The sequence below is a fragment of the Enterobacter sp. 237C8 genome, assembly GCF_034106865.1.
Taxonomy (GTDB): Bacteria; Pseudomonadota; Gammaproteobacteria; order Enterobacterales; family Enterobacteriaceae; genus Enterobacter; species Enterobacter asburiae_B.
The window spans coordinates 57672-288357 of record NZ_JAWNDF010000004.1 but is presented as its reverse complement, the minus strand read 5'-3'; the positions used below and the strand labels follow the sequence as shown (position 1 = coordinate 288357).

At 56.3% G+C, this 230686-nt stretch carries 211 protein-coding genes, 3 tRNA genes, 2 pseudogenes, 1 riboswitch and 1 other annotated feature (2 of these 218 only partly in view); of the genes and pseudogenes, 111 read left to right on the top strand and 105 right to left on the bottom strand.

Translation table 11 applies throughout. The features are described 5' to 3' along the window. Nucleotides 1-842: the 5' portion of a PLP-dependent aminotransferase family protein gene (locus tag USF70_RS14830; protein ID WP_033144539.1), read on the bottom strand. Its footprint begins 574 nt before the window's first position; the window shows 842 of its 1416 coding nt (coding positions 1-842); the start codon lies at nucleotides 840-842; the stop codon falls past the left edge of the window. Between the two features lie 176 nt (nucleotides 843-1018). Here USF70_RS14830 and USF70_RS14825 point away from each other — a divergent pair, with 176 nt between their 5' ends. Then, nucleotides 1019-1180: a DUF1127 domain-containing protein gene (locus USF70_RS14825; RefSeq protein ID WP_032642726.1), complete on the top strand. Its 162-nt coding sequence runs from the start codon at nucleotides 1019-1021 to the stop codon at nucleotides 1178-1180. A gap of 86 nt (nucleotides 1181-1266) precedes the next feature. Here USF70_RS14825 and USF70_RS14820 read toward each other — a convergent pair whose 3' ends face one another. Then, nucleotides 1267-2655 carry a PLP-dependent aminotransferase family protein gene (locus USF70_RS14820; RefSeq protein WP_320735733.1) on the bottom strand — a complete coding sequence of 463 codons (1389 nt, stop codon included), beginning with the start codon at nucleotides 2653-2655 and terminating at the stop codon, nucleotides 1267-1269. A gap of 102 nt (nucleotides 2656-2757) precedes the next feature. Here USF70_RS14820 and USF70_RS14815 point away from each other — a divergent pair, with 102 nt between their 5' ends. After that, a complete protein-coding gene (locus tag USF70_RS14815) occupies nucleotides 2758-3237 on the top strand; it encodes a carboxymuconolactone decarboxylase family protein (protein ID WP_014882392.1) in 480 nt (159 codons plus the stop codon). Here the strand turns inward: USF70_RS14815 and USF70_RS14810 are convergent. Next, the gene (locus USF70_RS14810) at nucleotides 3224-4126 is read right to left on the bottom strand and encodes a LysR family transcriptional regulator (protein ID WP_221702827.1); all 903 of its coding nucleotides are present in this window, start codon (nucleotides 4124-4126) and stop codon (nucleotides 3224-3226) included. The genes USF70_RS14815 and USF70_RS14810 overlap by 14 nt on opposite strands. A 100-nt stretch (nucleotides 4127-4226) precedes the next feature. Here USF70_RS14810 and USF70_RS14805 point away from each other — a divergent pair, with 100 nt between their 5' ends. The 7 genes from USF70_RS14805 to USF70_RS14775 all read left to right on the top strand — a co-directional run bounded on the left by USF70_RS14805 (nucleotide 4227) and on the right by USF70_RS14775 (nucleotide 9926). Then, entirely contained in the window at nucleotides 4227-5642 is a 1416-nt protein-coding gene (locus USF70_RS14805) for an aldehyde dehydrogenase family protein (protein ID WP_320735732.1), read from the top strand. Between the two features lie 152 nt (nucleotides 5643-5794). Next, nucleotides 5795-6118, top strand: a complete 324-nt coding sequence (locus USF70_RS14800) for an antibiotic biosynthesis monooxygenase family protein (protein WP_069303616.1) — start codon at nucleotides 5795-5797, stop codon at nucleotides 6116-6118. Beyond that, nucleotides 6111-6506 carry an amino acid-binding protein gene (locus tag USF70_RS14795; RefSeq protein ID WP_069303617.1) on the top strand — a complete coding sequence of 132 codons (396 nt, stop codon included), beginning with the start codon at nucleotides 6111-6113 and terminating at the stop codon, nucleotides 6504-6506. Before USF70_RS14800 ends, USF70_RS14795 begins: the two co-directional genes overlap by 8 nt. Then, on the top strand, nucleotides 6481-7176 hold the full coding sequence (locus USF70_RS14790; RefSeq protein WP_320710205.1) for a winged helix-turn-helix domain-containing protein: 696 nt from the start codon (nucleotides 6481-6483) through the stop codon (nucleotides 7174-7176). The genes USF70_RS14795 and USF70_RS14790 overlap by 26 nt, the downstream gene beginning before the upstream one ends. A 149-nt stretch (nucleotides 7177-7325) precedes the next feature. Beyond that, nucleotides 7326-7796, top strand: coding sequence for a MarR family winged helix-turn-helix transcriptional regulator (locus tag USF70_RS14785; protein WP_094935516.1), 471 nt, complete (start codon nucleotides 7326-7328; stop codon nucleotides 7794-7796). Continuing rightward, entirely contained in the window at nucleotides 7793-8860 is a 1068-nt protein-coding gene (locus USF70_RS14780) for an HlyD family secretion protein (protein WP_320710368.1), read from the top strand. The genes USF70_RS14785 and USF70_RS14780 overlap by 4 nt, the downstream gene beginning before the upstream one ends. Then, entirely contained in the window at nucleotides 8850-9926 is a 1077-nt protein-coding gene (locus USF70_RS14775) for a DUF2955 domain-containing protein (protein ID WP_023310256.1), read from the top strand. The genes USF70_RS14780 and USF70_RS14775 overlap by 11 nt, the downstream gene beginning before the upstream one ends. Here the strand turns inward: USF70_RS14775 and USF70_RS14770 are convergent. Continuing rightward, nucleotides 9923-11194, bottom strand: coding sequence for a DUF445 domain-containing protein (locus USF70_RS14770; protein WP_032660921.1), 1272 nt, complete (start codon nucleotides 11192-11194; stop codon nucleotides 9923-9925). The two genes, USF70_RS14775 and USF70_RS14770, sit on opposite strands and share 4 nt — an antisense overlap. 246 nt (nucleotides 11195-11440) lie before the next feature. Here USF70_RS14770 and USF70_RS14765 point away from each other — a divergent pair, with 246 nt between their 5' ends. The 3 genes from USF70_RS14765 to tssD are packed head-to-tail and all read left to right on the top strand — an operon-like array spanning nucleotide 11441 to nucleotide 12807. Beyond that, nucleotides 11441-11803 (top strand): tlde1 domain-containing protein, encoded by a 363-nt coding sequence (locus tag USF70_RS14765; protein ID WP_039262252.1) that lies wholly within the window; start codon nucleotides 11441-11443, stop codon nucleotides 11801-11803. Next, nucleotides 11803-12315 carry a hypothetical protein gene (locus USF70_RS14760; RefSeq protein ID WP_232938658.1) on the top strand — a complete coding sequence of 171 codons (513 nt, stop codon included), beginning with the start codon at nucleotides 11803-11805 and terminating at the stop codon, nucleotides 12313-12315. Before USF70_RS14765 ends, USF70_RS14760 begins: the two co-directional genes overlap by 1 nt. Further along, a complete protein-coding gene (tssD, locus tag USF70_RS14755) occupies nucleotides 12316-12807 on the top strand; it encodes a type VI secretion system tube protein TssD (RefSeq protein WP_167818840.1) in 492 nt (163 codons plus the stop codon). It abuts the gene before it with no gap. Nucleotides 12808-12854: 47 nt separating this feature from the next. On the opposite strand, the pseudogene USF70_RS14750 reads toward tssD, so the two are convergent. From USF70_RS14750 to USF70_RS14725, 6 genes and pseudogenes are all read right to left on the bottom strand, one after another. Next, nucleotides 12855-13052, bottom strand: a pseudogene (locus tag USF70_RS14750) (DUF91 domain-containing protein); the annotation flags it as partial. Then, nucleotides 13045-16305 carry a type I restriction endonuclease subunit R gene (locus tag USF70_RS14745; protein ID WP_232938657.1) on the bottom strand — a complete coding sequence of 1087 codons (3261 nt, stop codon included), beginning with the start codon at nucleotides 16303-16305 and terminating at the stop codon, nucleotides 13045-13047. The gene USF70_RS14745 and the pseudogene USF70_RS14750, both read right to left, overlap by 8 nt. Further along, nucleotides 16302-17627, bottom strand: a complete 1326-nt coding sequence (locus tag USF70_RS14740) for a restriction endonuclease subunit S (protein ID WP_320735731.1) — start codon at nucleotides 17625-17627, stop codon at nucleotides 16302-16304. The genes USF70_RS14745 and USF70_RS14740 overlap by 4 nt, the downstream gene beginning before the upstream one ends. After that, entirely contained in the window at nucleotides 17627-19894 is a 2268-nt protein-coding gene (locus USF70_RS14735) for a type I restriction-modification system subunit M (RefSeq protein WP_232938654.1), read from the bottom strand. The genes USF70_RS14740 and USF70_RS14735 overlap by 1 nt, the downstream gene beginning before the upstream one ends. Nucleotides 19895-20072: 178 nt before the next feature. Further along, nucleotides 20073-20711, bottom strand: coding sequence for a LysE family translocator (locus tag USF70_RS14730; protein WP_221702816.1), 639 nt, complete (start codon nucleotides 20709-20711; stop codon nucleotides 20073-20075). Between the two features lie 47 nt (nucleotides 20712-20758). Beyond that, entirely contained in the window at nucleotides 20759-21502 is a 744-nt protein-coding gene (locus USF70_RS14725; protein WP_232938653.1) for a helix-turn-helix transcriptional regulator, read from the bottom strand. A gap of 151 nt (nucleotides 21503-21653) precedes the next feature. Here USF70_RS14725 and USF70_RS14720 point away from each other — a divergent pair, with 151 nt between their 5' ends. Beyond that, complete coding sequence (locus tag USF70_RS14720; protein ID WP_214580028.1) at nucleotides 21654-23024, top strand: NAD-dependent succinate-semialdehyde dehydrogenase; 1371 nt, start codon at nucleotides 21654-21656, stop codon at nucleotides 23022-23024. A gap of 45 nt (nucleotides 23025-23069) precedes the next feature. Here USF70_RS14720 and USF70_RS14715 read toward each other — a convergent pair whose 3' ends face one another. Together USF70_RS14715 and USF70_RS14710 are read right to left on the bottom strand one after the other, a co-directional pair. Next, nucleotides 23070-23390 carry a hypothetical protein gene (locus USF70_RS14715; RefSeq protein WP_039262264.1) on the bottom strand — a complete coding sequence of 107 codons (321 nt, stop codon included), beginning with the start codon at nucleotides 23388-23390 and terminating at the stop codon, nucleotides 23070-23072. After that, on the bottom strand, nucleotides 23390-23935 hold the full coding sequence (locus USF70_RS14710) for a YfaZ family outer membrane protein (RefSeq protein ID WP_023310269.1): 546 nt from the start codon (nucleotides 23933-23935) through the stop codon (nucleotides 23390-23392). The genes USF70_RS14715 and USF70_RS14710 overlap by 1 nt, the downstream gene beginning before the upstream one ends. Before the next feature lie 411 nt (nucleotides 23936-24346). On the opposite strand from USF70_RS14710, the gene USF70_RS14705 reads away from it, so the two are divergent. Then, nucleotides 24347-25705, top strand: a complete 1359-nt coding sequence (locus tag USF70_RS14705) for an esterase-like activity of phytase family protein (RefSeq protein ID WP_232938652.1) — start codon at nucleotides 24347-24349, stop codon at nucleotides 25703-25705. 429 nt (nucleotides 25706-26134) lie between these two features. On the opposite strand, the gene yjiA is transcribed toward USF70_RS14705, so the two are convergent. The 14 genes from yjiA to hpaG all read right to left on the bottom strand — a co-directional run bounded on the left by yjiA (nucleotide 26135) and on the right by hpaG (nucleotide 41046). Continuing rightward, nucleotides 26135-27088, bottom strand: a complete 954-nt coding sequence (gene yjiA / locus USF70_RS14700) for a GTPase (protein ID WP_232938651.1) — start codon at nucleotides 27086-27088, stop codon at nucleotides 26135-26137. A gap of 10 nt (nucleotides 27089-27098) precedes the next feature. Then, nucleotides 27099-27302 carry a YbdD/YjiX family protein gene (locus tag USF70_RS14695; protein WP_003856610.1) on the bottom strand — a complete coding sequence of 68 codons (204 nt, stop codon included), beginning with the start codon at nucleotides 27300-27302 and terminating at the stop codon, nucleotides 27099-27101. A gap of 100 nt (nucleotides 27303-27402) precedes the next feature. Beyond that, entirely contained in the window at nucleotides 27403-29556 is a 2154-nt protein-coding gene (locus tag USF70_RS14690; RefSeq protein WP_023334384.1) for a carbon starvation CstA family protein, read from the bottom strand. A gap of 191 nt (nucleotides 29557-29747) precedes the next feature. Further along, nucleotides 29748-30665, bottom strand: coding sequence for a helix-turn-helix transcriptional regulator (locus USF70_RS14685; protein WP_039262271.1), 918 nt, complete (start codon nucleotides 30663-30665; stop codon nucleotides 29748-29750). Nucleotides 30666-30844: 179 nt separating this feature from the next. Then, nucleotides 30845-31357, bottom strand: coding sequence for a 4-hydroxyphenylacetate 3-monooxygenase reductase subunit (locus tag USF70_RS14680; RefSeq protein WP_023310274.1), 513 nt, complete (start codon nucleotides 31355-31357; stop codon nucleotides 30845-30847). Nucleotides 31358-31374: 17 nt separating this feature from the next. Then, complete coding sequence (gene hpaB, locus USF70_RS14675) at nucleotides 31375-32937, bottom strand: 4-hydroxyphenylacetate 3-monooxygenase, oxygenase component (protein ID WP_033144556.1); 1563 nt, start codon at nucleotides 32935-32937, stop codon at nucleotides 31375-31377. Between the two features lie 177 nt (nucleotides 32938-33114). Next, entirely contained in the window at nucleotides 33115-34047 is a 933-nt protein-coding gene (hpaA, locus tag USF70_RS14670; protein ID WP_320735730.1) for a 4-hydroxyphenylacetate catabolism regulatory protein HpaA, read from the bottom strand. Further along, nucleotides 34019-35371, bottom strand: coding sequence for a 4-hydroxyphenylacetate permease (gene hpaX / locus USF70_RS14665; protein ID WP_048978976.1), 1353 nt, complete (start codon nucleotides 35369-35371; stop codon nucleotides 34019-34021). Before hpaX ends, hpaA begins: the two co-directional genes overlap by 29 nt. Nucleotides 35372-35392: 21 nt before the next feature. Then, nucleotides 35393-36190, bottom strand: a complete 798-nt coding sequence (gene hpaI, locus USF70_RS14660) for a 4-hydroxy-2-oxoheptanedioate aldolase (protein WP_320735729.1) — start codon at nucleotides 36188-36190, stop codon at nucleotides 35393-35395. Nucleotides 36191-36200: 10 nt separating this feature from the next. Beyond that, the gene (gene hpaH / locus USF70_RS14655; RefSeq protein ID WP_039262280.1) at nucleotides 36201-37004 is read right to left on the bottom strand and encodes a 2-oxo-hept-4-ene-1,7-dioate hydratase; all 804 of its coding nucleotides are present in this window, start codon (nucleotides 37002-37004) and stop codon (nucleotides 36201-36203) included. Between the two features lie 57 nt (nucleotides 37005-37061). Next, nucleotides 37062-37442, bottom strand: coding sequence for a 5-carboxymethyl-2-hydroxymuconate Delta-isomerase (locus USF70_RS14650; protein ID WP_064673191.1), 381 nt, complete (start codon nucleotides 37440-37442; stop codon nucleotides 37062-37064). Nucleotides 37443-37451: 9 nt separating this feature from the next. After that, nucleotides 37452-38303 (bottom strand): 3,4-dihydroxyphenylacetate 2,3-dioxygenase, encoded by an 852-nt coding sequence (gene hpaD, locus USF70_RS14645; RefSeq protein WP_039262285.1) that lies wholly within the window; start codon nucleotides 38301-38303, stop codon nucleotides 37452-37454. A gap of 2 nt (nucleotides 38304-38305) precedes the next feature. Next, nucleotides 38306-39772: a 5-carboxymethyl-2-hydroxymuconate semialdehyde dehydrogenase gene (gene hpaE, locus USF70_RS14640; RefSeq protein ID WP_047060239.1), complete on the bottom strand. Its 1467-nt coding sequence runs from the start codon at nucleotides 39770-39772 to the stop codon at nucleotides 38306-38308. Continuing rightward, nucleotides 39769-41046, bottom strand: coding sequence for a 4-hydroxyphenylacetate degradation bifunctional isomerase/decarboxylase (hpaG, locus tag USF70_RS14635; protein WP_320735728.1), 1278 nt, complete (start codon nucleotides 41044-41046; stop codon nucleotides 39769-39771). The genes hpaE and hpaG overlap by 4 nt, the downstream gene beginning before the upstream one ends. Nucleotides 41047-41317: 271 nt before the next feature. Here hpaG and hpaR point away from each other — a divergent pair, with 271 nt between their 5' ends. After that, on the top strand, nucleotides 41318-41758 hold the full coding sequence (gene hpaR, locus USF70_RS14630; RefSeq protein WP_182072977.1) for a homoprotocatechuate degradation operon regulator HpaR: 441 nt from the start codon (nucleotides 41318-41320) through the stop codon (nucleotides 41756-41758). An 83-nt stretch (nucleotides 41759-41841) separates the two neighbouring features. Beyond that, a complete protein-coding gene (tsr, locus tag USF70_RS14625) occupies nucleotides 41842-43506 on the top strand; it encodes a methyl-accepting chemotaxis protein (protein ID WP_033146482.1) in 1665 nt (554 codons plus the stop codon). A gap of 90 nt (nucleotides 43507-43596) precedes the next feature. On the opposite strand, the gene USF70_RS14620 is transcribed toward tsr, so the two are convergent. The 10 genes from USF70_RS14620 to USF70_RS14575 all read right to left on the bottom strand — a co-directional run bounded on the left by USF70_RS14620 (nucleotide 43597) and on the right by USF70_RS14575 (nucleotide 51623). Beyond that, complete coding sequence (locus USF70_RS14620; protein ID WP_221702806.1) at nucleotides 43597-44112, bottom strand: GNAT family N-acetyltransferase; 516 nt, start codon at nucleotides 44110-44112, stop codon at nucleotides 43597-43599. Next, on the bottom strand, nucleotides 44112-46403 hold the full coding sequence (gene opgB / locus USF70_RS14615; RefSeq protein WP_221702805.1) for a phosphatidylglycerol--membrane-oligosaccharide glycerophosphotransferase: 2292 nt from the start codon (nucleotides 46401-46403) through the stop codon (nucleotides 44112-44114). Before opgB ends, USF70_RS14620 begins: the two co-directional genes overlap by 1 nt. Before the next feature lie 270 nt (nucleotides 46404-46673). Then, the gene (locus USF70_RS14610; RefSeq protein ID WP_072196596.1) at nucleotides 46674-47156 is read right to left on the bottom strand and encodes a DUF2501 domain-containing protein; all 483 of its coding nucleotides are present in this window, start codon (nucleotides 47154-47156) and stop codon (nucleotides 46674-46676) included. An 83-nt stretch (nucleotides 47157-47239) separates the two neighbouring features. Further along, on the bottom strand, nucleotides 47240-47977 hold the full coding sequence (gene dnaC / locus USF70_RS14605) for a DNA replication protein DnaC (RefSeq protein ID WP_023334409.1): 738 nt from the start codon (nucleotides 47975-47977) through the stop codon (nucleotides 47240-47242). Continuing rightward, nucleotides 47974-48519, bottom strand: coding sequence for a primosomal protein DnaT (gene dnaT, locus USF70_RS14600; protein ID WP_213787702.1), 546 nt, complete (start codon nucleotides 48517-48519; stop codon nucleotides 47974-47976). The genes dnaC and dnaT overlap by 4 nt, the downstream gene beginning before the upstream one ends. A gap of 148 nt (nucleotides 48520-48667) precedes the next feature. Beyond that, complete coding sequence (locus USF70_RS14595) at nucleotides 48668-49096, bottom strand: organic hydroperoxide resistance protein (protein ID WP_023310299.1); 429 nt, start codon at nucleotides 49094-49096, stop codon at nucleotides 48668-48670. A gap of 83 nt (nucleotides 49097-49179) precedes the next feature. Continuing rightward, on the bottom strand, nucleotides 49180-49632 hold the full coding sequence (locus USF70_RS14590; protein ID WP_033146484.1) for a MarR family winged helix-turn-helix transcriptional regulator: 453 nt from the start codon (nucleotides 49630-49632) through the stop codon (nucleotides 49180-49182). Between the two features lie 41 nt (nucleotides 49633-49673). After that, nucleotides 49674-50315, bottom strand: a complete 642-nt coding sequence (locus tag USF70_RS14585) for a TetR family transcriptional regulator (RefSeq protein WP_023310301.1) — start codon at nucleotides 50313-50315, stop codon at nucleotides 49674-49676. A 67-nt stretch (nucleotides 50316-50382) separates the two neighbouring features. Next, the gene (locus USF70_RS14580; protein WP_023310302.1) at nucleotides 50383-50856 is read right to left on the bottom strand and encodes a threonine/serine exporter; all 474 of its coding nucleotides are present in this window, start codon (nucleotides 50854-50856) and stop codon (nucleotides 50383-50385) included. Continuing rightward, entirely contained in the window at nucleotides 50847-51623 is a 777-nt protein-coding gene (locus USF70_RS14575; RefSeq protein WP_023310303.1) for a threonine/serine ThrE exporter family protein, read from the bottom strand. Before USF70_RS14575 ends, USF70_RS14580 begins: the two co-directional genes overlap by 10 nt. Before the next feature lie 409 nt (nucleotides 51624-52032). Here USF70_RS14575 and USF70_RS14570 point away from each other — a divergent pair, with 409 nt between their 5' ends. Continuing rightward, nucleotides 52033-52770 (top strand): helix-turn-helix transcriptional regulator, encoded by a 738-nt coding sequence (locus USF70_RS14570; RefSeq protein ID WP_167818849.1) that lies wholly within the window; start codon nucleotides 52033-52035, stop codon nucleotides 52768-52770. Then, a complete protein-coding gene (gene bglJ / locus USF70_RS14565; RefSeq protein WP_033144569.1) occupies nucleotides 52767-53402 on the top strand; it encodes a DNA-binding transcriptional activator BglJ in 636 nt (211 codons plus the stop codon). Before USF70_RS14570 ends, bglJ begins: the two co-directional genes overlap by 4 nt. Nucleotides 53403-53440: 38 nt before the next feature. Here the strand turns inward: bglJ and USF70_RS14560 are convergent, their stop codons facing one another. Beyond that, on the bottom strand, nucleotides 53441-53899 hold the full coding sequence (locus USF70_RS14560) for a YbaK/EbsC family protein (RefSeq protein ID WP_008502085.1): 459 nt from the start codon (nucleotides 53897-53899) through the stop codon (nucleotides 53441-53443). Nucleotides 53900-54227: 328 nt separating this feature from the next. On the opposite strand from USF70_RS14560, the gene USF70_RS14555 reads away from it, so the two are divergent. After that, on the top strand, nucleotides 54228-55574 hold the full coding sequence (locus USF70_RS14555) for a PTS sugar transporter subunit IIC (protein WP_023310306.1): 1347 nt from the start codon (nucleotides 54228-54230) through the stop codon (nucleotides 55572-55574). 95 nt (nucleotides 55575-55669) lie between these two features. Here USF70_RS14555 and fhuF read toward each other — a convergent pair whose 3' ends face one another. Then, nucleotides 55670-56458, bottom strand: a complete 789-nt coding sequence (gene fhuF / locus USF70_RS14550; protein ID WP_033144570.1) for a siderophore-iron reductase FhuF — start codon at nucleotides 56456-56458, stop codon at nucleotides 55670-55672. Nucleotides 56459-56553: 95 nt separating this feature from the next. Further along, nucleotides 56554-57618 (bottom strand): GGDEF domain-containing protein, encoded by a 1065-nt coding sequence (locus USF70_RS14545; RefSeq protein ID WP_047060227.1) that lies wholly within the window; start codon nucleotides 57616-57618, stop codon nucleotides 56554-56556. A gap of 215 nt (nucleotides 57619-57833) precedes the next feature. Between USF70_RS14545 and USF70_RS14540 the strand changes: the two genes are divergently transcribed. Continuing rightward, the gene (locus USF70_RS14540) at nucleotides 57834-58103 is read left to right on the top strand and encodes a DUF1435 domain-containing protein (RefSeq protein ID WP_032660829.1); all 270 of its coding nucleotides are present in this window, start codon (nucleotides 57834-57836) and stop codon (nucleotides 58101-58103) included. A gap of 42 nt (nucleotides 58104-58145) precedes the next feature. On the opposite strand, the gene USF70_RS14535 is transcribed toward USF70_RS14540, so the two are convergent. From USF70_RS14535 to rsmC, 4 genes are all read right to left on the bottom strand, one after another. Further along, nucleotides 58146-58231, bottom strand: a tRNA-Leu gene (locus USF70_RS14535). 33 nt (nucleotides 58232-58264) lie between these two features. Further along, a tRNA-Leu gene (locus tag USF70_RS14530) sits at nucleotides 58265-58351 on the bottom strand. 28 nt (nucleotides 58352-58379) lie between these two features. Next, nucleotides 58380-58466, bottom strand: a tRNA-Leu gene (locus USF70_RS14525). Nucleotides 58467-58638: 172 nt separating this feature from the next. Next, nucleotides 58639-59667 carry a 16S rRNA (guanine(1207)-N(2))-methyltransferase RsmC gene (gene rsmC / locus USF70_RS14520; RefSeq protein ID WP_029740018.1) on the bottom strand — a complete coding sequence of 343 codons (1029 nt, stop codon included), beginning with the start codon at nucleotides 59665-59667 and terminating at the stop codon, nucleotides 58639-58641. 102 nt (nucleotides 59668-59769) lie between these two features. On the opposite strand from rsmC, the gene USF70_RS14515 reads away from it, so the two are divergent. The 8 genes from USF70_RS14515 to USF70_RS14480 all read left to right on the top strand — a co-directional run bounded on the left by USF70_RS14515 (nucleotide 59770) and on the right by USF70_RS14480 (nucleotide 66130). Then, on the top strand, nucleotides 59770-60183 hold the full coding sequence (locus tag USF70_RS14515) for a DNA polymerase III subunit psi (RefSeq protein ID WP_033144572.1): 414 nt from the start codon (nucleotides 59770-59772) through the stop codon (nucleotides 60181-60183). Further along, a complete protein-coding gene (gene rimI, locus USF70_RS14510; protein WP_033144573.1) occupies nucleotides 60152-60595 on the top strand; it encodes a ribosomal protein S18-alanine N-acetyltransferase in 444 nt (147 codons plus the stop codon). Before USF70_RS14515 ends, rimI begins: the two co-directional genes overlap by 32 nt. 19 nt (nucleotides 60596-60614) lie before the next feature. Further along, nucleotides 60615-61292 (top strand): pyrimidine 5'-nucleotidase, encoded by a 678-nt coding sequence (yjjG, locus tag USF70_RS14505; RefSeq protein WP_039260913.1) that lies wholly within the window; start codon nucleotides 60615-60617, stop codon nucleotides 61290-61292. A gap of 91 nt (nucleotides 61293-61383) precedes the next feature. Then, entirely contained in the window at nucleotides 61384-62973 is a 1590-nt protein-coding gene (gene prfC, locus USF70_RS14500; protein WP_087823447.1) for a peptide chain release factor 3, read from the top strand. A gap of 298 nt (nucleotides 62974-63271) precedes the next feature. Continuing rightward, nucleotides 63272-63889 carry a molecular chaperone OsmY gene (gene osmY / locus USF70_RS14495; RefSeq protein ID WP_318592258.1) on the top strand — a complete coding sequence of 206 codons (618 nt, stop codon included), beginning with the start codon at nucleotides 63272-63274 and terminating at the stop codon, nucleotides 63887-63889. A gap of 127 nt (nucleotides 63890-64016) precedes the next feature. Beyond that, complete coding sequence (locus USF70_RS14490) at nucleotides 64017-64178, top strand: DUF1328 domain-containing protein (protein WP_003856556.1); 162 nt, start codon at nucleotides 64017-64019, stop codon at nucleotides 64176-64178. A gap of 120 nt (nucleotides 64179-64298) precedes the next feature. After that, on the top strand, nucleotides 64299-65351 hold the full coding sequence (locus USF70_RS14485) for a patatin family protein (RefSeq protein ID WP_023310316.1): 1053 nt from the start codon (nucleotides 64299-64301) through the stop codon (nucleotides 65349-65351). Then, nucleotides 65348-66130: a TatD family hydrolase gene (locus USF70_RS14480; protein WP_033144575.1), complete on the top strand. Its 783-nt coding sequence runs from the start codon at nucleotides 65348-65350 to the stop codon at nucleotides 66128-66130. Before USF70_RS14485 ends, USF70_RS14480 begins: the two co-directional genes overlap by 4 nt. On the opposite strand, the gene USF70_RS14475 is transcribed toward USF70_RS14480, so the two are convergent. Then, nucleotides 66125-66985, bottom strand: coding sequence for a YjjW family glycine radical enzyme activase (locus tag USF70_RS14475; RefSeq protein ID WP_232938641.1), 861 nt, complete (start codon nucleotides 66983-66985; stop codon nucleotides 66125-66127). The two genes, USF70_RS14480 and USF70_RS14475, sit on opposite strands and share 6 nt — an antisense overlap. Beyond that, nucleotides 66960-68507, bottom strand: a complete 1548-nt coding sequence (locus tag USF70_RS14470) for a YjjI family glycine radical enzyme (protein ID WP_320735727.1) — start codon at nucleotides 68505-68507, stop codon at nucleotides 66960-66962. Before USF70_RS14470 ends, USF70_RS14475 begins: the two co-directional genes overlap by 26 nt. Nucleotides 68508-68769: 262 nt before the next feature. Between USF70_RS14470 and deoC the strand changes: the two genes are divergently transcribed. The 4 genes from deoC (at nucleotide 68770) to deoD (ending at nucleotide 73106) form a co-directional block, all read left to right on the top strand. Then, nucleotides 68770-69549 (top strand): deoxyribose-phosphate aldolase, encoded by a 780-nt coding sequence (gene deoC, locus USF70_RS14465; RefSeq protein WP_023310320.1) that lies wholly within the window; start codon nucleotides 68770-68772, stop codon nucleotides 69547-69549. Nucleotides 69550-69658: 109 nt separating this feature from the next. Then, nucleotides 69659-70981 (top strand): thymidine phosphorylase, encoded by a 1323-nt coding sequence (gene deoA, locus USF70_RS14460; protein ID WP_033144578.1) that lies wholly within the window; start codon nucleotides 69659-69661, stop codon nucleotides 70979-70981. A gap of 53 nt (nucleotides 70982-71034) precedes the next feature. Further along, on the top strand, nucleotides 71035-72258 hold the full coding sequence (gene deoB, locus USF70_RS14455; protein ID WP_033144579.1) for a phosphopentomutase: 1224 nt from the start codon (nucleotides 71035-71037) through the stop codon (nucleotides 72256-72258). Nucleotides 72259-72383: 125 nt separating this feature from the next. Beyond that, nucleotides 72384-73106, top strand: coding sequence for a purine-nucleoside phosphorylase (gene deoD / locus USF70_RS14450; RefSeq protein ID WP_010427122.1), 723 nt, complete (start codon nucleotides 72384-72386; stop codon nucleotides 73104-73106). A gap of 61 nt (nucleotides 73107-73167) precedes the next feature. On the opposite strand, the gene lplA is transcribed toward deoD, so the two are convergent. After that, the gene (gene lplA / locus USF70_RS14445; RefSeq protein WP_232938639.1) at nucleotides 73168-74184 is read right to left on the bottom strand and encodes a lipoate--protein ligase LplA; all 1017 of its coding nucleotides are present in this window, start codon (nucleotides 74182-74184) and stop codon (nucleotides 73168-73170) included. 39 nt (nucleotides 74185-74223) lie between these two features. Then, the gene (locus tag USF70_RS14440) at nucleotides 74224-74868 is read right to left on the bottom strand and encodes a YtjB family periplasmic protein (RefSeq protein WP_032660794.1); all 645 of its coding nucleotides are present in this window, start codon (nucleotides 74866-74868) and stop codon (nucleotides 74224-74226) included. 117 nt (nucleotides 74869-74985) lie between these two features. On the opposite strand from USF70_RS14440, the gene serB reads away from it, so the two are divergent. The 3 genes from serB (at nucleotide 74986) to nadR (ending at nucleotide 78684) form a co-directional block, all read left to right on the top strand. Continuing rightward, entirely contained in the window at nucleotides 74986-75954 is a 969-nt protein-coding gene (serB, locus tag USF70_RS14435) for a phosphoserine phosphatase (protein ID WP_023310325.1), read from the top strand. 74 nt (nucleotides 75955-76028) lie between these two features. Continuing rightward, nucleotides 76029-77414: a DNA repair protein RadA gene (radA, locus tag USF70_RS14430; protein WP_014068810.1), complete on the top strand. Its 1386-nt coding sequence runs from the start codon at nucleotides 76029-76031 to the stop codon at nucleotides 77412-77414. A 37-nt stretch (nucleotides 77415-77451) separates the two neighbouring features. Continuing rightward, complete coding sequence (nadR, locus tag USF70_RS14425; protein ID WP_015572616.1) at nucleotides 77452-78684, top strand: multifunctional transcriptional regulator/nicotinamide-nucleotide adenylyltransferase/ribosylnicotinamide kinase NadR; 1233 nt, start codon at nucleotides 77452-77454, stop codon at nucleotides 78682-78684. A 96-nt stretch (nucleotides 78685-78780) separates the two neighbouring features. Here nadR and USF70_RS14420 read toward each other — a convergent pair whose 3' ends face one another. Continuing rightward, a complete protein-coding gene (locus USF70_RS14420) occupies nucleotides 78781-79782 on the bottom strand; it encodes a zinc-binding alcohol dehydrogenase family protein (RefSeq protein WP_221702796.1) in 1002 nt (333 codons plus the stop codon). Between the two features lie 108 nt (nucleotides 79783-79890). On the opposite strand from USF70_RS14420, the gene USF70_RS14415 reads away from it, so the two are divergent. Then, nucleotides 79891-80790 carry a LysR family transcriptional regulator gene (locus USF70_RS14415; RefSeq protein ID WP_320735726.1) on the top strand — a complete coding sequence of 300 codons (900 nt, stop codon included), beginning with the start codon at nucleotides 79891-79893 and terminating at the stop codon, nucleotides 80788-80790. A 91-nt stretch (nucleotides 80791-80881) separates the two neighbouring features. On the opposite strand, the gene ettA is transcribed toward USF70_RS14415, so the two are convergent. Beyond that, nucleotides 80882-82549 (bottom strand): energy-dependent translational throttle protein EttA, encoded by a 1668-nt coding sequence (ettA, locus tag USF70_RS14410; RefSeq protein ID WP_006810191.1) that lies wholly within the window; start codon nucleotides 82547-82549, stop codon nucleotides 80882-80884. A gap of 227 nt (nucleotides 82550-82776) precedes the next feature. Between ettA and sltY the strand changes: the two genes are divergently transcribed. Together sltY and trpR are read left to right on the top strand one after the other, a co-directional pair. Beyond that, nucleotides 82777-84714: a murein transglycosylase gene (sltY, locus tag USF70_RS14405; RefSeq protein WP_033144584.1), complete on the top strand. Its 1938-nt coding sequence runs from the start codon at nucleotides 82777-82779 to the stop codon at nucleotides 84712-84714. 55 nt (nucleotides 84715-84769) lie between these two features. Beyond that, nucleotides 84770-85099 (top strand): trp operon repressor, encoded by a 330-nt coding sequence (gene trpR, locus USF70_RS14400; RefSeq protein ID WP_023310330.1) that lies wholly within the window; start codon nucleotides 84770-84772, stop codon nucleotides 85097-85099. Between the two features lie 27 nt (nucleotides 85100-85126). Here trpR and yjjX read toward each other — a convergent pair whose 3' ends face one another. Next, nucleotides 85127-85642 carry an inosine/xanthosine triphosphatase gene (yjjX, locus tag USF70_RS14395; RefSeq protein WP_023334447.1) on the bottom strand — a complete coding sequence of 172 codons (516 nt, stop codon included), beginning with the start codon at nucleotides 85640-85642 and terminating at the stop codon, nucleotides 85127-85129. A 50-nt stretch (nucleotides 85643-85692) separates the two neighbouring features. On the opposite strand from yjjX, the gene gpmB reads away from it, so the two are divergent. After that, nucleotides 85693-86340 carry a 2,3-diphosphoglycerate-dependent phosphoglycerate mutase GpmB gene (gpmB, locus tag USF70_RS14390; protein ID WP_023310332.1) on the top strand — a complete coding sequence of 216 codons (648 nt, stop codon included), beginning with the start codon at nucleotides 85693-85695 and terminating at the stop codon, nucleotides 86338-86340. Here the strand turns inward: gpmB and robA are convergent. Continuing rightward, on the bottom strand, nucleotides 86337-87206 hold the full coding sequence (gene robA, locus USF70_RS14385) for an MDR efflux pump AcrAB transcriptional activator RobA (protein WP_033144587.1): 870 nt from the start codon (nucleotides 87204-87206) through the stop codon (nucleotides 86337-86339). The two genes, gpmB and robA, sit on opposite strands and share 4 nt — an antisense overlap. A gap of 211 nt (nucleotides 87207-87417) precedes the next feature. Here robA and creA point away from each other — a divergent pair, with 211 nt between their 5' ends. After that, entirely contained in the window at nucleotides 87418-87891 is a 474-nt protein-coding gene (gene creA / locus USF70_RS14380; protein WP_032660778.1) for a protein CreA, read from the top strand. A gap of 45 nt (nucleotides 87892-87936) precedes the next feature. On the opposite strand, the gene arcA is transcribed toward creA, so the two are convergent. Then, nucleotides 87937-88653, bottom strand: coding sequence for a two-component system response regulator ArcA (gene arcA, locus USF70_RS14375; RefSeq protein WP_003856501.1), 717 nt, complete (start codon nucleotides 88651-88653; stop codon nucleotides 87937-87939). 95 nt (nucleotides 88654-88748) lie between these two features. Here arcA and yjjY point away from each other — a divergent pair, with 95 nt between their 5' ends. From yjjY to USF70_RS14340, 7 genes are all read left to right on the top strand, one after another. Further along, a complete protein-coding gene (gene yjjY / locus USF70_RS14370; RefSeq protein ID WP_085928893.1) occupies nucleotides 88749-88889 on the top strand; it encodes a protein YjjY in 141 nt (46 codons plus the stop codon). A 399-nt stretch (nucleotides 88890-89288) separates the two neighbouring features. After that, entirely contained in the window at nucleotides 89289-89975 is a 687-nt protein-coding gene (locus USF70_RS14365) for a tRNA/rRNA methyltransferase (RefSeq protein WP_232938638.1), read from the top strand. A gap of 211 nt (nucleotides 89976-90186) precedes the next feature. Further along, the gene (thrL, locus tag USF70_RS14360) at nucleotides 90187-90255 is read left to right on the top strand and encodes a thr operon leader peptide (protein ID WP_015572623.1); all 69 of its coding nucleotides are present in this window, start codon (nucleotides 90187-90189) and stop codon (nucleotides 90253-90255) included. Beyond that, nucleotides 90194-90311: a sequence feature (Thr leader region), on the top strand. It overlaps the preceding gene by 62 nt. Before the next feature lie 24 nt (nucleotides 90312-90335). Then, complete coding sequence (gene thrA / locus USF70_RS14355; RefSeq protein ID WP_069303648.1) at nucleotides 90336-92798, top strand: bifunctional aspartate kinase/homoserine dehydrogenase I; 2463 nt, start codon at nucleotides 90336-90338, stop codon at nucleotides 92796-92798. Between the two features lies 1 nt (nucleotide 92799). Continuing rightward, nucleotides 92800-93729: a homoserine kinase gene (thrB, locus tag USF70_RS14350; RefSeq protein WP_032660770.1), complete on the top strand. Its 930-nt coding sequence runs from the start codon at nucleotides 92800-92802 to the stop codon at nucleotides 93727-93729. Nucleotides 93730-93732: 3 nt separating this feature from the next. Next, nucleotides 93733-95019 carry a threonine synthase gene (gene thrC, locus USF70_RS14345; RefSeq protein WP_039260864.1) on the top strand — a complete coding sequence of 429 codons (1287 nt, stop codon included), beginning with the start codon at nucleotides 93733-93735 and terminating at the stop codon, nucleotides 95017-95019. Nucleotides 95020-95275: 256 nt separating this feature from the next. Further along, on the top strand, nucleotides 95276-95578 hold the full coding sequence (locus tag USF70_RS14340) for a DUF2502 domain-containing protein (RefSeq protein ID WP_182071487.1): 303 nt from the start codon (nucleotides 95276-95278) through the stop codon (nucleotides 95576-95578). Nucleotides 95579-95610: 32 nt separating this feature from the next. Here the strand turns inward: USF70_RS14340 and yaaA are convergent, their stop codons facing one another. Together yaaA and USF70_RS14330 are read right to left on the bottom strand one after the other, a co-directional pair. After that, nucleotides 95611-96384, bottom strand: coding sequence for a peroxide stress protein YaaA (gene yaaA, locus USF70_RS14335; RefSeq protein ID WP_039260860.1), 774 nt, complete (start codon nucleotides 96382-96384; stop codon nucleotides 95611-95613). Nucleotides 96385-96450: 66 nt separating this feature from the next. Then, a complete protein-coding gene (locus USF70_RS14330) occupies nucleotides 96451-97881 on the bottom strand; it encodes an alanine/glycine:cation symporter family protein (RefSeq protein WP_069303649.1) in 1431 nt (476 codons plus the stop codon). Between the two features lie 262 nt (nucleotides 97882-98143). Here USF70_RS14330 and tal point away from each other — a divergent pair, with 262 nt between their 5' ends. The 3 genes from tal to USF70_RS14315 all read left to right on the top strand — a co-directional run bounded on the left by tal (nucleotide 98144) and on the right by USF70_RS14315 (nucleotide 101240). Then, the gene (gene tal, locus USF70_RS14325) at nucleotides 98144-99097 is read left to right on the top strand and encodes a transaldolase (RefSeq protein ID WP_023310342.1); all 954 of its coding nucleotides are present in this window, start codon (nucleotides 98144-98146) and stop codon (nucleotides 99095-99097) included. A gap of 110 nt (nucleotides 99098-99207) precedes the next feature. Continuing rightward, the gene (gene mog, locus USF70_RS14320) at nucleotides 99208-99795 is read left to right on the top strand and encodes a molybdopterin adenylyltransferase (RefSeq protein ID WP_023310343.1); all 588 of its coding nucleotides are present in this window, start codon (nucleotides 99208-99210) and stop codon (nucleotides 99793-99795) included. 122 nt (nucleotides 99796-99917) lie between these two features. Beyond that, on the top strand, nucleotides 99918-101240 hold the full coding sequence (locus tag USF70_RS14315; RefSeq protein WP_033144597.1) for an MFS transporter: 1323 nt from the start codon (nucleotides 99918-99920) through the stop codon (nucleotides 101238-101240). On the opposite strand, the gene satP is transcribed toward USF70_RS14315, so the two are convergent. Beyond that, a complete protein-coding gene (gene satP / locus USF70_RS14310; protein WP_008502042.1) occupies nucleotides 101217-101783 on the bottom strand; it encodes an acetate uptake transporter in 567 nt (188 codons plus the stop codon). The two genes, USF70_RS14315 and satP, sit on opposite strands and share 24 nt — an antisense overlap. A gap of 296 nt (nucleotides 101784-102079) precedes the next feature. Between satP and dnaK the strand changes: the two genes are divergently transcribed. The 4 genes from dnaK (at nucleotide 102080) to nhaR (ending at nucleotide 107532) form a co-directional block, all read left to right on the top strand. Next, the gene (dnaK, locus tag USF70_RS14305; protein ID WP_023310346.1) at nucleotides 102080-103993 is read left to right on the top strand and encodes a molecular chaperone DnaK; all 1914 of its coding nucleotides are present in this window, start codon (nucleotides 102080-102082) and stop codon (nucleotides 103991-103993) included. Between the two features lie 87 nt (nucleotides 103994-104080). Beyond that, nucleotides 104081-105226: a molecular chaperone DnaJ gene (gene dnaJ, locus USF70_RS14300; RefSeq protein ID WP_023310347.1), complete on the top strand. Its 1146-nt coding sequence runs from the start codon at nucleotides 104081-104083 to the stop codon at nucleotides 105224-105226. 172 nt (nucleotides 105227-105398) lie between these two features. Beyond that, nucleotides 105399-106574 carry a Na+/H+ antiporter NhaA gene (nhaA, locus tag USF70_RS14295; protein ID WP_039260856.1) on the top strand — a complete coding sequence of 392 codons (1176 nt, stop codon included), beginning with the start codon at nucleotides 105399-105401 and terminating at the stop codon, nucleotides 106572-106574. Nucleotides 106575-106632: 58 nt separating this feature from the next. Next, on the top strand, nucleotides 106633-107532 hold the full coding sequence (gene nhaR / locus USF70_RS14290) for a transcriptional activator NhaR (protein WP_032660752.1): 900 nt from the start codon (nucleotides 106633-106635) through the stop codon (nucleotides 107530-107532). A 57-nt stretch (nucleotides 107533-107589) separates the two neighbouring features. Here the strand turns inward: nhaR and rpsT are convergent, their stop codons facing one another. Beyond that, entirely contained in the window at nucleotides 107590-107853 is a 264-nt protein-coding gene (rpsT, locus tag USF70_RS14285; protein WP_003856458.1) for a 30S ribosomal protein S20, read from the bottom strand. A 101-nt stretch (nucleotides 107854-107954) separates the two neighbouring features. On the opposite strand from rpsT, the pseudogene USF70_RS14280 reads away from it, so the two are divergent. The 13 genes and pseudogenes from USF70_RS14280 (at nucleotide 107955) to folA (ending at nucleotide 123253) form a co-directional block, all read left to right on the top strand. Continuing rightward, nucleotides 107955-108173 (top strand): annotated as a pseudogene (locus USF70_RS14280) (DUF2575 domain-containing protein). Between the two features lie 7 nt (nucleotides 108174-108180). Then, entirely contained in the window at nucleotides 108181-109107 is a 927-nt protein-coding gene (ribF, locus tag USF70_RS14275) for a bifunctional riboflavin kinase/FAD synthetase (protein WP_023310350.1), read from the top strand. A gap of 45 nt (nucleotides 109108-109152) precedes the next feature. Continuing rightward, nucleotides 109153-111969, top strand: a complete 2817-nt coding sequence (gene ileS, locus USF70_RS14270) for an isoleucine--tRNA ligase (RefSeq protein WP_063439487.1) — start codon at nucleotides 109153-109155, stop codon at nucleotides 111967-111969. Next, nucleotides 111969-112469 carry a signal peptidase II gene (lspA, locus tag USF70_RS14265; protein WP_033144602.1) on the top strand — a complete coding sequence of 167 codons (501 nt, stop codon included), beginning with the start codon at nucleotides 111969-111971 and terminating at the stop codon, nucleotides 112467-112469. Before ileS ends, lspA begins: the two co-directional genes overlap by 1 nt. 52 nt (nucleotides 112470-112521) lie before the next feature. Continuing rightward, nucleotides 112522-112971 (top strand): FKBP-type peptidyl-prolyl cis-trans isomerase, encoded by a 450-nt coding sequence (gene fkpB / locus USF70_RS14260; RefSeq protein WP_003856450.1) that lies wholly within the window; start codon nucleotides 112522-112524, stop codon nucleotides 112969-112971. Between the two features lies 1 nt (nucleotide 112972). Continuing rightward, on the top strand, nucleotides 112973-113923 hold the full coding sequence (gene ispH / locus USF70_RS14255; protein WP_198886607.1) for a 4-hydroxy-3-methylbut-2-enyl diphosphate reductase: 951 nt from the start codon (nucleotides 112973-112975) through the stop codon (nucleotides 113921-113923). 205 nt (nucleotides 113924-114128) lie between these two features. After that, nucleotides 114129-114950: a 4-hydroxy-tetrahydrodipicolinate reductase gene (gene dapB, locus USF70_RS14250; protein WP_320735725.1), complete on the top strand. Its 822-nt coding sequence runs from the start codon at nucleotides 114129-114131 to the stop codon at nucleotides 114948-114950. 453 nt (nucleotides 114951-115403) lie between these two features. Then, entirely contained in the window at nucleotides 115404-116552 is a 1149-nt protein-coding gene (carA, locus tag USF70_RS14245; protein ID WP_320735724.1) for a glutamine-hydrolyzing carbamoyl-phosphate synthase small subunit, read from the top strand. An 18-nt stretch (nucleotides 116553-116570) separates the two neighbouring features. Then, nucleotides 116571-119795 carry a carbamoyl-phosphate synthase large subunit gene (gene carB / locus USF70_RS14240; protein WP_039260850.1) on the top strand — a complete coding sequence of 1075 codons (3225 nt, stop codon included), beginning with the start codon at nucleotides 116571-116573 and terminating at the stop codon, nucleotides 119793-119795. A gap of 138 nt (nucleotides 119796-119933) precedes the next feature. Further along, nucleotides 119934-120167, top strand: a complete 234-nt coding sequence (locus USF70_RS14235) for a YgdI/YgdR family lipoprotein (protein WP_023310357.1) — start codon at nucleotides 119934-119936, stop codon at nucleotides 120165-120167. 103 nt (nucleotides 120168-120270) lie between these two features. Next, nucleotides 120271-120801 carry a glutathione-regulated potassium-efflux system oxidoreductase KefF gene (gene kefF, locus USF70_RS14230; RefSeq protein WP_024907429.1) on the top strand — a complete coding sequence of 177 codons (531 nt, stop codon included), beginning with the start codon at nucleotides 120271-120273 and terminating at the stop codon, nucleotides 120799-120801. After that, nucleotides 120794-122659, top strand: a complete 1866-nt coding sequence (gene kefC, locus USF70_RS14225; RefSeq protein ID WP_133550687.1) for a glutathione-regulated potassium-efflux system protein KefC — start codon at nucleotides 120794-120796, stop codon at nucleotides 122657-122659. The genes kefF and kefC overlap by 8 nt, the downstream gene beginning before the upstream one ends. 114 nt (nucleotides 122660-122773) lie before the next feature. Next, nucleotides 122774-123253, top strand: coding sequence for a type 3 dihydrofolate reductase (gene folA, locus USF70_RS14220; protein ID WP_008502023.1), 480 nt, complete (start codon nucleotides 122774-122776; stop codon nucleotides 123251-123253). Nucleotides 123254-123292: 39 nt separating this feature from the next. On the opposite strand, the gene apaH is transcribed toward folA, so the two are convergent. Genes apaH through lptD form a run of 6 tightly spaced genes read right to left on the bottom strand, consistent with a single transcriptional unit; the run spans nucleotide 123293 to nucleotide 130022 of the window. After that, nucleotides 123293-124141 carry a bis(5'-nucleosyl)-tetraphosphatase (symmetrical) ApaH gene (gene apaH / locus USF70_RS14215; protein ID WP_023310360.1) on the bottom strand — a complete coding sequence of 283 codons (849 nt, stop codon included), beginning with the start codon at nucleotides 124139-124141 and terminating at the stop codon, nucleotides 123293-123295. A gap of 4 nt (nucleotides 124142-124145) precedes the next feature. Next, complete coding sequence (gene apaG / locus USF70_RS14210; RefSeq protein ID WP_023310361.1) at nucleotides 124146-124523, bottom strand: Co2+/Mg2+ efflux protein ApaG; 378 nt, start codon at nucleotides 124521-124523, stop codon at nucleotides 124146-124148. Nucleotides 124524-124526: 3 nt separating this feature from the next. Beyond that, complete coding sequence (gene rsmA, locus USF70_RS14205) at nucleotides 124527-125348, bottom strand: 16S rRNA (adenine(1518)-N(6)/adenine(1519)-N(6))-dimethyltransferase RsmA (RefSeq protein WP_023310362.1); 822 nt, start codon at nucleotides 125346-125348, stop codon at nucleotides 124527-124529. Continuing rightward, nucleotides 125345-126331, bottom strand: a complete 987-nt coding sequence (gene pdxA, locus USF70_RS14200; protein ID WP_232938631.1) for a 4-hydroxythreonine-4-phosphate dehydrogenase PdxA — start codon at nucleotides 126329-126331, stop codon at nucleotides 125345-125347. The genes rsmA and pdxA overlap by 4 nt, the downstream gene beginning before the upstream one ends. Next, the gene (gene surA, locus USF70_RS14195; RefSeq protein WP_033144608.1) at nucleotides 126331-127617 is read right to left on the bottom strand and encodes a peptidylprolyl isomerase SurA; all 1287 of its coding nucleotides are present in this window, start codon (nucleotides 127615-127617) and stop codon (nucleotides 126331-126333) included. The genes pdxA and surA overlap by 1 nt, the downstream gene beginning before the upstream one ends. A gap of 53 nt (nucleotides 127618-127670) precedes the next feature. Next, entirely contained in the window at nucleotides 127671-130022 is a 2352-nt protein-coding gene (lptD, locus tag USF70_RS14190; RefSeq protein WP_033144609.1) for an LPS assembly protein LptD, read from the bottom strand. A 239-nt stretch (nucleotides 130023-130261) separates the two neighbouring features. Here lptD and djlA point away from each other — a divergent pair, with 239 nt between their 5' ends. Beyond that, nucleotides 130262-131077: a co-chaperone DjlA gene (gene djlA, locus USF70_RS14185; protein WP_008502016.1), complete on the top strand. Its 816-nt coding sequence runs from the start codon at nucleotides 130262-130264 to the stop codon at nucleotides 131075-131077. 28 nt (nucleotides 131078-131105) lie between these two features. Here djlA and rluA read toward each other — a convergent pair whose 3' ends face one another. The 6 genes from rluA to araB form a co-directional block, all read right to left on the bottom strand. Then, nucleotides 131106-131765, bottom strand: a complete 660-nt coding sequence (rluA, locus tag USF70_RS14180) for a bifunctional tRNA pseudouridine(32) synthase/23S rRNA pseudouridine(746) synthase RluA (RefSeq protein WP_320735723.1) — start codon at nucleotides 131763-131765, stop codon at nucleotides 131106-131108. Between the two features lie 12 nt (nucleotides 131766-131777). Then, nucleotides 131778-134684: an RNA polymerase-associated protein RapA gene (gene rapA / locus USF70_RS14175; protein ID WP_320735722.1), complete on the bottom strand. Its 2907-nt coding sequence runs from the start codon at nucleotides 134682-134684 to the stop codon at nucleotides 131778-131780. 128 nt (nucleotides 134685-134812) lie between these two features. Continuing rightward, entirely contained in the window at nucleotides 134813-137170 is a 2358-nt protein-coding gene (gene polB, locus USF70_RS14170; protein WP_320735721.1) for a DNA polymerase II, read from the bottom strand. Nucleotides 137171-137244: 74 nt separating this feature from the next. Then, complete coding sequence (araD, locus tag USF70_RS14165) at nucleotides 137245-137940, bottom strand: L-ribulose-5-phosphate 4-epimerase (protein ID WP_039260840.1); 696 nt, start codon at nucleotides 137938-137940, stop codon at nucleotides 137245-137247. A 47-nt stretch (nucleotides 137941-137987) separates the two neighbouring features. Next, complete coding sequence (gene araA, locus USF70_RS14160) at nucleotides 137988-139490, bottom strand: L-arabinose isomerase (RefSeq protein ID WP_033144613.1); 1503 nt, start codon at nucleotides 139488-139490, stop codon at nucleotides 137988-137990. Nucleotides 139491-139500: 10 nt separating this feature from the next. After that, nucleotides 139501-141210: a ribulokinase gene (gene araB / locus USF70_RS14155; RefSeq protein WP_320735720.1), complete on the bottom strand. Its 1710-nt coding sequence runs from the start codon at nucleotides 141208-141210 to the stop codon at nucleotides 139501-139503. A gap of 337 nt (nucleotides 141211-141547) precedes the next feature. Here araB and araC point away from each other — a divergent pair, with 337 nt between their 5' ends. Continuing rightward, entirely contained in the window at nucleotides 141548-142393 is an 846-nt protein-coding gene (gene araC / locus USF70_RS14150; protein WP_033144615.1) for an arabinose operon transcriptional regulator AraC, read from the top strand. 128 nt (nucleotides 142394-142521) lie between these two features. After that, a complete protein-coding gene (locus tag USF70_RS14145) occupies nucleotides 142522-143289 on the top strand; it encodes a DedA family protein (RefSeq protein WP_047060155.1) in 768 nt (255 codons plus the stop codon). A 44-nt stretch (nucleotides 143290-143333) separates the two neighbouring features. Here the strand turns inward: USF70_RS14145 and thiQ are convergent, their stop codons facing one another. From thiQ to sgrR, 4 genes are all read right to left on the bottom strand, one after another. Further along, nucleotides 143334-144035: a thiamine ABC transporter ATP-binding protein ThiQ gene (thiQ, locus tag USF70_RS14140; RefSeq protein ID WP_232938626.1), complete on the bottom strand. Its 702-nt coding sequence runs from the start codon at nucleotides 144033-144035 to the stop codon at nucleotides 143334-143336. Then, nucleotides 144019-145629: a thiamine/thiamine pyrophosphate ABC transporter permease ThiP gene (gene thiP / locus USF70_RS14135; protein WP_320735719.1), complete on the bottom strand. Its 1611-nt coding sequence runs from the start codon at nucleotides 145627-145629 to the stop codon at nucleotides 144019-144021. The genes thiQ and thiP overlap by 17 nt, the downstream gene beginning before the upstream one ends. After that, a complete protein-coding gene (thiB, locus tag USF70_RS14130; RefSeq protein WP_320735718.1) occupies nucleotides 145605-146588 on the bottom strand; it encodes a thiamine ABC transporter substrate binding subunit in 984 nt (327 codons plus the stop codon). The genes thiP and thiB overlap by 25 nt, the downstream gene beginning before the upstream one ends. 31 nt (nucleotides 146589-146619) lie before the next feature. Continuing rightward, nucleotides 146620-146720, bottom strand: a riboswitch (TPP riboswitch). Between the two features lie 36 nt (nucleotides 146721-146756). Then, nucleotides 146757-148412 carry an HTH-type transcriptional regulator SgrR gene (gene sgrR / locus USF70_RS14125; RefSeq protein WP_320735717.1) on the bottom strand — a complete coding sequence of 552 codons (1656 nt, stop codon included), beginning with the start codon at nucleotides 148410-148412 and terminating at the stop codon, nucleotides 146757-146759. Nucleotides 148413-148500: 88 nt separating this feature from the next. Here sgrR and sgrT point away from each other — a divergent pair, with 88 nt between their 5' ends. Together sgrT and USF70_RS14115 are read left to right on the top strand one after the other, a co-directional pair. Beyond that, complete coding sequence (gene sgrT, locus USF70_RS14120; RefSeq protein ID WP_023334488.1) at nucleotides 148501-148653, top strand: glucose uptake inhibitor SgrT; 153 nt, start codon at nucleotides 148501-148503, stop codon at nucleotides 148651-148653. A 119-nt stretch (nucleotides 148654-148772) separates the two neighbouring features. Continuing rightward, nucleotides 148773-149951: a sugar efflux transporter gene (locus USF70_RS14115; RefSeq protein ID WP_126796844.1), complete on the top strand. Its 1179-nt coding sequence runs from the start codon at nucleotides 148773-148775 to the stop codon at nucleotides 149949-149951. Nucleotides 149952-149999: 48 nt separating this feature from the next. On the opposite strand, the gene USF70_RS14110 is transcribed toward USF70_RS14115, so the two are convergent. From USF70_RS14110 to leuL, 7 genes are all read right to left on the bottom strand, one after another. Continuing rightward, the gene (locus tag USF70_RS14110) at nucleotides 150000-150581 is read right to left on the bottom strand and encodes a cytochrome b/b6 domain-containing protein (protein ID WP_045400998.1); all 582 of its coding nucleotides are present in this window, start codon (nucleotides 150579-150581) and stop codon (nucleotides 150000-150002) included. Between the two features lie 106 nt (nucleotides 150582-150687). Next, nucleotides 150688-151578 (bottom strand): cation diffusion facilitator family transporter, encoded by an 891-nt coding sequence (locus USF70_RS14105; RefSeq protein WP_320735716.1) that lies wholly within the window; start codon nucleotides 151576-151578, stop codon nucleotides 150688-150690. A 161-nt stretch (nucleotides 151579-151739) separates the two neighbouring features. Then, nucleotides 151740-152345: a 3-isopropylmalate dehydratase small subunit gene (gene leuD, locus USF70_RS14100; RefSeq protein ID WP_039260825.1), complete on the bottom strand. Its 606-nt coding sequence runs from the start codon at nucleotides 152343-152345 to the stop codon at nucleotides 151740-151742. Nucleotides 152346-152355: 10 nt separating this feature from the next. Next, nucleotides 152356-153756 carry a 3-isopropylmalate dehydratase large subunit gene (gene leuC, locus USF70_RS14095; RefSeq protein WP_033144624.1) on the bottom strand — a complete coding sequence of 467 codons (1401 nt, stop codon included), beginning with the start codon at nucleotides 153754-153756 and terminating at the stop codon, nucleotides 152356-152358. A gap of 2 nt (nucleotides 153757-153758) precedes the next feature. Further along, complete coding sequence (gene leuB / locus USF70_RS14090; protein ID WP_048975031.1) at nucleotides 153759-154850, bottom strand: 3-isopropylmalate dehydrogenase; 1092 nt, start codon at nucleotides 154848-154850, stop codon at nucleotides 153759-153761. After that, nucleotides 154850-156421, bottom strand: a complete 1572-nt coding sequence (leuA, locus tag USF70_RS14085) for a 2-isopropylmalate synthase (RefSeq protein ID WP_029741222.1) — start codon at nucleotides 156419-156421, stop codon at nucleotides 154850-154852. Before leuA ends, leuB begins: the two co-directional genes overlap by 1 nt. A gap of 91 nt (nucleotides 156422-156512) precedes the next feature. Next, on the bottom strand, nucleotides 156513-156599 hold the full coding sequence (gene leuL / locus USF70_RS21750; protein ID WP_071786497.1) for a leu operon leader peptide: 87 nt from the start codon (nucleotides 156597-156599) through the stop codon (nucleotides 156513-156515). 587 nt (nucleotides 156600-157186) lie between these two features. Between leuL and leuO the strand changes: the two genes are divergently transcribed. From leuO to mutT, 23 genes are all read left to right on the top strand, one after another. After that, nucleotides 157187-158149: a transcriptional regulator LeuO gene (gene leuO / locus USF70_RS14080; RefSeq protein WP_045888154.1), complete on the top strand. Its 963-nt coding sequence runs from the start codon at nucleotides 157187-157189 to the stop codon at nucleotides 158147-158149. Nucleotides 158150-158529: 380 nt separating this feature from the next. After that, the gene (gene ilvI / locus USF70_RS14075; RefSeq protein ID WP_320735715.1) at nucleotides 158530-160254 is read left to right on the top strand and encodes an acetolactate synthase 3 large subunit; all 1725 of its coding nucleotides are present in this window, start codon (nucleotides 158530-158532) and stop codon (nucleotides 160252-160254) included. Nucleotide 160255: 1 nt separating this feature from the next. Continuing rightward, a complete protein-coding gene (gene ilvN / locus USF70_RS14070; RefSeq protein ID WP_023334498.1) occupies nucleotides 160256-160747 on the top strand; it encodes an acetolactate synthase small subunit in 492 nt (163 codons plus the stop codon). Nucleotides 160748-160926: 179 nt separating this feature from the next. Further along, nucleotides 160927-161934, top strand: coding sequence for a catabolite repressor/activator (gene cra, locus USF70_RS14065; protein ID WP_008501993.1), 1008 nt, complete (start codon nucleotides 160927-160929; stop codon nucleotides 161932-161934). A gap of 599 nt (nucleotides 161935-162533) precedes the next feature. Then, nucleotides 162534-162992: a division/cell wall cluster transcriptional repressor MraZ gene (gene mraZ / locus USF70_RS14060; protein ID WP_021240528.1), complete on the top strand. Its 459-nt coding sequence runs from the start codon at nucleotides 162534-162536 to the stop codon at nucleotides 162990-162992. Nucleotides 162993-162994: 2 nt separating this feature from the next. Continuing rightward, nucleotides 162995-163936 (top strand): 16S rRNA (cytosine(1402)-N(4))-methyltransferase RsmH, encoded by a 942-nt coding sequence (gene rsmH / locus USF70_RS14055; RefSeq protein WP_087823391.1) that lies wholly within the window; start codon nucleotides 162995-162997, stop codon nucleotides 163934-163936. Then, entirely contained in the window at nucleotides 163933-164298 is a 366-nt protein-coding gene (gene ftsL, locus USF70_RS14050) for a cell division protein FtsL (protein WP_008501989.1), read from the top strand. The genes rsmH and ftsL overlap by 4 nt, the downstream gene beginning before the upstream one ends. A 15-nt stretch (nucleotides 164299-164313) precedes the next feature. After that, a complete protein-coding gene (locus USF70_RS14045) occupies nucleotides 164314-166080 on the top strand; it encodes a peptidoglycan glycosyltransferase FtsI (protein ID WP_320735714.1) in 1767 nt (588 codons plus the stop codon). Further along, a complete protein-coding gene (gene murE / locus USF70_RS14040; protein ID WP_033144628.1) occupies nucleotides 166067-167554 on the top strand; it encodes a UDP-N-acetylmuramoyl-L-alanyl-D-glutamate--2,6-diaminopimelate ligase in 1488 nt (495 codons plus the stop codon). The genes USF70_RS14045 and murE overlap by 14 nt, the downstream gene beginning before the upstream one ends. Beyond that, nucleotides 167551-168909, top strand: a complete 1359-nt coding sequence (gene murF / locus USF70_RS14035; protein ID WP_320735713.1) for a UDP-N-acetylmuramoyl-tripeptide--D-alanyl-D-alanine ligase — start codon at nucleotides 167551-167553, stop codon at nucleotides 168907-168909. Before murE ends, murF begins: the two co-directional genes overlap by 4 nt. Then, complete coding sequence (mraY, locus tag USF70_RS14030) at nucleotides 168903-169985, top strand: phospho-N-acetylmuramoyl-pentapeptide-transferase (protein ID WP_008501985.1); 1083 nt, start codon at nucleotides 168903-168905, stop codon at nucleotides 169983-169985. The genes murF and mraY overlap by 7 nt, the downstream gene beginning before the upstream one ends. A gap of 2 nt (nucleotides 169986-169987) precedes the next feature. Next, on the top strand, nucleotides 169988-171304 hold the full coding sequence (gene murD / locus USF70_RS14025) for a UDP-N-acetylmuramoyl-L-alanine--D-glutamate ligase (RefSeq protein WP_320735712.1): 1317 nt from the start codon (nucleotides 169988-169990) through the stop codon (nucleotides 171302-171304). Further along, a complete protein-coding gene (gene ftsW / locus USF70_RS14020) occupies nucleotides 171304-172548 on the top strand; it encodes a cell division protein FtsW (protein WP_023310395.1) in 1245 nt (414 codons plus the stop codon). The genes murD and ftsW overlap by 1 nt, the downstream gene beginning before the upstream one ends. Then, nucleotides 172545-173609 carry an undecaprenyldiphospho-muramoylpentapeptide beta-N-acetylglucosaminyltransferase gene (murG, locus tag USF70_RS14015; protein WP_221702771.1) on the top strand — a complete coding sequence of 355 codons (1065 nt, stop codon included), beginning with the start codon at nucleotides 172545-172547 and terminating at the stop codon, nucleotides 173607-173609. Before ftsW ends, murG begins: the two co-directional genes overlap by 4 nt. A gap of 56 nt (nucleotides 173610-173665) precedes the next feature. After that, a complete protein-coding gene (gene murC, locus USF70_RS14010) occupies nucleotides 173666-175141 on the top strand; it encodes a UDP-N-acetylmuramate--L-alanine ligase (RefSeq protein ID WP_033144631.1) in 1476 nt (491 codons plus the stop codon). After that, entirely contained in the window at nucleotides 175134-176054 is a 921-nt protein-coding gene (locus USF70_RS14005; protein WP_058840536.1) for a D-alanine--D-alanine ligase, read from the top strand. Before murC ends, USF70_RS14005 begins: the two co-directional genes overlap by 8 nt. A 1-nt stretch (nucleotide 176055) precedes the next feature. Further along, nucleotides 176056-176898: a cell division protein FtsQ gene (ftsQ, locus tag USF70_RS14000; RefSeq protein WP_023310399.1), complete on the top strand. Its 843-nt coding sequence runs from the start codon at nucleotides 176056-176058 to the stop codon at nucleotides 176896-176898. After that, on the top strand, nucleotides 176895-178151 hold the full coding sequence (ftsA, locus tag USF70_RS13995) for a cell division protein FtsA (protein ID WP_023334508.1): 1257 nt from the start codon (nucleotides 176895-176897) through the stop codon (nucleotides 178149-178151). Before ftsQ ends, ftsA begins: the two co-directional genes overlap by 4 nt. A gap of 63 nt (nucleotides 178152-178214) precedes the next feature. Next, the gene (gene ftsZ, locus USF70_RS13990) at nucleotides 178215-179366 is read left to right on the top strand and encodes a cell division protein FtsZ (RefSeq protein WP_008501978.1); all 1152 of its coding nucleotides are present in this window, start codon (nucleotides 178215-178217) and stop codon (nucleotides 179364-179366) included. A gap of 101 nt (nucleotides 179367-179467) precedes the next feature. Next, nucleotides 179468-180385 carry a UDP-3-O-acyl-N-acetylglucosamine deacetylase gene (gene lpxC / locus USF70_RS13985; RefSeq protein ID WP_008501977.1) on the top strand — a complete coding sequence of 306 codons (918 nt, stop codon included), beginning with the start codon at nucleotides 179468-179470 and terminating at the stop codon, nucleotides 180383-180385. A gap of 279 nt (nucleotides 180386-180664) precedes the next feature. Then, complete coding sequence (secM, locus tag USF70_RS13980; RefSeq protein WP_033146485.1) at nucleotides 180665-181168, top strand: secA translation cis-regulator SecM; 504 nt, start codon at nucleotides 180665-180667, stop codon at nucleotides 181166-181168. A 58-nt stretch (nucleotides 181169-181226) separates the two neighbouring features. Next, nucleotides 181227-183932 carry a preprotein translocase subunit SecA gene (secA, locus tag USF70_RS13975; RefSeq protein ID WP_246947021.1) on the top strand — a complete coding sequence of 902 codons (2706 nt, stop codon included), beginning with the start codon at nucleotides 181227-181229 and terminating at the stop codon, nucleotides 183930-183932. A gap of 57 nt (nucleotides 183933-183989) precedes the next feature. Next, nucleotides 183990-184382 (top strand): 8-oxo-dGTP diphosphatase MutT, encoded by a 393-nt coding sequence (mutT, locus tag USF70_RS13970; RefSeq protein ID WP_045888157.1) that lies wholly within the window; start codon nucleotides 183990-183992, stop codon nucleotides 184380-184382. Between the two features lie 34 nt (nucleotides 184383-184416). Here mutT and yacG read toward each other — a convergent pair whose 3' ends face one another. From yacG to coaE, 3 genes are read right to left on the bottom strand one after another with little or no spacing between them, the layout of a single operon-like run. After that, the gene (gene yacG, locus USF70_RS13965) at nucleotides 184417-184611 is read right to left on the bottom strand and encodes a DNA gyrase inhibitor YacG (RefSeq protein WP_023310404.1); all 195 of its coding nucleotides are present in this window, start codon (nucleotides 184609-184611) and stop codon (nucleotides 184417-184419) included. 9 nt (nucleotides 184612-184620) lie between these two features. Next, nucleotides 184621-185364, bottom strand: a complete 744-nt coding sequence (zapD, locus tag USF70_RS13960) for a cell division protein ZapD (protein ID WP_023310405.1) — start codon at nucleotides 185362-185364, stop codon at nucleotides 184621-184623. Beyond that, on the bottom strand, nucleotides 185364-185984 hold the full coding sequence (coaE, locus tag USF70_RS13955) for a dephospho-CoA kinase (RefSeq protein ID WP_064673238.1): 621 nt from the start codon (nucleotides 185982-185984) through the stop codon (nucleotides 185364-185366). Before coaE ends, zapD begins: the two co-directional genes overlap by 1 nt. A gap of 228 nt (nucleotides 185985-186212) precedes the next feature. On the opposite strand from coaE, the gene USF70_RS13950 reads away from it, so the two are divergent. Continuing rightward, entirely contained in the window at nucleotides 186213-187256 is a 1044-nt protein-coding gene (locus USF70_RS13950; protein ID WP_320735711.1) for a GMP reductase, read from the top strand. A 43-nt stretch (nucleotides 187257-187299) separates the two neighbouring features. Here the strand turns inward: USF70_RS13950 and hofC are convergent, their stop codons facing one another. The 4 genes from hofC to nadC all read right to left on the bottom strand — a co-directional run bounded on the left by hofC (nucleotide 187300) and on the right by nadC (nucleotide 191372). Then, nucleotides 187300-188484 carry a protein transport protein HofC gene (hofC, locus tag USF70_RS13945; protein ID WP_320735710.1) on the bottom strand — a complete coding sequence of 395 codons (1185 nt, stop codon included), beginning with the start codon at nucleotides 188482-188484 and terminating at the stop codon, nucleotides 187300-187302. After that, nucleotides 188474-189856, bottom strand: a complete 1383-nt coding sequence (gene gspE, locus USF70_RS13940; RefSeq protein WP_320735709.1) for a type II secretion system protein GspE — start codon at nucleotides 189854-189856, stop codon at nucleotides 188474-188476. The genes hofC and gspE overlap by 11 nt, the downstream gene beginning before the upstream one ends. 10 nt (nucleotides 189857-189866) lie before the next feature. Further along, nucleotides 189867-190304: a prepilin peptidase-dependent pilin gene (gene ppdD, locus USF70_RS13935; RefSeq protein ID WP_058840541.1), complete on the bottom strand. Its 438-nt coding sequence runs from the start codon at nucleotides 190302-190304 to the stop codon at nucleotides 189867-189869. 174 nt (nucleotides 190305-190478) lie between these two features. Then, a complete protein-coding gene (gene nadC, locus USF70_RS13930) occupies nucleotides 190479-191372 on the bottom strand; it encodes a carboxylating nicotinate-nucleotide diphosphorylase (RefSeq protein WP_033144643.1) in 894 nt (297 codons plus the stop codon). Between the two features lie 87 nt (nucleotides 191373-191459). Here nadC and ampD point away from each other — a divergent pair, with 87 nt between their 5' ends. Together ampD and ampE are read left to right on the top strand one after the other, a co-directional pair. Further along, complete coding sequence (gene ampD / locus USF70_RS13925) at nucleotides 191460-192011, top strand: 1,6-anhydro-N-acetylmuramyl-L-alanine amidase AmpD (protein WP_024907473.1); 552 nt, start codon at nucleotides 191460-191462, stop codon at nucleotides 192009-192011. Nucleotides 192012-192020: 9 nt separating this feature from the next. After that, nucleotides 192021-192875 carry a beta-lactamase regulator AmpE gene (gene ampE, locus USF70_RS13920; RefSeq protein WP_033144645.1) on the top strand — a complete coding sequence of 285 codons (855 nt, stop codon included), beginning with the start codon at nucleotides 192021-192023 and terminating at the stop codon, nucleotides 192873-192875. Nucleotides 192876-192893: 18 nt separating this feature from the next. Here ampE and USF70_RS13915 read toward each other — a convergent pair whose 3' ends face one another. The 3 genes from USF70_RS13915 to aroP all read right to left on the bottom strand — a co-directional run bounded on the left by USF70_RS13915 (nucleotide 192894) and on the right by aroP (nucleotide 196787). Beyond that, the gene (locus USF70_RS13915; RefSeq protein ID WP_320735708.1) at nucleotides 192894-193844 is read right to left on the bottom strand and encodes a family 43 glycosylhydrolase; all 951 of its coding nucleotides are present in this window, start codon (nucleotides 193842-193844) and stop codon (nucleotides 192894-192896) included. A gap of 10 nt (nucleotides 193845-193854) precedes the next feature. Continuing rightward, nucleotides 193855-195252, bottom strand: a complete 1398-nt coding sequence (locus USF70_RS13910) for a glycoside-pentoside-hexuronide (GPH):cation symporter (protein WP_221702762.1) — start codon at nucleotides 195250-195252, stop codon at nucleotides 193855-193857. Nucleotides 195253-195416: 164 nt separating this feature from the next. Beyond that, complete coding sequence (aroP, locus tag USF70_RS13905) at nucleotides 195417-196787, bottom strand: aromatic amino acid transporter AroP (protein ID WP_029739677.1); 1371 nt, start codon at nucleotides 196785-196787, stop codon at nucleotides 195417-195419. Between the two features lie 538 nt (nucleotides 196788-197325). Here aroP and pdhR point away from each other — a divergent pair. From pdhR to lpdA, 4 genes are all read left to right on the top strand, one after another. Beyond that, on the top strand, nucleotides 197326-198090 hold the full coding sequence (gene pdhR / locus USF70_RS13900) for a pyruvate dehydrogenase complex transcriptional repressor PdhR (RefSeq protein ID WP_008501960.1): 765 nt from the start codon (nucleotides 197326-197328) through the stop codon (nucleotides 198088-198090). 244 nt (nucleotides 198091-198334) lie between these two features. Beyond that, entirely contained in the window at nucleotides 198335-200998 is a 2664-nt protein-coding gene (gene aceE, locus USF70_RS13895; protein ID WP_023310418.1) for a pyruvate dehydrogenase (acetyl-transferring), homodimeric type, read from the top strand. Nucleotides 200999-201012: 14 nt separating this feature from the next. Continuing rightward, nucleotides 201013-202908: a pyruvate dehydrogenase complex dihydrolipoyllysine-residue acetyltransferase gene (gene aceF / locus USF70_RS13890; protein ID WP_221702761.1), complete on the top strand. Its 1896-nt coding sequence runs from the start codon at nucleotides 201013-201015 to the stop codon at nucleotides 202906-202908. Nucleotides 202909-203083: 175 nt separating this feature from the next. Continuing rightward, nucleotides 203084-204508: a dihydrolipoyl dehydrogenase gene (gene lpdA, locus USF70_RS13885; protein ID WP_003856313.1), complete on the top strand. Its 1425-nt coding sequence runs from the start codon at nucleotides 203084-203086 to the stop codon at nucleotides 204506-204508. A 53-nt stretch (nucleotides 204509-204561) separates the two neighbouring features. Here lpdA and USF70_RS13880 read toward each other — a convergent pair whose 3' ends face one another. Then, on the bottom strand, nucleotides 204562-205353 hold the full coding sequence (locus USF70_RS13880) for a DUF2950 family protein (protein ID WP_320735757.1): 792 nt from the start codon (nucleotides 205351-205353) through the stop codon (nucleotides 204562-204564). A 10-nt stretch (nucleotides 205354-205363) separates the two neighbouring features. Continuing rightward, nucleotides 205364-206920 (bottom strand): DUF3300 domain-containing protein, encoded by a 1557-nt coding sequence (locus USF70_RS13875; protein ID WP_320735707.1) that lies wholly within the window; start codon nucleotides 206918-206920, stop codon nucleotides 205364-205366. Between the two features lie 399 nt (nucleotides 206921-207319). Between USF70_RS13875 and acnB the strand changes: the two genes are divergently transcribed. Both acnB and yacL read left to right on the top strand, forming a co-directional pair. After that, nucleotides 207320-209917: a bifunctional aconitate hydratase 2/2-methylisocitrate dehydratase gene (gene acnB, locus USF70_RS13870; RefSeq protein ID WP_033144650.1), complete on the top strand. Its 2598-nt coding sequence runs from the start codon at nucleotides 207320-207322 to the stop codon at nucleotides 209915-209917. A 189-nt stretch (nucleotides 209918-210106) separates the two neighbouring features. Beyond that, nucleotides 210107-210469, top strand: a complete 363-nt coding sequence (gene yacL, locus USF70_RS13865) for a protein YacL (RefSeq protein ID WP_023310423.1) — start codon at nucleotides 210107-210109, stop codon at nucleotides 210467-210469. Nucleotides 210470-210500: 31 nt separating this feature from the next. Here yacL and speD read toward each other — a convergent pair whose 3' ends face one another. The 3 genes from speD to USF70_RS13850 form a co-directional block, all read right to left on the bottom strand. After that, nucleotides 210501-211295 carry an adenosylmethionine decarboxylase gene (gene speD / locus USF70_RS13860; RefSeq protein WP_032649781.1) on the bottom strand — a complete coding sequence of 265 codons (795 nt, stop codon included), beginning with the start codon at nucleotides 211293-211295 and terminating at the stop codon, nucleotides 210501-210503. After that, nucleotides 211296-212165, bottom strand: coding sequence for a polyamine aminopropyltransferase (gene speE / locus USF70_RS13855; protein ID WP_023310424.1), 870 nt, complete (start codon nucleotides 212163-212165; stop codon nucleotides 211296-211298). A 116-nt stretch (nucleotides 212166-212281) separates the two neighbouring features. Next, nucleotides 212282-212629, bottom strand: a complete 348-nt coding sequence (locus USF70_RS13850; protein ID WP_014882582.1) for a YacC family pilotin-like protein — start codon at nucleotides 212627-212629, stop codon at nucleotides 212282-212284. Between the two features lie 145 nt (nucleotides 212630-212774). Between USF70_RS13850 and cueO the strand changes: the two genes are divergently transcribed. Then, the gene (gene cueO, locus USF70_RS13845; protein WP_094934539.1) at nucleotides 212775-214343 is read left to right on the top strand and encodes a multicopper oxidase CueO; all 1569 of its coding nucleotides are present in this window, start codon (nucleotides 212775-212777) and stop codon (nucleotides 214341-214343) included. A 105-nt stretch (nucleotides 214344-214448) separates the two neighbouring features. Here cueO and USF70_RS13840 read toward each other — a convergent pair whose 3' ends face one another. Next, entirely contained in the window at nucleotides 214449-216839 is a 2391-nt protein-coding gene (locus USF70_RS13840; RefSeq protein WP_033144652.1) for a glucose/quinate/shikimate family membrane-bound PQQ-dependent dehydrogenase, read from the bottom strand. Between the two features lie 208 nt (nucleotides 216840-217047). Between USF70_RS13840 and hpt the strand changes: the two genes are divergently transcribed. Beyond that, nucleotides 217048-217584, top strand: coding sequence for a hypoxanthine phosphoribosyltransferase (gene hpt / locus USF70_RS13835; protein ID WP_008501948.1), 537 nt, complete (start codon nucleotides 217048-217050; stop codon nucleotides 217582-217584). 61 nt (nucleotides 217585-217645) lie between these two features. On the opposite strand, the gene can is transcribed toward hpt, so the two are convergent. Continuing rightward, the gene (can, locus tag USF70_RS13830; RefSeq protein ID WP_008501947.1) at nucleotides 217646-218308 is read right to left on the bottom strand and encodes a carbonate dehydratase; all 663 of its coding nucleotides are present in this window, start codon (nucleotides 218306-218308) and stop codon (nucleotides 217646-217648) included. A 107-nt stretch (nucleotides 218309-218415) separates the two neighbouring features. Here can and USF70_RS13825 point away from each other — a divergent pair, with 107 nt between their 5' ends. From USF70_RS13825 to USF70_RS13810, 4 genes are all read left to right on the top strand, one after another. Beyond that, a complete protein-coding gene (locus USF70_RS13825) occupies nucleotides 218416-219342 on the top strand; it encodes an ABC transporter ATP-binding protein (protein ID WP_032660633.1) in 927 nt (308 codons plus the stop codon). Further along, nucleotides 219339-220109: an ABC transporter permease gene (locus tag USF70_RS13820; protein ID WP_023310428.1), complete on the top strand. Its 771-nt coding sequence runs from the start codon at nucleotides 219339-219341 to the stop codon at nucleotides 220107-220109. The genes USF70_RS13825 and USF70_RS13820 overlap by 4 nt, the downstream gene beginning before the upstream one ends. Nucleotides 220110-220213: 104 nt before the next feature. Beyond that, entirely contained in the window at nucleotides 220214-220654 is a 441-nt protein-coding gene (locus tag USF70_RS13815; protein WP_033144654.1) for a PTS sugar transporter subunit IIA, read from the top strand. A gap of 62 nt (nucleotides 220655-220716) precedes the next feature. Continuing rightward, the gene (locus USF70_RS13810) at nucleotides 220717-221964 is read left to right on the top strand and encodes a polysaccharide deacetylase family protein (RefSeq protein ID WP_045355167.1); all 1248 of its coding nucleotides are present in this window, start codon (nucleotides 220717-220719) and stop codon (nucleotides 221962-221964) included. A gap of 3 nt (nucleotides 221965-221967) precedes the next feature. Here USF70_RS13810 and panD read toward each other — a convergent pair whose 3' ends face one another. The 9 genes from panD to thpR form a co-directional block, all read right to left on the bottom strand. Then, nucleotides 221968-222348 (bottom strand): aspartate 1-decarboxylase, encoded by a 381-nt coding sequence (gene panD, locus USF70_RS13805; RefSeq protein ID WP_006810068.1) that lies wholly within the window; start codon nucleotides 222346-222348, stop codon nucleotides 221968-221970. 33 nt (nucleotides 222349-222381) lie between these two features. Next, nucleotides 222382-223233 carry a pantoate--beta-alanine ligase gene (panC, locus tag USF70_RS13800; protein WP_023310431.1) on the bottom strand — a complete coding sequence of 284 codons (852 nt, stop codon included), beginning with the start codon at nucleotides 223231-223233 and terminating at the stop codon, nucleotides 222382-222384. Between the two features lie 11 nt (nucleotides 223234-223244). Further along, nucleotides 223245-224036, bottom strand: coding sequence for a 3-methyl-2-oxobutanoate hydroxymethyltransferase (gene panB / locus USF70_RS13795; protein ID WP_014882600.1), 792 nt, complete (start codon nucleotides 224034-224036; stop codon nucleotides 223245-223247). A gap of 123 nt (nucleotides 224037-224159) precedes the next feature. Continuing rightward, nucleotides 224160-224639, bottom strand: a complete 480-nt coding sequence (gene folK / locus USF70_RS13790; RefSeq protein ID WP_213729988.1) for a 2-amino-4-hydroxy-6-hydroxymethyldihydropteridine diphosphokinase — start codon at nucleotides 224637-224639, stop codon at nucleotides 224160-224162. Continuing rightward, nucleotides 224636-226033 carry a polynucleotide adenylyltransferase PcnB gene (pcnB, locus tag USF70_RS13785; RefSeq protein ID WP_072162357.1) on the bottom strand — a complete coding sequence of 466 codons (1398 nt, stop codon included), beginning with the start codon at nucleotides 226031-226033 and terminating at the stop codon, nucleotides 224636-224638. Before pcnB ends, folK begins: the two co-directional genes overlap by 4 nt. Before the next feature lie 42 nt (nucleotides 226034-226075). Then, nucleotides 226076-226966 (bottom strand): tRNA glutamyl-Q(34) synthetase GluQRS, encoded by an 891-nt coding sequence (gene gluQRS / locus USF70_RS13780; protein WP_033144657.1) that lies wholly within the window; start codon nucleotides 226964-226966, stop codon nucleotides 226076-226078. Between the two features lie 59 nt (nucleotides 226967-227025). After that, nucleotides 227026-227481, bottom strand: a complete 456-nt coding sequence (gene dksA, locus USF70_RS13775) for an RNA polymerase-binding protein DksA (RefSeq protein WP_001155232.1) — start codon at nucleotides 227479-227481, stop codon at nucleotides 227026-227028. Between the two features lie 176 nt (nucleotides 227482-227657). Then, nucleotides 227658-228362, bottom strand: a complete 705-nt coding sequence (sfsA, locus tag USF70_RS13770; RefSeq protein WP_033144658.1) for a DNA/RNA nuclease SfsA — start codon at nucleotides 228360-228362, stop codon at nucleotides 227658-227660. Continuing rightward, complete coding sequence (thpR, locus tag USF70_RS13765) at nucleotides 228352-228906, bottom strand: RNA 2',3'-cyclic phosphodiesterase (RefSeq protein ID WP_069303673.1); 555 nt, start codon at nucleotides 228904-228906, stop codon at nucleotides 228352-228354. Before thpR ends, sfsA begins: the two co-directional genes overlap by 11 nt. Nucleotides 228907-228979: 73 nt before the next feature. Between thpR and hrpB the strand changes: the two genes are divergently transcribed. Next, nucleotides 228980-230686: the 5' portion of an ATP-dependent helicase HrpB gene (hrpB, locus tag USF70_RS13760; protein WP_320735706.1), read on the top strand. The gene runs 723 nt beyond the window's last position; only the first 1707 of its 2430 coding nucleotides appear in the window; it begins with the start codon at nucleotides 228980-228982; its stop codon lies off the right edge, out of view.

The following is a 230686-nucleotide window of genomic DNA, read 5'->3' as shown; positions in this document are numbered from 1 at the left end:
TCATCCTCCACGATCACGATATCGTGCCGCTGGGCCAGGGCTAAGACCTGCTTTTTCCGCGCTTCCGGCATGATAAACCCGAGCGGGTTATTGCAGTTGGGCACCAGAATCACGGCCTTGATCGGCCACTGCTCCAGCGCCAGCTCTAATGCCTCGATGCTGATCCCGGTCTCGGGATCGGTAGGAATTTCAATCGCCTTGATGTCAAATCCGCGCAGCATCTGCATGGTGCCATGAAACGACGGCGACTCCACCGCCACGATATCCCCCGGCTTGCACACCGAGAGCAGGGCAATCGACAGCGCGCCGTGGCAGCCGTTGGTGATGACAATCTCGTTCGCTGCCACGGTGGAGCCGCCGTCCAGCATCAGGCGGGCGATCTGCTCGCGCAGCTCCAGGCGGCCGTCGAGCACGTCATAGCTCAGCATCTCGGCAGGGTTGTGCTGCGCGATGCGGCTCATCTCGCGCCACAGGGGCTTCAGGCTCGGCTGGTTAATATCCGGCGAGCCGCCGCCGAAGGAGATCATCTCTTTATCGGCACGGGCGTCCAGCAGCATCATCACCTCATCCCACTGGGTGACGTCCACGGGGCGCTGCACCGGTCGCGTCATGGCCGGAACCGGCGGCTGGGCCTTGCGCTGCGAGACAAAATAGCCGGAGCGCGGCTGAGGGGTGATCAGCTGGAGGTTTTCGAGGATCTGATAGGCCTGCTGTATGGTGCTGATACTCACGCCGTGCTCCTGGCTCAGCGTGCGCACCGACGGCAGACGTTCGCCGCTGCGATACAGCCCTTGTTCAATGCGTTCTGCCAGAAGGTTGGCGAGATGTTGATAGCGCGTCATGCTGTATCCTTTGTTTTCACCATACAGATTGTAAAACCAGTACAGATTGCCGTAAAAATTGGCATGCAGATACTGTTTTAGCGGATCTGTATGTTAAACAAAAGCTGTTTTTGAGTCTGTATTGCACAGGCCAATTTCCAGGATGATAACCCCACTGGTACAGTGAGGAGAGCATCATGGAATTCTATGAGAACCGTTCAAAACGTCCGTTCGTCGTGTTTGTCTGGATCGGCAAAACGATCTGCAACTGGTATCGCATCAACCGTACCCGCCGCATCCTGAGCCAGATGAGCGACGAGCAGCTCAAGGATGTGGGGTTGTCGCGGCATGATGTGTGAGACACGTCATCGCCGGGTGGCGGCTGCGCCTTACCCGGCCTACTCGATCCCGTAGGCCCGGTAAGCGTAGCGCCACCGGGCGATTTTCAGCTCAACAGCGCAAGCGTCTGCCGCTTCGGCCTCTCCAGCAACGCCAGCGCCTCTTCATACGACCGCACGTTGTTATAGCCCATCACCAGCCCGTAGCGTTTGCCCGAGCCGCGATACCACTCCGAAAGCGCATTCACCTGCAGCTGCTGTTCCTGCCAGCAGCGCGCCACTTCCCGGTCACCGCTGCCTCTGGTCAGGAACGCCACGATATGCATCCCGCCGTCGTTTTGCTCGGTGAAAAACAGATCGCCATACACCTCGCGGAGAGCCGCAATCATCCAGTCGCGGCGGGTTTGATACAGCGCGCGCATCTTTTTCAGGTGACGGAAAAAATGCCCTTCGTTGAGAAACGCGGTGAGGATCTTTTGCGTCAACACCGGCTGGCCGCTGGTGGTAATGTCCGCGCAGTCGGTAAAGGCCCCGACGGTGCTGGCGGGCATCACCACGTAGCCCATGCGCAGCGACGGCATGATGGTTTTACTGAAGGTGCCCATAAAAATCACCCGATCGTGCCGATCGAGACTTTTCAGTGACGGCAGCACCTTGCGGGTGTAGTGAAATTCCCCGTCGTAATCGTCTTCGATAATCCACGCCTCGTTCTGGCTGGCCCAGTCGAGCAGCTGCTGCTTGCGCGGCAGCGAGAGGGTGACCGCCAGCGGGCTCTGGTGCGACGGGGTGACGATGGCAAAACGGGCGTCGCGATGGTGACGGAGCAGGTAGTCCGTATCGATGCCGCAGTGGTCGACCGGCACCGTGTGCAGGCGCGGCACGATCCGCTTGAGCAGCTGCTGGCCCATAAAATAGCCCGGATCTTCAAACACCACCTTGTCGCTGCGGCTGGCAAGGGTGTCGAGGATCAGCCGCAGGCTGCCGCTATAGCCGCTGGTGATCAGCACCTGTTCGGCGCTGCAGGACAGCCCGCGTGAGATATTAAGATAGCTGGCGATGGCCTGGCGCAGCGGATACCAGCCCAGAACGGGCGGGTTGAGCATCTCTTCCTGGCGCATGGAACGCGTCGCCTGACCTGCCAGCAGCAGCCATTTTTTATACGGAAAGCTGTCGAGGGCCGGGATGCCGGGGCGCAGAAACCCGGCCCGCTCGCGCTGGCTGATGAGCGATGCAGGTAGCGCTCCGGTGGGCTGTTCCGCAGGGGCACTCTTATCCGGCAACAGCAGATCCGGATTGACCCGCGTGCCGCGCGCGCCCTGGCTCACCAGATACCCTTCGCCCGTCAGAATGGCATACGCCGTTTCGACCGTTTTACGCGCCACCTTCAGCTCTTCCGCCAGCACGCGGATGGCAGGCACCTTATCGCCCGGCTTCAGCACGCCGCGCGTGATGTTGTCGCGATAGCGGGAATAAATCTCGTGATAGCCCGGCTTCATGTCCTACCTCGTTTCACGCTTTTTGTATCTTTTTACTATGTCATGAACGGCGTAGATTTGCCGCATAGCATGACATATGCCGCACAAAAAAGAGGAAAGACAATGAGCACTCGCGTTAACCACCACAAAGTTACACCCGCCCTCGCCAACGCGCTGTCTGCCCTGAGCATGGAGGTGGCAAAAACCTCCATCGACCCGGCGCTGAAGCACCTGATCGACATTCGCGTGTCGCAGCTGAACGGCTGTACCTTCTGCCTGGATATGCACTCGAAAGAGGCCAAAATTGCCGGCGAGCGCGAGCTGCGCCTGTACCATCTGGCGGCCTGGCGCGAGTCCCCGCTGTTCAGCGCCCGCGAGAAAGCCGCGCTGGCCTTCACCGAAGCGCTGACCCAGATTGGCGTTCACGGCGTGAGCGACGCGCTGTACCGCAGCGTGGCGGAGCACTTCTCGGACGTGGAGATTTCAGAGCTGAACTTCGCCATCGTGGCGATCAACGCCTGGAACCGTCTGGGGATCACCTCCCGCATGGCGCCGGGCTCGCTGGACGCGGCTTACGGGCTGAATAAGGCTAACCTGGAATAATCCCGCGCTCGCGGATCGTTGCCACCAGCGCCCGCAGGCCTGGCGGGACGTGGCGATGGCCGGGGTAGTACAGGCGCAGTCCGGCAAAGGGCTGCGCCCAGTCGTTTAGGACGCTCACCAGTTCTCCACGCTCCAGCTCTTCCCGGATATACAGCTCCGGCAAAAATCCCACCCCTAATCCCGCTTTTACCGCCCGGATCGAGGCAAAAAGATCGGACGTCGCAAAGCGCGGCGGCACGGCAAGGGCGTACGTTTCCCCCCGACGGGCCAGCTCCCAGCGGTAGATCCCGCCGTGGGCCATGCGCATGCCAATCCCCTGATGCGAAAGCAGATCGTCCGGCGTCTGCGGAATGCCGTGGCGTGCAAAATAGTCCGGCGTGGCGGTGACCAGCTGGCGGATCTCCCCGGTCAGCGGCACGGCGATCATGTCCTGCGGCACGGACTCTTCAAGGCGGATCCCCGCGTCATAGCCTTCCGCGACGATGTCGATCATTCGCGCTTCGCTGACGGTCTCTACGCGCATCTTCGGGTAGCGGATCATAAACTCGATCAGCAGCTGGTCCAGAAACAGGGCGCCGATATGGTTCGGCACGTTCAGACGCAGCGTGCCGGCGGGTTCCCCGGTGTCGCTGTGGATCTCCTCGCTGGCGAGACGGATCTCCTGCAGGGCCGGGCCGATACGTGCCACGTAGCGCTGTCCGGCGTCGGTGAGCGCCACGCTGCGGGTGGTGCGGTTAAAGAGGCGGGTATCAAGGCGGCTCTCCAGCCCGGCGATGGCGTTGCTGACCGCCGTGGCCGACATGCCCAGCTCCTGCGCGGCGGCGCGAAAGCTGCCGCGTCGCACGACCGCCATCACCACTTCCAGCTCTGTCAGACCTGAACGATGCATAGATTATCCTGAAAATCGAAACAACCCTTGCAGCATAGCGTGGATTATCGCAACGGAGAAGCCGTGACAGACTGTGCTCACACAGCCTGAGGAGGTTTATATGCACACCATCGAACAGATCTTTATTAACGGCGAATTTGTTACCCCGCACGGCAACGAGTGGTTTGATTTGTACAACCCGGCGACGGCGCAGGTCATCGGCCAGGTTCGTCTGGCGGATGAGATTGACGCGGAGCGCGCCGTTGCGGCGGCGAAAGCGGCGTTTCCGGCGTGGTCGCAGACCACAAAGCAGGAACGCCTCGCGGCGCTAAAACGTATGCACGCCGCCGTGGCCGCCCGTCACGACGATCTGCTGGAAGCGGTCATTGAAGAGTACGGCGCGCCCGCCTCGCGCTCTGCATGGATGGCCAGCTATCCGGCGGAGGTGATTGCTCAGGCCATTGAGGCGCTGGAGGCGTTTGAATTTATCACCCCCGCAGGCGCAGCGACGGTGCAGATGACGCCGCTTGGCGTGGCCGGGCTCATCACGCCGTGGAACAGCGACGCGGGGTTTATCTGCGGCAAGCTGGCGGCCGCGCTGGCTGCGGGCTGTACGGCAGTCATCAAGCCGAGCGAAATGAGCGCCCTGCAAACACACATCATCACCGAAGCGCTGCGCGATGCCGCGCTGCCGGCGGGCGTGTTTAACATCGTCACCGGACGCGGCGAAACCGTCGGTGAAACCATCAGCCGTCATCCCGACGTGGCAAAAATCTCGTTTACCGGCTCGACGAATACCGGCAAGGCGATCCTGCGCAACGCGGCGGAGAGCTTTAAGCGCGTTACCCTGGAATTAGGCGGTAAATCGCCGACGATCCTGCTGGATGATGTGGATCTGGCGCAGGCGATCCCGCTGGTGATTCAGGCCGGATTTATGAACAGCGGGCAGGCGTGCGTGGCCGGAACGCGCATTCTGGTGCCGCAGGCGCGCAAGGCGGAGATCGAAGCCGCATTGGCGCAGGCCGTGGCGGCGGTGAAATCGGGCGATCCGCGCGATAGCGCGACGGATGTCGGCCCGATGGTCAGCGAAAAGCAGTGGCAGCGGGTGCAGGGCTATATCCGTAAAGGAATCGAAGAGGGCGCGCGCCTGCTGGCGGGTGGTGAAGGGAGACCAGACGGCACGCGAGACGGCTGGTTTGTGCGCCCTACGCTGTTTGCCGACGTGAACAACCAGATGACGGTCGCCCGTGAGGAGATTTTCGGCCCGGTGCTGTGCGCGATCCCTTATCGTGACGAGGCGGAGGCTGTCGCCATTGCCAATGATACCGACTACGGACTGAGCGCGATGGTGCTGGGCGGCGATGCGAACCGCGCGCGACGCGTGGCGCAGCAGATTGTTTCCGGTCGCGTGCTGGTGAATACCCTTGCCCATGAGCCGAAGGCGCCGTTCGGCGGGTTTAAGCACTCCGGCGTGGGGCGCGAGATGGGCGAGTGGGGAATTCGGGCGTTTATGGAGCCGAAGTCGATTCTGAGCTAAAACCTGCCCGGTGGCGCTGCGCTTACCGGGCCTACAGGAGCCCACAGGCCGGATAAGCGCAGCGCCATCCGGCACAACATTTCGCTCTTTGCCGAAGCATCATTCCTCTCTACCCTGCATCCTCTCCCCGACATCACAACGGAGAGACCATCATGATTGCAGTCATTTTCGAAGCCAAAGCCGCGCCCGCCCATCAGGCGCGCTACCTGCAGCTCGCTGCCGAACTCAAACCTCTGCTGGCGGACATCGATGGCTTCATTGATATCGAACGTTTTCAGAGCCTGACGACCGACGGCAAAATCCTGTCCCTTTCCTGGTGGCGCGACGAAGAGGCCGTCCGCCGCTGGAAGCAGAACGTCTTCCATCAGGCGGCGCAGGCCGAAGGGCGGGAGTCGATTTTCGCGTACTACCGCATTCGAGTGGCGCAACTGGTGCGGGAGTACAGTTCCGAAACCGGAGGGCACACGGATGTATGACGTTCATGTGATTTTTAGCGACAGGCCCGGCGAGCTGGCGCGCTTTGGACAGCTGCTCGGGCGCAACGGCGTGGGGCTGGAGGGCGGAGGCGTATTTGGTACCGATGCCCATTTTCTGGTGGAAGACGGGGAAAAAGCGCGATGCGTGCTGCTCGACGCCGGGTTTACCGTGCAGGCGGTGCGTAAGCCGGTGATCCGGAAACTCAGGCAGGAGCGCCCCGGCGAGCTGGGTGAAATTGCGGCGGCGCTGGCTGCACGCGGCGTGTCTATCCTTACCCAGTACAGCGACCACGCGAATCACCTTATTCTGCTGACGGATGATGATAAGCTGGCCGCAGAGATCACCGAACCCTGGGCGACACATGTTAAAAACGAGCCTACCTCCTGATAACGGCGCGGCGCTGGAACAGGCCATTGCCGCGGTGGCTGCCGCAATGGCCGATCCGTCGCGTGTAAAGATGCTGTGCGCGCTGATGGACGGGCGGGCGTGGACTGCCACCGAGCTGAGCGCGGCGGCAGACGTTGCGCCGTCGACCGCCAGCGGCCATCTCGCCCGGCTGGTGGAAGGGCAATTGATTACCTGCCTGTCGCAGGGGCGGCACCGCTATTATCGTCTGGCGGGGCACGACGTGGCGGCGCTGGTCGAGCAGATGATGGGGCTCTCCTGGAGCCGCATCACCCCGCCTGAAACGACCGCGCCGAAAGCCATGCGCGAAGCCCGAACCTGCTACGACCATCTTGCCGGAACGGTTGCGGTGCAAATCTACGATTTTATGCAGGCGGAAGGCTGGCTGGAGGCAGACGGTTCAGCGCTCACGCCGTATGGCCGCGAGCAGTTCCTGACGCTCGGCGTTTCGTTAAGCGCTCACCCGCGGCGAAAAGCCTGCTGCGCCTGTCTGGACTGGAGCGAGCGGCGGTTTCATCTGGGCGGTGAGGCGGGCGCGGCGCTGCTCATTCATCTGGAAAGCAAAGGGTGGATCCAGCGGGTGGCGGGGTACAGGGAGGTGGTGGTGACGGCTTCGGGGAAAAGTGCCGTTCAGAGACTTTTTAGCCGCTAAACTCTGCTGCGGGCTGGTGCCCTCACCCCGACCCTCTCCCACGGGGAGAGGGAGAAAATCGTTTCGCAATTCCTGCTCTTTTACCTCTCGTTTCTTGATACTTACCCTGATAACTATTATCGTTACCGCGTGTGACGAGAGGTTTCCCCATGAGCGAAGAAGAACTGTTTAGCCGCAGGCCGATGGGCATGCGGATGGCGATGATCGTGCGCCAGTGGCGTGCGGTAATCGACGACGCCATTCTCGATACCGGGTTAACCCAGTCGAGCTGGACGGTGATGATGCAGCTTCATCAGCTCGGGGATAACGTCTCCGTGAGTGAGCTGGCGGAGGTGCAGGGCATTGAACTGCCGCCGCTGATGCGCACCCTGACACAGCTGGAAAAGCAGGGTTACCTGCTGCGCTCCGTATCGCCTTATGACAAGCGCATCCGGCTTCTGACGCTGACGCCTGAGGGAAAAGCCCTATTACAAAGGCTCACTCGGGTGATTGAGACCTATCAGGCGCGCGTATCGCAAAACATCGCGCCGGAACATATCGACATTTTCAGCGCCACCCTGAATCAATTCGCCTGCAATTTGCGGATAATCCGCGAAGAAGATAACAAGACCGAAAAATAATGACCCCTGAACAAAAGTTTGCCCGCTGGGTAAGGGTGAGTATTGCCTCTTTCCTGCTGATGTTTGTCTACTTTATCGTCGCGGATATCTGGATCCCGCTGACGCCGGACTCCACCGTGATGCGTGTGGTGACGCCGGTTTCTCCGCGCGTCTCCGGCTACGTGGCGGCGGTACATGTCCACAACAACAGCCAGGTGAAGAAAGGCGATCTGCTGTTTGAGCTCGACGACACGCCGTTTCGCAATAAAGTGGAAGCGGCGCAAATCGCGCTTGAGCAGGCACGCCTTTCCAACGACCAGCTGGATGCGCAGATCGCTGCCGCGCAGGCCAGCCTGAAAACCGCCGTGCTGACCGCGCGTAACGATAAAGTGACCTTCGATCGCTACCAGAAGCTGAGTACCCTGCAGAACGTCTCGCAGGCGGATCTGGATAAGGTCCGAACCACCTGGCAGAGCAGCGAGCAGTCCGTCAGCTCTATCCAGGCCAATATCCATAACCTGCGCATTCAGCGCGGCGAGCGGGACGAGCATCGCAACGTGACGCTGCAAAAATACCGTAACGCGCTGGATGAGGCGGAACTTAACCTCGGCTGGACGAAGGTCTATGCCCAGGCGGACGGCACGGTCAGTAACCTGCAGTTAAGCCCGGGCTTTTACGCTTCCTCGGGTTCAGCCGCGCTGGCGCTAGTGAACAACCAGACCGATATCGTCGCCGATTTTCGCGAAAAAAGCCTGCGCCATACCCATCAGGGCACCGATGCCGCCGTGGTGTTTGACGCCTTCCCGGGGTACGTTTTCCGCGCCCACGTGACCAGCAGCGACGCGGGGATACTGGCGGGTCAGGAGGCCGTGAACGGCCAGCTGTCCGAGCCGGAAACCTCCAACCGCTGGGTGCGCGATGCCCAACGCATGCGTATTCACGTCGCGCTGGACGAAGAATTGCCGAAGCATCTGCCGACCGGCGCGCGCGCCACCGTGCAGCTCTACAACAGCGAGGGGCCGTTTGCGCGCTTCTTCTCGGGGATGCAGATCCACCTGGTGAGCCTGCTTCACTATGTCTATTAGCACCCTGGCGCGGGTGTTTACCCCGCACGGCAACATCGTCTATACGGCAAACGACTTTCGCCAGACCCTGCGCATCGTCTTCGCCGGGATGATTGCGCTGAGCATCTCCAGCTTCTACAACACCAGCTACGGCGTATTTTTCGTAGTCTATCCGATCATGCTCCTGTCGCTGGTGCCGGTGTTTAACCGCCACGTGGCGAAGCAGTTTATCTTCAGCGCCGCGCTAAACTGCGTCGAAATGATCTTCATTATCGGCTATCTGTCGCAATGGCCGGTCATCATGACGCTGGTGGTGTTTGCCCTGTACGTGATGCGTTTTCGCTTTATGAGCAAGGGGCCGCTGTTCCTGTTTGGCTCAATGGGCGTGGTGTGCCAGAGCGTGATGCTCAACTTTATGAGCTACCCCACCACCAGCTGGCACACGCTGCTGTTTTCCAACATCGAAGCGAGCGTGATGGCGGTGTGCCTGAGCGCGCTGATGAACTATCTCCTGCCGGACGTGGAGCCCCGCAGGCCGCCGCCGCTGATTGAGAAAGACGATGCCCGCGTGCGCCACGAGTCGCTGCTCTCCGGCACCGTCGCGACGCTGATATTCGTGGTGTTTCAGATTAGCGACTTAAGCGATTCGCTTTCGGCGCTGATGGCGGGGATTTTGATCCTGTTCCCCATGCACTACCGCGGTTCGGTGATGAGCTCGATCTGGCGCGTGGTCGGCGTGGTGCTGGGCTGTCTCTATATTCTGGTGGTGCAGCTGATCCTCTACGATCACAGCAGCCATATGCTGCTGATGATGCCGCTGATTGGCCTCGGGCTGGCGTTTGGCGCGCGTCTGCACGTGATGGAAAAGGTGGGCGCGGGCGTGGGGTTCTCCAGCATCACGACCATCGGCATTATGTTCGGGCAGAACATGCACCCGGACACTGACCTGGTGTTCAGCGATCTCTACCGCATCACCTCCGTTACCTTTTCGCTGGTCGCAACGCTGACGATGGTCTTCCTGGTGCACCTGATCCTCAACCGCTTTGAGGCGACGCGCTACGTCATCGCGCCGCCCAAAGTAGATTAATGTCCCAGCACGGCAGGCAGCTGCGAGAGTAAAAACAGGATCAGGCCAATCGTCCCGCCGACCAGCGTGCCGTTGACGCGGATGAACTGCAGGTCTTTTCCGATATTGAGCTCAATCTGTCGGGACATGTCTTTGGCGTCCCAGCTTTTGACCGTGTCGCTGATGTGGCGCGTCAGAAACGCCGCGAAATCCGGTGCGAGGCGGTGCGCGGCCTGCTCCAGATGCTCGTTCAGCGACGCCCGCAGGCTGGCGTCGTTAGACAGCGTTTCGCCAAACCACAGCCCGGCGTTGGCGATGCGCTGCTTCACGCGCGAATCCTCGCTTTGCATATCCGCTTTCAGCCACTGGCGCAGGTCGGCCCACATCTCTCCCAGATAGCGGTTAAACGCCTCATCGTTTTTCAGGTAGTGCTTGATGTTGTCGGCTTTCGCCGCCATTTCCGGATCGTTTTTCAGGTTGTCGATAAGCTTCAGCGTGGCACGGTCGAACGCCTGGCGGATCTGGTGCGTGCGGTCGTGGCTGATATCGTCCAGCAGCGTGTTCACCGCGTTCGACACCATTTCCGCGCTTTGATCGCCCAGCCACTCGGTGGGCAGCACCATCGCTTTGCGCGGGTGTTCGGTCTTCAGCCAGTGGACAATCTGATCGGCAATAAAGTCCCGCGTGCTCTCCCGCTGAATCAGGGTAATCAGACGGTTGATGATCGCATCCAGCAGCACCTGGTGGCGGTTGTTTTTGGTCATGCTCTCCAGCATCACGGCGCTGGTTTCGGTGAAATCGACCTTGTCGATGGCCTTATGCACCGCCCGTTTGAGCAGGCGCTGAATGCGTCCATCGTCGGTGAGTTCGAGAAAACCGCTCATCACCTGCATCAAATGCAGCCCGACGCGCTGGGCGTTGTCCGGTTTGCTGAACCAGGCGCCGATCATCTGGGCAGGTTCATAGCGGCGGATGAGTGCCACCAGCGACTGGGTATCAAGAAACTTCTCCTGCACAAACTGGCCGAGATTGTCGCCGATCCGGTCTTTATTGCGCGGGATAATCGCCGTATGGCGCGAGATAAACGGAATGGGCACCCGGCGGAACAGCGCAACTACGGCAAACCAGTCTGCCAGCGCGCCGACCATCGCCGCCTCGGCAATGGCCTTCACGCCGCGCACCCAGAAGGTCTGCGGCAGGAACAGGGTGGTGATAAACGCCGCGGCGGCAACCAGCAGCAGCGACAGCGCCAGCAGCTTGGCGCGTTTGAGTTCAGCTATTTTTTCCATGGGGTAAGGATAGAGGGAAGTTCACCAAAAGTGCAAAACTGGTGTAAGAGGAGGTGGATGCATAATCTGAGCGAACAGACCGCTATTATATTAAAAAATATATGTATTAAAATTATCTATTATTCATTTTTATATATTTTTTGTGCTTGTCTATTCTCGGCAGTAAGTTTTTGTGATCTTCCTGGTAATTTCTATTTTCTTGTCCGTCATAAGATAAAGAACTATTTGTAAAAGGAGGTGGTATTAATGACATGGGAATATAAAGTATCGACAGGAGTATTGAGCCATAACGGTGAGTTTGTCGCTAACTGCTACAGCGGCGCTGGTGAATCGAAAGATAAACCCGAGTGTGAAAGTCAACGAAACAGAGGGCCCATCCCCAGAGGTATTTATTTTATTGCCGGATGGAATAATCATAAAAGTGCAGAGGCCATAATTCTTGAGCCTATAGCCGGAACCAATACCTTTGGTAGAGATCACTTTCAAATTCATGGTGATAAAAAAGGGCTGCCGCCAGGTACTGCGTCAGCAGGTTGCATCATTATGAACGGCCAGGACAAGCGCCATATAATTTATGATTCTGGTGACACAATACTGGTGGTACGATAATGAAATATATTATTGCGCTATTCTTTTTGTCCTTACCGATGGGCTTATTTGCCAAAAATCATACGCCTGAACAGATTTTACAAATGATAAACGACAAGGGGGCCAGCACTGTTGTTGGTGAAATGAACTCAAATGATAACGATGAGCCGGAATGGTGGAACCATATCATCCCGAAAATCAGGAGCGGAACACAAGCATGGTTAGCGGTGGCGAGTGCCCTTGAAACCGGAGTAGACGCCAGTACGGCTGAAGATTTAAAGGCGGCGCTTTCAGAAGCCATCCCGCATAACCCTGAGGGTGTCTTAGCAATATTAAAAGACGATAAACCGTTGCTCACTATTGAACAAGTCTGCGCTTTTGCTAATTTCCCTGAGACGGAAGCAGAGAGCAATAAGCTTTATGTAGATTCCATCAGGGAGATGTTTAAAATAAAAAGCCCTGAGGGTAAAAGATGTCTCGCCGTTATGATTGCCACCGTTGAACACTCTGTTCCATTCGATAAGGATATTTAAATGGCCATTCCGGGATATATGTCATTAACTGACGATGCGGGTAATATTATAAAAGGGAGCGTGAAAGTTACAGACCGTGAAAACCAAATTGAGGTTTTAGGACTCTATCATAACGTAAGCTATAATTCTGACCTGCATAATGGCAGAGTGTTGAGCAAACGCCAGCATCGCCCTTTTCTCATTGAAAAGGAAATTGATGCCTCCAGCGTTTATCTCTATAAAGCGCTCAGCACGGGCGGTACGCTCAGGAAAGCGACTATCGACCTTTACAGAATCAATGATGCCGGTCAGGAAGAAATCTATTTCACGATAACGCTGGAATCGGTAAAAGTCGTCACGCTGTTTTCATTAATGCATGACGTGAAAGAGACTTATCATGAAAAACAGGGGCATCTTGAGCTTGTTCTGCTTCGTTATGAAAAGATTACCTGGCATTATCGTGACGGTAACGTTATTCATTCGGATGACTGGGATTATCGGTTAGGGGCTTGATTAACCTGCTCCGGGAGAAAAATCTTCCCCGGAGCAAAAGGCAGTTATTCTTCCAGACCCAGTGAATCAATGCGTCCACGGTGGGTCTTACCGGTACTGTATTCACTGTCGAGAAAACGAACGCCGAGAAAAGTATCCATTCGGGACTCTATCAAGGATTGCAGCTCTTTTTCGATGGTTGCTGCTTTACCGGAAAGTTCTTTTACGCCGCTAGCACTATAGCTAAAAAGTTGAATATCACTCATGAGTTAATTCCCTGCGCATTTTTGCGATGTCATACATCAGATGAGCAAACCCTTTGGCAACGTCAGGAGACGATAAATACTGCATCATCATCTCCTTGTGCGCTTCGTTGCTGTCTATCACGGCGTCATCAATGGCTTTCGTAAAGTCGCCCAGCATGGCCTGCTCACGAGTGTTATTGTCGAGTTGGGTCATGACAAGTTTGTTTTCTGCGAGCTTATCGTAAACCACAAAGGCATAGTTGAGCATATCTTTGTCGGTCAGATTTTCGGTGATAAACAGCTCGTTGAGCTGCGACAGCACCTGCGACATAAACTCCTCTTTCTTATCTTTTGCTTTTGCGGTGCCGACGTCATTAACCGGGTTGAGCTTATACTCTGCCGCATCCTCCTGAAGCTTGATATGCTGCTCCAGGATTTTTGAAAGCCGATAGTGGCTCATTTCAACATTGGAAAGATCGACGTCATTTTCATCTGTTGCCTCTTCGCGCAGTAAGGGGCGAAGATGTCGACAATAAAGGCTTAACTTCTCCAGCGACTTGTCATCGTAGGCGACGATCTGGGACATAAATTCATAAAAGCGTACAAAGCTGCCGAGATCTTTTTTGAAGATCTCCAGACGATCTTTTTCCTGCTTGCAGGCTTTAAAACTGTTTTCCGCGTTCGCGAGCAAAATGGGGTTAGGGGAATCCTTTTTTGTTAATTCATAGATTTGTTTAGCGCTGATATACGCCTCTTTCGCGGAGGCATACCGCATTGCCCAGCGGTTTACTGCAGGCAGGCAAATATTGCTGAGCGTCGCATTCGATTTCTTCTTACTGTAAAAAGCCTCGCATAGCTGTTCGACTTCGTGCCATAAAAATATCCCCGTCGCGCGAAGTTTCTCGTACAGATCGAACACCAGACCTGGATCGCTGACATCGGTCAATTCAGCCGTTTGGTAGTAGGGTTGGAAGGCAGCCAGGATGTCGTCAGGTTCGTTATAAAAATCGAGTACAAAGGTGCCGGATTCCTTTTTACCAGGATAGGTTCGGTTCAGCCGCGACAGCGTCTGTACGCACTCCACGCCGCCAAGCGCTTTATCCACGTACATGGCGCACAGCTTCGGCTGGTCGAAGCCGGTCTGGAACTTATTGGCCACCAGCATCACCTGATAGTCATCGGTATCAAACGCCCTACGCATGTCGCGGCCCTTGAGCGCCGGGTTCATATTGATTTCAGTGAATTTCTGGTGCAACAGCGCAAGGCTGTTCATGTCATTTTCCTGAAACTCAACTTCGCCTGAGAACGCCACCATCGCAGCGATCTTTCCGTAGCCCATGTCGGCAATGTATTTATCAAACGCCAGCTTATAGCGCACGGCGGCTTTGCGAGAGCTGGTGACCACCATCGCTTTTGCCTGTCCGCCGAGCAGATGCATCACGTGCTGGCGGTAGTGCTCAATGATGACTTTTACCTTTTGCGAGACATTGTGATCGTGCAGCGTCACCCACTGGTTGAGCCTGATCTTCGCCCGATTGCTGTCCACTTCCCGGTCTTTATCACCCATTTTTTGCAGCAGCTTATAGGCCACTTTGTAATTGGTGTAGTTCTTCAGCACGTCAAGGATAAAGCCCTCCTCGATGGCCTGGCGCATGGAGTAAACATGGAACGCCGCAGGTTTGTTGGTTCTGGATGCGGGTTCGTGCGGGTTGGGTCTGCGGCCAAAAAGCTCCAGTGTTTTCGCCTTCGGCGTCGCGGTGAAGGCGTAGAAGTTAAGATTGCTGCTTCCGCTTCGCGCGGCAAGGGTGGCGTCGAGGATGTCTTCGGAGGTGAGGACCACATCGTCGTCGGCCCCTTCGCTCATCAGCACCTCTTTCAGCTGGCGCGCCGTGGAGCCGCTTTGGGAGGAGTGCGCTTCATCTGCGATAATCGCGTAGGTTCGCTCTTTGAGACAGGTGCTGTTTTCAATCGCTTTAAGTACGAACGGGAAAGTCTGAATGGTGACGATGATGATGGGCTGCGAATGCTCCAGCGCGCTGGCGAGCTTTTCCGATTTCGAGCCTTCCCCCTCGCGGTTGTTGATTCGCCCGACCACGCCGTCCGCATGTTCAAACTGATAGATGGTGTCCTGCAGCTGATCGTCCAGCACGGTGCGGTCAGTCACAACAATCACCGAGTGGAAGCGTTTTTCCCCCTTTTCGTTATGCAGACACGAGAGCTGATGCGCCGCCCAGGCGATGGAGTTCGATTTTCCGGATCCGGCGCTGTGCTGGATGAGGTATTTGTTGCCGGTGCCTTCCTCATCTGCGGCGGCAATGAGCTTGTTCACGACGTCCCACTGGTGATAGCGCGGGAAGATCAGGCTCTCTTTTTTGATCTTTTTACCGTCCCAGTCCTCTTTTTCCTCAATTTGCAGATGCACAAAGCAGGCGAGGATCTTCAGCAGATTGTCAGGGAGCAATACCTCGTTCCAGAGATAGCGGGTGGCGTATTCATGGTGATCCTCCGGGATGTCGTTACCCGCGCCACCCTCTTTAGTGCCTCTGTTGAACGGCAGAAAGAACGTGCCATCACCGGCAAGCCGGGTGGTCATGTAGACCTCGTACTGGCTGACCGCGAAATGCACCAGCGCGCCGCGCTTGAAGGTCAGCAGCGGCTCAGGTTTGTTGGTCTCCGGATCTTTTGGCAGGCGCGTTTTTTTGTACTGGTTGATGGCGCTGTTGACCGTCTGCTTGAATTCGGATTTCAGTTCGAGAGTGGCAACGGGAAGACCGTTGATAAACAGCACCAGGTCGATGCGCCAGCGTTTGGCTTTTGCATCCGTGGCATTGCTGGTGGCGTGAGGGCTGTAGACCAGTTCCGGGACGATACGGCAAATGTTTTGCCGATAGCGCGCAAGGATGTCCGGGTTGAGGTTGTGATCCGGCTTGAACTGGCATAACGAGAAGCGCGCGTTATGGCTTTTGATGCCGTGGCGCAGCACCCCCAGGGTGCCGTAAGTTCGGGACTGGAGATCGGTGGCGTTGGCATCGGCTTTTTTAAGCTGCGCCACCAGCGCATCGAGAAAATGACGCTCGGTGTCGTTGGGATAGATGCGGGTGAATTTTTCCCACTCCTGCGGCTGGGTGATTTGGACAAACGTCAGCGCATCCTGCGGATAGAGTGCACGTTCGCGATCGTACTTGCTGCCCGTGCCGGGGATCCAGCCGTTCTGACACATCTGGTTGATGATATCGGCCTGCAGGTTGGCCTCTTTGGTGACGTCGGCGATCATGCGGTGGCCTCCTCTGCGGTGAGGGATGTTTCGGTGCTGCTGGCGGGAGGCGTCCAGTCGCGCAGATCGATTTTGCCGGTGACGGCGGCGGAGATGAGGGCGGTGCGGCGTTCTTTCAGAAGCTCAATTTGCTGGAGTTGTTTTTGGATTAGGGTGTCGATTTTTGTGGTTTCATTGTTGATATGCGAAGTGATACGTTTCTGTTCGATATAAGGAGGAACAGGATAGTTTATTTCATTAAAAGCTTCTGTAGGTAAGCGCCACCGACCTAGATGAGAACTTCCCTGGCCCAGATGAAAAAATAGTCGTTGTTTATAGCCATTCTGCAGTAGGTAAAGGTAATATTTATCATGAAAAGCGATGTTGTTCTTTAAATAAAAAACTCTGTAATCAGGGCTGGTTACTCCATCGTATTTTGAAATGTCGACATATCCGGTAAGTAAATCCATATGATTCATTGCAAACTTCCCCGGTTCTACTCGCTGGTATTTTGAATAGTCCATTGAAAGTTGCCCTTCTCCACTTTGCGTATCCTTAATGACAATGCCGCGCTGAGTTATCGAGAGAATTTCAAAACCAGTTTTACCTGCGATATTTTTTTGTATTGAGAAAATATATTTTAGTTTAAGAGAGGACCAGTGTGCTGGCGTGCTCCCGCACCACTCAATCCCACAATTTTTCATCGGTAAATCAGGGTTTAGCCCTTTGGTTACAGCGTGGCTAATCACTGCCTGACGTTTTTCTTTTAGTAGTTCGATGAGTTGCTGTTGTTTTTCGACTAACAAGTCTATTTTCATCGTTTCATGAATTAAAAATTGGGATATTTTAATTTGTTCGTCAACCGAGGGGCTCGGTATTGCAATATATCTAAGATGTTCTCCATTAACGTGTGGAATGCCCATTCCAGTTGCATGTCGTCTTATTTCTGGTTCGATACAATTACAGGAAAACCAATAGTATTGATGGCTTAATTTAGGTGTTATATTTGCAACTGCCATTGTGGATGAAAGAATTCCACTTTTGCTTTTTATAAACTCTCCAGCATTGGAACCATCCCAAATAATAAGTACCAAATCATCTGGCACAACCCGGGCATCAGAAGTAACTAATGTATAATGTTCTACAATATTTGTGCGTAGATAGCTCATTGAGAGATATGGAACGCAGTCTCTTTTGGGCTCACTACTTAGGGTGGTTGGGGTGCGGCCTTTGTAATAAACTGCTAAATATTTGTGTGGTGTATAATTCCAATTAAGTGGAATCTCCCCCAACCACTCAACCCCAGAATCCTTATATTCCGGATACGCCTTATACTTAGCCATCAGGAGTGTACCTCCTGCAGCAGCTTCATTATCTCCGCGCTCAGCGCATCCAGCTCTGCGTCAATCTCCTCCAGCGGGCGCGGTGGCTTATAGACATAAAAATGTCGGTTAAATGGAATTTCGTACCCAACAACCCCAACCTCGCCGTCGCGGGCGTCGCGCTTATCGGCGTTAATCCAGGCATCCGGCACGTGCGGCAGCACCTCCGCCTTCACGTAGCCTTCAATCAAATCACTGGTCGAAACAGACGGATCGAGCGCCACGTTCTCGTTGTCGCGCAGGTCGCCGTCCTGCTCAAACTCCACCACCTGTCCGCGGTACGCAAACGCGCCGTACAGCGGCTGCGCACCTTCCCTGAGCACCTTTTTGACGACCGGCTCCGCGTCCGGGTTTTTGCGGGTAATGGCCTCGATGAACTGCTTATGCTCTTTGGCATCCAGCTTAACGGCGGCGGTTTTAAACGCCTCTTTGAGCGTCAGCTGGAACTGATTGAAATCATCGCTTGGCTGAGCGAGACCACCTGCTTTCCCGTCGAGCGCCGTCTGGATTTTTTGCGCTTTGAACATCAGCGCGCGCTGTTGTCGCCATAGCGTTGCGTCGAGCAGATCATTAATCTGCTTCTCTTTAAGCTCAGGGAATTCAGCTTTGATAACGGCGCGCGCTTCCACCTCGAACTCGGCAAAGTTGCCGTAGTTCTCGTCCTGCCAGAAGGCACCGAACGCGTCATACAGGCACCCCATCGGTGCGTTAAGCGGTTTTGGCGCAAAGCGCAGCGCGGCAATAGATTCATCCGTGACCTGCGCCGTCAGGCGCAGCGGGCGCTCAATCGTCAGGCGGCGGAAGCCAAAGTCGGTGCTGTTGAAAATCTTGCTGGCGACAGCGCGCTTGTCGTCCGCGTCCTTAAGATCCACGACCTCGGCGTCGCCAAAGGTGCGGGTGATGAGCCGAATGTCCTCCTCGCTCATCATGTTGCGCTTCGCGCCCAGTGACTTACGCATTTTGCTGCACAGCTTGCTGGCGTCGATCAGCTGGATCTTGCCCTTACGCTCCGCCGCCTTTTTGTTCGACAGGATCCACACGTAGGTGGCGATCCCGGTGTTGTAGAACATGTCGGTGGGCAGGGCGACAATCCCTTCCAGCAGATCGGCTTCAAGGATGTAGCGGCGGATCTCGCTTTCGCCGCTGCCCGCACCGCCCGTGAACAATGGCGAACCGTTGAGAATGATCCCGATGCGCCCGCCGGTATCCGCATCGCGCATTTTGCTGATCAGGTGCAGCAGGAACAGCAGCGAGCCGTCGGAAACGCGCGGCAGGCCGGGCCCGAAACGCCCGTCAAATCCTTTGCGATGCTCGTTGTTAACGTCGGCTTCGATCTTCTTCCAGTCCACGCCAAACGGCGGGTTCGACAGCATGTAATCGAAGCGATCGGCGGGAAGCTGATCGTTAGACAGGGTGTTGCCCAGCTTGATTCGGCTGACGTCCTGACCCTTTATCAGCATATCGGCCTTACAGATAGCGTAGGACTCCGGGTTCAGCTCTTGGCCAAACGCGCGCATCACCGCATTCGGGTTGAGTTCGTGAACGTACTCCATCCCGGCAGAGAGAAATCCGCCCGTGCCTGCCGTCGGGTCGTAAAGGGTTCGAATAACGCCCTCTTTGGTAAGCGCCTCGTCGTCTTCCATAAACACCAGCGAAGTGGTGAGGCGAACGATATCGCGCGGCGTGAAATGCTCACCGGCGGTTTCATTCGAGCTTTCGGCAAAACGACGGATCAGCTCTTCAAAGACCAGCCCCATGTCATGGTTGGAGATGGCCTGCGGGCTGAGATCGGTGGTGGCAAACTTCTGCACCACTTTGTAGAGGAGGTTGGCATCATCAAGTAATCCAATGAATTCGCTGAATTTAAAGTGCTCGAAAATTTCCCGCGCATCTCTGGAAAAATACTGAATGTAGTTTTCCAGGTTGGCCCTGATGTCGTTTTGGCCCATTTTGCTCAAATCCAGCGGCGAGGCGTTAAAGAACGTCAGCCCGTTGGTGGCACGCAGGATTAACTTTTCTTTCGCTTCTTCAGGCAGGGGAGAAGAGCGGACTTTTTGAGCCTCAATAACGACGGCCTCTTTAGTCTCTTCAAGCACGCATTCCAGGCGGCGCAACAGGGTAAACGGAAGAATAATGCGGCCATATTGAGATTGCTTAAAATCACCGCGCAGGAGATCTGCAACAGACCAGATAAAGGCTGCCGTTTGGGAGAAATTCAGGGTACTCATAAAAGCGTCCTTGCCCATTTTTCAGGCATTTTTGATGATGAATTAAAACCCTCTTTTTATCATGGTTAAAAATATAGATCGACTAAAAAGTTGATCTAAATCAATGCGTTATGTTTATAGATTACAATAATTCATGGGTGTCATGAATGTGTATTTCAATACAAATGATGGAGTCGGGTCATAGAGTATTAACGCACAATCGCCACAGCACCCACCCGCCAAATCCCATCAGCACCACCCCCGCCGTGCGCTCAATCCACCACAGCGAACGGCTGAGCTTCTGTTGTACCGCCGATAGCCCCATCAGCGACACCAGCGCGACATCCCACGCCAGCACCACCATCACCATCCAGACGCCGCAGGTCGCCTGCTGAAGCAGCGTGACGTCCGGCCCCAGCAAGGCCGTCATCAGCGCCAGATAGAACAGCGCGTTCTTCGGGTTTAGCAGCGCCGAACCGAGCCCCAGCAGGATCTGCTTGCGCAGCGAAGGGAAGCGCTGGTGGGTTTCATTCAGCGCCAGCGCCTGCTGGCGGCTGCGAATCAGATGCGAGCCGATCCACAGCAGGTACAGCGCCCCGCAAAGCTCGATAAGCGTAAACAGCCACGTAAACTGGCGCAGCGCGCTCCAGCCGATAATCACCAGAAGAATATAAAGCGCGTTGCCCGCGGCAATGCCGAGGCACAGTCCGGCGCTGCCGCGCAGCCGATAGCGCGCGGCGTAGCCCACCAGCAGGAAGAAATCCGGGCCCGGGCTTAGCAGGGCGACAAAGTGCGCCAGCGCCAGGGCGAGAAAAGCGGAAGGGAAGAACAGTTCCATAGCGACCTCAGTTAACAATCCGAGGTCAGAGTACGGCGCTGCAGAACCTATTTATTGTCTGATATTGATCGGCCGGTGGCGTACTGGCGCGGCGTGGCGGCGGTATAGCTGACGAAGGTCTTATGAAAATGGCTCTGGTCGGCAAAGCCGCTCTGGTAGCCGACGTCGGCAATATCGTCCCCGGCACGCAGCCGCACCTTGGCGTACTCCACGCGGGAGATGTTGAGAAAACTGCCCGGCGTCAGGCCGGTGTCCTGCCTGAAGGTGCGGATCAGCGTCTCCTTGCGCAGCGAGAAGCGTTGGGCAAGCTCGTCGAGGGAAGGCGGGCAGGCGAGATCGGAAAGAAATGCCTGCTGAACCTGCTGGCTGGTTGCGCGAAGCGCGTCAGCGTTATCCGCGGCGCGGGGAAGGGAAGAAAGCAGCGTTTCCAGTGATGCCGGAGACAGGGTCTCAACAACGTCCTGGTAATGGGCAAACAGGGTTGGGCTACGAATCACCTGTAGCGCCAGCGGAAGCCCTGTGTCGATGTAGAGCATATGGTAGCTGCGCGGTTGCCCGGCGACGGGGTTACAGCTGTGCGGCACACCGGCCGGGATCGTGATGAGGTCCCCGGGGTTAAGGATGTACTCTCTGTCATGACACACGCAGCGGGTCTGGCCCTCCACAATCGCGCCGATGGAAAGCTGAGGGTGACTGTGGCGTTTGTACGCCTGCGTACTCTGCCAGGTGCTGCGCAGCTCAAGGCCTGAGGCGCGGTGAAAAGTCTGGCGGATATGTCGGGTATCGGTCATGGGCGCTCCTTCTGAAGATTTTTTATACCACGTCAGCGAACCGTCCGGCAGCGCTTCATTAAGAACCTTCCGGATATACCCAACTTTACGTCCATAGCCAGTCATGTTGACTACCCTTAATACCCTAAGCGGTAAAACAAGGAGATTCGACATGGCTTATCAGACAGTAAATCCTGCCACTAACCAGCTCATCAAAGAATACCCCTCACATACCGACGCGGATATCGAAGCGGCGCTGAAGGCGGCCGATGCGCTTTATCATTCGGACTGGGCGAAAGGCGACATCAGCCAGCGCCTGCCGGTGCTGCATAAGCTTGCCGATCTGATCGACGAGCGTGTGGAGGATCTGGCGAAAATCGCCAGCCAGGAGATGGGTAAGCTCATCGAACAGAGCCGCGGCGAGGTGAAGCTGTGCGCGCAGATCGCCCGCTACTACGCCGACAACGCGAAGCGGTTCCTGGCCCCGGTGAAGTACGACTCTGAGCTCGGTGAAGCCTGGGTGGAGCATCACCCCATCGGCGTGCTGATGGCCGTTGAGCCGTGGAACTTCCCGTACTACCAGCTGATGCGTGTCCTGGCGCCGAACCTGGCGGCGGGGAACCCCGTCATCGCCAAGCATGCCAGCATCGTGCCGCACTGCGCCGAGACCTTTGCCCATCTGGTGCGCGAGGCGGGGGCGCCGGAAGGGGCATGGACCAACCTGTTTATTTCGTCCGAGCAGGTGGCGAACATCATTGCCGACGATCGCGTGCAGGGCGCCGCATTAACCGGCTCCGAAAAGGCGGGCAGCGTGGTGGCCGCGCAGGCGGCGAAGCACATCAAGAAATCCACGCTGGAGCTGGGCGGTAATGACGTGTTCGTGGTCCTGGATGACGCAGACCTTGAGAAGGCCGTGAAAATTGGCGTTAACGCGCGACTCAACAACGCCGGGCAGGTCTGCACCGCGGCGAAGCGCTTTATCCTGCATGAAAAGATTGCGGATGCCTTCCTGAGCAAATTCACCGAGGCGTTTAAGCAGGTGAAGATTGGCGATCCGCTGGACGAAAGCACCACGCTGGGGCCGCTGTCGTCTAAAGATGCGCTCGAAACGCTGACCAGACAGGTTAACGAGGCGGTGAAAAACGGCGCCACGCTGCACTATGGCGGCAAACCGGCGCAGCGCGACGGGAGTTTCTTCGAACCGACGATCCTGACGAATATCTCCCGCGATAACCCGGCGTATTTCGAAGAGTTCTTCGGCCCGGTGGCGCAGATGTACGTGGTGAAAAACGACGACGAGGCGGTCGCGCTGGCGAACGACTCCCACTACGGCCTGGGCGGGGCGGTATTCAGCCAGAATATCGAGCGCGCGAAGAAAATGGCGTCGCGGATTGAGACCGGGATGGTGTACATCAACTGGCTCACCGATACCGCGCCAGAGCTGCCGTTCGGTGGCGTGAAGCGCTCCGGCTACGGGCGCGAGCTGTCGGATCTGGGGATCAAAGAGTTTGTGAACCAGAAGCTGGTGGTGGTGCATAAGTAAGAGGTCATAAAAAAACCTGCCAGCCGGCAGGTTTTTTTAAAGAGATTATTGCACTTCGATCTTGTCCCAGCCGCTTTTGAACATGCAGCTGTCAACTAACGTATCCCGGCGATATTCATTCGCGTCTTCAACCGTGTAGCTCGTGGAAATATCCTTTTTCTTGTTCTTTTTGTCCGTTTTTTCCGAGCTCGAGCCGGTCACGACGTTATCCGGGGGCAGATCGATCAGCGCCTGCGCTTCGCATTCCGTGAGCTTTTTATTCATTTCCGCATCGCTGACGCCCGGTTTCACCCATTTGTACTGGACGCAGCCGGCGAGCATCAGCGTGAGGCTCAGAACGCAAAGCGCGGTCATGCGGTGTTTCATCAGAAGGTGACTCCACCGCCTACGTATGCGCCGTCAATCAGCGTGTGGCCAGGACGACCGTCTTTGCCGTCCACGCTCACGTGGCGGTAGCCCACTTTCAGGGTCACTGGCGTAATTGGCGTCCAGCTTACGCCGCCGTTGGCTTCGACGTAGTTTTTCACGCTGTTGTTCAGGCCTTCTGGTGCGACATAGCCTTCACCGTAGACGTGGATGCTGTCGGTCAGGGCAACGTTTACGCCGCCGCCAATCGGGAACGCCACGCCGTTATCGCCTTTTTTCGGGCCGAGGTAGATGGCTTTTGCGCCCGCGTTCAGCATCACCGGGCCAAGACCCAGGTTGTAGCCTGCGCCCACGCCGCCGGTCTGGGTACCGTCGTCGGTGTTTTTCAGCCAGTTACTTTCCAGATAAACACCGGATGAGGATTTCCCCATTTCCAGGTTGAGGTTGGTAAAGTTTTTACCCTGCTCAACGGTGCCGCCCATCGCCAGTGCGGAACCCGATACGGCAGCCAGAGCAGAAAGAAGAAGGATATTCAGTTTTTTCATGTTTTTTGCCTCGTCATTAAATTCATCTGGGCGCACCTTAACAAGCGATGTTAATGACTGCAAATGTGATATAAATCGCGGTTTTATACTGATATTGTTAACTTTTTTATTGAAGTTGTTGCAATGATGTTTGATTGTCGGGGTGTCAACAGGGGATGTTTTTAGCGTTTAGGAACCGTTTAGTTTTTTGACTAAACATAAACTGAACGAGGCGGGGATAGTGATTTGAGATGAATTAATTGGGTTTCTAATAATTTCCAAAAATGTTTCGCCTGTCACACAAAACAACAAAGCCTTACATTTCGAGCGATGAATATACGTTCAATCGCGCAGGCCGTTTTCCCTTCCATGTCATTTTTCTGACACGTTTATTCTTTACGTTGTTGGCTTCACTAACTGGATGCTAACAATATGAAAAGAAAAATTATTCCTGTGCTAATCGGCTGTGCGCTCTCTTTCTCTGGCCTGGCGGCGCAGCCCACTGCTGAGCGCTATGTCGTCAGCTTCCCTGAAGGCTCCCACGTGAGCTACAGCGGCGCGTTTGCCAGCGCGTTTCCGGACGGACTCCCCATGGGAATCGGTTCTGGCCTGCTGTTTACGGGCAAGCAGGGCGACGCCCTGACCTTTGCGACCGTGACCGATCGCGGTCCAAACGCCGATGCGCCAAAAATGGGTAAAAACGAAGCCAAAATATTTGTCACGCCAGATTTCGCGCCGCTGCTGATGACCATCCGCGTTCAGAACGGCATAGCGGAGGCTGTCGATGCCCGCCCGCTGCATGATGATAAAGGCGAGATCAACGGTCTGCCGCTGCAAAGCGGCGTGATTGGCTCCACCAATGAAGTGGCGTTCAGCGATACCCTCAAGATCCTGAAGGGTGACAACCGCGGGCTGGACACGGAAGGCATCACCCCGGACGGCAAAGGCGGCTACTGGCTGTGCGACGAATATGGCCCGTTCCTGATTAACGTCGACAGCAAAGGGAAGATCCTGGCGATCCACGGGCCGCAGGCCGCGGAAGGGGAGAAATCCATCGCGGGCGGCCTGCCAAACATCATCAAATGGCGCCAGGCGAACCGGGGCTTTGAAGGCCTGACCCGGATGCCGGACGGGCGGATTATCGCCGCCGTGCAAAGCACGCTGGATATTGACGGCAAGAGCAAAAAGCAGGCGCTGTTTACGCGTCTGGTGAGCTTCGACCCGGCGACCGGGAAAACGGCGATGTACGGTTACCCTATCGACAGCGCGGCCTACAGCAAAAACAGCGACGCCAAAATCGGCGACATCGTGGCGCTCGATGACCAGCACATCCTGCTGATTGAGCAGGGAAGCGATAAAAACGACGGGATGCGTAACCTGATTTACAAGGTGGATCTCAGCAAGGCGAGCGACCTTTCCGCCTTCGACAAGCCGGGCGAGTACCCGGAGTTTGATGATGAGAAAACCCTGGCGCAGCGCGGCATTACCCTTGCGGCTAAAACGCAGGTCGTCGATCTCCGCGCACTGGGCTGGCAGCAGGAGAAGGCCGAAGGGCTGGCGCTGATCGACAGCAAAACGCTTGCGGTAGCGAACGATAACGACTTTGGCGTGAAGGTGGCGATGCAAAACCCGGTCGAGGGCAAGAAGCTCAAGGATTATCGGGTGAACGCGGAAGGCAAGCTGACGCTGGATGATAAACCGGTGGAAACCACGCTCAGCGTGAAGCCGCTGAAGAAGCCGGAGTCGGACAGCGAGCTGTGGATTGTGACGCTGCCGGAGGCGGTGAAATAAGTATCCCCACAAAATAATGCCTGCACAGACGCCCCCTCTCCCTTGAGGGAGAGGGCTGGGGTGAGGGGGAACATACGGCTCTAGTGGTCATTCCGTTCACTTCATGTTCCTTGCTACTCTGTAACGGCATGACCGGTGAACGTGCCAGGGTGGCTCAATCGCCACCACCCTGGCGACCCGGGCTCCCGGCGGTAAATCGCCGCTTCGCGGTGCCCTCAGCTTATTCCTTCAGGCTATCGGGTCGGGCATGAGCCTGCATCCCTGCAGGCCACGCCCTCTCGGCGCATCCCTGCGCCTCGCCCCGGCCTTACGGAAACGCTTCGGCGATTTACAGCCGGACCAGGGCGTCGCTGTAAGTCATTAATTAACCTGAAGCAACGTTCATCGCTTCAGGTTAATAAATTACTGGGCAGAGGGGATGCATGGCTGTTATTTCTTCAGACCCGCAAACGCCGCCCGAATTTCTTCTTCCGGGAGTTGGATACCGATAAACACCATCACGCTGTGCGGCGCTTCCTCGCCCCAGGGGCGATCCCAGTCGGCGCTGTACAGGCGCTGTACGCCCTGGAACAGCAGGCGGTTCGGCTCGCCGTCAATCCACAGCATCCCTTTGTAGCGCAGCAGCTTGTCGGCAAACGACAGCAGCAGGTTTTCCATCACGCGCGAAACCTCGCTGATGTCCACCGGGTAGTCCAGCTCCACCACAATCGATGCCACGTCATTTTGCCTGTCTCCCATAAAGTGGAAGCGCGGTTTTGCGGTGACGTTCTCTTCCAGCATAAAGCCGTTGGTATTGAACAGCTGAGACAGATCGATGTCTCCGTGCGTCACCGTGTAAACCGGCGCGCGGGAGTTAATGCGCGTCAGGCGCTCGCGCAGCTTAACGCTTTCGCCCGCCACGTCGGTTTTGGTCAGCAGGATGCGGTCGGCGTAGCCCACCTGAGACTGGGCGATGGTGAACTGGTTCATCTGCTCGTCGGCGTGAACCGCGTCGACGAGGGCAATGACGCCGTCCAGCAGGTAGCGCTGGCAGAGGATCTCGTGAGAGAAAAAGGTCTGAATAATCGGGCCGGGGTCGGCCATGCCGGTGCACTCGATCACCAGGCGGTCAAAGTCGATCTCGCCGCGATCGCGGCTGTCGAGCAGGTCCAGCAGGGCGTCTTCTAATTCGTTAGAGCGGGTGCAGCAGATGCAGCCGTTGGTGAGGGTTTTGATCTGGGTGGCGCGATCGCCGATCAATTGATCGTCAACGGAGACCTCGCCGAATTCGTTTTCGATGACGGCGATTTTGAAGCCGTGCTGTTCGTTCAGGATGTGGCGCAGCAGGGTGGTTTTACCGGCGCCGAGGAAACCGGTCAGCAGGGTAACGGCAATCGGGGTCATGGTCTCTCCTTTAGCAGCAGCGAACGCCGCCTTCTCCACTTCCGCCGTAGCGCGCTTCCTGACGCTCGCGGAAGAATTCGGTGTAGGTCATGTAGGGCTTATCCGGATGGTTGGTCTTCATATGCTCAACGTAGTTGTCATAGTCCGGAATGCCAATCAGCATTTTCGCCGCCTGACCGAGGTATTTTTTTGCTTCGCCTAAGTTACCAAACATTGTGGGTTCCAGACAGAAAAAGCCCGGCGATGTGAGTCCGCTGGGCTTATGTTTCCCTCACCCCAGCCCTCTCCCAAAGGGAGAGGGGGAGGATTGCGGATTAATGGTGTGAAGAGGTCTTCACGCCGCCTTCCGGCACCGGCACGTACGGGGTTTCTTTATCCGTACGGCCGTCGGCGTTGCGCACGTTCAGCCAGGTTTTGATGCCGTAGAAAATAATGCTGTACACCACCACCAGGAACAGAATGCTCAGACCCGCGTTGGTGTAGTTGTTCACCACGATATGGTTCATGTTGGCAATCTGCTGCGCGGTCAGGTCCGCGCCGCCTGCGGCAATCTTCTCTTTGTACTGGTTAGCCATGAAGAAGAAGCCTTCCAGCTGCGGGTTGGCGCTGAACAGCTTCAGGCCAAGCGCCCAGGTGGTGCAGAGCAGCAGCCACAGCGCAGGAACAACGGTTACCCAGATGTATTTGGTGCGCTTCATCTTCACGAGGACCACGGTACCCAGCACCAGAGCAACGGCTGCGAGCATCTGGTTAGAGATACCGAACAGCGGCCACAGGCTCTTCACGCCGCCGAGCGGGTCGACAACGCCCTGATACAGCAGGTAGCCCCACAGGCCTACGCAGCCCGCAGTACCCAGAATACCCGCCACCAGAGAGTCGGTTTTCTTCAGGAACGGCACGAAGTTACCGAGCAGGTCCTGCAGCATGAAGCGGCCCGCACGGGTACCGGCGTCCAGCGCGGTCAGGATGAACAGCGCTTCGAACAGAATACCGAAGTGGTACCAGAAGCCCATGTCCGCCCACGGCAGCACCTTGTGGAACACGTGTGCAATACCCACCGCCAGCGTCGGCGCGCCACCGGCGCGGTTCAGCACGGACGGTTCGCCGATGTCCTTCGCCGTCTGCATAATCTGCTCAGGTGAAATCACGAAGCCCCAGGAGCTGACGGTCGCCGCCGCGTGTGCGCTCGCGTCCTTCAGCTGCGCCATAATCAGCGCCGCGTTGTCACCGCCCATCTCGTGCAGGTTTGGCATGGTGATGCCGAGGCCCGCAGGCGGGGTGTTCATCGCGAAGTAGAGACCCGGTTCGATAATGGACGCGGCAACCAGCGCCATGATCGCCACAAAGGACTCCATCAGCATCGCGCCGTAGCCGATCAGACGCGCGTCTTTCTCGTTCGCCAGCAGCTTAGGCGTGGTGCCGGACGCAATCAGGGCGTGGAAGCCGGAGACCGCACCGCAGGCGATGGTGATGAACAGGAACGGGAACAGGGCGCCTTTCCACAGCGGGCCGGTACCGTCGATGTACTGGGTTACCGCAGGCATTTTCAGATCCGGGTTAATCACCAGGATACCGATCGCCAGACCGACGATAACGCCGATTTTGAGGAAGGTCGCGAGGTAGTCACGCGGGGCCAGAATCAGCCAGACCGGCAGCAGCGCGGAGATAAACGCATAGCCAATCAGCGCGAAGGTAATGGTGGTGTCCTTGAAGGTCAGCGCCGGGCCCCAGTAAGGGTCGTGCGCAATCACGCCGCCGAAGTAGATGGAGGCTACCAGCAGCACGATACCAATCACCGACACTTCACCTACGCGTCCCGGTCTCAGGAAGCGCATGTAGATCCCCATGAACAGCGCAATTGGCACGGTTGAGCAGACGGTGAAGACGCCCCACGGACTTTCGGCCAGCGCTTTCACCACGATCAGGGCCAGCACCGCGAGGATGATGATCATAATCAGGAAGCAGCCGAACAGAGCGATCGTCCCCGGCACGCGGCCCATCTCTTCTTTGACCATCTCACCCAGAGAGGCGCCGTTACGGCGAGAAGAGATAAACAGCACCATAAAGTCCTGCACCGCACCCGCCAGCACTACGCCGGCGAGCAGCCACAGGGTTCCCGGCAGGTAGCCCATCTGCGCGGCCAGCACCGGGCCGACCAGCGGGCCTGCGCCCGCGATAGCGGCAAAGTGGTGACCAAACAGCACGTAGCGGTTGGTTGGCACGTAGTTCAGGCCGTCATTGTTAATGACCGCCGGAGTGGCGCGCGTCGGGTCGAGCTTCATGACCTTCTGCGCGATGTACAAGCTGTAGTAGCGATAAGCAACAAGATAGACGGAAACGGACGCAACCACGATCCACAGGGCGCTTACGTGTTCGCCCCGGCGTAATGCGACAACCGCCAGACAAAAAGCGCCGAGGATCCCGAGTAAGGCCCAGGGCACGTGCTTCAGTAGTTTTTTAGTATCCATAGTAAGACCTGGTTTTTTATGTAAAGAAAAAAGGGTCAGGGTTCGTTGTGAGGAGGTATTGATTAATGCTGGAGCGATCGTGCCAGATCCTCGCGCGTGTAAAGGACGGTAAATGAATGAGTGGTTGAAAGTGCCGGGTGAGCGGTCAAAGGGGGCGACGAGCGGTTCCGGCTCGCCGCCAGGGGGCGAAATTATGTGATTGAGATCACTTGATTATTCGGGTTACGCTCCACCGCCAGATAGTTCTCCAGCGTTCTAATCAGTTTTTCCTTCAGCCAGTTCGGCTCCAGAATCTGAATGTGGGGCAGCCAGTAGAACAGCAGCGGCAGGATCTGGTTCTCGTGCGCCGCCTGGCAGCGCAGCGTGACGCCGCCCTGTTGCTCCTCCAGCAGCTCCTGTTCCGGCAGAAGATCGCGGCGCAGGAAGTAATGTGAAATATTATCTTTGATAAATATTTTCACCGCGAAAGTATTTTCAGACACCCAGGGGTCGAGGCTTTTCTCCAGCAGCTCAAGGACATTTTCTTCGGGCGTGAAGGTCGTTTTCTGAATATCAAACCAGCTAATCTGGCTCAATGAGAAGGATTTCAGGCGGCTATTTTCGGTGGCTTGTAAATACCATATATTTTTTTTGTTAATGAGTTTATAGGGATTAATCAGACGGGTTTTTCCCTTATAAACGATCTGACAAACATTATGGTTTTTAATCGATTTCTCGATTTTCGTTAAATGACGGCGAATATCACGTTCTACCGTGTGTTCTGCCTCATTGCCAAGAATGAGAATATGGTTTTCGTCAACGCGCGTTTCAAGCTTTTGCCAGAATTCCATATTTCTTTCAGGGAAAAAGCTGTCAGCATTCAGGAAGTTAGCAAGGGTGTGATGTAAGCCTTGTCCGCCGGGCGATTGTGCAGAATGGATCAGCCGATATAGCCCGTTACCGGTATGCTCAACAATGGGAGAGAGGGCATTTAAATCCCGGTAGACGGTACGCTCGGTAATTTTAAATTTTTCCATTAGCGCACTGCGGTTTACCACACCGTTTAAATGTAGCTCAACCAGAATATCGACCAGACGTTCAGCCGAGCGGCTCCGCGTCGTTTTAGCCATAAGGTCATCCTGTATATTTAGGTATGCGCTGAATGATGCGGATGCACTGACAAAAGGTGTCAGTATTCAGTCACAGAAAATTTCTCTTATGGGTATATAACGGCGTGATTTAGCGGAAACCTTAGGAGTTTTTGTAGAAAGCGGCGCTGGCCGGAAAAAAAGGCCAGCGCGAGGGGGGATCACACGGCGGCTTCCGCCTCCAGCATGACCGGATGGAAACGGCGCTTGAAGTAGATCAGACCGTGTCCCGCGTCACTCAGAATAATGTTCTTAACTTCAACAAGGTAGACAAGATGCGTGCCGATGGTTTGCACCTGGCTAATCTCGCCCTCAAGGCTGGCGAGCGCGCCCTTGAGCACCGGCTGCGCCAGCGGTCCTTTCTGCCAGCAGGAGAGGGCAAAGCGCTCCTCCATCGTCATACCGGTCATCCCCGCAAAATGGCGAGCCATGATCTCCTGTTCGTGGTTCAGCACGTTAACGCACAGCCTGCCGTTGCCCTGAAATACCGGGTTCATGGCGCTGTTGGCGTTGATGCACACCATAACCGACGGCGGGGTGTCCGTGACCGAACAGACGGCGGTAGCGGTAATGCCGCAGCGGCCCGCCTCGCCCTCGGTGGTGACCACATTGACCGCCGCCGACAGGCTACTCATTGCGTCGCGAAAACGCAGGCGTTGTTCATCTGAATGCATTGCAACCTCCCGCTGCGCTATTTCAGCAGCTTGTCGAGCATGTTGATATCGCTGTTGTTGTGCAGGTGCGGCACCGTCCAGCCGTGCTGGTCGTACTCGGACATGCAGCGGTCGACCATCGCCATCATTTTGTCCATGTTGCCGGAGCTCTGCGCCTGGCGCAGACACTGCAGGCGGATCTCATCCTGGCTGCCGGAGTAGTTGATTTCGTACAGCTCGTGACGGCCGCCAAACTCGCTGCCGATGGCGTCCCACATCAGCTTCAAAATCTTGATGCGTTCGACGTGATCCATGCCGTTGGAGCCGCGCACGTACTTCGCCAGATACTGGTCGATCTGCGGGTTGTTCAGATCCCGGGCGCTGGACGGCAGGTAGATCAGCCCGGACGTCACGTTACGCTCGATGATGTTCTTGATCTTCGCGTAGGCCATCGGCGCCATCACGCGGTAGGTTTGCAGCGCGGCGTGATCCGGCAGATACGCGCCGTTGACCCACGGGGTGGCTTCGGAGCACATGGAGTCGCTCAGCGCCCAGAACATGTTGCGCCAGGCCACCACTTCGCCCAGATCCGCCTGCACGCCGCGGAACTCCAGGGTGCCGGTGCACTCCAGGGATTTCTTCAGCAGGGCGGTGATGAAGTCGAGCTTCACCGCCAGACGCACGCAGGCCTGCAGCGGGTACATGCGGGCGAAACCGCCCTCCATCGTCCAGCGACGGCAGCGGTCGAAATCGCGGTAGATCAGCACGTTTTCCCACGGGATCAGCACGTGATCCATCACCAGGATCGCGTCGTTCTCGTCGAAGCGGCTGGAGAGCGGGTAGTCGTACGGGGATCCGGTTGCGCCTGCCACCATCTCGTAAGAGGCGCGGGAGATCAGCTTCACGCCTTCGGCATCCATCGGCGCGACGAACATCAGCGCGAAGTCCGGGTTTTCGCCCATCACCTGCGCGGAGCCGAAGCCGATCATGTTGTAGTGGGTCAGCGCCGAGTTGGTTGCCACCACTTTCGCGCCGCTGACGATAATCCCGGCGTCGGTCTCTTTCTCCAGCTTGATGTAGACGTCTTTCACCTCGTCCGCCGGCTTGTGGCGGTCGATCGGCGGGTTAACGATGGCGTGGTTGAAGTACAGGCCGGTTTCCTGAATGCGGGTGTACCAGTTGCGGGCGTTCTGTTCGAACTGGCCGTAGAAGGCCGGGTTGGCGCCGAGCGCGCAGCCGAACGCGGCTTTGTAGTCCGGCGTGCGGCCCATCCAGCCGTAGCTCAGGCGCGACCACTCGGCGATGGCGTCGCGCTGCTGGCGCAGGTCGTCGGCGCTTTTCGCCACGCGGAAGAACTTGTGGGTATAGCCGCCGCTGCCGGTGTCGGTGCCCCAGCAGAGCGTGTCCTGCATCTCCGGCTTGTGCAGCGCGTCGTACATCTGTGCGATGGAGGCCGCCGCGTTGCGAAACGCCGGGTGGGTGGTGACGTCTTTGACGCGCTCGCCGTAGATGTAAATCTCACGGCCGTCCTGCAGGCTTTTTAAATACTCTTCGCCGGTTAACGGACGTTTGGCATCAGCGCGGAAATCTTCAGGCTTCATAGGGACCTCGTATCGGAATAAGGTTGTTAAATTTATGTTTTGTTTTTGTTGTTTAATTGAAGCCTGAGAGGGGCGGAACGTGAAGGGACGATTGGGACAACGACGGGTACTTTTCGCGAGAGATCGCAGAGTGTGATTTCCCTCACCCTAACCCTCTCCCAAAGGGAGAGGGGACGGTTACTCCCTCTCCCTTTGGGAGAGGGCAGGAGTGAGGGGAACAGGCGACACCGGTACTTTCTGCGCCCGATACGCGCTCGGCGAACACCCCACTAAGCGATTAAAAAAACGGGCAAAATAGGCCGGATCCTTAAACCCCAGCTGCCAGGCAATGTCGCTGACCGCGCTGTCGGAGAAGAGCAGCAGCCGCCTGGCTTCCCGCAGCTGGCGGTCGAAGATCAGCCGCTTCGGCGGGCGGTTGGCGAAGCGGCGGCAGATATCGGTCAGGCGGGATTCGGTCAGGTGCAGCTCGCTGGCGTATTCCGGCACCGTCCAGTGCTGGTGGTAGTGGGCATCTATCAGCTGGGTAAAGCGCTGGAACAGCTTCAGCTCGCCGCGCATGCCGCCCGAAGCGTGGTCGTCGAGCTTCGCGTTGCGCAGCAGCAGGGTAAACACCGCCTGCGCCAGCAGGACCAGAGTATGTTCGCGCCCCGGCAGCTGTTCCGTGGATTCCCGGGCGATAAGCTGCCAGTAGTGCTTCAGCGCCGCCAGCTCGTCCGGCCTGTCGGCCAGCGAGAGGCAGATCCCCGGCAGGCCAAACGCTTCCCGCGTGCCGGGGTAGAGCACCTCCAGCAGCGGCCAGATCAGATCCTCGCGCACCGTCAGCACGTGTCCGTCGCTGTCGGATTCGGTGATAAACGCGTGCGGCACCGACGGCGGCGTGAGGACGAACAGCGGGGCCTGCACCGAGTAGCGGTGATCGTCGAGCTGGAGCTCAATCTGCCCGGTATCGAGAAAGTGCATCTGAAAATACTGGTCGTGACGGTGCGCCTGCATGTCGCGGCCAAAAAAGGCCGCCATGCGCGCGAACGACTGGTAGTGCACATCGTCGGTGCCCAGACTTTCGTCGTACTCCTTGCTGATATCAATGTTGGCGATAGGGCTCTGGCACATGCTCGTTCCTCTGTTGATCCCGCTGCGTCATCGGGATGCGCGTCAGCACAAGCGCGCCGACCACCAGCAGCCCGGCCACAAACCACAGTCCGGAGCTGAAGCTGCCGGTCGCATCACGCAGAATGCCGATCAGCAGCGGGCTGACGGCGGATCCGACGTTGCCGATGGCGTTGATCACCGCCAGCGCCACCGCGCGGGACTGCAGGCTAATCACCCGATCCGGCGTGGTCCAGAATATCGCCATGGCGGTAAAGGATCCGGTTGAGGCCATAATGATGCCAAGCAGCTGGATCAGGCTGTGATCGGTGGCCGAGGCCAGCATCCATCCCGCCGCGGCGAACAGGTACGGCAGGATGGTGTGCTTTTTTCGCTCTTTCAGCCTGTCGGAGCGTCGGCTCCACCAGATCATCCCGAGAATGGTGCAAAACTGCGGGATCGCCGCCAGCAGGCCGATGACGATATTGCTGCTTCCCGTGTTGAAGCTTTGCAGGATCTGCGGCGTCCAGATGTTGATGGCGCTGAGCGTGTTGGTCAGGCAGAAGTAGGCCAGCGTGTAGAGCAGCACCGCCGGGGTCAGCACTTCGCGCAGCGTCGATCGCGGCGTGACGGACTGGGCAATGGCGACCTCCTGCTCGCGGGCGATCATCGTTTTCAGCGCCTGCTTTTCGTCGTCGTCGAGCCAGGTAGCTTGATCCGGCGTGTCGTTGAGATAAAACCAGGTCACCACGCCGAGCACCACCGACGGCAGCCCCTCCAGCAGGAACAGCCACTGCCAGCCCTTCAGGTTCCACAGCCCATCCATCGCCAGAATGTAGCCGGAGAGGATCGAGCCGAGCATCATGGTCACCGGCATGGCGATCATAAACAGCGCGTTGGCGCGGGCGCGGTGATAGGCCGGGAACCACCATGTGAGGTAGACCAAAATCCCCGGCAGGAAGCCCGCTTCGGCAATGCCCACCAGCATGCGCAGAACGTAGAGCGTTTCAGGGCTGGTGGCAAACATGGTGCAGGTGGAGGCGATGCCCCACACCACCATGATCCCGGCGATCCAGCGCCGCGCGCCGATCTTCGCCAGCATGATGTTGCTCGGGATCCCGCACAGCACGTAGGTGACGTAAAACAGCGTCGCGGCCAGGCCAAACATGGTCGACGTGAGGCCCAGATCTTTGCCCATCGTCAGCCCGGCAAAGCCGATGTTGATACGATCGAGAAACGAAAAGACAAACAGGATAAAGAGAAAGACGATCAGGCGTCGGAACAGCTTGTTAATGGCACGATGTTCAACAGCTTTATTATCATGGGTTTGCAGGGTAGAGGTCGTCATGGTGCGCTCCAGATCTTACGTTTAGTAGACGGATTTATTGTTATTAACTGACGTAACCGGTTGTTCGATAAATCGTGCCGCCAGCGCTTCCGCGCCGCGGGCGAGCAGGGTGGTGTCGACGCCGACGGCGACAAACCGGGCACCAAGCTCGAGGTAGCGTTTCGCCAGCGTCTCGTTCGCCATCAGGATGCCGGGCGCTTTGCCCGCGCTGAGGATTTGCGCGATAGCCTGCTCGATGGCGGCCTGCACCTCCGGGTGCTGCGGATTGCCGGCAAAGCCCATGTCGGCGCTCAGATCCGCCGGGCCGATAAACACGCCGTCGACGCCTTCCACGTCCAGGATCTGCGGCAGATTTTTTAGCGCCTCGCGGGTTTCAATCTGCACCAGCACGCACATGGCGTCGTTGGCCTGCTGCAGGTAATCCGGGATGCGGTTCCAGCGCGAGGCGCGCGCCAGGGCGCTTCCGACCCCGCGAATGCCCGCGGGCGGGTAGCGGGTGGCACGTACCGCCAGCCGCGCTTCGTCGGCGTTTTGCACCATCGGCACCAGCAGGGTTTGCGCGCCCACGTCCAGCAACTGTTTTATCTGCACCGGGTCGTTCCACGACGGGCGCACCACCGGCTGGCTGGGATAGGGCGCGATGGCCTGTAATTGGGTTAACACGGTTTGCACGCTGTTCGGCGCGTGCTCGCCGTCGATCAGCAGCCAGTCGAAGCCTACCCCGGCCAGCAGCTCGGCGCTGTAGCTGCTGGTGAGCCCCAGCCATAAACCGATTTGCGGGCGGCCCGCCTTCAGCGCCGCTTTGAATGCGTTTTGCATGGTTGTCTCCTTACACAAAGCGGCAGCTGATGGAGCCCATGTTGCCGTAGTCGACGTGGAAGGTGTCGCCTCTGCTGGCGGGCACCGGGCGGGTAAACGAGCCGCCGAGAATAATCTGGCCGGGCTCAAGCTGCACGTCGTACGGTGCCAGCTTGTTCGCCAGCCACGCCACGCCGTTCGCCGGGTGGTTAAGCACGCCTGCGGCGACGCCGGTCTCTTCGATCACGCCGTTGCGGTAGAGCAGGGCGGAGATCCAGCGCAGATCCAGCTCGTCGGGCTTAATCGGACGGCCGCCGAGGATCACCCCCGCGTTGGCGGCGTTATCGGAGATGGTGTCAAACACCTTGCGCGGGCGCTGGGTTTCCGGGTCAACGTTGTGGCAGCGGGCGTCGATCAGCTCCAGCGCGGGGATCACGTAGTCCGTGGCGTTGTAGACGTCGAAGATCGTGCAGTTCGGGCCGCGCAGCGGTTTTGCCAGCACGAACGCCAGCTCCACTTCGATGCGCGGGACGATGAAGCGATCGACCGGGATGTCGCTGCCGTCGTGGAAGAACATGTCGTCCAGCAGCGCGCCGTAGTCCGGTTCGCTAATCTGCGAGCTGGCCTGCATCGCTTTGGAGGTCAGGCCGATCTTGTGGCCCTTCAGCACGCGGCCTTCGGCAATCTTCAGGCTGACCCATTCGCGCTGAACGGCGTAGGCGTCGTCGATGGTGATCGTCGGGTAGTCAAGGGAGATCTGGCGGATCTGCTCCCGGGACTGTTCCGCCTGATGCAGACGATGGGCGATCAGGGTATGGGTATGTTTGTCGAGCATGGCGATATCCTGTTTAACGTTTGTTTTCTCCCTCTCCCAAAGGGAGAGGGGACGGTATTACTTAAACAACGCGTGCACGTTGTTTTGTTTGTAATTGAGCGTCGGGTGCAGCTCCTCGAGCTCGAACGACAGCGCCAGATAGCGGCTCGCCATTAGCGCCGAGAAGTGCATTTTGATCAGCGCAAACAGCATCTCCCCCACGGCTTCCCGGCTCTCCAGGCTGCGCCCGGAGCCAATCTTCAGCGTCATATGCACAAAGGCGTAATCGTGCCTGCCGTCGGCCATCTGCCAGGTGTCCAGCCAGTGGGCGCGGCTGCGGATGCCGCCGATGGGGAAGATGCCCGTGGCGGCCAGCGCCTCATTCACTTTGGCAAACAGCCCCGGCAGGTCGGCCTGCTCGCGGATGTTGTCGGTACATTCAGCAATAAAGTGCGGCATGGTGGCTCCTTACGCGGGCAGCGGGAAAACGGCGTTAACCTGGCCGGTGCCGGAGCTGGCGAACAGCTCGGTGAGGAACTCCACCTTGCCGTCGTATTTGTCCCAGCCGAGCATCCCCAGCAGCATCACCGTGTCGTGCATGTTGCCCTCGCCGTAGCAGTAGTCGGCGTACTCCGGCAGCATGCTGCAAAACTCTTTGAACTGCCCCTCGCGCCACAGCTTCACCACGCGTTCGTCCATCTGGCGGTCGAACTCGCGGGTGTAGCTGTTCATCCCTTCCTCCGCGCGCTGGTCGTCGATAAAGCGGTGCGACAGCGAGCCGCTGGCGAGCACCGCCACGGTGCCGTCGTATTTTTCGATGGCGCTGACGATGGCCTCGCCCAGCCTGCGGCTGTCGGCGAAGTCGTGGACCGTGCAGAACGCCGAGATGGAGACCACTTTGAAGTGTTTATCCGCGTTCATGTAGCGCATCGGCACCAGCGTGCCGTACTCCAGCTTGAGGCTCGGGATGTTGTGCGCTTTGGCGCGCACGCCGAGCTTCACCGCCTCGTCGGCGATCAGCTGGCCGAGCGCCGGGTTGCCGTCGTAGTCGTAGGTCATGTCGCGGATAAAGTGCGGCAGCTCGTTGCTGGTGTAGACGCCCGCAAAATGGTCCGCACAGTTGATGTGGTACGCGCTGTTCACCAGCCAGTGGGTGTCGAACACGATGATGGTGTCCACGCCCAGCTCGCGGCAGCGCTTGCTGATTTCTTTATGCCCGTCGATGGCCGACTGGCGGCAGCCGTGGTTTTTCCCCGGCAGCTCGGAGAGGTACATCGACGGAACGTGAGTGATTTTTGCCGCTAACGCTAATTTACCCATGGTCAGATCCCCCACTTTGGAATCGGATGGTCGCCCATGGAGATGCAGACGTTCTTCATCTCCGCGAACACCTCGAAGCTGTACTCACCGCCCTCGCGGCCGGTGCCGGAGGCCTTCACGCCGCCAAACGGCTGGCGCAGGTCGCGCACGTTCTGGGTGTTGACGAACACCATCCCCGCTTCGATATTCCGCGCCAGGCGCAGCACTTTGCTGACGTCCTGGGTCCAGATGTACGACGCCAGGCCGTACTCCACGTCGTTGGCCAGGCGCAGGCCTTCCGCTTCGTCCTTAAACGGCAGCAGGCAGGCCACCGGCCCGAAGATCTCCTCCTGCGCCACGCGCATGCGGTTGTCGACGTCCGCCAGCACGGTTGGTCGCAGGAAATTGCCGCCCTTCAGGTGCGCAGGCAGGTCGGTCGGTTTGTCCGGGCCGCCCGCCAGCAGGGTTGCACCCTCTTCAATGCCGAGGCGGATGTAGCCGGAGACTTTCTCCCAGTGCTGCTTGCTGATGAGTGCGCCGATCTGGGTGTTCGGATCGGTCGGGTCGCCCACGCGCAGGCGGTTGGCGCGCTCGGCAAAGCGCTTCACGAATTCCGGGTAGATGCTCTGCTGGATGAAGATGCGCGAGCCGGCGGTGCAGCGCTCGCCGTTGATGGAGAAGATGGTGAACAGGGCGGCGTCCAGCGCGCGCTCGATGTCGGCATCTTCAAAAATCAGCACCGGGGATTTGCCGCCCAGCTCCATGGAGTATTTCTTCAGCCCGGCGTTTTTCATGATGTTGCGCCCGGTGGCGGTGCCGCCGGTGAAGGAGACGGCGCGCACGTCGTGATGGCGCACCAGCGCGTCGCCTGCCGTCGCGCCGTAGCCCTGCACCACGTTGAGCACGCCCGCCGGAATGCCCGCCTCCAGCGCCAGCTCGCCCAGACGGTCGGCGGTCAGCGGGGAGAGTTCAGACATCTTCAGCACCGCGGTGTTTCCGAGTGCCAGGCACGGCGCGACCTTCCAGGTGGCGGTCATAAACGGCACGTTCCACGGCGACACCAGCGCGCAGACGCCCACCGGCTGCACTAGGGTGTAGTTGAGCATCTTGTCGTCGACCGGGTAGGTTTTGCCGTTCATCTGCTGGCACACCTCGGCGAAGAACTCGAAGTTGTGTGAGGCGCGCGGGATCAGCACGTTTTTGGTCTGGTGGATCGGCAGGCCGGTGTCGGCGGTTTCCATGGCGGCGATCTCGGGCACGTTCTGGTCGATCAGGTCACCCAGACGACGCATCAGGCGCGCGCGCTCCTTCATCGGCAGGTTGGCCCATTTCGGGAACGCCTCTTTGGCGGCGGCGACGGCCTGGTGAACTTCAGCTTCACCGCCGGCGGCGACTTCCGCTAATACCTCGCCGGAGGCCGGGTTGGTAGTGTGGAAGTACTCGCTTCCGGCGACGTTTTTACCGTTGATCCAGTGGTTAATCTTTTTCATTTTGCAGTCTCCTCGCTGACAATCCGGTTCACCAGGCGTCCCACGCCTTCCACTTCCACCACCACTTCATCGCCCGGCACCACGTCGGACAGCCCCTTCGGCGTGCCGGTGGCAATCATGTCGCCCGGCTGCAGGGTCATAAAATCGCTCAGGTACGCAATCAGGTACGGGATGCTGAAAATGAGATCGGCGGTGGTGCCTTCCTGGCGCAGCTCGCCGTTGACGAAGGTGCGCAGGGCGAGGTTGTGCGGATCGGGGATGGCTTCTTTTGGCACGATGTTTGGGGAAATGGGGGTCAGCCCGTCCCGGCTTTTCACCCTCAGGTTCGGTCGGTAGTAGTTTTCCAGGTAGTCGCGGATGGCGTAGTCGTTGCAGACCGTATAGCCAGCCACGTAGTCCATCGCCTCGGCTTCGCTGACCTTACGCGCGGTTTTACCGATGACCACCACCAGCTCTGCCTCGTAGTGCATGTATTCGATATTGTTCGGGCGCACCGACGTCTGGCCGTCGCCGTTGAAGGTGTTTGGCGCTTTGATAAATACCAGCGGCTCGGTTGGCGGCTTAAAGTCCAGCTCGCTGGCGTGGTCGGCATAGTTCAGACCGAGGGCAAACAGCGTGGCGTGCGGCGGCGTGCTGTGCGTGAAAGCGACATCGCGTTCATCTACCACCGGGTTTTCCAGCGGCGGAAAACCTTCCGCCAGAACGCGCACGCGATCGCCCGGGCGGATCTCCACGCGGCTTTGCGGGCTGCCGAGCAGGATCGCATCGCCGGGATTGAGGGTGGCGAACTCGCTCAGGGCGCTCAGCAGTTCGGCGGCGCTGCGCTGAAGATCGGCCGTGTTCCAGTGGTCCGCTTCGCGGCCGTTGATCTCGGTGATGATGGTCAGGTTATCCACGTTATCCACGGCGACAAGTTCGCCGAGCGGGCAAAATCCGTCCCGGCATTTGGCCTTGATGGCCGGGCGGTAGAAGCTCTCTTCCGGCAGGCTCACCTCGTTGGCGAGCGCATATCCCGCGATGTACGCCGCGGCGTCCTCCACGCGAACCTTGCTGGCGGTTTTGCCCACGACCAGCGCCACCGTCGCGCCGCTTAATACCGTTTCCCCGTGCGGGAAGGGGATCGGCTCGCCCGCGCGGATCACCGTGTTATGCGGTTTGATAAACCACACCGCCGTTTTCGGCGGCGTGTTGTAGGGAGCTTTTTCAAAGGCCTCACGCCAGGCTTCACGCTGGCTTTGATGGTTGAGGGCGACGGCAAAAACGGTACCTTTCATTCATATACTCCTCACCCCGGTGGTCCGGGTTGTGATTTCATTAATATGTTAATGATCTGGTTTTATGCTTTTGCTGTTTATTTCGCAATCAGAAGTGAAAGATTTGTGATGTGAATAACAATAAATTTACATATAGGATTTTATTGATAATAAAATCATATTCTTAATAAAATTGATGGGTTTCTGTTAGACTTTTTGACGGAAAACGTGTTGTTTATAAAATCATCTTTTAGGGATTGTTTACTTGTTAATGATGGGAAGGGGAAAGGCTATGCATGATTCATTAACCATCGCGCTGCTGCAGGCGCGGGAAGCGGCGATGTCGTACTTCCGCCCGATCGTGAAGCGCCATAACCTGACCGAGCAGCAGTGGCGCATCGTGCGCGTGCTGGCTGAACATCCGTCGATGGATTTTCACGATCTGGCGTTTCGCACCTGCATCCTGCGCCCGAGCCTGACGGGCATTCTGACGCGGATGGAGCGCGACGGCCTGGTGCTGCGCTTAAAGCCGGTGAACGACCAGCGCAAGCTGTACGTGTCGCTGACCAAAGAGGGGAATACGCTGTATGAACACGCCCAGGCGCAGGTCGAAGAGGCGTATCAGCAGATCGAGGCGGAATACACGCCGGAGAAGATGAAACAGCTGACGGCGCTGCTGGAAGAGTTTATTGAACTCGGAAACCGGCATAACGCAGCGCGGGAAGAAGAGTAAAAACCACAAATTCCAGGATGATTTTCGTAAAGTTTTCCCTTTCCAGGCCGAAAATTCTGTATCTGTCTGAGGAAAGAGAAAACATGTTAAACCGTATCAAGATTGTCACCAGCTTAATGCTGGTTTTAGCGATATTTGGCCTTTTACAACTCACGTCCGGTGGTCTTTTCTTTAATGCCCTTAAGAATGACAAAGAGAATTTCACCGTCCTGCAAACCATTCGCCAGCAACAATCCACGCTGAACGCCAGCTGGGTAGCGTTGCTGCAAACCCGTAATACTCTGAACCGTGCGGGTATCCGCTACATGATGGATCAGAGCAATATCGGCAGCGGCGCGACCGTTAACGATTTGATGCAAATCGCGTCTACGTCTCTGAAACAGGCGGAAAAAAACTGGGCTGCCTACGAAGCCCTGCCGCGCGATCCGCGTCAAAGCGATGCGGATGCCATGGAGATCAAGCGTAACTATGATATTTACCACGGTGCGCTGGCGGAGCTGATTCAGCTGCTGGGTGCCGGCAAAATCAACGCCTTCTTCGACCAGCCGACCCAGAGCTATCAGGACGGTTTTGAGAAGCAGTATGTGAGCTACCTGCAGCAGAACGACAAGCTGTATCAGACGGCGGTCGAAGACAGCAACAGCTCCTACAGCCAGGCTATCTGGGTGCTGATCAGCGTCCTGATTGCCGTGCTGGTGGTGATCGTGGCCGTCTGGCTCAACATCAAGCAGACGCTGATCTCTCCGCTGAATCGTCTGATCGACAACATTCGCCATATCGCCAGCGGCGACCTGGTGAAGCGCATTGAGGTTCAGGGCACCAACGAGATGGGTGAACTGGCCGACTCGCTGCGCCATATGCAGAGTGAGCTGGTGCGTACCGTCGGCGACGTGCGTAACGGCGCGAACGCGATCTACAGCGGCGCGAGCGAAATTGCGATGGGCAATAACGACCTCTCTTCCCGTACTGAACAGCAGGCCGCTTCCCTGGAAGAGACCGCTGCCAGCATGGAGCAGCTGACGGCAACCGTTAAGCAGAACGCCGAAAACGCCCGTCAGGCGAGCCACCTTGCGCTGAGCGCTTCTGAAACCGCGCAGAAAGGCGGCAAAGTGGTGGATAACGTGGTCCAGACCATGCGCGATATCGCAGGCAGTTCGCAGAAAATTGCCGACATTATCAGCGTGATCGACGGCATTGCCTTCCAGACCAACATTCTGGCACTGAACGCGGCGGTAGAAGCGGCGCGTGCGGGCGAGCAGGGTCGTGGTTTTGCGGTGGTGGCAGGTGAAGTGCGTAACCTGGCCCAGCGCAGCGCCCAGGCGGCTCGCGAGATCAAGAGCCTGATTGAAGACTCCGTGGGCCGCGTGGAAGTGGGCTCAACGCTGGTAGAAAGCGCCGGTGAAACCATGGGTGAGATCGTGAACGCGGTGACCCGCGTAACGGACATCATGGGTGAAATCGCCTCTGCGTCTGACGAGCAGAGCCGCGGTATCGACCAGGTGGGTCTGGCGGTCGCTGAGATGGATCGCGTGACCCAGCAGAACGCCTCGCTGGTTGAAGAATCTGCCGCAGCGGCGGCCGCCCTGGAAGAGCAGGCGAGCCGTCTGACTCAGGCCGTGGCGGTGTTCCGCATTCAGCAGGAGCAGATGAAAGCGCGCGAATTCGCTGCGGCTAAAGCGGTTTCCACGCCGGTGATGGCGCGTAAAACCGCGACGGCCGATTCAGGCGATAACTGGGAAACGTTCTAACCCGGTGCGTTGTGCCGGGTGGCGGCTACGCCTTACCCGGCCTACGGAAGGTTGTTGCAGGCCCGGTAAGCGAAGCGCCACCGGGCGATATCAAAGCGGCAGACGCATGGCACAGCGGGAGTTATACGCTAAGCCGTGCGCTGCTTCTTCTTCACGTTTTTCACGCAGTTCAGGCGTGAGTTCAGCTACGTATTCAAACCCCAGCTTTGCATAGAACGGCGCGTTCCACGGTACGTCCCTGAACGTCGTCAACGTCAGCGACGCCAGCCCCAGCGTGCGGGCATGGTCTGCCACGCAGGCGATGAGTTGCCTGCCGATCCCTTTTCCCTGCCAGTCCAGATCAACCGAGAGTTCGACAATAAACAGTGATGAAGGGTGTGCCTCGGCGAGGATAAACCCGACGGGCTGGCCGTTCGCCAGCGCCAGCCAGCTTAGCCCACGTTCGGCATATTCCAGGTGCTGCTCAGCGGAAATGACCTCACCGTCGGCAAGCCAGGCGAGATCCGGGCTTTCACGAAAGCGCTCGCCCGCCGCACGTTCAATGGCGGGCAGGAAGGCAACGTCGCCGGGACGCGTGGGGCGGACGGTGAGGTTAAGGTCGACCATTAGCCTGCGCGACTCACAATTTTAATTTCGACCATGCCAATGCCGAGCTCGCGCGGTGAATGGCCGAGAATATTCCCTTCATTGGTGGACTGCGGATCCGGCGGCACGATCACCAGGGTATTGCTGCGCGATGGGTTCTCAAAATGCAGCGTGTGCGTGCTCACGTCGTTCCCGAGCGTCAGCATCTGCTCCTGGCTGCCCACGCGAACCGGTACGGGCTTGTTAGCGTTGGGGCCATACGCTCTGGCGGTGATCACCAGGTCGAATTGTTCCGGCAGGGGATGGGCGTATTCAATTTTCACCTCGTTGCCCAGCTGCGCGTTGGACCAGCGCCCCCAGGACTCCGGACGCGAGATGCCGCTAAACTGCTTCACTTCCTCGGGCGCGCCGGCCACGTTAAAGATAAAGCTGTCCGCTTTGTAGCGAATGTCGTTATCGCTGATTTTCAGCATGTCGACGTTACGCTGATAGCGCGCGGTATCAATCACCGTATCGTTAAACGCGGTTTTGCCTTTCCACTGGGCTTTATCCACGTGCTGTACGGTTTGCTCCCCGCCGAGCTGACCCTGAGAGACGCACCAGTTGGTAGAAAGCGCCAGCGGCTGCGACCAGAGCTGGCCCATTTTGTAACATCTGTCGACCCAGACGAAATTATCGCGTGGGGCAAAATCGGCCAGCTGATAGCGCAGCGGCGCGGAATATTCACTTTCCGGCAGCGGCTCGACGCGCCCCGCCGACACGCGCACCAGCAGCGGCAGACGGAAGCTGCTGCCCGAGAAGGCAATCGTGTTTTTATCCCGATCGACGGTGAAGTCCTTCATCTCTTTCGGGAAGTTCCACAGGCGGATGATGTCTGGCTTCCAGGCGAGGATTTTATCCTTCATGTTGAGGAACACTTCCGACAGGGATTGCCCCGACAGCGTGCTGCGGCCCAGGCCAATAAAGTTGTCGCCGCCCAGAATGTCCAGCACGGTTGCGCCGTTATCCATGGAGTTGCGTTTGGTGGCGATGACCTCCTGCTGCGGCTGGTCGCCGCGCAGGACGAAGAACAGGTTGCTGCGATCCTGCTTGTTGAGCCGATCCCAGGCGCTGTTTTTCATCGCCAGATGGTCAGACGAAACGACGATGACCGTGTTTTTAAACCAGGGCGAGGCTTTGATTTTCTCGACCAGCGCGGCAATGTGCTCCTGACTGCAGGTCACGGCGCTGAAAGACGTGTTGTTTTTGCCGTCCACGTCATAGCTTTTGCGTTTGCAGCTGCGTGAGACGAACCCGTCCGGATGGTGGGTGTCCACCGTCAGCGCAAAGAGGGAGAAACGCTTGCCCGCGCGGGAAAGCTCCTCGAATTTCTTCCAGGTTTCGTCAAGTACCGTATCGTCATAGAAGCCCCAGTCGTTACGGTAGCTCGGATCGGCAACCGTCGTTTTTAACTCTTCTGAGCCATACAGGTGGTCAAAACCGTGGGATTTCAGGAACACGTCTTTTCCGGCAAAGCGCAGGTTTGCCCCCTGCACGAAATAGTTTTCGTAGCCGGAGTTTTTCAGAATATCGCCGAGGCAAATATTCTGGGGGAAGAACGTCGACATCGAGGCTGAGGCGTTACCTTCAAAAGGCGCGAACAGCGGGATACCGCACTGGGAGGCAACCATCCCGGCAATCGTATAATCCGTACCCGGCAGCTGCATGGTGTGGCTGAAGTCGAGCCCTTCGTTTTTCAACGCGCCCAGGTCTGGCGTCAGGTTCGGGAAGGCATCGTTATCAAAGTACGTGCGTTCCAGGCTTTCACCGTAGATGTAGACCAGGTTGAGCTTCGGGCTGGCGATCGTTTTGGACGGTTCTTTGTAGTAAGCCGCGAAATCCGGATCGCCGTCGCGCGACTGGGATTTCACCAGCTCGGTGATCTGATGGAACGCCGGGCTGGCGTCGACGGAGGCCAGCGCCAGGAATAACGCCAGCAGGCTGTAGCCATGATGGTGCGGAAGATGGCGACGTCGACGCAGCACCCAGGCCAGCGCGCCAAAAATCGTCACCAGCGCGACGATAAGGCCGAGCCCCGGAAGAATGTATTTGCCCACGCCCGCGCCCGTCAGGCTGTTCGTCAGCGTGTAGAGCACCGCATCGTTAATACCGTCACCGGTAAAGTAGTCGCTGGCGTATAAGGTAATGTTTAAAATAATAAAAATGCCGAGTACCACCAGCGTGGCGATAAACCACCAGGTGTGACGGCCGGCTTTCCAGGCGTAAACGCCGACAGAAGCCAGAAAAAGGATAAGAGACATGAATTCTGACAACAGCATATCCTCATGACGCCAGGTGCTTCGCTGGCTAACTGTTTATTTTTTGGGTCATACAATGTAATTGCGATGTCGTTAAGCTGCAATTTTAGTGTCACGAAAGTGTGCTGTTGTTAGGATTTGGTTTAGAAAATCGTTTTTATGAAGAAGGTCGCATCCTGACAAACGGACGCTGAGACGGTGGCAGGTGGGAAAAACGTTCGTTTAGCGCCGCGTTGCAAGACTATCGCATTAAACGCGGCGTGTTGTGGCAGAAAAAGGGGTGGATCAGGAGATGAAATTAACGCCTTGTTTCAGCACCAGATCGCAGGCTTTGGTTTTCACCTGTTTTGCCAGAGAAGAGTTGCCGAGGGTGCTCAGGTTAAGCTGCTGCCCGTTTTGCGCGTTAAGCAGGCCCTGAATGCCGTCCATATAGTTGGTGTCCGCTTTTTGCTCCTGGGTATCCAGACCCAGTTTACCCAGCACCTGGTTTTTCACGTTTTTCGCGTCGGTCACTGAGGCCAGCTTTTGCTTCGCGCAATATTCCAGAATCCCCGCCGCGTTGTTCATCGTGCCCGCGCTAAGGCTCTGAGAGCTGTTGCCCAGCAGGCTGGTGAGGGAAGAGGCGGAGAGTCCACCCTGAGAGCTGCTGCTCTCTTTGGTCAGCTCATTTGCCGCGCTTGACAGGGACTCCTGCCAGGACGCCGCTTGCGCTGCGCCGGTTACCAGCAGCGCGCCTAAAAAGGTGCTGATTAGAATCTGTTTTTTCATCATGGCTCTCTCAAAAAGGTCCGTTTTGGGCCGAAGGGGTTCCAGTATATACCTGTGCCCTGGCAGCGATTCCTGGAACTGTCTTAATACTCTTTGCCGGTAACGCGGCTGCGGTAACTTTCCCAGTCGAAGATGACATAAAGACTATTACCCAGCTTCATGCGGTCCATGACGCGTTCACCCAGCAGGCGGGTCATCTCGTCGATATTGTGGTTCGTCAGCATGCCGGTGGGGCGTTTGGACGAGGAGCGGCGGTCGACAATCTGGTTGATGATCACTTTTTCATAGCGGGATTCTGTCTGAACGCCAATCTCGTCGATGACCAGTAAATCGACATTGCTCAGATCGTTGAGCAATTGCTCTTCGCTGGTTTCGCGGTTGCTGAAGGTGTCTTTCATCGCGGACATGATATCGGCCACGGTGATGATAAGAACTGATTTACCCCGCAGAAGCAGCTCGTTGCAGATGGCGGCTGCAAGGTGGTTTTTTCCGGTACCCGGCTTGCCGCTAAAGATAAAGCTGGCGATATTGCCGTCGAATTCATCCACGTACTGACGGGCGGCGGCAAGGGCGTTCATTTGTCCGTTGGTTTCGACTTTATAGTTATCGAACGAGCAGTTCTGGTGCAGGGGACGGATACCGGAACGGTTAAAGGTGCGCTGCATTTTCATCGCCCGGTTTTCCCTGGCGAGCGCGGCGGCGCGGATCTCACCTTGCTCTTTTTGCCACGCCAGCAGCTCTTCACCCGTGGTGAAAGCGGGCTTCACGTTGGCAGGCATCATTTTTTGCAGACGTTTCATCAGGTCGCCGACGTTCTTCATTTCGCACCTCGGAATCCGCTGGGGATCTGTTTATCCGGTTCGGAAAACGCGTTGATATCGCGTTTGGGCTGGCCGTTGTTGCCGGCGCGGGTAATTTGAAGATGACGCGCGAGCTTTTGCTGCCATTGAATATGGGTGAAGACTTTACCTTCCGCCTGCCACCAGGCGGTAAACGCGGCGAGCTCTTCCGCGGTGGCCGGCTGGGTTAGCGCAATGCCCCACAGCGCGGCCTGCCGCTGAAAATCCGCATCCGGCTGCCAGCCCGCGTACAGGGCAAATTTTCCCATCGGAACGGTCACGGGGACGTTAACCGGTTCATCAAAGAACTGGTTGTCCAGCGTGATATCGCTCGCCGGGCGTGACAGTTGCGCTTCAATCTCCAGAAGCTGTGCCAGGCGTTCCGGCGTGATTGCGTAGAACGCCGGCGCGTTGTCGGCAAAAACCGCAACCGTGCCGCCTTCGGCATGGGTCAACACACCGAGTGGGTCGCGCATAAAGGCATCAATGCCAGCAATGCTGGTGGTCAGAATTCTGGAGGACATAACGCTTACTCTACTGATTACTACGGGCGTGATATGGGCTTATGGTAGCACAGAGAGAGGAAAGGGAAGGAGGGGATTTCCCCGGTGGCGCTGCGCTTACCGGGGCTACGGTCGTAGGCCTGAAAAGCGCAGCGCCATCAGGTATTTATCACGCGATGATGTTCAGGGTCACGTCGATGTTGCCGCGGGTCGCGTTAGAGTACGGGCAAACAATGTGCGCCGCATCGACCAGCTTTTTGGCTTCCGCGGGATCCATACCCTCAACGTGGATGTTCAGTTTTGCTTCGATACCAAAACCGGTTGGCAGCGGGCCAATACCCACTTCGCCTTCAATAAAGGCATCTTTTGGCAGGGTAAATTTGTCGCGTGCGGCCACGAACTTCATCGCGCCCAGGAAGCAGGCAGAGTAGCCCGCAGCAAACAGCTGCTCAGGGTTCGTTACTTCTCCGCCCATGCCGCCCATCTCTTTTGGCACGCCCAGTTTTACGTCCAGTACGCCATCGGAAGAGGTCGCGCGGCCGTCACGGCCACCGGTTGCTTTTGCTTTGGCGGTATACACTACTTTTTCTAAAGACATGGCAGGTTCCTCATCTTGCTTTGATGTGTGCTATTAAATAGCGTGCGATATATATGGGTGATAATCACGCGTAAAGTATAGCTTTACGCGCGGTGTAGCTGTTGTCGCAAAAGTTCGAGCTGCTGTTTGAGCGCCAGCAAAGTGTCGGTATCACACTGCGCTGCGCAACCCACCGCATGGGGAATACCCAATGCCTGCTGCTGAAGTTCACGTCCCGCTTCACTCAGGGTGACGGCGACCTGACGTTCGTCTTTGCGCGAACGGTGGCGGTTGATTAACCCACCGCTTTCCAGCCGTTTTAACAGCGGCGTCAGGGTTGCTGAGTCCAGAAACAGGCGTTCGCCGATGTCCGACACCGTGACGTCATCCTGCTCCCACAGTACCAGCATCACCAGATATTGCGGGTAAGTCAGGTTCAGCGGTGCCAGCAGTTGCCGGTACAGCTTATTAAGCGCCAGATTTGCCGAATAGAGAGCAAAGCAGAGCTGGTTGTCCAGCTTGAGCGCAGCGGTTGCGTCGTTCGTTTTCGCGTTCATGAGATCAATATAGGTAGTGTGCGATTTAATTGCAAGCAATTTTATGGGCAGGTGTAGCGGAGCGCCACCTGAACGGCCATTTTGCGGTAGTGCTGGCGCTGAGCCTGTTCGTCCGCCCCGTCTTCAAACAGGAGCGTGAAGGTGTAGCTGTTGGCAACGTAATGAAAGCTGAAGCTGCTTATCAGGCGGTGAAGATCGCGGGCATCAACCGTCTGGCTGAAGAGCTGCTTTTCTTTGCCCCGGTGCAGGATGCCCTCCAGCAGGTCGAGCGCGCTACGGTTAACCTGGCGAAGATAGCTCGACTGCTGCATAAAGCGGCCCCGCTGCATGTTTTCCATGCAGATAATCCGGATGTAGTCCGGGTGGTCGGCATGATAGTCAAAGGTGGCTTCAACCAGGTTGACCAGCGCTTCGACGGGGGGCATTCCCGCCAGGCTTAGCGCTTTTTCACTGGCGCGAATCTGGGTGTAAACATGTTCCAGAACCAGGAGATAGAGATTCTCTTTATTCTTAAAATGATAAACCACCATGCGTTTGGTGGTACCCGCTTTCTCCGCGATCTGCTCCATGCGGGCACCGTTCAATCCATACTCGGCAAAAAGCGCGATGGCGCTCTGAAAAATTTTCTCTTTCAGGCTGGATTCTTCGCTGTGCTCGGGGTGTTCGCTGCCAGGGTTAGCCACATCCTTTCCTTATTTTCACCAAACGGACGAGAAAGATTATCTCCATGGCAGCGAAATAACACAAATATCAAACGCGTGGGCGTTTGCGGTACAGCCACAGCCCGGGGATCGACAGCCCGATGGAAAGCGCGCCGACGATGGACGAGGCCTTAAGAAAGTTGCTCAGGAGGAGGATCATCTGAGGCTCGGTGTAGCCAAAGTGGCTGATTTTCACCGCGGAAATCATCGCCGTATAGGCAGATATGCCGGGGAACATTGGGATCACGGCGGCGACGGTGAACACCTTGGGATGCGCCAGATACCAGCGCGACCACTGAATGCCGATACTGCCAACCAGCATGGAGGCCATAAATGTCGACCATTCGATGTTAAATCCTGCGGTCATCATCACCATTCGCGAGCCATGACCAATCGCGCCCAGCAGCGCACACCACCGCAGAGCGCGTTGCGGAACGTTAAACACCATCGCAAAGCCGACGGCAGGAATGGCGGCCAGAAGCATGTCCTGTGCCAGCGCCAGCAGAAAATCTATCACGCCCATCCGCGTAACCCCCAGAGTGTCATGGCCATCACAACGCCGATGCAGGTCGCCAGCGTCAGCAGGCTGGCAATAGCCCAGCGTGCCAGACCGGTATTGATGTGTCCTTTAAACATGTCGGCAACGGCGTTGATCAACGGAAAGCCCGGAACAAGCAGAAGCACGCTGGCGGCCATGGCAATCGTCGGGGTAGTGGCAAACTGCGGCAGGCGCAGCAGCAGGCCGGAAACCGTGGTGGCGACAAACGCGGTAATGCAGAAGTTAATTTGCGGATGCAGCTGCCGGTGCGTCAGCAGCTGGCGAACATACATGGCGATACTGCTGGCGAAAAAGGTGACGATCGCGCCGTCCCAGCCGCCTTTATTGAGCTTACAAAAGCAGGCGCAAGACAGCCCTACCATCACCACGACAAGCCAGCGCGGATAACGCAATGGCTTAATTTGGCTGAACCGTTTTTCAATCTCCCGAAGATCGAGAAGCTTATGTTCAGCAAGGATGACGATGTGCTGCACTTCGGTCACGACGTGCATGTTAATGCCGCGGTCATGGTTTTTACGGGTGGAGGTCAGGCACTGGCCGTCTTTGATCGTGGTCAGCACGATGGCGTTAGATGAAATAGCGCTTTCAACGCTATCCATACCCAGCGCCAGTCCCAGCCGGGTGGAAAGCTCCTCAACCAGCGCGCTTTCCGCGCCGTGCTGGAGCAGAAAAAGACCGCACTGAATACATAGCCGCGTGATAGCACGCTGCGTTGACCGATCTGCCTGCATGTATTGTCCTGAAGAAGGTGGAAAGTTGCCGGTTGGCCCATAGCGATTACTTTTAGCACAAAGTGCAGTGTCTCTTGCTGTGGGCCAGATCAAGGTTTATGCAAACAGTTGCAGCGCCTAAGTGCGGAAGGGGTTGGGATTAATTCATCATTCTGGTGAATTATAATTATTGAAAGATAAGTTATATATATTTAGTTATTCTAATTTTATATTGTAGTTATTTTAATGACACTGCAATTAAATTTAATTTCGCTTTGTGAGATATTACTGCTGTTTAGGTATTTCTTAAACTAAGAAAACATCTCATCTTCTGCTTGTATTAACCTGCTTTACACTCAGGGACGAAAATACTCATACGTTGATGCACTTTAACGTTACTCATCACATGAAGAATGGACACGGAGGGTCTATGTTGTCTTTGCACGGTAAGCATAGCGTTATCATTAGCCGGATACCGGTCATGCAAAACGGGTTGGGGGGCGTAATGACTCGCCATTTCCCCGATTTTGAATTGACCTATTGCAGCTCATTGCAGGAGTTAACACTGCTCCAGCTACGCCGCGCTGACGTCATCATTGCTGATATTACAGGCGAATACTGGAATCCTCGGGGCGCGCTCGAAGAGTATTTCAATTTATTGAATCAATACCGGAACATTCACTGGATCTTTTTAGTTTCGCGGCCGCTTAACCCTATTGCCGTTGAGCTACTTGTGCGCCCGGAAAGTACGCTGCTTTCTGATATGGAACCCATTGAAGGCCTGGTGAACGCTATTCGGGCAGGTAGCGAACGCGCAGAGCGGGTAAGCCAGACGTTGTTAGCCCCTGAACCTCAAAGTACGGGGGATGAAGACGAAAACGTTATTGCCCTTACGCACTCCGAACGCAAAGTATTGCGGCTGTTAGGTAAAGGATGGGGGATTAACCAAATCGCCACATTGCTCAAGAAGAGCAATAAAACCGTCAGTGCACAGAAAAACAGTGCGATGCGACGGCTGTCATTACGCAGTAATGCCGATATGTACGCCTGGATAAACAGTACACAGGGAATGCGAGAGCTGAGTTTGATGTCAGCCTATGGAGAGTTCGAGGAATGGAAAAAACCGATTCAACAAGACATATCGCCATCGTCGAAAATTGCACGATGAGTGCTGTTGGGCTGCAGCATCTTTTTGCGATGCCCGGCCTGAATCATTATCAACTGCATCTGTTTAGTGAATTTGACAGCTTTCAGAAAGCACTTCAGCACGTCAATTTTTTCTCGCTGATCTATTCATATTCCGATGCACGAGACGACCGTCGTAGCTGCCTGGCGCACCTGCGGGATTTTGCCTTTACGCATGGCCACATCCAGCGCATTATCCTGGTCGCTGATGAGATGGAAGCAAGATTGATTAGCCATCTTTCCCCGTCACGCCTTCACGGTGTGGTCAGTAAATCGCTGAAGCTTGAGCTCCTGCAGAAGGAACTCATGGTGTTGCTGAGCGAAACCCTGCGCATCAATGACAATATGATGAATCACTGGTACCAGAGTCAAAGCAGAATGTTAAGCCCAACGGAACGGGCAATATTGCGTTATATGTCTTGCGGCTATTCCATTCCTCAAATCGCGGCACAGCTTGAACGCAATATTAAGACCATCCGGGCGCATAAGTTTAATGCGATGGTCAAGCTGGGGGTGAACTCTGACGTAGGGCTGCTCGATGCGGCGGATATTATTACCCACCTTTCGGCAAGAGAACCGCGAAGTTCGATACTCAGCAAGCCGACTTTTTTATAACCTGTCTGTTGCGCGCCAGACAGGCTCTGGCGCATCAATCAGATGCAAACATCAACCCATTTTGCGGAAGTCAGCTCTGCCATTCTGTCAGGTGAAATACGCACGGCACTGTGAATTGCGCCTGCTGCGGGCAGAACTTCGGCGTACTGCTTTAATGAGATATCGCAGTAAACCGCGAGCGGGTTTTCAAGGCCGAACGGGCACACGCCGCCAACGGGGTGACCTGTGATGGTCACCACTTCATCACTGCTGAGCATGCGCGCTTTTGCACCAAACGTATCTTTCAGCTTTTTGTTATCCAGGCGCGCATCGCCTTTCGCCACCACCAGTATCACCTCATTTTTCACCTTTAATGACAAGGTCTTGGCGATTTGCCCCGGTTCAACACGATGGGCGGCAGCAGCCAACGCAACGGTAGCGGTACTCTGACTAAGTTCAATGACGTCTATATCCGGCGCGTTGTCGGCAAAAAACTGCTGTACAGACTGCAAACTCATTGTTTCCTCCTGACAAATATCCTGCGTAATCTGTCATAAGAATTTATGCTCTGTAAATATCTCTTCAGTAACAAATATCCCGAACGGCTGATTTCTGGATCCTCTTCACAATCACGGAAACCGGTTACAGTAACCGGTTGCAGAGCGTGATGCGTCGATTAATACTGAGTACGTAACGTCCCCTGTATCCAATAATAAGAGCAAATTATGAAACCATTCCGTCTGAGCAGTACCACTGGTCCACAAGCCAGCAAGGTTGTGAAGGTGATTTATGGAACAACGTGCGGCGCAAATGTGCCCGTAACAAACGTCTGACAGGAGATCTGCCATGTCTGCCAACCATGCTGCGTTTAACCTGATATTCCGTTTTGTTGAAAATTACGTGAGCCCCATTGCCGGGCGGATCTCTTCCCAGCGTCATGTCATGGCTATCCGTGATGGGTTTATCTCTGCGATGCCATTTATGATTGTGGGTTCGTTTCTGTTAGTGTTCGCATACCCGCCGTTTTCGCCGGATACCACCTGGGGTTTCGCCCGAGCCTGGCTGGATATGGCGAAGCAGTTTGAAGGCCAGATCCTGACGCCGTTTGATATGACGATGGGCATTATGTCCATCTATATCTGTGCGGCCATCGCCTATAACCTTGGCAAACATTATGTCAAATCACACCAGTTAGACCCGTTTATGTGCGCCATGCTGTCGCTGATGGCGTTTCTGCTGGTCGCGGCACCGAAAACCAAAGGCACGCTGCCTGTCGATAGCCTGGGTGGGACGGGCATTTTTACCGCGATTCTGGTGGCGATCTACTGCGTTGAGATGATGCGTTTCCTCAAGGCCCATAACATCGGTATTCGCCTGCCGGACCAGGTTCCTCCGATGATCAAAAACTCTTTTGATCTGCTCATCCCGGTGCTGGTAGTGGTGTTGACGCTTTATCCTTTGAGCCTGCTCATTCAGTCTCAGTTCGGCATGCTGATCCCGCAGGCCATTATGTCGGTCTTTAAACCTCTGGTATCCGCAGCGGATTCCCTGCCTGCGATCCTGCTGGCCGTGTTGATTGGTCATCTGCTGTGGTTCGCCGGGATCCACGGAGCCGCCATCGTCTCCGGGATGCTGCAGATGTTCTGGCTGACTAACCTGGGTGCGAACCAGACCGCGCTGGCCGCCAGTCAGCCTCTGCCGCATATTTTTATGGAGGCGTTCTGGACGTTCTTTATCGTGATTGGCGGGTCGGGCGCCACGATGGGGCTGGTCATTTGCTATCTGCGTAGCCGTTCAGCGCATTTACGCTCTATCGGGCGTTTGAGCGTGGTACCCAGCTTCTTCAACATCAATGAACCCGTTATCTTCGGTACGCCAATCGTGATGAACCCGGTGTTCTTTATTCCGTTCCTGCTGGCACCGATGGTAAATGCCGTGCTGGCCTGGGCGGCGATGACGTTTGACCTGATTGGCCGCGTCATCTCAGTGGTTCCCTGGACGGCACCGGCGCCAATAGGCGCAGCGTGGGCTCTGGGCTGGGATTTCCGCGCGGCTATTCTGGTTGTGGTTCTGGCCTGCGTATCGGCAATCATCTACTTCCCGTTCTTCAAAGTGTACGAGAAACAGCTGCTGGAGCAGGAAGCGGAAGAGGCACAGCGTAACGCGGAAGAGGACAATCAGCAGGTGGCTTAGGTTAAAGCAAAACGGCAACTCAGGTTGCCGTTTTTAGTGTTTGTTCCCTCTCCCTGTGGGAAAGGGGCAGGTTGAGGGCATCAGGCCGGGGCCGACTACTTCAGCGTGCAATCCCCGCACTGCTTAACGTCCGGCAGGCGGTAGCGCTGGCAGCAGGTGCGGCGAACCAGAAGCCCATCACGGAGCACGACGGTACGGAATAACGGGTTGTCACGGCCATCGGAAAGCTGTTTTGCAAAGAAACAGGACTGACGCAGGGCATCAACGTTCTCATCACCAAGCAGAGGCTTCATTTCCGTTAAATACCAGTGGATTAAATAGCCCGTATTGCTCCAGATAAGCTTCGCGTTAATCTCTCCCGTCGCTTCAAGCGCGTCCACGACCGGGATCAGGGCCTGGGTGATAAGCTGCTCCATGCGTTCCTGAGCCGTCAGGCGTTCCGCGTTCTGGTCTTCGTGCAGATCAATCCAGAAACAGGCTGCGCGCCCGGTTTCGTGAAACTCGACGTGGAAATTATCCGGCGAAAGTTCCAGCATGCTCTTCTGGGTTAACAGCGCCAGCATGAGGGGAGGCACCATCAGCCCGATATACCACTGCGCCCAAAGAGAGAGCAGTGGTTTATTTTCCCGCGTAAGAGTGGGCTGATTGCGATAGATATGGTCGGAATAGGTGGCCAGCAGCGACTGCAGTTTTGTCGGTTGACGCCACTCTGAGAGCGTCATGGCGTGGTTCGGGTGCGCTTCATCAAGGCGGATAAAGTCCAGCAGGTGGGCGCGCGTCTCCGCAATCTTATCCCGTATGGCATCCGCAAGCGAAGCATTCCCGCTGGTGAGGGGCGCTCGCCAGAGGAGGGGTTCGACGATGTGTGCGGTATGCGTAGCCATAGTATAGATAGAAATCTAAATGATAATGATTGCCAATCCTAACTATTGCTCATATCAATGGCAAGACTTTTGTCTTTAAGACACCGCCGTGATGTTTATGCCGTCTGCAGCTCTTCACTTAACAGAATGTTATTGCGCCCCATATGCTTTGCTTCGTAGAGGGCTTTGTCCGCTTTTTCCAGCGCGCCTTCCACGTCTTCATCCTCGAAAATAGCAATACCAATGCTGATGGTGACGTTTGTCGCGACGCTCTCGTTAAACAGATGCGGGATTTTCAAATCGTAGACTTTCTGACGGATCCGCTCGGCCGTCTGGCGGGCATGTTCGAGAGAAATATTGGTCAGCAGCACCATAAACTCTTCTCCGCCAAAACGCGCCACAATATCGCGAGAACGCACGGCGTCGCGAATTGCCGCAGAGACGCGCTTCAGCGCCTGGTCGCCCATCATATGGCCATAGTGATCGTTATAGGCTTTGAAGTGATCGATATCCATCAGCAGGACAAAGTGCTCGCCATTTTCTACCGTCGGCAGGTTCTCCAGACGGCTTTGCAGACCGCGACGATTATAGAGCCCGGTAAGCGGGTCCATCATGCTGAGATCGGTAAGGGTTTCTCGCTCTTCCAACAGGCGCGAGAGCAATTCCTGAGCGAAACGGTCGTTACGCGTTTGCAAAATGTTATGAATAGCAATTGCCACCACAGGAAGTGCGAAAGAATAGGTCATTCTCAGCCATATATCGTGATCGCTTAGCCACAGGCAGACAATAAAGGTGGGCAATGAGTGCAGCGTAAATGCTTTGATATTACTCGCGAATGCCAGCGTTCCGATAAAAAGTACCGTTAATAGAGCGATTAACAAATACGTCGCGTGGTCGTGGGTAATTAAGGCGAATTTAGACTCAATTTGCCAGGCCCACAAAATACCGAAGATCCCTGAAACAACGGGAATATTTATCTTCCGCGCGCGCTTTCTCCAGTGCCAGACGAACAGGCCGGTGCTGATGGAGAAAATAGCAATAAGTGGGGCAGATAACAGGCGTACAGAATTGAGCGGATTTGTTACCGAGAACACTGCCGAGGTTGCGTTCAGAAATAAAAATAAACGTAACGACAATTGATATTTTCTGTGAACCAAAGACCGCCAGGATTGTGATGTCATAGTCGTGCGTTTTTATTAAAATTTAATTAAAACAAATAAGTAGGTGCCGTTTCGCAATAAAACATGCAAAAAACTCAAAGAGTAATTATCAGAAAATCTTTAGATGTTGTTAACAGGTGTGCAATTTATCACCTTAGGCAATTCCTGTCATTACGGGAAAGGTAAAGGTCGATGGATTTTGATTCATTCAGCTGACAAATGATAATCTGTGTCATATGATATTGGTTATCATTATCGTTGTGAGAGGGCAGATCATGTTGAACAGGGCGCTTGGCAGTGGTTGGGGGGTATTGCTACCGGGAGCCATTCTCGGCGGGTTGATGTTTGCCGATCTCTCCCTTGATACCTGGAAAGCGATCATTGTGTCAGGACTGTTAGTCACGTCAGGCATGATCTGGCATAAGCAGCTTCGCCACTTTGTTTTACTGCCATCATGCGTAGCACTGGTCAGTGGAATTCTGGTGATACTGATGAGTTTGAAATAACAGGGAAAAACAAGGGGAACTTCAGAAGGGATGTAAGATAATTGGTGCGAGGGGGGGGACTCGAACCCCCACATCCTAAGGACACTAACACCTGAAGCTAGCGCGTCTACCAATTCCGCCACCTTCGCACAGTCATCTTACTATTTTTGATATCGCCTCGTTGGTGCGAGGGGGGGGACTCGAACCCCCACATCCGTAAGGACACTAACACCTGAAGCTAGCGCGTCTACCAATTCCGCCACCTTCGCCCAGTGCGAGCAATATCATTGTGATTTATGGTGCGAGGGGGGGGACTCGAACCCCCACATCCGTAAGGACACTAACACCTGAAGCTAGCGCGTCTACCAATTCCGCCACCTTCGCATACCATCGATACTGTAAAAGTATCGTAACCACGGAGGCGCATTCTAGATGTTTTCAGCTTTACGTCAACAGAAAAGTGCGCGCGACGCCTTGATTGCTGCAAAAATGGCCGATGCAGGCGCTATGCGGAGCCGGATGGCGCTTGTGCTTATCCGGCCTGCTGGAGCGGAGATTACTTTTTGGCCTGGCGCGTCATGACGGTACGGTAGACCTTAAAGCGGCCGGTCTGGGCGATCACTTCGTGGAAGCCGAAGGTTTCGTCCAGCACTTTCGGGTACGCCAGGAAGGCGTTCGCGACTATACGCAGCTCGCCGCCGCTGTTCAGATGACGGGTTGCGCCGCGGATCAGCGTTTGTGCCGCTTCAAGGCTGGTCTCCATACCGTCGTGGAACGGCGGGTTAGAGATAATCATGTCGAAGCGACCGGTGACGTCGGAGAAGACGTTGCTGGCAATCACCTCGCCTTCAATGCCGTTTGCGGCAAGCGTTGCGCGGCTGGCTTCAACAGCCGGGGCGCTCACGTCACAGAGGGTTAAGCGCACTTTGGGTGAATGGCTGGCGAGCACGGTAGAGAGCACGCCCGCGCCGCAGCCCACGTCCAGCACTTTGCCTTTGGTGTGCGGCGTCAGGGTGGAGAGCAGCAGCTTGCTGCCCGTATCCAGCGCGTCGCGGCTGAACACGCCCGGCAGGGTTTTGATGGTCAGGCCGTCAAGCTGGTACTCGTCCCAGTATGCCTGTGGATCGAACGTTGTCTGCTTTTCCAGACGGCCATGATACAGACCACAGCGGCGTGCGCTGTCGACTTTATTCAGCGGTGCGTAGCCTTCCAGCATCTGTTCAGCGCTACGCACGCCGCTGCGGTTCTCACCCACCACGAAAATATCGCAGCCGACCGGCAGCAGGGAGAGCAGGTTCATCAGCTGAAACTGGGCTTCCGGTTTATTCTTCGGCCAGTAGTAGATCAGCGTATCGCAGTCGGCGATATCGCTCTGCTCCGCCACCAGGCTAAAGCGCGCGCGCTCGCCCATCTGGCGGCTCAGCACCTGCCAGTGGTGGTAGTATTGGGTATGGGCACGGCTTTCAGCACAGTCGAAACGCGCAGGCAGGTCATCCTGCATATCTCCGGCAAACAGAATACGGCTTTCTTCGAAATCATCACTGTGACGCAGCAAGACTTCACTTGCCGGGGTAAATGCAGACATGAATTGTTCCTCAATAAACTCAGGCGGGGATTATAGTAGGTAGATGGCGCACTTTCGACACATTTGCTATATTTGCGCGCCTGAGAGACAGGAGTTTTCCCTATGACATCCCGACGAGACTGGCAGTTGCAGCAGCTGGGCATTACCCAGTGGGCTTTGCGTCGCCCGACGGCGTTGCAGGGCGAAATCGCCATTTCCATCCCTGCGCACGTTCGTCTGGTGATGGTGGCGGAAGAACTGCCTGCCCTGAATGAACCCCTGATCGATGATGTCCTTCGCAGCCTGAAGATGACGGCCGACCAGGTTTTACAGCTGACGCCAGAGCGTGTCGCGATGCTTCCTCCTGATAGCCGCTGTAACAGCTGGCGTATCGGAGAGACAAACGAGATCCCCCTCCAGGGGAGCCAGATCTGCTCGCCAGCGCTGGACGAACTGAAAGCCAACCCAAAAGCGCGCAGCGCGCTATGGCAACAAATCTGCGAATATGAACACGATTTCTTCCCTCACGACGCCTGACCTGACCACAGCGTTTGCGATTGAAACACGCGCCCACGCCTTTCCGTGGAGCGAAAAAACCTTCGCCAGCAATCAGGGCGAACGGTATCTGAACTTCCGTCTGGACGTTGACGGCACCATGGCCGCCTTCGCGATCACGCAGGTTGTTCTTGATGAAGCGACGCTGTTTAATATTGCGGTTGATCCCGCGTTCCAGCGCCGTGGGCTGGGAAGAGAACTGCTCGAGCACCTCATTCGTGAGCTCGAAACCCGTGACGTTTTCACCCTGTGGCTGGAGGTGCGCGCGTCGAATGTCGCCGCCATCGCACTCTATGAAAGCTTAGGCTTTAACGAGGCGACAGTCCGCCGTAACTACTACCCCACCGCAGAGGGACGTGAAGACGCCATCATAATGGCTCTGCCGATTGGATAACGAATATAAGGTTGTAACGATGAAATGGGACTGGATTTTCTTTGATGCCGACGAAACGCTGTTTACGTTTGACTCGTTCGGCGGCCTGCAGCGGATGTTTCTCGACTATAGCGTGACCTTCACCGCTGAAGATTTTCAGGACTATCAGGCGGTAAACAAGCCGCTGTGGGTGGATTACCAGAACGGTGCCATCACCGCGTTACAACTACAGCACCAGCGTTTTGACGTCTGGGCGGAACGCTTAAAGGTCAGTCCGGGAACGCTGAATGATGCCTTCCTGAACGCGATGGCCGATATCTGTGCGCCACTGCCGGGTGCGGTTTCCCTGCTGAATGCGTTGAAAGGCAAGGTCAAACTGGGGATCATCACCAACGGTTTTACCGCCCTGCAGCAGATCCGCCTCGAGCGCACCGGCCTGCGCGATCATTTCGACGCGCTGGTGATCTCCGAAGAGGTGGGCGTACCTAAACCGGATCCGCGTATTTTCGACTACGCGCTGGCCCAGGCCGGTCATCCTGACCGCGATCGCGTCCTGATGGTGGGTGATACGGCAGAGTCAGATATCCTGGGCGGCATGAAGTCAGGTTTGTCGACCGTCTGGCTCAACGCGCATGGCCGCGTGAAGCCTGAAGGCATCGAGCCGACCTGGACCGTGACGTCGTTGAACGAACTGGAGCAACTCCTGTGTAAACAATGATTGCCTGCCCCCCATTGATGGGTAAAATAGCCGCAATTTTGTATTCCATGATGCGTGGCGTGCTGCCGCGCTTATAAAAGAAGATTTAATTATGACGTTGTCTCCTTATCTGCAAGAGGTGGCAAAGCGCCGCACTTTTGCCATTATCTCGCACCCGGATGCCGGTAAAACGACCATCACTGAGAAGGTGTTGCTGTTCGGACAGGCGATCCAGACTGCGGGTACCGTTAAAGGCCGTGGCTCCAGCCAGCATGCAAAATCTGACTGGATGGAGATGGAAAAGCAGCGTGGTATTTCGATTACCACCTCCGTGATGCAGTTCCCGTATCACGACTGCCTGGTGAACCTGCTGGACACCCCGGGCCACGAAGACTTCTCCGAAGATACCTACCGTACCCTGACGGCGGTGGACTGCTGTCTGATGGTGATCGACGCCGCCAAAGGTGTAGAAGACCGGACCCGTAAGCTGATGGAAGTTACCCGTCTGCGCGATACGCCGATCCTCACCTTCATGAACAAACTCGACCGTGACATCCGTGACCCGATGGAGGTGATGGACGAAGTGGAAAGCGAGCTGAAAATCGCCTGTGCGCCAATCACCTGGCCAATTGGCTGCGGTAAGCTGTTCAAAGGGGTGTATCACCTCTATAAAGACGAAACCTACCTGTATCAGACCGGTAAAGGCCACACCATTCAGGAAGTTCGCGTGGTGAAAGGTCTGGATAACCCTGAGCTGGACGCGGCAGTCGGCGAAGAGCTGGCCGCGCAGCTGCGCGACGAGCTGGAGCTGGTGAAGGGGGCGTCTCACGAGTTCGATAAAGAGCTGTTCCTGAGCGGTGAAATCACCCCGGTCTTCTTCGGTACCGCGCTGGGTAACTTCGGCGTTGACCACATGCTGGACGGTCTGGTGGAGTGGGCGCCGCGTCCGATGCCGCGTAAAACCGACACCCGTGAAGTGGAAGCGAAGGAAGAGAAATTCACCGGCTTCGTGTTCAAAATTCAGGCCAACATGGACCCGAAACACCGCGACCGCGTGGCCTTTATGCGCGTGGTGTCCGGTAAGTATGAAAAGGGCATGAAGCTGCGCCAGGTGCGTACCGGGAAAGACGTGGTGATCTCCGATGCGCTGACCTTTATGGCGGGCGACCGTTCGCACGTTGAAGAGGCGTATCCGGGCGACATCATCGGTCTGCACAACCACGGCACGATTCAGATCGGCGATACCTTCACCCAGGGTGAAATGATGAAGTTCACCGGTATTCCGAACTTCGCGCCGGAGCTGTTCCGTCGTATCCGTCTGCGCGATCCGCTGAAGCAGAAACAGCTGCTGAAAGGCCTGGTTCAGCTCTCCGAAGAGGGCGCCGTGCAGGTGTTCCGCCCAATCGCGAACAACGATCTGATCGTGGGTGCGGTCGGCGTGCTGCAGTTCGACGTGGTTGTCGCGCGTCTGAAGAGCGAGTACAACGTGGAAGCGATTTACGAGTCCGTGAACGTCGCGACCGCGCGCTGGGTTGAGTGTTCTGACGTGAAGAAATTTGAAGAATTTAAGCGTAAGAACGAAATTCAGCTGGCGCTGGATGGCGGCGATAACCTGACCTATATCGCGCCAACCATGGTGAACCTGAACCTGACGCAGGAACGTTACCCTGACGTTCAGTTCCGTAAAACCCGCGAGCACTAATCCCTCTCAGAGCACGGCTCCCGCCGTGCTCTTCTTTAATTCCTGTCTTATTAATCCCTTGCGGAATGTTCTTAATTCAACGCAATTTCACGCTATTCGCGCGTTTTTTACCCAATTCTGAAAGCGGCTCTGTGAGAGTGATCTATATTTAACTCAGTGTTTAACACCGGGCGTGGATAAATTAACTGTTCAATGCACAACTTTAGGTTGTCCATTTTGCCCGTGTGTTTATTCGCAATATATAAAACTACTAAGGAAGTATGTAGCCCGAATAACGGGTAAACACAGGAATAGATCGATGAATATGACAAGACTGAAGATTTCGAAAACTCTGCTGGCTGTAACCCTGGGTAGCGTTCTGATGAGCGGTTCCGTTCTGGCGGAAAGCAGCACAATGGATAAAGCCCAGTCCACGGCCGATACCGCAGGGCAAAAAATCGATAGCTCTATGAATAAAGTCGGCAACTTCATGGACGACAGCTCAATCACAGCAAAAGTGAAAGCCGCACTGGTGGATGATGAAGCCATCAAAAGTACCGATATTTCCGTGAAGACCGACAAGAAAGTGGTCACGCTGAGCGGCTTCGTGGAAAGCCAGGCTCAGGCCGAACAGGCGGTGAAAGTCGCGAAAGGCGTTGAAGGCGTTGCGTCCGTCAGCGATAAGCTGCACGTACGTGACGGTAAAAACGCGTCGGTGAAAGGTTATGCCGGTGATGCAGCCACCACCAGCGAAATCAAAGCTAAACTTTTAGCAGATGACATCGTGCCGTCCCGCAAGGTGAAAGTGGAAACCACCGATGGTGTGGTTCAGCTCTCCGGTACGGTAGATTCGCAGGCGCAAAGTGAACGTGCCGAGTCCATCGCGAAAGCGATTGACGGTGTGAAAAGCGTTAAAAACGATCTGAAAACGAAGTAAATCTGGACCATTCGCCCGTCTGGTTAAAACCTGCGGGCGAAATAAGAACGACTCTGGAAAAACGCCGGTGAGTGACCTGAGCGCTCACGTTTAGCGGCCGACATTAACTATGGTAAAGGAGAAGCTTATGTTTCGTTGGGGCATTATATTTCTGGTTATCGCGTTAATTGCCGCCGCATTGGGCTTTGGTGGACTGGCAGGTACAGCGGCATGGGCAGCTAAAATTGTCTTCGTTGTGGGTATTATTCTGTTCCTGGTCAGCCTGTTTACGGGTCGTAGACGTCCGTAGCAAACGCAATATTCCTTCAACAAAATAAAGCCAGTCACTGTGACTGGCTTTTTCTTATTTGCGGAACAGGTCGGGTGCGTTACTGTGGTGTTATAAAATAATCAAAACAGGAAAGCAGAGGTGGGGCAACGAATTCCCGTTACGCTCGGCAATATTGCGCCGCTGACGTTAAAACCGTTTCGCGCAGGTCAACTCGCGCTGGTCTGCGAGGGTGGAGGACAGCGCGGCATTTTCACCGCCGGCGTGCTGGATGAATTTATGCGCGCGCAGTTCAACCCGTTTGACCTTTACTTCGGCACCTCTGCCGGGGCGCAGAACCTCTCTGCTTATGTCTGTAACCAGCCTGGCTATGCGCGAAAGGTCATCATGCGCTACACCACGGCGAAAGAATTTTTTAATCCGGTGCGTTTTGTGCGCGGCGGCAACCTGATCGATCTCGACTGGCTGCTGGAATCGACCTCCAGCCAGATGCCGCTGGCCATGGATACCGCTGCCCGTCTGTTTGATAGCGGCAAAGAGTTCTGGATGTGCGCCAGCCGGGGCGATGACTATTCGCCGGGCTATTTTTCTCCTCAGAAGGAGAACTGGCTGGACATCATCCGCGCCTCCAGCGCGATCCCCGGCTTTTATCGTACCGGTGCCCTACTGGACGGCATTAGCTATCTGGACGGGGGGATCAGTGACGCGGTGCCGGTGCAGGAAGCCGCCCGGCGCGGGGCGAAAACCATTGTGGTGATCCGTACCGTACCGTCGCAAATGTATTACACGCCCCAGTGGTTCAAACGGATGGAGCGCTGGTTGGGCGACAGCAGCCTGCAGCCGCTGGTGAACATCGCGAAGCAGCATGAAACCACCTACGGCGCGATGCAGCGCTTCATTGAAAAACCGCCGGGCAAGCTGCGTATTTTTGAAATCTATCCGCCTAAGCCGCTGCTGAGCATGGCCCTGGGCAGCCGCGTCCCTGCGCTGCGCATGGATTACAAAACGGGGCGGCTGTGCGGGCGTTACTTCCTGGCGACGGTGGGGAAAATGCTGGCGGAGCAACCGCCGCTTCATCGCCATAAACGCATTATTTTGCCGCCTGCGATTGTCGCCAACGACGCCCTGACGACGCCGCTGGTGGATATTCCGCAGGCGAATGACGCTTTACTGGATAACGAGGATCTGGCGTGACGCACCGCTTTGTCGATACCCACTGCCACTTTGATTTTCCGCCGTTTACGGGGGATGAAGCGCAAAGCATAGCGAAAGCGGCTGAGGCAGGCGTTCAGGCCATCATTGTGCCGGCAGTGGAAGCGGCCTATTTTTCCCGGGTGCTGGATCTTTCCACACAGCACCCTGCGCTCTATGCCGCGCTCGGCCTGCATCCGATTGTGATTGAACGGCATCTTGATGAGCACATTGAGAGGCTTGATGAGGTCGTGCAGACCGCAGGAAACAAACTTGTCGCCATCGGTGAGATCGGTCTCGATCTTTATCGCGAGGATCCGCAGTTTGAGCGCCAGCAGACGATCCTCGACGCGCAGCTCAGGCTGGCGAAGCGCCACGATCTGCCGGTGATCCTCCACTCAAGACGCACGCACGATAAGCTGGCGATGCACCTGAAACGCATCGATCTGCCGCGAAAAGGGGTCGTGCACGGTTTCTCCGGCAGCCTGCAGCAGGCGCAGCGTTTTATTGAACTGGGCTATAAAATTGGCGTCGGTGGCACCATCACCTATCCGCGCGCCAGTAAAACCCGGGACGTGATGGCACAGCTGCCGCTGTCGGCGCTCCTGCTGGAAACCGACGCGCCGGATATGCCGCTGAATGGTTTTCAGGGCCAGCCGAATCGCCCGGAACAGGCGGCGCGCGTGTTTACCACCCTATGTGAACTGCGAAAAGAGCCTGAAGAGGTGATTGCCGATGCGCTGCTGGAAAATACCCGTTCGGTATTTGGCATCACGCTATAGGTAAAGTGCCGGACGAATCACCGTTATCTTCTGTTTTTCCAGCGCCCGCGCCAGCGGTTCAACGTCCTCGGGCGTGGCGCTGCGCCACGACGCAGCCTCACCGTAAACGCCATGCGGATGAAATGCGTTGATGCGTACCGGAACATTTCCAAGCCCGTGGATAAAGGTCGTTAGCGGTTTGAGGTGTTCCAGATAATCACACTGCTCCGGAATCACCAGCAGGCGGAGCTCAGTCAAACGGTGACGATCTGCCAGCCAGCGGATGCTCTGCTTGATCTGCGGGTTTTCGCGCCCGGTCAGGAAGCGGTGATGCTCGTTTCCCCACGCCTTCAGATCCATCATTGCGCCATCCAGTACCGGCAGCAGCTTTTGCCAGCCGGTTTCGCCTAACAGACCGTTGCTGTCTACCAGGCAGGTGAGGTGGCGCAGGGCGGGATCGGCTTTGATCGTGGTGAACAGAGCAATCAAAAACGGCAATTGCGTTGTGGCTTCGCCGCCGCTGACGGTGATCCCTTCGATAAACGGTGCGGATTTGCGGACCTGAGTGAGGATCTCTTCCACGCTGAAGCGGTGCGCCATAGGCGTTGCCTGCTGCTGGCACAGGTGCAGGCAGGTGTCGCACTGCTGGCAGTCACTCTCCTGCCACCAGACGCGTCCGGCCTGAATCGTTAGCGCGTCGTGCGGGCAGTGGGGCACACAGTCCCCGCAGTCGTTGCAGCGGCCGATCGTCCACGGGTTGTGGCAGGTTTTACAGCGCAGGTTGCAGCCCTGCAGGAACAGCGCCAGGCGGCTGCCCGGCCCGTCCACGCAGGAAAAAGGAATGACCTGACTAACTAAAGCGCATCTGCTGTTCATGGCTAACCACGCGCGGCTGACGTTCCAGAATACGGGTATTGCGTGCGGCCTCTTCTCCCAGCCACGTGGTATTGATGCGCGATCCGGCTTCCCGGTATTTCTCCAGGTCCGACAAGCGAACCATGTAGCCGGTCACGCGGACCAGATCGTTACCCGCTACGTTGGCGGTAAATTCACGCATACCGGCCCTGAACGCGCCCAGGCAAAGTTGAACCACCGCCTGCGGGTTGCGTTTGACCGTCTCCTCCAGGGTGAGAATATCGCTGATTCCGGAGTGATAGTGTTTGTGATGCGGCGCAACGGCCAGCAGATGGCTGATGGGATCCGGCTCGTCGCCGTAAGGCAGGCGCGCGCCCGGCGTGGTGCCGGAGTCGGAGCTGATCCCCGACTGCGCGTGCAGCATCGCGCGATGCTTCCAGCCGTGTTTCACCGGCGTGCTTTCAACGAACGCTGCAAGCTGTTCGCTGATGCGATAGCCCAGCGCGTTGGCCTGTTCATCCTTTCCGTAGCGTCCCGCTATTCCTGCTTTCTCACAGAGCGCGTTTACCGCTTCCGCCAGGCCGTACATGCCAAACATGGGTACAAACCGTTCCGCATCAATCAGCCCCTCTTTTACCAGGAAGCTATTCTCAAAGAAGCCAGATTGCTCGTAAAGGAAACCGCAGCGTGCATCGATGATGGCAATTTGCTGCTGGCAGTAGTGCGGGAGCGTGCGGGTGAAGAAGTCGTCAATGGATGCGCTGCGTTCAGCAATGGCTTTGAGGTTAAGGCGCACCAGGGTGCTGCCGCCGCCTGCAAGCGGCAGGGAGTTGTAACAGCTCACCACACCATAACGGCCTTTTGTGAAAATTTTATCATTCATCGGGCCATTAGAAATATGCGGTTTGCTGCATTCACAAATGTTTTTCGCCACCTCAAGCAGCAAATCATCTGGGGTGATATCGGGATCGTAGATAAAGGTCAGGTTCGGCGCGACCTGCTTCAGCTCTGCATCGGCACGCAGAATGGCGCGCGTGACTGGCGTATCTTCAGGCCCGATGTTTGCGTGCATAAACGCATCCGGCAGCGTACGGTCGAGATAGCGCCAGAAACGTTTTATTCGGCTATCGATCTCTTCTTGTGTTAGAATTCTAACATATGGAGTTAATATCGCATCAAGCTGACCGAGATAGACCGGCATCGATGTGACGGACGGAACATGATGGTAGAGGATGGTTAACAGCGAGAGGGCGTCGTCGAGATCTTTCGCGCCTTCCAGCTCCAGCCACGCTGAACCGTTAGCCAGAAATTTTGCGTAATCCGGCAGAACGTAACGGGGTTTGTAAGGCGAATGGCCTTCGAACATGTCGCAGATAAACCCTTCGTCCAGTGCGGCTCGTGCGGCCTCAGGAAGTGCCGGGTAAGGCAGGTTGTTTTCCGCTTCCAGCGCAAGAAAATGACGTTTTTGTTCCGGGGTTAACACCGGGCTTGTGACAATGTGCTGGCAACGTTGTTGCAGGGCGTCGGGGCTGGAGTGGGGCATAGTCGCTTCCTTGAGTGTTCTGCGGATGATGAGCGGATTGTAGGAAGCCAGCCTGTCGGGGCTTTTGATCCGACAGGGGGTATCGCTGCTTTAGTCGGCAATTTACGCGCTAAAGTTTGAAGAAGATCTCATTACAGTAATGCAAATTTGTATGCAGTTTTCATTAACTGTGATGAATGTCGAAGTGTGGATGCGGGTGAATGTTAGAATACTCACAGACCCGCAAGGTAAAATTTATACGGCACTGCCGTTGGAGAATGTTATGACCGATTTAACTGCAAGCAGCCTGCGCGCGTTGAAACTGATGGACCTGACCACCCTGAACGATGACGACACCAATGAAAAAGTCATCGCCCTGTGCCATCAGGCGAAAACGCCGGTGGGTAACACCGCAGCCATCTGTATCTACCCGCGCTTTATCCCGATTGCCCGTAAGACGCTGAAAGAGCAGGGTACGCCGGACGTGCGCATTGCAACCGTAACTAACTTCCCGCATGGCAACGACGATATCGAGATCGCGCTGGCAGAAACCCGCGCGGCGATTGCTTACGGCGCAGACGAAGTTGACGTGGTGTTCCCGTACCGCGCGCTGATCGCCGGTAACGAGCAGGTCGGTTTTGACCTGGTGAAAGCCTGTAAAGACGCGTGCGCGGCGGCAAATGTGCTGCTGAAAGTGATCATCGAAACCGGCGAGCTGAAAGAAGAGGCGCTGATTCGTAAGGCATCTGAAATCTCCATCAAAGCCGGTGCGGATTTCATTAAAACCTCTACCGGTAAAGTGCCGGTGAATGCGACCCCGGAAAGCGCGCGCATCATGATGGAAGTGATCCGCGACATGGGCGTATCCAAAACCGTTGGTTTCAAACCTGCGGGCGGCGTGCGTACTGCTGAAGACGCGCAGCAATTCCTGGCGATTGCCGACGAGCTGTTTGGCGCCGACTGGGCCGATTCCCGTCACTACCGCTTCGGTGCGTCCAGCCTGCTGGCCAGCCTGCTGAAAGCGCTGGGTCATGGCGACGGTAAGAGCGCAAGCAGCTACTGATTGCCAGACAATGCCGGATGACGCTTCGCTCATCCGGTCGACAGGATCGTAGGGCGGGTAAGCGTAGCGCCACCCGCCACAACTCCCCCGATTCCGCATGGAGGTTACCGTGTTTCTCGCACAAGAAATTATTCGTAAAAAACGTGATGGTCATGCATTAAGCGATGAAGAGATCCGCTTCTTCATCAACGGCATTCGTGATAACACCGTCTCAGAAGGGCAAATTGCGGCTCTGGCGATGACCATTTTCTTCCACGATATGTCGATGCCTGAGCGCGTGTCGCTGACCATGGCGATGCGAGATTCAGGAACCGTTCTGGACTGGAAAAGCCTCAACCTTAACGGCCCGATTGTGGATAAGCACTCCACCGGCGGCGTGGGTGACGTGACGTCTCTGATGCTCGGCCCTATGGTGGCAGCCTGTGGCGGTTACATCCCGATGATCTCCGGGCGCGGCCTGGGCCACACCGGCGGTACGCTCGACAAACTGGAAGCCATTCCGGGCTTCGATATCTTCCCGGACGACAACCGCTTCCGCGACATTATTAAAGACGTTGGTGTGGCGATTATCGGCCAGACCAGCTCTCTTGCTCCGGCAGACAAGCGTTTCTACGCCACCCGCGACATCACCGCGACCGTTGACTCCATCCCGCTGATCACCGCCTCTATCCTGGCGAAGAAACTGGCAGAAGGGCTGGACGCGCTGGTGATGGACGTGAAGGTGGGCAGCGGCGCCTTTATGCCGACCTATGAACTTTCTGCTGCGCTCGCGGAAGCGATCGTTGGCGTATCCAACGGCGCGGGCGTGCGCACCACCGCGCTGCTCACCGACATGAACCAGGTGCTGGCGTCCAGCGCCGGTAACGCCGTCGAAGTGCGTGAAGCGGTGCAGTTCCTGACTGGTGAATACCGCAACCCGCGTCTGTTCGACGTCACCATGGCGCTGTGCGTTGAGATGTTAATCTCCGGCAAGCTGGCCAAAGACGACGCAGAAGCCCGCGCGAAGCTGCAGGCGGTGCTGGATAACGGCAAAGCGGCGGATATTTTCGGTCGCATGGTTGCAGCCCAGAAGGGCCCGACCGATTTCGTCGAAAACTACGCGAAATACCTGCCAACCGCGACGCTTAGCAAAGCGGTGTATGCCGATAGCGAAGGGTATGTCTCTGCAATGGACACCCGTGCGCTGGGTATGGCAGTAGTCTCGATGGGCGGCGGCCGTCGTCAGGCGTCAGACACCATTGATTACAGCGTCGGCTTTACCGATATGGCACGTCTGGGCGACAGCGTTGACGGTCAACGTCCGCTGGCGGTGATCCACGCGAAAGACGAAGCCAGCTGGCAGGAAGCGGCTAAAGCGGTGAAAGCGGCAATTACGCTTGACGATAAAGCGCCGGAAACCACACCGACTGTCTATCGCCGTATCACCGAATAGCGGTATACTGATCTGATCGATAATTTTTGAAGCACTACGTACGGAGAACAATTATGAAACGTGCATTTATTATGGTGCTGGACTCATTCGGCATCGGCGCAACCGAAGATGCAGAACGTTTTGGTGACGTGGGTTCCGATACCATGGGCCACATCGCGGAAGCCTGTGCAAAAGGCGAAGCGGACAACGGTCGTAAAGGCCCTCTGACTCTACCTAACCTGACCCGCCTTGGTCTGGTGAAAGCGCATGAAGGTTCTACCGGTAAAATCGCAGCCGGTATGGACGGCAACGCGGAAGTCGTGGGCGCCTACGCCTGGGCTCACGAGCTCTCCTCCGGTAAAGACACCCCGTCTGGCCACTGGGAAATCGCCGGTGTGCCGGTGCTGTTCGACTGGGGTTATTTCTCCGATCACGAAAACAGCTTCCCGCAGGAGCTGCTCGATAAGCTGGTGAAGCGTGCCAACCTGCCGGGCTACCTCGGTAACTGCCACTCTTCCGGTACCGTGATTCTGGATCAGCTCGGCGAAGAGCACATGAAAACCGGCAAGCCGATTTTCTACACCTCTGCTGACTCCGTGTTCCAGATTGCGTGCCATGAAGAGACGTTTGGCCTGGATAAACTCTACGAGCTGTGCGAAATCGCCCGTGAAGAGCTGACCGAAGGCGGCTACAACATCGGCCGCGTGATCGCGCGTCCGTTTATCGGCGACAAAGCGGGTAACTTCCAGCGTACCGGTAACCGTCATGACCTGGCCGTTGAGCCACCGGCGCCAACCGTGCTGCAGAAGCTGGTTGAAGAGAAAGACGGCCACGTGGTGTCCGTGGGTAAAATCGCGGATATCTACGCCAACTGCGGCATCACCAAAAAAGTGAAAGCCACCGGTCTGGATGCGCTGTTCGATGCCACCATCAAAGAGATGAAAGAAGCGGGCGACAAGACCATCGTCTTCACCAACTTCGTGGACTTCGACTCCTCCTGGGGCCACCGTCGCGACGTTGCGGGCTATGCAGCGGGTCTTGAGCTGTTCGACCGCCGTCTGCCGGAGCTGATGGAGCTGGTGGGTGAAGATGACATTCTGATTCTGACCGCGGACCACGGCTGTGACCCAACCTGGACCGGTACCGACCACACCCGTGAGCACATTCCGGTGCTGGTGTACGGCCCGAAAGTGAAGCCAGGCTCGCTCGGTCACCGTGAAACCTTCGCGGACATCGGCCAGACCCTGGCGAAATACTTTGGTACGTCTGACATGGAATATGGCAAGGCCATGTTCTAAACGGATTGGGTGCGGCCTGATGCCCTCACCCCGACCCTCTCCCACAGGGAGAGGGAGAACAGAATGTAGGCCGGGTCAGGCGTAGCCGCCACCCGGCAAAAACAACAATGTAAAAGGAACTGAAGATGGCAACTCCTCACATTAATGCAGAAATGGGTGATTTCGCTGACGTCGTATTGATGCCGGGCGACCCGCTGCGCGCGAAGCACATTGCAGAAACTTTCCTGGAAGACGTGCGTGAAGTGAACAACGTTCGCGGCATGCTGGGCTTCACCGGTACCTATAAAGGCCGCAAAATCTCCGTTATGGGCCACGGTATGGGTATCCCATCCTGCTCTATCTACACCAAAGAGCTGATTACCGACTTCGGCGTGAAGAAAATCATCCGCGTAGGCTCCTGCGGCGCGGTGCGCATGGACGTTAAGCTGCGCGACATCGTTATCGGTATGGGCGCCTGCACCGATTCCAAAGTTAACCGCATGCGTTTCAAAGACCATGACTTCGCGGCGATTGCTGACTTCGGCATGGTGCGTGACGCGGTTGACGCGGCAAAAGCGCTGGGCGTTGAAGCGCGCGTGGGTAACATCTTCTCTGCTGACCTGTTCTATGCCCCGGACGGCGGCGAGATGTTCGACGTGATGGAGAAATACGGCATCCTGGGCGTGGAAATGGAAGCGGCAGGTATCTACGGCGTCGCGGCTGAGTTTGGTGCGAAAGCGCTGACCATCTGCACCGTGTCTGACCACATCCGTACCCACGAGCAGACCACCGCTGCCGAGCGTCAGACTACCTTCAACGACATGATCAAAATCGCGCTGGAATCCGTTCTGCTGGGCGATAAAGAGTAATTCTGTCTCTTCCCGCCCTCTCCCTGCGGGAGAGGGCCGGGGTGAGGGCACCAGACCGCACCTAGCGCACGGCCTGTGCAATCCACGCCGACAGCTCACGCAGCTCTTTTTCCTGCTCCGGAAAATCCCCGATCAACGCGTCGCATTCCTGCTGCAGCATATCTGCCCTGTACAAACAGCCCTGCAAACGTGCCGCCAGCGCCTCTAACGGTGCCGGGTTCAGGCTATCGGTAAACACCTGCGTGCGGGTGATATGGCCTTTCTCCACGTCAAAATGCAGCTCCACGCCGCCCCAGGTAAAACGCTCATCAAGCAGATGGGAAAACGCAGGAGCCTGACCGAAGTTCCATTCCCAGCTGCTCTGGCGGGCGAAGGTTTCGGCGAAGTTGGGCAGGTCCGGGGTTTTGTCAGGGGAGATGACTTCTGCTTCCACGCGCTCGCCGTAATGTTCAAAGAACGCGTCACGGATCGCATCGCAAATCTGCTCGTGAGTAATTCCCGGCAGCAGTTCCACCAGATTTGCCACGCGGCCGCGCACGGAGGTAATTCCTTTGGCCTGGAGCTTTTTTTTATCCGGATTCAGGTAGTTAGCCAGACGGCTCAGGTCAGCGTTCAGCAACAGGGTGCCGTGGTGGAACCCGCGATCCATCGTTTCGCGATAGGCGGAGCCGGAGACCTTCCGGTCGCCCTCGGGGGTTTTCACCACCAGATCGTTACGCCCGGAGGCTTCCGCCGTCACGCCGAGTGAATTGAGCGCGTTGAGGACGATGGACGTTGAGATGGTTTTATCGTACTCCGGTTTACCCGCCATAAAGGTAAAGCAGGTATTGCCCAGATCGTGAAACACCGCGCCGCCGCCGCTGCTGCGGCGCGCGAGACGGACGTTGTCCTCTTCCATACGCCGCGTATTGCACTCTTTCCACGGGTTTTGCGCGCGGCCGATGACCACCGTATCGGCGTTCCGCCAGAGAAACAGTACGCGCTGGATGGCGGGCATCTGGCGGAAGATGCACTCTTCTACCGCGAGATTAAACCAGGGATCGTAAGAGTCAGAGATAAGCAGGCGTAACGTCGTCATGGCAAAGTTCCTTTTCCGAATCGTTCGCCTACTTTATCACTAATCTTTCTTCTCGCTCTCTTCGTCTTCGGGGACGGATTTGCTGGCGGTCAGCAGGAACGGGGATTGCTGCCAGCGCGAGCGCTTGCCGCGAAGCAGGGTGCGCGCCAGCACAACGCCGATGGCGAGTGAAAGCAGCAGCATCAGGCGCAGAATATTGGTGGTATTATCGACCTGTTTGGCTTCAGTAGGCAGGGTGTGGGTATCGAGGGTCAGGCGCAGATAGCCCAGTGGGCCATTCTTCCCCTGAATAGGTTCGACAATCTGCTGGTTAAAGTAGCCCCCGGCTTTTTTCCCGTCCAGCGCCAGCCTGTCGCGCACGTCGACGTGTTCGCCAGCGCGGGCAATCAGGTTGCCTTGCTCATCATAGACGCCGGCATCAAGAATGCGGCTATTCTCCGTGAGCAGGCGTAAAACCTGGCCTATCCGCTTCTCGTCCGGCGTTTCGGTACGCATGGACGGCGCGACGTTGAGCGTCACCTGGCGTGCCAGCGTGCGGGCCAGCTCTTCAAACTGCGGGTTGCGTTGCCGTTGATGGTTCTGGCTAAACCACGATGCCCCTTGCATCAGCACCACTAATAGTGCGAGACAGGAAAGGACAATCACGGCGCGATGGAGCCGGAATTTCAGTTTTGCGCGAGCCATATTCCACCTGCTGAAAATTTACGGCTTAATGTTGCCAGAAGTGATGGTTACAGGGTAGCCTCATGCGTTATTTTCCCTCTGCAACCTTCCGGCGCGAACGAAATTACAGGAGCTTTAATGCCGAACATTACCTGGTGTGACCTGCCAACGGATGTCTCTTTATGGCCAGGATTGCCGCTCTCTTTAAGTGGCGATGAGGTGATGCCTCTGGATTACCACGCCGGTCGTAGCGGCTGGCTCCTCTACGGACGCGGTCTGGATAAGCAACGCCTGACCCAGTATCAAAGCAAGCTGGGTGCGGCAATGGTCATCGTCGCCGCCTGGTGCGTGGAAGACTACCAGGTTATTCGCCTGGCGGGTTCCCTGACGCAGCGCGCAACGCGTCTGGCGCATGACGCCGGGCTGGACGTCGCGCCGCTGGGTAAAATTCCGCATCTGAAAACCCCGGGCCTGCTGGTCATGGACATGGATTCTACGGCGATCCAGATCGAGTGTATTGACGAGATTGCGAAGCTGGCGGGCAGCGGCGAGCTGGTGGCGGAAGTCACCGAACGTGCGATGCGCGGCGAGCTGGACTTCACCGCCAGCCTGCGCCAGCGCGTGGCGACCCTGAAAGGGGCCGACGCCAACATTCTGCGCCAGGTGCGCGACGTGCTGCCGCTGATGCCAGGGCTGACGCAGCTGGTGCTGAAGCTGCAGTCCCTCGGCTGGAAGGTGGCGATCGCCTCCGGTGGCTTCACCTTCTTCGCGGATTACCTGCGGGAAAAACTGCATCTGACCACCGTGGTGGCCAATGAGCTGGAGATCATGGACGGCAAGCTGACCGGCCAGGTGATTGGCGATATCGTAGATGCCCAGTACAAAGCCAATACGCTGACGCGTCTGGCGGAAAAATATGAAATTCCGGTTGTCCAGACCGTCGCCATCGGCGATGGCGCGAACGACCTGCCGATGATCAAAGCCGCCGGTCTGGGCATTGCCTACCATGCCAAGCCAAAAGTGAATGAAAAGACGGAAGTCACTATCCGTCACGCTGACCTGATGGGGGTGTTCTGCATTCTCTCCGGCAGCATTAATCAGAAATAACGGCCTGCTTTGTAGGCCGGGTAAGCGTAAGCGCCACCCGGCACGCAGGCCGCACAGAAATAACGAGGTAAACCGTGGCGAAAGCTCCAAAACGCGCATTTGTCTGTAATGAATGTGGTGCGGATTATCCGCGCTGGCAGGGGCAATGCAGCGCCTGTCATGCCTGGAACACCATCACCGAAGTGCGTGGTGTGGCGGCTTCGCCGAGCGTGGCGCGCAATGAGCGCCTGAGCGGCTATGCCGGTAACGCGGGCGTGGCGAAGGTGCAAAAACTTTCGGACATCAGCCTCGAAGAGCTGCCGCGCTTCTCCACCGGGTTCAAAGAGTTTGACCGCGTGCTCGGCGGCGGCGTGGTGCCGGGTAGCGCGATCCTGATCGGCGGTAACCCGGGCGCGGGTAAATCGACCCTGCTGCTGCAAACGCTCTGCAAGCTTGCCGAACAGATGAAAACCCTGTACGTCACGGGCGAAGAGTCTCTGCAGCAGGTGGCGATGCGCGCGCACCGTCTGGGCCTGCCGACCGGCAACCTGAACATGCTCTCCGAAACCAGCATCGAGCAGATCTGCATGATTGCCGAAGAAGAGCAGCCGAAGCTGATGGTGATCGACTCCATCCAGGTGATGCACATGGCGGACATTCAGTCCTCGCCGGGCAGCGTCGCGCAGGTGCGTGAAACCGCGGCTTACCTGACGCGCTTTGCCAAAACGCGCGGCGTGGCGATTGTGATGGTCGGCCACGTGACCAAAGACGGCTCGCTGGCCGGACCGAAGGTGCTTGAACACTGTATCGACTGCTCCGTGATGCTCGACGGCGACGCGGATTCCCGTTTCCGTACCCTGCGCAGCCACAAGAACCGCTTTGGGGCGGTGAATGAACTGGGCGTGTTTGCCATGACCGAACAGGGGCTGCGCGAAGTCAGCAACCCGTCGGCCATCTTCCTGAGCCGCGGCGATGAGATCACCTCCGGCAGCTCGGTGATGGTGCTGTGGGAAGGGACGCGCCCGCTGCTTGTTGAAATTCAGGCGCTGGTGGACGTGTCGATGATGGGCAACCCGCGGCGCGTGGCGGTCGGTCTGGAACAGAACCGTCTGGCGATCCTGCTGGCGGTGCTGCACCGTCACGGCGGGCTGCAGATGGCGGATCAGGACGTCTTCGTTAACGTGGTCGGCGGCGTCAAAGTCACGGAGACCAGCGCAGACCTGGCGCTGCTGCTGGCGATGGTCTCCAGCCTGCGCGACAGGCCGCTGCCGCAGGACCTGGTCGTCTTCGGCGAAGTGGGCCTCGCCGGAGAAATCCGTCCGGTACCCAGCGGCCAGGAGCGTATCTCCGAGGCGGCAAAACACGGTTTCCGCCGGGCGATAGTTCCCGCCGCCAACGTGCCGAAAAAGATCCCGGAAGGGATGCAGGTATTTGGCGTGAAAAAACTCGCAGATGCGTTAAATGTCTTTGACGACTTATAATTACGTAAATTTGATTTTGCAGGAGGCACCGTAATTTATGTCATCATTTGACTACATCAAGACCGCAATCCGCCAGAAGGGCTGCACGCTGCAGCAGGTGGCGGACGCCAGCGGCATGACCAAAGGCTACCTGAGCCAGCTGCTGAACGCCAAAATCAAAAGCCCCAGCGCGCAGAAGCTGGAAGCGCTGCACCGCTTTCTGGGGCTGGAGTTCCCGCGTATGCAAAAGAACATCGGCGTGGTGTTCGGCAAGTTTTACCCGCTGCATACCGGGCATATCTATCTGATCCAGCGCGCCTGTAGCCAGGTTGACGAGCTGCACATCATCATGGGCTACGACGAAACCCGTGACCGTCAGCTGTTTGAAGACAGCGCCATGTCGCAGCAGCCGACCGTGCCGGACCGCCTGCGCTGGCTGCTCCAGACCTTTAAGTACCAGAAAAATATTCGTATTCATGCCTTTAACGAAGAGGGTATGGAGCCGTATCCGCACGGCTGGGACGTGTGGAGCAACGGCATCAAAGCGTTTATGGAAGAGAAGGGCATTGCGCCTAACTGGATCTACACCTCTGAAGAGTCTGACGCGCCGCAGTTCCGCGAGCATCTGGGCATCGAGACGGTGCTGATCGACCCGAAACGCACCTTTATGAACATCAGCGGGGCGCAGATCCGCGAAAACCCGTTCCGCTACTGGGATTACATCCCGACTGAGGTGAAGCCGTTCTTCGTGCGTACCGTCGCGATCCTGGGCGGCGAGTCGAGCGGTAAATCAACGCTGGTCAACAAGCTGGCGAATATCTTCAACACCACCAGCGCGTGGGAGTACGGCCGCGATTATGTCTTCTCGCACCTTGGCGGCGACGAGATGGCGCTGCAGTATTCCGACTATGACAAAATCGCGCTCGGACATGCCCAGTACATTGATTTTGCGGTGAAATACGCCAACAAAGTGGCGTTTATCGATACCGATTTCGTGACCACGCAGGCGTTCTGTAAAAAATACGAAGGGCGCGAGCACCCGTTCGTGCAGGCGCTGATTGACGAATACCGCTTTGACCTGGTGATCCTGCTGGAAAACAACACCCCATGGGTGGCCGACGGCATGCGCAGCCTCGGCAGCTCCGTGGACAGGCGAGAGTTTCAGACCATGCTGGTGGAGATGCTCAACGAAAACAACGTTGAGTTTGTCCATGTGGAAGAGTCTGACTACGACTCCCGCTTCCTGCGCTGCGTCGAGCTGGTGAAGGAGATGATGGGGGAGCAGGGGTAAAAACTTACCCCTCACCCTAACCCTCTCCCACAGGGAGAGGGGACTTTAACCTCCCTCTCCCTGTGGGAGAGGGCCGGGGTGAGGGCATCAAGCCACTCAGAACTCAATCACCACTTTCCCACGCATATGTCCCTCCAGCACTTTACGGTGCGCCTCGGTAATGCTTTCCACGCTCAGCCCGTGCAGCGTTTCGCTGAGCGAACTTTCCACCACGCCGTTATCCACCAGTTTTGCCACCTCATTGAGGATCTCCCCCTGACGCGCCATATCCGCGGTCTGGTACATGCTGCGGGTGTACATAAACTCCCAGTGCAGGGCGGCGGATTTGGACTTCAGCTTGTCCTGGTTCAGCGGATGTTCATTTTCAACGATGGAACAGATATGCCCCTGCGGCGCAATCAGTTCGCTGACCGCATCCCAGTGCCCGTCGGTGTCGTTGAGGATGAAAATGTAATCCACAAAGGTGAGCCCCTGTTTCGCCAGCTCGCCTTTCAGATCGCGGTAGTTGACGACAATATCAGCCCCGCGATCGCGGCACCACCGGGCGGAATCTTCTCGTGAAGCGGTTGCGACGATCTTCACCTTGCTGTTGTGCTTCGCAAAGGGGATCGCCAGCGATCCCACGCCGCCCGCGCCGCCGATGATCAGCAGCGTTTTGTCCGCCCCGGCATCCTGAATGTTCAGGCGTTCAAACAGACCTTCCCACGCGGTGAGCGCGGTCAACGGCAGTGCAGCGGCAGCCGCCCAGCCGAGGCTGGCAGGCTTGTGGCCGACTATGCGTGCATCAATCAGCTGGTGCGTGGCGTTGCTGCCCGGGCGGGTGATGTCGCCCGCGTACCAGACCTCGTCACCCGGTTTGAATCCGGTCACGCCAGCCCCCACGGCTTTGACGATCCCGCTGGCGTCCCACCCGAGAATACGCGGCTCGCTCAGCCCGTTTTTAGCAATGCCCGCGTGGACTTTGGTATCGACCGGGTTAACGGAGACGGCCTTCACCTCCACCAGCAGATCGTGCTCGCCGGGCTGCGGCATTGGCGGGGTGATTTCAATGAAGGTGGACGGATTTTCTGGGTTAACGGCAATAGCTTTAACAGACATGGTGTGCTCCTCAATGGCATGCGTTTTGTTGAGGCTAGTCTATAAAGTGGACAGTTGCGTGATAAGATGGACAATCAAGAACTCAGCGTTCGTACAGGGTGAACAATCATGTTTAAGCAGCTGCAGGATATGGCGCTGTTCGCGCTGGTGGCGGAGATGGGCAGCTTTACCGCGGCGGCGCAGAAGGCGGACCTGCCAAAATCCAGCGTTAGCCAGCGAATTAGCCAGCTGGAGCAGCAGGTGGGTATCCGCCTTCTGAACCGCACCACGCGCAGGATCAGCCTCACGTTTGCGGGCGAGCACTATCTGGTGCACTGTCGCGAGATGCTGGCGGCCAGCGAGCGGGCCGAGTACGCCATTCAGCGGCTGCGCGAAAACCCGAGCGGGCGGCTGCGGATCACCTGTCCGGCGGGGATTGGGGCGACGCTGCTGGCGCACATGAATGCCGAGTTTCAGCTTCGCTATCCTGACGTGTCGCTGGATGTGTCGATCTCTGATGACGTGGTGGATCTGGTCGAGGCCGGTTTTGACGTAGCGCTGCGTACCGGCAAGCCGCAGGACTCCTCCCTGATTGGCCGGATGATCGGGCACTGCCCGCGCTACATGCTGGCCTCGCCGGACTATCTGGCGCGTCGGGAGCCGCTGACGCATCCCCGTCAGCTGGTGGAGCACCGCTGCATTACGCACCGGGCGTGGTCGGAGTGGCTTCTGCGAAGCGAGAGCGAGGATTACCGCTACCTGCCGGATAACGCGCACATGACCGATAATCTGGTCTACGCCCGCGAATGTGCAATTTTCGGTGCGGGGATCACGCTGCTTCCCGCCTTCCTGGTAGAAGATAAAATTGAAAAAGGGGCGCTGGTTCAGGTGCTGCCGGAGTGGAATGTTGAAGGTAACGATCTGTGGCTGGCCTACCCAAGCCGCAAGCTGAATTCGCCTGCGCTGATGAGCTATATCGACTTTGCGATGCAGTTTGACGAGGTGAAGCGGTATTACGTGGGTGGGTGATTTTGTGCGGCCTGATGCCCTCACCCTGGCCCTCTCCCACGGGGAGAGGGTACAAACATAAAAAACGGCAACCGAGGTTGCCGTTTTGCTTTTATTTCGCGATACGCTTGTACTTAATACGCTTCGGCTCCAGCGCGTCGGCGCCCAGCGTGCGTTTCTTGTACTCTTCGTATTCGGTGAAGTTACCTTCGAAGAACTCCACCTTACCTTCGTCCTGATAGTCCAGGATGTGGGTCGCGATACGGTCCAGGAACCAGCGGTCGTGCGAGATAACCATCGCACAGCCCGGGAACTCCAGCAGGGCGTTTTCCAGCGCGCGCAGGGTTTCGATATCCAGGTCGTTTGTTGGTTCATCGAGCAGCAGAACGTTACCGCCCACCTGCAGCAGCTTCGCCAGGTGCAGACGACCGCGCTCACCGCCGGACAGCTCGCCCACGCGTTTGCCCTGGTCGGTGCCTTTGAAGTTAAAGCGGCCAACATAGGCGCGGCTTGGCATCTCGGTGTTGCCGATACGCATGATATCCAGACCGCCGGAGACTTCTTCCCACACGGTTTTGCTGTTATCCATTGCGTCACGGAACTGGTCAACGGAGGCCAGCTTCACGGTTTCACCCAGGGTGATAGAGCCGCTGTCAGGCTGTTCCTGACCGGACATCATGCGGAACAGGGTGGATTTACCCGCGCCGTTCGGACCGATGATACCAACGATAGCGCCTTTCGGTACGGAGAAGGTCAGGTCGTCGATCAGCAGACGGTCGCCGTAGGACTTACGCAGGTTGGTCACTTCAACCACTTTATCCCCCAGACGTGCTCCAGGTGGAATAAACAGTTCGTTGGTTTCGTTACGTTTCTGGTATTCGGTGTTGTTCAGCTCTTCGAAGCGTGCCAGACGGGCTTTGCCCTTAGACTGACGGCCTTTCGCGCCCTGACGCACCCACTCTAGCTCTTTCTCGATAGACTTACGACGCGCCGCTTCCTGAGAAGCTTCCTGCGCCAGACGCTGATCTTTCTGCTCCAGCCAGGAAGAGTAGTTGCCTTCCCACGGAATGCCTTCACCGCGGTCCAGCTCCAGGATCCAGCCAGCGACGTTGTCGAGGAAGTAACGGTCGTGGGTAATCGCCACAACGGTGCCTTCGAAGTCGTGCAGGAAGCGCTCCAGCCACGCCACGGATTCTGCATCCAGGTGGTTAGTCGGTTCGTCGAGCAGCAGCATGTCTGGTTTTTCCAGCAGCAGGCGGCACAGCGCCACGCGGCGGCGTTCACCCCCGGAGAGGTTCGCGATTTTCGCATCCCAGTCCGGCAGACGCAGGGCATCAGCCGCGCGCTCCAGCTGCACGTTCAGGTTGTGACCGTCGTGCGCCTGGATGATCTCTTCATACTTGCCCTGCTGCGCGGCCAGCTTGTCGAAGTCCGCATCCGGCTCAGCGTATTTGGCATACACTTCATCCAGACCTTTCAGCGCGTTAACCACTTCGGATACCGCTTCTTCAACGGATTCGCGAACGGTGTGTTCCGGGTTCAGCTGAGGTTCCTGCGGCAGGTAACCAATCTTGATGCCAGGCTGCGGACGGGCTTCACCTTCGATGTCTGTATCAATGCCGGCCATGATGCGCAGCAGGGTGGACTTACCGGCACCGTTGAGACCCAGAACACCGATTTTTGCGCCCGGGAAGAAGCTCAGCGAGATATTTTTAAGAATATGACGTTTCGGCGGGACAACTTTGCCGACACGATGCATGGTATAAACGAATTGAGCCACGTTGGACTTCGCCTCTTTTATCGTAATGAGAAGGAATTTCAGCCTCGAAGTGTAGCCTTTTTCACGTCCTAATCCCAGCCAGGAACGTCGGGAGTGTTAAAACGCGCAAGAAAGGTAAAAAAGTGTCCATGACGTGGCGCGTTGAAGAATGCCTGGTTAGCATAAGTTAATTAGACTTTGACGTGGCAAGACGCTGCAATTGACGAAAAAACAATGAGGAAGAGCTTGTGGAAAAAGCCAAACGGGTGGTCTGGCGTCTGCTGGCTGCCAGCGTATGCGTAATGGCGGTAAGCCAGGCGGTGCATGCCGATTCACTGGATGAACAACGTAACCGCTACGCCCAGATTAAACAGGCGTGGGACAACAAGCAGATGGATACCGTGCAGGCGCTGATGCCGACGCTAAAGGATTATCCGCTGTATCCGTATCTGGAGTATCGCCAGATAACCGACGATCTGATGAACCAGCCTACCGTCACCGTGAATAACTTCATTCAGGCGAACCCAACCCTGCCGCCAGCCCGAAATCTCCAGTCTCGCTTTGTGAATGAGCTGGCGCGTCGCGAAGACTGGCGCGGACTGCTGGCTTTTAGCCCGGAAAAGCCGAACGCCACCGAAGCGCAGTGTAACTATTACTACGCAAAATGGGCGACCGGCCAGCAGGAAGAGGCCTGGGCCGGAGCGAAAGAGCTCTGGCTGACCGGAAAAAACCAGCCGAACGCCTGTGATTCTCTGTTTAGCGCGTGGCGTGCTTCCGGCAAGCAGGATCCGCTCTCCTACCTTGAACGCATCCGTCTGGCGATGAAAGCCGGTAACACGCGTCTGGTGACCACGCTGGCGGGGCAGATGCCGTCCGATTACCAGACGATCTCCACGGCGGTTATCTCGCTGGCTAACGATCCAAACAGCGTCCTGACCTTTGCCCGCAGTACGGGCGCGACCGATTTTACCCGCCAGATGGCGGCGGTGGCCTTTGCCAGCGTGGCGCGTGACGATGTGGAAAACGCGCGGCTGATGATCCCGCAGCTGGTGCAGGCGCAGCAGCTCAATGAGGAGCAAACCCAGGAGCTGCGCGACATCGTGGCGTGGCGACTGATGGGCACCGATGTGACCGATGAACAGGCGCGCTGGCGTGACGATGCGATTATGCGTTCGAATTCTACGTCGCTGGTGGAACGCCGCGTGCGCATGGCGCTGGGCACGGGCGATCGTCGTGGGCTCAATACCTGGCTCGCGCGGTTGCCAATGGAGGCCAAAGAGAAAGACGAATGGCGCTACTGGCAGGCCGATCTGCTGATGGAGCGCGGTCGTGATGATGAGGCCAAAGAGATCCTCCATTCGCTGATGCAGCAGCGCGGGTTTTACCCAATGGCTGCCGCGCAGCGTCTGGGCGAAGAATACACTTTCCGTATAGATAAAGCGCCCGCTAACGCGAACCCGGCACTGACGCAGGGGCCAGAAATGGCGCGCGTTCGCGAGCTGATGTACTGGAATATGGATAACACCGCGCGCAGCGAGTGGGCGAATCTGGTGACCAGTCGCACCACCGATGAGAAAGCCCAGCTTGCCCGCTATGCGTTTGATAATCACTGGTGGGATCTCAGCGTGCAGGCGACGATCGCCGGCAAGCTTTGGGATCATCTGGAAGAGCGTTTCCCGCTGGCGTACAAAGATCTGTTCGATCGCTACACCAGCGGCAAAGATATCCCGCAAAGCTACGCGATGGCGATTGCCCGTCAGGAGAGCGCGTGGAACCCGAAAGTCCGTTCCCCGGTGGGCGCCAGCGGCCTGATGCAGATTATGCCGGGCACGGCGACGCACACGGTGAAGATGTTTAATATTCCGGGCTACAGCAGTCCGTCGCAGCTACTGGATCCGGATACCAACATCAACATCGGTACCAGCTATCTCCAGTACGTGTATCAGCAGTTCGGCAATAACCGCATCTTCTCTTCGGCGGCGTATAACGCGGGTCCTGGGCGCGTGCGCACCTGGCTCGGCAACAGCGCCGGACGCATCGACGCGTTAGCGTTTGTGGAGAGCATCCCGTTCTCGGAAACGCGCGGCTACGTGAAGAACGTGCTGGCCTATGACGCTTACTATCGCTACTTCATGGGGCAGAAAGATACCCTGATGAGCGATGCCGAGTGGCAGAGACGTTACTGATCGGCGTGGGTTGTGTTATGCTGTACTCGCTAAAGAGTACAAGAGGCAGCATAACATGACCCAGCATTCCCCGTATTCCTCGGCAATGGCCGAACAACGTCATCTGGAGTGGCTTCGTTTTGTGGAGCTGCTGCGTCAGTCTTACGAACAGGATCTGCATTTACCCCTTATGCAGCTGATGCTCACGCCGGACGAGCGTGAGGCGCTGGGCACACGCGTGCGGATCATTGAAGAGCTGCTGCGCGGAGAGATGAGCCAGCGCGAGCTGAAAAATGAGCTCGGCGCGGGTATCGCAACGATCACCCGCGGCTCGAACAGCCTGAAGTCGGCCCCGGTTGAGCTGCGCCAGTGGCTGGAAGCGGTGTTGTTGAAAAACGCCGGATGACGGCTACGCCTTATCCGGCCTACAAACTTACCGATAAATCGCGTTATGGAACGGGCTTAAGGCCAGAATCACGGCCTGATGATAAACGCCTGAACGCGTCAGCGCGCCTGCGGTAAAGACGCCAATCGCCCCTTCTTTACGGCCAATCTCATCGATGCCGGTGTACTGCGACATCACCGGCCCGAGCGCTTCACCCGCACGGACTTTTTCCAGAATGATCTCCGGCAGCGGCAGGGTGGCCGAACGTGCTTCACCGCGCTGCTCGCGGCTTTCGATGACCACCCAGCTAAAGGTTGCGCCTTCGTCGATACCTGCTTCAATCGCTACCCAAAAGTCAGCATTCGGTGCCGCGGCCTTAGCGTTTGCCACGCGATTTCGTGCGCCAGCGCGCGTTTCCTCGCTGCCAAACGGCTGTTCAGGTACGCCACTCTCGACGCCGATGGCCTCAATATGGCAGGATCCTGCGCCGAAGATCTCGTCAAATGCCCTTAGAATTGCCTGAATTTTGGCAGGATTAGTGGTAGCAGAGACAACATGGTGCATAATTAAGCTCGATTCAAAAAAAACTCATCGCAGTATAACGGAAAAAAAGCATGTTACAGGTATACCTTGTTCGCCACGGTGAAACGCAGTGGAACGCCGAGCGACGTATTCAAGGCCAGTCAGACAGTCCTCTCACTGAGAAGGGTGTGCAGCAAGCGTGGCAGGTGGCGGAACGCGCCAGAACGCTGGGCATTACCCACGTGATCACCAGCGATTTAGGTCGCACACAGCAGACGGCGCGCATCATCGCAGATGCCTGCGGCTGTGACGTCATGCTGGAGCCGCGCCTGCGCGAGCTGGATATGGGCGTGCTGGAGAAACGCCATATCGATACGCTGACGGAAGCGGAGGAGGGCTGGCGCCGCACGCTGGTGAACGGTACCGAAGATGGCCGCATTCCCGAAGGCGAATCCATGCAGGAGCTTAGCGTACGCATGCATGCCGCCCTGGCGGAGTGCCTGAAGCTGCCGGCGGGAAGCCGTCCGCTGCTGGTGAGTCACGGGATTGCGTTGGGTTGCCTGGTGAGCACTATTCTGGGGTTACCGGCTTACGCTGAGCGCCGTTTGCGCCTGCGTAACTGCTCCATTTCCCGGATTGATTATCAGGAAAGCGCGTGGCTGGCGTCGGGCTGGGTAGTAGAGATGGCAGGGGACATTTCGCATCTTGATGCCCCTGCGCTTGACGAACTGCAGCGTTAACGACGTATCGGAATCAAGAATTCCATACGCAGATTGATTGGGCCTTCTTCCGGTTTGGCATCCTGCGCCGGGTAGTAGCGCTCAATGTCCTGACCTTTACGGCGATTCAGATTCAGCATCGGCATGCAGGTTCCGTAAACGGTCAGGATAAACTCCTGAACCCCCGTTCCCAGCCCTTCATAGGCGAACATCACGTATTCGCCGCCTTCCAGCACGACTGGCTTCGAACCCTGAATATACCCATTGGCCATCTCGGGCGTCAGCGCGGTGGTGTAGAACACCTCCTGCTCGTCGTCTTTTTCCTGGCTTGGGTGCGTTTCGTTGAGGCCATACAGAATTGGCGGGATTGTCGGTGCGTGGCTCAGGAAGTCGCGCCAGAACTGGACGCGCATCTGATGACGGAACTCTGAAATCTGCTCCAGGGAGCACGAGTAACTCTGTGTCGTGCCGATCAGATGGGTTTCAGGCAACGTGACAATTTCGTATTTTGGCATCGCGAACTCGCCCAGACGCAGCGGCGGACGCATGCCAAACGAGCTCCAGTCAGGCGAGCGACGATAAAGCGCTGGCGTCAACGAGAACTGTTTTTTGAAGGCGCGGGTGAAGGTCTGCTGTGAATCGAAACGATATTGCAGGGCAATATCCAGAATAGGCCGCGCGGTCAGGCGCAATGCCACAGCAGATTTTGATAAACGACGTGCGCGAATATAGGCCCCGATAGCATGACCGGTGACATCCTTGAACATCCTTTGCAGATGCCACTTGGAATAGCCTGCTTTAGCCGCCACATTATCCAGTGACAAAGGCTGGTCGAGATGACCTTCCAGCCAGGTGAGCAGGTCGCGAATAATTCCAGCCTGATCCATATACTATCCTCATCCTTAAAACAGCAGGTGCCTGATAACAGGTTAGCGGATAATAGCATTTTTTGATGTTTTAGCATTCAGTGTTTTTTTTGCGCATTCATGCTTTTTAGAGCACATTACAGGCAGATATATTCTAATCCTGTGATCTTGCTACATTTTTGTCTAAAGTGTTGAATAATCGCTCAGTGTAATTTTAAAGAATGGTAACAATATGAAATACAAGACTTTGATCTTCACCGCGTTGATGCTGATGGTTGGGCGCGTGGCGCAGGCAGAACAGATTGGCTCCGTCGATACCGTGTTCAAAATGTTCGGCCCGGACCACAAAATCGTGGTGGAGGCGTTTGACGATCCGGACGTGAAAAACGTCACCTGCTACGTCAGCCGCGCGAAAACGGGTGGTATCAAAGGCGGGCTGGGACTGGCGGAAGATACCTCCGATGCGGCGATTTCCTGTCAGCAGGTGGGGCCGGTTGAGTTGAGCGATAAAATTAAAAACGGCAAAGCGCAGGGCGACGTGGTGTTCCAGAAACGGACCTCGCTGGTGTTCAAAAAGCTGCAGGTGGTGCGTTTCTATGATGCCAAACGCAACACCCTGGCTTACCTCGCCTACTCTGACAAAGTGGTGGAAGGCTCGCCGAAAAACGCGATCAGCGCGGTGCCGATTATGCCGTGGCGGGAATAAAAAAACGGCGCAAATGCGCCGTTTTTTAATGCGTTAACTGCGGGATTACTCCTGCAGATCGCCGCAGAAACGATACCCTTCGCCGTGGATCGTGGCGATGATTTCCGGCGTATCTGGCGTAGATTCGAAATGCTTACGAATACGACGAATGGTCACGTCTACGGTACGGTCGTGCGGTTTCAGCTCACGGCCGGTCATTTTCTTCAGCAGCTCTGCACGGGACTGAATTTTGCCCGGGTTTTCGCAGAAGTGCAGCATCGCGCGGAATTCACTGCGCGGCAGTTTATACTGCTCACCGTTCGGGCTAATCAGCGAACGGCTATTGATATCAAGTTCCCAGCCGTTGAATTTGTAGCTGTCTACGCTACGACGCTCTTCGCTGACCGTACCCAGGTTCATGGTGCGGGACAGCAGGTTGCGTGCACGAATGGTTAACTCGCGAGGATTGAACGGCTTGGTGATGTAGTCATCCGCACCGATTTCCAGGCCAAGAATTTTATCAACTTCGTTATCACGGCCCGTCAGGAACATTAACGCGACGTTCGCCTGCTCGCGCAGTTCGCGCGCCAGAAGAAGACCGTTTTTGCCCGGCAGGTTAATATCCATGATCACCAGGTTGATATCATTTTCAGAAAGGATCTGATGCATCTCTGCGCCATCGGTCGCTTCAAAGACATCGTAGCCTTCTGCTTCGAAAATGCTCTTTAACGTGTTGCGTGTTACCAACTCGTCTTCAACGATAAGAATGTGCGGGGTCTGCATGTTTGCTACCTAAATTGCCAACTAAATCGAAACAGGAAGTACAAAAGTCCCTGACCTGCCTGATGCATGTCGCAAATTAACATGATCGGCTTAACGTGACTAAAGTACGTAATTGCGTTCTTGATGCACTTTCCATCAACGTCAACAACATCATTAGCTTGGTCTTGGGTACTTTCCCTTTGGACCCGACAGTGTCAAAAACGGCTGTCATCCTAACCATTTTAACAGCAACATAACAGGCTAAGTGACACCAGACACCCAATAAAACTACGCTTCGTTGACATATATCAAGTTCAATTGTAGCACGTTAACAGTTTGATGAAATCATCGTAGCCGAATGCTAGCCTTTGTCACAATTTTTCAATAAACCAACTAGTTGCGGACATTGATTTATAAACGAAGCGAATCCAATCAGAATAGGGTATTCATGTCGCTATTATCATTATAAAACATGGGGATAATAGTGTTCTGTTAACATTCTAACTGATTGTTCAGACAAGGAATAGTTTAGCGTTTTTAATTTGTTATGAAACGCTATTTCGGTGATTTGTGTTGCATTTTTGTAAATTCGCGCCGCGTAATATGTTGAAGTGCATCACATTTTTGCCCGCTAACTGATTAAAAAGAGAGCATAAATGCATCTGTCGATTGTACTGGTTGCCCCAGCCAGAGCCGAAAATATAGGCGCTGCCGCGCGCGCCATGAAGACCATGGGATTCACCGATTTACGTATCGTGGACAGCACTGCCCACCTGGAGCCTGCGGCTCGTTGGGTAGCGCACGGATCGGGCGATATCCTCGATAATATAACCACTTACGCGACGCTTGCTGATGCGCTGCACGACATTTCGTTTACCGTTGCGACCACCGCGCGCAGCCGGGCGAAGTTCCATTACTATGCCACGCCAGCGGAGCTGGTGCCGATGCTGAGCGAGAAAAGCCAGTGGCTAGATAAAGCCGCGCTGGTGTTTGGTCGTGAAGATTCCGGATTGACCAACGAAGAGCTGGAGCTGGCGGACGTTCTTACCGGTGCGCCGATGGTCGCCGATTATCCCTCCCTGAATTTAGGCCAGGCGGTCATGGTTTATTGCTATCAATTAGCCTCCCTAATACAAATCCCCCAGTCTCCGGCAGAAGGGGCAAATGAAAATCAGCTGGCTGCGCTGCGCGCTCGCGTTGAGCAACTGTTGTCTCAGCTGGGTGTGGCGGACGATCAAAAAATGGCTGACTGGTTGAAGCAGCGTTTGGGGCGTCTTGAGCAGCGGGACACCGCAATGCTGCACCGTTTGCTGCACGATATTGAAAAAAAATTGGCGGAGTAAAATCCTGCCATAAGTTTTTACTATGGCGAATAAGTCTGTCCAGAAGGGTTGCTATTGGGCGAATCGGATGAAAATAAATCTGCAAACAGCGGGACGTGAGAGTCTCCCGAATTGTGATCAAATTAAAAATTCGTTGACTTAAGGTGCCCGATCCTTTAACCCTAAAAGAATACAGGACAGACAGATAATAATGACAGAGTACACAACATCCATGAAACGCATCAGCATCACCACCATTACTACAACCATCATCATTACCACAGGTAACGATGCGGGCTGACGCGTACAGGAAAAACAAAAAAAAGCCCGCACCTGAACAGTGCGGGCTTTTTTTTCGGCTAAAGGAAACGAGGTAGAACCATGCGAGTGTTGAAGTTCGGCGGTACATCAGTGGCAAATGCAGAACGTTTTCTGCGTGTTGCCGATATCCTGGAAAGCAATGCCAGGCAGGGGCAGGTTGCTACCGTGCTCTCTGCCCCGGCAAAAATCACGAACCATCTGGTGGCGATGATTGAAAAAACCATCGGTGGCCAGGATGCACTCCCGAACATCAGCGACGCAGAGCGTATCTTCGCTGACTTGCTGCAAGGGCTGGCAGAGGCGCTGCCAGGCTTCCCACACGCTCAGCTGAAGTCCTTCGTTGAGCAGGAATTCGCGCAAATCAAACATGTCCTGCACGGCATCAGCCTTCTCGGCCAGTGCCCGGACAGCGTCAACGCGGCGCTGATCTGCCGGGGCGAAAAACTCTCTATCGCCATCATGGCCGGCGTGCTGGAAGCGCGCGGACATAGCGTGACCGTGATCGACCCGGTTGAAAAACTGCTGGCGGTGGGCCACTACCTCGAATCCACCGTTGATATTGCCGAATCAACCCGCCGTATCGCCGCAAGCAAAATTCCTTCTGACCATATGATCCTGATGGCAGGCTTCACCGCCGGTAACGAGAAGGGCGAGCTGGTGGTGCTGGGCCGTAACGGCTCCGACTACTCCGCCGCCGTACTGGCCGCCTGTTTACGCGCGGACTGTTGTGAAATCTGGACTGACGTCGACGGCGTTTATACCTGTGACCCGCGCCAGGTTCCGGACGCCAGACTGCTGAAGTCGATGTCGTACCAGGAAGCGATGGAGCTTTCCTACTTCGGCGCCAAAGTGCTTCATCCGCGTACCATCTCCCCGATTGCCCAGTTCCAGATCCCTTGCCTGATTAAAAACACCGGTAACCCGCAGGCGCCGGGTACGCTGATTGGCGCGAGTACCGATGAAGACGGTCTGCCGGTCAAAGGCATCTCCAACCTGAACAACATGGCGATGTTCAGCGTCTCCGGCCCGGGGATGAAAGGGATGGTCGGAATGGCGGCGCGCGTCTTTGCGGCTATGTCCCGCAACGGTATCTCGGTGGTGCTGATTACCCAGTCTTCTTCCGAATACAGCATCAGCTTCTGCGTGCCGCAGGCTGACTGCCTGCGCGCCCGTCGCGCGCTGGAGGAGGAGTTCTATCTGGAACTCAAAGAAGAGCTGCTGGAGCCGCTCGCCATTCAGGAACGCCTGGCGATTATCTCCGTGGTCGGCGACGGCATGCGCACGCTGCGTGGTATTTCCGCGAAGTTCTTTGCCGCGCTGGCGCGCGCCAATATCAATATCGTGGCGATTGCCCAGGGCTCGTCAGAGCGTTCAATTTCTGTTGTTGTGGACAACGATGACGCCACCACCGGCGTACGCGTGGTTCACCAGATGCTGTTCAACACCGATCAGGTCATCGAGCTGTTCCTGATTGGCGTGGGCGGCGTGGGCGGCGCGCTGCTGGAGCAGGTGAAGCGTCAGCAGGAGTGGCTGAAGAAGAAACATATCGATCTGCGCGTCTGCGGGATTGCCAACTCCAGAGCGTTGCTCACTAATGTTCACGGTCTGAACCTGGAGAACTGGCAGGCCGAGATGAACGAGGCGAAAGAGCCGTTCAACCTGGGCCGCCTGATCCGTCTGGTGAAAGAGTATCATCTGCTTAACCCGGTGATTGTCGACTGTACCTCGAACCAGGCGGTGGCCGACCAGTACGCCGACTTCCTGCGCGAAGGGTTCCACGTGGTGACGCCGAACAAAAAGGCCAACACCTCGTCGATGGATTACTATCACCAGCTGCGTCTGGCGGCGAGCAAGTCGCGCCGCAAGTTCCTGTACGACACCAACGTGGGCGCGGGCCTGCCGGTTATCGAGAACCTGCAGAACCTGCTGAACGCGGGCGACGAACTGCAGCGTTTCTCCGGCATTCTCTCCGGCTCGCTGTCGTTTATCTTTGGCAAGCTGGATGAAGGCATGAGTCTGTCGGAAGCGACCCGCGCCGCGCGCGAGCTGGGCTATACCGAGCCGGATCCGCGTGACGATCTCTCTGGTATGGACGTGGCGCGTAAGCTGCTGATTCTGGCACGTGAAACGGGCCGTGAGCTTGAGCTTTCCGATATCGTGATTGAACCCGTGCTGCCAGCAGAATTTGACAGCAGCGGTGATGTCGCTGCATTCATGGCAAATTTGCCGCAGCTTGACGATGCTTTTGCCGCGCGCGTTGCGAAAGCCCGTGATGAAGGTAAGGTATTGCGCTATGTTGGCAACATTGAAGAAGATGGCGTGTGCCGGGTGAAGATTGCCGAAGTGGATGGCAACGACCCGCTGTACAAAGTTAAAAACGGCGAAAACGCCCTCGCGTTTTACAGCCACTATTATCAGCCATTGCCGCTGGTGCTTCGCGGCTATGGCGCAGGGAACGATGTTACGGCGGCGGGTGTGTTTGCCGATCTGCTGCGTACCCTGTCATGGAAGTTAGGAGTTTAACATGGTCAAAGTTTATGCCCCGGCTTCCAGCGCGAATATGAGCGTCGGATTTGACGTGCTGGGCGCGGCGGTGACGCCGGTGGATGGTTCACTGCTGGGCGATACGGTCACAGTGGAAGCGGCAGACAGCTTCAGCCTGAACAACGTGGGCCGCTTCGCCAGCAAACTGCCGTCTGAGCCGCGCGAAAATATCGTCTATCAGTGCTGGGAACGCTTCTGTCAGGAGATCGGCAAAAACGTGCCGGTTGCCATGACGCTGGAAAAAAGTATGCCGATTGGCTCGGGGCTGGGTTCCAGCGCTTGTTCGGTGGTCGCCGCGCTGGTGGCGATGAACGAGCACTGCGGCAAGCCGCTGAACAACAACCGCCTGCTGGGGTTGATGGGCGAGCTGGAAGGGCGCATCTCCGGCAGCATTCACTATGACAACGTGGCGCCGTGCTTCCTCGGCGGCATGCAGCTGATGATCGAAGAAAATGGCATCATCAGCCAGCAGGTGCCAGGGTTTGATGAGTGGCTGTGGGTGCTGGCCTATCCGGGCATTAAGGTCTCTACCGCGGAAGCGCGTGCGATCCTGCCCGCGCAGTATCGTCGCCAGGACTGTATCGCCCACGGGCGTCATCTGGCGGGCTTTATTCACGCCTGCTACACCCGTCAGCCGCAGCTGGCGGCGAAGCTGATGAAGGACGTCATTGCCGAGCCGTACCGCACAAAGCTGCTGCCCGGCTTTAACGAGGCGCGACAGGCATCGATGGATATCGGCGCGCAGGCGTGCGGCATCTCCGGCTCCGGCCCGACGCTATTCGCCCTGTGCGACAAGCCTGACACCGCGCAGCGCGTGGCGGACTGGCTCTCTAAACACTACCTGCAAAATCAGGAAGGCTTTGTTCATATTTGCCGTCTGGACACGGCTGGCGCACGAGTACTGGGATAATTAATGAAACTCTATAACCTTAAAGATCATAACGAGCAGGTCAGCTTCGCGCAGGCGGTAACTCAGGGGCTGGGCAAAAATCAGGGGCTGTTCTTCCCGCATGACCTGCCGGAATTCCAGCTGACCGAGATCGACGAGCTGCTGAAGCAGGACTTCGTCACCCGCAGCACCAAAATTCTGTCTGCGTTTATCGGCGACGAAATTCCGCAGGAGCTTCTGGAAGAGCGCGTGCGTGCGGCGTTCGCTTTCCCGGCGCCGGTTAAGCAGGTTGAGCCTGACGTTGGCTGCCTGGAGCTGTTCCACGGCCCGACCCTGGCGTTTAAAGACTTCGGCGGCCGCTTTATGGCGCAGATGCTGACCCACATCAGCGGCGACAAACCGGTGACCATCCTGACCGCGACCTCCGGCGATACCGGTGCGGCGGTGGCGCATGCCTTCTACGGCCTGAAAAATGTCCGCGTGGTGATCCTTTATCCGAAAGGCAAAATCAGCCCGCTGCAGGAAAAACTGTTCTGTACGCTCGGCGGCAACATTGAAACCGTGGCAATTGACGGCGATTTCGATGCCTGCCAGGCGCTGGTCAAGCAGGCTTTCGACGACGAAGAGCTGAAGGTGGCTCTGGGTCTGAACTCTGCCAACTCCATCAACATCAGCCGTCTGCTAGCGCAGATCTGCTACTACTTCGAAGCGGTGGCGCAGCTGCCGCAGGAAGCGCGCAACCAGCTGGTGATCTCCGTGCCGAGCGGTAACTTCGGTGACCTGACGGCGGGCCTGCTGGCGAAATCCCTGGGTCTGCCGGTCAAACGCTTTATCGCGGCGACCAACGCCAACGACACCGTGCCGCGCTTCCTGAAAGACGGGAAGTGGGCGCCGAACGCCACGCAGGCGACGCTCTCCAACGCAATGGATGTGTCACAGCCGAACAATTGGCCGCGCGTGGAAGAGCTGTTCCGCCGTAAGATCTGGCGTCTGGGTGACCTGGGCTACGCCGCGGTGACGGATGAAACCACCAAAGAAACCATGCGCGAGCTGAAGGCGGTGGGGTATACCTCTGAACCGCACGCGGCGATTGCCTACCGCGCGCTGCGCGACCAGCTTAACCCGGGTGAATATGGCCTGTTCCTGGGCACCGCGCATCCGGCGAAGTTCAAAGAGAGCGTGGAAGCGATCCTGGGCGAAACGCTGCCGCTGCCGAAAGAGCTGGCCGAGCGCGCCGACCTGCCGCTGCTGTCACATGAGCTGCCCGCGGATTTTGCCGCGCTGCGTAAGCTGATGATGACGCGCGCGTGATTGTGTTGCCCGGTGGCGGCTACGCCTTACCGGGCCTACAACGACCACGACGACCTAATCGTAGGCCGGGTAAGGTGAAGCCACCACCCGGCTTTTTTATGGAGAAATTAAGGAGAGAAAAAGCAGGAAAAAAGCAGAAATTCCCAATAAATGCGGTCACTTAGCGTTTAGGATTGCAGAGAATAACATCCCCCGTTCCCCTCGCGTACTCTCCTTACATCGGCCCACGTTGGGCAAGAAGAATAAGGAGACACCTGTGTCTACACTGAAACCTGCACTCATCGCGCTTTCACTGGTGCTGGCCGCCCCCATGGCGGTTCAGGCATCTGAAATTACCCTCGTACCTGCGGTCAAACTGCAGATTGGCGACCAGGATAACAACGGTCATTACTGGGACGGCGGCCGCTGGCGCGACCACGACTGGTGGAAAGCGCACTATGACTGGCGTGATAACCACTGGCGTCCACATGATGAGCATCGTAAACACGACGCTCGTCACGATGACCATCACCACGATGACCGCCGCGACGATCGCGGCCCGGACTGGAAACACCATTAATGCAAAACCCCGCCAGCTGGCGGGGTTTGTTTTTACTGCTCGTGGCGCTTAAATACCAGCTCGCCTTTCCCTGACGATGCTTCGTCAAAGAAATAGCCTTCGCTGTTAAATTTGGTTAACTGCTCCGGCTTCGTCAGGCGGTTCTGGATGATGTAGCGGCTCATCAGGCCGCGCGCTTTCTTAGCGTAGAAGCTGATCACTTTGAACTTACCGTTCTTCTCGTCGAGGAATACCGGTTTGATAATCTCCGCATCCAGCTTTTTCGGCTTCACCGACTTGTAGTATTCGTCGGATGCCAGGTTAATCACCACGTTATCGCCCTGAGCGTGCAGCGCCGCGTTCAGCTTATCGGTAATGATATCGCCCCAGAAATGGTACAGGTCTTTGCCTTTGGCATTTTCCAGGCGAATCCCCATCTCCAGACGATACGGCTGCATCAGATCCAGCGGGCGCAGTACGCCGTACAGACCTGACAGCATGCGCAGATGTTGCTGGGCAAAATCGAAATCGGCTTCGCTAAAATCTTCCGCCTGCAGGCCGGTATAGACATCACCTTTAAACGCCAGAATCGCCTGGCGAGCGTTAGCCGGGGTGAAATCCGGGTGCCACTCGTGAAAGCGGGTCGCGTTAAGATCGGCCAGCTTGTCGCTGATGCTCATCAGCGAGGCGATTTGCGGCGCAGAGAGCTTACGCGCTTCGCGGATCAGCTGTTGCGAGTAGTCCAGCAGTTCAGGCTGGGTATAGCGCTCGGTGGCGAGCGGGCTCTGGTAGTCGAGCGTTTTTGCAGGTGAAATCAGAATCAGCATATCCAGTCCTTGCAGGAAATTTAGAGCGACTTTAGCAAAAAATCGCCCTGAATTGATCGATAGCTGTTATTGCCGCGGCAAATCATCCCACGTGCCGGGGGCAAGCTGCGCCTTAATATCGGGATAGCGGGCGGGATCAAATACCGGCGGAACGCCGAGTTTGCGCTGACGCAGATAGTCTCTGGCAATCAGGGTCACAACGGGCGAGAGCAGCAGGATAGCGGTGAGGTTCGTGATCGCCATTAGCGCCATAATGATATCGGCCAGCTGCCAGACCAGCGGCATACTGAGGAAGGAGCCAGCGATGATCATCAGAATGACCGCGAGCCGCAGGGCTCCGATTGCGGTACGGGAGTCGAGCTTCAGGAAAATAAGGTTATTTTCGGCGTAGAGGTAATTCACCACAATCGAACTGAAGGCAAACAGTACCAGGACGAGCGAGACAAAACCTGCACCCCAGCCGCCGGTCAGGTTCACCAGCGCCTGCTGGAGAAGCTGTATCCCGGCGGTTCCAGAGGAGTGCGGGACGGGGCCTGCCAGCAGCAAAATCATGGCGCTGGCGGAACAGATGATAATGGTATCGGTAAAGACGCCAATCATCTGCACAATGCCCTGTGCGGCCGGGTGCGGCGGCCAGGAAGAGGCGGCGGCTGCCGCGTTGGGGGTTGATCCCATACCGGCTTCATTGGAGAACATGCCCCGCTGAAAACCCGCCATCAGCGCCTGGCTGAAGGTATAGCCCAGCGCCCCGGAGGCCACCTCGCGCCAGCCAAAAGCGCTTTTGACGATGGTCGCAATCACGCCAGGCACCTGGTCGATATGCAGGGCGGCGACGAACAGGCTCGCGACAACCCAAAGCAGCGCCATAACGGGAACCAGCCACTGCATCAGGCGGGCAACGCCCCTGAGACCGGCAGAAATGGTGAGCAGAACGACGAGGGCTAAAGCAATACCGGCGACCCACTCCGGGCAGGAGAAGGCATAGCGCAGGGCATTGGCGACAGAATTTGCCTGGACGGTATTAAAAATAAGACCGTATGCGAGCAGTAAAAAAAGCGAGAACAGAACGCCCATCCAGCGCATCCCCAAGCCACGCGCCATGTACCACGCGGGACCTCCGCGAAACTGGCCGTTTTTATCTTTCTCTTTATACAGCTGGGCGAGCGAACTTTCAGCAAAGGAGGTGGCCATTCCGAGTAGCGCCGTCACCCACATCCAGAAGACCGCGCCTGGCCCGCCGGCGCTGATGGCCAGCGCAACGCCCGCCAGATTCCCGCTGCCGAGGCGTGCCGCCAGGCTGGTACAGAGTGCCTGGAACGACGTTAATCCGCCCGGCTGGGGCGTAACGCTGTTTTTCAGACTTCTGCCAAACTTGCGAATATAACGAAACTGGATAAACCCACTGCGTAGCGTAAACCAAATACCTGCTCCCAGAAGCAGGTAAATCATTATCGAACCCCACAGGACTTCGTTAATAAAGAAAAAGAAATCAGGCATTAACGTCCCTCTTGTTGATGCCAAAGTGAATATGTAAGCGCTACCACTGATTGGGCATGCTGTTGCTTAGCAGCCTGTTAATCTTCCGAGTTTACCATACTCTGCCTAAGCGCACTGTCTGCGGTTGCGCTACCCCTCCGTCGTGTTATCATCAGGGCAGACCGGTTACATCCCCCTAACAAGTAAACCTGTCATTTTTCCGCTGCAGACATGCTGTCGGTAGCGTGAATTATCCAGGGCACGTTAAAAGAGAAACACTATCATGACGGATAAATTGACCTCCCTTCGTCAGTTCACCACTGTCGTAGCTGACACCGGAGATATCGCGGCAATGAAGCTGTACCAGCCGCAGGATGCCACAACTAACCCTTCTCTGATCCTTAACGCCGCACAGATCCCTGAGTATCGCAAACTGATTGACGACGCAGTGACCTGGGCGAAAGCACAGAGCAACGACCGCGCGCAGCAGGTTGTGGATGCCACCGACAAACTGGCAGTGAACATCGGTCTGGAAATCCTGAAGCTGGTTCCTGGCCGTATCTCTACCGAAGTGGATGCACGTCTCTCCTACGACACCGAAGCGTCTATCGCCAAAGCGAAACGCCTGATCAAAATGTACAACGACGCTGGCATCAGCAACGACCGTATCCTGATCAAACTGGCTTCTACCTGGCAGGGTATCCGCGCGGCAGAGCAGCTGGAAAAAGACGGTATCAACTGTAACCTGACCCTGCTGTTCTCCTTCGCGCAGGCGCGTGCATGTGCAGAAGCAGGCGTATACCTGATTTCTCCGTTCGTGGGCCGTATTCTGGACTGGTACAAAGCCAACACCGATAAGAAAGAGTACGCGCCGGCTGAAGATCCAGGCGTGGTTTCTGTTACTGAAATCTACGAATACTACAAACAGCACGGCTATGAGACTGTGGTTATGGGCGCAAGCTTCCGTAACGTCGGTGAAATCATCGAGCTGGCTGGCTGTGACCGCCTGACCATCGCCCCTGCGCTGCTGAAAGAGCTGGCAGAAAGCGAAGGTACCATCGAGCGTAAGCTGTCTTACACCGGTGAAGTGAAAGCACGCCCAGAGCGCATCACTGAATCCGAGTTCCTGTGGCAGCACAACCAGGATCCAATGGCTGTAGATAAGCTGGCGGACGGTATCCGTAAGTTTGCTGTTGACCAGGGCAAACTGGAAAAAATGATCGGCGACCTGCTGTAATCATTCTGCGTGACCGGGCTCCCGGTCACGCGACTTCTTTCGTACCCTGTCTGAATCTCCTCTCTGCGTGTATCATTCCCTTTAATCAGTACTTTTTGAATGGAATGGATATGAATACCTTACGCATCGGCCTAGTGTCGATTTCTGACCGCGCCTCCAGCGGCGTTTACCAGGATAAAGGCATCCCCGCTCTGGAAGAGTGGCTTGGCAGCGCGCTGACCACCCCCTTTGACATTCAGACCCGCCTGATCCCTGACGAACAGCCGATCATCGAGCAGACGCTCTGCGAGCTGGTGGATGAGATGAGCTGCCACCTTGTTCTGACGACGGGCGGAACCGGCCCCGCGCGCCGCGACGTGACGCCGGACGCAACGCTGGCGATTGCCGATCGTGAAATGCCGGGCTTTGGCGAGCAGATGCGCCAGATAAGTCTACACTTTGTCCCGACGGCCATTCTCTCCCGTCAGGTGGGCGTAATCCGCAAACAGGCATTGATTCTGAACCTGCCGGGCCAGCCGAAGTCGATCAAAGAGACGCTGGAAGGGCTGAAAGCAGAAGATGGCAGCGTCCTCGTTCACGGCATCTTTGCAAGTGTACCGTATTGTATACAGTTGCTTGACGGTCCGTATGTGGAAACCGATGAGAAAGTGGTAGCAGCTTTTCGCCCGAAAAACGCACGTCGCGAAACAATCTCCTGAAATTAACCAATATGTGACATTAGCTGAAGCGGCGATAGCGTGGTAAAGCTTTTACGGTATAGTAATTTTTTCTTTACGATTGCTGTAAAAATAATTCCACAACAAACGCAAAATGGTTCGCTATGTCACATAACACACGACCTCTGAATCGACAGGACTACAAAACTCTCACGCTCGCGGCCTTAGGCGGTGCGCTGGAGTTTTACGACTTTATCATCTTCGTCTTCTTCGCCGCCGTGGTGGGAGAACTCTTCTTCCCGGCGGATATCCCGGATTGGCTGCGTCAGGTGCAAACCTTCGGCATTTTTGCCGCCGGGTATCTGGCGCGTCCGCTGGGCGGCATTATCATGGCCCACTTTGGCGATCTGGTCGGGCGCAAGAAGATGTTTACCCTTAGCATCCTGCTGATGGCCGTGCCGACGCTGGCTATTGGTCTGCTGCCCACCTATGCCTCGATGGGCATTCTCGCTCCGTTGCTGCTGTTGCTGATGCGCGTTCTTCAGGGCGCGGCGATTGGCGGTGAAGTGCCGGGCGCGTGGGTGTTTGTCGCGGAGCATGTTCCGGCGCGCCGCATTGGAATCGCCTGTGGAACCTTAACCGCGGGCTTAACGGTAGGGATTTTGCTCGGTTCCGTCGTCGCGACAATTGTAAACACCAGCATGACGCAGCAGGCCGTGCACGACTGGGGCTGGCGTATTCCGTTCCTGCTGGGCGGGGCGTTTGGTCTGGTCGCGATGTACCTGCGCCGCTGGCTGCAGGAGACGCCGATTTTCCTCGAGATGCAGCAGCGCAAAGCGCTGGCGCAGGAGCTGCCGGTGAAGGCGGTCGTGGTACGTCATAAAAAAGCGGTGGTGGTGTCGATGTTGCTCACCTGGCTGCTTTCGGCGGGCATTGTGGTGGTGATATTGATGTCCCCGGTGTGGCTGCAAAAGCAGTACGATTTCGCCCCTGCCGTGACGTTACAGGCGAACAGTATCGCGACAATCATGCTCTGCTTTGGCTGTCTGGCCGCCGGGCTGGCGGCAGATCGTTTCGGCGCCAGCGTTACCTTTATCGTCGGCAGCCTGTTACTGGCCGCATCAAGCTGGGCGTTTTACCATCTGGCAGGCAGCCATCCTGAACAGCTGTTCCTGCTGTACGGCGTGGTGGGGCTGTGCGTGGGCGTAGTGGGTGCTGTGCCTTACGTCATGGTGCGAGCTTTCCCGCCGGAGGTACGCTTCACCGGGATCTCATTTTCCTACAACGTGTCGTATGCCATTTTCGGCGGGCTGACGCCGATTGCGGTGACGGTACTGATGGGTGTTTCGCCGATGGCGCCAGCCTGGTATGTGCTCGCGCTCTCGCTGATGGGGCTGGTATTAGGAATTTGGCTGGGGCAGATGAGGGGATGTCGTGCCCGCGAAGCGGACACGACAGAGGGATCAGTGTTTTTCACCAATCGGTAGAACCGTGCGGTCAAACTGCTCGTTCAGCACTTCACCCATTGCGAGGTAGATAGCGCTTGCGCCGCAAACCAGACCAATCCAGCCTGCAACATGAACGATGCCTTCGTTATCCACCAGGTGACCGATCGCCAGCAGGGCGAACAGCACGGTCAGGCTCAGGAAAACGAACTGCAGCATGCGGTTACCTTTCAGGGTACCGAAGAACATGAACAGGGTGAAGACGCCCCACAGGCCCAGGTAAACGCCCAGGAAGTGGGCGTTTGCCGCGTCTGCCATGCCCATTTTAGGCAGCAGCAGAATGGCAACCAGGGTCAGCCAGAAAGAACCGTAAGAGGTGAAGGCGGTTAAGCCGAAGGTATTGCCTTTCTTATATTCCAGCAGGCCCGCGAAGATTTGCGCGATACCGCCGTAAAAAATGCCCATCGCCAGGATGATGCCATCCATCGGGAACATCCCGATATTGTGCAGGTTCAGCAGGATAGTGGTCATGCCAAAACCCATCAGGCCCAGCGGAGCCGGATTAGCCAACTTAGTGTTGCCCATAAGTCCTCAAAAAAATCATCATTAATATGGTGAAATGGTTAAACCCGCGTCAGTTCTCCCTGACTGGGCGCGGCATCATAATGGGCGCAATCGGTGGCGTCTATGATCTCATCAGGGTGAAATTAAAATTTTTTTTATGCTTGCCCCTTGATGGATGCCGTCGCGACCCCATCTTGTAGTCAACCGCAGTGTGTGGACCTGAAAAAAATCAAATCTGGGCAGTTGAAAAAGCACGTTCTGCCCTTATTACAGGTACACAACCACATGTTGACTGAATTTTTAGTGGAGACGTTTAGATGGGTAAAATTATTGGTATCGACCTGGGTACTACCAACTCTTGTGTAGCGATTATGGATGGCACTACTGCACGCGTGCTGGAGAACGCCGAGGGCGATCGCACCACGCCTTCTATCATTGCTTATACCCAGGATGGTGAAACTCTGGTTGGTCAGCCGGCTAAACGTCAGGCAGTGACAAACCCGCAAAACACCCTGTTTGCGATTAAACGCCTGATCGGCCGCCGCTTCCAGGACGAAGAAGTTCAGCGTGACGTTTCCATCATGCCTTACAAAATCATCGCGGCAGATAACGGCGATGCATGGCTTGATGTGAAAGGCACCAAAACTGCACCACCGCAGATTTCTGCTGAAGTGCTGAAAAAAATGAAGAAAACCGCTGAAGATTACCTGGGTGAGCCGGTAACTGAAGCTGTTATCACCGTACCTGCCTACTTCAACGATGCTCAGCGTCAGGCAACCAAAGATGCTGGCCGTATCGCAGGTCTGGAAGTAAAACGTATCATCAACGAACCAACCGCTGCTGCACTGGCTTACGGTCTGGATAAAGAAGTTGGCAACCGTACTATCGCGGTTTACGACCTGGGTGGTGGTACTTTCGATATCTCTATTATCGAAATCGACGAAGTTGATGGCGAAAAAACCTTCGAAGTTCTGGCAACCAACGGTGATACCCACCTGGGCGGTGAAGACTTCGATACCCGTCTGATCAACTACCTCGTTGACGAGTTCAAGAAAGATCAGGGCATTGACCTGCGTAACGACCCGCTGGCCATGCAGCGCCTGAAAGAAGCCGCTGAGAAAGCGAAGATCGAACTTTCTTCCGCTCAGCAGACCGACGTGAACCTGCCGTACATCACTGCAGACGCGACCGGTCCTAAACACATGAACATCAAAGTGACCCGTGCGAAACTGGAAAGCCTGGTAGAAGACCTGGTGAACCGTTCAATCGAGCCGCTGAAAGTTGCTCTGCAGGACGCTGGCCTGTCCGTATCCGATATCCAGGACGTTATCCTGGTCGGTGGTCAGACCCGTATGCCAATGGTTCAGAAGAAAGTGGCTGAGTTCTTTGGTAAAGAGCCACGTAAAGACGTTAACCCGGACGAAGCGGTCGCAATCGGTGCTGCGGTTCAGGGTGGCGTACTGACCGGTGAAGTTAAAGACGTACTGCTGCTGGACGTTACCCCGCTGTCTCTGGGTATCGAAACCATGGGCGGTGTGATGACTGCGCTCATCAACAAAAACACCACCATCCCAACGAAACACAGCCAGGTGTTCTCTACCGCTGAAGACAACCAGTCTGCGGTAACCATTCATGTGATTCAGGGTGAGCGTAAGCGTGCGGCGGATAACAAATCTCTGGGTCAGTTCAACCTGGACGGTATTAACCCGGCACCGCGCGGCATGCCGCAGATCGAAGTGACCTTCGACATCGATGCTGACGGTATCCTGCACGTGTCTGCGAAAGACAAAAACAGCGGTAAAGAGCAGAAGATCACCATCAAGGCATCTTCTGGCCTGAACGAAGCGGAAATCGAAAAAATGGTTCGCGATGCCGAAGCTAACGCGGAATCCGACCGTAAGTTCGAAGAGCTGGTTCAGACCCGTAACCAGGGTGACCATCTGCTGCACAGCACCCGTAAGCAGGTTGAAGAAGCAGGCGATAAACTGCCAGCGGAAGACAAGACTGCTATCGAAGCTGCACTGAGCGCGCTGGAATCCTCACTGAAAGGTGAAGACAAAGCGGACATCGAAGCGAAGATGCAGGAACTGGCGCAGGCTTCTCAGAAGCTGATGGAAATCGCTCAGCAGCAGCACGCTCAACAGCAGGCGGGCGCTGACGCTTCGGCGAACAACGCGAAAGACGACGACGTTGTCGACGCTGAGTTCGAAGAAGTTAAAGATAAAAAATAATCGCCCTGATGCAGGGTAATTAATCGGCACGGGCGTAGGAGAACTCTCCACGCCCGTGCTCGCATGTTAAGGGGCTTAAAAAAACCAATGGCAAAGCAAGACTATTACGAGATTTTAGGCGTTCCGAAAACTGCGGAAGAGCGTGAAATCAAAAAGGCGTACAAGCGCCTGGCCATGAAATTCCACCCGGACCGTAACCAGGGTGACAAAGAGGCTGAAGCCAAATTTAAAGAGATCAAAGAAGCCTACGAAGTCCTGACCGATGCACAAAAACGTGCGGCCTATGACCAGTACGGTCACGCAGCCTTTGAACAGGGCGGCATGGGCGGCGGTGGATTCGGCGGCGGCGGCTTTGGTGGCGGCGCTGACTTCAGCGATATCTTTGGCGATGTATTTGGCGACATCTTCGGCGGCGGCCGTGGTCGTCAGCGCGCGGCGCGCGGCGCGGACCTGCGCTACAACATGGAGCTGACGCTGGAAGAGGCCGTTCGCGGCGTAACCAAAGAGATCCGTATCCCGACGCTGGAAGAGTGTGACGTTTGCCACGGCAGCGGCGCGAAAGCGGGCACACAGCCTCAGACCTGTCCAACCTGTCACGGCTCTGGTCAGGTACAGATGCGTCAGGGCTTCTTCGCGGTACAGCAGGCCTGTCCTCACTGTCATGGTCGCGGCACGCTGATTAAAGATCCATGCACCAAATGCCACGGGCACGGTCGCGTTGAGAAAACCAAAACTCTGTCCGTTAAGATCCCGGCTGGCGTCGATACGGGCGACCGCATCCGTCTGGCAGGTGAGGGCGAAGCAGGCGAGCACGGCGCACCGGCAGGCGATCTGTACGTTCAGGTGCAGGTGAAACAGCACGCCATCTTCGAGCGTGAAGGTAATAACCTGTACTGCGAAGTGCCGATCAACTTCGCGATGGCGGCACTCGGTGGCGAAATCGAAGTGCCAACGCTGGACGGTCGCGTGAACCTGAAAGTGCCTGGGGAAACCCAGACCGGCAAGCTGTTCCGCATGCGCGGAAAAGGCGTTAAATCCGTTCGCGGTGGCGCGCAGGGCGATCTTCTGTGCCGCGTCGTCGTCGAAACGCCGGTTGGCCTGAACGACAAGCAGAAACAGCTGCTGAAAGAGCTGCAGGAAAGCTTTGGCGGCCCGACGGGCGAGAAAAACAGCCCGCGTTCCAAAAGCTTCTTCGATGGCGTCAAAAAATTCTTCGATGATTTGACTCGCTAATTCGTTAGCTGGTTTTCATCTTCTCAAAGCCCGGAAGCGATTCCGGGCTTTTTTATTTGCGCTTATAGCTCGGTTAAACTGAGTCTATACTCAACATTAATCTGTTTTTGCCGAGCTATTTGGCTTGGTATTATGGTTTTATCGAGGTATTGTTGTAAAAGAGAGAACGTAAATGAAATTACTACACCGTTTCTTTAGCAGTGAGGCGTCCGGTGGCGTGATCCTGATTATTGCCGCAGCGGCCGCGATGGTGCTGGCTAACCTTGGCATCACGCAGGATCTCTACCATGCATTTCTGGAAACGCCCGTTGAGCTAAAGGTCGGGGCGCTGGAAATTAACAAGAACATGCTGCTGTGGATCAACGATGCGCTAATGGCGGTGTTCTTCCTGCTGGTGGGTCTTGAGGTTAAGCGTGAGCTGGTTCTGGGCTCGCTTGCCAGCCGCCAGCGCGCGGCGTTTCCTGTGATAGCAGCCATCGGCGGAATGGTTGTTCCGGCGTTGCTCTTCCTGGCGTTCACCTGGCAGGATCCTGTTGCGCGTGACGGCTGGGCGATCCCGGCCGCGACGGATATCGCCTTTGCGCTCGGTGTCTTAGCCTTGCTCGGTAGCCGCGTGCCGGTAGCCCTGAAAATCTTCCTGATGGCGCTGGCGATCATCGATGACCTGGGCGCCATTGTGATTATCGCGCTGTTCTACACCAGCGATCTGTCGATCCTGTCCCTGAGCGTCGCCGCCGGGGCGATTGCGGTGCTGGCGCTGCTGAATATCTTCAATGTTCGCCGCATCGGTATCTATATCCTGGTGGGGATGGTGCTGTGGACGGCGGTACTGAAATCCGGCGTGCACGCCACGCTGGCAGGCGTGATTGTGGGCTTCTTCGTGCCGCTTAAACCGCAGGACGGCAAGTCGCCTGCCAAACAGCTGGAGCATGTGCTGCACCCTTGGGTTGCCTTTATGATCCTGCCGCTGTTTGCGTTTGCCAACGCGGGCGTTTCCCTCGGCGGCGTGACGCTGGACGGGCTGACGTCCGTGCTGCCGCTGGGCATTATTGCCGGGCTGTTTATCGGTAAGCCGCTGGGCATTAGCCTCTTCTGCTGGCTGGCGACGAAGCTGAAGCTGGCGTCATTGCCGCATGGCACCACGTTTTCGCAAATTATGGCCGTCGGCGTGCTGTGTGGAATCGGGTTTACGATGTCGATCTTTATTTCGACACTGGCGTTTGGTACGCATGCGCCTGAGCTTATCGTCTGGGCTAAACTCGGCATTCTCATCGGGTCATTACTGGCCGCGGTAATCGGTTATACCTTGTTGAAGGTGAAGTTGTCCGGACAGGCCGTCCAGGCATAACGGAACACCGGGAGGAGGCGATCCTTCTCCCGATACACACTCAGGGAGAGAAGACGCGATGTCTCATTTAAATTACAACCATCTGTACTACTTCTGGCACGTCTATAAACAGGGCTCGGTGGTGGGGGCGGCAGAGGCGCTCTACCTGACGCCGCAAACCATCACCGGGCAAATCAAGGCCCTGGAAGAGCGTCTGCAGGGGAAGCTGTTCAAGCGTAAGGGGCGTGGGATTGAACCCAGCGAACTGGGTGAACTGGTGTTCCGCTATGCGGACAAAATGTTCACCCTGAGCCAGGAGATGCTGGATATCGTCAACTACCGCAAAGAGTCGAACCTGCTCTTTGACGTTGGCGTGGCGGATGCGCTGTCCAAGCGGCTGGTGAGCGGCGTGCTGGATGCGGCGGTAGTTGAAGACGAGCAAATTCACCTGCGCTGCTTTGAATCCACCCACGAGATGCTGCTGGAACAGCTGAGCCAGCACAAGCTGGATATGATTATCTCGGACTGCCCGATTGACTCCACCCAGCAGGAAGGGCTGTTCTCGGTGAAGATTGGCGAATGTGGCGTGAGCTTCTGGTGTATCAACCCGCCGCCGGAGAAACCCTTCCCGGCCTGCCTGGAAGAGCGTCGCCTGCTGGTGCCTGGGCGACGCTCAATGCTCGGACGCAAGCTGCTGAACTGGTTTAATTCGCAGGGGCTTAAGGTAGAAATCCTCGGTGAGTTCGACGATGCGGCGCTGATGAAAGCCTTTGGCGAAGCGCATAATGCGATCTTCGTTGCGCCGACGCTGTACGCGCACGATCTCTATTCAGACGACAAGATTACGGAGATAGGCAGAGTGGATAACGTGATGGAGGAGTACCACGCCATATTTGCCGAAAGAATGATTCAGCACCCGGCGGTGCAGCGAATCTGCAACCGTGACTACTCGGCGCTGTTTACGCCACCGGCAATCTGAAGGCATAAAAAAACCCGCGTTAAGCGGGTTCTTTAAACAAGCAACAACAAGTAGCGATTAAGCCAGTTTGTTGATCTGCGCGGTCAGGTTTGCTTTATGACGCGCTGCTTTGTTTTTGTGGATCAGACCTTTAGCAGCCTGACGATCCACGATTGGTTGCATTTCGTTAAATGCGTTCTGCGCTGCAGCTTTGTCGCCTGCTTCGATTGCTGCGTATACTTTCTTGATGAAAGTACGCATCATAGAGCGACGGCTTGCGTTGTGCTTACGAGCCTTTTCAGACTGAACGGCACGTTTCTTAGCTGATTTGATATTAGCCAAGTCCAACTCCCAAATATGTTCTATGTGGACAATTCAAAGGCCGAGGAATATGCCCTCTTTGCCTTCTTTTGTCAATGGATTTGTGCAAATAAGCGCCGTTAATTAGCGACGCTACGTTACGTAGTGATGGCGCAGGATTCTACCAGCTTGTCTTCCCTGAATACAGCCTTTCGGCATAAAAATCGCAGTTCACGAGCAGATTTTTTCGCTGCGAAAGGTCAGCCTGATGAAATCATTACGGCTTTCTGTTTTGCGCGAACAATCGCCGGTTAACCTTAACCGCTGTACAAGGTATACTTTGGCGATTTTCACTGTTTTGAGCCAGACATGAAGCTGATACGCGGCATACATAATCTCAGCAGCGCGCCACACGGGTGCGTGCTGACTATTGGTAATTTCGACGGCGTGCATCGTGGTCATCAGGCGCTGTTGCAGGGATTGCGGAAAGAAGGGGAGGCCCGTGGCCTGCCCGTTGTAGTGATGATTTTCGAGCCGCAGCCGCTGGAATTGTTTGCGGGCGATAAATCTCCCGCCCGACTCACTCGCCTGCGCGAGAAATTGCGCTATCTGGCGGAGTCCGGCGTGGACTATGTATTGTGTTTACGTTTCGATCGTCGCTTTGCCGCGCTGACAGCACAAAATTTCGTCAGCGACCTGCTGGTTAAGCGTCTTGGCGTACAGTTTCTCGCCGTGGGTGATGATTTCCGCTTTGGCGCTGGTCGTCAGGGCGATTTCTTGCTATTACAGAAGGCTGGTCTGGAGTATGGATTTGACGTCACCAGCGCGATGACCTTCTGCGAAGGCGGCGTGCGCGTCAGCAGCACGGCGGTGCGTCAGGCGCTGGCTAATGATGACCTGGACACGGCAGAAACCCTGCTGGGGCATCCGTTCACCATCTCTGGCCGCGTGGTCCATGGCGATGCGCTGGGCCGCACGATAGGCTTCCCGACGGCGAATATACCGCTGCGTCGTCAGGTTTCCCCGGTTAAAGGGGTGTATGCGGTGGAAGTGGCAGGACTGGGCGATAAGCCGTTCTACGGCGTCGCCAACATTGGCACGCGTCCGACCGTCGCCGGTGTGCGTCAACAGTTAGAAGTGCACCTGCTGGACGTTGTAATGGACCTCTATGGTCGCCATATAGATGTGATACTGCGTAAAAAAATACGCAACGAGCAGCGATTTGGTTCGCTGGATGAACTAAAAGCGCAAATTGCGCGAGATGAATTGACGGCCCGCGAGTTTTTTGGGCTTTGAACCCGGCTTAACTGCCTACGTGATAAATACGGAACCGAGAATCTGATGAGTGACTATAAATCAACCCTGAATTTGCCGGAAACAGGGTTCCCGATGCGCGGCGATCTCGCCAAGCGCGAACCGGGAATGCTGGCGCGTTGGACCGATGATGACCTGTACGGCATCATTCGTGCAGCCAAAAAAGGCAAAAAAACCTTCATTCTGCATGATGGCCCTCCATATGCGAATGGCAGCATTCATATTGGTCACTCGGTTAACAAGATTCTGAAAGACATTATCGTGAAGTCCAAAGGCCTCACGGGATATGACTCGCCTTACGTTCCGGGCTGGGACTGCCACGGTCTGCCAATCGAGCTGAAAGTGGAGCAAGAGTTTGGCAAACCGGGTGAGAAGTTCACCGCCGCCGAGTTCCGTGCGAAGTGCCGCGAATACGCAGCCACGCAGGTTGACGGTCAGCGCGCTGACTTCATCCGTCTGGGCGTGCTGGGCGACTGGTCGCACCCATACCTGACCATGGATTTCAAAACTGAAGCCAACATCATCCGTGCGCTGGGTAAAATCATCGGTAACGGCCACCTGCACAAAGGCGCTAAGCCGGTGCACTGGTGCGTGGACTGCCGCTCTGCGCTGGCAGAAGCGGAAGTTGAATATTACGACAAAACCTCTCCGTCTATCGACGTGGCGTTCAACGCTGTCGATCAGGATGCGGTGAAGGCTAAATTTGGCGTCTCCTCGGTAAACGGCCCGATCTCTCTGGTGATCTGGACCACCACCCCGTGGACCCTGCCGGCGAACCGTGCGATCTCCCTGTCCGGTGAGTTCGAATACGCGCTGGTTCAGATTGACGGTCAGGCGGTTATCCTGGCGAAAGATCTGGTTGAGAGCGTGCTGAAGCGCGCGCATATCACCGACTACACCGTGCTGGGCACCGTGAAAGGCGACGCGCTGGAGCTGATGCGCTTCAAACACCCGTTCCTGGACTTCGACGTTCCGGCGATCCTGGGCGACCACGTGACGCTGGAAGCGGGTACCGGTGCGGTGCATACCGCCGGTGGCCATGGTCCTGACGACTACAACATCAGCCTGAAGTACGGTCTGGAAATCGCTAACCCGGTTGGCCCGGACGGATCTTACCTGCCAGGCACCTATCCGGCGCTAGACGGTATCAACGTCTTCAAGGCGAACGACATCATCGTCGACATGCTGCGCACCAGCGGCGCGCTGCTGCACGTTGAAAAAATGCAGCACAGCTATCCGTGCTGCTGGCGTCACAAAACCCCGATCATCTTCCGTGCGACCCCGCAGTGGTTCGTCAGCATGGATCAGAAAGGCCTGCGCGAGCAGTCTCTGAAAGAGATCAAAGGCGTGCAGTGGATCCCTGACTGGGGCCAGGCGCGTATCGAATCCATGGTGGCTAACCGTCCTGACTGGTGTATCTCCCGTCAGCGTACCTGGGGAGTGCCGATGTCTCTGTTCGTACATAAAGAGACGCAGGAGCTGCACCCGAACACCCTGGAACTGATGGAAGAAGTGGCGAAGCGCGTCGAAGTTGACGGCATTCAGGCGTGGTGGGATCTCGACTCCCGCGACATCCTGGGCGCTGACGCAGACAACTACGAGAAAGTGCCGGATACCCTGGACGTGTGGTTCGACTCCGGGTCTACCCACTCCTCCGTGGTTGACGTGCGTCCGGAATTTGCCGGTCACGCTGCCGATATGTATCTGGAAGGGTCTGACCAACACCGCGGCTGGTTCATGTCATCTCTGATGATCTCCACCGCCATGAAGGGTAAAGCGCCTTACCGTCAGGTACTGACTCACGGCTTCACCGTGGATGGTCAGGGCCGTAAGATGTCCAAATCTATCGGTAACACCGTTTCTCCGCAGGATGTGATGAACAAGCTGGGCGCAGACATTCTGCGTCTGTGGGTAGCCTCTACCGATTACACCGGCGAAATGGCGGTGTCTGACGAGATCCTGAAGCGTGCTGCCGACAGCTATCGTCGTATCCGTAACACCGCGCGCTTCCTGCTGGCGAACCTGAACGGGTTCGATCCGGCAAAAGACATGGTGAAACCGGAAGAGATGGTGGTGCTGGACCGCTGGGCGGTAGGCTGCGCGAAAGCGGCGCAGGAAGATATTCTGAAAGCCTATGAGTCTTACGACTTCCACGAAGTGGTGCAGCGCCTGATGCGCTTCTGCTCCATCGAGATGGGCTCGTTCTACCTCGACATCATCAAAGACCGCCAGTACACCGCGAAAGCGGACAGCGTGGCGCGTCGTAGCTGCCAGACCGCGCTGTTCCACATCGCAGAAGCGCTGGTGCGCTGGATGGCGCCGATCATGTCCTTCACCGCGGATGAAATCTGGGGCTACCTGCCGGGCGACCGTGAGAAGTATGTGTTCACGGGCGAGTGGTACGAAGGTCTGTTCGATCTCTCCAGCACCGAAGCGATGAACGATGCCTTCTGGGACGAGCTGCTCAAAGTGCGTGGCGAAGTGAACAAGGTTATCGAGCAGGCGCGCGCGGACAAGAAAGTCGGCGGCTCTCTGGAAGCGGCAGTTACGCTGTATGCCGAACCGGAGCTGGCGGCGAAGCTGACGGCGCTGGGCGATGAATTACGATTTGTCCTGTTGACCTCCGGTGCGAAAGTTGCGGATTATGCCGATGCTTCTGCTGATGCTCAGCAGAGCGAGCTGCTCAAAGGACTGAAAGTCGCGCTGAGCAAAGCCGACGGTGAGAAATGCCCGCGTTGCTGGCATTACACCACCGATGTTGGCCAGGTGGCGGAACACGCAGACATCTGCGGACGCTGTGTAAGCAACGTCGCCGGTGACGGCGAAAAACGTAAGTTTGCCTGATGAGTAAAACTCTCTGTTCAACAGGACTGCGCTGGCTGTGGCTGGTTGTGGTGGTGCTGATTATCGATCTGGGCAGCAAGTTCCTGATCCTCCAGAATTTTGCTCTGGGGGAGACGGTTCCGCTGTTCCCGTCGCTTAACCTGCACTACGCGCGTAACTACGGCGCAGCGTTTAGTTTCCTTGCCGACAGCGGTGGCTGGCAGCGCTGGTTCTTTGCGGGTATCGCTCTCGGTATCTGCGTGATCCTCGCGGTGCTGATGTACCGCTCGAAGGCCACGCAAAAGCTGAATAACATTGCCTACGCGCTGATCATTGGCGGCGCGCTGGGCAACCTGTTTGACCGCCTGTGGCACGGCTTTGTGGTTGATATGATCGACTTCTACGTCGGCGACTGGCACTTCGCGACCTTTAACCTTGCCGATACGGCAATTTGTATCGGCGCGGCGTTAATCGTGCTGGAAGGCTTCTTGCCTAAACCGGCCGCGAAAGAGCAGGCGTAACACACTCGCCCGGTGGCGTAATGCTACCGGGCAAAACAAGCGAGCAATTTGCATGTCTAAATCCGTACAGAGCAACAGCGCGGTTCTCGTTCACTTCACGCTGAAGCTGGATGACGGCTCCACGGCCGAATCCACCCGCAATAACGGCAAACCGGCCCTGTTTCGTCTTGGCGATACCTCCCTGTCTGAAGGTCTTGAGCAGCAGCTTCTGGGCCTGAAAGAGGGTGAGAAAAAAGCCTTTTCGCTGGAGCCGGATGCCGCGTTTGGCGTGCCGAGTCCGGACCTGATCCAGTATTTCTCGCGCCGCGAGTTTATGGACGCGGGTGAACCGGAGATCGGAGCGATTATGCTCTTTACCGCTATGGACGGCAGCGAAATGCCTGGCGTGATCCGCGAAATCAACGGCGACTCTATTACCGTTGACTTCAACCATCCGCTTGCCGGGCGTACCGTTCATTTTGATGTTGAAGTGCTGGAAATCGATCCTGCACTGGAGGCCTGAAATGCAGATCCTGTTGGCTAACCCGCGCGGCTTCTGCGCCGGTGTAGACCGCGCTATCAGCATTGTTGAAAACGCGCTGGAGATTTACGGCGCGCCGATTTATGTGCGTCACGAAGTGGTGCACAACCGCTACGTGGTCGACAGCCTGCGCGAGCGCGGCGCCATCTTCATTGAACAAATCAGCGAAGTGCCGGACGGTGCGATCCTGATCTTCTCCGCGCACGGCGTCTCTCAGGCGGTACGTAACGAAGCGAAAAGCCGCGATCTGACCGTATTCGATGCCACCTGCCCGCTAGTGACAAAAGTGCATATGGAAGTGGCGCGCGCCAGCCGCCGTGGTGAAGAGTCGATTCTGATTGGCCATGCCGGTCATCCGGAAGTCGAAGGCACCATGGGCCAGTACAGTAACCCGGAAGGGGGGATGTATCTGGTTGAGTCGCCTGAAGATGTCTTTACGCTGAACGTGAAAAATGAAGCCCGTCTGTCGTTTATGACCCAGACGACGCTCTCCGTAGACGATACTTCAGACGTGATTGACGCGCTGCGTCAGCGCTTCCCGAAAATCGTTGGCCCGCGTAAGGATGATATCTGCTACGCGACCACTAACCGTCAGGAAGCGGTGCGCGCACTGGCTGAACAGGCGGATGTGGTGCTGGTAGTCGGCTCCAAAAACTCGTCAAACTCCAACCGTCTGGCCGAACTGGCGCAGCGTATGGGGAAAGCGGCGTTTCTGATTGATGACGCGTCAGATATTCAGGAAGCGTGGGTTAAGCATGCGGCCTGTGTCGGCGTGACGGCCGGGGCGTCTGCGCCAGATATTCTGGTACAGAACGTCATTTCCCGTCTGCAGGAACTGGGCGGTGGCGAAGCGGTGCCGCTGGAAGGACGTGAAGAGAACATCGTTTTCGAAGTCCCGAAAGAACTGCGCATCGACGCCCGCGAAGTCGAATAGTCCTTTTTCTGATGAAAGGCCAGCACCTCCTGTGCTGGCCTTTTTTTTACCCGTTACTTTATCGTGACGACAAAATCATGTCTTTTACTGATATTTAAGTCGGTTTCACGTTAAATTCTAATTATCGGTGTTTTCAGTTGGCAGTGCTTCTCAAGGCTGGTTAATCTGAAAACGGTTTACATCATTTTAACGTAAGAGAATAACTATGCATGATGCACAGATCCGTGTCGCCATTGCGGGCGCGGGTGGACGTATGGGCCGTCAGCTTATTCAGGCGGCACTTCAGATGGATGGCGTCGCGCTTGGCGCGGCTCTGGAGCGTGAAGGCTCTTCACTTCTGGGGACCGATGCCGGTGAGCTGGCAGGCGCAGGCCACACGGGCGTTACCGTGCAAAGCAGCCTGGAAGCGGTAAAAGAGGACTTCGATGTATTCATCGATTTTACCCGCCCGGAAGGGACGCTCGCGCATCTGGCGTTTTGTCGTCAGCACGGCAAGGGGATGGTGATCGGCACCACCGGTTTTGACGATGCGGGCAAGCAGGCTATCCAGGATGCATCAAAAGAGATTGCGATTGTCTTCGCCGCAAACTTCAGCGTGGGCGTTAACGTCATGCTGAAGCTGCTGGAGAAGGCCGCGAAGGTGATGGGCAACTATACCGATATCGAGATCGTAGAAGCTCACCACCGTTACAAAGTTGATGCGCCATCGGGTACGGCGCTGGCGATGGGCGAAGCGATTGCTCATGCACTTGATAAAGATTTAAAAGACTGCGCGGTCTATACCCGTGAAGGTTACACCGGCGAACGCGTTCCTGGCACCATTGGCTTCGCAACCGTGCGAGCGGGTGACATCGTCGGCGAACACACGGCGATGTTCGCCGATATTGGCGAACGCGTCGAAATTACGCATAAAGCCTCCAGCCGAATGACGTTCGCCAACGGCGCCGTACGCTCTGCTTTGTGGCTGAAAATCAAGAAAAACGGCCTTTTTGATATGCGAGATGTGCTCGATCTCAACAATTTGTAAGCATTATTACCCATCGTGATGTGGTTATTGCAGTCGTAATTGTTTGATTGCATAGGGCAATATTTTATTGCCCTTTTATTTTATCTGTTTTATGGCGTATTTTTGTTTAAGTCTCTAAATATCTATCTCTTGTGGCGTTTTAACGTTACTGAAATGTAAATTTTGACCATCTGGTCTACTTTATAGTGCTGCACCATCTCATTTTTCATTAAACCAGGCGCGCAAGCGTTTTCCGCAGTGATTTACCTGATCTTTTTGTCGCTTAAGCCGCAATCCACTCGCCAGACTTGCAAAAGAGTAAACAAAATATCCGTTTTAAGTTGACTTTTACCCACCAAATCCCCAGAATGCCGCCGTTTGCCAAAAATCCGCTGGCAACACATTTGCATTGATCCATGACATGCTATGAATTAATATGCAAATAAAGTGAGTGAATATTCTCTGGAGGGTGTTTTGATTAAGTCAGCGCTATTGGTTCTGGAAGACGGAACCCAGTTTATCGGTCGGGCCATAGGGGCAACGGGTTCGGCGGTTGGGGAAGTCGTTTTCAATACTTCAATGACCGGTTATCAAGAAATCCTCACTGATCCTTCCTATTCTCGCCAAATCGTTACTCTTACTTATCCTCATATCGGCAATGTCGGCACCAATGCGGCTGACGAAGAATCTTCTCAGGTACATGCGCAAGGCCTGGTCATCCGCGACCTGCCGCTGATTGCCAGCAACTTCCGCAATACCGAAGACCTCTCTTCTTACCTGAAGCGCCATAACATCGTGGCGATTGCCGATATCGATACCCGTAAGTTAACGCGTCTGCTGCGCGAGAAGGGTGCACAGAACGGCTGCATCATCGCGGGTGATAACCTCGATGCGACGCTGGCGCTGGAAAAAGCGAAAGCCTTCCCGGGCCTGAACGGCATGGACCTGGCGAAAGAAGTGACGACCGCTGAAGCCTACAGCTGGACTCAGGGTAGCTGGACGCTGGAAGGCGACCTGCCTGAAGCGAAAAAAGAGAGCGAGCTGCCGTTCCACGTGGTGGCCTACGATTTCGGCGCCAAGCGCAACATCCTGCGCATGCTGGTTGACCGCGGCTGCCGCCTGACGGTGGTTCCGGCACAAACGTCTGCCGAAGACGTGCTGAAGATGAATCCGGACGGTATTTTCCTGTCCAACGGCCCTGGCGACCCGGCGCCGTGCGATTACGCCATCGCCGCCATCAAGTCCTTCCTGGAAACCGACATCCCGGTATTCGGCATCTGCCTCGGCCATCAGCTGCTGGCGCTGGCGAGCGGTGCGAAGACCGTTAAGATGAAGTTCGGCCACCACGGTGGTAACCACCCGGTGAAAGACATCGATAACAACACGGTGATGATCACCGCGCAGAACCACGGATTTGCCGTCGATGAAGCCTCGATGCCGGCTAACCTGCGCGTGACCCATAAGTCGCTGTTCGATGGCACTCTGCAGGGGATTCATCGCACCGATAAACCAGCATTCAGCTTCCAGGGTCACCCGGAAGCCAGCCCGGGCCCACACGACGCCGCGCCGCTGTTCGATCACTTCATCGAACTTATCGAGCAATACCGTAAGACCGCTAAATAATCAGGAGCCGAGAAGACAATGCCAAAACGTACAGACATAAAAAGCATCCTGATCCTTGGCGCTGGCCCGATCGTCATCGGCCAGGCCTGCGAATTCGACTACTCCGGCGCGCAGGCGTGTAAAGCCCTGCGTGAAGAGGGTTACCGCGTTATCCTGGTGAACTCTAACCCGGCAACCATCATGACCGACCCGGAAATGGCCGATGCGACCTATATCGAGCCGATTCACTGGGAAGTGGTACGTAAAATCATCGAGAAAGAGCGTCCGGACGCGGTGCTGCCAACCATGGGCGGCCAGACGGCGCTGAACTGTGCGCTGGAGCTGGAGCGTCAGGGTGTGCTGGAAGAGTTCGGCGTGACCATGATTGGTGCGACCGCCGACGCGATTGATAAAGCAGAAGATCGTCGCCGCTTCGACGTGGCGATGAAGAAAATCGGCCTCGACACCGCGCGTTCCGGTATCGCACACAACATGGAAGAAGCGCTGGCCGTCGCGGCTGACGTGGGCTACCCGTGCATCATCCGTCCATCGTTCACCATGGGCGGCACCGGCGGCGGTATCGCCTACAACCGCGAAGAGTTCGAAGAGATTTGCGAACGCGGTCTGGATCTCTCCCCAACCAAAGAGCTGCTGATTGATGAATCGCTGATTGGCTGGAAAGAGTACGAGATGGAAGTGGTGCGTGATAAAAACGACAACTGCATCATCGTCTGCTCCATCGAAAACTTCGATGCGATGGGTATCCACACCGGCGACTCCATCACCGTTGCGCCAGCCCAGACCCTGACCGACAAAGAGTATCAAATCATGCGTAACGCCTCGATGGCGGTACTGCGTGAAATCGGCGTGGAAACCGGCGGTTCTAACGTGCAGTTCTCGGTGAACCCGAAAACCGGCCGTCTGATTGTTATCGAAATGAACCCGCGCGTGTCCCGTTCCTCCGCGCTGGCCTCTAAAGCGACCGGCTTCCCGATTGCGAAAGTGGCGGCGAAGCTGGCGGTGGGTTACACCCTCGACGAGCTGATGAACGACATCACCGGTGGCCGCACCCCTGCGTCCTTCGAGCCGTCCATCGACTACGTTGTGACCAAAATTCCACGCTTCAACTTCGAGAAATTCGCGGGCGCGAACGACCGTCTGACCACCCAGATGAAGTCTGTCGGTGAAGTGATGGCGATTGGCCGCACGCAGCAGGAATCCCTGCAGAAAGCGCTGCGCGGCCTCGAAGTGGGCGCGACCGGTTTTGACCCGAAAGTGAGCCTGGACGACCCGGAAGCGCTGACCAAAATCCGCCGCGAGCTGAAAGACGCGGGCGCAGAGCGTATCTGGTATATCGCCGATGCCTTCCGTGCGGGCCTGTCCGTCGACGGCGTGTTCAACCTGACCAACATCGACCGCTGGTTCCTGGTGCAGATTGAAGAGCTGGTGCGTCTGGAAGAACAGGTCGCGGAGCTGGGCATCAACGGCCTGGACGCTGACTTCCTGCGCGTGCTGAAGCGCAAAGGCTTCGCCGATGCGCGTCTGGCTAAGCTGGCGGGCGTGCGCGAAGCGGAAATCCGCAAGCTGCGCGACCAGTACGACCTGCACCCGGTCTACAAGCGCGTGGACACCTGTGCGGCTGAATTCTCGACCGATACCGCCTATATGTACTCCACCTATGAAGACGAGTGCGAAGCGAACCCGTCCGTCGACCGCGACAAGATTATGGTGCTGGGCGGCGGTCCAAACCGTATCGGCCAGGGCATCGAGTTCGACTACTGCTGCGTACACGCCTCGCTGGCGCTGCGCGAAGACGGTTACGAGACCATCATGGTCAACTGTAACCCGGAAACCGTCTCTACCGACTACGACACCTCTGACCGCCTCTACTTCGAGCCGGTTACCCTGGAAGACGTGCTGGAAATCGTGCGCATCGAGAAGCCAAAAGGCGTTATCGTGCAGTACGGCGGCCAGACCCCGCTGAAGCTGGCGCGCGCGCTGGAAGCAGCAGGCGTGCCGGTTATCGGCACCAGCCCGGACGCGATTGACCGTGCGGAAGACCGCGAGCGTTTCCAGCAGGCGGTTGACCGTCTGAAGCTGAAACAGCCGGCGAACGCCACCGTCACCGCCATTGAAATGGCCGTTGAGAAGGCGAAAGAGATTGGCTACCCGCTGGTGGTGCGTCCTTCCTACGTGCTGGGCGGCCGCGCGATGGAAATCGTGTATGACGAAGCCGACCTGCGTCGCTACTTCCAGACTGCGGTGAGCGTTTCCAACGATGCGCCTGTGCTGCTCGACCGCTTCCTCGACGACGCGGTAGAAGTGGACGTTGACGCCATCTGCGACGGCGAAATGGTGCTGATTGGCGGCATCATGGAGCACATCGAGCAGGCGGGCGTGCACTCCGGCGACTCCGCCTGTTCTCTGCCAGCCTACACGCTGAGCCAGGAGATTCAGGACGTGATGCGCCAGCAGGTGCAGAAGCTGGCCTTTGAGCTGCAGGTTCGCGGTCTGATGAACGTCCAGTTCGCGGTGAAAGACAACGAAGTCTACCTGATTGAAGTCAACCCGCGTGCGGCACGTACCGTACCGTTCGTCTCCAAAGCCACCGGCGTTCCGCTGGCGAAAGTGGCGGCGCGCGTGATGGCGGGTCAGACGCTGGCGCAGCAGGGCGTGACCAAAGAGATCATTCCACCGTACTACTCGGTGAAAGAAGTGGTGCTGCCGTTCAACAAATTCCCGGGCGTTGACCCGCTGTTAGGGCCAGAAATGCGCTCTACCGGGGAAGTGATGGGCGTGGGACGCACCTTCGCAGAAGCGTTCGCGAAGGCGCAGCTGGGCAGTAGCTCCACCATGAGAAAATCAGGCCGTGCGCTGCTCTCCGTTCGCGAAGGCGACAAAGAGCGCGTGGTTGACCTGGCCGCCAAGCTGCTGAAACAGGGCTTCGAGCTGGACGCGACCCACGGTACCGCGATTGTGCTGGGCGAAGCCGGCATCAACCCGCGTCTGGTGAACAAGGTGCATGAAGGTCGTCCGCACATTCAGGACCGTATCAAGAATGGCGAATACACCTACATCATCAACACCACCGCAGGCCGCCAGGCGATTGAAGACTCCAAGCTGATTCGCCGCAGCGCGCTGCAGTACAAAGTGCACTACGACACCACCCTGAACGGCGGTTTCGCAACGGCCATGGCGCTGAACGCGGATGCCACCGAGAAGGTGATTTCAGTGCAGGAAATGCACGCGCAGATTAGCAAATAAGTAAAAATGCCCGGTGCCGTTCGGTTGCCGGGCATTCTCCCATCTTCAGAACCTTCTGGTTTTTCATCCGCTTTCAGTCAGTTAGCCTAAAATGGTTAGGTCGATAACGAAATTCAACTGAGAGCAGGGGAAAACACCATGCAAAATAAATTACTGATCGCTTCCGTTCTGGCTGCCACGACAATGTTCACCGTTGCGGGCTGTTCGTCTAATCAGGCCGTAAAAACCACCGATGGCAAAACCATTGTCACCGACGGCAAACCGCAGGTAGATGACGATACCGGTCTGGTGTCATATAAAAACGCCGAAACCGGTCAAACCGAGCAGATTAACCGTGACCAGGTGAAATCCATGGGCGAGCTGGATAACTAATTCAGAATTCTGACGTAAGCCCGTCAATAATATTCACTATTAGCCTGTTGAATTACTGACTACACTCTTTTGTTAAAAGAAAGCAGTAACAACAGGCTAATCAATGATTCTGATAATTTATGCCCATCCTTATCCGCAGCACTCGCATGCGAATAAGCGGATGCTTGAGCAGGTAAGGACGCTTGATAACGTAGAGATACGTTCCCTCTATCAACTCTATCCCGATTTTAATATCGATATCGCCGCCGAACAGGAGGCGCTCTCCCGTGCCGATCTGATTATCTGGCAGCATCCAATGCAGTGGTACAGTACGCCCCCGCTCCTGAAGCTGTGGATTGATAAAGTCTTCTCCCACGGCTGGGCGTATGGCCACAACGGCAATGCGCTAAAAGGAAAAAGCCTGATGTGGGCGGTCACCACCGGCGGTGGGGAAAGCCATTTTGATATCGGTTCCTTCCCGGGTTTTGACGTCCTGGCGCAGCCGCTGCAGGCGACTGCGCTCTATTGCGGTCTGAACTGGCTCCCGCCGTTTGCGATGCACTGCACGTTTGTTTGCGACGATGAAACGCTGCAGGCGCAGGCTCGCCATTATAAACAACGCTTACTTGAGTGGCAGGAGGCGCACCATGGATAGCCATACGCTGATACAGGCGCTGATTTACCTCGGCGCAGCGGCGCTGATTGTGCCCGTGGCGGTCCGCCTGGGGCTGGGCTCGGTGCTCGGCTACCTGATTGCGGGCTGCGTCATTGGGCCGTGGGGCTTTAGACTGGTCACGGATGCCGAGGCGATTCTCCATTTCGCTGAGATTGGCGTGGTGCTGATGCTGTTTGTGATTGGCCTGGAGCTCGACCCGCAGCGGCTGTGGAAGCTTCGCGCCTCGGTATTTGGCGGTGGTGCGCTGCAGATGGTGGCCTGCGGCCTGCTGCTGGGTGGGTTCTGCATCCTGTTGGGTATGGACTGGAAAGTGGCAGAGCTCATCGGCATGACGCTGGCGCTCTCCTCGACAGCGATTGCCATGCAGGCGATGAACGAGCGAAATCTGACGGTCTCCCAGATGGGACGCAGCGCGTTCTCGGTGCTGCTATTCCAGGACATTGCCGCTATCCCGCTGGTGGCGATGATCCCGCTGCTGGCGGCCAGCGGTTCCTCTACCACGCTGGGCGCTTTCGCGCTGTCGGCGCTGAAGGTGGCGGGCGCGCTGGCGCTGGTGGTGCTGCTTGGTCGCTACGTCACCCGCCCGCTGCTGCGGTTTGTCGCCCGCTCTGGCCTGCGCGAAGTGTTCAGCGCCGTGGCGCTGTTCCTGGTGTTTGGCTTCGGTCTGCTGCTGGAGGAGGCCGGGCTGTCGATGGCGATGGGGGCGTTCCTCGCAGGCGTTCTGCTGGCGAGCTCTGAATACCGTCACGCGCTGGAAAGCGATATCGAGCCGTTCAAAGGGTTGCTGCTGGGTCTGTTTTTCATCGGCGTCGGGATGTCCGTCGACTTCGGCACGCTGGTGACGCATCCGCTGCGGATCGTCATCCTGCTCGTCGGCTTCCTGGTCATTAAAATGGTGATGCTGTGGCTGATTGCTCGCCCACTGAACGTGCCGGGCAGGCAGCGCCGCTGGTTCGCCGTGCTGCTGGGGCAGGGGAGTGAATTTGCGTTCGTGGTCTTTGGCGCCGCGCAGATGGCAAACGTGCTCGATCCCGAGTGGGCGAAGGCGCTGACGCTGGCGGTCGCCCTGTCGATGGCGGCGACGCCTGTGCTGCTGGTGGTACTGACGCGCCTGGAAAAATCGGGCAGCGAGCAGGAGCGCGAGGCCGACGAGATCGACGAGGAGCAGCCGCGCGTCATCATCGCCGGATTTGGCCGCTACGGGCAGATCGTCGGCCGCTTACTGCTGTCGAGCGGAGTGAAAATGGTCATCCTCGATCACGATCCCGACCATGTCGATACCCTGCGTAAATTCGATATGAAGGTGTTTTACGGGGATGCGACCCGCGTCGATCTGCTGGAATCTGCCGGGGCGGCAAAAGCCGAGGTGTTGATTAACGCCATTGACGATCCGGAAACCAGCATGCAGATGGTGGAGCTGGTAAAAGAGCATTTCCCGGCGCTGACTATTATCTCCCGCGCGCGCGATGTGGATCACTACATCCGGCTGCGGCAGGCGGGCGTAGACGCGCCGGAGCGTGAAACCTTCGAAGGTGCGCTGAAGTCTGGCCGCATGGCGCTGGAAAACCTGGGGCTCGGCGCGTATGAAGCACGCGAACGGGCAGACCTGTTCCGCCGCTTTAATACCGAGATGGTCGAAGAGATGGCGGCGATGGCCGGCAGTACCGCCACCGAGCGTGCGGCGGTGTTCAAACGCACCAGCGCGATGCTGACGGAAATCATTAACGAGGACCGTAACCACCTGTCGCTGATCCAGCGTCATGGCTGGCAGGGCACGGAAGAGGGCAAGCATACCGGCGATCCGGCTGACGAGCCCGAGAGTAAACCTTCCGCGTGAAGTGGAGTTGCCAGCAATATTAAAAAATTTCTTTATCTTTACCCTGCCGCCAGTCGACGAAAGATTAAGCTTTCCGTATAGTGGCGGCAATTTTTTGCATCCGGGAAATTTTCAATGATCAGTCTGATTGCAGCGCTGGCGGTGGACCGCGTTATCGGTATGGAAAATGCCATGCCGTGGAACCTGCCTGCCGATCTCGCATGGTTTAAACGTACTACGTTAAACAAGCCGGTAGTGATGGGCCGCCTGACCTGGGAGTCGATTGGTCGTCCATTGCCGGGCCGTAAGAATATCGTTATCAGCAGCCAGCCGGGCACTGACGATCGCGTCGAATGGGTAAAATCAGTAGACGAGGCGATTGCTGCATGCGGCAATGCCGAAGAGATCATGGTGATCGGCGGTGGGCGCGTGTACGAGCAGTTCCTGCCAAAAGCGCAGAAGCTGTATCTGACCCACATTGATGCAGAAGTGGAAGGGGATACTCATTTCCCGGACTACGATCCGGACGAGTGGGAATCGGTATTCAGCGAATTCCACGACGCGGATGCACAGAACTCCCACAGCTACTGCTTCGAGATTCTGGAACGTCGTTAAGTGATTTTCCCTCTCCCGGCCGGGAGAGGGAATTACGTATCAGGAGGCAACGGCCTCGCTTTCCCCCAGGTCCAGCTGTCGGTTGGACGGCTGCACAAAGTAAGCTTTATCTTCCCAGCGTAAGCAGGTTAACTCTCCGCCCCAGCAGCATCCGGTATCCAGACCGTAAATCCCTTCCGGTGTGCCTTTTCCTTCCAGTGCAGCCCAGTGGCCAAATACCACGCTGTACTCGCTTGTCACCGGTCCCGGAATGGCAAACCACGGCTTGAGCGGCGCGGGCGCGCTCTCCGGCGTCTCTTTGGAATACATATCCAGCTGTCCGTTCGGGAAGCAGAAGCGCATGCGGGTGAACGCGTTGGTGATAAAGCGCAGACGGGCCAGACCGCTGAGATCCTCGCTCCAGTGGTTCGGCATATCGCCGTACATGGCATCGAGGAAGAAAGGATACGAGTCGCTTGCCAGCACCGCCTCAACGTCACGCGCGCAGGTTTTCGCCGTCTCAAGATCCCATTGCGGGGTGATCCCGGCATGCGCCATGACCAGCTTTTTCTCTTCGTCGATCTGCAGCAGGGGCTGACGGCGCAGCCAGTTAATCAGATCGTCCGCGTCCGGCGCATCCAGCAGTGGGGTGAGGCGATCTTTAGGTTTGTTGCGGCTGATCCCGGCGAAAACCGCCAGCAGATGCAGATCGTGATTGCCCAGCACCATGCGGACGCTGTCGCCCAGCGATTTGACGAAACGTAATACTTCAAGGGAGCCGGGGCCACGCGCGACTAAATCGCCCGTCAGCCAGAGCGTGTCCTGTCCTGGCGTAAAGTCGACCTGTTTTAATAATGCGATCAGTTCATCGTAGCAACCGTGAACGTCGCCAATCAGATATGTAGACATTAGATTAATGAATGAGTGTAGTTACGGCGAGACGGAACACAGGAATGGCAACGCGGAAATCATTGCCATCGACGTCGACCATTTCATAATGGCCTTGCATGGTACCCATCGGCGTTTCAATCACCGCGCCGCTGGTGTACTGGTACTCTTCGCCAGGGGCGATGTGGGGCTGTTCACCGACCACACCTTCGCCCTGAACTTCGATTTCGCGGCCATTGCCGTTAGTGATAAGCCAGTAGCGCCCGCGCAGCTGCACGGGCATCCGCCCCAGATTGCGAATGGTCACGGTGTAAGCAAAAACAAAACGTTCTTCGTCCGGTGAGGACTGTGATTCAACATAGACGCTTTGTACATGGACACATACGCGGGGCGAATCAATCATGGCTTAACTCTCCTTCGGCGGCGCATTATCGCTGATGTAATTAGCCAGCTTGCAGTACTGCTCTACGGAAATGTTCTCCGCACGCATTGCCGGGTCGATCCCCAGCTCGGCTAACACCTCAACGGTAAACGAATTGCTCAGGCTGTTACGGATCGTTTTACGGCGCTGGTTAAAGGCTTCTGTGGTAATGCGGCTCAGTACGCGCAGATCTTTAACCGGATACGGTTTCGTCTTGTGCGGCACAAGGCGCACAACCGCTGAATCCACTTTCGGTGGTGGTGTGAACGCTGACGGCGGTACTTCGAGTACCGGGATCACGTTGCAGTAATACTGTGCCATCACGCTTAAACGACCATACGCTTTACTGTTCGGGCCTGCAACCAGACGGTTAACAACCTCTTTTTGCAACATGAAGTGCATGTCGGCAATGGCATCAGTATAGCTAAAGAGGTGGAACATGAGCGGCGTGGAGATGTTGTACGGCAGGTTGCCGAACACGCGCAGCGGCTGGCCCATTTTTTCGGACAGCTCGCCAAAGTTCATGGTCATGGCGTCCTGCTGATAGATGGTCAGCTTCGGCCCGAGGAACGGGTGCGTTTGCAGGCGTGCGGCCAGATCGCGGTCCAGTTCGATGACGGTCAGCTCGTCGAGGCGTTCGCCTACCGGCTCGGTCAGCGCGGCAAGGCCCGGGCCGATTTCGACCATCGCCTGACCTTTTTGCGGATTAATAGCCGAGACAATGCTTTCGATCACGAACTGATCGTTAAGGAAGTTTTGCCCGAAACGTTTACGGGCTAAGTGGCCCTGATGGACTCGATTAGTCATTGAGTATTAACAATCATTTTGATGGCGAGATTAAGCGCCGTAATAAAACTGCCGACATCCGCTTTCCCCAGGCCTGCCAGATCCAGCGCAGTACCGTGGTCAACGGACGTTCGAATAAAGGGTAAACCGAGGGTGATATTCACCCCGCGGCCAAAGCCCTGGTATTTTAGCACGGGCAGGCCCTGATCGTGGTACATCGCGAGCACGGCGTCGGCATTATCCAGGTATTTCGGCTGGAAAAGGGTATCTGCAGGCAGCGGCCCGCTGAGGTTCATCCCCTTCGCCCGCATTTCGTTGAGTACCGGAATGATGGTGTCGATCTCTTCGGTGCCCATGTGCCCGCCTTCACCGGCGTGCGGATTCAGGCCGCAGACCAGCACGTGCGGCTGCGGGATCCCAAACTTTGTCTGCAGATCGTGGTGCAAAATCCCGATGATCTCGCGCAGGAGCTCAGGGGTGATCGCATCAGGAATGGCTTTGATCGGCAGATGGGTAGTCACCAGCGCAACGCGCATTTCCTCCGTCGCCAGCATCATCACCACTTTCGGGCTGTGCGAGCGCTCTTCGAAGAACTCTGTATGCCCGGTAAAGGGTATACCCGCTTCGTTGATAACGCCTTTGTGGACGGGGCCGGTGATCAGGGCGGCAAATTCGCCCTTCAGGCAACCGTCGCAGGCGCGCGCCAGGGTTTCAACGACATAGTGGCCGTTTTCCGTGCTGAGCTGGCCCGGAATAACCGGCGTACGAAGGGGAACAGAAAGAAGGGTGAGCGTACCGGCTTGCTGCGGTGCTGGCTGTTGGCCTTCAACGTAAGGGATGAGCGTTAAAGGCAGACCGAGCAGCGTTGCCCGGTCTTGTAACAGTGTTGCATCGGCGCAGACAACCAGCTCTACCGGCCAGCTGCGCTGGGCGAGCTGAACAACGAGGTCAGGTCCAATCCCGGCGGGTTCGCCGGGCGTGATAACAACACGATGCTGTTTCATTAGTTGCTCAGAACTTTCACGTAAGCGCTGGCGCGTTGTTCCTGCATCCAGGTTGCGGCTTCTTCAGAGAACTTACGGTTAAACAGCATACGGTAGGCTCTGTCTTTCTGTGCCGCATCCGTTTTATCAACGTTACGGGTGTCCATCAGCTCGATCAGATGCCAGCCAAATGAAGAGTGGACCGGCGCGCTGATCTGGCCTTTGTTCAGCTTCATCAACGCGTCGCGGAAGGCAGGATCGTAAATATCCGCAGCCGCCCAGCCCAGATCGCCGCCCTGGTTAGCAGAGCCTGGATCCTGAGAGAACTCTTTTGCTGCCTTCGCAAATGAGGTTTTACCGCTCTTAATGTCAGCTGCGATCTGTTCCAGCTTCACACGCGCCTGATCGTCAGTCATGATCGGTGACGGTTTCAGAAGTATGTGGCGAGCGTGAACTTCGGTGACGGAGATATTTTGGCTCTGGCCGCGCAGATCGTTCACCTTCAGAATGTGGAAGCCCACGCCTGAACGAATAGGACCAACGATATCCCCTTTCTTCGCCGTGCTCAGCGCCTGGGCAAAGATAGATGGCAGCTCCTGAATACGTCCCCAGCCCATCTGGCCGCCTTTCAGCGCCTGTTGGTCAGCGGAGTAGGTGATTGCCAGCTTGCCAAAGTCGCCGCCGTTACGCGCCTGTTCAACAATCGAACGCGCCTGGCTTTCTGCTTCCGCAGCCTGATCTGACGTTGGGTTCTCTGGCAGTGGGATCAGAATGTGGCTCAGGTTCAGCTCTGTGCTCGCATCGTTCTGGTTGCCCACCTGTTTTGCCAGCGCGTCCACTTCCTGAGGCAGGATGGTGACGCGGCGACGCACTTCGTTGTTACGCACTTCCGAAATCAGCATCTCTTTACGGATCTGGTTACGGTAGGTGGCGTAGCTGATGCCGTCATAGGCCAGACGGCTGCGCATCTGGTCTAAAGACATATTGTTCTGCTTCGCGATGTTAGCGATCGCCTGATCGAGCTGCTCGTCAGTGATCTTCACACCCATTTTCTGCCCCATCTGCAGAACGATCTGATCCATGATCAGACGCTCCAGGATCTGGTGGCGCAGCGTGGCGTCATCAGGAAGCTGTTGACCGGCTTCGCCCGAATTGAGCTTCACCGATTTCATCAGACCGTCAACGTCACTTTCAAGCACGACGCCGTTGTTAACCACAGCAGCGACTTTATCAACAACCTGGGGGGCGGCGAAGCTGGTATTCGCAACCATAGCGACACCGAGCAGCAGCGTTTTCCAGTTCTTCATACTTTTTCCATTTCAATTAACCGCAAAGCGGATTACGTTGCAAATCAAGCACATTACAAGGCGCTACTGTACGGCAGAATATTCGAGCGCAGCATTTTCTGCGTACCCAGACCGTAGTTGGAACTCAGGCCGCGTAACTCGAAGTTAAAGCCAATCACGTTATCGTATTTGCTCTGATTGTTTTCACTGTTCCAGCCGTTAAGCTTGCGTTCGTAGCCGACACGCAGCGCGTAACAGCAGGAGTTATATTGCAGACCCACCATCTGGTCAGCAGGTTTATTGGCGTTAGTGTCAAAGTAGTAAGCGCCTACGATTGACCAGCGGTCGGCGATTGGCCAACTCGCTGCGCCACCCACCTGCGAAATACCGTCTTTATACTGCTCTGCAGTACCATAGTTTGGTAACGTCGCCTGAATATATTCCGGGCTGGCATAACGATAGGTCAACTGCACCATACGATCTTCATCCCGGCGGTACTCAATCGCCGCCGTACTGTTGGCGATATTGTCGAGACGGGTGTCATATTGCACGCCACCGCGAAGACCCCAACGATCGGTCATACGCCAGTAGGTATCACCAGCCCAAATCAGCGAACCTGTCTTGTTATCTTTCTCCCACTTAATATTGTCATCGCCCGTGCGAGACTCGGTGAAATAGTAGATTTGACCAACAGAAACGTTAAAACGTTCAACGGCAGCGTCATCATAAACGCGTGATGTGACCCCGGTCGTTAACTGGTTCGCTGAGGCGATGCGGTCAAGGCCACCGTAGGTACGGTCGCGGAACAGGCCGCTGTAATCAGATTGCAGTAAAGAGGAGTCATAGTTATTGATGTTGCTCTGATCGCGATAAGGCACGTACAGGTACTGCATACGTGGCTCCAGCGTCTGGGTATAGCCATCCGCCAGAAGTCCCATATTGCGTTCGAAGATCAGCTTACCGTCCATTTTGAACTGTGGAAGCGTACGGTTTACGCTTTCCTCAAGATGAGCGTTGTTGCTGGTGTTGTAATCATCAATATTTTTTTGCTGATAGTGTGTCGCCATCAGCTTGGCTTCCGTGTTCAGGCTTGCCCAGTCATTCGACCATGGCAAGTTGATGACGGGCTCCAGGTGAACTCGGGTGGCTTCCGGCATATTGGAATTGGTGTTTACAAAATGCACCGCCTGACCATAAATACGGGTGTCGAACGGACCCACGTCATTCTGGTACCAGTTAACGTCCAGCTGCGGCTCGGCACCATAGGTACTCGCGGTCTGGCTGGAGAACACCTGGAACTGCTTGTTGGTTACCGTCGCATCGAAGTTCTGCACCGCATAGCCAACGCTGAAGATCTGCGTGGCATAACCGTCGGTACTCGAACCGTATTTTGACGAGAAATCGTTGAAGTAGTTCGGGTCACTGACCTTGGTGTAGTTAACGTTAAAACGCCAGACCTGATCCATTACCCCGGAATGCTGCCAGAAATACATCCAACGGTGTTTATCGCCTTCGGTCGGATGCTCGTCCTGGAAGACTTTATCCGACGGCAGATAATCCAGCTCCATCAGACCCGCACCGGCGTGGGTCAGATAGCGGAACTCGTTCTCCCACATGATGTTGCCGCGCTTGTGAATATAGTGCGGCGTGATCGTCGCATCCATGTTTGGCGCGATGTTCCAGTAATACGGCAGGTAGAACTCAAAGTAGTTCGTGGTGCTGTATTTGGCATTCGGGATCAGGAAACCGGAGCGGCGTTTGTCACCGACGGGAAGCTGTAGATAAGGGCTGTAGAATATGGGAACAGGGCCCAGCTTAAAGCGGGCGTTCCAGATCTCTGCGACCTGTTCTTCGCGGTCATGGATAACTTCGCTACCGACCACGCTCCAGGTATTGGAACCCGGCAGACATGACGTGAACGTACCGTTTTCCAGGATCGTATAGCGGTTTTCACCGCGCTGTTTCATCAGGTCTGCGTCACCGCGCCCCTGGCGACCCACCATCTGGTAATCACCTTTCCAGACGTTAGTATCTTTAGTATTCAGGTTTGACCAGGCTTTCGGACCTTTCAGGATGACCTGATTGTCGTCATAGTGCACATTACCCAGCGCATCCACCGTTCGTACCGGCTCGGCCGCACCTTCCGGCTGTTTCTGGTGCAGCTGCACTTCGTCTGCCTGCAGGCGGCTATTGCCCTGGTTAATATCGACATTGCCCGTAAAGGTGGCATTGTCAGGGTAAGTCCCTTTCGAACTGTCGGCAGTAATGGTTACCGGCAAGCTATTTGTATCGCCACTCACCAGTGGGCGATTATAACTTGGAACGCCAAGCATACACTGCGAGGCGAGATCGGCCGCCAGCCCCTGTTGACTGTACAGGGCGGAGCCAATCATTGTGGCCAGGAGGGTGGGGATACGTTTTTTCATACGTTGTATTTTATTGTTCCGTCATCAGTGGCTACGGCTTACAAACGCTCAGAGACTATCTTACTCATCTGCGCAGTACCAGCGTTAATCCTGCCCGTTTGCGTGCCAGAGTGTTAGGCTCGCTATCGAATGACGAGTATGATAAAGCAAATTATAGGCGATGTCCTTCAATTGACCGTGACTTGAACACAGTGATGATGACGTTGCGTCGGCAAGGAATATGACTATCCGGGGAGTATATGCAGTATTGGGGTAAAATAATCGGCGTTGCGTTCGCCATCATCATGGGTGCCGGGTTCTGGGGGATTGTGCTTGGGCTTATTATCGGCCATATGTTTGATAAGGCGCGCAGCCGCAAAATGGCCTGGTTTGCCAATCAGCGCGAGCGTCAGTCACTCTTTTTCTCCACCACCTTTGAGGTCATGGGGCACTTAACCAAATCCAAAGGGCGTGTCACAGAAGCCGATATTCAGATTGCCAGCGTCTTTATGGATCGCATGAATCTGCACGGCGACTCCCGTCTGGAAGCGCAAAATGCGTTTCGCATCGGTAAGTCGGATAATTATCCGCTTCGCGAAAAAATGCGTCAGTTCCGCAGCATCTGCTTTGGACGTTTTGATTTAATTCGGATGTTTCTGGAAATTCAAATCCAGGCGGCTTTCGCAGACGGTTCACTTCACCCTAATGAACGTGACGTGCTGTACGTCATTGCGGAAGAGCTGGGCATCTCCCGCATGCAGTTCGACCAGTTCCTGCGCATGATGCAGGGCGGGGCGCAGTTTGGCGGCGGCTATCACCAGCAGTCGTCCGGCGGTGCCTGGCAGCAGGCGCAGCGTGGTCCGACGCTGGAAGACGCCTGCAACGTGCTTGGCGTTAAGCCCTCTGACGATCAGACCACGATTAAACGTGCCTATCGTAAGCTCATGAGCGAACACCATCCGGACAAACTGGTCGCGAAAGGCTTACCGCCAGAGATGATGGAGATGGCGAAGCAAAAAGCGCAGGAAATCCAGAAGGCGTACGAGCTCATTAAAGAGAAGAAAGGTTTCAAATAAAAAAAGCCCGACGATGTCGGGCTTTTTTTTAGAAGTCCACCGGGGCTTTAAACGTCATCGCGTTACCGAAGGCCGGATGGGTGATGGTGAGCGTCTGCGCGTGCAGCTGCAGACGTGGCGCTAAGGCCAGCGCTTCAGGCGGCGCGTAAAACCTGTCGCCCAAAATCGGATGACCCAGGGCGAGCATATGCACGCGCAGCTGGTGCGAACGTCCGGTAATCGGCTTAAGCAGGACGCGCGCGGTATTATCCGGCGCGTACTCCAGCACTTCGTACTCGGTCTGCGCGGCCTTGCCGGTTTCGTAACACACCTTCTGCTTAGGCCGGTTTGGCCAGTCGCAGATCAGCGGTAAATCTACCAGCCCTTCCGCCTTTGCGGGGTGGCCCCAGACGCGGGCGATATACTGCTTTTTCGGCTCGCGCTCGCGGAACTGGCGCTTTAACTCGCGTTCCGCCGCTTTGTTCAGCGCCACCACAATCACGCCGCTGGTGGCCATATCCAGGCGATGGACAGACTCCGCCTGCGGATAATCGCGCTGAATGCGCATCATCACGCTGTCCTTGTGCTCGTCCAGACGCCCCGGCACGGACAACAGGCCGCTGGGCTTGTTGACCACCATAATATGTTCATCCTGATACAGAATGACCAGCCAGGGATCCTGAGGCGGATTGTAAGGCTCCATCACCATCTTGCGCTCCGTTTACTGATGCGTCACAACGATAAGACGCAGGGCATCCAGACGCCAGCCAGCCTGATTCAGGCTTTCCAGCACCTGCTGACGGTTGCTTTCAATCGCAGCCAGCTCGTCGTCGCGGATGTTCGGGTTGACCGCTTTTAACGCTTCCAGACGGGACAGCTCCGCAGACAGTTTCTCGTCGGCTTCACTGCGCGCGGCGTCAATCAGCGCTCTGGCCGCTTTTTCAATCTGGGTTTCGCCCAGTTGCAGAATAGCGTGCACATCCTGCTGTACCGCGTTCACCAGCTTGCTGCCCGTATGGCGGTTTACCGCACTCAGCTGTCGGTTGAAACTCTCGAATTCAACCTGTCCCGCCAGGTTCGTGCCGTTTTTATCCAGCAGCAGACGCACCGGTGTTGGCGGCAGGAAGCGGGTGAGCTGCAGCTGTTTCGGCGCCTGCGCTTCCACAACGTAGATCAGCTCCACCAGCAGGGTGCCCACCGGCAGCGCCTTGTTTTTCAACAGGGAGATGGTGCTGCTGCCGGTATCGCCGGAGAGGATCAGGTCCAGACCGTTGCGGATCAGCGGGTGTTCCCAGGTGATAAACTGGGCATCTTCGCGGGACAGCGCCACGTCACGCTCGAAGGTGATGGTACAGCCATCTTCCGGCAGGCCCGGGAAATCCGGAACCAGCATGTGATCGGACGGAGTCAGGACAATCAGGTTCTCGCCGCGGTCGTCCTGGTTGATGCCGACGATATCGAACAGGTTCATGGAGAAGCCGATCAGGCTGGTGTCATCATCCTGTTCTTCAATACTCTCAGCCAGCGCCTGCGCTTTTTCACCGCCGTTGGAGTGGATCTCCAGCAGGCGGTCGCGGCCCTGCTCCAGCTGCGCTTTCAGCGCGTCGTGCTTCTCACGGCAGGACTTGATCAGCTCATCAAACCCTTCCGCGTTTTCCGGCGCGGCCAGGTAGCCGATCAGATCGCCATGCACTTGATCATAAATGGTGCGGCCCGTCGGGCAGGTATGTTCAAACGCGTCCAGACCTTCGTGGAACCAGCGTACCAGCACGGACTGCGCGGTTTTTTCGAGATACGGCACGTGGATCTGAATATCATGCGCCTGGCCGATACGATCCAGACGGCCGATGCGCTGCTCCAGCAGATCCGGGTTAAACGGCAGATCGAACATCACCAGGTTGCTGGCGAACTGGAAGTTACGGCCTTCAGAGCCGATTTCCGAGCACAGCAGAACCTGTGCGCCGCTGTCCTCTTCCCCGAACCACGCCGCGGCGCGGTCGCGCTCGACGATGGACATGCCTTCGTGGAACACGGCGGCGCGAATGCCTTCGCGCTCGCGCAGAACCTGCTCCAGCTGCAGCGCGGTGGCCGCTTTGGCGCAGATCACCAGCACCTTCTGGGAGCGGTGCGCGGTCAGGTAGCCCATCAGCCACTCCACGCGCGGATCGAAGTTCCACCAGGTGCCGGTATCGCCTTCAAACTCCTGGTAGATTTGTTCCGGATAAAGCATGTCGCGGGCGCGCTCTTCCTGGGTTTTGCGCGCACCCATAATGCCGGAGACTTTAATCGCCGTCTGATACTGCGTCGGCAGCGGCAGCTTAATCGTATGCAGCTCGCGTTTCGGGAAGCCTTTGACGCCGTTCCGGGTGTTACGGAACAGCACGCGGCTGGTGCCGTGGCGGTCCATCAGCATGTCGATCAGCTCTTTACGCGCGGATTCCGCGTTGTCGCTGTCGCTGTTCGCAGCCTGCAAAAGCGGCTCGATATCCTGCTCGCCAATCAGATCGCTCAGGGTGTTGAGCTCGTCATCAGAAAGACGCTTGCCCGCCAGCAGCATGGCGACGGCATCCGCGACCGGACGGTAGTTATTCTGTTCTTCCACGAACTGCGCAAAGTCGTGGAAACGGTTTGGATCGAGCAGGCGCAGACGGGCGAAGTGGCTTTCCAGACCCAGCTGCTCCGGCGTTGCGGTCAGCAGCAGGACGCCAGGCACGCGTTCGGCAAGCTGCTCGATAGCCATGTATTCGCGGCTCGGCGCGTCTTCGCTCCAGACCAGGTGGTGCGCTTCGTCAACGACCATAATGTCCCACTCGGCATCGCACAGATGCTCAAGACGCTGCTTGCTGCGGCGCACGAAGTCCAGGGAACAAATGACCAGCTGTTCGGTTTCAAACGGGTTGTCGGCGTCGTGCTGCGCTTCGGCATAGCGTTCATCGTCGAACAGGGAGAAACGCAGGTTAAAGCGGCGCAGCATCTCAACCAGCCACTGGTGCTGCAGGGTTTCTGGCACCACGATCAGCACGCGTTCGGCAGCGCCGGAAAGCAGCTGTTGATGCAGGATCATGCCCGCTTCGATGGTTTTACCCAGACCCACTTCATCTGCCAGCAGCACGCGCGGCGCGTGGCGACGGCCCACGTCGTGGGCGATGTTCAGCTGGTGGGGGATCAGGCTGGTGCGCTGGCCGCGCAGGCCGCTCCACGGCATGCGGTACTGTTCACTCTGGAACTTACGCGCGCGATAGCGCAGGGAGAAGCGATCCATACGGTCGATTTGCCCGGCAAACAGGCGGTCCTGCGGCTTGCTGAACACCAGTTTGCTGTCGAGCAGCACTTCACGCAGGATGACATTGGCTTCATCCGTATCAAGACGAGTACCAATGTAGGCGAGCAGTCCATTCTCTTCTTTTACGTCTTCAATCTTGAGCTGCCAGCCGTCATGGCTGGTCACGGTGTCGCCCGGATTGAACATCACGCGGGTAACAGGGGAGTCATTGCGAGCGTACAGACGGTTTTCACCGGTGGCAGGGAAGAGGAGGGTAACCATACGCGTATCGATTGCTACGACGGTTCCTAGTCCAAGTTCGCTTTCTGTATCGCTGATCCAGCGTTGACCAAGTGTAAAAGGCATAGTTGTTCGGCTCTAATCTTTAATTGCAGGCAATAGTTCGACTACCGTCAAAAAAGACGGTCAACGAAAAATGGGTCCAGGAATGGAAAGGGCGCTATGGTACTGGATGGCAGCCATTTCGTCACGCGTCAAAATAAGCCAAGTTGCCCTGTAACCAGTGTAGCAAAATCATCGTCGATGAAGGGCAAAATTCCGTCGGCAACCGGCTGAAGCTGGCGCGTCAGATAGTGTTCGTAATCGAGAGGAGAGTGCTGATAATCCACGGGTTCCGGGCCGCTAATGGTCCAGACGTATTTGATGATTCCCCGGTTTTGATACTGCGGCGCGCGGCCACGGCGTACGTTTTCCTCATCCGCCAGGCGCGCGGCGCGTACGTGCGGAGGAACGTTGCGCTGGTACTCCGCCAGCGGGCGGCGCAGGCGCTTGCGGTATACCAGCTGCGCGTCAAGTTCGCCCGCCATCAGGCTGGCTATCGTCTCGCGCACGTAGTCCTGATAGGGCTCATTGCGAAACACCCGCAGATAGAGCGTCTGCTGGAACTGCTGCGCCAGCGGCGTCCAGTCGGTACGTACCGTCTCCAGCCCTTTAAAAACCATCCGCTGCGCGTCGCCTTCCTGAATCAGCCCGGCGTAGCGCTTCTTGCTGCCCTGATCGGTGCCGCGAATGGTGGGCATTAAAAAGCGGGCGAAATGGGTTTCAAATTCCAGCTCCAGCGCGCTGCTTAACCGCTCTTTCTGCAAATGTTCCTGCCACCAGTCGTTCACGAAGGCGACCAGCGCTTTGCCGATTTGCGCGGCGTCGTCTTCTGAATGCGCGCCCTTAAGCCACACAAAGGTGGAGTCCGTGTCGCCGTAGATGACGTCATAGCCCCGGGACTCAATCAGCGCTTTGGTCTGGCGCATGATCTCGTGCCCGCGCATGGTGATCGAGGAGGCCAGACGCGGGTCAAAGAAGCGGCAGGCGCTGGTGCCCAGCACGCCGTAAAAGGCGTTCATAATGATTTTCAGCGCCTGTGATAGCGGCTTGTTGCCGTGGCGCTTGGCCTCATCGCGGCCGTGCCAGATGTTTCCCACGATTTCAGGCAGGCAGTGTTTTTCCCGCGAGAAGCGTGCGCCGAGGAAACCTTCGGTGCTGTGCTCATCGTCCGGCTGGGCCATGCCCTCAACCAGCCCGACGGGATCGATCAGGAAGGTACGGATAATCGACGGGTAGAGGCTTTTGTAGTCCAGCACCAGAACGGAGTCATACAATCCTGGCCGGGAGTCCATGACGTAGCCTCCGGGGCTTGCCTGCGGCGGTACGTCCCCGAGGTTGGGGGCGACGTATCCCGCCCGGTGCATGCGCGGAAAATAGAGGTGGCTAAAGGCCGCGACGGAGCCGCCGTGCCTGTCTGCCGCCAGGCCGTTTACCGTCGCGCGCTCCAGCAGGAACGGCATAATCTCGGTTTTGTGGAAAATCTGCGTGACCAGCTCGCAGTCTTTCAGGTTGTAGGTGGCAAGCGCCGGTTTATCTTCATTAAAGCGCCGGTCGATCTCGTCCATTCTGTCCCAGGGGTTGTCGATGGATTTGCCTTCGCCAAGCAGCTCCTGTGCGACCGCTTCGAGGGAGAATGAAGAGAAGTTCCAGAAGGCGGACTTAAGCGCCTCGATGCCGTCGATAATCAGGCGACCGTTGGCCTGCGCGAAAAAAACACCGTTCTTAAAACCGTGTTCTCGCCATTCCAGCTCGCTGTTTCCGCGCCCCAGCAACAGCGGGATGCGGTAGCGCTCGGCGTGCTTTTGCAGCACGCGCAGGTCGAATTGCACCACGTTCCAGCCGATCAGGACGTCGGGGTCGTTGTCTGCAAACCACTGGTTAAGCTTCTCCAGCAGCTGCGGGCGGCTGTTGACGTACTCAAGCCGGAAATCCAGCGCGGACGCATCGCCATTCGGCGGCCCGAGCATATAAACAACCCGATCGCCGCAGCCTTCCAGACCGATGCAGTACAGTTCGCCGTGACGGGTGGTTTCGATATCCAGGGAGACCCACTTCAGCGGCGGGCGGTAGTGCGGATTCGGCTTCAGGCGCGCATTAACGAGGCTGCCGCTCTGCGCGGTGCCGTCTACCCAGACGGGGGCGGTAATAAACCGCTCCATCAGAAAGCGTTCCGGTGGGCGGATATCCGCCTCGTAGAGCGTCACGCCCGCCTCGCGGAGCAGCTTTTCATAGCGCATCAGCTGACGATGGGCGCGACAGTAGAGGCCGTAAACCGGCTGGCGGTGGAAATCCTTCAGCTCAAGCGGGGTGATGCGCCAGCCGTTTTCGCCGCGCAGCAGCTGCTTTACCTTTTCGACGTGGGCTTCAGGAATAAAGGCCACGGATTCCTGCGGGGGCAGCGTAACGTGTAGCGGACCGCTGTCGGTTGCCAGCCAGAACGCGACCTCGGTGCCCTGAGGGGTATCCCGCCAGTGTCGGGTCAGTAAAAAACCTTCTTGCGCCTGCGCCACGCCGTTATCCCAGAAAACAAAACCAGGCCTGATTATAGCCTGGTTAAGATTTTAATGCTGGGTTTATATACAGTTTACTGCCCGTAATAGGCCTTCGCGCCGTGCTTGCGCAGGTAATGCTTATCCAGCAGGGTTTGCTGCATATCCGGCAGCTGCGGCGCCAGCTGGCGACAGAAGATCCCCATATAGGCGACCTCTTCGAGCACGATGGCGTTATGAACCGCGTCCTCTGCGTTTTTACCCCAGGCAAACGGGCCGTGGGAGTGCACCAGCACGCCGGGCATTTGCGCGGCGTCGATACCCTGTTTTTCGAAGGTTTCGACAATCACGTTCCCCGTTTCCCACTCATATTCGCCGTTAATCTCGGCGTCGGTCATCAGACGCGTGCAGGGAATGGTGCCGTAAAAGTAGTCCGCGTGCGTGGTGCCGGTCGCCGGGATGGACTGGCCCGCCTGCGCCCAGATGGTGGCGTGGCGCGAATGGGTATGCACGATGCCGCCGATGGTCGGGAATGACCGATACAGCAGGCGGTGAGTCGGCGTATCGGAGGACGGTTTTTTCTTACCTTCGACCACTTCGCCGGTCTCGAGGCTGACAACGACCATATCGTCTGCGGTCATCACCGTGTAATCCACGCCGGAAGGCTTAATCACGAACACGCCTTTTTCGCGGTCAACGGCGCTGACGTTGCCCCATGTCAGGGTGACCAGATTATGTTTCGGCAGCGCCAGGTTGGCTTCGAGCACCTGACGTTTGAGATCGTCTAACATCGTTATCTCCCTGCCCGGTGAGCGTAGCGTCACCGGGCATTCCGTACTTAGCGTTTTGAACCGTAATAGACTTCGTTCCAGCGCAGCGCGTCTTTGAAGGCGGGCAGGCGGGTATCGTTATCAATCACGGTCAGCTCGATGTCGTGCAGCTCGGCGAACTGACGCATGTCGTTCAGATCCAGCGCGTGGCTAAACACCGTGTGGTGCGCGCCGCCGGCCAGGATCCAGGCTTCTGAAGCGGTTGGCAGGTCAGGCTGTGCTTTCCACAGGGCGTTGGCGACCGGAAGTTTCGGCAGAGAGTGCGGCGTTTCAACCGCATCGACGCAGTTCACCAGCAGGCGGAAGCGATCGCCCAGGTCGATCAGGCTGGCGTTGATGGCCGGGCCCGTACGGGTGTTGAAGATCAGACGCGCCGGATCGGCTTTGCCGCCGATGCCGAGGTACTGCACGTCGAGGATCGGTTTCTCTTCCACGGCGATCGTCGGGCACACTTCCAGCATGTGCGAGCCGAGCACCAGGTCGTTGCCGTTTTCGAAGTGATAGGTGTAGTCCTCCATAAAGGAGGTGCCGCCCTGCAGACCGGTCGACATCACCTTCATGATGCGAAGCAGAGCGGCAGTTTTCCAGTCGCCTTCGCCCGCAAAGCCGTAGCCCTGCTGCATCAGACGTTGTACCGCCAGACCCGGCAGCTGTTTCAGGCCGTGGAGGTCTTCAAAGGTAGTGGTAAAGGCGTGGAAGCCGCCCTGTTCCAGGAAGCGCTTCATGCCCAGCTCGATGCGCGCCGCGTCCAGCACGTTCTGACGCTTGTCGCCGTTGATTTGTGCCGCAGGCGTCAGGCGGTAGCTGCTTTCGTACTCGTCCACCAAAGCGCTCACGTCGCCGTCGCTGACTTCATTCACCACCTGCACCAGGTCGCCCACGGCCCAGGTATTCACGGAGAAGCCGAACTTGATCTGCGCGGCCACTTTGTCGCCGTCGGTGACCGCCACTTCACGCATGTTGTCGCCGAAACGCACCACTTTCAGATGGCGAGTATCCTGTTTGGATACTGCCTGGCGCATCCAGGAGCCGATACGCTGTTGCGCCTTGCCATCCTGCCAGTGGCCGGTGACCACCGCGTGCTGCTGGCGCATACGCGCGCCGATGAAGCCGAACTCGCGGCCGCCGTGCGCGGTCTGGTTCAGATTCATAAAGTCCATGTCGATGCTGTCCCACGGCAGGGAGGCGTTGAACTGGGTATGGAACTGCAGCAGCGGTTTGTTGAGGATAGACAGGCCGTTGATCCACATTTTGGCGGGTGAGAAGGTGTGCAGCCACACCACCAGACCGGCACATTTATCGTCGTAGTTGGCGTCGCGGCAGATGTGGGTAATTTCATCCGGCGTCGTGCCCAGCGGTTTCAGCACCAGTTTGCACGGCAGTTTAGCTTCCGCGTTCAGCGCGTTAACGACGTGCTCCGCGTGTTTCGTCACCTGCTGCAGCGCTTCCGGTCCGTACAGATGCTGGCTGCCAATCACAAACCATACTTCATAGTTATTAAAAATGGTCATCATCGTGTCCTTAATGGGTCAGGGTTGCCGTAGTGTCCGCGGTGCTTTTGGCCGGGGCGGCGACAGGGAGATAGTGAAGTTCGGCGCTTTTTGCCCATTGCTGGTAGCGCTGATAAAGCTGTTCAAAGCGTTGCGCCTGCTGGGCACGCGGCTGGAGCGTGTTTTCGACGGCGCTCGCCATATGCTGCTGCGCGGTCGGGATGTCGACATGCACGCCCGCAGCCACGGCAGCGAAAATCGCCGCGCCCAGCGCGCAGCACTGATCGGAGGCCACAATCTGCAGCGGACGGTTCAGCACGTCGCAGCAGGCCTGCATGATCACCGGGTTTTTACGGGCGATACCGCCCAGCGCCATCACGTTGTTGACGTCGATACCCTGCCCGGTGAAGCACTCCATAATGGCGCGGGCACCGAAGGCCGTTGCGGCAATCAGACCGCCGAACAGCGCAGGGGCGTCGGTCGCCAGGTTGAGATCCGCGATCACCCCTTTCAGACGCTGGTTGGCAAACGGCGTGCGGCGGCCGTTAAACCAGTCCAGCACCACCGGCAGGTGATCGAGAGACGGATTTTTTGCCCAGGCTTCGGTGAGCTGCGGCAGAAGCTGCTTTTTGCTGTCGGCTATCTGGGTTTTCAGTTCAGGATGCGCCGCCGCCAGCTGGTCCAGCGGCCAGCCGAGCACGCGACCAAACCAGGCGTAGATATCGCCAAACGCGGACTGACCGGCTTCAAGACCGATGAAGTCCGGCACCACGCTGCCGTCAACCTGGCCGCAGATGCCTTTCACCGCGCGGTCGCCAACGGTGGCTTTATCCGCCGTCAGGATGTCGCAGGTTGAAGTCCCGATGACTTTGACCAGCGTGTTTGGCTGTGCGCCCGCGCCCACGGCGCCCATATGGCAGTCAAAGGCGCCGCCGGAGATGGCCACGTTCTGCGGCAGGCCGAGGCGCGTCGCCCACTCTTCGCAGAGGGTGCCGACGGGAATATCGGCGGTAAAGGTGTCGGTAAAGAGCGGGTACGTCAGGCTCTTGTTGAGGATCGGGTCGAGTTCATCAAAGAACGCGGCCGGAGGCAGGCCGCCCCAGCTTTCGTGCCACAGGGATTTATGCCCGGCGCTGCAGCGGCCGCGGCGGATATCCTGCGGGCGAGTGGTGCCGGAGAGCAGGGCAGGCACCCAGTCGCACAGCTCAACCCATGACGCCGCAGCCTGCGCAACGGCTGCGTCGGCACGGGTGACGTGGAGGATCTTGGCCCAGAACCATTCGCTGGAATAAATCCCGCCGATGTAGCGCGAGTAGTCTGTCTTGCCCGGCTGATGGCACAGGCGCGTAATGGCTTCAGCCTCTTCTACGGCGGTGTGGTCTTTCCACAGCACGAACATGGCGTTCGGGTTGTCGGCAAACTCCGGGCGCAGCGCCAGCACGCGGCCTTCGGCATCGACAGGAGCAGGCGTGGAACCGGTGCTGTCGACGCCAATTCCGACAATCTCAGCCCGCTGGTCGTCAGTCAGTTCAGCGAGGACGGTTTTGATCGCCGCTTCCATCGACTCGATATAGTCACGCGGGTGGTGACGGAACTGGTTGTTCGGCGCATCACAGTAGCGCCCCTCTTGCCAGCGCGGGTACCACTCAACGCTGGTTGCTATCTCCTGGCCGGACGTACAGTCCACTGCCAGCGCGCGAACCGAATCGCTGCCAAAATCGAGGCCAATCGCAATTGCCATGGTGTTGCTCCATCGAAAAAACAGGTATGGAAGAACATTAGAGACTGGGGAAAAAAGTCGTCAGGCAGGATCCGCTAATCTTATGGACTAAATTGCTGTTACAACGGAAAGTGTGACGCCGTGCAAATATTCAATGTGGACATTTCTGCCGCACTTATAGACACTTTTGTTACTGGTTATCTGCCTGCTCTGGCGGAGAAATCAGGGGGAAAGGCTGAAACATGGCGGACGTAAAAGCGGCGTGATGCTTTTTGGATCTTTTCGCGGGCCATTTTAAAGCTGCTTTTAGTGATATGGACAATTGGTTTCCTTCAGGACCCTTGGGAGAACTGAATCTATGGCCGAAACGCAAAACGATCCCCTGCTGCCGGGATACTCGTTTAACGCGCACCTTGTGGCGGGACTGACCCCTATCGAGGCTGAGGGATACCTCGACTTTTACGTCGATCGACCGCTCGGCATGAAAGGGTATATCCTCAACCTGACCGTGCGAGGGGAAGGGATCATCAAGAACGGTGACCAGCAGTTTGTCTGCCGCCCCGGCGATATCCTGCTGTTCCCGCCGGGGGAGATCCACCACTATGGCCGTCATCCGGATGCCAAAGAGTGGTATCACCAGTGGGTCTATTTCCGTCCGCGCGCCTACTGGCAGGAGTGGCTTTCGTGGCCCGCCATTTTTGCGCATACCGGTTTTTATCGCCCGGATGAGGTTCATCTGGGGCAGTTTCGCGAGCTTTTTGCGCAGATTATCGAAGCGGGACAGGCCGGTGGTCGCTACGCCGAACTGCTGGCGATTAACCTGCTTGAACAGCTGCTGCTGCGACGGATGGAGGCGATTAACGAGTCGCTTAATCCCCCGCTGGACAACCGCGTGCGCGACGCCTGCCAGTACATCAGCGACCACCTGGCCGATAGCCAGTTTGATATCGCCAGCGTTGCTCAGCACGTCTGCCTGTCGCCGTCGCGGCTGTCGCATCTGTTCCGCCAGCAGCTGGGCGTCAGCGTATTGAGCTGGCGCGAGGATCAGCGCATCAGTCAGGCAAAGCTGCTGCTCAGCACCACCCGGATGCCGATTGCCACCGTCGGACGCAACGTGGGCTTTGAGGATCAGCTCTATTTCTCCCGGGTATTTAAAAAATGCACCGGCGCCAGCCCGAGCGAATTCCGCGCGGGATGTGAATAAACGGTAAAAAAAGATAAACAAACAGGTGAATGCAGAAAGCAACCTGTAAACTATTCAGACAATTGTTGCCTTGACGCGGTGCGGGGCGCTAAGCAGAATCGCTGATTCGTTTTCTGACCGGAATAGTTATGCAGGCATTGCTGGAACACTTTATTACCCAGTCCGTTATGTACTCGCTCATCGCCGTGGCGCTGGTGGCGTTTCTGGAATCGCTGGCGCTGGTTGGGCTGATCCTGCCCGGCACCGTGATGATGGCAGGGCTTGGGGCGCTGATTGGCAGCGGCGAGGTTAATTTCTGGCAGGCGTGGCTGGCCGGGATTATCGGCTGCCTGCTCGGCGACTGGATCTCCTTCTGGCTGGGCTGGCGCTTTAAGAAGCCGCTGCACCGCTGGTCGTTCATGAAAAAGAACAAAGCCCTGCTGGATAAAACCGAACATGCGCTGCATCAGCACAGCATGTTTACCATCCTCGTCGGCCGCTTTGTCGGGCCAACGCGTCCGCTGGTGCCGATGGTGGCGGGGATGCTGGATCTGCCCGTCGCAAAATTCGTGGTGCCGAACATTATCGGCTGCGTCTTCTGGCCGCCGTTCTACTTCCTGCCGGGGATCCTGGCCGGCGCGGCCATCGATATCCCCGACGGTATGCAAAGCGGTGAGTTTAAGTGGCTGCTGCTGGGCACGGCTGTGCTGCTGTGGCTGGCGGCATGGCTCTGCTGGCGGCTGTGGCGCAGTGGGAAAGCCAGCGTCGATCGCCTGACGCGCTATCTTCCGCGCTCTCGCCTTTTGTGGCTGGCCCCGCTGACGCTTGGCGTGGCTGTGGTAGCCCTGGTTGCGCTGATTCGTCACCCGCTGATGCCGGTGTACGGCGAGATTTTATTAAAAGTGGTGAGCCGTTAACGACGATTTCCCTCTCCCTGTGGGAGAGGGCCAGGGTGAGGGCATCAGACCGCACGAATGCCCAACAGTGAAGACGCCCCCGCCTTACCGCTCAGCAGTTCTTCTGTTTTTCCATCCCACAAAATACGCCCTTCGGCAATCACTACCGATCGCGGGGCGATGCGAGCGGCATCCTCAATACTGTGTGAAACCATCAGCATCGTCAGCTGCTGGCGCTGACAGACGTCCTGAACCAGGGCGAGCATCTCCAGGCGCAGCGCGGGATCGAGCGCCGAGAACGGCTCATCCAGCAGCAGGATCGGCTGCTCGCGGACAAGACATCGCGCCAGCGCCACGCGCTGACGCTGGCCGCCGGAAAGCTCGCCCGGCAGCCTGTCGATGAACTCGTTGATCCCCATCTGGGCGGCAATGATCTCCAGCTTCTGGCGCTGGGCATCGTTCAGCCTGAGTCCCGGATGCATCCCCAGCGCGATGTTTTGCCGCACCGTCAGATGGGTAAACAGGTTGTTTTCCTGAAACAGCATTGAGACCGGACGTTTCGCGGGCGGCGTGTAGGTATGATCTTGATTGTTAATGACGATCGCACCGCTTGCCGGCTGCAGAAAACCCGCAATCAGATTAAGCAGCGTGCTTTTTCCCGCGCCGCTTGGGCCAAGCACGGCGATCATCTCCCCCTGGCGCACGGAGAGCGTGAAGCGCATCGGCAGATGCTGGTAAAGCCAGGTTACATCAGTCAGTTTTAACATCACGCCCCGGAAGTTTTTCGATAACGGTAAATAAGGCAAAGCACAGCAGCAGCAGTAACAGCGCGGTGACCGCGCCGTCCTGACTGCGATAAGAGCCGATCTGCTGGTAGAGCCAGTATGGCAGCGTGCGGAAATCGTCATTGCCAAAGAGAGCCACCACGCCAAAATCCCCAATCGACAATACGCAGGCAAACGCCAGCGCCTGCGCCAGCGGACGTTTTAGCGCGCGGAGTTCCACCACCTTCAGCCGCTGCCAGCCCTGCATACCCAGCGACTGGCACAGCAAACCGTAGCGGCTGTTGACGTCGCGCATCGGGTTTTCCAGCACTTTGAGCGCGTAAGGGATGGCCATCAGGGCGTTGGTGAAAATCACAATGCCGTCGGCCATTTCCGGCAGGCCGATGGTGCTGTTGAACAGTAAAAAGAAGCCCGTCGCCAGCACGATGCCCGGCATCGCCAGAATCAGCGTCCCTGTCAGCTCCAGCGTCTGCCCGGCCTTTGGGGCCTGCCGGGCATAGAGTTCACGGCTGCTCCACAGCAGCATCATGGTTAGCATGACGCACAGTAACCCTGCCGCCAGCGCGATACGCAGCGAGGTCCAGGTCGCCTGCCAGAGGACGGGCTGTTGCAGGACGGACATGAGATTGAGGTTCAGTCCGTCAACGATAACGGCCATCAGCGGCGGCAGCAGAAGCAGGAGCGCCAGCGCGATCAGGATAAAATCGGTAACGCGGCTGTGCAGGCTGTCCTGCGGATCGCGCCAGCCGGTTATTTGATTGCTGCCAGGGGGAATGGCTTTACTCAGCCGCTGGCTCAACAGCACCAGCACAAGGCAGCACGCCATCTGCACCATCGCCAGCAGCGCGGCGCGACCGGGATCGTAGTCGTAACTCAGCGCCTGGTAAATCGCCAGCTCAATGGTGGTGGCCTGCGGCCCGCCGCCGAGCGACAGCACGGTGGCAAAGCTGGCAAAGCAGAGCATAAAGATTAACGCCGCGACGGGCGGGAGCTGGCGGCGCAGCCACGGCCATTCGACAAAGCGGAAGAACGACACGCCGCGCATGCCGAGCTGGGCGGCAATCTGACGCTGTTCGCCGGGAATGTTTTCCAGCGCCTGCAAGAAGAGGCGCGTTGCCATCGGCATATTGAAAAACACGTGCGCGAGCAGAATGCCCTGCAATCCGTAAGGAGAGAATGACCATTCCAGACCAAGCTGGCCGAACAGCGAAGCCAGCCAGCCCTGGCGACCGTAAACGCTGAGGATGCCAAATACCGCCACCAGCACGGGCAGGATCAGCGTCATGGCGCACAGGCGCAGCAGTGCCAGCCTGCCTGGAAAACGCCGGCGATACAGGGCGCGCGCAAGAAAAATAGCCGGGAGCACCGACAGCAGGGCAGAGAGAGACGCCTGCCAGAAGGAGAACCGGATAACGTGCCAGAGGTAGCTGTCGTGCCAGAGGGCGAGCAGGTCGCTCTCTGGCGCGTTGAACCACAGTGCAAGAAAAGCCCCCAGGCTGACCGCCACCATCACTGTGGCGGCGAGCAGCCCGGGAAGTAACCAGCCGGGAATCAACGGCTGACGGCGCGTTGCCATTCACTTACCCATGCTGCACGCTGCGCGGCGACCTGCTGCGGCGTAAACTCCAGCGAGGTGTTTGGTTTGGTCAACTGCTCGAAACCTGCGGGCAGCGCAACGTTCGTGATCGGATACATCCAGTTGCCTGCGGGAATCGCATTCTGGAACGCCGGTGAAACCATAAACTTCAGGAACTTCTCGGCCAGCTCCGGCTGTTTGCTGGCGGCGGTACGCGCGGCGACTTCCACCTGCAGATAGTGCCCTTCAGCAAAATCAGCGGCAGCATAGTTATCTTTCTTCTCGGCGATGATGTGGTAGGCCGGAGAGGTGGTGTAGCTCAGCACCAGATCGCTTTCACCTTTCAGGAACAGGCCATAGGCTTCGCTCCAGCCTTTGGTGACGGTGACGGTTTTGGCGGCCAGTTTCTGCCACGCCTCCGGCGCTTTATCCCCGTAAACCTTTTGCATCCACAGCAGCAGGCCCAGGCCTGGCGTACTGGTGCGCGGATCTTCATAAATCACGCGCCATTTCTGGTCACTCTCAACCAGCTCTTTCAGGCTCTTCGGCGGGTTTTTCAGCTTATTTTTGTCGTAAACAAAAGCAAAGTAGCCATAGTCGAACGGCACAAAGGTGTCGTTTTTCCAGCCGCCCGGCACGTTAACGGCATCTGCCGCGACGCCGCTTTTGGCAAACAGTTTGGTTTGCGAGGCGGCCTCCAGCAGGTTGTTATCCAGCCCGAGCACTACGTCGGCCTTGCTGTTTTTCCCTTCCATGCGCAGACGGTTGAGCAGCGATACGCCATCTTCCAGCGCCACGAACTTCAGCTCGCAGTTACAGTCAGCTTCAAAGGCTTTTTTAACCACCGGGCCAGGGCCCCAGTCGGCAGAGAAGGAGTCATAGGTGTAGACCGTCAGGACGGGCTTCGCAAAAGCAGGCAGCGCAAACAGCGCCAGCAGGGGAAGAACTTTTTTTAACACTTTGCACCTCAAGGTTGAGTGGCAAAGGATTTTGAGCGACAGCCTCAAATCCCTTCGCCGGCGTTATCCGGATCAGGTTCGACGGGTATTATCTCAGCGCACATCTGTGATGCAGCACCCCGTTGAGAACGGCGCTATTGTAATGATTTGGTGAATATTACGAAAGTGTTATGGCTCCGGCGGCGCAAACCAGGCGGATTTAAAATCAAACCAGCCCAGGGTATTCATCCGCAGGCCGCGCATGCTGCGCTGGCCCTGGATCATCAGCCAGTGGTGGATCAAGGGTACGATCGCCTGCTCGGTCAGCAGCTGCTGGCACCACGCTGCAAGATTCATTTCGCCCGCGCGCCACAGGGCGGCATCCTGCTGCCAGTCACGGTCGATGCAGTGCTGGATCAGCGGGACTTCATACAGATGCGAGAAAAGGGAAAAATCGAGCGGCAGGGTAAAGTTGGCGCTGTTGAGCCAGATATCACTGGCTATCTCCCCCTGATGCCATTCGTCATAGTCCACTTCCCTGACCTCTAACCTGACCCCCTCGGCTGCCAGCAGCCGGGTCATGATTCTGGCGATAAAACGATGCTCCACGTGCTCGCGGTAGTAGGTCAGGGTGATGGACTCCAGCCCTGCGGGTTTGTCGCAGTGCACCGGGCGGGCGTGGTGCCAGCGCGGAAGCAGGCCGTACGCCGGGAACCAGTATGTCTGGTACTGCTCTTCCGCATGGTAAATCAGATTGGAAGGGGACAAAACGTGGCTAACCCACTTGCGGACGGCCTGGTTTGCCCCACGGTGGGTGCGGCGGTCAAACAGGAGATAGTAACACCCTTCCTCGAGGCGACTCTCCACGGCTTTTTCTCCCGTGGTGGGGCCTTCCAGCGTCAGCCCGCAGCTCAGGTCTTCATTGAGATCCGGCAATACCCAGACGTTCACTTCGTCGATCAGCGCCCGATAGCCAAAGTAGTCGTCGAACGCGCGGATTTTCAGCTGATTGCTGTTATTGCGGGACACGGAGTAGGGCCCGGTGCCAATCGGCAGGCTGGCAAAATTGTTCATTGATTCCCACTCGCCGGGCAAAATCATCGACGGCACGTAGCCCAGCAGCCAGGGAAGCCACTTATCCTGCTGCGACAGCTCAATATCCAGCGTCCAGGCCGTGGGGGAGTGGACGCGGGAGATATGCGAGTAGAGCGGTAGCCTGCGGGCACGTTCCAGAGAGGTGATGACGTCGTGCATTTCCAGCTCGCGGCCGTGGTGAAAGTGGATGCCGGGGCGTAAAAAGAAGCGCCAGTGGCGCGGGGAAAGTTGCTGCCAGTGATGCGCGATATCCGCCTCCAGTTCCCCGTTTTCCTCATTTATCCGCGTCAGACCGCTGAAGATTTGCCGGGCCATATGCGTTTCTGAGCGGCGTAAGGCCGTGCCGGGCAACAGATTTTTCATCGGACGGTAGTAGAGCACCCGCAGAATGTGGCGGCCCTGACGAAAGCTGCGCCCGAGATGGGAAACCAGCATCTGGCGCACGGCGGCTTTGTCGCCAACCAGCTGTACCAGCTGATCGATGCGGTCCTGCTCGAGCAGATCTTCCGCGCGCTGCTGCTGCAGCGCCAGCCCGGTATAGAGGAAGGTCAGCCGCGAACGTTTGCCGCGTCCCGCCTCCGCTTCCCAGCTTAACCAGCCCTGCTGCTGCATGGTGTTGAGCAGCGTGCGCATATGGCGACGGGAGCAGCTAAGCAGGTCAGCCAGCTCGTTGAGCGTAGTCTCCTGCGATTGCCCCTCGCAGCACTGCCAGAGGCGGATAAACTGTTGTTGCAGACGACCGGAAGGCATAAAAGGGGAACTCCTGACAAAAAACCAGCAATTTATTTATCCCTATATTAGGCCAATAATTCTCCCCGATGAAGCGAGGAGGTAAATTATGAAGAGGTCTACCGCACGTCAGTTCTATCAGCAGTACTTTTCAGCGACAAAAGGATCGTCCTGGCTGGCCCGCCGGTGTGCAGAGCAACGGCTGAAAACGTTAGAAGAATTGATGCAGTGGGACGTTACAACACCGACCTCTTCCCGCTAACTCGCCTCGATCATGTGTGACTGAGTATTGGTGCTTATCACCCGCCAGCAAAATGTTTTTGCTGGCTTTTTTCGTTTACTATTCACCCAATTTCGATTCGCTTTCACAAGGACTTGCGCATGCTCTGGTTGATGACGATGGGGCGACGCCTTAACGGCGTGTATGCCGCTTTTATGCTGGTGGCCTTTATGATGGGCGTGGCGGGGGCGCTGCAGGCGCCGACGCTGAGCCTGTTTCTCAGCCGTGAGGTGGGGGCGCAGCCGTTTTGGGTCGGCCTGTTTTACACCGTTAACGCCATTGCCGGGATCCTGGTCAGCCTCGCGCTGGCGAAACGATCGGACAGCCATGGCGATCGCCGCAGGCTGATCCTCTTTTGCTGCGCCATGGCCGTGGGCAACGCGCTGCTCTTTGCCTTCAACCGTCATTATCTGACGCTTATTACCTGCGGCGTGCTGCTGGCGTCGCTGGCGAACACCGCCATGCCGCAGCTGTTCGCGCTGGCCCGTGAATACGCGGATAACTCGGCGCGTGAAGTGGTGATGTTCAGCTCGGTGATGCGCGCCCAGCTTTCGCTGGCGTGGGTCATTGGCCCGCCGCTGGCCTTTATGCTGGCGTTGAACTACGGCTTTACCACCATGTTTTCCATCGCCGCCGGGATTTTTGTCATCAGCCTGGCGCTGATTGCCTTCGCGCTGCCGTCCGTGGCGCGCGTCGAACAGACGACGGATAAACCTGTCACCGAGGTGAGCGGCTGGCAGGACAAAAACGTCCGCATGCTGTTTATTGCCTCCACGCTGATGTGGACCTGCAACACCATGTACATCATCGATATGCCGCTGTGGATCAGCAGCGATCTGGGCCTGCCGGACAAGCTCGCGGGGATCTTAATGGGAACTGCCGCCGGGCTGGAAATTCCGGCAATGATTCTGGCGGGTTACTACGTTAAGCGCTTTGGAAAGCGCAGGATGATGATTGTCGCCGTGGCGGCCGGGGTGCTGTTCTACGCGGGGCTGATCCTTTTCCATTCGCGGGAAGCGTTGCTGGCGCTGCAGCTGTTTAACGCCGTGTTTATTGGGATTGTTGCCGGGATCGGCATGCTCTGGTTTCAGGATCTCATGCCCGGTCGTGCCGGCTCGGCGACCACGCTTTTTACCAACAGCATTTCAACCGGGGTGATTCTGGCGGGCGTGATTCAGGGGGCGCTGGCGCAAAGCTACGGGCACGCGTCTGTCTACTGGATGATTGCGGCGCTATCCGTCGTGACGCTCCTGCTGACCTGCCGCGTAAAAGACGTGTGATCGGATGAGCGAAATGGAGCCCGGGAACGCCGGGCTCTGTGAACCGTTTTATTCTGAATACTGATATTTACGCTGCGCGCGTAGCGTCAGGTACATATGAACGAGGCCCATGAAGCCGTGTGCCCAGAAATATGTCTCAATAAAGACCGTCAGGAATTTATGCAAATCCAAGACGGATTCCGTGACGGACGAAACCGGCCCGAGCGTGGCGTTCAGCACGAACCAGGCCGCGCCGCAGAGTGCAACGCCCAGCAGCGCCAGCACGCCCAGACCTTGCACCGTTGCTGCCATACCGCCGGCATGCGCGTCAGGAAGCTGACGCTGCGCGAGGGTGCGAATATCGTCAACAATTCCGCGAAAATCCAGCGCCAGCCAGGCGAAGTAATACTTAAATCCGCGCTGGGTTAACATCCATGCCATCATGGCAATGCCACAAAAAATTAAACCAAACCCGGAGATAACATGGATCCAGGTGACAATTCCGTTCAGCCCGGATTCGTGGAGGGCTTCACTTTCGGTGAAATTAGAATTGATAATCTGGGCGAGGACCAGTACGGCCACAAGAATGTGCAGTATGCGAAGAAAAGGTGTTTCTTTATGGGGAAGCGTATCGCGTAATGTTGGTTTCATCGCTTTTTACCTCAATAATGAGAGAGCTGATGCGATGCAGTGTGACGCAGATTAATTAACGAAACCTTAACGGTCGCTTGCGTCACACTGTATTTATACGTTCCGGTTAGTGGGCAGGATCAATATGCGTCATCACGTTCAGCACATTGAATTTTTGCATCACGTTATTTCTGGCATTCACGGCAATCTGATGTCCTTCTTTTACGCTTAATTCGCCGTTCACTTCCAGATGGACATCGACAAGGGCTAAATCGCCCATCTTGCGGGTTTTTAAATCATGGAGTCCGGTGACGCCCTCGGTTGCGAGAAGACACGTTTTGATGTCGTGCTCCAGCTCGGGCTCAAGCGAACGGTCCATCAGATCGTGCAGGGCATCGGCAGCAAATTTGTAACCCATATGGGCGATGAACACTCCGACAATCAGGGCCGCAATGAGGTCCATCGCGTGAAAGCCCACTAAATTCCCGGCAATGCCGATGGCGACAACCACTGACGACGCTGCGTCAGAACGGGCATGCCAGGCATTGGCTATCAGCAGCGAGGACTGAATACGTTTTCCCGTGGCAAACATGTATCTGAACAGGCTTTCCTTTACCACCAGCGCCAGAATCGCCACCCACAGCGCGGCCCCTTTCACCAGCTGATGCGTCTCGGGGTGAAGCAGTTTATTGCCTGCGGACCAGAGCATCCCGACCCCCACAAGCAGCAGAATAGCGCCAATAATGAGCTTTGCACCGTTTTCGAAACGCAGATGACCGTAATGATGATCGATATCAGAGGCTTTCTGGCTCTTTTTATTCGCAACCAGAACGACAAAGTCGGAGGATAAATCGGAAAGAGAATGAATCCCATCAGCAATTAAACCTTGTGAGCCGGAAAATATTCCTGCAACTATCTGAAAGGCGGTGAGTAAACTATTTATTATCACGCTTACTAATGTGCATTTATGTATTTCCCGAGAACGGATATGAGACTTGTTTCCATTTTTCTTTTCCATGATTATTTCCGCTACCAGCTGATTGAGCGATTATTTTGCGCACGGAACATTAAATTGACATTAAATATAACGTCATTATTGGCTGGGTTTGGGCAGTATTTACAGAAGGAGGGGGGCTCGGGATAAAACGCGGCCTGCAGAGTGGACTGCAGGCCGGAGGATTATTTCATAAATGCGGGTTGTTTGTTTTCGTAAGCGGCAATCGCCGCGTCGTGCTGGAGAGTTAAACCAATGCTGTCCAGACCGTTCAGCATGCAGTGACGGCGGAACGCATCAATGCTGAAGCTGTAGGTCTTATCCCCGGCTTTCACCACTTCTGCTTCCAGATCCACTTCAAACGAAATGCCCGGATTCGCCTTAACCAGCGCGAACAACTCATCGACCTGTTCATCGCTCAGCGTGACGGGCAGCAGCTGGTTGTTGAAGCTGTTACCGTAAAAAATATCCGCGAAGCTTGGGGCAATGACCACTTTAAAACCGTAGTCGGTGAGCGCCCACGGCGCGTGCTCACGGGATGAGCCGCAGCCAAAGTTTTCGCGTGCCAGCAAAATGGAGGCGCCTTTGTATTCCGGGAAGTTCAGAACGAATTCCGGATTAGGCACTTCGCCCTTATCGTCCAGGAAACGCCAGTCGTTAAACAGATGTGCGCCGAAACCGGTACGCGTCACTTTCTGCAGAAACTGTTTTGGAATAATAGCGTCAGTATCGACGTTAGCGGCGTCCAGCGGGACAACCCGGCCCGTATGTTGGGTAAATTTCTCTGCCATGATTGTCTCCTTATTTCAGGCTGCGAATATCGGCGAAATGGCCGGTGACTGCCGCAGCGGCGGCCATTGCCGGGCTGACCAGATGGGTGCGCCCACCGCGGCCCTGACGGCCTTCAAAGTTACGGTTGCTGGTGGAGGCGCAGCGCTCGCCCGGATTCAGGCGATCGTTGTTCATGGCCAGACACATGGAGCAGCCGGGCAGGCGCCACTCGAAGCCCGCTTCGATAAAGATCTTATCCAGACCTTCGGCTTCCGCCTGGGCTTTCACCGGGCCGGAGCCTGGTACTACCAGCGCCTGCACGCCTGGCGCCACTTTGCGGCCTTTGGCAATCTCGGCTGCGGCACGCAAATCTTCGATACGGGAGTTGGTGCAGGAACCGATAAAGACTTTATCAATGGCGACATCGGTCAACGGCACGCCGGGCTTCAGCCCCATGTAGGCCAGCGCTTTTTCCGCACTGGCGCGCTCGACCGGATCGGTAAAGGATGCCGGGTCAGGGATATTGTCGTTAACGGAAATCACCTGGCCCGGATTGGTGCCCCAGGTCACCTGCGGCGCAATCTCTTCTGCCTGAAGAGTGACGACGGTGTCAAAGGCTGCGCCATCGTCGGTTTTCAGGGTTTTCCAGTACGCGACCGCGTCGTCAAAATTCTGACCTTTCGGCGCGTGCAGACGACCCTTCACGTAGTTGAAGGTGGTTTCGTCCGGCGCGACCAGACCGGCTTTTGCGCCCATCTCAATCGCCATATTGCACAGGGTCATGCGTCCCTCCATGCTCAGCGCCTGGATGGCTTCCCCGCAGAACTCAACAACGTGACCGGTGCCGCCTGCGCTGCCGGTTTTACCGATGATGGCCAGCACGATGTCTTTTGCGGTAATACCCGGTGCGGCTTTACCCTTCACTTCAATCTTCATGGTTTTGGCGCGGCCCTGTTTCAGGGTCTGCGTTGCCAGCACATGTTCCACCTCGGAAGTGCCAATCCCGAACGCCAGAGCGCCAAACGCGCCGTGGGTCGCGGTATGGGAGTCACCGCAAACGATGGTCATGCCCGGCAGGGTGATCCCTTGCTCTGGCCCCATCACGTGGACGATACCCTGATACGGATGGTTCAGGTCGTACAGCTCAACGCCAAATTCATTGCAGTTCTTAATCAGCTCCTGCATCTGGATACGCGCCATCTCACCCGAGGCATTGATGTCTTTGGTCTGGGTGGAAACGTTGTGATCCATTGTCGCGAAGGTTTTACCCGGCTGACGTACCGGACGCTTGTGCGCGCGCAGGCCGTCAAATGCCTGAGGAGAAGTCACTTCGTGTACCAGATGACGGTCAATGTACAGCAGCGGGGTTTCGTTTGGTGCCTCGTAAACAACGTGCGCATCAAACAACTTTTCATATAACGTCTTAGCCATGATTACACCCCTTCAGCGACATAGCGGGCAATGATGTCGCCCATTTCATCGGTACTGACTGCCGCCGTGCCGCGTGCTAAATCGCCGGTACGGACGCCTTCTTCTAACGCCCGGTTAATGGCGTTTTCAATTGCGGTTGCCGCCTCGCCTGCATCCAGGCTGTAGCGCAGCAGCAGGGCCAGGGAGAGGATCTGCGCAATCGGGTTAGCAATATTTTTGCCGGCTATATCCGGCGCGGAACCGCCCGCAGGCTCGTACAGGCCAAAGCCTTCTTCATTCAGGCTTGCAGAGGGCAGCATGCCCATGGAGCCGGTGATCATCGCGCATTCGTCAGAGAGGATATCGCCGAACAGGTTGGAGCACAGCAGCACGTCAAACTGGGACGGATCTTTAATCAGCTGCATGGTCGCGTTGTCGATGTACATGTGCGACAGCGCGACGTCCGGGTACTGCTTAGCGACTTCGCTGACGATCTCGCGCCACAAAATGGAAGACTGCAGCACGTTCGCTTTATCAATGGAGGTCACTTTATGGCGGCGTTTGCGCGCCGACTCGAACGCGATGTGGGCGATACGTTCGATTTCGAAACGGTGATACACCTCGGTGTCGAACGCTTTCTCGTGTTGTCCGCTGCCTTCGCGTCCTTTTGGCTGACCGAAATAGATCCCGCCGGTCAGTTCACGCACGCACAGAATGTCGAAACCTTTGGCGGCGATATCCGCGCGCAGCGGGCAGAACTCTTCCAGACCCTGATACAGCTTCGCCGGACGCAGGTTGCTGAACAGTTTGAAATGTTTACGCAGCGGCAGCAGCGCGCCGCGTTCTGGCTGCTCTGCCGGCGGCAGGTGTTCCCATTTCGGGCCACCGACGGAACCAAACAGCACGGCATCAGCATTTTCGCAGCCTTCCACGGTCGCTTTTGGCAGCGGCGTACCGTGGTTATCAATCGCAATACCGCCCACGTCGTAGTGGCTGGTAGTGATTTTCATCGCAAAACGCGCGCGAACGGCTTCCAGTACTTTCAGCGCCTGTGCCATCACTTCCGGACCAATACCGTCGCCCGGCAACACAGCAATATGGTAATTCTTCGACATTACACGGTTTCCTTGTTGTTCTCTTTATTCTGAGCTTTGCGTTGCAACTCTTTTTCGACTTCGGCGGCGCGCCAGATGTTGTTCAGAACATGCACCATCGCTTTCGCGGAGGATTCAACGATATCGGTCGCCAGGCCCACGCCGTGGAAGCGGCGGCCATTGTGGGTAACAACAATGTCGACCTGACCCAGTGCATCTTTGCCGTGGCCCTTGGCCGTCAGGTCATATTTCACCAGCTCAACGTCGTACTCGGTGACGCGATTAATCGCCTGGTAAATGGCATCGACAGGGCCGTTACCGTTAGCGGCCTCTGCTTTAATTTCATCGCCGCAGGCCAGTTTGACCGAGGCGGTGGCGATGTCGCTGGAGCCGGACTGCACGTTGAAGTAATCCAGACGGAAGTGCTCCGGCTCTTCCTGCTGCTTGTTAATAAAGGCCAGCGCTTCCAGGTCATAGTCGAACACCTGGCCTTTTTTGTCGGCCAGTTTCAGGAACGCGTCGTACAGCTGGTCCATGTTGTAATCGCTGTCCTTATAACCCATCTCTTCCATACGATGTTTAACCGCCGCGCGACCGGAACGGGAGGTCAGGTTCAGCTGTACTTGATTCAGGCCGATGGATTCCGGGGTCATGATTTCGTAGTTTTCACGATTCTTCAGGACGCCATCCTGGTGGATACCGGAGGAGTGCGCGAAGGCGCCGGTACCGACAATCGCTTTGTTAGCCGGAATGGGCATGTTGCAAATCTGGCTGACGGTCTGGCTGGTGCGCCAGATTTCGTTGTGATTAATGCGGGTGTGCACGTCCATGATGTCTTTGCGCACTTTGATCGCCATGATCACTTCTTCCAGCGAACAGTTGCCCGCGCGTTCGCCGATACCGTTCATCGCGCCTTCTACCTGACGCGCGCCAGCGTGGACGGCGGCGATAGCATTGCCTACGGCCAGACCCAAATCATCGTGGGTGTGGACGGAGATAATTGCTTTATCAATATTCGGCACGCGGTCATACAGGCCGGTGATGATGTTGGAGAACTCAAACGGCATGGTGTAGCCGACGGTGTCCGGGATGTTGATGGTTTTCGCGCCCGCGTTGATGGCGGCTTCTACAACGCGCGCCAGGTCTTCGATTGGCGTACGGCCCGCATCTTCACAGGAGAACTCAACGTCATCGGTATAGTTGCGTGCGCGCTTAACCATGTACACCGCGCGCTCAATCACCTCATCCAGCGTGCTGCGCAGCTTGGTTGCGATGTGCATAGGCGAAGTAGCAATAAAGGTATGGATACGGAACGCTTCGGCGACCTTCAGCGACTCGGCGGCGACGTCGATGTCTTTCTCTACGCAGCGCGCCAGAGCACAGACGCGGCTGTTTTTAATGGTGCGCGCAATGGTCTGTACGGATTCGAAATCACCCGGGGAAGAGACAGGGAAACCGACCTCCATCACGTCGACACCCATACGTTCGAGAGCCAGCGCGATCTGCAGTTTCTCTTTTACACTCAGGCTTGCCTGCAATGCCTGTTCACCGTCACGTAAAGTTGTATCGAAAATAATGACTTGCTGGCTCATGGGTTAGGTCCTTGTCAGTCTTAGGGCGCCTTGCTACGAGCATAAAAAAACCCGCGCAGTGGCGCGGGTTTCTAGTCTTACTGGTGACGATTCAACGCTGAATTTCGCCCGCCAGTCTACCGCGCACAGTGGATGCGTTTAGTAGTAGTAGACCGGTGAAACGAATGGTGCGTGTCATGAATCGTGCTCCGTTAAATTCAATATGCTTTTAGTGGTACTGGATACGGTTGTTCATGTCAACCCCTGAGGATGAAAACGGGCCTGACAGATGGAATCAACAGGGTATTCACTTTAGCTAATTGTGCTGGTTTTAGCTTTTTTGACCAGATTAATTGTCTAATTTTGGACTTGAGAAAAGAGTTGCAGATACCAATAAATATAAATGTTTAAAAATGAGTGGAATGTTTTAAGAGGATGCTTTGTGTTTAAATAGTTTTGATATCATAAACTTATAAATGCAGTGAATCTTTTCCGGAATGCTGGAAAGCGAATGGATATAACAGGTTGTTAACTAACTGTAGGGCAATAGTTATAACAGTTTAATAATGCTTAAGTCATCATTAACCTGACGGCAATTGTATATTGGTTTGATTTATGGTTTCATTTAAATCCTAAAGTCAAACATATCAGTTTTGCTCATTAATTTTCGTTAATATAAAGTCTTTATTTATTCCGAATTTTAAATAATTCTCTTTCGCTGATCGTATTTGCATGATAAATGATATTTTTCAGGATTATTACCGTACGTTGGCAAAGGGGTGTAGCGTGACAGTGGAGTCAGAAGTGCCAGAAAATAATATTAAACAACCTCAAGCTACTGATGGGATTAAACCGCAGTTACGCACGGTGGATCTGAATCTTCTGACGGTGTTTGATGCTGTCATGCAGGAACAGAATATCACCCGCGCTGCCCAAACCTTGGGGATGTCACAACCTGCCGTGAGTAATGCCGTTGCCAGGCTTAAGCTTATGTTTAACGACGAATTATTTGTTCGCTACGGGAGGGGGATCCAGCCTACGGCGCGCGCATTCCAGCTGTTTGGCTCCATTCGTCAGGCGTTGCAACTGGTCCAAAATGAGCTGCCGGGATCGGGCTTTGAACCCTTAAGCAGCGAGCGCGTATTCCATCTTTGTGTCTGTAGCCCTTTAGATAATTATTTAACGTCGATTATCTATAATAAAGTTGAAGAGATCGCACCAAATATCAATCTTGTTTTTAAATCATCCCTGAATCAAAACACAGAACATCAGTTACGCTATCAGGAGATCGAATTCGTTCTGGGGTATGAAGAGTTCCGTCGTCCGGAATTTTCCTGCGTGCCGCTGTTTAAAGATGAAATGGTTTTGGTCGCCAGTAAAAAACACCCGCGCCTGAATTCTCCGCTGCGAGAAAACGATGTTTATAACGAGCAGCACGCCGTTGTTGCGCTCGACAGATATGCTTCCTTTAGCCTGCCGTGGTATGACACTGCGGATAAACAGGCGAGCGTGGCTTATCAGGGCATGGCCATGGTCAGCGTATTAAACGTGGTTTCCCAGACACAGCTGGTGGCAATTGCGCCGCGCTGGCTGGCAGAAGAGTTTTCTGACCCTTTAAATCTGCAAATTTTGCCTCTGCCGCTCAAGCTAAATAGCCGTACCTGTTATCTTTCCTGGCATGAAGCAGCGGGCCGGGATAAAGGACATCAGTGGATGGAAGAGTTGCTGGTTGGCATCTGTCGCCGGTAAACGCATCAGGATAAATCGCATCGGTTTATGTGATTTATCCTGAGTTTTTTTAGATAACTGCTATTTTCTTCTGTGATGATTTTTTTTTGGCTGCTCTACGGTACGCAAAAATAGATGATTTCCTGCATTGTCGCGCTTTTCAGCGATGATTTATCACCTCACTCTCTATTCCCAGAGGAATTAACCATATCTTCTGTGAACGGCTGCTTTTTCTGCTTTACGCACCGTTTATCTCCCCGGGTTTGCTAATTGCCTGCCTCATAACGAGCGGTTAAGGTAAAGAACACTCTGCAAAATATAAGATTGGTTCATCCCAGTCGTAAGACGGTGCGGAAATGAATTCGGCAGTCCGTCTATAACAAAATGCCTGGAGGCAAAGCATGGAGATGTTGTCTGGCGCGGAAATGGTCGTTCGGTCGCTGATCGATCAGGGCGTAAAGCAAGTGTTCGGCTACCCTGGCGGTGCGGTTCTCGATATTTATGATGCGCTGCATACGGTTGGGGGCATTGACCATGTTCTGGTACGTCACGAGCAGGCGGCGGTACACATGGCTGACGGCCTGGCACGTGCGACGGGTGAAGTGGGCGTGGTATTAGTCACGTCCGGCCCCGGCGCGACAAACGCCATTACCGGGATTGCGACGGCCTATATGGACTCTATCCCGCTGGTGATCCTCTCCGGGCAGGTGGCAACCTCACTGATTGGCTACGATGCGTTTCAGGAGTGCGACATGGTTGGGATTTCGCGTCCCGTTGTGAAGCACAGCTTCCTGGTCAAGCAAACAGAAGACATTCCCGGCGTACTGAAAAAAGCCTTCTGGCTGGCGGCGAGCGGACGCCCGGGACCGGTGGTGGTCGATCTGCCTAAAGATATTCTCAACCCGGCAAACAAGCTGCCTTATGCCTGGCCGGAATCGGTCAGCATGCGCTCTTATAATCCCACAACGCAGGGGCATAAAGGTCAGATCAAGCGAGCGTTGCAAACGCTTCTGGCAGCCAAAAAACCGGTGGTCTATGTCGGTGGCGGGGCGATCAACTCTGCCTGTGAAGCCCAGCTTCGTGAACTGATTGAAAAGCTTAACCTTCCCGTTGCGTCGTCGCTGATGGGCCTGGGGGCGTTCCCTGCCACCCATCGTCAGGCGCTGGGAATGCTGGGTATGCACGGTACTTATGAAGCCAACATGACGATGCATCATTCCGATGTGATTTTTGCCGTCGGCGTGCGCTTTGACGATCGCACCACCAACAATCTGGCGAAGTATTGCCCGAACGCTACCGTGCTGCACATTGATATCGATCCAACGTCAATTTCAAAAACGGTGTCGGCTGATGTGCCGATCGTCGGTGATGCCCGGCAGGTTCTGGAGCAAATGCTGGAACTGCTGACCCAGGAGAGTGCAACCCAGCCGCTGGATGAGATCCGCGACTGGTGGCAGCAGATTGAACAGTGGCGTGCGCGTCAGTGCCTGAAATATGACACGCAAAGTGAAAACATTAAGCCGCAGGCGGTCATTGAAGCGGTGTGGCGACTGACGAAAGGTGAGGCGTACGTGACCTCAGACGTGGGGCAGCATCAGATGTTCGCCGCCCTGTATTACCCGTTTGATAAACCGCGACACTGGATCAACTCCGGTGGTTTAGGAACCATGGGCTTTGGTCTGCCTGCTGCGCTGGGCGTGAAGCTGGCGCTGCCGAATGAAACCGTCGTCTGCGTGACGGGGGACGGCAGTATTCAGATGAACATTCAGGAGCTGTCTACCGCGCTGCAATATGAACTGCCGGTACTGGTGCTGAACCTGAATAACGGGTATCTCGGTATGGTGAAGCAGTGGCAGGATATGATCTACTCTGGCCGCCACTCTCAGTCATACATGAAATCGCTGCCGGATTTTGTTCGTCTTGCTGAAGCTTACGGCCATGTAGGCATGCGGGTGACCGATCCGGCTGAGCTGGAAACGAAGCTCGCTCAAGCGCTTGAGCACGTAAAAAACAACCGCCTCGTCTTTATGGATGTGATTGTTGATGGGACCGAGCACGTTTATCCGATGCATATTCGTGGTGGTGGTATGGATGAAATGTGGTTAAGCAAAACGGAGAGAACCTGATATGCGCCGGATATTATCTGTTTTACTGGAAAACGAGTCTGGCGCACTGTCGCGCGTCATTGGCCTTTTTGCGCAGCGCGGTTATAACATTGAAAGCCTGACCGTTGCCCCAACGGAAGACCCGACGCTGTCGCGCATGACGATCCAAACCGTCGGCGATGCCAAAGTGCTTGAGCAAATTGAAAAACAGCTGCATAAGCTGGTCGACGTACTGCGCGTGAGCGAGCTGGGGCAGGGGGCCTACGTTGAACGTGAGGTCATGCTGGTGAAAATCCAGGCCAGTGGCTACGGGCGTGATGAAGTCAAACGCAATGCGGATATTTTCCGCGGACAAATTATCGACGTCACGCCTTCTCTTTATACGGTGCAGCTGGCCGGGACAAGCGACAAGCTGGATGCTTTCCTCGCGTCCGTGCGGGACGTTGCAAAAATTGTCGAGGTGGCGAGATCGGGTGTCGTTGGTCTGTCACGCGGCGAGAAAATCATGCGTTAGTTGTCAAAAAGGTTCGCCTCTTTCTGCCCGGTCACCAAAGCCGGGCTTTTTTTTGCGTAATCAGCCGACAACGCAGATAAAAGCGGTTGCCGCGAAGTCTTTTCTGCGTTTAGATGTTAAAAGATTTAACCATAACCTTGACAGGGCCATGGACTCTTTTCTTTTTTTAAGGGGCAATTGTGAAACTGGATGAAATCGCCCGGCTAGCCGGCGTGTCACGAACAACGGCCAGCTATGTGATTAACGGTAAAGCAAAGCAGTACCGTGTCAGCGACAAGACCGTTGAAAAAGTTATGGCGGTGGTTCGTGAGCATAACTACCATCCGAATGCTGTCGCAGCCGGTCTGCGTGCCGGGCGTACCCGCTCTATTGGTCTGGTGATCCCTGACCTGGAAAACACCAGCTATACCCGTATCGCCAACTATCTTGAACGTCAGGCGCGCCAGCGCGGCTATCAATTGCTGATTGCCTGCTCGGAAGACCAGCCCGACAACGAAATGCGTTGCATTGAGCATCTGCTCCAGCGCCAGGTGGATGCCATCATCGTGTCGACCTCCTTGCCGCCAGAGCATCCGTTCTACCAGCGCTGGGCGAACGACCCGTTCCCAATCGTTGCGCTGGACCGCGCGCTCGATCGCGAGCATTTCACCAGCGTCGTGGGTGCGGATCAGGATGATGCAGAAATGCTGGCCGCAGAGCTGAGAACGTTCCCCGCTGAAACAGTGCTGTATCTTGGCGCGTTGCCCGAGCTTTCCGTGAGCTTCCTGCGTGAGCAGGGATTCAGAACCGCCTGGAAAGACGATCCGCGCGAGGTTCACTACCTCTATGCCAATAGCTACGAACGCGAAGCCGCAGCGCAGCTGTTTGAGAAATGGCTGGAAACGCATCCGATGCCTCAGGCGCTGTTCACCACGTCATTTGCGCTGTTGCAGGGTGTCATGGATGTGACCTTGCGTCGTGAAGGTAAACTGCCCTCCGACCTGGCGATTGCCACGTTCGGGGATAATGAGCTGCTCGACTTCCTGCAGTGCCCGGTGCTGGCGGTAGCACAGCGTCACCGCGATGTGGCTGAACGCGTGCTTGAGATTGTGCTGGCAAGCCTGGATGAGCCGCGCAAACCGAAGCCGGGTCTGACGCGTATCAAACGTAATCTCTACCATCGCGGAATTTTAAGCCGCCAAAAATGAAATGACCGGGGCGGAGAAATCTGCCCCATTTTGCTGTGATTATTCGTGCAGATAATTCCCGGAGAGAAATTAGGATAATTCTTGCGGGATCGTAATCGCCTATTTTTTTAATTCATTCTGGCTTTTAAATTGTCCTTTTAAAGAACATGCGGGCGATTTTAAACAGCTATCTTTGTATTATTTTGTTACAAACCCTCTTCGGTCGATGAATATTCAGACGTTTTTCCTCTTACTGCTTCAGCTTACGTGGCAACCTCCGCGCTTACCGGGCACCTGGATGAATCTGGCGCTGTTATCCCCTGAGAATCTGTCATAAAATGCTGCCCGCGTCGCAAACTGACACTTTATATTTATCTGCGATGATATTGAGTGAGCTTTAACGCTAGTGTGCATATTCGGTTTTTTTCTTACAAATATTCATAACGTTAATTTTGCCTCGCCAGTTGTGCAGTTATTAACCAGGACTGTTTATCTCTGTAAATAGAGGGCTTTCGGGTCCTTATAGGGAGAGTCCTGGCTTGACAAGCTTTTCCCTCGCTCCGTAAACTCCTTTAGGTGGGAATTTGTGGGTTAAAGTGGTGAGGAGGGGTGAGACTGGCATGTTCCGTGGAGCTACGTTAGTCAATCTCGACAGCAAAGGGCGTTTATCGGTACCAACCCGATACCGCGACCAGCTGATTGAGAACGCTGCGGGTCAAATGGTTTGCACCATTGACATTAACTCCCCCTGCCTGCTGCTTTACCCCTTGCCTGAATGGGAAATTATTGAGCAAAAGCTGTCGCGACTGTCGAGCATGAACCCGCAGGAACGCCGCGTGCAGCGGCTGTTATTGGGACATGCCAGTGAATGTCAGATGGATAACGCAGGGCGGTTACTGATTGCCCCTGTGTTGCGGCAACATGCCGGTCTGACCAAAGAAGTGATGCTGGTCGGGCAGTTCAACAAGTTTGAACTGTGGGATGAAACGACCTGGTATCAACAGGTCAAGGAAGATATCGACGCTGAGCAGTCTGATTCCGCGACATTATCGGAACGGCTGCAGGACTTGTCTCTATAAATATGATGGAAAATTATAAACACAAAACGGTGTTACTGGACGAGGCCGTAAACGGTCTGAATATTCGTCCGGATGGCATCTACATTGATGGCACGTTTGGTCGCGGTGGTCACTCGCGTTTGATTCTCTCCCAGCTTGGAGAGGAAGGACGTCTGCTGGCAATCGATCGCGATCCGCAGGCAATTGCCGTTGCACAAACCATCAATGACCCACGCTTTTCCATCGTGCATGGACCTTTCTCTGCGCTCGCGGATTATGTTGCCGAGCGTGGCCTGACGGGCAAGATCGACGGGATTCTTCTCGATCTTGGCGTCTCTTCACCCCAGCTTGATGACGCTGAACGTGGTTTCTCCTTTATGCGTGATGGTCCGCTGGACATGCGTATGGACCCGACGCGCGGTCAGTCTGCCGCTGAGTGGTTACAGAACGCTGACGAAGCCGATATTGCATGGGTCATCAAAACGTTTGGCGAAGAGCGCTTTGGCAAACGTATTGCGCGCGCCATCGTTGAGCGCAATCGCATTGAGCCCATGACCCGCACCAAAGAGTTGGCCGAAGTGATCGCGGCGGCGACACCGGTGAAGGATAAGCACAAACATCCCGCGACCCGTACCTTCCAGGCGGTTCGCATCTGGGTAAACAGTGAACTGGAGGAAATAGAGCTGGCGCTAAAAAGCTCGCTCGACGTGCTAGCCCCGGGTGGGCGGTTATCCATCATCAGCTTCCATTCGCTGGAAGACCGTATTGTGAAACGCTTTATGCGCGAGCAAAGCCGCGGTCCACAGGTGCCAGCGGGGCTGCCGATGACGGAAGAACAACTCAGGAAGCTGGGTGGCCGTCAGTTGCGAGCATTAGGCAAGTTGATGCCGGGCGAAGAAGAAGTGGCAGAGAATCCACGCGCCCGTAGTTCAGTGCTGCGTGTTGCAGAGAGGACGAACGCATGATCGGCAGAGTGACAGAGACCCTAAGCAAAGTTAAGGATTCGTTAGGAAGCAACGAGCGCCATGCCTTGCCTGGCGTGATCGGCGACGATCTTTTGCGGTTTGGGAAACTGCCACTCTGTCTGTTCATTTGCATCATTGTCACGGCAGTTACGGTGGTGACCACCGCCCACCATACACGTTTATTGACTGCGCAACGCGAGCAGATGGTACTGGAACGCGATGCGCTGGATATTGAATGGCGAAATCTGATCCTTGAAGAAAACGCGCTCGGCGATCACAGCCGGGTTGAACGGATCGCAACGGAAAAGCTGCAGCTGCAGCATGTTGATCCTTCGCAGGAAAATATCGTAGTACAAAAATAAGGGAAAACGCGACGCATGAAAGCAGCGGCAAAAACGCTAAAACCAAAACGTCAGGAAGAACAGGCCAACTTTGTCAGTTGGCGTTTTGCGTTGCTTTGCGGCTGCATTTTGCTCGCTCTGGGTTTTCTGCTGGGACGCGTGGCCTGGCTGCAAATCATCGCCCCTGACATGCTGGTGCGTCAGGGCGACATGCGCTCCCTGCGCGTCCAGGAAGTGTCGACATCCCGCGGGATGATCACCGACCGTTCGGGTCGTCCGCTGGCGGTGAGCGTGCCGGTGAAGGCGATCTGGGCCGATCCGAAAGAGCTGCACGACGCTGGCGGTATCACGCTTGATAACCGCTGGAAGGCGCTTTCGGATGCGCTGAAGATGCCGCTGGACCAGTTAGCTTCACGCGTAAATACGAACCCGCGAGGGCGCTTTATCTATCTGGCGCGTCAGGTGAACCCTGACATGGCGGACTACATCAAAAAATTGAAGCTGCCGGGGATCCATCTACGTGAAGAATCCCGTCGTTACTATCCATCCGGCGAAGTGACTGCTCACCTCATTGGCTTTACTAACGTTGATAGCCAGGGGATTGAAGGCGTTGAAAAAAGCTTTGATAAATGGCTCACCGGCCAGCCCGGCGAGCGCATTGTGCGTAAGGACCGCTATGGTCGCGTGATCGAGGATATTTCCTCTACGGACAGCCAGGCCGCACACAATCTGGCCCTGAGTATTGATGAGCGGTTACAGGCGCTGGTTTACCGCGAGCTGAACAATGCCGTGGCCTTCAACAAAGCGGAATCGGGCAGTGCCGTGTTAGTTGACGTCAACACGGGTGAAGTGCTGGCGATGGCCAATAGCCCGTCCTACAACCCTAACAATCTTACCGGTACGCAGAAGGATATTATGCGTAACCGTACCATCACCGACGTGTTCGAACCGGGTTCGACCGTTAAGCCGATGGTGGTCATGACTGCCCTTCAGCGCGGTATCGTCAATGAAAACACCGTCCTGAATACTATTCCATACCGAATTAATGGCCACGAGATCAAAGACGTGGCGCGCTACAGCGAATTGACCCTGACCGGGGTGTTACAGAAGTCGAGTAACGTCGGTGTTTCAAAGCTGGCGTTAGCGATGCCGTCCTCAGCGTTAGTAGAGACTTACTCACGTTTTGGACTTGGAAAGGCGACCAATTTGGGGTTGGTCGGAGAACGCAGTGGCTTATATCCTCAAAAACAACGGTGGTCTGACATAGAGAGGGCCACCTTCTCTTTCGGCTACGGGCTAATGGTGACACCGTTACAGTTAGCGCGAGTCTACGCAACGATCGGCAGCTATGGCGTTTATCGTCCGCTGTCGATTACCAAAGTTGATCCACCGGTTCCCGGCGAGCGTATCTTCCCGGAATCAACCGTCCGTACAGTTGTTCATATGATGGAAAGCGTGGCGCTGCCCGGCGGCGGCGGCGTTAAGGCGGCAATCAAAGGTTATCGCATCGCCATCAAGACCGGTACGGCGAAAAAAGTAGGGCCGGACGGCCGCTATATCAACAAATACATTGCCTATACCGCAGGCGTTGCGCCTGCAAGCAATCCGCGTTTTGCGCTGGTGGTCGTGATAAACGATCCACAGGCGGGTAAATACTACGGCGGCGCCGTCTCCGCGCCTGTGTTCGGGGCTATCATGGGCGGCGTGTTACGCACCATGAACATCGAACCGGATGCGCTGGCGACGGGCGAAAAAAGTGAATTTGTAATTAATCAAGGCGAGGGTACAGGTGGCAGATCGTAATTTGCGCGACCTTCTCGCTCCGTGGGTGCCAAATGCACCGGAGCGAGCACTGCGAGAGATGGTACTGGACAGCCGCGTGGCTGCTTCTGGCGATCTTTTTGTGGCGGTGGTCGGTCATCAGGCGGACGGGCGTCGTTATATCCCGCAGGCGATTGCGCAAGGTGTGGCTGCCATTATTGCTGAGGCGAAAGATGAGGCAACCGACGGTGAGATCCGTGAAATGCACGGGGTGCCGGTCATCTATCTCAGCCAGTTGAACGAGCGTCTTTCCGCGCTGGCAGGACGTTTTTATCACGAACCTTCCGACCAGCTGCGCCTGGTAGGCGTCACGGGTACGAACGGTAAAACCACTACCACTCAGCTGATGGCGCAGTGGGCCCAGCTGCTGGGTGAAACCGGTGCGGTGATGGGTACCGTGGGTAACGGCCTGCTGGGCAAAGTGAGCCCGACGGAAAACACCACCGGCTCGGCCGTAGACGTACAGCATGTGCTTGCCGGTCTGGCAGGGCAGGGGGCAACCTTTGCTGCGATGGAAGTCTCTTCGCACGGTCTGGTTCAGCACCGCGTCGCGGCGCTGAAATTTGCCGCTTCCGTGTTTACCAACCTGAGCCGCGATCATCTTGATTATCACGGTGATATGGAGCATTACGAAGCCGCGAAATGGCTGCTGTTCTCTACTCACCATTACGGACAAGCCATCATCAACGCCGACGACGAAGTGGGCCGCCGCTGGCTGGCGAAGCTGCCGGATGCGGTTGCGGTGTCGATGGAAGACCATATTAATCCGAACTGCCACGGCCGCTGGCTGAAGGCGGTTGAGGTGAATTATCACGACAGCGGGGCGACAATCCGCTTTTCCTCTTCCTGGGGTGAAGGCGAAATTGAAAGCCGCCTGATGGGCGCCTTTAACGTCAGCAATCTTCTGCTGGCGCTGGCGACGCTGCTGGCGCTGGGTTATCCGATGGCTGAACTGCTGAAAACCTCAGCGCGTCTGCAGCCGGTTTGCGGCCGTATGGAAGTGTTCAGCGCGCCGGGCAAACCGACCGTTGTGGTTGATTATGCCCACACGCCGGATGCGCTGGAAAAAGCGCTGGAAGCGGCGCGCCTGCATTGCGCCGGTAAGCTCTGGTGCGTGTTTGGCTGCGGCGGCGATCGCGATAAAGGCAAACGCCCGCTGATGGGGGCTATTGCCGAGCAGTTCGCAGATATTCCGGTTGTGACCGATGACAACCCGCGTACCGAAGAGCCGCGCGCCATCATTAATGACATTCTGGCGGGCATGCTGGACGCGGGCCGCGCTCGCGTGGTGGAAGGGCGTGCGGAAGCCGTGACCAACACCATCATGCAGGCGCAGGAGAATGATGTTGTCCTGCTGGCGGGCAAAGGCCATGAAGATTATCAGATCGTTGGCAATCGCCGTCTGGACTACTCGGACCGCGTAACGGCAGCTCGTCTGCTGGGAGTCGTGGCATGATTAGCATCACGTTAAGCCAGGCCGCTGCCATCCTGCAGGGCGACCTGCACGGGCTGGACCTGACCATTGATGCCGTAACGACGGACACCCGCAAAATCACCGCAGGCTGTCTGTTTGTGGCGCTGAAAGGCGAGCGTTTTGACGCGCATGATTTTGCGGAACAGGCCAAAGAGAACGGCGCCGGTGCGCTGCTCGTCAGCCGCAAGCTCGATATCGATCTGCCACAAATTGTGGTGAAAGATACGCGTCTCGCGTTCGGTGAGCTGGCCGCCTGGGTTCGCCAGCAGGTCCCTACGCGCGTTGTCGCCTTGACCGGTTCATCAGGCAAGACGTCGGTGAAAGAGATGACGGCGGCGATCCTCAGCCAGTGCGGGAATACGCTTTATACCGCGGGCAACCTCAATAATGACATCGGCGTGCCGATGACATTACTCCGCCTGACCAAAGAACATGAATTTGCGGTAATCGAGTTAGGGGCAAACCACCAGGGCGAAATCGCCTGGACCGTGAGCCTGACTCGCCCGGAAGCCGCGCTGGTGAATAACCTCGCGGCGGCGCATCTGGAAGGCTTTGGCTCGCTGGAAGGCGTAGCGAAAGCCAAAGGTGAGATTTACACCGGTCTGCCGGATGACGGTATCGCCATCCTGAACGCCGACAACAACGACTGGCTGAACTGGCAAAGCATCATTGGTTCGCGTAAAACCTGGCGCTTCTCGCCGAATGCGGCAAACAGTGATTTTACCGCGACCAATATCCACGTGACGTCGCACGGCACGGAGTTCACCCTCACCACCCCAACGGGTGGCGTCGATGTGCTGCTGCCGCTGCCGGGTCGCCATAACATCGCCAATGCGCTTGCGGCGGCGGCGTTGTCGACGGCGGTGGGCGCGTCGCATGAAGCGATTAAGACCGGGCTGGCGAACCTGAAAGCCGTGCCGGGGCGTCTGTTCCCGATTCAGCTTTCGGAAAACAAGCTGCTGCTGGATGACTCCTACAACGCGAACGTGGGCTCGATGACGGCGGCGGTGCAGGTGTTATCTGAAATGCCGGGCTACCGCATCATGGTGGTGGGCGATATGGCAGAGCTGGGCGACGAAAGCGAAGCCTGCCATACCCAGGTCGGTGAAGCGGCGAAAGCGGCAGGGCTGGACTGCGTGCTGAGCGCAGGAAAACTGAGCCAGGCGATTAGCCATGCCAGCGGCGTTGGCGAGCATTTTGCTGACAAATCCGCGTTGATAGCGCGCCTTAAGGCGTTGATTACCGAAAAACAAATTGTGACTGTGTTAGTGAAAGGTTCACGTAGTGCCGCCATGGAAGAGGTTGTGCACGCATTACAGGAGAACGGGACATGTTAGTTTGGCTGGCCGAACATTTGGTCAAATATTATTCAGGCTTTAACGTCTTTTCGTATCTGACGTTTCGCGCCATCGTCAGCCTGCTGACTGCGCTGTTCATCTCGTTGTGGATGGGCCCGCGCATGATTGCCCGTCTGCAAAAACTCTCTTTCGGCCAGGTTGTGCGTAACGACGGTCCGGAATCGCACTTCAGCAAGCGCGGCACGCCGACCATGGGCGGGATCATGATCCTGACCGCCATCGTCGTTTCCGTGTTGCTGTGGGCCTATCCCTCCAACCCGTACGTCTGGTGCGTTCTGACGGTACTGGTGGGTTACGGGATCATCGGTTTTGTGGATGATTACCGCAAAGTCGTCCGCAAAGATACCAAAGGCCTGATCGCGCGCTGGAAGTATTTCTGGATGTCGGTGATCGCGCTGGGCGTGGCCTTCGCGCTGTATCTGGCAGGCAAAGACACGCCAGCTACCGAGCTGGTCGTGCCGTTCTTTAAAGACGTGATGCCGCAGCTGGGGCTGTTCTACATCCTGCTGGCCTACTTTGTGATTGTCGGTACCGGTAACGCCGTTAACCTGACCGACGGTCTGGATGGCCTGGCCATTATGCCAACCGTCTTTGTGGCCGCCGGTTTTGCGCTGGTGGCGTGGGCGACCGGTAACATGAACTTTGCGAACTACCTGCACATCCCTTATTTGCGCCACGCGGGTGAGCTGGTGATCGTCTGTACGGCGATTGTCGGCGCGGGGCTGGGCTTCCTGTGGTTCAACACCTATCCGGCGCAGGTCTTTATGGGTGACGTCGGTTCTCTGGCCTTGGGCGGTGCGCTCGGCATTATCGCCGTACTGCTGCGTCAGGAGTTCCTGCTGGTGATCATGGGCGGCGTGTTTGTGGTTGAAACCCTGTCGGTGATTTTGCAGGTCGGTTCTTTCAAGCTGCGCGGTCAGCGCATCTTCCGTATGGCGCCGATTCACCACCACTATGAACTGAAAGGCTGGCCGGAGCCGCGCGTGATTGTGCGCTTCTGGATTATTTCGCTGATGCTGGTGCTGATTGGCCTGGCAACGCTGAAGGTACGTTAATCATGGCAGATTACCAGGGCAAAAAAGTCGTTATCATCGGGTTGGGCCTCACGGGGCTCTCCTGCGTGGACTTTTTCCTCGCACGCGGCGTGACGCCACGCGTGATGGATACGCGTGTCTCTCCGCCGGGTCTGGACAAACTGCCGGAACAGGTTGAACGCCACCTTGGTGGTCTGAATGATGACTGGCTGCTGGCAGCCGATCTGATTGTCGCCAGCCCGGGTATGGCGCTGGCGCACCCTTCGCTGAGCGCTGCCGCGGATGCGGGCGTTGAGATTGTCGGCGATATCGAGCTGTTCTGCCGCGAAGCGCAGGCACCTATTATCGCCATTACCGGTTCTAACGGTAAAAGCACCGTCACCACCCTGGTGGGTGAAATGGCGAAAGCGGCGGGCATGAACGTCGGCGTTGGCGGTAACATTGGTTTACCCGCTCTGATGCTGCTGGATAAAGGCTGCGAGCTGTATGTTCTCGAGCTTTCCAGCTTCCAGCTGGAAACGACCTCCAGCCTGCACGCTGCGGCTGCGACGATCCTCAACGTGACTGAAGATCATATGGACCGGTATCCATTTGGTCTGCAGCAGTACCGTGCCGCCAAGCTGCGCGTTTATGAAAATGCCAAAGTCTGCGTTGTAAACGCCGATGACGCGCTGACCATGCCCGTACGCGGTGCAGACGATCGCTGTATCAGCTTCGGTATCACGATGGGGGATTACCACCTGAACCGTCAGCTGGGCGAAACCTGGCTGCGCGTGAAGGGTGAGAAAGTGCTGAACGTGAAAGAGATGAAGCTCACTGGTCAGCACAACTATACCAATGCCCTGGCGGCGCTGGCGCTGGCGGATGCAGTAGGGCTGCCGCGCTCCTCCAGCCTGAAAGCGTTAACCACGTTTTCTGGTCTGGCGCACCGTTTCCAGCTGGCGCTGGAGCACAACGGCGTGCGCTGGATTAACGACTCCAAAGCTACCAACGTGGGCAGCACCGAGGCCGCGCTCAACGGTCTGCACGTTGACGGCACCCTGCATTTACTGCTGGGCGGCGACGGTAAATCAGCTGATTTCTCCTCCCTGAAGCCGTATCTCGCCGGAGATAACATCCGCCTGTACTGCTTCGGGCGTGACGGCAGCGAGCTGGCTGAACTGCGCCCTGAGGTTGCCGAGCAAACCGAAACCATGGAACAGGCGATGCGGCTGATTGCCCCTCGCGTGAAGCCAGGCGATATGGTGCTGCTCTCTCCGGCCTGTGCCAGCCTCGATCAATTCAAGAATTTCGAACAGCGTGGTGATGTCTTTACCCGCCTGGCGAAGGAGTTAGGCTAATGCGTTTATCTCTCCCTCGCCTGAAAATGCCGCGCCTGCCAGGATTTGGGATCCTGGCATGGGTATTTGCGGCGCTCAAAGGCTGGGTGATGGGCTCTCGTCAAAAAGATAACGACAGCCTGGTCATGTACGATCGCACGCTGTTCTGGCTCACTATGGGGCTGGCGGCGGTCGGCTTCATTATGGTGACGTCAGCCTCAATGCCCGTCGGGCAGCGTCTGGCGAACGATCCTTTCCTGTTTGCCAAGCGTGATGGTCTTTACATCATCCTGGCGTTCTGCCTGGCGCTGGTGACCTTGCGCCTGCCGATGGAGTTCTGGCAGCGCCACAGTACGGCGATGCTGATCGCCTCGATTATTATGCTGCTGATCGTACTGGTGGTGGGGAGCTCTGTTAACGGGGCATCGCGCTGGATCGCCTTTGGCCCGCTGCGCATTCAGCCTGCGGAATTTACCAAGCTCTCCCTGTTCTGCTATCTGGCTAACTACCTGGTGCGTAAGGTAGATGAAGTGCGTAACAACCTGCGCGGCTTCTTAAAACCGATGGGCGTGATTCTGGTGCTGGCGGTATTACTGCTGGCGCAGCCTGACCTCGGTACCGTTGTCGTGCTGTTCGTTACCACTCTGGCCATGCTGTTCCTGGCGGGCGCGAAGCTGTGGCAGTTCATCGCTATCATCGGGATGGGTATTTCGGCGGTTGTGCTGCTGATCCTGGCCGAGCCTTACCGTATTCGCCGTGTTACCTCGTTCTGGAACCCGTGGGAAGATCCCTTCGGCAGCGGTTATCAGCTGACGCAGTCGCTGATGGCCTTTGGTCGCGGTGAAGTCTGGGGGCAGGGGCTGGGTAACTCGGTACAGAAACTGGAGTATTTACCGGAAGCGCACACTGACTTCATCTTCTCCATTATTGCGGAAGAACTGGGTTATATCGGTGTGGTATTAGCGCTATTAATGGTATTCTTCGTCGCTTTCCGCGCCATGTCTATCGGCCGGAAAGCGCTGGAGATCGATCACCGCTTCTCAGGATTCTTAGCCTGTTCAATTGGTATCTGGTTTAGCTTCCAGGCATTGGTTAACGTCGGGGCCGCAGCGGGTATGCTGCCGACCAAAGGTCTGACGTTGCCGTTGATCAGTTATGGTGGTTCGAGTCTGTTGATTATGTCGACGGCCATCATGTTTTTGTTGCGTATAGATTATGAAACGCGTCTGGAAAAAGCCCAGGCGTTTACACGAGGTTCACGATGAATCAACCGAAGCGGTTAATGGTGATGGCAGGCGGTACCGGCGGACACGTGTTCCCGGGGCTGGCGGTTGCGCACCATTTAATGGATCAGGGCTGGCAGGTACGCTGGCTGGGAACCGCAGACCGCATGGAAGCCGACCTGGTGCCGAAGCACGGTATCGAGATCGACTTTATTCGTATTTCCGGCCTTCGGGGCAAAGGCCTCAAGGCAATGCTGCTGGCTCCGGTGCGTATTTTTAACGCCTGGCGTCAGGCGCGCACCATCATGAAGCGCTTTAAGCCAGATGTGGTGCTGGGCATGGGCGGCTATGTCTCTGGTCCTGGCGGGCTGGCAGCGTGGTCGTTAGGCATTCCCGTTGTGCTACATGAACAAAACGGTATTGCCGGTCTGACCAACAAGTGGCTGGCGAAAATCGCTACCAAAGTTATGCAGGCGTTTCCCGGTGCGTTCCCGAAAGCGGACGTGGTGGGTAACCCGGTGCGTGTGGACGTGCTGGCGCTCCCGCTGCCGGACGCTCGCCTGACGGGCCGTGAAGGGCCGGTTCGTGTACTGGTCGTCGGCGGCTCTCAGGGGGCACGCATTTTAAACCAGACGATGCCGCAGGTTGCCGCAAAGCTGGGGGATACCGTGACCATCTGGCACCAGAGCGGAAAAGGCGTTCAGCAGACCGTTGAGCAAGCTTACGCCGAAGCGGGGCAGCCGCAGCATAAAGTCACAGAATTTATCGACGACATGGCGGCGGCGTATGCCTGGGCCGATGTCGTGGTTTGTCGTTCAGGCGCGCTGACGGTGAGCGAGATCGCCGCCGCGGGTCTGCCGGCCCTGTTTGTGCCGTTCCAGCACAAAGACCGACAGCAGTACTGGAATGCGCTGCCGCTTGAGAAAGCCGGTGCCGCGAAGATTTTTGAACAACCACAATTTACCGCCGACGCGGTCGCCACCACCCTGGCGGGCTGGAACAGAGACGCACTGCTGGAGATGGCGCAACGCGCACGCGCGGCCGCTATCCCTGATGCGACGGAACGGGTGGCAAAAGAAGTGAGCCTGGCAGCCCAGGCTTAACCCTCGCAGCGCGTTTTGCGCTGCACGAATTTTAAGTAGTCGATGGCGTTTAGAGAATGAATACACAACAACTGGCAAAACTGCGTTCAATCGTGCCCGAGATGCGTCGCGTCCGGCACATTCACTTTGTTGGCATCGGTGGTGCTGGCATGGGCGGTATTGCCGAAGTGTTAGCTAACGAAGGTTATCAGATCAGCGGGTCTGACCTGGCGCCAAACCCTGTTACGCAGCAGCTGGCGTCGCTTGGGGCGACTATCTATTTCAACCATCGTCCAGAAAATGTGCGCGATGCGAGCGTGGTGGTGGTCTCCAGCGCCATCTCCTCTGACAACCCGGAAATCGTTGCCGCGCACGAAGCGCGCATTCCGGTGATCCGCCGTGCAGAAATGCTGGCGGAACTGATGCGTTTCCGTCACGGCATCGCCATTGCCGGGACCCACGGTAAAACCACGACCACGGCGATGGTCTCCAGTATTTATGCGGAAGCGGGTCTCGACCCGACGTTCGTCAACGGCGGTCTGGTCAAAGCCGCAGGCGTACACGCGCGTCTGGGCCACAGTCGTTATCTGATTGCCGAAGCGGATGAGAGCGACGCGTCGTTCCTGCACCTGCAGCCGATGGTGGCGATTGTCACTAACATCGAAGCTGACCATATGGATACCTACCAGGGCGACTTCGAGAACTTAAAGCAGACCTTCATCAACTTCCTGCACAACCTGCCATTCTATGGACGCGCGGTGATGTGCGTAGACGATCCGGTGATCCGCGAGCTGCTGCCGCGCGTGGGTCGTCAAATCACCACTTACGGCTTCAGCGAAGACGCTGACGTCCGCGTGGAAGAGTATAAACAGATTGGTGCGCAGGGGCATTTCACGCTGGCGCGTCAGGACAAAGAACTGCTGCACGTCACGCTGAATGCGCCAGGTCGCCATAACGCCCTCAATGCCGCAGCGGCTGTGGCCGTCGCGACGGAAGAAGGCATTGATGATGATGCGATTCTGCGCGCGCTGGAAAGCTTCCAGGGCACCGGTCGTCGCTTCGACTTCCTCGGTGAATTCCCGCTGGACGCCGTGAACGGTAAAGCCGGCACTGCGATGCTGGTGGACGACTACGGCCACCATCCGACCGAAGTCGACGCCACCATTAAAGCCGCACGTGCAGGCTGGCCGGACAAAAATCTGGTGATGGTCTTCCAGCCGCACCGCTTCACGCGTACGCGCGATCTGTACGACGATTTCGCCAGCGTCCTGTCACAGGTAGACACCCTGTTAATGCTGGACGTGTACGCCGCAGGCGAGACGCCGATTCCGGGGGCCGACAGCCGCTCTCTGTGTCGTACCATCCGTGGACGCGGTAAAGTTGACCCTATTCTGGTTTCTGACCCTGCACAGGTGGCGGAAATTCTGGCACCGGTTCTGACAGGTAACGATTTGATTCTGATTCAGGGCGCGGGAAATATTGGCAAAATCGCCCGTACCTTAGCTGAAATCAAACTGAAGCCGCAAACCCAGGAGGATGAGCATCATGGCTGATAAGATTGCTGTCCTGTCTGGCGGCACCTCCGCCGAGCGCGAGGTTTCCCTGAATTCCGGCGCGGCTGTGCTGGCGGGCTTGCGTGAAGCTGGCGTCAATGCGCACCTGGTCGACCCAAAAGAGGTCGACGTGACGCAATTAAAAGCCATGGGCTTCGATAAAGTCTTTATCGCTTTGCATGGTCGCGGCGGCGAAGACGGCACCCTGCAGGGGCTTCTGGATTTGATCGGCATGCCTTACACCGGCAGCGGCGTGATGGCCTCCGCTATCTCTATGGATAAACTGCGCAGCAAGCTTCTGTGGCAGGGCGCGGGGTTACCCGTTGCGCCATGGGTTGCGCTGACGCGTCGCGAATTTGAATTGGGCCTGCCGGATAGCGTTAATGCACGCATTGCTGAGCTGGGCTTACCGGTTATTGTAAAGCCCAGCCGGGAAGGCTCCAGCGTGGGAATGTCCAAAGTCGACAAAGCTGAAGATCTTTCGTCCGCTTTAGCACTGGCATTTCAACATGATGAAGAAGTTCTGATTGAAAAATGGCTCAGCGGGCCGGAATTTACCGTCGCGATGCTTGGCGAAGAAATTTTACCGTCAATTCGTATCCAACCGGCCGGAACCTTCTATGATTATGAGGCGAAGTATCTCTCTGATGAGACGCAATATTTCTGCCCTTGTGGTCTTGAAGCTGAGCGTGAAGCAGATTTACAGTCCCTGGTGCTTAAAGCCTGGCATATTCTGGGTTGTCAGGGCTGGGGACGCATCGACGTGATGCAGGACAGTGACGGACAATTTTATCTGCTGGAAGCGAATACCTCTCCGGGAATGACCAGCCACAGCCTTGTGCCGATGGCCGCGCGTCAGGCGGGGATGAGCTTCTCGCAGTTAGTCGTACGCATTCTGGACCAGGCGGGCTGATATGTCTCAGGCTGCATTGAACACGCGCAACCGCGATGACGAGGACGAATACGCCTCCTCACGCCGCAGTAATGGAACGCGTCTTGCAGGCATCATTTTCCTGCTCGGGGTGCTGTGCACCGTGTTTATCAGCGGCTGGATGGTCCTGGGCTGGATGGAAGATGCGCAGCGGTTGCCGCTTTCTAAGCTGGTGGTCACCGGTGAGCGTCACTACACGCGTAACGACGATATTCGCCAGTCAATTCTGGCGCTGGGCTCGCCTGGCACCTTTATGACGCAGGACGTCAACATTATCCAGAGCCAGATAGAACGTCTGCCATGGATAAAACAGGCGAGCGTAAGAAAGCAATGGCCTGATGAATTGAAGATTCATCTGGTTGAATATGTGCCCATTGCGCGTTGGAATGATCAGCACATGGTTGACGCAGACGGAAACTCCTTCAGCGTCCCGGCCGATCGTGTCAACAAGCAAAATTTACCGATGTTGTATGGCCCGGAAGGTAGCGAAAACGAGGTGTTACAAGGTTTTCGCGAAATGGGTCAGGTGCTGGCGAAGGACAGGTTTACGTTAAAAGATGCTGCCATGACGGCGCGCCGTTCCTGGCAGCTGACGTTAACGAACGGCATTAAGCTCAACCTGGGACGCGGCGACACAATGAAGCGTCTGGCGCGTTTTGTCGAACTTTACCCGGTTTTACAGCAGCAGGCACAGACTGACGGCAAACGGATAAGCTACGTTGATTTGCGCTATGACTCAGGCGCAGCAGTCGGTTGGGTACCGGCTCCGGTCGAGGAACCTAATCAGCAACAGAATCAGGCACAGGTACAGGCAGAACAACAATGATCAAGGCGACGGACAGAAAACTGGTAGTTGGACTGGAGATTGGCACCGCGAAGGTTGCCGCTTTAGTAGGGGAAGTTCTGCCCGACGGTATGGTCAATATCATTGGCGTAGGCAGTTGCCCGTCCCGTGGTATGGATAAAGGTGGGGTAAACGATCTTGAATCGGTGGTGAAATGCGTTCAGCGCGCCATCGATCAGGCTGAACTGATGGCAGATTGCCAGATTTCTTCTGTCTATCTGGCCCTTTCTGGTAAGCACATTAGCTGCCAGAACGAAATCGGTATGGTGCCGATTTCCGAAGAAGAAGTGACGCAGGAAGACGTTGAAAACGTTGTGCACACGGCGAAATCCGTCCGTGTCCGCGACGAACATCGCGTGCTGCATGTCATTCCACAGGAATATGCAATTGACTACCAGGAAGGGATCAAGAACCCGGTCGGTCTTTCTGGCGTACGTATGCAGGCAAAAGTGCACCTGATCACATGTCACAACGATATGGCGAAGAACATTGTAAAAGCCGTTGAACGTTGTGGCCTGAAAGTTGACCAACTTATTTTCGCGGGTCTGGCGGCAAGTTATTCCGTGCTGACCGAAGATGAACGTGAACTGGGTGTCTGTGTGGTCGATATTGGTGGTGGTACAATGGATATCGCCGTGTATACCGGCGGTGCGTTGCGCCACACTAAAGTGATCCCTTATGCCGGGAACGTTGTGACCAGCGATATTGCTTACGCTTTTGGTACGCCGCCGAGCGATGCAGAAGCGATTAAAGTGCGCCACGGCTGTGCGCTGGGGTCTATCGTTGGCAAAGATGAGAGCGTTGAAGTGCCGAGCGTCGGTGGTCGTCCACCGCGTAGCCTGCAGCGCCAGACGTTGGCAGAGGTCATTGAGCCGCGCTATACCGAGCTGCTCAACCTGGTCAACGAAGAGATTTTACAGTTACAGGAACAGCTTCGTCAGCAGGGCGTTAAACATCATCTTGCGGCGGGGATTGTATTAACCGGCGGTGCAGCGCAAATTGAAGGTCTTGCGGCCTGTGCTCAGCGTGTATTCCATACGCAGGTGCGTATTGGTGCGCCGCTGAATATCACCGGTTTAACGGATTATGCTCAGGAGCCGTATTATTCAACGGCTGTGGGCCTGCTCCACTACGGGAAGGAATCTCATCTCAGTGGTGAAGCAGAAGTGGAAAAACGCGTCTCAGTGGGGTCGTGGGTCAAACGACTGAACAACTGGTTGCGAAAAGAGTTTTAATTTTTTTAAGAGACCGGAGAGAATTAGCGGTCTCGGGCGACAGGCACAACGGAGAGAGAAATTATGTTTGAACCTATGGAACTGACCAACGACGCGGTGATTAAAGTCATCGGCGTCGGTGGCGGCGGCGGTAACGCCGTAGAGCATATGGTGCGTGAACGCATTGAAGGTGTTGAATTCTTCGCAGTTAACACCGATGCGCAGGCACTGCGTAAGACGGCTGTAGGCCAGACTATCCAGATCGGCGGTGGTATCACCAAAGGGCTGGGAGCAGGGGCTAACCCGGAAGTCGGTCGTAATGCGGCTGAAGAAGATCGTGAAGCGCTGCGCGCTGCACTGGAAGGTGCTGACATGGTCTTCATCGCAGCAGGTATGGGTGGCGGTACCGGTACCGGCGCAGCACCTGTTGTTGCTGAAGTGGCAAAAGATTTAGGTATCCTGACCGTTGCTGTCGTGACCAAGCCTTTCAATTTTGAAGGCAAGAAGCGTATGGCCTTCGCGGAGCAGGGTATCACCGAGCTGTCCAAGCATGTGGACTCGCTGATCACCATCCCGAACGACAAACTGTTGAAAGTTCTGGGTCGCGGTATTTCCCTGCTGGACGCATTCGGTGCAGCAAACGACGTGCTGAAAGGCGCGGTTCAGGGTATCGCTGAACTGATTACCCGTCCAGGCCTGATGAACGTTGACTTTGCAGACGTTCGCACCGTGATGTCCGAAATGGGCTACGCGATGATGGGCTCTGGTGTGGCGAGCGGTGAAGACCGTGCTGAAGAAGCGGCTGAAATGGCTATCTCTTCTCCACTGCTGGAAGATATCGATCTGTCTGGTGCGCGCGGCGTGCTGGTCAACATTACCGCTGGCTTTGACCTGCGTCTGGATGAGTTCGAAACCGTGGGTAACACCATCCGTGCGTTCGCCTCTGACAACGCTACCGTGGTAATCGGTACTTCCCTTGACCCTGAAATGAACGACGAGCTGCGTGTTACCGTTGTTGCGACCGGTATCGGTATGGACAAGCGTCCTGAGATCACCTTAGTGACCAACAAGCAGACTCAGCAACCGGTAATGGATCGTTACCAGCAGCACGGTATGTCTCCTCTGACTCAGGAGCAGAAACCGGCCGCGAAAGTGGTGAACGACCCAACGCCGCAAACGGCGAAAGAGCCAGATTATCTGGATATCCCGGCGTTCCTGCGTAAGCAAGCTGACTAAGAATTGGCTGGAATTAGGGGATTTGCGCTCTTTGTGCTAAACTGGCCCACCGTTAGTGATATACACTCTCGGTTGGATAGTTAATTTGGCGAGATTATACGATGATCAAACAAAGGACACTTAAACGTATCGTTCAGGCGACTGGTGTCGGTTTACATACCGGCAAGAAAGTCACGCTGACGTTACGCCCTGCGCCGGCCAATACCGGGGTCATCTATCGTCGCACCGACTTGAATCCACCGGTAGATTTTCCGGCCGATGCCAAATCTGTGCGTGATACTATGCTCTGTACTTGTCTGGTGAACGAGCATGACGTGCGGATTTCTACCGTAGAGCACCTGAACGCCGCCCTGGCGGGTCTGGGTATCGACAACATTATTGTTGAAGTCGATGCGCCAGAAATCCCGATTATGGATGGCAGTGCTGCACCGTTCGTCTATCTGTTGCTGGATGCCGGCATCGAAGAACTGAACTGCGCGAAGAAATTTGTACGCATCAAAGAGACCGTTCGCGTCGAAGATGGCGACAAGTGGGCTGAATTCAAACCGTACAATGGTTTCTCGTTGGACTTTACCATCGACTTTAACCATCCGGCGATTGACTCCAGCACCCAGCGCTATGCGATGAACTTCTCTGCCGATGCGTTTATGCGCCAGATCAGCCGAGCCCGTACATTTGGCTTCATGCGTGATATCGAATATCTGCAGTCCCGCGGCCTGTGCCTGGGCGGCAGCTTCGATTGTGCCATCGTTGTTGACGATTATCGCGTACTGAACGAAGACGGCCTGCGTTTCGAAGATGAATTCGTTCGTCACAAAATGCTGGATGCTATCGGCGACCTGTTCATGTGTGGTCACAACATCATTGGTGCATTTACCGCGTTCAAATCCGGTCATGCGCTGAACAACAAACTGTTGCAGGCCGTCCTGGCAAAACAGGAAGCCTGGGAATATGTGACCTTCGAAGACGAAGCTGAACTGCCGCTGGCTTTCAAAGCACCAAGCATGGTTCTGGCGTAACGGTTCAAACCGTTTCGTAAAAAAATCGACTGGTTAACCTGGTACTCTCTCCGACCAGGAAGACCAGTCGTTTTTATTTTTACCCTTCTTCGTTTACCCCAGCGTTATCTCTCGTTTGTCTTACTCAGAAAATATGTGCGTTAGCTGCATTCTTGACCGTTTTTCTCCGCGGCGGCACCTCATTCCTGCTGATGTATATTGGCTTTAGTGGTACTATCTGGGCGCTAAAATGAATAACTGAACTCAGCCTCTGCAAGGCTGGCTTATTGGGTGGAGCAGGTGAGCGGAATACTGACGCGCTGGCGACAATTTGGCAGACGTTACTTCTGGCCGCATCTCTTATTAGGGATGGTCGCGGCGAGTTTCGGCTTGCCTGCGCTCAGCAACAGTGCCGAAGCGGCGACGCCCGCAAAAACCTCCACCACTAAACACGATCTCAGCACGCGGGTTAACTTCACTAACCTCGCGTGGCTTGAAGCCAGTCGCCGCCCAAACTTCACCGTCGATTACTGGCACCAGCACGCTATCCGCACCGTTATCCGCCATCTGTCCTTTGCGATGGCACCGCAGGCCATGCCTGTTGCGGAAGAGGCGCTGCCGGTGCAGGCTCAGCATCTTGCCCTGCTGGACACGCTCAACGCGCTGCTCACGCAGGACAGCCAGCCGCCGGTCATGGTTCGTCAGACAACGCAGCGTGCGTTTGTTTCACCAGCTTCATTCTCTGTTTCAACCTGGATTAGCCAGGCTCACGGCATTCGCGCCGGGCCGCAACGCCTCAGCTAAATTAACTTTTTCAATACCTTAATTTATCTGCCCACAATGGGGCGTTTGAGAATTTATTATGCTAATCAAATTGTTAACTAAAGTTTTTGGTAGTCGTAACGATCGTACCCTGCGCCGTATGCGCAAAGCTGTTGCCGTCATCAACGGTATGGAACCAGCGATGGAAAAGCTCTCTGATGACGAGCTGAAAGCGAAAACTGCGGAATTCCGTGCGCGTCTGGAAAAAGGTGAAACCTTAGAAAGCCTGATCCCGGAAGCGTTTGCTGTCGTGCGCGAAGCGAGTAAGCGTGTATTCGGCATGCGTCACTTCGACGTTCAGCTGCTGGGTGGTATGGTGCTCAACGAGCGCTGCATCGCGGAAATGCGTACCGGTGAAGGTAAAACCCTGACCGCAACGCTGCCGGCTTACCTGAACGCGCTGACCGGTAAAGGCGTTCACGTGGTTACCGTCAACGACTATCTGGCGCAGCGTGACGCCGAAAACAACCGTCCACTGTTCGAATTCCTCGGTATGACCGTCGGCATCAACATGTCCGGCCTGCCTGCGCCAGCCAAGCGCGAAGCGTATAACGCGGACATCACCTACGGCACCAACAACGAATACGGCTTCGACTACCTGCGTGACAACATGGCGTTCAGCCCGGAAGAGCGCGTACAGCGTAAGCTGCACTATGCGCTGGTGGATGAGGTTGACTCCATCCTGATCGATGAAGCGCGTACTCCGCTGATCATCTCCGGCCCGGCTGAAGACAGCTCAGAGATGTACCGTAAGGTCGACAAAATCATTCCACACCTGCTGCGTCAGGAGAAAGAGGACTCGGATACCTTCCAGGGTGAAGGTCACTTCTCCGTAGATGAAAAAGCGCGCCAGGTGAACCTGACCGAACGTGGTCTGGTGAAAATTGAAGAGCTGCTGGTAGCTGAAGACATCATGGAAGAGGGCGAGTCCCTGTACTCTCCGAGCAACATTATGCTGATGCACCACGTGACCGCTGCACTGCGCGCCCACGCGCTGTTCACCCGCGACGTCGATTACATCGTTAAAGACGGCGAAGTGATCATCGTCGATGAACACACCGGCCGTACCATGCAGGGACGTCGCTGGTCTGACGGTCTGCACCAGGCTGTGGAAGCCAAAGAAGGTGTGGATATTCAGAATGAAAACCAGACGCTGGCGTCTATTACCTTCCAGAACTATTTCCGTCTGTACGAGAAGCTGGCGGGGATGACCGGTACTGCTGATACCGAAGCGTTTGAATTCAGCTCCATCTACAAGCTGGATACCGTGGTCGTTCCAACCAACCGTCCGATGATCCGTAAGGATATGCCGGATCTGGTGTACATGACCGAAGCGGAAAAAATTCAGGCGATCATCGAAGATATTCGCGACCGCACTGCCAATGGCCAGCCGGTTCTGGTGGGGACCATCTCCATCGAGAAATCTGAAGTGGTTTCTCACGAGCTGACTAAAGCGGGTATCAAACATAACGTTCTGAACGCCAAATTCCACGCCAAAGAAGCGGACATTGTTGCGCAGGCGGGTTATCCGGCTGCCGTAACCATTGCCACCAACATGGCGGGTCGTGGTACCGATATTATGCTGGGCGGTAGCTGGCAGGCTGAAGTGGCGGAGCTTGAAAACCCAACGCCAGAACAGATTGCGCAGATCAAAGCTGACTGGCAGGTTCGTCATGACGCCGTTCTGGCGTCCGGCGGTCTGCACATCATCGGTACAGAGCGTCACGAGTCTCGTCGTATCGATAACCAGCTGCGTGGCCGTGCGGGTCGTCAGGGTGATGCCGGTTCATCCCGCTTCTACCTGTCTATGGAAGATGCGCTGATGCGTATTTTCGCCTCCGACCGTGTTTCCGGCATGATGCGTAAGCTGGGGATGAAACCTGGCGAAGCCATCGAGCACCCTTGGGTGACTAAAGCGATCGCTAACGCACAGCGTAAAGTGGAAAGCCGCAACTTTGATATTCGTAAGCAGCTGCTGGAATATGATGATGTGGCTAACGATCAGCGTCGCGCGATCTACACCCAGCGTAACGAACTGCTGGACGTGTCCGACGTGAGCGAAACCATCAACAGCATTCGTGAAGATGTGTTTAAAGCCACCATCGACGCGCATATTCCACCGCAGTCTCTGGAAGAGATGTGGGATATCGAAGGCCTGCAGGAACGTCTGAAAAATGACTTTGACCTCGATCTGCCAATCAAAGAGTGGCTGGATAAAGAGCCTGAGCTGCACGAAGAGACCCTGCGCGAACGTATCTTTGAAACCGCGCTGGACGTCTACAAGCGTAAGGAAGAGGTTGTTGGTGCTGAAATGATGCGTCATTTCGAAAAAGGTGTAATGCTGCAGACGCTCGACTCCCTGTGGAAAGAGCACCTGGCGGCGATGGACTACCTGCGCCAGGGTATTCACCTGCGTGGCTATGCGCAGAAAGATCCGAAGCAGGAATATAAGCGTGAATCCTTCTCCATGTTTGCCTCTATGCTGGAATCACTGAAGTATGAAGTGATCAGCACCCTGAGCAAGGTTCAGGTGCGTATGCCGGAAGAAGTGGAAGCGATGGAGCAGCAGCGTCGTGAAGAAGCCGAGCGTCTGGCACAGATGCAACAGCTGAGTCATCAGACCGACGACAGCGAAGCCGCAGCGGCGATCGCCGCGCAGACCGGCGATCGTAAAGTGGGTCGTAACGATCCTTGCCCGTGTGGTTCCGGTAAAAAGTACAAGGCGTGCCACGGCCGCCTGAGCTAAGTTCATAAAAAAACAAAAAGGCGCAGATATCTGCGCCTTTTTTATGGAAGTGACAATATGAAAATACTGCAAATTGCCGTCGGGATTATTCGCAACCCGCAAAACCAAATCTTCATCACTCAGCGCGCTGCCGATGCCCATATGGCGAACAAGTGGGAGTTTCCAGGCGGTAAAATCGAGTCAGGTGAAACGCCGGAAGAGGCGCTGGTTCGGGAGCTTCAGGAAGAGGTGGGGATCACGCCGCTTAGCGCAACGCTGTTTGATAAGCTTGAGTACCAGTTTCCGGACAGGCACATTACGCTGTGGTTCTGGCTGGTGGAAAACTGGGAGGGAGAACCCTGGGGAAAAGAGGGACAGCCGGGTAACTGGGTGGAACTTCAGGCAAGTGATGCCGAAAAATTCCCGCCAGCTAATGAACCCGTGATCCTGCGGTTAGTCGCACAACCGTAGGCCTGCTGAGCGAAGCGCCAGCAGGCTTTACAGATTACTGCTGGGTTTCACTCCAGTCATCGCTGTCCGAGAGATCGCCTTCGCTAGGTATGCGTTTCTCTTCCGCCGCCCATTCGCCCAGGTCAATGAGCTGGCAGCGCTTGCAGCAGAATGGGCGGAACGGACTGACTTCGCCCCAGACAACGGTTTTGCCACAGGTTGGGCAGCTTACGGTGGTGACATCAGACATCGGCACTCCTTAACAACAGGCCAGTTCAAAATCGAGACGTTCCGGCACGGTGCCATTTTCACTGTCCAGCGGCATAAAGCGAATCGCAAAGCGGCTCTTATGCCCGGAAATCTGTGGGTAAAGCTGTTCGCCGAGAGACAGGTTGAGACGCAGAAGATCGGCATCATCACCGTTATCCTGGAAGAAACCATTCAGGCTGGTTTGCTTGCGGAACGGCGCAGAGTTACGGATCAGATCGAGGATCAACGACAGCGTCTGGTGCATTGGCTCCAGGCTTGCCAGCCAGCTGTTCACCTGTGCGTCACGCTGCGCCTGTGGCATATGTAGCCACATATGCAGCGTCGGCAGGTCGAAGCTGCAGCAGCCGCCAGGGATGCTCAGACGCTGGCGCACCAGGCCAATCAGGCGGTCTTCACGCAAAAACTGCCCTACGCGCGGCGCGGCCATCAGGACGGCGCTACTGCTTTTCAACTGCTGGCGGAGCGCGTCGATACGGCTCTGATCTACGCCGGGGACCTCCGTCCATGCCTGCAATTTACGCTGCTGGCGCTCCAGCTCTTTGAGTAATTCTGTGCGGACATCGCCGCGTTCAATCACATCCAGCAGATCGCCTACGTTGCGGAAGAAGTGCAGCGCGGTGGCATGATCGTTAACAGGCAGATGTTGTGAAAGTTGTTGAATAAGGAATTCGATGCGCAGCCAGGTGCGCATTTTTTCGTTGAGCGGATGCTCAAAAAGGATGTGTGTCGACATTATGGTTTTTCCTGTGCAACGGCCTGCGCGGCGAACGTCAGATACTGCGCGTGCAGACGGGCAACATCCGATGCAATGGCATCTGGTGCGCCGTTATTATCAATAACATCATCCGCCACGGCAAGGCGCTGAGCGCGCGTAGCCTGAGCGGCAAGAATTTGTTCAGCATGCTCCCGAGAGACGCGATCGCGCGTCATGGTTCTCTGGATTTGCGTTTCGGGCGCGACATCAATCACCAGCACACGATCGGCTTTCTTCTGCAGCTGATTTTCAACCAGTAGCGGAACCACCCACAGGACATAGGGCGAGCGGGCTGCGGCTATCTGACGTTGAGTTTCCTGGTGGATGATGGGGTGGAGCAGGGCATTAAGCCAGGCTTTTTCCGCAGAATCAGAAAAAATACATTCGCGAAGCTGACGGCGATTCAGTGTGCCATCGGCACTGATAACTGCATGACCAAAATGTTCTGCGATGGCCTTTAGCGCGGGTGTATTGGGCTCTACCACCTGGCGGGCAATGATATCGGCATCAATAATCGTGATACCCAAACGAGAGAACGCGTCCGCAACGGTACTTTTGCCACTACCGATGCCGCCGGTTAATGCGACGATATACCCCATTAATTCAAATCCTGGGAATTATTCATTATTAAAATCAATTGATTAAAACGCTTAGGTGCGCCGGCAACTGTTTGGCCCTGTTTACCTGCTTTTTACCAGGTAAATTTATAGGATTGTAGCGTAAAAAAAGAGAATTTCGCAGTCTTGCGGAGCAGGTATTAGTGCGTATGATAACGTCACTGGAGTTGTGCTTTTAACATATTTGCCTCTAACCCCAGGAATCCGCACATGCGTATCGAAGAAGATCTGAAGTTAGGTTTCAAAGACGTTCTTATCCGCCCAAAACGCTCTACACTGAAAAGTCGCTCAGACGTTGAACTCGAACGTCAATTCACCTTTAAGCATTCCGGTCAGACCTGGTCTGGCGTGCCGATCATCGCCGCCAACATGGATACTGTGGGAACCTTTGAGATGGCAACCGCCCTGGCACAGTTCGACATTCTTACCGCCGTGCACAAACATTACAGCCCTGAAGAGTGGAATGCGTTTGTTGCGTCCGCGCCTGCTGACGTGGTGAAGCATGTGATGGTTTCTACCGGCACTTCCGATGCCGATTTCGAGAAGACCAAACAGATCCTGAACGCTAACCCGGCGCTCAACTTCGTTTGTATTGACGTGGCGAACGGTTACTCCGAACATTTCGTGCAGTTCGTCAGCAAGGCGCGTGAAGCCTGGCCGACGAAAACCATCATCGCGGGCAACGTGGTGACCGGTGAAATGTGTGAAGAGCTGATCCTTTCCGGTGCAGATATCGTGAAAGTGGGTATTGGCCCGGGTTCCGTGTGCACGACCCGCGTCAAAACCGGCGTCGGTTATCCGCAGCTCTCTGCAGTCATTGAATGCGCCGATGCGGCGCACGGTCTGGGCGGCCAGATCATCAGCGATGGCGGCTGTACCATGCCGGGTGATGTTGCGAAAGCCTTCGGCGGCGGCGCAGACTTCGTAATGCTCGGCGGTATGCTGGCAGGCCACGAAGAGAGCGGTGGTACCGTTGTTGAAGAGAACGGCGAGAAATTTATGCTCTTCTACGGCATGAGCTCTGAATCCGCGATGACCCGTCACGTCGGTGGCGTGGCAAAATACCGTGCGGCAGAAGGTAAAACCGTGAAGCTGCCTCTGCGCGGCCCGGTTGAATACACCGCGCGCGATATCCTCGGCGGCCTGCGCTCGGCCTGCACCTACGTTGGGGCATCCCGCCTGAAAGAGCTGACGAAACGTACGACGTTTATTCGCGTTCAGGAACAGGAAAACCGCGTATTCAGTAGCCTGTAATGGCTTCTGCTGGCGCATGCCCGTGCGCCAGCACTGTTGAGCACTAACCCGCGCTCATCGCATCCCCCAGATGGAAAATCGGCAGGTACATTGCCACTACCAGCGTGCCGATGATGACCCCTGTCACAATCAGAAGCACTGGCTCGAGAAGTGCCGCCAGATTATCTGCCCGTTGAAAGGTCTGTTCCGTGTGGTGCCGGGCGAGATTTGCCAGCATGATGTCCAGCGCACCTGACATTTCGCCGGTTCGTAAAAGCTGAATACACAGCGGGGTAAAGATGGCCGCTTTCTGAAAGGATGACCAGACGGGGAGACCTTTTTCAATGTCCTCCCGAACGCTGCGGAGTATCCCCCGCCAGTAACAACTTTCAACGGTCTCCTCTGCGCTCTCCAGTCCCTGTAAAAAGGGGATTCCTGCCTGCTGCGTGAGTGATAGCACGGTAAAGATGTGTCCCAGCTTTTGGCCTTTTGCCAGCGCGCCCATCACGGGCGTATGGATCAGCATGCGCTGCCAGCGAGGGTTCTGCCGCAGAGCCCAGGCGGCGGCTAAGGGCATTAATAACGCGACGAACAACGCGAGGGCATAGGACTGGATAAATGCGGCCATCCCCATGACCATTTGTGTCAGCATCGGGAGCGGCGTGTTAAACGTTTTGTAGATCGCGGCAAACTCGGGCAAGACCAGAATGACCATCGCCAGCACCACGAGTACGGCCAGCGTCAGGACGATCGCCGGATAGCGCAGGGCCTTTTTCACCTTCTCTCTGAGCTGCTGCTGCGCTTTTTGCTGCTGCGCGAGCTGGCGGCAGCACTCCTCCAGTTTCCCTGTGAGCTCACCGGTTTTCACCATCGAGACATGCAGTGGGCTAAACACCGCTGGCCACTTTTTTAGCGACTCAGAAAAGGGGGATCCCTCACTGAGCTCATCGGCAATGCTTTGCAGCAGCGCCTGCCACGGTTTTAACGGATGTTGCTCTGCCAGCATCTGCAGGCTGTGGGACAACGTCAGCCCCGCCTGCAGAAGCGTTGCGAGCTGGCGAAACATCTCGTAGCAGTGATGCGGCCGCCAGCGGTGCCGCTGAGCGCATCGGGTAAGCGCCAGAGGATGGAGATCGCTACGCATCAGCCTGGTGAAGGCGGCATTGCGGTCTGTGGCCCAGAGTGTTCCGCTTTGGGGTTCACCTTCTTTGGTGAGCGCTCGCCAGCGCCAGAGCTGATTAGCAGCCATCCGGCATTCCCAGCACGCGCACCAGCTCTTCGATCGTGGTCAGCCCTTTTTCGACGGCCATGCAGCCGTGCTCAAAAAGAGAAATCATTCCCGCCTGCCGGGCACTCGCCTCTATCACTTCGATTCCCGCCCCGCTGGCAATGGCCTGGCGCAGGGCATTGTCGATCGCCAGTACTTCAAAAATGGCAACGCGGCCATAAAAACCGTGATAACAGCGATCGCAGCCGGTGGGCTGCCAGCGTGGAAGCGGTCTGGACCATACGGCGCGCGGTAATTCAGCATGCTCGCTGGCTTCCCGGCGACAGTGCGGGCACAAACGCCGGACCAGCCGCTGGGCAATCACCATCGACAGCGCGGAAGATATCATCCAGCGCGCGACGCCCATCTGCTCCAGGCGAATCAGGGTTTCCGTCGTCGAGTTGGTGTGCAGCGTTGACAGCACCAGATGACCGGTCTGGGCGGCATTAACGGCAATTTCTGCCGTTTCGCCGTCACGGATTTCGCCGACCATAATGATGTCTGGATCCTGACGCAGCAGCGCCCTCAGCACGCTCTGGAATGTTAAACCCGCCCGGGGATTAATCTGCGTCTGGTTTAATCCCGCAAGGGGGATCTCAATGGGATCCTCTACGCTACAGATGTTGACGTCAGGGGTATTACGCGCCTGCAGCGCGCTGTACAGCGTCAAGGTTTTGCCGCTGCCGGTAGGGCCGGTGACCAGAATCAGCCCCTGCGGTTGGAGGAGAACCTCATTGAAACAGGCCAGTTGTTCTGCGCTCATGCCAAGCGCTTTCGGCTCAAGAGCCTGTTGAACCTGATGCAGGAGACGCAGCACAATTTTCTCACCACCGCTGCAGGGAAGCGTCGCGATCCGAAACGAGACCGGCTCGTTTGCCAGCTCAATCGTAAACTGACCGTCCTGAGGTAAACGACGTTCTGCAATATCCAGATTACCCAGCACCTTTAAACGTGCGCTGAACAGGCTGGCCAGCGAGGCGGAAAGCGGAGGCTGGGGGTAAAGAACGCCGTCGATGCGTAAACGAATCTGGCATGCATGCTCCATCGGTTCGATATGAATGTCGGAGGCGCGCTGGTTGATTGCCTGCTGCAGCGTGTGGTTGAGGATATCCACCGTCGAGTGTGTTTGCGAAACGACGGGCAGATGCGATTGTGACGTTAGCTGCCGGTGTTTTTCCATGCGCTCAGCGCTCCAGCACTCAATATCAATCCGTTTCTGGGTCGCGAAGCGCAGCGCCTCCATGAGTTCAGCCGCGGGGCTGCCCACGACGGCGATGCTGACCATGTCACTGTCGCTGGTGAGCAGCAGAGCGTGATGGCGCTGACAAAGCGCCACGAGTTGATCGGTATTCATTATCCGCTCCTCAGTTATTGTCGAAGCGGAAAACGTCTTCGCAGGCCTGTTTCAGGGCGCTGTCAGCACTGATGTTGCAGTCGCGCGTCCAGCCCGTCATACCGTTGCCGTCGCTCCACCGTGGCGTCATGGTTACCGTCAGCCCGTTAAGACTCTCCTGTCCTGTTAAGGTCACGGTCCCTTTCGCCACGCTCATTCCTGAAACGTAGCGTGTCGTGGTGGGGGAAGGGATACCGTTACTGCCGGCGTCGCAGCTCTCCACGCCACCGTGATCCAGCGCGCAAAGCTCGATGGCCGTGCGGTAGGGAACGAAGGTTTGCAGCATATCGGTCAGCGCCGCCTTGCGCAGGTAGTTCTGATAGGCGGGAACGCCGATGGCGCTCAGAATCGCAATGATGCCAATGACCACCATCAGCTCAATGAGTGTGAAGCCTTGTTGTCTGTCCATATCTGCTCCTTATGCAAAGTGGCGCTACTTTGTCAGCGAGAAAGAGCAGAAACGAGAGGCAAAAAAGGGAACGGGAAGGAGGCTTCAGAGAATTTATTCAGTGTTGCAGGGAAGAACAGCGGATCTGCGAGCGGGGCTGAAATTCCCCTCTCCGGGTGGAGAGGGGAGAATGCGTTATTTGAAGCGCATTGAGAGGTCGAGGGCGCGAACGTGTTTGGTCAACGCGCCGACGGAGATGTAATCCACGCCGGTTTCGGCGAATTCACGGATCGTTTCGAAAGTGACGTTCCCGGATACTTCAAGCTGGGCCCGGCCGTTAGTCAGTTTTACCGCCTCGCGCATCTGCTCTGTTTCGAAGTTATCGAGCATGATGATATCGGCCCCGGCCTTGATCGCCTGCTCCAGCTCTTCCAGGCTTTCGACCTCTACCTCGACAGGCACATCCGGGTGCAGCCAGAAGGCTTTCTCCACCGCCTGACGCACGGAGCCAGAGGCAATAATGTGGTTCTCTTTAATCAGGAAGGCGTCGGATAAGCCCAGGCGATGGTTTGCGCCGCCGCCGCACAGCACCGCATACTTCAGCGCGGTGCGCAGGCCCGGCAGCGTTTTGCGGGTATCCAGCAGCTGGGTGCGGGTACCGGCCAGCAGGTCAACGTAGCGACGCACTTCGCTGGCCACGCCAGAGAGCGTTTGTACAAAATTGAGCGCGGTACGTTCGCCGGTCAGCAAGACGCGGGAAGGACCGTCCAGTTCAAACAGCGGCTGGTTTGCCGTAATTGCATCGCCGTCTTCAACGTGCCAGATAATCTGCACATCATCACCCGCCAGCTGGGTAAAGACCTCTTCAACCCAACGCTTGCCGCAAAAAACGCCGTCTTCACGGGTGATAATGACCGCGTGCGAGCGCGTCTCTTTTGGCAACAATTGTGCGGTAATATCCTTATCAGCGTTAACGTCACCGCCCAGATCTTCTTTCAAAGCATGGGAGACGCTTGCCGGAATATCCATATTAATACGTTCCAGAAGCGCTTCACGTCGGTGGTCGGGGTTGTAGCGGCGAGGCGGCATGATAAAACTCCAAATTGGTAACGAATCATAATATTGAAACATGCTACTCTGAACCGAGTCATTGCACCATACAGAAGGAGTTCCAGCATGTTGTTAGAAAACGGATGGCTGGTGGATGCGCGGCACGTGCCCTCGCCGCACCACGATTGCCGCCCGGAGGATGAAAAGCCCACACTGCTGGTGGTTCATAATATTAGTCTCCCGCCGGGTGAATTTGGCGGCCCGTGGATCGATGCGTTATTCACAGGAACGATTGATCCCGATGCTCATCCCTTCTTTGCTGAAATTGCACATCTGCGCGTATCGGCTCACTGCCTGATTCGTCGCGATGGTGAAGTGGTTCAGTATGTTCCCTTTGATAAGCGCGCCTGGCATGCCGGCGTGTCGATGTATCACGGGCGCGAACGGTGCAACGACTTTTCTATCGGGATCGAACTGGAAGGCACGGATACGACGCCCTACACCGATTCACAGTATCAACAGCTAGCGGCAGTGACCCGCACGCTTATCGGACTCTACCCGGCTATCGCCGACAATATCACGGGACACAGTGATATAGCCCCGGAGAGAAAAACCGATCCCGGCCCGGCCTTTGACTGGCCCCGGTTTCGCGCCATGCTCACCGCGTCGTCAGAATAAGGAGATACCATGACGTTGTTTACCATGCTGCTGGTTATCATCGCTGAACGCCTGTTCAAGCTCGGCGAGCACTGGCATCTGGATCACCGGCTGGAGGTATTATTCCGCCGTATCAAACATTTTTCCATGCTGCGCACGCTGCTGATGATGGCTGGGGTGATGGTCATTACGTTCCTGCTCCTGCGTTCGCTGTACGGACTCTTTTTCAACGTGCCGCTGCTGGTGGTGTGGATCCTGCTTGGTGTGCTGTGCATTGGCGCAGGCAAGGTGCGTTTACACTATCACGCATACCTGAAAGCCGCCTCCCGTGACGATGCCCATGCGCGCGGTGCCATGGCGAGCGAGCTGACGATGATCCACGGCGTGCCGCCGGACTGTGACGAGCGCGAATTCCTGCGCGAGCTGCAAAACGCGCTGCTGTGGATTAACTTCCGTTACTACCTTGCGCCGCTGTTCTGGTTTGTAGTGGGTGGTCCGCTGGGGCCGGTACTGCTGATGGGATATGCGTTCCTGCGCGCCTGGCAGACCTGGCTTGCCCGTTATCTGACGCCGCATGAACGCCTGCAGTCCGGTATTGACGCCATCCTGCACGTGATCGACTGGCTCCCGGTGCGTCTGGTCGGCGTGGTGTACGCGTTAATTGGTCACGGTGAAAAAGCGCTGCCCGCATGGTTCGCTTCTCTTGCCGATCGCCATACGTCGCAGTACCAGGTGCTAACGCGTCTGGCGCAGTTCTCGCTGGCGCGTGAGCCGCATACCGACAAGATTGAAACGCCGAAAGCCGCTGTCTCCATGGCGAAGAAAACGTCGTTTGTGGTGGTGGTGATCGTGGCGCTACTGACGATTTACGGCACGCTGGTGTAGGCCAGCGCGCCGCAAAGGCTAAAGCGTATCCGCGGGCGGGATGCCGAAATCAGGCATCCCGCTTTCATTCCAGCGGACAAGCTTCAGTCGGGTATGGCGATTCGGATCGTACAGCGGGTCGCCCTCAATTTCGGTGTAATTCCGCGCGTGATACACCAGCACATCTTCCCCTTCCGGCGTTTGCGTAAAGCTGTTGTGGCCCGGGCCGTACTGACGATTTTCGTAGCTGGTAACGAACACCGGACGCGGGGATTTGTGCCAGTTTGCCGGGTTTTGCGGATCGGCATTCAGGTCTATCCACAGTAGACCCATGCAGTAGTTCTCGTCGGTGGCGCTTGCGGAATAGCTGATAAACAGCTTATCGCCGTGAACCAGCACCGCCGGGCCTTCGTTAACCCAAAATCCGCGACGCTCCCAGTCATACTCCGGCTTGCTGAGCATCACCGGCTCGCCTTTCAGCGTCCACGGGGTCTCCATTTCACACAGATAAAGATTGGAGTTACCGGTGATGTCCGGCGCTTTTTGCGCCCACAGATACCAGCGTTTCCCCTGATGAACAAAGGTGGTGGCGTCCAGAGCGAAGGTATCGAAAGGCGTTTTGATTTGCCCTTTCTCCACCCACGTGCCGGTGAGCGGATCGCCGTCGGCACATTCAATGGCGAACATACGGTGCTGGAACATTCCGAGCGCGTCGAGCGCCTGGGTGTGCGTCGCAGCAAAATAGATGTACCACTTGCCGTCGATGTGGTGCAGTTCCGGCGCCCAGATCAGCTGGCTCATCGGCCCGGTCTCGGGTTTGCGCCAGACCACCACTTCTTCAGCATTACGTAAGCCTTCCAGAGACTCTGCGCGGCGGATTGCCAGCCTGTCGTACTCCGGCACGGAGGCGATAAAATAGTATTGCCCCTCGTGGCGTAAAATGTACGGATCGGCGCGTTGTTCAATAAACGGGTTTGGCCAGGTTTGCATTCGGCTTTCCTTATTTTGTCTCAGCGGCTTTGAGTTCCTGATAATCATTCAGTTCGCGGTAATTGGCGCGACGCTTTTCCAGATCGGACTGGATCTGCTTCATGGTTTCGCGGTCCACTTTCAGCAGGCGCACCACGCCCGCGGTAACTAAGTATCCAATGCCGGGAATGACGGTAAAGAGCAGCACGATCCCGTTAATGGCGTCCGCGCTCTGCGCTTTTGCTCCCGCGTCATAACCGTACCAGGAGAGCAGGAAGCCGACCATCGCCCCGGCAATCGCCAGCCCCAGCTTCAGGAAGAAGATGTTGCCGGAGAAGCTGATCCCGGTGATACGCTTACCGGTCTTCCACTCGCCGTAGTCGTCCACGTCGGCCATCAGCGACCAGTGCAGCGGAGACGGGATCTGGTGCAGGATGTTCAGCAGGAAGTAGAGCACCACGATGGTGACGGTGGCTTTCGGGTCGAAGAAATAAAAGGCGGTTGAGAAAATCGCCAGCACGATATTGGTCCAGAAGAAGACCTTGAGCTTACACCAGCGGTCGGTCAGCACTTTTGCCAGCACGCTGCCGAGCATCATGCCGACCACGCCCAGGCTGATAAACAGCGTGGCGAAATGGGTGCTCTGGCCCATCACCCAGGTGACGTAATACATGGTGGCCGCCATGCGGATAAAGCCCGGGCAGACGTTGCACAGGGTCAGGAGCAGAATGCGTACCCACTGGTCGTTCTTCCACACGTCTTTGAGATCGTTTTTCAGCTCGTCGTTGGTCTGTACCGCCGGACGCACGCGCTCGCGCACGGTGGCGAAGCAGAACAGGAACATGCAGGTGCCAATCAGCGCCAGGACGGTCATCGCCATCTGGTAACCTTTGGCTTTGTTATCCCCGCCAAACCAGTCGGCCATCGGCAGCAGCGTTAATGAGAGCAGCAGCGTGGCGATGCCGACCAGCACGAAGCGATACGACTGGCAGGCCACGCGCTCTTTTGGATCGTTGGTGATCACCCCGCCCAGCGAGCAGTAGGGAATGTTGATGGCCGTATAGGTCAAAGAGAGCAGGAAGTAGGTGACAAACGCATAGATAACTTTGCTGTTATAGCTCCACTCCGGCGTGGTGAACATCAGAATGCTGAACAGCGCGTAGGGGAAAGCGATCCACAGCAGCCATGGACGAAACCGACCATATTTGCTGCGGGTACGGTCAGCAATCGCGCCCATGATCGGGTCCGTTACGGCGTCAATCACCCGTACGGAAAGCAGCAGCACGCCGACCAGCGCAGGGGCGAGGCCAAAAATATCCGTATAAAAATAGTTAACAAACAGCATGATGGCGCCGAAGATGATGTTGCATCCCGCGTCTCCCATCCCATAGCCGATCTTTTCTTTTACTGACAGTGTGTTGTTATCCATCGACAGCTCTCCGGTTTACGGTATGGAGAGAATTATTTGCTGGCAAAGGAATATATGCGTTGCAGTATCAGGGCGGTGATATGGATAAATGCGCTGTGGGCGTGAAAGTGTGAGGGAGGTAACAACGCGCGGCACCCGCAAAAGCAGGCGCCGCGGAGAGAGGCTTAGTGTGCTTTCATGGCATTACGGCTTTTCTGGCTGAAGAGATAGCCCACGCCAAGGATCGCAATCCAGACCGGGATCAGGTAGACGGAAATCGCCATACCCGGCGTGATCAGCATGATCACCAGCACGGCCGCCATGAACACCAGGCACACCCAGTTGCCCAGCGGATAGAGCAGGGCAGGGAAGCGGGTGGTGACGCCCTGCTGCTGCTTGGCGCGGCGGAACTTCATGTGCGCCAGGCTGATCATCGCCCAGTTGATGACCAGGGCAGAGACCACCAGCGCCATCAGCAGGCCAAACGCCGATTCCGGAGCCATGTAGTTAATGAGCACGCACAGCGCGGTCACAACCGCCGAAACCAGAATTGTGTTTACCGGCACGCCGCGTTTATCGACGTTGAGCAGCGCTTTAGGCGCGTTGCCCTGCTGGGCCAGGCCGAACAGCATACGGCTGTTGCAGTATACGCAGCTGTTGTAAACGGAGAGCGCTGCTGTCAGAACAACCACGTTGAGTGCGTTTGCTACAAAGGTATCGCCCAGCTCGTGGAAGATCAGCACAAACGGGCTGGTGTCGGCGGTCACGCGCGTCCACGGCAGCAGGGAGAGCAGCACGGCCAGCGAGCCCACATAGAAGATCAGAATGCGGTAGATAACCTGGTTTGTGGCTTTTGGAATGCTCTGCTCCGGGTTGTCGGCTTCAGCGGCGGTGATGCCCACCAGCTCGAGTCCGCCGAAGGAGAACATGATGATGGCCATCATCATCACGAGGCCCGTCATGCCGTGAGGCAGGAAGCCGCCCTGTTCCCAGAGGTTGCGCACGGTTGCCTGCGGGCCGCCGTTGCCGCTGAACAGCAGCCAGCCGCCGAAGATGATCATCGCCACAACGGCAATGACCTTGATGATAGCGAACCAGAACTCCATCTCACCGAACACTTTTACGTTGGTCAGGTTAATGGCGTTAATAATGACGAAGAAAGCCGCTGCGGAGGCCCAGGTTGGGATCTCGGGATACCAGAACTGAATGTATTTCCCGACGGCGGTAAGCTCGGCCATGGCAACCAGAACGTACAGCACCCAGTAGTTCCAGCCCGAGGCGAAACCGGCAAAGCTGCCCCAGTATTTATAGGCAAAGTGGCTGAAGGAGCCTGCGACCGGCTCTTCAACGACCATTTCACCCAGCTGGCGCATAATCAGAAAGGCAATAAAGCCGGCAATCGCGTAACCCAAAATAATGCCGGGACCGGCTGACTGGATAACGGATGCGCTGCCCAGAAACAGGCCAGTACCAATCGCACCGCCCAGTGCGATGAGCTGTATATGGCGGTTTTTAAGCCCGCGCTTTAGCTGATCGCCGTGCTGTTGAGCTTCCATTTGAAACCTCGTGTGTGGTTGTTATGTTCACGCTGTGCGTGTGTAATTATGAAAATCCATATTCTGTATTTATTTCTTTACGGTTAACGAGACCGAAAAAAGCGGACATGACTTCCGTAAGCGCAAGAATAGTGGTAAGCGCCTGCGAATGCACCTGCTTTATGAAGGGGGTGATGACGACTTGAATAAAAAGAAAGCATTTGTAAATCGGCCCGCTTATTCTTCCTAACCCAACCTATAGAATAGAAATGCTCCGTAAGTGGGCGAATTTTCATTATTTGCCTTGTTGAATCGCTTCAGATTGCAAAAACCCTCGTTTCATTATGGTTAAAACTCCCTCTTTGGGAGTAATCAACTCATTTGTGCAAAGTTACATTTCTGAAACGTTATTTCTGTAAGGTTGTTAAAATGTGCAGGGTTTACTGATTTCAATCAAAACCAATATGGACAGAAGGTGAATACTTTGTTACTTTAGCGATACGAAATAGAAATTGGTAAGACCAATTGACTCCGGGCAAAAAGGCGTAAGACAGGGAATATGGCCTACAGCAAAATTCGCCAACCAAAACTATCTGATGTGATTGAGCAGCAGCTGGAGTTTTTAATCCTCGAAGGGACTCTGCGCCCGGGTGAGAAACTTCCGCCAGAACGCGAGCTGGCAAAACAGTTCGACGTTTCACGTCCCTCTCTGCGTGAGGCGATTCAACGTCTCGAAGCAAAGGGCTTGCTGCTTCGTCGCCAGGGCGGCGGAACCTTTGTGCAAAACAGCCTGTGGCAGAGCTTCAGCGATCCGCTGGTAGAACTTCTCTCTGACCACCCAGAATCCCAGTTTGACCTGCTTGAGACCCGTCACGCGCTTGAAGGTATTGCGGCCTATTACGCCGCCCTTCGCAGCACTGATGAAGATCGCGTGCGTATCCGCGAACTGCATCAGGCCATTGAACGGGCACAGCAGTCCGGCGATCTAGACGCCGAGTCCAGCGCCGTCGTCCAGTATCAAATAGCCGTCACCGAAGCGGCCCACAACGTGGTGCTCCTCCATCTGCTACGCTGCATGGAGCCCATGCTGGCCCAGAACGTTCGTCAGAATTTTGAATTGTTGTATGCCCGTCGGGACATGCTCCCACTGGTAAGCAACCATCGCACCCGAGTATTCGAGGCGATAATGGCCGGGGAACCGGAGCAGGCGCGCGAAGCGTCGCACCGACATCTGGCTTTCATTGAGGAAATCTTGCTGGACCGCAGCCGTGAACAATCGCGTCGCGAACGTTCATTACGCCGCATACAGCAACGAAAGGATTAAGCGCCAGGTACTTTTAGAGCGCGGCAACTAAACGCAGAACCTGTCTTATTGTGCTTTTGGTTGTTCAAATAGTTCGGGTTATATCGCGGCGGCAAGCGCGCGAATCCCCGGGAGCATAGCGAACTATGTGACCGGGGTGAGAAAGCGCAGCCAACAAAGAGATAACCCGAAATATTAAGAACAAAGAGCACAATGGGACAGGTTCCAGACAAATCAACGTATTAGATAGATAAGGAATACCCCCATGTCAGAACGTCTCCAAAATGACGTGGATCCGATCGAAACTCGCGACTGGCTACAGGCGATCGAATCGGTCATCCGTGAAGAAGGTGTTGAGCGCGCTCAGTATCTGATTGATCAGCTGCTTTCTGAAGCCCGCAAAGGCGGTGTGAAGGTTGCTTCAGGTGCAGGGGCTAGCAACTACGTAAACACGATTGCCGTCGAAGACGAACCGGAATACCCGGGCAATCTGGATCTGGAACGTCGTATCCGTTCTGCAATCCGCTGGAACGCCATCATGACCGTTCTGCGCGCATCCAAGAAAGACCTGGAACTGGGTGGCCACATGGCGTCCTTCCAGTCTTCTGCGACCGTTTACGAAGTGTGCTTCAACCACTTCTTCCGTGCAGCGAACGAGAAAGACGGCGGCGATCTGGTGTACTTCCAGGGCCACATCTCTCCGGGCATCTATGCACGTGCATTCCTGGAAGGTCGTCTGACTGAAGAGCAGATGAACAACTTCCGTCAGGAAGTTCACGGTAAAGGTCTGTCTTCTTACCCGCACCCTAAACTGATGCCTGAATTCTGGCAGTTCCCGACCGTATCTATGGGTCTGGGCCCAATCGGTGCGATCTATCAGGCTAAATTCCTGAAATACCTGGAACACCGTGGCCTGAAAGACACCTCTGAGCAGACCGTTTACGCCTTCCTGGGCGACGGCGAAATGGATGAGCCAGAATCCAAAGGTGCGATCACCATCGCTACCCGTGAGAAGCTGGACAACCTGTGCTTCATCATCAACTGTAACCTGCAGCGTCTGGATGGTCCGGTAACCGGTAACGGCAAGATCATCAACGAACTGGAAGGCATCTTCGCTGGTGCTGGCTGGAACGTGATCAAGGTCATGTGGGGCGGTCGTTGGGATGAGCTGCTGCGTAAAGACACCAGCGGTAAACTGATCCAGCTGATGAACGAAACCGTTGACGGTGACTACCAGACCTTCAAATCCAAAGACGGTGCCTACGTTCGTGAGCACTTCTTCGGCAAATACCCTGAAACCGCAGCACTGGTTGCAGACTGGACTGATGAGCAGATCTGGGCTCTGAACCGCGGTGGTCACGATCCGAAGAAAGTCTACGCTGCACTGAAAAAAGCGCGTGAAACCAAAGGTAAAGCGACTGTAATCCTGGCCCATACCATCAAAGGTTACGGCATGGGTGATACCGCAGAAGGTAAAAACATCGCTCACCAGGTTAAGAAAATGAACATGGACGGCGTGCGTTACATCCGCGACCGTTTCAACGTTCCAGTGACCGATGAGCAGGTAGAAAACCTGTCTTACATCACCTTCCCGGAAGGTTCTGAAGAGCACAAGTACCTGCACGAACGTCGTCAGGCGCTGAAAGGCTACCTGCCAGCTCGTCAGCCTAACTTCACCGAGAAGCTGGAACTGCCAGCGCTGGAAGACTTCTCTCAGCTGCTGGAAGAGCAGAACAAAGAGATCTCTACCACTATCGCTTTCGTTCGTGCCCTGAACGTGATGCTGAAGAACAAGTCGATCAAAGATCGTCTGGTTCCAATCATCGCCGACGAAGCGCGTACTTTCGGTATGGAAGGTCTGTTCCGTCAGATCGGTATCTACAGCCCGAACGGCCAGCAGTACACCCCGCAGGACCGTGAGCAGGTTGCATACTACAAAGAAGACGAGAAAGGTCAGATCCTGCAGGAAGGTATCAACGAGCTGGGCGCAGGCGCATCCTGGCTGGCTGCTGCGACCTCTTACAGCACCAACAACCTGCCGATGATCCCGTTCTACATCTACTACTCCATGTTCGGGTTCCAGCGTATCGGTGACCTGTGCTGGCAGGCAGGCGACCAGCAGGCTCGCGGCTTCCTGGTAGGCGGTACCTCCGGTCGTACGACTCTGAACGGTGAAGGTCTGCAGCACGAAGATGGCCACAGCCACATTCAGTCTCTGACTATCCCTAACTGTATCTCTTACGATCCGTCTTACGCATACGAAGTGGCAGTCATCATGCATGACGGTCTGCAGCGCATGTACGGTGAAGCGCAAGAGAACATTTACTACTACATCACCACCCTGAACGAAAACTACCACATGCCGGCAATGCCAGCAGGTGCCGAGGAAGGTATCCGTAAAGGTATCTACAAACTCGAAACCATCGAAGGTAGCAAAGGTAAAGTTCAGCTGCTGGGCTCCGGCTCTATCCTGCGTCACGTACGTGAAGCAGCGCAGATTCTGGCGAAAGACTACGGCGTGGGTTCCGACGTGTACTCTGTGACCTCCTTCACCGAACTGGCGCGTGATGGCCAGGATTGTGAGCGCTGGAACATGCTGCACCCACTGGAAACTCCACGCGTTCCGTACATCGCTCAGGTGATGAACGACGCGCCAGCGGTGGCGTCTACTGACTATATGAAACTGTTCGCTGAGCAGGTTCGTACTTACGTTCCAGCTGATGATTATCGCGTTCTGGGTACTGACGGCTTCGGTCGTTCTGACAGCCGCGAAAACCTGCGTCACCACTTCGAAGTTGATGCTTCTTACGTGGTTGTAGCAGCACTGGGCGAACTGGCTAAACGTGGCGAAATCGATAAGAAAGTGGTTGCGGACGCAATCACCAAATTCAACATCGATGCAGAAAAAGTTAACCCGCGTCTGGCGTAAGAGGTAAAAGAATAATGGCTATCGAAATCAATGTACCGGACATCGGGGCTGATGAAGTTGAAATCACCGAGATCCTGGTCAAAGTAGGCGACAAAGTTGAAGCTGAACAGTCGCTGATCACCGTAGAAGGCGACAAAGCCTCTATGGAAGTCCCGTCTCCTCAGGCTGGCATCGTTAAAGAGATCAAAGTCTCTGTTGGCGATAAAACCGAGACCGGCAAACTGATCATGATTTTCGATTCCGCCGACGGTGCAGCAGCTGCTGCACCTGCGCAGGAAGAGAAGAAAGCCGCTCCGGCCGCCGCTGCTCCAGCAGCTGCCGCGAGCGCGAAAGAAGTGAACGTGCCTGACATCGGCGGTGACGAAGTTGAAGTCACTGAAATCCTGGTGAAAGTGGGCGACACCGTTGCGGCTGAGCAGTCACTGATCACCGTAGAAGGCGACAAAGCCTCTATGGAAGTGCCGGCTCCGTTCGCGGGTACCGTTAAAGAGATCAAGATCAACACCGGCGACAAAGTGTCTACCGGCTCCCTGATCATGGTCTTCGAAGTGGCGGGTGCTGCACCTGCTGCAGCGCCTGCGCAGGCCGCTGCTCCGGCTCCGGCTGCTGCACCAGCAGCTGCTGGCGGCGCGAAAGATGTTAACGTACCGGACATCGGCGGTGACGAAGTTGAAGTGACCGAAGTGATGGTGAAAGTGGGCGACAAAGTTGCCGCTGAACAGTCACTGATCACCGTTGAAGGCGACAAAGCTTCTATGGAAGTGCCTGCGCCGTTCGCGGGTACCGTTAAAGAGATTAAGATCAGCACCGGCGACAAAGTGTCTACCGGCTCTCTGATCATGGTCTTCGAAGTGGAAGGCGCTGCGCCTGCCGCAGCTCCGGCTGCCGCGACTGCTCCTGCACCGGCTGCTGCACCGGCTCAGGCTGCTAAACCAGCCGCTGCCCCTGCTGCTAAAGCAGAAAAATCTGAGTTCGCTGAAAACGACGCTTACGTCCACGCTACCCCGCTGATTCGTCGCCTGGCGCGCGAGTTCGGTGTGAACCTGGCGAAAGTGAAAGGGACCGGCCGTAAGGGTCGTATCCTGCGCGAAGACGTTCAGACCTACGTGAAAGACGCGGTGAAACGCGCCGAAGCTGCACCAGCTGCAGCCGCCGGTGGCGGTATCCCGGGCATGCTGCCATGGCCGAAAGTGGACTTCAGCAAGTTCGGCGAAATCGAAGAAGTGGAGCTGGGCCGCATCCAGAAAATCTCTGGTGCTAACCTGAGCCGTAACTGGGTGATGATCCCGCACGTTACGCACTTCGACAAAACCGATATCACCGATCTGGAAGCGTTCCGTAAACAGCAGAACGCTGAAGCTGAGAAGCGCAAACTGGACGTGAAATTCACCCCAGTGGTCTTCATCATGAAAGCCGTTGCCGCTGCCCTTGAGCAGATGCCACGCTTCAACAGCTCCCTGTCCGAAGACGGCCAGAAGCTGACGCTGAAGAAATACATCAACATCGGTGTTGCGGTTGATACGCCAAATGGTCTGGTTGTTCCGGTCTTCAAAGACGTGAACAAGAAGAGCATCACTGAGCTGTCCCGTGAACTGACCGTGATCTCCAAGAAAGCGCGTGATGGTAAGCTGACTGCCGGCGAAATGCAGGGCGGCTGCTTCACTATCTCCAGCATCGGCGGCCTGGGTACCACCCACTTCGCGCCGATCGTTAACGCGCCGGAAGTGGCTATCCTCGGTGTGTCCAAGTCCGCGATGGAGCCGGTGTGGAATGGCAAAGAGTTCGTGCCGCGTCTGATGATGCCAATCTCTCTGTCCTTCGACCACCGCGTGATCGACGGTGCTGATGGTGCGCGCTTCATCACCATCATCAACAACATGCTGAGCGACATTCGCCGCCTGGTGATGTAATCGAAAAGCCGGCCAGTCGGCCGGCTTTTTTCTGATAATCTCATGGTGTTTGTGAGGTTATTGGCGAAAGCGACAATTCGTGAGCCGTTTGTTGTTTCAAAATTGTTAACAATTTTGTAAACTGCGGGCGGATAGAACGACCCGGTGGACGACGGGTATAAATTAAGAGGTCATGATGAGCACAGAAATCAAAACTCAGGTCGTAGTACTTGGGGCAGGCCCGGCAGGTTACTCCGCAGCATTCCGTGCAGCGGATTTAGGTCTGGAAACCGTCATCGTAGAACGTTACAGCACCCTCGGCGGTGTTTGTCTGAACGTCGGCTGTATCCCTTCTAAAGCGCTGCTGCACGTAGCGAAAGTTATCGAAGAAGCCAAAGCGCTGGCTGAACACGGTATCGTCTTCGGCGAGCCGAAAACCGATATCGACAAAATTCGTACCTGGAAAGAGAAAGTTATCACTCAGCTGACCGGCGGTCTGGCGGGTATGGCCAAAGGCCGTAAAGTGAAAGTGGTAAACGGTCTGGGTAAATTCACCGGTGCGAACACCCTGGAAGTGGAAGGCGAAAACGGCAAAACCGTGATCAACTTCGACAACGCGATCATCGCGGCAGGCTCTCGCCCAATCGAACTGCCATTCATTCCGCATGAAGATCCACGCGTGTGGGATTCCACCGATGCGCTGGAGCTGAAAACCGTTCCTAAGCGTCTGCTGGTCATGGGCGGCGGTATCATCGGTCTGGAAATGGGTACCGTGTACCATGCGCTGGGTTCAGAGATCGACGTGGTTGAAATGTTCGACCAGGTTATCCCGGCTGCCGACAAAGACATCGTTAAAGTCTTCACCAAACGCATCAGCAAGAAATTCAACCTGATGCTGGAAACCAAAGTGACTGCCGTTGAAGCGAAAGAAGACGGTATTTACGTTTCCATGGAAGGCAAAAAAGCCCCATCCGAACCACAGCGTTACGACGCCGTGCTGGTGGCTATCGGCCGTGTGCCGAACGGTAAAAACCTCGACGCGGGCAAAGCTGGCGTGGAAGTGGACGACCGTGGCTTTATCCGCGTTGACAAGCAGCTGCGCACTAACGTGCCGCACATCTTTGCTATCGGCGATATCGTCGGTCAGCCAATGCTGGCGCACAAAGGTGTCCACGAAGGTCACGTTGCCGCTGAAGTTATCGCCGGCATGAAGCACTACTTCGATCCGAAAGTCATTCCATCTATCGCGTACACCGAGCCAGAAGTGGCATGGGTCGGTCTGACTGAGAAAGAAGCGAAAGAGAAAGGCATCAGCTACGAAACCGCCACCTTCCCGTGGGCTGCTTCTGGCCGTGCTATCGCTTCCGACTGCGCTGACGGTATGACCAAACTGATCTTCGACAAAGAGACTCACCGCGTCATCGGTGGTGCGATTGTCGGTACCAACGGCGGCGAGCTGCTGGGTGAAATCGGTCTGGCTATCGAAATGGGCTGTGACGCTGAAGACATCGCGCTGACCATCCACGCTCACCCGACTCTGCACGAGTCCGTGGGCCTGGCGGCAGAAGTGTTTGAAGGCAGCATCACCGACCTGCCAAACGCGAAAGCGAAGAAGAAATAAGTTTCTTCAGATGAAAAAAAGCGGCCAATGGCCGCTTTTTTTATGCGCTGCGTTCAGGGGGCCACAGGCTGCCAGGTTTTATCAGGGCTATAGGCGGCTAGCGCCCGGGCTTTCTGCTCTGAATCGCTGCCGAGATCGGACTGGTACACCTTGTCGTCCTGGTTTATCACAAAGCTCATGACGCCCGTCTGACCATAGCTGACCGGCCAGGCCACCATCGCGAAACCGTGATTGTCCGGCAGGATGCGGAAGCGATAGCCGTGATAGCCGGTACCTGGCTCTTTCGGGCTAAATGCCGGGCCGAGCGGGCTGGGCGATTCGCCGGGCGAGGCAGGCCAGTACAAACCGTCTTTTTTGCCTTTCGAGCTGACAATCTTCTGCGCGTATTTCTGGTTCATCGCAAAATAGCTTTGCTGCGCATCAACATAGGCATGTAAGGCTTCAATGGCGGCGAGCTCGTTACGCCCGATTTCGCGGGTCAGGATCTCTTCTGCCCCTTCTTTGATGTCGAACTGCCAGCCTGCAGAGGTTTTGATCACCGGGATGGGAAGCTGCCAGCCGCTGTCTCCGACGACCAGATGCGCCGTATTCCCTTCGACAACCGTGGTATGACGGACGTTCCAGTCGCGCAGGAAGCGATCGACAGCATCCGGATCAACGCCCTCAGGCGGGAGAAAATCGCGCCAGTTCTCTCCAAGCAGGTTAGTCATCGCGCTCTCATTTTGCTCACTGATGGCTTTGGTCAGCGCATCGGTTGCCCTATCGGGCGTGCTAAAGGACTGCTGCGCCATCACCGGGGCCGAAAGCATAAATAACACCATTCCGCTGAGTAGTTTACGTTTCATGTCGGTTCCCTTAGCGATGTCGAATTTCACGGCGTTCAGCACGTCCACCAGACGCCTGACGTGGCTGCTGCTGGCGCGCAGCGAGCTGTCTGCTTTGCGCACCGCGCTGCTGCTGCGCCTGCCAGTTCGCCGAGCGGCTGTCGTTACCGCTCAGCGCATTGGCCCGGGGCTGGCTGCTTCGCTGCTGGAGAGAGCGTTGCTGCGCGGGCTGCGAAACCCGCTTCTCTTGTCTCTGCGCGGTGGTCTGGCGGTTTTCTCGCTGCTGCGCGGTGCTCCGCTTCGCCGTCTGCGGTTTAGTGTCGTAGCCACGGTAGTTATTGCGCTGCGAAATCTGCTTCAGCTGTTCACCTGAGGCCTGACGCTGCACGTCTTTCGTTCCGGTGCGCGCCGTTTGGGGGAAGGTTTTGCCCGTGGATTTCTCCATCTGGCTTAGCGCGGCCTGACGCTGGCTATCGCGGTTAACCGGTTTTTGCTGCGTTGAGCTGAGCCCTGTCGCCGCGTTGGTGGAGTGGAAGCGAGTGTTGAGCTGGTTAGTCGGATAGGGCACGCCTTCCCGATAGGCCGGGTTGTGCTGCCAGGTGCGGTTGGCGTCCGTCAGGCGCTGTCCGCTGATTTTATTGAAGTTCTCAACGTTGATATTGATATTGTTATCGCCGTTGCGGTTATAGCCGCCGTGATTATCCCAGTCGCCATGGTGATGATCCCAGTCATCGTCATCATCCCAGTCGATGTTGCTGAAGATGGCATAGGTTGTGGCGACGCCCAGGCTGAAGCCTAAACCGTTTACGAAGCTGTTGCCAAACTGCTCCCCGGGTGCAGGCGGGAGATAGGTGGGCGGATAGGCGGTGTTTGGCCAGGTCCCGTAAACCGTATTGGGGTTATAGGTCGGGACGTAAACAACCTGCGGATCGGCAGATTCAATTTTGATTACCGTTGGGGCGGGCGCGGACGTCTTGGTTGTCGTTGCCTCGGCGGTGCTGGTTTTCGCTGGCGCCGGTTTAGTCACGGTGGTGACGGTCTGCTGGGGCGTGGATTGTAAAGCGCCGGTCTTCTGTGCCAGCGCGCGCAGGCGCTGAACGGAATCCATCACGTCCTTCGGCTGCGCGAGAAACGCATCACCCAGATTTTGTACCCACGGCGGGTTTTCACCCATCAGGGACATAAGCTGAGGAAACGCGACCAGCGATTTTACGCTGGGATCCCAGGGCTGGCTGGCAACGGCCTGAATCGCGGCGTCCCCTTCCATTTTAGGGTTGTCTTTGGACCACTGCGCCGCCTGGATCACGTTGGCCGGATAGGTCGACGCCATTAAAATTTGCGACAGCAGGGCATCCGGGTAGAGCGCGATGGGAGCAACCCATTGATCGATTTGCGCGGCAGTGTAGGCTGGCGCGACAACAGGTGCGGGCTGGGCTGCGGCAGGCGCAGGTGCAGCCGGTTGTTGTGCGACGGGGGCCGGCGCTGCGGGCTCCGTGGCGCGGCCTTTGACAAACATGACGCCCGAGGCGGCAAACAGCCCGGCACTGCACAGAAGGACGAGCAGATGTGGCTTAAAGGGCAACTTCATAAAATGACTCCAACGAGACAAGCGCTGTGCCGTGAGGCGTTACGGTTGGCGTGAGTATTATTCACCCGTCTTTTACTGTTTTGACTTTTATTGGGAAGCGTCCGGTACGTCCGGATAAAGAGTGTGAGTATTTATTACACAATTATATCTGATGAAGAAAAAACTGAAGCGTCACGGTGCAGAAGATACCGCAAAAAGATGCCCTGAATCCCCACTACACCATGCTTAACGATTCAGCAAATTTTTTAATGTTGCTTTTTTGTAAACGGATTAACACTGTGCAGAAATCCTGCTATGCTGCCCGACGCGGTATCGGGCATTTACCCTACAAACTGCTGTCTCACAGGAGCGTGAAGAGAACGCCCGCCGCATATGACAATGAGAGCGAGGAGAACCGTCGTGCTAGAAGAATACCGTAAGCACGTAGCAGAACGTGCCGCCGAGGGAATTGTACCCAAACCTTTAGATGCAACCCAAATGGCCGCGCTCGTCGAGCTGCTGAAGAACCCGCCTAAGGGCGAAGAAGAATTCCTGTTAGATCTGCTGATCAACCGCGTACCGCCTGGCGTAGATGAAGCTGCCTACGTAAAAGCCGGATTCCTTGCTGCTATCGCCAAAGGCGAAGCCACCTCCCCACTGGTTACTCCTGAAAAAGCCATTGAACTGCTCGGCACCATGCAGGGTGGTTACAACATTCATCCGCTGATTGACGCGCTGGATAACGACAAGCTGGCACCGATTGCCGCTAAAGCGCTCTCTTCCACGCTGCTGATGTTCGATAACTTCTACGATGTGGAAGAAAAAGCCAAAGCAGGGAACGTCTATGCGAAGCAGGTGATGCAGTCCTGGGCTGATGCCGAATGGTTCCTGAACCGCCCAGCGCTGGCTGAAAAAATCACCGTTACCGTCTTTAAAGTGACCGGTGAAACCAACACCGATGACCTCTCTCCGGCACCGGACGCGTGGTCTCGCCCGGATATCCCTCTGCACGCTCTGGCGATGCTGAAAAACGCCCGTGAAGGTATTGAGCCGGATCAGCCGGGCAGCGTCGGCCCGATCAAACAGATCGAAGCCCTGCAGAAAAAAGGGTTCCCGCTGGCCTATGTGGGTGACGTTGTGGGTACCGGTTCTTCCCGTAAGTCCGCAACCAACTCCGTGCTGTGGTTCATGGGCGACGACATTCCGCACGTGCCGAACAAGCGCGGCGGCGGCCTGTGCCTCGGCGGCAAAATTGCGCCAATCTTCTTCAACACCATGGAAGATGCGGGCGCCCTGCCAATCGAAGTGGACGTTTCTAACCTGAACATGGGCGACGTGATTGACGTTTACCCGTACAAAGGCGAAGTGCGCAACCACGAGACCAACGAGCTGCTGGCAAGCTTCGAGCTGAAAACCGACGTGCTGATCGACGAAGTGCGCGCCGGTGGCCGTATCCCGCTGATCATTGGTCGTGGTCTGACTACCAAAGCGCGTGAAGCGCTGGGTCTGCCGCACTCTGACGTTTTCCGTCAGGCGAAAGACGTTGCTGAAAGCAACCGCGGTTATTCTCTGGCACAGAAAATGGTGGGGCGCGCGTGCGGCGTAGCCGGTATTCGTCCTGGCGCGTACTGCGAGCCTAAGATGACCTCCGTGGGCTCTCAGGACACCACTGGCCCAATGACCCGTGACGAACTGAAAGACTTGGCGTGCCTGGGCTTCTCTTCTGATCTGGTGATGCAGTCCTTCTGCCACACGGCGGCCTATCCGAAGCCGGTTGACGTGACCACGCACCACACGCTGCCAGACTTCATCATGAACCGCGGCGGCGTTTCCCTGCGTCCGGGTGACGGCGTAATCCACTCCTGGCTGAACCGCATGCTGCTGCCGGATACCGTCGGTACCGGCGGTGACTCCCATACCCGTTTCCCAATCGGTATCTCCTTCCCGGCGGGCTCCGGTCTGGTGGCGTTTGCTGCTGCGACCGGCGTGATGCCGCTGGATATGCCGGAATCGGTGCTGGTGCGCTTCAAAGGTAAAATGCAGCCGGGTATCACCCTGCGCGACCTGGTTCACGCGATCCCGCTGTATGCGATTAAACAGGGCCTGCTGACCGTTGAGAAGAAAGGGAAGAAAAACATCTTCTCTGGCCGCATTCTGGAAATTGAAGGTCTGCCGGATCTGAAAGTGGAGCAGGCGTTCGAGCTGACCGATGCTTCCGCTGAGCGCTCTGCGGCGGGCTGTACCATCAAGCTGAACAAAGAGCCGATTATCGAGTATCTGACTTCCAACATCGTGCTGCTGAAGTGGATGATTGCAGAAGGCTACGGCGACCGTCGTACGCTGGAGCGTCGTATCCAGGGCATGGAAAAATGGCTGGCCGATCCGCAGCTGCTGGAAGCCGATGCTGACGCAGAGTACGCGGCGGTGATCGACATCGATCTGGCGGATATCAAAGAGCCAATCCTGTGTGCACCTAACGATCCTGACGACGCGCGTCCGCTGTCTGAGGTTCAGGGCGAGAAGATCGACGAAGTGTTCATCGGATCCTGTATGACCAACATCGGTCACTTCCGTGCTGCCGGTAAGCTGCTGGATACCCACAAAGGCCAGCTGCCAACCCGTCTGTGGGTGGCGCCGCCAACCCGTATGGACGCGGCTCAGCTGACCGAAGAGGGCTACTACAGCGTGTTTGGTAAGAGCGGGGCGCGTATCGAAATCCCTGGCTGTTCCCTGTGTATGGGCAACCAGGCGCGCGTAGCCGACGGTGCGACGGTGGTTTCCACCTCTACCCGTAACTTCCCGAACCGTTTAGGTACCGGTGCGAACGTCTTCCTGGCCTCTGCGGAGCTGGCGGCGGTTGCGGCGCTGATTGGCAAACTGCCAACGCCGGAAGAGTACCAGACCTTTGTGGCTCAGGTGGATAAGACCGCGGTGGATACCTATCGCTATCTGAACTTCGACCAGCTTTCTCAGTACACCGAGAAGGCCGACGGGGTTATCTTCCAGACGGCGGTATAAACAGCAAAACCGTCTCCATGAGACGGTTTTTAGTGTTTGCACCCTCTCCCACGGGAGAGGGGCGGGTTAGGGCATCAGGCCGCAGGGTCTTGCTCTCACCTTTTTATTTTCATTCCTCCCACCTCTCCCGCTTTTTTTCTTCCTCGCTGCTGCGATAATTACCTTAATGGCTTTGCAGAGGAAAACACTATGGATTACGAATTTCTGCGCGACATCACCGGAGTGGTGAAAGTGCGTATGTCGATGGGCCACGAAGCCGTTGGACACTGGTTTAACGAAGAGGTGAAAGAAAATCTCGCACTTCTTGATGAGGTTGAACAGGCGGCAAATACGGTGAAAGGCAGTGAACGATCCTGGCAGCGCGCCGGGCATGAATATACGCTGTGGATGGACGGTGAAGAGGTCATGGTGCGTGCCAACCAGCTCGAGTTTTCAGGTGACGAGATGGAAGAGGGGATGAGCTACTATGACGAAGAAAGCCTGTCGATGTGCGGCGTAGAGGATTTCCTTCAGGTGGTAAATGCCTACCGCGACTTTATGAAACAGAAATAACAGCCCGGAGCATCCCTGCTCCGGCTTGCTCTTACACGGCCGGAATATTGCGGCCGTAGTAAATCTCGCGCATCTCTTTCCAGAGCAGGTCAGTAATCGCCTTACGCTCTTCTTCGCTCAAATCTTCCGGCTTCGTGTGGAACATATAGTGCTTAAGGTCGAATTCCTTAAGTAACATCTTGGTATGGAAGATATTTTCCTGATACACGTTCACGTCCATCATGTCGTACAGCGATTTCATGTCCTCGGACATAAAGTTCTGGATGGAGTTAATCTCGTGGTCGATGAAATGCTTCATGCCGTTGATATCGCGGGTAAAACCACGCACGCGATAATCAATGGTGACGATGTCCGATTCCAGCTGGTGGATTAAATAGTTCAGCGCGTTCAGCGGTGAAATCACGCCGCAGGTCGACACTTCAATATCGGCGCGGAACGTGCACAGCCCGCCTTCCGGGTGACTCTCCGGGTAGGTGTGCACGCAGATATGGCTTTTATCCAGGTGGGCCACGACCACTTCCGGCAGCGGGCCCGGATGTTCAGTTTTGTCGATAAGCTTCGGATCGACCGGCTCTTCGCTGACCAGAATAGTCACGCTGGCGCCCTGAGGTTCATAATCCTGTCGGGCGATGTTCAGGATGTTTGCGCCAATAATGGAACAGGTTTCTGACAGGATCTCGGTCAGACGGTTGGCGTTGTAGAGTTCGTCGATATAGGCGATGTAACCATCGCGTTCTTCCGCTGTTTTGGCATAGCAGATATCGTAAATACAAAAACTCAGGCTTTTCGTCAGGTTGTTAAAGCCATGCAGTTTAAGCTTTTTCAATTAGCTCACCCCCTTAGTGGATAATGCGTCTTGCAGGTACTGCGGCAGAGCAAACGCTGCGGTATGGATAGCCGGATTGTAGTATCGGCACTGAAGACCGGCCTGATGGAAGCGGGCCTGAATAATTTCGGTGGAGAGATGGCGTAATACGTCGTTATCGGTCGCCCAGGCAAAGGTCATGATCCCGCCGTAGTACGTCGGAATAGCGGCCTGATAGAAGCTGACATCATCGAAATAGGTGCTCAGCTTACGATGGCTGTCGAGCGCTTCATCCTGCTGCAGGAAGCAGACGCCATTTTGTGCGACGAAGATCCCGCCCGGGTTCAGGCAGCGCTTGCAGCCTTCGTAGAAGGAGGAGGTAAACAGCGACGCGCCGGGGCCGATTGGGTCGGTGCAGTCGGAGATAATGACGTCAAAGGTCTGCGAGGTCTGGTTAACAAAGTTAACGCCGTCGTCAATCACCAGGCTAAAGCGCGGATCGTCATAGCTACCGGCATTGTGGTTGGGCAGATACTGGCGGCAGAAAGAGACGACGCCCGCATCGATTTCCACCATGGTGATGGTTTCAATGGAACGATGGCGGGACACTTCACGCAGCATTGCGCCGTCGCCGCCGCCGATAATCAGGACATGCTTCGCGTGACCGTGCGCCAGCAGCGGAACGTGGGTCATCATTTCGTGATAGATAAACTCGTCGCGCTCGGTGGTTTGCACGACGCCGTCCAGCGCCATCACGCGGCCAAAGGCGGCGTTTTCGAAGATGATGAGATCCTGGTGATCGGTTTTCTCATGATAGAGCACGTTATCAACGGCAAAGTACTGACCAAACTGGTCATGCAGTGTTTCATGCCACAACGTGTGGTCGGCCATACGCGGACTCCTCCTTTGTTAACATCCGTTACGCTCACAAAAAATGAGCGAAACATGATAGCTAACTATAACCGTGGTTGCACGGCTATAGGTTCAACAGGGGGGCGTCGGGAAGGTTATTTGACGTAGGCGAGCAGGCTGAGTGAGTCGCGAGCCAGCGCTTTACATTTTTTGGCAGTGGGAATACCAATACCGCTCAAGTCACGGTAGCTGTCTTCGCCGAGGGCCTTCATGTCGAAGCTGTCGTAGTTGCTGAGATCCCACTGGTTTTGCTGGGCAAAAAAGACCAGCGCGCGGCGAATCTGCCCGTTGGGTAAATTCTGGTAGCCACAATCATTTTTCAGGAATACAAAAACCGCCGTTAAATCGGCCATATCTTCCGCTTCATTTTCACTTAGCGCATAGCTGTTCGCACACATTGCCATCAGGCTTCCGAACAAAATTGTCCTGAAAAACGTCTTCATTGCTTCTACCACTTCTTCACGGAAAATTAACGTTAGCATACTTGATGCCGGTGCGACGATCTTTATTATTGCCGCTTTACTTGACCTTCCGGTAAGGGGAGGGTTTATGCTCAAAAGATCGCCTGCTGGAAATAAGGAAATGAACATGCAACGTCGTGATTTTTTAAAATATTCCGCTGTGCTGGGGGCTGCCAGCGCATTACCTCTCTGGAGCCGCGCGGTTTTAGCGACCGACAGGCCTGCCTTACCCATTCCTGACTTACTGACCGCTGACGCCCGCAGCCGTATCCAGCTTGTGGTTCAGGCCGGTAAAACGACGTTCGGCGAGCACAACGCCACGACGTGGGGCTATAACGGCAATTTGCTCGGTCCGGCGCTTCAGCTACGTAAAGGGAAAGCGGTGACGGTGGATATCCACAACACGCTCGTCGAAGAGACGACGCTGCACTGGCACGGGCTTGAAGTGCCGGGCGAAGTGGACGGCGGGCCGCAGGGCATCATCAAAGCGGGCGGTACGCGCAGCGTCACCTTTACGCCCGATCAGCGCGCGGCGACCTGCTGGTTCCATCCGCATCAACATGGCAAAACGGGCCATCAGGTGGCGATGGGGCTGGCGGGGCTGGTGCTGATTGAAGACGACGAAAGCCGCCTGCTGCGCCTGCCGAAACAGTGGGGCATTGACGATGTACCGGTGATTGTGCAGGACAAGAAATTCAACGCTGACGGGCAAATTGACTATCAGCTGGACGTGATGAGCGCGGCGGTAGGCTGGTTTGGCGACACGTTGCTGACCAACGGCGCCATTTACCCTCAGCATGCCGCGCCGAAAGGCTGGCTGCGCCTGCGCCTGCTCAACGGCTGTAACGCGCGCTCGCTGAATTTCGCCGCCAGCGATAAACGCCCGCTGTATGTGGTAGCCAGCGACGGCGGCCTGCTGCCGGAGCCGGTGAAGGTGAGCGAGCTGCCGATGCTCATGGGCGAACGCTTTGAGGTGCTGGTGGATATCAGCGACGGCAAGCCGTTTGACCTCGTAACCCTGCCGGTGAGCCAGATGGGGATGGCGGTCGCACCGTTTGATAAGCCGCATCCGGTGCTGCGTATTCAGCCATTGCTGGTGGCCGCATCCGGCACGCTGCCTGATACGTTAACCACCCTGCCAGCCCTCCCGTCGCTGGAGGGGCTTACGCAGCGCAAGCTGCAGCTCTCAATGAACCCGATGCTCGATATGATGGGCATGCAGGCGCTGATGGCGAAATATGGCGATAAGGCGATGGCGGGGATGCAGCACGGCCAGATGATGGGCCACATGAATATGGACCACGGCAAAATGGGCGGCATGGGGAATATGAATCACGGCGACCATGGCTTTGATTTCCACAACGCCAACATGATCAACGGCAAAGCGTTCGACATGAACACGCCGATGTTTGCTGCGACAAAGGGTCAGCTTGAGCGCTGGGTGATTTCAGGCGAAGGGGACATGATGCTGCACCCGTTCCATATCCACGGCACCCAGTTCCGTATTCTCACAGAGAACGGCAAAGCGCCGGATGCGCATCGCGCGGGCTGGAAAGATACGGTGAGAGTGGAGGGCGGCGTCAGCGAGGTGCTGGTGAAGTTTGACCACGAGGCGCCGAAGGAGTTTGCCTATATGGCGCACTGCCACCTGCTGGAGCATGAGGATACGGGGATGATGCTGGGGTTCACGGTATAAAAAAGCCGGGTGGTCGCAGGTGCGGCCTGATGCCCTCACCCTGACCCTCTCCCACGGGGAGAGGGAACAAACACAAAAACGGCAACCGAAGTTGCCGTTTTGCTTTTATTTGCCTTCGTCAGGCAATGCATACGCGACGATGTAGTCGCCCATCTTCGTGCCAAACGAACCGTGACCCCCTGCAGAGATGACAACGTACTGCTTGCCATTCACTTCATAGGTCATCGGCGTGGCCTGTCCACCCGCCGGCAGACGACCTTGCCACAGTTTTTCACCGTTGGTCATGTTGTACGCGCGCAGGTAGTTATCTGCGGTTGCCGCGATGAACAGCACGTTACCGGCGGTGGAAATTGGGCCACCCAGCATTGGCATACCCATATTGAACGGCACCGGAACCGGCATCGGGAACGGCATGCTGTCCTGTGGCGTACCAATACGTTTTTTCCATACGATCTGGTTGGTTTTCAGATCCAGACCGGAGATATAACCCCAGGCAGGCTGTTTACACGGCAGACCAAACGGCGACAGGAACGGGTTCAGCGTTACGCCAAACGGCACGCCGTACTGCGGCTGAATGCCGGCTTCGGTACCGCTGCCTTTCGCGTCTTTCGGCTGCTCCATTGGGTTGCCCGGACCGCGTGGGATCAGGCGGGAAACGAACGGCAGCGCCATCGGGTTGGCAATCGCCACCTGACGGTTAGGGTCAACGGAGATCCCGCCCCACTCGAACATCCCCAGGTTACCCGGGAAGACCAGCGTGCCCTGCTCAGAAGGCGGCGTGAAGATGCCTTCATAGCGCAGCTGGTGGAACATCACGCGGCACACCAGCTGGTCAAACATGGTGGCGCCCCACATGTCCGCACCGCTGAGGTCTTTCTTCGGACGGAAGCTCAGGTCAGAGAACGGCTGGGTTTTGCTGACGTAATCGCCTTTCGCCGCGCCCTGCGGAACCGGTTTTTCCGGTGCTGGCACAACCAGCTTACCGTTGCTGCGATCCAGCACGAAGATGTTGCCCGTCTTGGCCGGCGCGTAAATCACCGGAACGGTTTTGCCATCAACGGTAATGTCCGCCAGCGTCGGCTGGGACGGCATATCCATATCCCACAGATCGTGGTGAACGGTCTGGTAGCTCCATGCCAGCTTACCGGTGGTCGCATTCAGCGCCACGATAGCGCTCGCATAACGCTCCTGCTCCGGCGTGCGGTTACCGCCCCAGATATCTGGCGTGGTCACACCCATTGGCAGATAGACCAGGTCCAGCTTCGCGTCATACGCCGCTGGCGCCCAGGAGTTTGGCGAGTTAAAGGTAAAGGTGTGCTCGTCCGACGGGATCGCGTTTGGATCTTTCGCGCCCGGGTCGAAGGCCCACAGCAGTTTACCGGTGTTCACGTCGAAACCACGGATTACGCCGGAGGTTTCACGCGTGGAGAAGTTATCCGTTACCGAACCGGCAATCACGATAGTTTTATCGGTGATGATTGGCGGTGAGGTTGGCTCATACAGACCCGGCGTGGTGTCCGGCATGTTGGTCTGCAGGTTCAGGATCCCTTTGTTGGCAAAGGTTTCACACAGCTTGCCCGTTTCGGCATTGATGGCGAACAGACGGCCATCGTTCACCGGCAGCATGATGCGGCGAGGACAGTCAGCAATGACTTCCGGGCTCGCATTATCGGCGCGCGCTTCGTGGTAAGAGACGCCGCGGCAGGTGACGTGCTGGAAGGACGGGTTGGAATTCAGCTGCGGATCGAAGTGCCATTTCTCTTTACCGGTGGCCGCGTCGAGCGCGAACAGACGCTGGTGCGCCGTACACAGGTAGAGCATATTGCCGACTTTAATCGGCGTGACTTCGTTGGTCAGTTCACCCGGATCGTTCGGCATCTTCAGATCGCCGGTACGGAATACCCAGGCTTCCTTCAGGTTTTTAACGTTGTCCGCGTTGATCTGCTTCAGCGGGGAGTAACGTTGACCTTCCTGGTTACGACCATACGCTGGCCAGTCGCCGTCAGCGACCTGCGAGATAGCCGCAGCAGGCGTGGATTCTGCGTTCAGCGTACCGTTGATCTCCTGCGGGTCATTAAAGCCAGCCCAGGTCAGAATGCCGCCGGTAATCAGCAGGGCAACAACCAGGCCCGCCACAGCACCGCTGGAAGGCACAATCAGGCGACGCCAGACGAACGGCAGGATCAGCCAGATACCGAAGAAGACCAGGATGTCGCTGCGCGGCGTCAGTGCCCAGAAGTCGAACCCGACTTCCCAGACGCCCCAGATCATGGTGGCAAGAAGGAGGGCGGCATACAGCCACAGTGCAGATTGTTTTCTACGCAACAGCAGGACGGTTACGCCAACCATAACCAGACCCGCAATCGGGTAGTACCAGGAGCCGCCTAAAGCGACCAGCCAGACGCCACCGATTAACAGATACAGCGCGCAGAAGGCTGCGAATGCGGCTGTTAATGTCACCAGTAGACGCGGCTGTTTAGAGTTTGTTTCAGCCATAGAAAGTGTACTCGTCAGTTTTTGTTAATAATTTGCTAGCAACTAATTATAGGTATTAACAAGTGTGATCGGAATCACAATATTTGCTTTTTATAACTCATACGCCAGGCTTATCCATTTGCTGATATAATGGCTGGCTTGCGTATCAGTGCTGGATATTAACTCATCCGTATTGAGAGATTTTCACTAAAATCATTTGGTTAGTAATATGAAACATACTGTTGAAGTGATGATCCCGGAAGCCGAGATCAAAGCGCGTATCGCCGAACTGGGTCGTCAAATCACCGAACATTACAAGGACAGCGGCAGCGAAATGGTGCTGGTCGGTCTGTTGCGCGGCTCTTTCATGTTCATGGCAGACCTGTGCCGTGAGGTGCATGTGCCCCATGAGGTCGATTTTATGACCGCCTCCAGCTACGGCAGCGGCATGTCCACTACCCGTGATGTGAAAATCCTGAAAGATCTGGATGAAGATATTCGTGGCAAAGATGTGTTGATCGTTGAGGACATCATCGACTCCGGCAACACGCTGTCAAAAGTGCGCGAGATCCTGAGCCTGCGCGAGCCAAAATCTCTGGCGATTTGTACGCTGTTGGATAAACCCGACCGTCGTGAAGTGCAGGTGCCGGTAGAGTTCGTGGGCTTCTCGATTCCTGACGAATTCGTCGTCGGTTACGGCATTGACTACGCGCAGCGCTATCGTCATCTGCCGTATGTGGGGAAAGTGGTACTGCTGGACGAGTAATCGAGGGCTGATGCCTTCACCCCGGCCCTCTCCCACAGGGAGAGGGAGAAAATCCCCGGCTTTATTTATGATTTACATGCTTAAGCTGAAGGTTGGCAATCCCCGAACGGTAACGCTGCTCCAGCGTTTCGCGGTTGGTGGCGGTCACTTCCAGATTGCGCAGCAGGCCATCGTGAATCCCGTACGCCCAGCCGTGGATAGAGACCTTCTGCCCGCGTTTCCACGCTGATTGCATGATCGTTGAGTGGCCCAGGTTATACACCTGCTCCATCACGTTGAGTTCGCAAAGGGTATCCATGCGACGCTCCTGCGGCATTTCGCCCAGCAGTGAGCTATGTTTGAACCAGATATCGCGGATGTGCAGTAGCCAGTTATCAATGAGCCCCAGTTCCGTGTTTTCAACCGCCGCCTGCACGCCGCCGCAGCCATAATGGCCGCAAATGATGATGTGTTCGACTTGCAGAACGTCCACGGCATACTGAACAACAGAAAGACAGTTGAGATCGGTGTGAATCACGAGATTGGCGACATTGCGGTGAACAAACAGTTCGCCGGGTTCAAGGCCGGTCAGGCGCTCCGCCGGTACGCGGCTGTCGGAACATCCAATCCAGAGAAAGCGTGGGTTCTGAGCCTGCGCGAGTTTTCCAAAAAATCCGGGGTCTTCCTCCACCAGCATTTTTGACCATAGTGCATTGTTGCTGATGAGTGTATCTATGTTGTTCATGGAGGTTAGCGACCTGTAACCGAGTTATTGCGTTGCGCTACTATAGGGTAACCCGACTTTTAATGAAACCACACAACGTGTGTAAGAACTGAAGGTAAGTTAATTTCATGGCAATTGCACTGGAGCTTGAGCAGCTTAAAAAAACCTATCCGGGTGGCGTTCAGGCGCTACGCGGAATAGATCTGAAAGTAGAGGCCGGCGATTTTTACGCGCTTCTGGGGCCGAACGGGGCCGGGAAATCGACCACCATTGGGATTATCAGCTCGCTGGTCAATAAAACGTCCGGCCGGGTGAGCGTCTTTGGGTACGACCTGCAAAAAGACGTGGTGAACGCCAAGCGCCAGCTGGGGCTGGTTCCGCAGGAGTTCAACTTCAACCCGTTCGAGACGGTGCAGCAGATTGTGGTTAACCAGGCGGGCTATTACGGCGTTGAGCGTAAAGAGGCCCTGGAGCGTAGCGAAAAATACCTAAAGCAGCTCGATCTGTGGGAAAAGCGTAACGAACGCGCGCGCATGTTGTCCGGCGGGATGAAGCGCCGCCTGATGATTGCCCGTGCGCTGATGCACGAGCCAAAGCTGCTGATCCTCGATGAACCGACAGCGGGTGTTGATATCGAACTTCGTCGCTCCATGTGGGGCTTCCTGAAAGATCTCAACGACAAAGGCACCACCATTATTCTGACCACCCACTATCTGGAAGAGGCTGAAATGCTGTGCCGCAATATCGGCATCATTCAGAACGGCGAGCTGGTGGAGAACACCTCGATGAAGAATCTGCTCTCCAAGCTGAAATCCGAAACCTTCATTCTCGATCTGGCGGCGAAAAGCGCGCTGCCAAAACTTGAAGGTTACAACTATCGTCTGGTAGATACCTCGACGCTGGAAGTGGAAGTGCTGCGCGAGCAGGGGATTAACAGCGTGTTCTCACAGCTGAGCGCGCAGGGGATTCAGGTTTTGAGTATGCGTAACAAAGCGAACCGACTGGAAGAGCTGTTTGTCTCTCTGGTACATGACAAACAAGGAGACAAGGCATGACGCATCTTTACTGGGTCGCGCTGAAAAGTATCTGGGCGAAAGAGATCAACCGCTTTATGCGTATCTGGGTGCAAACCCTGGTGCCGCCGGTCATCACGATGACGCTCTATTTCATCATCTTCGGTAACCTGATTGGTTCCCGAATTGGTGAGATGCACGGCTTTACCTATATGCAGTTTATCGTGCCGGGCCTGATCATGATGGCGGTGATCACCAATGCCTACGCCAACGTGGCGTCGTCGTTCTTTAGCGCCAAGTTCCAGCGCAATATTGAAGAGCTGCTGGTCGCGCCGGTGCCGACGCACGTTATTATCGCGGGCTATGTCGGCGGCGGCGTGGCGCGCGGGCTGTGCGTGGGGATCCTGGTCACGGCGATTTCGCTGTTCTTCGTGCCGTTCCAGGTCCACTCGTGGCTGTTTGTCGCGCTGACGCTGCTCCTGACGGCGATCCTCTTCTCGCTGGCCGGTCTGCTGAACGCCGTGTTCGCCAAAACGTTTGACGACATCAGCCTGATCCCGACCTTCGTGCTGACGCCGCTGACCTATCTCGGCGGGGTGTTCTACTCCCTGACGCTGCTGCCACCGTTCTGGCAGGCGCTGTCGCACCTGAACCCGATTGTCTACATGATCAGCGGGTTCCGCTTTGGCTTCCTCGGCATCACCGATGTGCCGCTGTTTACCACGGTGGCGGTACTGGTGGTGTTCATCATCGCCTTCTACCTGCTCTGCTGGTCGCTGATCCAGCGCGGACGCGGGCTGCGCAGCTAATCTTTTGCCCGGCGACGCTCTGTTTGCCGGGCACTTTCTTTGACAGTTATCACCGTAAGCTAACCTTCACTCCGCTAAACTACTTGCCTGCTAAGGAGGGAGTTATGCTGGGATGGGTTATCACCTGCCACGATGAACAGGCGCAGGAAATGCTGGATAAGCTTGAAGCCAGATTTGGCCCGCTGGTGCAATGCCGGGCGGTAAACTACTGGCGCGGGTTGAGCACCAACATGCTGAGCCGCATGATGTGCGATGCCCTGCATGAAACGGACACCGGGGATGGCGTGATTTTTCTTACCGATAAATCGGGCGCGGCGCCTTATCGCGCAGCCGCGTTGCTGAGCCATAAGCATGCGTGCTGTGAAGTGATCTCGGGTATTAACTTCTCCCTGTTGGCGTTAATGTATCCGCAGCGTGGATCCTTAAGCAGCGCAGAGTTTCGCCAGGCCATCGTGGCGCAGGGCGTTCCGGGCGTCAGCAGCTTGTGGCATCAGCAGCAAAAAAATCCTCCCTTCGTCCTGCTCCACGATTTGTATAAGAATTAAACGTGGGTATTGATGTCTCATTTGTTACAATAGCGGCAGTTTTCCGCACCGATTAAGACACCATGCTACCGCGCATTCTTTTCTTGCTATTGATGCTCATTTCCGGCGTCAGCTCAGCCAGTTTACTCAGTCAGCACACGCTGCCTGCCCAGTACATGCAAACCACCGAAGACGCGGCGATCTGGGCGCAGGTGGGGAACAGCGTGATCAACGTCGGTAACGTGCGCGCCGGGCAGATCCTGGCCGTCGTGCCCGCGGCGGCGGACTACTACGAATTTCGCTTCGGTTTTGGCACGGGGTTTATCGACAAGGGGCACCTGGAGCCGGTTCAGGGGAAACAGCGCGTCGAGGACAGCCTTGGGGATCTCAATAAGCCCCTGAGCAATCAGAACCTCATTACCTGGAAAGACACGCCGGTGTATAACGCGCCGTCGAGCGGCAGCGCGCCGTTCGGCACGTTAAGCGCCAATCTGCGCTATCCCATACTGAATAAACTGAAAGACCGGCTGAATCAGACCTGGTTCCAGATCCGCATCGGCAATCGTCTGGCGTGGATCAGCAGCCTGGACGCGCAGGAAGATAACGGCCTTCCGGTTCTGACCTACCATCATATTTTGCGTGATGAAGAAAACACGCGCTTTCGACATACGTCCACAACGACCAGCGTACGTGCGTTCAACAACCAGATGGCCTGGCTACGCGATCAGGGCTATACCACCCTGACGATGTACCAGCTTGAAGGGTACGTGCGTAACAAAATGAACCTGCCTGCAAAATCGGTGGTGATTACCTTTGACGACGGCCTGAAATCCGTCAGCCGCTATGCCTATCCTGTGCTGAAAGAGTACGGCTTCAAGGCTACGGCGTTTATTATCTCGTCCCGCATAAAAGGCCATCCGCAGAAGTGGGATCCAAAATCGCTGCAGTTTATGAGCGTGCAGGAGATTAAGGGGATTCAGGATGTGTTCGATATTCAGTCCCACACCCACTTCCTGCACCGCGTGGATGGGTATAAGCACCCGATTTTACTGAGCCGCAGCTATCACGTGATTTTGTTTGATTTTGAACGCTCGCGTCGCGCGCTGGCGCAGTTTAATCCACGCGTGCTCTATCTTTCCTATCCGTTTGGCGGCTACGACAATAAAGCGATAAAGGCGGCGAATGATGCCGGTTTCCATCTGGCGGTGACGACGGTGAAAGGGAAGGTGAAGCCGGGGGATAATCCGTTCTTACTGAAACGCCTGTACATCTTAAGAACGGATTCGCTGGAGACCATGTCGCGGCTGATCAGCAATCAGCCGCAGGGATAGTGCTTAAGCAACCTGAACCGGAATCGCCTTCGCGGTACGTTTCATGTCGTTGTCGCCTTCAAAGTAGGCAACTTTCGGCTGCCAGCGGCGCGCTTCTTCATCAGACATCATCACGAAGCTGGCGATAATCACAATATCGCCCACGTCCGCGCAGTGCGCTGCCGCGCCGTTAACGGAGATGATTTTAGACCCGCGCTCGGCGGCGATGGCGTAGGTGGAGAAACGTTTGCCGTTGTTAACGTTCCAGATATCAATCGCTTCGTTTTCAAGGATGCCCGCAGCATCAAGGAAATCCTGGTCGATGGCGCAGGAGCCTTCATAGTGCAGGTCGGCCTGGGTGACTTTCACACGGTGAAGCTTACCTTGCAGCATTTTGCGAATCATTACGTTTACCTTTCATCTTCCGGGTAGAGAAACCTACGCCAGTTCAACCACTTTGTTGTCGATTAGGCGGGCCTGACCGAGCCATGCCGCCACCAGAATGACCGCACGTTTGCTGGTCTGTGTAAGCTCCAGAAGCGTGTCGGCATCGCGAATTTGAATATCATCAGCGCGGAAGCCTTTATCGTTCAGCGCCTGTTCAGCCAGAGCAATAATCTCTTCGGCCGTTAACTCTTTCGCCAGCAGCTGTTCTGCCATGGTGTTCATGACCTTGCTTAAGCCCGGCGCGATTTTACGCTGGTCCGCGGTCAGGTAGCCATTTCGCGAGCTGAGCGCCAGACCGTCTTTGGCGCGTACAATCGGTACGCCGACAATCTCGATATCGTAGCCCATATCCGCAACCATCTTGCGGATCAGCGCCAGCTGCTGGAAATCTTTCTCACCGAAGCAGGCAACGTCCGGCTGCACCAGGTTGAACAGCTTGCTGACGATGGTCGATACGCCGCGGAAATGACCCGGGCGGCTTGCGCCTTCCAGCATGGTGGAAATGCCCGGTACGTCAACGTAAGTGGCCTCATCGGTACCCTGAGGATAGACATCCGCCGGTGCCGGAGAGAAGACAATATCCGCATGGCGTTTTTTGAGCTTCTCGCAATCTTCCTGCAGGGTGCGCGGATAGCGTGCCAGATCGTCGGCGCGGTCAAACTGCATTGGGTTAACGAAGATACTGACCACCACGATATCTGCACGGGCTCTTGCTTCGTCAACCAGCTTCATATGGCCGTCATGCAGGTTGCCCATGGTCGGGACCAGTGCGATACGTTTACCTTCCTGACGCGCGCGGCGGATATGCTGGCGCAGCAGCGGCAGGGTTTCAATGATTAGCACAACGAGACTCCTTAATGGAAACTGTGTTCTTCACCCGGGTAAACACCGGATTCAACGTCGGCAATATACTGCCTGACCGCAGCGCGCATGTCGCCCGCTTCGGTGAGGAAATTTTTGGCAAACTTCGGAATATGCCCGCCGGTGATGCCAAAGGCGTCGTGCATCACCAGGATCTGGCCGTCGGTCACGTTGCCCGCGCCAATACCAATCACCGGAATCGACAGGGCTTCAGTAATACGCTTCGCCAGCTCAACCGGCACGCACTCCAGCACCAGCAGCTGGGCGCCTGCGGCTTCCAGCGCCAGGGCATCATCAAACAGCGTCTGGGCGGCGTCACCGCGGCCCTGCACTTTATATCCACCAAAGATGTTGACGGACTGCGGCGTCAAGCCCAAATGGCCGCACACCGGCACGGCTCGCTCGGTGAGCATCTTCACCGTATCCACCAGCCAGGCGCCGCCTTCAATTTTGACCATGTTAGCGCCAGCACGCATGACCGCTGCCGCGTTTTCGAATGCCTGCTCCGGCGTGGCATAGGCCATAAACGGCAGATCGGAAAGCAGCAGGCAGGCTGGAGCCCCGCGGCGCACCGCACGCGTGTGGTAAGCGATATCCTCAACCGTGACCGGCAGGGTGGAATCATGTCCTTGTACCGTCATCCCTAACGAATCTCCGACCAGCATGACGTTGATACCCTCTTCGGCAAAGAGTTTGGCGAAGCTGTAGTCATACGCGGTGATGGTGGCGAAGCGTTTTTTTTCCTGTTTGCATTTCTGCAGTAAGGAGATGGTGGTTGGTTTCATACTGTTTCCTGATAGCCCAAAAGCGAATCTTTGCGCATTCTAACAGTAACATTCGGGGGAACAATGATTTTAGGTAACCGATTAGCCACAATTATTTTGAGGTTAATCGGCAGGGGAACCGGATCACCAGCGGGCGGGTCTTTCCGCGCTGAGGTTGTCCAGAATGGTCCGGAGTGGGATGCCATCCGGGAAGATGAGATCGGGGACGACTTCAAACAGCGGCCAGAGCATAAACCCGCGGTTTTTCATGTCGTAATGCGGAACGGTGAGACGTTCAGTGTTAATGGTTTCGTGACCAAACAGCATAATGTCGAGGTCCAGCGTGCGCGGTCCCCAGCGCTCGGCTTTGCGTACGCGGCCCTGCTGCAGTTCGATGCGCTGGGTGTTATCCAGCAGCGTTTCGGCATCAAGGGCAGTTTCCAGCACCACGGCGGCATTGAGATAATCAGGCTGATCCTGCGGGCCCAGCGGCGGCGTGCGGTAGAAAGAGGAGACCGCCACGATCTTGCTTTGCGGGATCTCCCCCAGCGCCTGTACGGCAGCGTTCACCTGCTCCAGCGGAGAGGCTAAATTGCTGCCGATGGCGATATACGCGAGGGTCATGCTGTCCCTTCACGACGCGGCGCGCGTTTGCGCGGACGGCGATGGCGGCGACGCGGTTCCGGCTCTTCATCCAGCCCGGTGAGCATATCTTTTTGCTCCGGCGGGGCGGAAACCTGGAATTCGGCCCACCACTGCGCCAGGCGCTGCAGTTCCTGATTGCGTTCAATTTCAGCACGCAGCGACAGCAGATCGAAGGCGGCGCGGAATTTTGGATGCTCCATCAGCTTCCAGGCGCGTTTGCCCTGACGACGGGACATGCGCAGCTGAAGCTGCCAGATATCGCGCACCAGCGTGGTAATACGTTTTGGAATAGCGAGCGTACGGCACCCTTCGTCCAGCACGTCGTTTGCGGCCAGCGCGAAGGCGTCATAATAGGCAAGCCCGCTCTCCTGGGTAATTCGCTGGGCCGTTTCCAGCAGCGGATACCAGAACATCGCCGCAAACAGGAACGCCGGATTGACGCGCATGTCGTTGCGAATACGGGTATCGGTATTTTTCAGCACCTGCGCAATCATCCGCTCCATTGGGCTGTCACCGCTTTCGGTGAAGTAGCGGGTAATGGTCGGGAAGAGGGGCTGGAACAGGTTGTATTCGCGCAGCAGGTTGTAGGTTTCAAAGCCGTGGCCAGCCTGCAGCAGCTTCAGCGCCTCTTCAAACAGGCGGGCAGGCGGCACGTCGTTAATCAACGTCGCCAGACGCGGAATCGGCTCTGCCGTTTCCGGGCTGATGCGCATATTGAGCTTGGCGGCGAAACGCACGGCGCGCAGCATACGCACGGGATCTTCGCGATAGCGCGTTTCCGGCGTGCCGATCAGACGGATCAAACCTTCTTTAAGGTCCTGCATGCCGCCGACGTAATCACGCACGGTGAAATCCGCCACGCTGTAATAAAGGCTGTTGATGGTGAAGTCGCGACGCTGGGCATCTTCTTCGATAGAGCCGAAGATATTGTCGCGCAGCAGCATGCCGTTCTGGCCGCGCTGTGACGTGGTGCGATCGGATGCGCCCGCTTCGTGGTGGCCGCGGAAGGTCGCCACTTCGATAATTTCCGGCCCAAACATCACGTGAGCCAGACGGAAACGGCGGCCAACGAGACGGCAGTTGCGGAATAATTTGCGCACCTGCTCAGGCGTGGCGCTGGTCGTCACGTCGAAATCTTTTGGTTTTTTGCCCAGCAGTAAATCACGCACTCCACCGCCCACGAGATAGGCCTCGTAGCCCGCTTTATTCAGACGATAGAGCACCTTGAGGGCATTTTCACTGATATCTTTGCGGGAAATAGTGTGCTGCTCACGCGGAATAACCGACATGTGTGGCTGTGCAATAGCATCGTTCGCCATGCTCTCTTCGCGGCTTAGCACTTTACGGCAAAAATTAGCGACTCGGGTAAAAATGGTACACCTCGTAGTGTGTTTTGTTATGAAAAAAGCGGCTAATCATAGCTCAGCGCAACGCATTTGAGAATGCTGGATTTTTGGCACTGCCGCGAGCGTCCAGTTGGCAACGGCCATTTTCAGCAGTTCGTCAATACGCAGATCCTGCCATTCGTTGGTTACATTCTGGTTGAGAAATCGCAGCGCGTCGATCAAAACAGGACGCGGATCGCCGTCTGGCAGGGCCGGGGCGTGGTTCTGCTTTGACAATTTAAAGCCCTGCGCATTGACCGCCAGCGGCAGATGAATGTAGTCCGGTGCCGTCCAGCCAAACTGGTGATACAGCGATATTTGTCGCACGGTCGGTTCGACCAGATCCGCCCCGCGCACAATTTCCGTCACGCCCTGGAAACGATCGTCGACGACCACCGCCAGGTTATAGGCGAAAAGGCCGTCACGGCGGTGAATAATAAAATCCTCACGCGCCAGACGTTCATCGGCATGAATCTCACCGGAGAGGAGATCGTTAAAGTGCGTCACCGGGGAGCGCTGCTTTATACGTACGGCGGCATTTTCCGGGGGAAGATTAAGCGTGCGGCAGTGGCCGTCATAGACGCCACCCACGCTCTGGATACGCGCGCGGGTGCAGGTGCAGTTATAGGAAAGCCCCCGTTCGCGAAGCCAGGCCAGACGTTCCCGATAGGCATCGTGACGTTTTGACTGCCAGAGCACCTCGTCATCCCAGTGAAGACCGTAATGTTCCAGCTGACGCAGAATCGTCTCTGCAGCACCGGGAACTTCACGCGGAGGGTCAATATCTTCAATGCGTACGAGCCATTTTCCCAGGCGGGCGCGAGCCTGCAGGTAGCTGCCGAGCGCGGCAATCAATGAGCCGAAGTGTAATTCACCGGAAGGAGATGGCGCGAAGCGCCCAATATAGTGTGATTCAGACATATCAACAGTAACAAGGCGGGAGAGACTCCCGCCTTTGGAGTGTGTAAACAGCGCTGGTATTAACCGGCCATCTGTTTTTCGCGGATTTCGGCCAGCGTTTTACAGTCGATGCACAGATCGGCGGTTGGACGCGCTTCCAGGCGACGAATACCGATTTCAACACCGCAGGATTCGCAGTAGCCAAAATCTTCGTCTTCGACTTTTTTCAGCGTTTTCTCGATCTTTTTGATCAGTTTGCGTTCGCGGTCACGGTTACGCAGTTCGAGGCTGAACTCTTCTTCCTGAGCGGCACGGTCTACCGGATCCGGGAAGTTGGCAGCTTCATCCTGCATATGAGTAACGGTGCGATCGACTTCATCCCTGAGTTGATTACGCCATGCTTCAAGAATACGCTTGAAGTGCGACAGCTGGGCTTCGTTCATATACTCTTCGCCCGGCTTCTCTTGATACGGCTCCACCCCAGCGATGGCGAGAATACTCAGGGACGATGTTTTACGGTTTTGCCCTTCTTGCATGTTGCTTCTCCTTAACACGCACTATCGATCCCCGTGTTGGGGGAAAAATCAGGTCGCTATAAATAGCAGATGCTTTTCCGTAAGGCAATTATCTAAACGTAACACTTGACAAGCCTGTGAGGAAAAGCGTATTTGCGCACGCGGCCAGAACACTTATTCGACAATCGTCTAATCCCTTACAAGACAATGGGAAGAGAGGATCTCAGAGTCATATTATCGGCAGAAAGTTCCGCTTTATAAGCGAAAACCTCTACCCCCTGCTTTTGTGCCTCATGCAACAATTGCGCGTATTTAGGATCAATATGGCGGGCAGGGGAGAAACGTTCAATGGCTGAATGCAACACCGCAAACAGCAATACGGCGCGTTTGCCCGCCGCCGCAACACTCATTAGCTCTCGCAGATGCTTCTGGCCACGCAGCGTTACCGCATCCGGGAAGTAGCCATTTTCCTGTTCCGCTAACGTCACTGATTTTACTTCAATATAGCACTCGGGCCTGTCTTCCGCCTGTAACATGAAGTCAATTCTGCTGCCTTCATCGCCATATTTCACTTCACTTTTATGCGTGCCATATCCCACCAGTTCGGGAATGGCGCCAAGGGTCAGCGCTTCCTTAACCAGCTGATTTGCGCGCTGGGTATTAACGCAAATAAATGCCCCGTTTTGGGTTTCGGTCACTTCCCAGGTATGGGCATATTTGCGTTTACTATTTTCTGAAGTGGAATACCAGACCCTGTCACCCGGCGTCGCACACCCCGTCATGGCGCCGGTATTGGGGCAGTGCAGGGTGAGCTGAACCCCTTCGGGGGTGATCACGTCGGCGAGGAAGCGTTTGTATCGCTGGATAAGCGTAGCGTGCTGCAGGGGAGGACTAAACTTCATCAGAATTCCTTTCAGTGTTGCCCAGCGTCCAGCGCTGTAGCGGCGTATAGCGGGTGCGTCCCTGTGCAAAGACGGATTCGTAAAGCGCGAATGCGTTGACCGGAAAGGCCCAGTGAAAACCCGGCGGCGGGATGGCAACGGCCTGACCGGCATCGCGCAGCAGCGTGATATGTGGATGAAACGGCTGTGGGCTCTGATAACAGCCGCTGCGCGCCGCCTGGGCGCGCAGCATATTCGCCAGCTGCAATAATCCGCGCGGCGGCTGGCGCGTTCCCAGCCAGACCACGCGCGAACGCGGCCACTGACCCGCGTCGTCGAGATGCAGCGTAAATTCCGGCTGGGCAATACGCCCGGCCATTGCGGCTAACGCCCGCTGTTTTTCGGCACTAACGTCGCCCAAAAAGGCCAGCGTCATGTGCAGGTTGGCCGCCGCGACAGGGCGGCCCGCTTCCGGCGAAAAGCAATCGGCGCGCCAGCGAACAATTTGACGCTGTATGGTGGTGGGCAATTCAATGGCAAAAAACAGCCGTTTCGACTCAGGCATACGGAGGACTCGGTAATGATATGCGCCGATGCTACAATGTACGCCGACTAATGTTAACCCTCTGGAGCTGTTAGTGTCCTCATTGCCGGTCGCCGTCATTCTTCCTGAGCTTCTCGCTGCCTTACGCCATTCCCCACAGGTTTTGCTGAATGCCCCTACGGGCGCGGGCAAGTCCACCTGGCTGCCGCTGCAGATTCTGAAAGACGGAAATATCCGCGGGAAAATTATCCTGCTGGAGCCGCGCAGGCTGGCCGCGCGCAACGTGGCGCAGCGTCTGGCGGAACTGCTGAATGAAAAACCGGGCGAAACGGTAGGTTACAGGATGCGTGCCGAGGCCTGCGTTGGTCCGAACACGCGTCTTGAAGTGGTCACCGAGGGTATTCTCACCCGCATGCTGCAAAACGATCCGGAGCTGAACGGCGTTGGGCTGGTGATCCTCGATGAATTCCACGAGCGCAGCCTGCAGGCGGATCTGGCCCTCGCGCTGTTGCTGGACGTGCAGCAGGGGCTACGCGACGATCTCAGGCTGCTTATTATGTCGGCCACGCTGGATAACGAGCGGCTACGACAGGCATTACCCGGTGCGCCGGTCATCAGCTCAGAAGGGCGGGCGTTTCCGGTTGAACGCCGCTATCAGCCGCTTCCCTCCCACCAGCGTTTTGACGAGGCCGTCGCCATTGCCACCGCTGAGCTGCTGCGCCAGGAAGCCGGTTCCCTGCTGCTGTTTTTGCCGGGCGTCGGTGAAATTCAGCGCGTGCAGGAGCAGCTTTCTACCCGCGCAGGCGGCGACGTGCTGCTTTGCCCGCTCTACGGCGCGTTGTCGCTACAGGATCAGCGTAAAGCGATCCTTCCCGCGCCGGCGGGGCAGCGCAAGGTGGTGCTGGCAACCAACATTGCTGAAACCAGTTTGACCATTGAAGGTATTCGCCTGGTGGTGGATAGCGCGCAGGAGCGGGTGGCAAGCTTTGACCCTCGTACCGGGCTGACTAAACTCCTGACGCAGCGCATCAGCCAGGCGTCGATGGTGCAGCGCGCGGGCCGTGCGGGGCGTCTTGAGCCGGGCATCTGCCTGCATTTGACCAGCGCGGAGCAGGCTGAACGCGCCGCACAGCAAAGCACGCCGGAAATTTTACAAAGCGATTTGTCTGGTCTGGTGATGGATCTGCTCCAGTGGGGCTGCCCGAACCCTGAGCAGCTCACCTGGCTTAATCCTCCTCCTGTCGTAAACCTCACCGCTGCGCGCACGTTGCTGACGCAGCTTGGCGCGCTGGAAGGCGAGCGTCTGACGGCGCGCGGCCAGAAAATGGCGGCGCTGGGCAACGATCCGCGTCTGGCCGCGATGCTGGTGGCCGCGCAAGGGGAAGATGAAATTGCCACGGCGGCAAAACTGGCGGCTATTCTTGAGGAGCCGCCTCGCGGTGGCAGCAGCGATCTGGGTCAGGCGTTTTCGCGCAACCAGGGGAACTGGCAGCAGCGGGCGCAGCAGCTGGGCAAACGCCTGAATAGCCGGGGAGGTGCGCCTGACAGCGATAAGATTGCCTTCCTGCTGGCCCAGGCTTTCCCTGACAGGATTGCGCGTCGGCGCGGGCTGGACGGTCGCTACCAGCTGGCAAACGGCATGGGGGCGATGCTGGATAGCGATGATGCGCTGACGCGTCACGAATGGCTGATCGCCCCGCTGTTGCTGCAGGGCAGCCATTCTCCGGATGCGCGTATCCTGCTGGCGATTGCCGTAGAGATTGACGCCCTGACGCGTGCCTGTCCGCAGCTGCTTCAGCAA

Coding starts and splice junctions, on each gene's coding strand:
- USF70_RS14825 (WP_032642726.1), top strand. CDS start 1,019: ATGGAATTCTATGAGAACCGTTCAAAACGTCCGTTCGTCGTGTTTGTC.
- USF70_RS14820 (WP_320735733.1), bottom strand. CDS start 2,655: ATGAAGCCGGGCTATCACGAGATTTATTCCCGCTATCGCGACAACATC.
- USF70_RS14815 (WP_014882392.1), top strand. CDS start 2,758: ATGAGCACTCGCGTTAACCACCACAAAGTTACACCCGCCCTCGCCAAC.
- USF70_RS14810 (WP_221702827.1), bottom strand. CDS start 4,126: ATGCATCGTTCAGGTCTGACAGAGCTGGAAGTGGTGATGGCGGTCGTG.
- USF70_RS14805 (WP_320735732.1), top strand. CDS start 4,227: ATGCACACCATCGAACAGATCTTTATTAACGGCGAATTTGTTACCCCG.
- USF70_RS14800 (WP_069303616.1), top strand. CDS start 5,795: ATGATTGCAGTCATTTTCGAAGCCAAAGCCGCGCCCGCCCATCAGGCG.
- USF70_RS14795 (WP_069303617.1), top strand. CDS start 6,111: ATGTATGACGTTCATGTGATTTTTAGCGACAGGCCCGGCGAGCTGGCG.
- USF70_RS14790 (WP_320710205.1), top strand. CDS start 6,481: ATGTTAAAAACGAGCCTACCTCCTGATAACGGCGCGGCGCTGGAACAG.
- USF70_RS14785 (WP_094935516.1), top strand. CDS start 7,326: ATGAGCGAAGAAGAACTGTTTAGCCGCAGGCCGATGGGCATGCGGATG.
- USF70_RS14775 (WP_023310256.1), top strand. CDS start 8,850: ATGTCTATTAGCACCCTGGCGCGGGTGTTTACCCCGCACGGCAACATC.
- USF70_RS14770 (WP_032660921.1), bottom strand. CDS start 11,194: ATGGAAAAAATAGCTGAACTCAAACGCGCCAAGCTGCTGGCGCTGTCG.
- USF70_RS14765 (WP_039262252.1), top strand. CDS start 11,441: ATGACATGGGAATATAAAGTATCGACAGGAGTATTGAGCCATAACGGT.
- USF70_RS14760 (WP_232938658.1), top strand. CDS start 11,803: ATGAAATATATTATTGCGCTATTCTTTTTGTCCTTACCGATGGGCTTA.
- tssD (WP_167818840.1), top strand. CDS start 12,316: ATGGCCATTCCGGGATATATGTCATTAACTGACGATGCGGGTAATATT.
- USF70_RS14745 (WP_232938657.1), bottom strand. CDS start 16,305: ATGATCGCCGACGTCACCAAAGAGGCCAACCTGCAGGCCGATATCATC.
- USF70_RS14740 (WP_320735731.1), bottom strand. CDS start 17,627: ATGGCTAAGTATAAGGCGTATCCGGAATATAAGGATTCTGGGGTTGAG.
- USF70_RS14735 (WP_232938654.1), bottom strand. CDS start 19,894: ATGAGTACCCTGAATTTCTCCCAAACGGCAGCCTTTATCTGGTCTGTT.
- USF70_RS14730 (WP_221702816.1), bottom strand. CDS start 20,711: ATGGAACTGTTCTTCCCTTCCGCTTTTCTCGCCCTGGCGCTGGCGCAC.
- USF70_RS14725 (WP_232938653.1), bottom strand. CDS start 21,502: ATGACCGATACCCGACATATCCGCCAGACTTTTCACCGCGCCTCAGGC.
- USF70_RS14720 (WP_214580028.1), top strand. CDS start 21,654: ATGGCTTATCAGACAGTAAATCCTGCCACTAACCAGCTCATCAAAGAA.
- USF70_RS14715 (WP_039262264.1), bottom strand. CDS start 23,390: ATGAAACACCGCATGACCGCGCTTTGCGTTCTGAGCCTCACGCTGATG.
- USF70_RS14710 (WP_023310269.1), bottom strand. CDS start 23,935: ATGAAAAAACTGAATATCCTTCTTCTTTCTGCTCTGGCTGCCGTATCG.
- USF70_RS14705 (WP_232938652.1), top strand. CDS start 24,347: ATGAAAAGAAAAATTATTCCTGTGCTAATCGGCTGTGCGCTCTCTTTC.
- yjiA (WP_232938651.1), bottom strand. CDS start 27,088: ATGACCCCGATTGCCGTTACCCTGCTGACCGGTTTCCTCGGCGCCGGT.
- USF70_RS14695 (WP_003856610.1), bottom strand. CDS start 27,302: ATGTTTGGTAACTTAGGCGAAGCAAAAAAATACCTCGGTCAGGCGGCG.
- USF70_RS14690 (WP_023334384.1), bottom strand. CDS start 29,556: ATGGATACTAAAAAACTACTGAAGCACGTGCCCTGGGCCTTACTCGGG.
- USF70_RS14685 (WP_039262271.1), bottom strand. CDS start 30,665: ATGGCTAAAACGACGCGGAGCCGCTCGGCTGAACGTCTGGTCGATATT.
- USF70_RS14680 (WP_023310274.1), bottom strand. CDS start 31,357: ATGCATTCAGATGAACAACGCCTGCGTTTTCGCGACGCAATGAGTAGC.
- hpaB (WP_033144556.1), bottom strand. CDS start 32,937: ATGAAGCCTGAAGATTTCCGCGCTGATGCCAAACGTCCGTTAACCGGC.
- hpaA (WP_320735730.1), bottom strand. CDS start 34,047: ATGTGCCAGAGCCCTATCGCCAACATTGATATCAGCAAGGAGTACGAC.
- hpaX (WP_048978976.1), bottom strand. CDS start 35,371: ATGACGACCTCTACCCTGCAAACCCATGATAATAAAGCTGTTGAACAT.
- hpaI (WP_320735729.1), bottom strand. CDS start 36,190: ATGCAAAACGCATTCAAAGCGGCGCTGAAGGCGGGCCGCCCGCAAATC.
- hpaH (WP_039262280.1), bottom strand. CDS start 37,004: ATGCTCGACAAACATACCCATACCCTGATCGCCCATCGTCTGCATCAG.
- USF70_RS14650 (WP_064673191.1), bottom strand. CDS start 37,442: ATGCCGCACTTTATTGCTGAATGTACCGACAACATCCGCGAGCAGGCC.
- hpaD (WP_039262285.1), bottom strand. CDS start 38,303: ATGGGTAAATTAGCGTTAGCGGCAAAAATCACTCACGTTCCGTCGATG.
- hpaE (WP_047060239.1), bottom strand. CDS start 39,772: ATGAAAAAGATTAACCACTGGATCAACGGTAAAAACGTCGCCGGAAGC.
- hpaG (WP_320735728.1), bottom strand. CDS start 41,046: ATGAAAGGTACCGTTTTTGCCGTCGCCCTCAACCATCAAAGCCAGCGT.
- hpaR (WP_182072977.1), top strand. CDS start 41,318: ATGCATGATTCATTAACCATCGCGCTGCTGCAGGCGCGGGAAGCGGCG.
- tsr (WP_033146482.1), top strand. CDS start 41,842: ATGTTAAACCGTATCAAGATTGTCACCAGCTTAATGCTGGTTTTAGCG.
- USF70_RS14620 (WP_221702806.1), bottom strand. CDS start 44,112: ATGGTCGACCTTAACCTCACCGTCCGCCCCACGCGTCCCGGCGACGTT.
- USF70_RS14610 (WP_072196596.1), bottom strand. CDS start 47,156: ATGAAAAAACAGATTCTAATCAGCACCTTTTTAGGCGCGCTGCTGGTA.
- dnaC (WP_023334409.1), bottom strand. CDS start 47,977: ATGAAGAACGTCGGCGACCTGATGAAACGTCTGCAAAAAATGATGCCT.
- dnaT (WP_213787702.1), bottom strand. CDS start 48,519: ATGTCCTCCAGAATTCTGACCACCAGCATTGCTGGCATTGATGCCTTT.
- USF70_RS14595 (WP_023310299.1), bottom strand. CDS start 49,096: ATGTCTTTAGAAAAAGTAGTGTATACCGCCAAAGCAAAAGCAACCGGT.
- USF70_RS14590 (WP_033146484.1), bottom strand. CDS start 49,632: ATGAACGCGAAAACGAACGACGCAACCGCTGCGCTCAAGCTGGACAAC.
- USF70_RS14580 (WP_023310302.1), bottom strand. CDS start 50,856: ATGGGCGTGATAGATTTTCTGCTGGCGCTGGCACAGGACATGCTTCTG.
- USF70_RS14575 (WP_023310303.1), bottom strand. CDS start 51,623: ATGCAGGCAGATCGGTCAACGCAGCGTGCTATCACGCGGCTATGTATT.
- USF70_RS14570 (WP_167818849.1), top strand. CDS start 52,033: ATGTTGTCTTTGCACGGTAAGCATAGCGTTATCATTAGCCGGATACCG.
- bglJ (WP_033144569.1), top strand. CDS start 52,767: ATGAGTGCTGTTGGGCTGCAGCATCTTTTTGCGATGCCCGGCCTGAAT.
- USF70_RS14560 (WP_008502085.1), bottom strand. CDS start 53,899: ATGAGTTTGCAGTCTGTACAGCAGTTTTTTGCCGACAACGCGCCGGAT.
- USF70_RS14555 (WP_023310306.1), top strand. CDS start 54,228: ATGTCTGCCAACCATGCTGCGTTTAACCTGATATTCCGTTTTGTTGAA.
- fhuF (WP_033144570.1), bottom strand. CDS start 56,458: ATGGCTACGCATACCGCACACATCGTCGAACCCCTCCTCTGGCGAGCG.
- USF70_RS14545 (WP_047060227.1), bottom strand. CDS start 57,618: ATGACATCACAATCCTGGCGGTCTTTGGTTCACAGAAAATATCAATTG.
- USF70_RS14540 (WP_032660829.1), top strand. CDS start 57,834: ATGATATTGGTTATCATTATCGTTGTGAGAGGGCAGATCATGTTGAAC.
- rsmC (WP_029740018.1), bottom strand. CDS start 59,667: ATGTCTGCATTTACCCCGGCAAGTGAAGTCTTGCTGCGTCACAGTGAT.
- USF70_RS14515 (WP_033144572.1), top strand. CDS start 59,770: ATGACATCCCGACGAGACTGGCAGTTGCAGCAGCTGGGCATTACCCAG.
- rimI (WP_033144573.1), top strand. CDS start 60,152: ATGAACACGATTTCTTCCCTCACGACGCCTGACCTGACCACAGCGTTT.
- yjjG (WP_039260913.1), top strand. CDS start 60,615: ATGAAATGGGACTGGATTTTCTTTGATGCCGACGAAACGCTGTTTACG.
- prfC (WP_087823447.1), top strand. CDS start 61,384: ATGACGTTGTCTCCTTATCTGCAAGAGGTGGCAAAGCGCCGCACTTTT.
- osmY (WP_318592258.1), top strand. CDS start 63,272: ATGAATATGACAAGACTGAAGATTTCGAAAACTCTGCTGGCTGTAACC.
- USF70_RS14490 (WP_003856556.1), top strand. CDS start 64,017: ATGTTTCGTTGGGGCATTATATTTCTGGTTATCGCGTTAATTGCCGCC.
- USF70_RS14475 (WP_232938641.1), bottom strand. CDS start 66,985: ATGAACAGCAGATGCGCTTTAGTTAGTCAGGTCATTCCTTTTTCCTGC.
- USF70_RS14470 (WP_320735727.1), bottom strand. CDS start 68,507: ATGCCCCACTCCAGCCCCGACGCCCTGCAACAACGTTGCCAGCACATT.
- deoC (WP_023310320.1), top strand. CDS start 68,770: ATGACCGATTTAACTGCAAGCAGCCTGCGCGCGTTGAAACTGATGGAC.
- deoB (WP_033144579.1), top strand. CDS start 71,035: ATGAAACGTGCATTTATTATGGTGCTGGACTCATTCGGCATCGGCGCA.
- deoD (WP_010427122.1), top strand. CDS start 72,384: ATGGCAACTCCTCACATTAATGCAGAAATGGGTGATTTCGCTGACGTC.
- lplA (WP_232938639.1), bottom strand. CDS start 74,184: ATGACGACGTTACGCCTGCTTATCTCTGACTCTTACGATCCCTGGTTT.
- USF70_RS14440 (WP_032660794.1), bottom strand. CDS start 74,868: ATGGCTCGCGCAAAACTGAAATTCCGGCTCCATCGCGCCGTGATTGTC.
- serB (WP_023310325.1), top strand. CDS start 74,986: ATGCCGAACATTACCTGGTGTGACCTGCCAACGGATGTCTCTTTATGG.
- nadR (WP_015572616.1), top strand. CDS start 77,452: ATGTCATCATTTGACTACATCAAGACCGCAATCCGCCAGAAGGGCTGC.
- USF70_RS14420 (WP_221702796.1), bottom strand. CDS start 79,782: ATGTCTGTTAAAGCTATTGCCGTTAACCCAGAAAATCCGTCCACCTTC.
- USF70_RS14415 (WP_320735726.1), top strand. CDS start 79,891: ATGTTTAAGCAGCTGCAGGATATGGCGCTGTTCGCGCTGGTGGCGGAG.
- trpR (WP_023310330.1), top strand. CDS start 84,770: ATGACCCAGCATTCCCCGTATTCCTCGGCAATGGCCGAACAACGTCAT.
- yjjX (WP_023334447.1), bottom strand. CDS start 85,642: ATGCACCATGTTGTCTCTGCTACCACTAATCCTGCCAAAATTCAGGCA.
- gpmB (WP_023310332.1), top strand. CDS start 85,693: ATGTTACAGGTATACCTTGTTCGCCACGGTGAAACGCAGTGGAACGCC.
- robA (WP_033144587.1), bottom strand. CDS start 87,206: ATGGATCAGGCTGGAATTATTCGCGACCTGCTCACCTGGCTGGAAGGT.
- creA (WP_032660778.1), top strand. CDS start 87,418: ATGAAATACAAGACTTTGATCTTCACCGCGTTGATGCTGATGGTTGGG.
- arcA (WP_003856501.1), bottom strand. CDS start 88,653: ATGCAGACCCCGCACATTCTTATCGTTGAAGACGAGTTGGTAACACGC.
- USF70_RS14365 (WP_232938638.1), top strand. CDS start 89,289: ATGCATCTGTCGATTGTACTGGTTGCCCCAGCCAGAGCCGAAAATATA.
- thrA (WP_069303648.1), top strand. CDS start 90,336: ATGCGAGTGTTGAAGTTCGGCGGTACATCAGTGGCAAATGCAGAACGT.
- thrB (WP_032660770.1), top strand. CDS start 92,800: ATGGTCAAAGTTTATGCCCCGGCTTCCAGCGCGAATATGAGCGTCGGA.
- thrC (WP_039260864.1), top strand. CDS start 93,733: ATGAAACTCTATAACCTTAAAGATCATAACGAGCAGGTCAGCTTCGCG.
- yaaA (WP_039260860.1), bottom strand. CDS start 96,384: ATGCTGATTCTGATTTCACCTGCAAAAACGCTCGACTACCAGAGCCCG.
- USF70_RS14330 (WP_069303649.1), bottom strand. CDS start 97,881: ATGCCTGATTTCTTTTTCTTTATTAACGAAGTCCTGTGGGGTTCGATA.
- tal (WP_023310342.1), top strand. CDS start 98,144: ATGACGGATAAATTGACCTCCCTTCGTCAGTTCACCACTGTCGTAGCT.
- mog (WP_023310343.1), top strand. CDS start 99,208: ATGAATACCTTACGCATCGGCCTAGTGTCGATTTCTGACCGCGCCTCC.
- USF70_RS14315 (WP_033144597.1), top strand. CDS start 99,918: ATGTCACATAACACACGACCTCTGAATCGACAGGACTACAAAACTCTC.
- satP (WP_008502042.1), bottom strand. CDS start 101,783: ATGGGCAACACTAAGTTGGCTAATCCGGCTCCGCTGGGCCTGATGGGT.
- dnaK (WP_023310346.1), top strand. CDS start 102,080: ATGGGTAAAATTATTGGTATCGACCTGGGTACTACCAACTCTTGTGTA.
- dnaJ (WP_023310347.1), top strand. CDS start 104,081: ATGGCAAAGCAAGACTATTACGAGATTTTAGGCGTTCCGAAAACTGCG.
- nhaA (WP_039260856.1), top strand. CDS start 105,399: ATGAAATTACTACACCGTTTCTTTAGCAGTGAGGCGTCCGGTGGCGTG.
- nhaR (WP_032660752.1), top strand. CDS start 106,633: ATGTCTCATTTAAATTACAACCATCTGTACTACTTCTGGCACGTCTAT.
- ribF (WP_023310350.1), top strand. CDS start 108,181: ATGAAGCTGATACGCGGCATACATAATCTCAGCAGCGCGCCACACGGG.
- ileS (WP_063439487.1), top strand. CDS start 109,153: ATGAGTGACTATAAATCAACCCTGAATTTGCCGGAAACAGGGTTCCCG.
- lspA (WP_033144602.1), top strand. CDS start 111,969: ATGAGTAAAACTCTCTGTTCAACAGGACTGCGCTGGCTGTGGCTGGTT.
- fkpB (WP_003856450.1), top strand. CDS start 112,522: ATGTCTAAATCCGTACAGAGCAACAGCGCGGTTCTCGTTCACTTCACG.
- ispH (WP_198886607.1), top strand. CDS start 112,973: ATGCAGATCCTGTTGGCTAACCCGCGCGGCTTCTGCGCCGGTGTAGAC.
- dapB (WP_320735725.1), top strand. CDS start 114,129: ATGCATGATGCACAGATCCGTGTCGCCATTGCGGGCGCGGGTGGACGT.
- carB (WP_039260850.1), top strand. CDS start 116,571: ATGCCAAAACGTACAGACATAAAAAGCATCCTGATCCTTGGCGCTGGC.
- USF70_RS14235 (WP_023310357.1), top strand. CDS start 119,934: ATGCAAAATAAATTACTGATCGCTTCCGTTCTGGCTGCCACGACAATG.
- kefF (WP_024907429.1), top strand. CDS start 120,271: ATGATTCTGATAATTTATGCCCATCCTTATCCGCAGCACTCGCATGCG.
- kefC (WP_133550687.1), top strand. CDS start 120,794: ATGGATAGCCATACGCTGATACAGGCGCTGATTTACCTCGGCGCAGCG.
- folA (WP_008502023.1), top strand. CDS start 122,774: ATGATCAGTCTGATTGCAGCGCTGGCGGTGGACCGCGTTATCGGTATG.
- apaH (WP_023310360.1), bottom strand. CDS start 124,141: ATGTCTACATATCTGATTGGCGACGTTCACGGTTGCTACGATGAACTG.
- apaG (WP_023310361.1), bottom strand. CDS start 124,523: ATGATTGATTCGCCCCGCGTATGTGTCCATGTACAAAGCGTCTATGTT.
- rsmA (WP_023310362.1), bottom strand. CDS start 125,348: ATGACTAATCGAGTCCATCAGGGCCACTTAGCCCGTAAACGTTTCGGG.
- pdxA (WP_232938631.1), bottom strand. CDS start 126,331: ATGAAACAGCATCGTGTTGTTATCACGCCCGGCGAACCCGCCGGGATT.
- surA (WP_033144608.1), bottom strand. CDS start 127,617: ATGAAGAACTGGAAAACGCTGCTGCTCGGTGTCGCTATGGTTGCGAAT.
- lptD (WP_033144609.1), bottom strand. CDS start 130,022: ATGAAAAAACGTATCCCCACCCTCCTGGCCACAATGATTGGCTCCGCC.
- djlA (WP_008502016.1), top strand. CDS start 130,262: ATGCAGTATTGGGGTAAAATAATCGGCGTTGCGTTCGCCATCATCATG.
- rluA (WP_320735723.1), bottom strand. CDS start 131,765: ATGGTGATGGAGCCTTACAATCCGCCTCAGGATCCCTGGCTGGTCATT.
- rapA (WP_320735722.1), bottom strand. CDS start 134,684: ATGCCTTTTACACTTGGTCAACGCTGGATCAGCGATACAGAAAGCGAA.
- araD (WP_039260840.1), bottom strand. CDS start 137,940: ATGTTAGACGATCTCAAACGTCAGGTGCTCGAAGCCAACCTGGCGCTG.
- araA (WP_033144613.1), bottom strand. CDS start 139,490: ATGACCATTTTTAATAACTATGAAGTATGGTTTGTGATTGGCAGCCAG.
- araB (WP_320735720.1), bottom strand. CDS start 141,210: ATGGCAATTGCGATTGGCCTCGATTTTGGCAGCGATTCGGTTCGCGCG.
- araC (WP_033144615.1), top strand. CDS start 141,548: ATGGCCGAAACGCAAAACGATCCCCTGCTGCCGGGATACTCGTTTAAC.
- USF70_RS14145 (WP_047060155.1), top strand. CDS start 142,522: ATGCAGGCATTGCTGGAACACTTTATTACCCAGTCCGTTATGTACTCG.
- thiQ (WP_232938626.1), bottom strand. CDS start 144,035: ATGTTAAAACTGACTGATGTAACCTGGCTTTACCAGCATCTGCCGATG.
- thiP (WP_320735719.1), bottom strand. CDS start 145,629: ATGGCAACGCGCCGTCAGCCGTTGATTCCCGGCTGGTTACTTCCCGGG.
- sgrR (WP_320735717.1), bottom strand. CDS start 148,412: ATGCCTTCCGGTCGTCTGCAACAACAGTTTATCCGCCTCTGGCAGTGC.
- sgrT (WP_023334488.1), top strand. CDS start 148,501: ATGAAGAGGTCTACCGCACGTCAGTTCTATCAGCAGTACTTTTCAGCG.
- USF70_RS14115 (WP_126796844.1), top strand. CDS start 148,773: ATGCTCTGGTTGATGACGATGGGGCGACGCCTTAACGGCGTGTATGCC.
- USF70_RS14110 (WP_045400998.1), bottom strand. CDS start 150,581: ATGAAACCAACATTACGCGATACGCTTCCCCATAAAGAAACACCTTTT.
- USF70_RS14105 (WP_320735716.1), bottom strand. CDS start 151,578: ATGGAAAAGAAAAATGGAAACAAGTCTCATATCCGTTCTCGGGAAATA.
- leuD (WP_039260825.1), bottom strand. CDS start 152,345: ATGGCAGAGAAATTTACCCAACATACGGGCCGGGTTGTCCCGCTGGAC.
- leuC (WP_033144624.1), bottom strand. CDS start 153,756: ATGGCTAAGACGTTATATGAAAAGTTGTTTGATGCGCACGTTGTTTAC.
- leuB (WP_048975031.1), bottom strand. CDS start 154,850: ATGTCGAAGAATTACCATATTGCTGTGTTGCCGGGCGACGGTATTGGT.
- leuA (WP_029741222.1), bottom strand. CDS start 156,421: ATGAGCCAGCAAGTCATTATTTTCGATACAACTTTACGTGACGGTGAA.
- leuL (WP_071786497.1), bottom strand. CDS start 156,599: ATGACACGCACCATTCGTTTCACCGGTCTACTACTACTAAACGCATCC.
- ilvI (WP_320735715.1), top strand. CDS start 158,530: ATGGAGATGTTGTCTGGCGCGGAAATGGTCGTTCGGTCGCTGATCGAT.
- ilvN (WP_023334498.1), top strand. CDS start 160,256: ATGCGCCGGATATTATCTGTTTTACTGGAAAACGAGTCTGGCGCACTG.
- mraZ (WP_021240528.1), top strand. CDS start 162,534: ATGTTCCGTGGAGCTACGTTAGTCAATCTCGACAGCAAAGGGCGTTTA.
- rsmH (WP_087823391.1), top strand. CDS start 162,995: ATGATGGAAAATTATAAACACAAAACGGTGTTACTGGACGAGGCCGTA.
- ftsL (WP_008501989.1), top strand. CDS start 163,933: ATGATCGGCAGAGTGACAGAGACCCTAAGCAAAGTTAAGGATTCGTTA.
- USF70_RS14045 (WP_320735714.1), top strand. CDS start 164,314: ATGAAAGCAGCGGCAAAAACGCTAAAACCAAAACGTCAGGAAGAACAG.
- murF (WP_320735713.1), top strand. CDS start 167,551: ATGATTAGCATCACGTTAAGCCAGGCCGCTGCCATCCTGCAGGGCGAC.
- mraY (WP_008501985.1), top strand. CDS start 168,903: ATGTTAGTTTGGCTGGCCGAACATTTGGTCAAATATTATTCAGGCTTT.
- murD (WP_320735712.1), top strand. CDS start 169,988: ATGGCAGATTACCAGGGCAAAAAAGTCGTTATCATCGGGTTGGGCCTC.
- ftsW (WP_023310395.1), top strand. CDS start 171,304: ATGCGTTTATCTCTCCCTCGCCTGAAAATGCCGCGCCTGCCAGGATTT.
- murG (WP_221702771.1), top strand. CDS start 172,545: ATGAATCAACCGAAGCGGTTAATGGTGATGGCAGGCGGTACCGGCGGA.
- murC (WP_033144631.1), top strand. CDS start 173,666: ATGAATACACAACAACTGGCAAAACTGCGTTCAATCGTGCCCGAGATG.
- USF70_RS14005 (WP_058840536.1), top strand. CDS start 175,134: ATGGCTGATAAGATTGCTGTCCTGTCTGGCGGCACCTCCGCCGAGCGC.
- ftsQ (WP_023310399.1), top strand. CDS start 176,056: ATGTCTCAGGCTGCATTGAACACGCGCAACCGCGATGACGAGGACGAA.
- ftsA (WP_023334508.1), top strand. CDS start 176,895: ATGATCAAGGCGACGGACAGAAAACTGGTAGTTGGACTGGAGATTGGC.
- ftsZ (WP_008501978.1), top strand. CDS start 178,215: ATGTTTGAACCTATGGAACTGACCAACGACGCGGTGATTAAAGTCATC.
- lpxC (WP_008501977.1), top strand. CDS start 179,468: ATGATCAAACAAAGGACACTTAAACGTATCGTTCAGGCGACTGGTGTC.
- secA (WP_246947021.1), top strand. CDS start 181,227: ATGCTAATCAAATTGTTAACTAAAGTTTTTGGTAGTCGTAACGATCGT.
- mutT (WP_045888157.1), top strand. CDS start 183,990: ATGAAAATACTGCAAATTGCCGTCGGGATTATTCGCAACCCGCAAAAC.
- yacG (WP_023310404.1), bottom strand. CDS start 184,611: ATGTCTGATGTCACCACCGTAAGCTGCCCAACCTGTGGCAAAACCGTT.
- zapD (WP_023310405.1), bottom strand. CDS start 185,364: ATGTCGACACACATCCTTTTTGAGCATCCGCTCAACGAAAAAATGCGC.
- coaE (WP_064673238.1), bottom strand. CDS start 185,984: ATGGGGTATATCGTCGCATTAACCGGCGGCATCGGTAGTGGCAAAAGT.
- USF70_RS13950 (WP_320735711.1), top strand. CDS start 186,213: ATGCGTATCGAAGAAGATCTGAAGTTAGGTTTCAAAGACGTTCTTATC.
- hofC (WP_320735710.1), bottom strand. CDS start 188,484: ATGGCTGCTAATCAGCTCTGGCGCTGGCGAGCGCTCACCAAAGAAGGT.
- gspE (WP_320735709.1), bottom strand. CDS start 189,856: ATGAATACCGATCAACTCGTGGCGCTTTGTCAGCGCCATCACGCTCTG.
- ppdD (WP_058840541.1), bottom strand. CDS start 190,304: ATGGACAGACAACAAGGCTTCACACTCATTGAGCTGATGGTGGTCATT.
- nadC (WP_033144643.1), bottom strand. CDS start 191,372: ATGCCGCCTCGCCGCTACAACCCCGACCACCGACGTGAAGCGCTTCTG.
- ampD (WP_024907473.1), top strand. CDS start 191,460: ATGTTGTTAGAAAACGGATGGCTGGTGGATGCGCGGCACGTGCCCTCG.
- ampE (WP_033144645.1), top strand. CDS start 192,021: ATGACGTTGTTTACCATGCTGCTGGTTATCATCGCTGAACGCCTGTTC.
- USF70_RS13915 (WP_320735708.1), bottom strand. CDS start 193,844: ATGCAAACCTGGCCAAACCCGTTTATTGAACAACGCGCCGATCCGTAC.
- USF70_RS13910 (WP_221702762.1), bottom strand. CDS start 195,252: ATGGATAACAACACACTGTCAGTAAAAGAAAAGATCGGCTATGGGATG.
- aroP (WP_029739677.1), bottom strand. CDS start 196,787: ATGGAAGCTCAACAGCACGGCGATCAGCTAAAGCGCGGGCTTAAAAAC.
- pdhR (WP_008501960.1), top strand. CDS start 197,326: ATGGCCTACAGCAAAATTCGCCAACCAAAACTATCTGATGTGATTGAG.
- aceE (WP_023310418.1), top strand. CDS start 198,335: ATGTCAGAACGTCTCCAAAATGACGTGGATCCGATCGAAACTCGCGAC.
- aceF (WP_221702761.1), top strand. CDS start 201,013: ATGGCTATCGAAATCAATGTACCGGACATCGGGGCTGATGAAGTTGAA.
- lpdA (WP_003856313.1), top strand. CDS start 203,084: ATGAGCACAGAAATCAAAACTCAGGTCGTAGTACTTGGGGCAGGCCCG.
- USF70_RS13880 (WP_320735757.1), bottom strand. CDS start 205,353: ATGAAACGTAAACTACTCAGCGGAATGGTGTTATTTATGCTTTCGGCC.
- USF70_RS13875 (WP_320735707.1), bottom strand. CDS start 206,920: ATGAAGTTGCCCTTTAAGCCACATCTGCTCGTCCTTCTGTGCAGTGCC.
- yacL (WP_023310423.1), top strand. CDS start 210,107: ATGGATTACGAATTTCTGCGCGACATCACCGGAGTGGTGAAAGTGCGT.
- speE (WP_023310424.1), bottom strand. CDS start 212,165: ATGGCCGACCACACGTTGTGGCATGAAACACTGCATGACCAGTTTGGT.
- USF70_RS13850 (WP_014882582.1), bottom strand. CDS start 212,629: ATGAAGACGTTTTTCAGGACAATTTTGTTCGGAAGCCTGATGGCAATG.
- cueO (WP_094934539.1), top strand. CDS start 212,775: ATGCAACGTCGTGATTTTTTAAAATATTCCGCTGTGCTGGGGGCTGCC.
- USF70_RS13840 (WP_033144652.1), bottom strand. CDS start 216,839: ATGGCTGAAACAAACTCTAAACAGCCGCGTCTACTGGTGACATTAACA.
- hpt (WP_008501948.1), top strand. CDS start 217,048: ATGAAACATACTGTTGAAGTGATGATCCCGGAAGCCGAGATCAAAGCG.
- can (WP_008501947.1), bottom strand. CDS start 218,308: ATGAACAACATAGATACACTCATCAGCAACAATGCACTATGGTCAAAA.
- USF70_RS13825 (WP_032660633.1), top strand. CDS start 218,416: ATGGCAATTGCACTGGAGCTTGAGCAGCTTAAAAAAACCTATCCGGGT.
- USF70_RS13820 (WP_023310428.1), top strand. CDS start 219,339: ATGACGCATCTTTACTGGGTCGCGCTGAAAAGTATCTGGGCGAAAGAG.
- USF70_RS13815 (WP_033144654.1), top strand. CDS start 220,214: ATGCTGGGATGGGTTATCACCTGCCACGATGAACAGGCGCAGGAAATG.
- USF70_RS13810 (WP_045355167.1), top strand. CDS start 220,717: ATGCTACCGCGCATTCTTTTCTTGCTATTGATGCTCATTTCCGGCGTC.
- panD (WP_006810068.1), bottom strand. CDS start 222,348: ATGATTCGCAAAATGCTGCAAGGTAAGCTTCACCGTGTGAAAGTCACC.
- panB (WP_014882600.1), bottom strand. CDS start 224,036: ATGAAACCAACCACCATCTCCTTACTGCAGAAATGCAAACAGGAAAAA.
- folK (WP_213729988.1), bottom strand. CDS start 224,639: ATGACCCTCGCGTATATCGCCATCGGCAGCAATTTAGCCTCTCCGCTG.
- gluQRS (WP_033144657.1), bottom strand. CDS start 226,966: ATGTCTGAATCACACTATATTGGGCGCTTCGCGCCATCTCCTTCCGGT.
- dksA (WP_001155232.1), bottom strand. CDS start 227,481: ATGCAAGAAGGGCAAAACCGTAAAACATCGTCCCTGAGTATTCTCGCC.
- sfsA (WP_033144658.1), bottom strand. CDS start 228,362: ATGAAGTTTAGTCCTCCCCTGCAGCACGCTACGCTTATCCAGCGATAC.
- thpR (WP_069303673.1), bottom strand. CDS start 228,906: ATGCCTGAGTCGAAACGGCTGTTTTTTGCCATTGAATTGCCCACCACC.